Annotated in this window: 231 protein-coding genes, 2 tRNA genes and 2 riboswitches (2 of these 235 only partly in view); of the genes, 127 read left to right on the forward strand and 106 right to left on the reverse strand. The window is 62.1% G+C overall.

Annotated features, from left to right (window positions below):
* On the reverse strand, positions 1-671 hold the 5' end (the start) of the coding sequence (locus ACO08C_RS11170; RefSeq protein WP_421785638.1) for a hypothetical protein. It extends 1,405 nt beyond the left edge of the window; 671 of the gene's 2,076 nt are visible here — the first part of the coding sequence; the start codon lies at positions 669-671; its stop codon lies beyond the left edge, outside the window.
* A gap of 131 nt (positions 672-802) precedes the next feature.
* On the opposite strand from ACO08C_RS11170, the gene ACO08C_RS11175 reads away from it, so the two are divergent.
* The 7 genes from ACO08C_RS11175 to ACO08C_RS11205 all read left to right on the forward strand — a co-directional run bounded on the left by ACO08C_RS11175 (position 803) and on the right by ACO08C_RS11205 (position 8,670).
* Entirely contained in the window at positions 803-1,309 is a 507-nt protein-coding gene (locus tag ACO08C_RS11175; protein WP_421785640.1) for a MerR family transcriptional regulator, read from the forward strand.
* Between the two features lie 18 nt (positions 1,310-1,327).
* Complete coding sequence (locus ACO08C_RS11180) at positions 1,328-3,106, forward strand: acyl-CoA dehydrogenase C-terminal domain-containing protein (protein WP_421785641.1); 1,779 nt, start codon at positions 1,328-1,330, stop codon at positions 3,104-3,106.
* Entirely contained in the window at positions 3,106-4,272 is a 1,167-nt protein-coding gene (locus ACO08C_RS11185; protein ID WP_421785643.1) for an acyl-CoA dehydrogenase family protein, read from the forward strand. Before ACO08C_RS11180 ends, ACO08C_RS11185 begins: the two co-directional genes overlap by 1 nt.
* Before the next feature lie 265 nt (positions 4,273-4,537).
* On the forward strand, positions 4,538-5,746 hold the full coding sequence (locus ACO08C_RS11190; protein WP_421785644.1) for an acetyl-CoA C-acetyltransferase: 1,209 nt from the start codon (positions 4,538-4,540) through the stop codon (positions 5,744-5,746).
* Positions 5,746-6,225 carry a cupin domain-containing protein gene (locus ACO08C_RS11195; RefSeq protein ID WP_421785646.1) on the forward strand — a complete coding sequence of 160 codons (480 nt, stop codon included), beginning with the start codon at positions 5,746-5,748 and terminating at the stop codon, positions 6,223-6,225. Before ACO08C_RS11190 ends, ACO08C_RS11195 begins: the two co-directional genes overlap by 1 nt.
* Positions 6,222-6,476: a hypothetical protein gene (locus ACO08C_RS11200; RefSeq protein WP_421785648.1), complete on the forward strand. Its 255-nt coding sequence runs from the start codon at positions 6,222-6,224 to the stop codon at positions 6,474-6,476. The genes ACO08C_RS11195 and ACO08C_RS11200 overlap by 4 nt, the downstream gene beginning before the upstream one ends.
* A 4-nt stretch (positions 6,477-6,480) precedes the next feature.
* Positions 6,481-8,670 (forward strand): 3-hydroxyacyl-CoA dehydrogenase NAD-binding domain-containing protein, encoded by a 2,190-nt coding sequence (locus ACO08C_RS11205; RefSeq protein ID WP_421785649.1) that lies wholly within the window; start codon positions 6,481-6,483, stop codon positions 8,668-8,670.
* 757 nt (positions 8,671-9,427) lie between these two features.
* Here the strand turns inward: ACO08C_RS11205 and ACO08C_RS11210 are convergent.
* Positions 9,428-9,808: an endonuclease domain-containing protein gene (locus ACO08C_RS11210; protein ID WP_421785650.1), complete on the reverse strand. Its 381-nt coding sequence runs from the start codon at positions 9,806-9,808 to the stop codon at positions 9,428-9,430.
* A 400-nt stretch (positions 9,809-10,208) separates the two neighbouring features.
* Between ACO08C_RS11210 and ACO08C_RS11215 the strand changes: the two genes are divergently transcribed.
* The gene (locus ACO08C_RS11215) at positions 10,209-10,769 is read left to right on the forward strand and encodes a hypothetical protein (RefSeq protein WP_421785652.1); all 561 of its coding nucleotides are present in this window, start codon (positions 10,209-10,211) and stop codon (positions 10,767-10,769) included.
* 458 nt (positions 10,770-11,227) lie between these two features.
* Here the strand turns inward: ACO08C_RS11215 and ACO08C_RS11220 are convergent, their stop codons facing one another.
* Complete coding sequence (locus ACO08C_RS11220; protein WP_421785653.1) at positions 11,228-11,824, reverse strand: hypothetical protein; 597 nt, start codon at positions 11,822-11,824, stop codon at positions 11,228-11,230.
* Between the two features lie 638 nt (positions 11,825-12,462).
* Here ACO08C_RS11220 and ACO08C_RS11225 point away from each other — a divergent pair.
* The 6 genes from ACO08C_RS11225 (at position 12,463) to ACO08C_RS11250 (ending at position 18,559) form a co-directional block, all read left to right on the forward strand.
* A complete protein-coding gene (locus ACO08C_RS11225) occupies positions 12,463-13,092 on the forward strand; it encodes a hypothetical protein (protein ID WP_421785654.1) in 630 nt (209 codons plus the stop codon).
* Between the two features lie 18 nt (positions 13,093-13,110).
* A complete protein-coding gene (locus ACO08C_RS11230) occupies positions 13,111-13,875 on the forward strand; it encodes an LCCL domain-containing protein (RefSeq protein ID WP_421785655.1) in 765 nt (254 codons plus the stop codon).
* Positions 13,876-14,128: 253 nt separating this feature from the next.
* On the forward strand, positions 14,129-14,965 hold the full coding sequence (locus tag ACO08C_RS11235; protein WP_421785656.1) for a class I SAM-dependent methyltransferase: 837 nt from the start codon (positions 14,129-14,131) through the stop codon (positions 14,963-14,965).
* A 64-nt stretch (positions 14,966-15,029) separates the two neighbouring features.
* Positions 15,030-16,064 carry an ankyrin repeat domain-containing protein gene (locus ACO08C_RS11240; protein WP_421785657.1) on the forward strand — a complete coding sequence of 345 codons (1,035 nt, stop codon included), beginning with the start codon at positions 15,030-15,032 and terminating at the stop codon, positions 16,062-16,064.
* Between the two features lie 64 nt (positions 16,065-16,128).
* The gene (locus ACO08C_RS11245; RefSeq protein ID WP_421785659.1) at positions 16,129-17,631 is read left to right on the forward strand and encodes an amidohydrolase family protein; all 1,503 of its coding nucleotides are present in this window, start codon (positions 16,129-16,131) and stop codon (positions 17,629-17,631) included.
* A 37-nt stretch (positions 17,632-17,668) separates the two neighbouring features.
* Positions 17,669-18,559 (forward strand): LysR substrate-binding domain-containing protein, encoded by an 891-nt coding sequence (locus tag ACO08C_RS11250; RefSeq protein WP_421785660.1) that lies wholly within the window; start codon positions 17,669-17,671, stop codon positions 18,557-18,559.
* Position 18,560: 1 nt separating this feature from the next.
* On the opposite strand, the gene ACO08C_RS11255 is transcribed toward ACO08C_RS11250, so the two are convergent.
* Positions 18,561-19,703, reverse strand: coding sequence for an FAD-dependent oxidoreductase (locus ACO08C_RS11255; RefSeq protein WP_421785661.1), 1,143 nt, complete (start codon positions 19,701-19,703; stop codon positions 18,561-18,563).
* A 199-nt stretch (positions 19,704-19,902) separates the two neighbouring features.
* On the opposite strand from ACO08C_RS11255, the gene ACO08C_RS11260 reads away from it, so the two are divergent.
* On the forward strand, positions 19,903-20,712 hold the full coding sequence (locus ACO08C_RS11260) for a hypothetical protein (RefSeq protein WP_421785663.1): 810 nt from the start codon (positions 19,903-19,905) through the stop codon (positions 20,710-20,712).
* Positions 20,713-20,747: 35 nt separating this feature from the next.
* Positions 20,748-21,590, forward strand: a complete 843-nt coding sequence (locus tag ACO08C_RS11265) for a tetratricopeptide repeat protein (protein WP_421785665.1) — start codon at positions 20,748-20,750, stop codon at positions 21,588-21,590.
* Here the strand turns inward: ACO08C_RS11265 and ACO08C_RS11270 are convergent.
* Entirely contained in the window at positions 21,587-22,504 is a 918-nt protein-coding gene (locus tag ACO08C_RS11270) for a thioesterase family protein (protein WP_421785666.1), read from the reverse strand. The two genes, ACO08C_RS11265 and ACO08C_RS11270, sit on opposite strands and share 4 nt — an antisense overlap.
* A gap of 18 nt (positions 22,505-22,522) precedes the next feature.
* Positions 22,523-22,954, reverse strand: coding sequence for a transcriptional repressor (locus tag ACO08C_RS11275; protein ID WP_421785668.1), 432 nt, complete (start codon positions 22,952-22,954; stop codon positions 22,523-22,525).
* Between the two features lie 102 nt (positions 22,955-23,056).
* Here ACO08C_RS11275 and ACO08C_RS11280 point away from each other — a divergent pair, with 102 nt between their 5' ends.
* The 4 genes from ACO08C_RS11280 (at position 23,057) to ACO08C_RS11295 (ending at position 29,054) form a co-directional block, all read left to right on the forward strand.
* Positions 23,057-25,222: a TonB-dependent receptor gene (locus tag ACO08C_RS11280; protein ID WP_421785669.1), complete on the forward strand. Its 2,166-nt coding sequence runs from the start codon at positions 23,057-23,059 to the stop codon at positions 25,220-25,222.
* 101 nt (positions 25,223-25,323) lie between these two features.
* The gene (locus ACO08C_RS11285) at positions 25,324-25,944 is read left to right on the forward strand and encodes an OmpW/AlkL family protein (protein WP_421785671.1); all 621 of its coding nucleotides are present in this window, start codon (positions 25,324-25,326) and stop codon (positions 25,942-25,944) included.
* A 140-nt stretch (positions 25,945-26,084) separates the two neighbouring features.
* Complete coding sequence (locus ACO08C_RS11290; RefSeq protein WP_421785673.1) at positions 26,085-26,858, forward strand: SapC family protein; 774 nt, start codon at positions 26,085-26,087, stop codon at positions 26,856-26,858.
* Between the two features lie 105 nt (positions 26,859-26,963).
* The gene (locus ACO08C_RS11295) at positions 26,964-29,054 is read left to right on the forward strand and encodes a protein-disulfide reductase DsbD family protein (protein ID WP_421785675.1); all 2,091 of its coding nucleotides are present in this window, start codon (positions 26,964-26,966) and stop codon (positions 29,052-29,054) included.
* On the opposite strand, the gene ACO08C_RS11300 is transcribed toward ACO08C_RS11295, so the two are convergent.
* Positions 29,051-29,512, reverse strand: coding sequence for a hypothetical protein (locus tag ACO08C_RS11300; protein ID WP_421785676.1), 462 nt, complete (start codon positions 29,510-29,512; stop codon positions 29,051-29,053). The genes ACO08C_RS11295 and ACO08C_RS11300 overlap by 4 nt on opposite strands.
* Positions 29,513-29,557: 45 nt before the next feature.
* Here ACO08C_RS11300 and pgi point away from each other — a divergent pair, with 45 nt between their 5' ends.
* Entirely contained in the window at positions 29,558-31,183 is a 1,626-nt protein-coding gene (gene pgi, locus ACO08C_RS11305; RefSeq protein WP_421785678.1) for a glucose-6-phosphate isomerase, read from the forward strand.
* Positions 31,184-31,333: 150 nt separating this feature from the next.
* On the opposite strand, the gene ACO08C_RS11310 is transcribed toward pgi, so the two are convergent.
* Together ACO08C_RS11310 and ACO08C_RS11315 are read right to left on the reverse strand one after the other, a co-directional pair.
* Positions 31,334-31,477, reverse strand: coding sequence for a hypothetical protein (locus tag ACO08C_RS11310; RefSeq protein ID WP_421785680.1), 144 nt, complete (start codon positions 31,475-31,477; stop codon positions 31,334-31,336).
* Between the two features lie 101 nt (positions 31,478-31,578).
* On the reverse strand, positions 31,579-32,514 hold the full coding sequence (locus ACO08C_RS11315; RefSeq protein WP_421785681.1) for a hypothetical protein: 936 nt from the start codon (positions 32,512-32,514) through the stop codon (positions 31,579-31,581).
* Between the two features lie 298 nt (positions 32,515-32,812).
* On the opposite strand from ACO08C_RS11315, the gene ACO08C_RS11320 reads away from it, so the two are divergent.
* The 3 genes from ACO08C_RS11320 (at position 32,813) to ACO08C_RS11330 (ending at position 36,228) form a co-directional block, all read left to right on the forward strand.
* The gene (locus tag ACO08C_RS11320) at positions 32,813-33,901 is read left to right on the forward strand and encodes a glycoside hydrolase family 3 N-terminal domain-containing protein (protein WP_421785683.1); all 1,089 of its coding nucleotides are present in this window, start codon (positions 32,813-32,815) and stop codon (positions 33,899-33,901) included.
* A gap of 327 nt (positions 33,902-34,228) precedes the next feature.
* Positions 34,229-34,699, forward strand: a complete 471-nt coding sequence (locus ACO08C_RS11325) for a hypothetical protein (protein WP_421785684.1) — start codon at positions 34,229-34,231, stop codon at positions 34,697-34,699.
* An 89-nt stretch (positions 34,700-34,788) separates the two neighbouring features.
* A complete protein-coding gene (locus tag ACO08C_RS11330) occupies positions 34,789-36,228 on the forward strand; it encodes an amidohydrolase family protein (RefSeq protein WP_421785685.1) in 1,440 nt (479 codons plus the stop codon).
* On the opposite strand, the gene ACO08C_RS11335 is transcribed toward ACO08C_RS11330, so the two are convergent.
* From ACO08C_RS11335 to groES, 5 genes are all read right to left on the reverse strand, one after another.
* A complete protein-coding gene (locus ACO08C_RS11335) occupies positions 36,218-37,297 on the reverse strand; it encodes a hypothetical protein (RefSeq protein ID WP_421785687.1) in 1,080 nt (359 codons plus the stop codon). The genes ACO08C_RS11330 and ACO08C_RS11335 overlap by 11 nt on opposite strands.
* 252 nt (positions 37,298-37,549) lie before the next feature.
* The gene (locus ACO08C_RS11340) at positions 37,550-37,987 is read right to left on the reverse strand and encodes a response regulator (RefSeq protein WP_421785689.1); all 438 of its coding nucleotides are present in this window, start codon (positions 37,985-37,987) and stop codon (positions 37,550-37,552) included.
* 266 nt (positions 37,988-38,253) lie between these two features.
* A complete protein-coding gene (locus ACO08C_RS11345) occupies positions 38,254-40,212 on the reverse strand; it encodes a S9 family peptidase (protein ID WP_421785690.1) in 1,959 nt (652 codons plus the stop codon).
* Positions 40,213-40,330: 118 nt separating this feature from the next.
* Positions 40,331-41,977 (reverse strand): chaperonin GroEL, encoded by a 1,647-nt coding sequence (gene groL, locus ACO08C_RS11350; RefSeq protein WP_421785691.1) that lies wholly within the window; start codon positions 41,975-41,977, stop codon positions 40,331-40,333.
* Positions 41,978-42,029: 52 nt separating this feature from the next.
* On the reverse strand, positions 42,030-42,317 hold the full coding sequence (gene groES / locus ACO08C_RS11355; protein WP_421785693.1) for a co-chaperone GroES: 288 nt from the start codon (positions 42,315-42,317) through the stop codon (positions 42,030-42,032).
* Between the two features lie 256 nt (positions 42,318-42,573).
* Here groES and ACO08C_RS11360 point away from each other — a divergent pair, with 256 nt between their 5' ends.
* The 8 genes from ACO08C_RS11360 to mutL all read left to right on the forward strand — a co-directional run bounded on the left by ACO08C_RS11360 (position 42,574) and on the right by mutL (position 49,962).
* A complete protein-coding gene (locus ACO08C_RS11360) occupies positions 42,574-43,245 on the forward strand; it encodes an OmpA family protein (protein ID WP_421785694.1) in 672 nt (223 codons plus the stop codon).
* 154 nt (positions 43,246-43,399) lie between these two features.
* Positions 43,400-44,608, forward strand: a complete 1,209-nt coding sequence (locus ACO08C_RS11365; protein ID WP_421785696.1) for an EAL domain-containing protein — start codon at positions 43,400-43,402, stop codon at positions 44,606-44,608.
* A gap of 43 nt (positions 44,609-44,651) precedes the next feature.
* A complete protein-coding gene (locus tag ACO08C_RS11370; RefSeq protein WP_421785697.1) occupies positions 44,652-45,497 on the forward strand; it encodes a TIGR01459 family HAD-type hydrolase in 846 nt (281 codons plus the stop codon).
* A 61-nt stretch (positions 45,498-45,558) separates the two neighbouring features.
* The gene (locus ACO08C_RS11375; RefSeq protein ID WP_421785698.1) at positions 45,559-46,002 is read left to right on the forward strand and encodes a MaoC family dehydratase; all 444 of its coding nucleotides are present in this window, start codon (positions 45,559-45,561) and stop codon (positions 46,000-46,002) included.
* A gap of 7 nt (positions 46,003-46,009) precedes the next feature.
* Positions 46,010-46,933 carry a bifunctional riboflavin kinase/FAD synthetase gene (locus tag ACO08C_RS11380; protein ID WP_421785700.1) on the forward strand — a complete coding sequence of 308 codons (924 nt, stop codon included), beginning with the start codon at positions 46,010-46,012 and terminating at the stop codon, positions 46,931-46,933.
* A 49-nt stretch (positions 46,934-46,982) separates the two neighbouring features.
* The gene (gene lspA, locus ACO08C_RS11385; RefSeq protein ID WP_421785702.1) at positions 46,983-47,498 is read left to right on the forward strand and encodes a signal peptidase II; all 516 of its coding nucleotides are present in this window, start codon (positions 46,983-46,985) and stop codon (positions 47,496-47,498) included.
* A 71-nt stretch (positions 47,499-47,569) separates the two neighbouring features.
* Complete coding sequence (locus ACO08C_RS11390; protein WP_421785703.1) at positions 47,570-48,094, forward strand: DUF3035 domain-containing protein; 525 nt, start codon at positions 47,570-47,572, stop codon at positions 48,092-48,094.
* A 47-nt stretch (positions 48,095-48,141) separates the two neighbouring features.
* Positions 48,142-49,962 (forward strand): DNA mismatch repair endonuclease MutL, encoded by a 1,821-nt coding sequence (mutL, locus tag ACO08C_RS11395; RefSeq protein WP_421785705.1) that lies wholly within the window; start codon positions 48,142-48,144, stop codon positions 49,960-49,962.
* Here the strand turns inward: mutL and rsmD are convergent.
* Positions 49,959-50,522 (reverse strand): 16S rRNA (guanine(966)-N(2))-methyltransferase RsmD, encoded by a 564-nt coding sequence (gene rsmD, locus ACO08C_RS11400; protein WP_421785706.1) that lies wholly within the window; start codon positions 50,520-50,522, stop codon positions 49,959-49,961. The two genes, mutL and rsmD, sit on opposite strands and share 4 nt — an antisense overlap.
* Entirely contained in the window at positions 50,522-51,268 is a 747-nt protein-coding gene (locus tag ACO08C_RS11405; protein WP_421785707.1) for a pseudouridine synthase, read from the reverse strand. Before ACO08C_RS11405 ends, rsmD begins: the two co-directional genes overlap by 1 nt.
* A 38-nt stretch (positions 51,269-51,306) precedes the next feature.
* On the opposite strand from ACO08C_RS11405, the gene ACO08C_RS11410 reads away from it, so the two are divergent.
* Both ACO08C_RS11410 and ACO08C_RS11415 read left to right on the forward strand, forming a co-directional pair.
* Positions 51,307-51,780: a nucleoside deaminase gene (locus ACO08C_RS11410; RefSeq protein WP_421785709.1), complete on the forward strand. Its 474-nt coding sequence runs from the start codon at positions 51,307-51,309 to the stop codon at positions 51,778-51,780.
* Positions 51,770-52,108 carry a TfoX/Sxy family protein gene (locus ACO08C_RS11415; protein WP_421785711.1) on the forward strand — a complete coding sequence of 113 codons (339 nt, stop codon included), beginning with the start codon at positions 51,770-51,772 and terminating at the stop codon, positions 52,106-52,108. The genes ACO08C_RS11410 and ACO08C_RS11415 overlap by 11 nt, the downstream gene beginning before the upstream one ends.
* Here the strand turns inward: ACO08C_RS11415 and ACO08C_RS11420 are convergent.
* Positions 52,105-52,680 carry a GNAT family N-acetyltransferase gene (locus tag ACO08C_RS11420; protein WP_421785713.1) on the reverse strand — a complete coding sequence of 192 codons (576 nt, stop codon included), beginning with the start codon at positions 52,678-52,680 and terminating at the stop codon, positions 52,105-52,107. The genes ACO08C_RS11415 and ACO08C_RS11420 overlap by 4 nt on opposite strands.
* 10 nt (positions 52,681-52,690) lie before the next feature.
* Complete coding sequence (locus ACO08C_RS11425; RefSeq protein ID WP_421785714.1) at positions 52,691-53,422, reverse strand: TSUP family transporter; 732 nt, start codon at positions 53,420-53,422, stop codon at positions 52,691-52,693.
* An 87-nt stretch (positions 53,423-53,509) separates the two neighbouring features.
* Between ACO08C_RS11425 and ACO08C_RS11430 the strand changes: the two genes are divergently transcribed.
* From ACO08C_RS11430 to ACO08C_RS11440, 3 genes are read left to right on the forward strand one after another with little or no spacing between them, the layout of a single operon-like run.
* On the forward strand, positions 53,510-54,727 hold the full coding sequence (locus ACO08C_RS11430; protein ID WP_421785716.1) for an acyl-CoA dehydrogenase family protein: 1,218 nt from the start codon (positions 53,510-53,512) through the stop codon (positions 54,725-54,727).
* Between the two features lies 1 nt (position 54,728).
* Entirely contained in the window at positions 54,729-55,136 is a 408-nt protein-coding gene (locus ACO08C_RS11435) for a DUF4345 family protein (RefSeq protein ID WP_421785717.1), read from the forward strand.
* Between the two features lie 54 nt (positions 55,137-55,190).
* On the forward strand, positions 55,191-55,607 hold the full coding sequence (locus tag ACO08C_RS11440; protein ID WP_421785718.1) for a hypothetical protein: 417 nt from the start codon (positions 55,191-55,193) through the stop codon (positions 55,605-55,607).
* Here the strand turns inward: ACO08C_RS11440 and ACO08C_RS11445 are convergent, their stop codons facing one another.
* The 3 genes from ACO08C_RS11445 to purD are packed head-to-tail and all read right to left on the reverse strand — an operon-like array spanning position 55,608 to position 59,258.
* The gene (locus ACO08C_RS11445; protein WP_421785720.1) at positions 55,608-56,672 is read right to left on the reverse strand and encodes a phosphotransferase; all 1,065 of its coding nucleotides are present in this window, start codon (positions 56,670-56,672) and stop codon (positions 55,608-55,610) included. It lies immediately after the preceding gene.
* Positions 56,669-57,949 (reverse strand): amidohydrolase family protein, encoded by a 1,281-nt coding sequence (locus tag ACO08C_RS11450; protein WP_421785722.1) that lies wholly within the window; start codon positions 57,947-57,949, stop codon positions 56,669-56,671. The genes ACO08C_RS11445 and ACO08C_RS11450 overlap by 4 nt, the downstream gene beginning before the upstream one ends.
* A gap of 28 nt (positions 57,950-57,977) precedes the next feature.
* Positions 57,978-59,258, reverse strand: coding sequence for a phosphoribosylamine--glycine ligase (purD, locus tag ACO08C_RS11455; RefSeq protein WP_421785724.1), 1,281 nt, complete (start codon positions 59,256-59,258; stop codon positions 57,978-57,980).
* 52 nt (positions 59,259-59,310) lie between these two features.
* On the opposite strand from purD, the gene xseA reads away from it, so the two are divergent.
* The 3 genes from xseA to ACO08C_RS11470 are packed head-to-tail and all read left to right on the forward strand — an operon-like array spanning position 59,311 to position 61,967.
* Positions 59,311-60,840 (forward strand): exodeoxyribonuclease VII large subunit, encoded by a 1,530-nt coding sequence (xseA, locus tag ACO08C_RS11460; protein ID WP_421785726.1) that lies wholly within the window; start codon positions 59,311-59,313, stop codon positions 60,838-60,840.
* Between the two features lie 30 nt (positions 60,841-60,870).
* The gene (locus tag ACO08C_RS11465) at positions 60,871-61,098 is read left to right on the forward strand and encodes a DUF2093 domain-containing protein (protein ID WP_421785728.1); all 228 of its coding nucleotides are present in this window, start codon (positions 60,871-60,873) and stop codon (positions 61,096-61,098) included.
* Positions 61,095-61,967: a M23 family metallopeptidase gene (locus tag ACO08C_RS11470; protein WP_421785730.1), complete on the forward strand. Its 873-nt coding sequence runs from the start codon at positions 61,095-61,097 to the stop codon at positions 61,965-61,967. Before ACO08C_RS11465 ends, ACO08C_RS11470 begins: the two co-directional genes overlap by 4 nt.
* On the opposite strand, the gene ACO08C_RS11475 is transcribed toward ACO08C_RS11470, so the two are convergent.
* From ACO08C_RS11475 to ACO08C_RS11490, 4 genes are read right to left on the reverse strand one after another with little or no spacing between them, the layout of a single operon-like run.
* Positions 61,916-62,836: a lysophospholipid acyltransferase family protein gene (locus ACO08C_RS11475; RefSeq protein WP_421785731.1), complete on the reverse strand. Its 921-nt coding sequence runs from the start codon at positions 62,834-62,836 to the stop codon at positions 61,916-61,918. The genes ACO08C_RS11470 and ACO08C_RS11475 overlap by 52 nt on opposite strands.
* 33 nt (positions 62,837-62,869) lie before the next feature.
* Positions 62,870-63,880, reverse strand: coding sequence for a tetraacyldisaccharide 4'-kinase (gene lpxK / locus ACO08C_RS11480; protein WP_421785732.1), 1,011 nt, complete (start codon positions 63,878-63,880; stop codon positions 62,870-62,872).
* Positions 63,877-65,142 (reverse strand): 3-deoxy-D-manno-octulosonic acid transferase, encoded by a 1,266-nt coding sequence (locus ACO08C_RS11485; RefSeq protein ID WP_421785734.1) that lies wholly within the window; start codon positions 65,140-65,142, stop codon positions 63,877-63,879. Before ACO08C_RS11485 ends, lpxK begins: the two co-directional genes overlap by 4 nt.
* Positions 65,142-65,879 (reverse strand): lysophospholipid acyltransferase family protein, encoded by a 738-nt coding sequence (locus tag ACO08C_RS11490; protein WP_421785735.1) that lies wholly within the window; start codon positions 65,877-65,879, stop codon positions 65,142-65,144. Before ACO08C_RS11490 ends, ACO08C_RS11485 begins: the two co-directional genes overlap by 1 nt.
* Positions 65,880-65,962: 83 nt before the next feature.
* On the opposite strand from ACO08C_RS11490, the gene ACO08C_RS11495 reads away from it, so the two are divergent.
* Positions 65,963-66,628, forward strand: coding sequence for a fused DSP-PTPase phosphatase/NAD kinase-like protein (locus ACO08C_RS11495; protein WP_421785737.1), 666 nt, complete (start codon positions 65,963-65,965; stop codon positions 66,626-66,628).
* On the opposite strand, the gene ACO08C_RS11500 is transcribed toward ACO08C_RS11495, so the two are convergent.
* From ACO08C_RS11500 to ACO08C_RS11540, 9 genes are all read right to left on the reverse strand, one after another.
* The gene (locus tag ACO08C_RS11500; protein WP_421785739.1) at positions 66,629-68,386 is read right to left on the reverse strand and encodes an ABC transporter ATP-binding protein; all 1,758 of its coding nucleotides are present in this window, start codon (positions 68,384-68,386) and stop codon (positions 66,629-66,631) included.
* Between the two features lie 7 nt (positions 68,387-68,393).
* Positions 68,394-68,636: a DUF4170 domain-containing protein gene (locus ACO08C_RS11505; protein ID WP_421785741.1), complete on the reverse strand. Its 243-nt coding sequence runs from the start codon at positions 68,634-68,636 to the stop codon at positions 68,394-68,396.
* A gap of 14 nt (positions 68,637-68,650) precedes the next feature.
* Positions 68,651-70,012, reverse strand: coding sequence for a TldD/PmbA family protein (locus tag ACO08C_RS11510; RefSeq protein ID WP_421785742.1), 1,362 nt, complete (start codon positions 70,010-70,012; stop codon positions 68,651-68,653).
* 44 nt (positions 70,013-70,056) lie between these two features.
* A complete protein-coding gene (locus tag ACO08C_RS11515) occupies positions 70,057-70,449 on the reverse strand; it encodes an MAPEG family protein (RefSeq protein ID WP_421785744.1) in 393 nt (130 codons plus the stop codon).
* A 9-nt stretch (positions 70,450-70,458) separates the two neighbouring features.
* Positions 70,459-70,857: a hypothetical protein gene (locus ACO08C_RS11520; protein ID WP_421785746.1), complete on the reverse strand. Its 399-nt coding sequence runs from the start codon at positions 70,855-70,857 to the stop codon at positions 70,459-70,461.
* Between the two features lie 57 nt (positions 70,858-70,914).
* Positions 70,915-71,577 (reverse strand): DsbA family oxidoreductase, encoded by a 663-nt coding sequence (locus ACO08C_RS11525; protein ID WP_421785748.1) that lies wholly within the window; start codon positions 71,575-71,577, stop codon positions 70,915-70,917.
* Positions 71,574-71,975, reverse strand: coding sequence for a hypothetical protein (locus ACO08C_RS11530; RefSeq protein ID WP_421785750.1), 402 nt, complete (start codon positions 71,973-71,975; stop codon positions 71,574-71,576). Before ACO08C_RS11530 ends, ACO08C_RS11525 begins: the two co-directional genes overlap by 4 nt.
* A 61-nt stretch (positions 71,976-72,036) precedes the next feature.
* A complete protein-coding gene (locus ACO08C_RS11535) occupies positions 72,037-72,255 on the reverse strand; it encodes a hypothetical protein (protein WP_421785752.1) in 219 nt (72 codons plus the stop codon).
* A 220-nt stretch (positions 72,256-72,475) separates the two neighbouring features.
* Complete coding sequence (locus ACO08C_RS11540; protein ID WP_421785754.1) at positions 72,476-73,639, reverse strand: helix-turn-helix domain-containing protein; 1,164 nt, start codon at positions 73,637-73,639, stop codon at positions 72,476-72,478.
* Between the two features lie 159 nt (positions 73,640-73,798).
* Here ACO08C_RS11540 and ACO08C_RS11545 point away from each other — a divergent pair, with 159 nt between their 5' ends.
* Positions 73,799-74,467 (forward strand): hypothetical protein, encoded by a 669-nt coding sequence (locus ACO08C_RS11545; RefSeq protein WP_421785756.1) that lies wholly within the window; start codon positions 73,799-73,801, stop codon positions 74,465-74,467.
* Positions 74,468-74,549: 82 nt separating this feature from the next.
* Positions 74,550-75,221, forward strand: a complete 672-nt coding sequence (locus tag ACO08C_RS11550) for a DUF4386 domain-containing protein (RefSeq protein WP_421785757.1) — start codon at positions 74,550-74,552, stop codon at positions 75,219-75,221.
* Positions 75,222-75,455: 234 nt separating this feature from the next.
* Here the strand turns inward: ACO08C_RS11550 and ACO08C_RS11555 are convergent, their stop codons facing one another.
* From ACO08C_RS11555 to ACO08C_RS11565, 3 genes are read right to left on the reverse strand one after another with little or no spacing between them, the layout of a single operon-like run.
* Positions 75,456-76,079, reverse strand: a complete 624-nt coding sequence (locus tag ACO08C_RS11555; RefSeq protein WP_421785759.1) for a zeta toxin family protein — start codon at positions 76,077-76,079, stop codon at positions 75,456-75,458.
* Entirely contained in the window at positions 76,080-76,298 is a 219-nt protein-coding gene (locus ACO08C_RS11560; RefSeq protein WP_421785760.1) for a hypothetical protein, read from the reverse strand.
* Between the two features lie 57 nt (positions 76,299-76,355).
* Positions 76,356-77,855 (reverse strand): UbiD family decarboxylase, encoded by a 1,500-nt coding sequence (locus ACO08C_RS11565; protein ID WP_421785762.1) that lies wholly within the window; start codon positions 77,853-77,855, stop codon positions 76,356-76,358.
* Between the two features lie 122 nt (positions 77,856-77,977).
* On the opposite strand from ACO08C_RS11565, the gene ACO08C_RS11570 reads away from it, so the two are divergent.
* On the forward strand, positions 77,978-78,253 hold the full coding sequence (locus ACO08C_RS11570) for a hypothetical protein (protein WP_421785764.1): 276 nt from the start codon (positions 77,978-77,980) through the stop codon (positions 78,251-78,253).
* 29 nt (positions 78,254-78,282) lie between these two features.
* Here ACO08C_RS11570 and ACO08C_RS11575 read toward each other — a convergent pair whose 3' ends face one another.
* Entirely contained in the window at positions 78,283-78,849 is a 567-nt protein-coding gene (locus ACO08C_RS11575) for a helix-turn-helix domain-containing protein (RefSeq protein ID WP_421785765.1), read from the reverse strand.
* Positions 78,850-78,942: 93 nt separating this feature from the next.
* Here ACO08C_RS11575 and ACO08C_RS11580 point away from each other — a divergent pair, with 93 nt between their 5' ends.
* Positions 78,943-80,016: a serine hydrolase domain-containing protein gene (locus ACO08C_RS11580; RefSeq protein WP_421785767.1), complete on the forward strand. Its 1,074-nt coding sequence runs from the start codon at positions 78,943-78,945 to the stop codon at positions 80,014-80,016.
* A gap of 7 nt (positions 80,017-80,023) precedes the next feature.
* Here the strand turns inward: ACO08C_RS11580 and ACO08C_RS11585 are convergent, their stop codons facing one another.
* From ACO08C_RS11585 to ubiA, 9 genes are all read right to left on the reverse strand, one after another.
* Entirely contained in the window at positions 80,024-81,400 is a 1,377-nt protein-coding gene (locus ACO08C_RS11585; protein WP_421785769.1) for a serine hydrolase domain-containing protein, read from the reverse strand.
* A gap of 23 nt (positions 81,401-81,423) precedes the next feature.
* Entirely contained in the window at positions 81,424-81,714 is a 291-nt protein-coding gene (locus ACO08C_RS11590; protein WP_421785771.1) for a GNAT family N-acetyltransferase, read from the reverse strand.
* Between the two features lie 199 nt (positions 81,715-81,913).
* The gene (locus ACO08C_RS11595; RefSeq protein ID WP_421785772.1) at positions 81,914-82,648 is read right to left on the reverse strand and encodes an HAD family hydrolase; all 735 of its coding nucleotides are present in this window, start codon (positions 82,646-82,648) and stop codon (positions 81,914-81,916) included.
* Entirely contained in the window at positions 82,645-83,553 is a 909-nt protein-coding gene (locus tag ACO08C_RS11600; protein WP_421785774.1) for an aminotransferase class IV, read from the reverse strand. Before ACO08C_RS11600 ends, ACO08C_RS11595 begins: the two co-directional genes overlap by 4 nt.
* Positions 83,553-84,332: an enoyl-CoA hydratase gene (locus tag ACO08C_RS11605; protein ID WP_421785776.1), complete on the reverse strand. Its 780-nt coding sequence runs from the start codon at positions 84,330-84,332 to the stop codon at positions 83,553-83,555. The genes ACO08C_RS11600 and ACO08C_RS11605 overlap by 1 nt, the downstream gene beginning before the upstream one ends.
* 71 nt (positions 84,333-84,403) lie before the next feature.
* Positions 84,404-84,838: a MarR family winged helix-turn-helix transcriptional regulator gene (locus ACO08C_RS11610; protein ID WP_421785778.1), complete on the reverse strand. Its 435-nt coding sequence runs from the start codon at positions 84,836-84,838 to the stop codon at positions 84,404-84,406.
* 100 nt (positions 84,839-84,938) lie between these two features.
* Positions 84,939-86,351 carry a M16 family metallopeptidase gene (locus ACO08C_RS11615; protein WP_421785780.1) on the reverse strand — a complete coding sequence of 471 codons (1,413 nt, stop codon included), beginning with the start codon at positions 86,349-86,351 and terminating at the stop codon, positions 84,939-84,941.
* 16 nt (positions 86,352-86,367) lie between these two features.
* Positions 86,368-87,801: a M16 family metallopeptidase gene (locus ACO08C_RS11620; protein WP_421785782.1), complete on the reverse strand. Its 1,434-nt coding sequence runs from the start codon at positions 87,799-87,801 to the stop codon at positions 86,368-86,370.
* A gap of 71 nt (positions 87,802-87,872) precedes the next feature.
* Positions 87,873-88,769: a 4-hydroxybenzoate octaprenyltransferase gene (gene ubiA, locus ACO08C_RS11625; protein WP_421785783.1), complete on the reverse strand. Its 897-nt coding sequence runs from the start codon at positions 88,767-88,769 to the stop codon at positions 87,873-87,875.
* A gap of 73 nt (positions 88,770-88,842) precedes the next feature.
* On the opposite strand from ubiA, the gene ACO08C_RS11630 reads away from it, so the two are divergent.
* The 3 genes from ACO08C_RS11630 to ACO08C_RS11640 all read left to right on the forward strand — a co-directional run bounded on the left by ACO08C_RS11630 (position 88,843) and on the right by ACO08C_RS11640 (position 92,982).
* A complete protein-coding gene (locus ACO08C_RS11630) occupies positions 88,843-89,631 on the forward strand; it encodes a 16S rRNA (uracil(1498)-N(3))-methyltransferase (protein WP_421785785.1) in 789 nt (262 codons plus the stop codon).
* Between the two features lie 69 nt (positions 89,632-89,700).
* Positions 89,701-91,074, forward strand: a complete 1,374-nt coding sequence (locus ACO08C_RS11635) for a glutamate--cysteine ligase (RefSeq protein ID WP_421785786.1) — start codon at positions 89,701-89,703, stop codon at positions 91,072-91,074.
* A 186-nt stretch (positions 91,075-91,260) separates the two neighbouring features.
* Entirely contained in the window at positions 91,261-92,982 is a 1,722-nt protein-coding gene (locus tag ACO08C_RS11640; RefSeq protein WP_421788712.1) for a peptide MFS transporter, read from the forward strand.
* A gap of 72 nt (positions 92,983-93,054) precedes the next feature.
* On the opposite strand, the gene ACO08C_RS11645 is transcribed toward ACO08C_RS11640, so the two are convergent.
* The 4 genes from ACO08C_RS11645 to ACO08C_RS11660 form a co-directional block, all read right to left on the reverse strand.
* Positions 93,055-93,978 carry an aspartyl protease family protein gene (locus tag ACO08C_RS11645; protein WP_421785787.1) on the reverse strand — a complete coding sequence of 308 codons (924 nt, stop codon included), beginning with the start codon at positions 93,976-93,978 and terminating at the stop codon, positions 93,055-93,057.
* Positions 93,979-94,045: 67 nt separating this feature from the next.
* Positions 94,046-96,151: a TonB-dependent receptor plug domain-containing protein gene (locus ACO08C_RS11650; protein ID WP_421785789.1), complete on the reverse strand. Its 2,106-nt coding sequence runs from the start codon at positions 96,149-96,151 to the stop codon at positions 94,046-94,048.
* A 112-nt stretch (positions 96,152-96,263) separates the two neighbouring features.
* Complete coding sequence (gene tldD / locus ACO08C_RS11655) at positions 96,264-97,676, reverse strand: metalloprotease TldD (RefSeq protein ID WP_421785791.1); 1,413 nt, start codon at positions 97,674-97,676, stop codon at positions 96,264-96,266.
* A gap of 83 nt (positions 97,677-97,759) precedes the next feature.
* Positions 97,760-98,314, reverse strand: a complete 555-nt coding sequence (locus ACO08C_RS11660; protein ID WP_421785792.1) for a hypothetical protein — start codon at positions 98,312-98,314, stop codon at positions 97,760-97,762.
* 231 nt (positions 98,315-98,545) lie between these two features.
* Here ACO08C_RS11660 and coxB point away from each other — a divergent pair, with 231 nt between their 5' ends.
* From coxB to ACO08C_RS11710, 10 genes are all read left to right on the forward strand, one after another.
* Positions 98,546-99,394, forward strand: a complete 849-nt coding sequence (coxB, locus tag ACO08C_RS11665) for a cytochrome c oxidase subunit II (protein WP_421785793.1) — start codon at positions 98,546-98,548, stop codon at positions 99,392-99,394.
* Between the two features lie 11 nt (positions 99,395-99,405).
* Positions 99,406-101,055: a cytochrome c oxidase subunit I gene (ctaD, locus tag ACO08C_RS11670; protein WP_421785795.1), complete on the forward strand. Its 1,650-nt coding sequence runs from the start codon at positions 99,406-99,408 to the stop codon at positions 101,053-101,055.
* A gap of 79 nt (positions 101,056-101,134) precedes the next feature.
* A complete protein-coding gene (gene cyoE / locus ACO08C_RS11675; protein WP_421785796.1) occupies positions 101,135-102,100 on the forward strand; it encodes a heme o synthase in 966 nt (321 codons plus the stop codon).
* Positions 102,097-102,342 (forward strand): hypothetical protein, encoded by a 246-nt coding sequence (locus ACO08C_RS11680; RefSeq protein ID WP_421785798.1) that lies wholly within the window; start codon positions 102,097-102,099, stop codon positions 102,340-102,342. Before cyoE ends, ACO08C_RS11680 begins: the two co-directional genes overlap by 4 nt.
* Positions 102,320-102,895 (forward strand): cytochrome c oxidase assembly protein, encoded by a 576-nt coding sequence (locus ACO08C_RS11685; RefSeq protein WP_421785799.1) that lies wholly within the window; start codon positions 102,320-102,322, stop codon positions 102,893-102,895. The genes ACO08C_RS11680 and ACO08C_RS11685 overlap by 23 nt, the downstream gene beginning before the upstream one ends.
* A 72-nt stretch (positions 102,896-102,967) precedes the next feature.
* On the forward strand, positions 102,968-103,831 hold the full coding sequence (locus ACO08C_RS11690; protein ID WP_421785801.1) for a cytochrome c oxidase subunit 3: 864 nt from the start codon (positions 102,968-102,970) through the stop codon (positions 103,829-103,831).
* 3 nt (positions 103,832-103,834) lie between these two features.
* Positions 103,835-104,200, forward strand: a complete 366-nt coding sequence (locus ACO08C_RS11695; RefSeq protein WP_421785803.1) for a DUF983 domain-containing protein — start codon at positions 103,835-103,837, stop codon at positions 104,198-104,200.
* 14 nt (positions 104,201-104,214) lie between these two features.
* Positions 104,215-104,901: an SURF1 family protein gene (locus ACO08C_RS11700; RefSeq protein WP_421785805.1), complete on the forward strand. Its 687-nt coding sequence runs from the start codon at positions 104,215-104,217 to the stop codon at positions 104,899-104,901.
* Positions 104,902-104,944: 43 nt separating this feature from the next.
* Entirely contained in the window at positions 104,945-105,526 is a 582-nt protein-coding gene (locus tag ACO08C_RS11705) for a GNAT family N-acetyltransferase (RefSeq protein WP_421785806.1), read from the forward strand.
* Positions 105,519-106,649 (forward strand): EAL domain-containing protein, encoded by a 1,131-nt coding sequence (locus tag ACO08C_RS11710; RefSeq protein ID WP_421785808.1) that lies wholly within the window; start codon positions 105,519-105,521, stop codon positions 106,647-106,649. Before ACO08C_RS11705 ends, ACO08C_RS11710 begins: the two co-directional genes overlap by 8 nt.
* 1 nt (position 106,650) lies before the next feature.
* Here ACO08C_RS11710 and ACO08C_RS11715 read toward each other — a convergent pair whose 3' ends face one another.
* Complete coding sequence (locus ACO08C_RS11715; protein WP_421785810.1) at positions 106,651-107,217, reverse strand: YqgE/AlgH family protein; 567 nt, start codon at positions 107,215-107,217, stop codon at positions 106,651-106,653.
* 111 nt (positions 107,218-107,328) lie between these two features.
* On the opposite strand from ACO08C_RS11715, the gene ACO08C_RS11720 reads away from it, so the two are divergent.
* The 3 genes from ACO08C_RS11720 to ACO08C_RS11730 are packed head-to-tail and all read left to right on the forward strand — an operon-like array spanning position 107,329 to position 109,270.
* A complete protein-coding gene (locus tag ACO08C_RS11720) occupies positions 107,329-107,811 on the forward strand; it encodes a peroxiredoxin (protein ID WP_421785811.1) in 483 nt (160 codons plus the stop codon).
* Between the two features lie 25 nt (positions 107,812-107,836).
* Positions 107,837-108,808 carry an SPFH domain-containing protein gene (locus ACO08C_RS11725; protein ID WP_421785813.1) on the forward strand — a complete coding sequence of 324 codons (972 nt, stop codon included), beginning with the start codon at positions 107,837-107,839 and terminating at the stop codon, positions 108,806-108,808.
* 9 nt (positions 108,809-108,817) lie between these two features.
* Complete coding sequence (locus ACO08C_RS11730; protein WP_421785815.1) at positions 108,818-109,270, forward strand: NfeD family protein; 453 nt, start codon at positions 108,818-108,820, stop codon at positions 109,268-109,270.
* Positions 109,271-109,277: 7 nt separating this feature from the next.
* On the opposite strand, the gene rnhA is transcribed toward ACO08C_RS11730, so the two are convergent.
* Genes rnhA through ispH form a run of 4 tightly spaced genes read right to left on the reverse strand, consistent with a single transcriptional unit; the run spans position 109,278 to position 111,482 of the window.
* Positions 109,278-109,730, reverse strand: a complete 453-nt coding sequence (gene rnhA / locus ACO08C_RS11735; RefSeq protein WP_421785816.1) for a ribonuclease HI — start codon at positions 109,728-109,730, stop codon at positions 109,278-109,280.
* Positions 109,727-110,095 (reverse strand): nuclear transport factor 2 family protein, encoded by a 369-nt coding sequence (locus ACO08C_RS11740; RefSeq protein ID WP_421785817.1) that lies wholly within the window; start codon positions 110,093-110,095, stop codon positions 109,727-109,729. Before ACO08C_RS11740 ends, rnhA begins: the two co-directional genes overlap by 4 nt.
* Before the next feature lie 2 nt (positions 110,096-110,097).
* A complete protein-coding gene (locus ACO08C_RS11745; RefSeq protein ID WP_421785818.1) occupies positions 110,098-110,526 on the reverse strand; it encodes a DUF1801 domain-containing protein in 429 nt (142 codons plus the stop codon).
* Complete coding sequence (ispH, locus tag ACO08C_RS11750; protein WP_421785820.1) at positions 110,523-111,482, reverse strand: 4-hydroxy-3-methylbut-2-enyl diphosphate reductase; 960 nt, start codon at positions 111,480-111,482, stop codon at positions 110,523-110,525. The genes ACO08C_RS11745 and ispH overlap by 4 nt, the downstream gene beginning before the upstream one ends.
* Positions 111,483-111,576: 94 nt before the next feature.
* Here ispH and ACO08C_RS11755 point away from each other — a divergent pair, with 94 nt between their 5' ends.
* The 7 genes from ACO08C_RS11755 to gcvPB all read left to right on the forward strand — a co-directional run bounded on the left by ACO08C_RS11755 (position 111,577) and on the right by gcvPB (position 119,725).
* On the forward strand, positions 111,577-112,140 hold the full coding sequence (locus ACO08C_RS11755) for a hypothetical protein (protein ID WP_421785821.1): 564 nt from the start codon (positions 111,577-111,579) through the stop codon (positions 112,138-112,140).
* 4 nt (positions 112,141-112,144) lie between these two features.
* Complete coding sequence (gene argS / locus ACO08C_RS11760) at positions 112,145-113,908, forward strand: arginine--tRNA ligase (protein ID WP_421785823.1); 1,764 nt, start codon at positions 112,145-112,147, stop codon at positions 113,906-113,908.
* A gap of 129 nt (positions 113,909-114,037) precedes the next feature.
* The gene (locus tag ACO08C_RS11765; protein WP_421785825.1) at positions 114,038-114,619 is read left to right on the forward strand and encodes an NYN domain-containing protein; all 582 of its coding nucleotides are present in this window, start codon (positions 114,038-114,040) and stop codon (positions 114,617-114,619) included.
* A gap of 63 nt (positions 114,620-114,682) precedes the next feature.
* Positions 114,683-114,773: riboswitch (glycine riboswitch) on the forward strand.
* A gap of 3 nt (positions 114,774-114,776) precedes the next feature.
* Positions 114,777-114,872, forward strand: a riboswitch (glycine riboswitch).
* A gap of 46 nt (positions 114,873-114,918) precedes the next feature.
* Positions 114,919-116,007, forward strand: coding sequence for a glycine cleavage system aminomethyltransferase GcvT (gene gcvT, locus ACO08C_RS11770; RefSeq protein WP_421785827.1), 1,089 nt, complete (start codon positions 114,919-114,921; stop codon positions 116,005-116,007).
* A gap of 16 nt (positions 116,008-116,023) precedes the next feature.
* Positions 116,024-116,389: a glycine cleavage system protein GcvH gene (gene gcvH, locus ACO08C_RS11775; protein ID WP_421785828.1), complete on the forward strand. Its 366-nt coding sequence runs from the start codon at positions 116,024-116,026 to the stop codon at positions 116,387-116,389.
* 412 nt (positions 116,390-116,801) lie between these two features.
* Positions 116,802-118,145, forward strand: a complete 1,344-nt coding sequence (gcvPA, locus tag ACO08C_RS11780) for an aminomethyl-transferring glycine dehydrogenase subunit GcvPA (RefSeq protein WP_421785829.1) — start codon at positions 116,802-116,804, stop codon at positions 118,143-118,145.
* Positions 118,145-119,725: an aminomethyl-transferring glycine dehydrogenase subunit GcvPB gene (gcvPB, locus tag ACO08C_RS11785; protein ID WP_421785830.1), complete on the forward strand. Its 1,581-nt coding sequence runs from the start codon at positions 118,145-118,147 to the stop codon at positions 119,723-119,725. Before gcvPA ends, gcvPB begins: the two co-directional genes overlap by 1 nt.
* 3 nt (positions 119,726-119,728) lie before the next feature.
* Here gcvPB and ACO08C_RS11790 read toward each other — a convergent pair whose 3' ends face one another.
* Both ACO08C_RS11790 and ACO08C_RS11795 read right to left on the reverse strand, forming a co-directional pair.
* Positions 119,729-120,802 carry an acyltransferase family protein gene (locus ACO08C_RS11790; RefSeq protein WP_421785832.1) on the reverse strand — a complete coding sequence of 358 codons (1,074 nt, stop codon included), beginning with the start codon at positions 120,800-120,802 and terminating at the stop codon, positions 119,729-119,731.
* On the reverse strand, positions 120,799-121,857 hold the full coding sequence (locus tag ACO08C_RS11795) for an acyltransferase family protein (protein ID WP_421785834.1): 1,059 nt from the start codon (positions 121,855-121,857) through the stop codon (positions 120,799-120,801). Before ACO08C_RS11795 ends, ACO08C_RS11790 begins: the two co-directional genes overlap by 4 nt.
* 194 nt (positions 121,858-122,051) lie before the next feature.
* Between ACO08C_RS11795 and ACO08C_RS11800 the strand changes: the two genes are divergently transcribed.
* Positions 122,052-122,360, forward strand: coding sequence for a hypothetical protein (locus ACO08C_RS11800; RefSeq protein WP_421785836.1), 309 nt, complete (start codon positions 122,052-122,054; stop codon positions 122,358-122,360).
* Positions 122,361-122,405: 45 nt separating this feature from the next.
* On the opposite strand, the gene ACO08C_RS11805 is transcribed toward ACO08C_RS11800, so the two are convergent.
* The 9 genes from ACO08C_RS11805 to ACO08C_RS11845 form a co-directional block, all read right to left on the reverse strand.
* Positions 122,406-122,903 carry a F0F1 ATP synthase subunit B gene (locus tag ACO08C_RS11805; RefSeq protein WP_421785837.1) on the reverse strand — a complete coding sequence of 166 codons (498 nt, stop codon included), beginning with the start codon at positions 122,901-122,903 and terminating at the stop codon, positions 122,406-122,408.
* Between the two features lie 9 nt (positions 122,904-122,912).
* Positions 122,913-123,470, reverse strand: coding sequence for a F0F1 ATP synthase subunit B' (locus tag ACO08C_RS11810; protein ID WP_421785839.1), 558 nt, complete (start codon positions 123,468-123,470; stop codon positions 122,913-122,915).
* A 73-nt stretch (positions 123,471-123,543) separates the two neighbouring features.
* Positions 123,544-123,780, reverse strand: coding sequence for a F0F1 ATP synthase subunit C (locus tag ACO08C_RS11815; RefSeq protein WP_109260931.1), 237 nt, complete (start codon positions 123,778-123,780; stop codon positions 123,544-123,546).
* 48 nt (positions 123,781-123,828) lie between these two features.
* Positions 123,829-124,614, reverse strand: coding sequence for a F0F1 ATP synthase subunit A (locus tag ACO08C_RS11820; protein ID WP_421785841.1), 786 nt, complete (start codon positions 124,612-124,614; stop codon positions 123,829-123,831).
* A 10-nt stretch (positions 124,615-124,624) separates the two neighbouring features.
* Positions 124,625-124,957 carry an AtpZ/AtpI family protein gene (locus ACO08C_RS11825; RefSeq protein ID WP_421785843.1) on the reverse strand — a complete coding sequence of 111 codons (333 nt, stop codon included), beginning with the start codon at positions 124,955-124,957 and terminating at the stop codon, positions 124,625-124,627.
* A gap of 114 nt (positions 124,958-125,071) precedes the next feature.
* The gene (locus ACO08C_RS11830; protein ID WP_421785845.1) at positions 125,072-128,506 is read right to left on the reverse strand and encodes an AAA family ATPase; all 3,435 of its coding nucleotides are present in this window, start codon (positions 128,504-128,506) and stop codon (positions 125,072-125,074) included.
* Positions 128,507-128,564: 58 nt separating this feature from the next.
* Positions 128,565-129,290: a thioredoxin domain-containing protein gene (locus ACO08C_RS11835; RefSeq protein WP_421785847.1), complete on the reverse strand. Its 726-nt coding sequence runs from the start codon at positions 129,288-129,290 to the stop codon at positions 128,565-128,567.
* Positions 129,287-130,039 carry a DsbA family protein gene (locus ACO08C_RS11840; protein ID WP_421785849.1) on the reverse strand — a complete coding sequence of 251 codons (753 nt, stop codon included), beginning with the start codon at positions 130,037-130,039 and terminating at the stop codon, positions 129,287-129,289. Before ACO08C_RS11840 ends, ACO08C_RS11835 begins: the two co-directional genes overlap by 4 nt.
* Positions 130,040-130,043: 4 nt before the next feature.
* A complete protein-coding gene (locus tag ACO08C_RS11845; protein WP_421785851.1) occupies positions 130,044-130,559 on the reverse strand; it encodes a DciA family protein in 516 nt (171 codons plus the stop codon).
* A 47-nt stretch (positions 130,560-130,606) separates the two neighbouring features.
* Here ACO08C_RS11845 and mutY point away from each other — a divergent pair, with 47 nt between their 5' ends.
* The gene (gene mutY, locus ACO08C_RS11850) at positions 130,607-131,674 is read left to right on the forward strand and encodes an A/G-specific adenine glycosylase (protein ID WP_421785853.1); all 1,068 of its coding nucleotides are present in this window, start codon (positions 130,607-130,609) and stop codon (positions 131,672-131,674) included.
* A 22-nt stretch (positions 131,675-131,696) separates the two neighbouring features.
* Here mutY and ACO08C_RS11855 read toward each other — a convergent pair whose 3' ends face one another.
* From ACO08C_RS11855 to ACO08C_RS11875, 5 genes are all read right to left on the reverse strand, one after another.
* Positions 131,697-132,782 carry a diaminopropionate ammonia-lyase gene (locus ACO08C_RS11855; protein ID WP_421785855.1) on the reverse strand — a complete coding sequence of 362 codons (1,086 nt, stop codon included), beginning with the start codon at positions 132,780-132,782 and terminating at the stop codon, positions 131,697-131,699.
* Between the two features lie 63 nt (positions 132,783-132,845).
* Positions 132,846-133,874, reverse strand: a complete 1,029-nt coding sequence (locus ACO08C_RS11860; protein ID WP_421788714.1) for a site-specific DNA-methyltransferase — start codon at positions 133,872-133,874, stop codon at positions 132,846-132,848.
* Between the two features lie 119 nt (positions 133,875-133,993).
* Positions 133,994-134,602, reverse strand: coding sequence for a ribonuclease HII (locus ACO08C_RS11865; protein WP_421785856.1), 609 nt, complete (start codon positions 134,600-134,602; stop codon positions 133,994-133,996).
* Positions 134,603-134,860: 258 nt separating this feature from the next.
* On the reverse strand, positions 134,861-135,994 hold the full coding sequence (locus ACO08C_RS11870) for a PA0069 family radical SAM protein (protein ID WP_421785858.1): 1,134 nt from the start codon (positions 135,992-135,994) through the stop codon (positions 134,861-134,863).
* 690 nt (positions 135,995-136,684) lie between these two features.
* Complete coding sequence (locus ACO08C_RS11875; protein ID WP_421785859.1) at positions 136,685-137,509, reverse strand: uracil-DNA glycosylase; 825 nt, start codon at positions 137,507-137,509, stop codon at positions 136,685-136,687.
* A 110-nt stretch (positions 137,510-137,619) separates the two neighbouring features.
* On the opposite strand from ACO08C_RS11875, the gene ACO08C_RS11880 reads away from it, so the two are divergent.
* The 4 genes from ACO08C_RS11880 to ACO08C_RS11895 are packed head-to-tail and all read left to right on the forward strand — an operon-like array spanning position 137,620 to position 142,935.
* Positions 137,620-139,290, forward strand: a complete 1,671-nt coding sequence (locus ACO08C_RS11880; RefSeq protein ID WP_421785861.1) for an electron transfer flavoprotein-ubiquinone oxidoreductase — start codon at positions 137,620-137,622, stop codon at positions 139,288-139,290.
* Between the two features lie 47 nt (positions 139,291-139,337).
* The gene (locus tag ACO08C_RS11885; protein WP_421785863.1) at positions 139,338-141,059 is read left to right on the forward strand and encodes a tetratricopeptide repeat protein; all 1,722 of its coding nucleotides are present in this window, start codon (positions 139,338-139,340) and stop codon (positions 141,057-141,059) included.
* Positions 141,060-141,100: 41 nt separating this feature from the next.
* Positions 141,101-141,937, forward strand: coding sequence for a 4-(cytidine 5'-diphospho)-2-C-methyl-D-erythritol kinase (locus tag ACO08C_RS11890; RefSeq protein WP_421788715.1), 837 nt, complete (start codon positions 141,101-141,103; stop codon positions 141,935-141,937).
* Complete coding sequence (locus ACO08C_RS11895; RefSeq protein ID WP_421785865.1) at positions 141,934-142,935, forward strand: hypothetical protein; 1,002 nt, start codon at positions 141,934-141,936, stop codon at positions 142,933-142,935. The genes ACO08C_RS11890 and ACO08C_RS11895 overlap by 4 nt, the downstream gene beginning before the upstream one ends.
* Here ACO08C_RS11895 and ACO08C_RS11900 read toward each other — a convergent pair whose 3' ends face one another.
* Positions 142,936-143,976 (reverse strand): polyprenyl synthetase family protein, encoded by a 1,041-nt coding sequence (locus ACO08C_RS11900; RefSeq protein WP_421785866.1) that lies wholly within the window; start codon positions 143,974-143,976, stop codon positions 142,936-142,938. It abuts the gene before it with no gap.
* A 125-nt stretch (positions 143,977-144,101) separates the two neighbouring features.
* On the opposite strand from ACO08C_RS11900, the gene ACO08C_RS11905 reads away from it, so the two are divergent.
* The 7 genes from ACO08C_RS11905 to ACO08C_RS11935 all read left to right on the forward strand — a co-directional run bounded on the left by ACO08C_RS11905 (position 144,102) and on the right by ACO08C_RS11935 (position 153,785).
* On the forward strand, positions 144,102-144,323 hold the full coding sequence (locus tag ACO08C_RS11905; RefSeq protein ID WP_421785868.1) for a DUF2007 domain-containing protein: 222 nt from the start codon (positions 144,102-144,104) through the stop codon (positions 144,321-144,323).
* A complete protein-coding gene (locus ACO08C_RS11910; RefSeq protein ID WP_421785869.1) occupies positions 144,316-145,044 on the forward strand; it encodes a tRNA1(Val) (adenine(37)-N6)-methyltransferase in 729 nt (242 codons plus the stop codon). The genes ACO08C_RS11905 and ACO08C_RS11910 overlap by 8 nt, the downstream gene beginning before the upstream one ends.
* Before the next feature lie 924 nt (positions 145,045-145,968).
* The gene (locus ACO08C_RS11915) at positions 145,969-146,844 is read left to right on the forward strand and encodes a glycine--tRNA ligase subunit alpha (protein WP_421785871.1); all 876 of its coding nucleotides are present in this window, start codon (positions 145,969-145,971) and stop codon (positions 146,842-146,844) included.
* Positions 146,845-147,058: 214 nt separating this feature from the next.
* Positions 147,059-147,652: a glutathione S-transferase family protein gene (locus tag ACO08C_RS11920; RefSeq protein ID WP_421785873.1), complete on the forward strand. Its 594-nt coding sequence runs from the start codon at positions 147,059-147,061 to the stop codon at positions 147,650-147,652.
* Positions 147,653-147,658: 6 nt separating this feature from the next.
* Positions 147,659-150,016 (forward strand): glycine--tRNA ligase subunit beta, encoded by a 2,358-nt coding sequence (glyS, locus tag ACO08C_RS11925; protein ID WP_421785875.1) that lies wholly within the window; start codon positions 147,659-147,661, stop codon positions 150,014-150,016.
* A gap of 132 nt (positions 150,017-150,148) precedes the next feature.
* Complete coding sequence (ppdK, locus tag ACO08C_RS11930; RefSeq protein WP_421785877.1) at positions 150,149-152,821, forward strand: pyruvate, phosphate dikinase; 2,673 nt, start codon at positions 150,149-150,151, stop codon at positions 152,819-152,821.
* Between the two features lie 196 nt (positions 152,822-153,017).
* The gene (locus ACO08C_RS11935; RefSeq protein WP_421785878.1) at positions 153,018-153,785 is read left to right on the forward strand and encodes a cell wall hydrolase; all 768 of its coding nucleotides are present in this window, start codon (positions 153,018-153,020) and stop codon (positions 153,783-153,785) included.
* On the opposite strand, the gene nadC is transcribed toward ACO08C_RS11935, so the two are convergent.
* The 5 genes from nadC to ACO08C_RS11960 form a co-directional block, all read right to left on the reverse strand.
* A complete protein-coding gene (gene nadC / locus ACO08C_RS11940) occupies positions 153,782-154,627 on the reverse strand; it encodes a carboxylating nicotinate-nucleotide diphosphorylase (protein ID WP_421785880.1) in 846 nt (281 codons plus the stop codon). The genes ACO08C_RS11935 and nadC overlap by 4 nt on opposite strands.
* On the reverse strand, positions 154,624-156,117 hold the full coding sequence (locus ACO08C_RS11945; protein ID WP_421785881.1) for an L-aspartate oxidase: 1,494 nt from the start codon (positions 156,115-156,117) through the stop codon (positions 154,624-154,626). The genes nadC and ACO08C_RS11945 overlap by 4 nt, the downstream gene beginning before the upstream one ends.
* 4 nt (positions 156,118-156,121) lie before the next feature.
* A complete protein-coding gene (nadA, locus tag ACO08C_RS11950; RefSeq protein WP_421785882.1) occupies positions 156,122-157,255 on the reverse strand; it encodes a quinolinate synthase NadA in 1,134 nt (377 codons plus the stop codon).
* Positions 157,256-157,397: 142 nt separating this feature from the next.
* Positions 157,398-158,351: an NUDIX hydrolase gene (locus ACO08C_RS11955; protein ID WP_421785884.1), complete on the reverse strand. Its 954-nt coding sequence runs from the start codon at positions 158,349-158,351 to the stop codon at positions 157,398-157,400.
* The gene (locus tag ACO08C_RS11960; protein ID WP_421785886.1) at positions 158,348-158,932 is read right to left on the reverse strand and encodes an HD domain-containing protein; all 585 of its coding nucleotides are present in this window, start codon (positions 158,930-158,932) and stop codon (positions 158,348-158,350) included. The genes ACO08C_RS11955 and ACO08C_RS11960 overlap by 4 nt, the downstream gene beginning before the upstream one ends.
* Before the next feature lie 153 nt (positions 158,933-159,085).
* Here ACO08C_RS11960 and ACO08C_RS11965 point away from each other — a divergent pair, with 153 nt between their 5' ends.
* Positions 159,086-159,928, forward strand: a complete 843-nt coding sequence (locus ACO08C_RS11965) for a universal stress protein (RefSeq protein ID WP_421785888.1) — start codon at positions 159,086-159,088, stop codon at positions 159,926-159,928.
* Between the two features lie 52 nt (positions 159,929-159,980).
* Positions 159,981-160,355: a hypothetical protein gene (locus ACO08C_RS11970; RefSeq protein WP_421785889.1), complete on the forward strand. Its 375-nt coding sequence runs from the start codon at positions 159,981-159,983 to the stop codon at positions 160,353-160,355.
* Here the strand turns inward: ACO08C_RS11970 and ACO08C_RS11975 are convergent.
* Genes ACO08C_RS11975 through ACO08C_RS12000 form a run of 6 tightly spaced genes read right to left on the reverse strand, consistent with a single transcriptional unit; the run spans position 160,352 to position 165,327 of the window.
* The gene (locus tag ACO08C_RS11975) at positions 160,352-161,338 is read right to left on the reverse strand and encodes a TolB family protein (protein ID WP_421785890.1); all 987 of its coding nucleotides are present in this window, start codon (positions 161,336-161,338) and stop codon (positions 160,352-160,354) included. The two genes, ACO08C_RS11970 and ACO08C_RS11975, sit on opposite strands and share 4 nt — an antisense overlap.
* Before the next feature lie 9 nt (positions 161,339-161,347).
* Complete coding sequence (locus ACO08C_RS11980; protein WP_421785891.1) at positions 161,348-162,466, reverse strand: beta-ketoacyl-ACP synthase III; 1,119 nt, start codon at positions 162,464-162,466, stop codon at positions 161,348-161,350.
* Positions 162,463-163,584 (reverse strand): beta-ketoacyl-ACP synthase III, encoded by a 1,122-nt coding sequence (locus tag ACO08C_RS11985; protein ID WP_421785892.1) that lies wholly within the window; start codon positions 163,582-163,584, stop codon positions 162,463-162,465. The genes ACO08C_RS11980 and ACO08C_RS11985 overlap by 4 nt, the downstream gene beginning before the upstream one ends.
* A 19-nt stretch (positions 163,585-163,603) precedes the next feature.
* A complete protein-coding gene (locus ACO08C_RS11990; RefSeq protein ID WP_421785893.1) occupies positions 163,604-163,837 on the reverse strand; it encodes a hypothetical protein in 234 nt (77 codons plus the stop codon).
* A complete protein-coding gene (locus tag ACO08C_RS11995) occupies positions 163,837-164,430 on the reverse strand; it encodes a DNA-3-methyladenine glycosylase I (RefSeq protein ID WP_421785894.1) in 594 nt (197 codons plus the stop codon). Before ACO08C_RS11995 ends, ACO08C_RS11990 begins: the two co-directional genes overlap by 1 nt.
* Positions 164,431-164,475: 45 nt before the next feature.
* Positions 164,476-165,327, reverse strand: coding sequence for a YgfZ/GcvT domain-containing protein (locus ACO08C_RS12000; protein WP_421785895.1), 852 nt, complete (start codon positions 165,325-165,327; stop codon positions 164,476-164,478).
* Between ACO08C_RS12000 and ACO08C_RS12005 the strand changes: the two genes are divergently transcribed.
* The 3 genes from ACO08C_RS12005 to ACO08C_RS12015 are packed head-to-tail and all read left to right on the forward strand — an operon-like array spanning position 165,317 to position 168,380.
* Entirely contained in the window at positions 165,317-166,276 is a 960-nt protein-coding gene (locus ACO08C_RS12005; RefSeq protein WP_421785896.1) for a glycosyltransferase family 9 protein, read from the forward strand. The genes ACO08C_RS12000 and ACO08C_RS12005 overlap by 11 nt on opposite strands.
* Entirely contained in the window at positions 166,273-167,616 is a 1,344-nt protein-coding gene (locus ACO08C_RS12010; RefSeq protein ID WP_421785898.1) for a dihydroorotase, read from the forward strand. Before ACO08C_RS12005 ends, ACO08C_RS12010 begins: the two co-directional genes overlap by 4 nt.
* A complete protein-coding gene (locus ACO08C_RS12015; protein WP_421785899.1) occupies positions 167,616-168,380 on the forward strand; it encodes a hypothetical protein in 765 nt (254 codons plus the stop codon). The genes ACO08C_RS12010 and ACO08C_RS12015 overlap by 1 nt, the downstream gene beginning before the upstream one ends.
* On the opposite strand, the gene ACO08C_RS12020 is transcribed toward ACO08C_RS12015, so the two are convergent.
* Both ACO08C_RS12020 and ACO08C_RS12025 read right to left on the reverse strand, forming a co-directional pair.
* On the reverse strand, positions 168,377-168,805 hold the full coding sequence (locus ACO08C_RS12020) for a TIGR02301 family protein (RefSeq protein WP_421785900.1): 429 nt from the start codon (positions 168,803-168,805) through the stop codon (positions 168,377-168,379). The two genes, ACO08C_RS12015 and ACO08C_RS12020, sit on opposite strands and share 4 nt — an antisense overlap.
* Positions 168,806-168,837: 32 nt before the next feature.
* Positions 168,838-169,227 carry an NUDIX hydrolase gene (locus tag ACO08C_RS12025; protein ID WP_421785901.1) on the reverse strand — a complete coding sequence of 130 codons (390 nt, stop codon included), beginning with the start codon at positions 169,225-169,227 and terminating at the stop codon, positions 168,838-168,840.
* Positions 169,228-169,291: 64 nt separating this feature from the next.
* On the opposite strand from ACO08C_RS12025, the gene ACO08C_RS12030 reads away from it, so the two are divergent.
* Entirely contained in the window at positions 169,292-169,894 is a 603-nt protein-coding gene (locus tag ACO08C_RS12030; RefSeq protein WP_421785903.1) for an SOS response-associated peptidase, read from the forward strand.
* Here the strand turns inward: ACO08C_RS12030 and ACO08C_RS12035 are convergent.
* Genes ACO08C_RS12035 through ACO08C_RS12070 form a run of 8 tightly spaced genes read right to left on the reverse strand, consistent with a single transcriptional unit; the run spans position 169,891 to position 176,669 of the window.
* Positions 169,891-170,919: a patatin-like phospholipase family protein gene (locus tag ACO08C_RS12035; protein WP_421785905.1), complete on the reverse strand. Its 1,029-nt coding sequence runs from the start codon at positions 170,917-170,919 to the stop codon at positions 169,891-169,893. The two genes, ACO08C_RS12030 and ACO08C_RS12035, sit on opposite strands and share 4 nt — an antisense overlap.
* On the reverse strand, positions 170,897-171,697 hold the full coding sequence (locus ACO08C_RS12040; protein ID WP_421785906.1) for a 3-hydroxybutyrate dehydrogenase: 801 nt from the start codon (positions 171,695-171,697) through the stop codon (positions 170,897-170,899). The genes ACO08C_RS12035 and ACO08C_RS12040 overlap by 23 nt, the downstream gene beginning before the upstream one ends.
* Before the next feature lie 51 nt (positions 171,698-171,748).
* Positions 171,749-172,540: a peroxide stress protein YaaA gene (gene yaaA, locus ACO08C_RS12045; RefSeq protein WP_421785907.1), complete on the reverse strand. Its 792-nt coding sequence runs from the start codon at positions 172,538-172,540 to the stop codon at positions 171,749-171,751.
* 57 nt (positions 172,541-172,597) lie between these two features.
* Positions 172,598-174,004: an FAD-binding oxidoreductase gene (locus ACO08C_RS12050; protein ID WP_421785909.1), complete on the reverse strand. Its 1,407-nt coding sequence runs from the start codon at positions 174,002-174,004 to the stop codon at positions 172,598-172,600.
* A complete protein-coding gene (locus tag ACO08C_RS12055) occupies positions 174,001-174,954 on the reverse strand; it encodes an L-threonylcarbamoyladenylate synthase (protein ID WP_421785911.1) in 954 nt (317 codons plus the stop codon). Before ACO08C_RS12055 ends, ACO08C_RS12050 begins: the two co-directional genes overlap by 4 nt.
* A gap of 41 nt (positions 174,955-174,995) precedes the next feature.
* A complete protein-coding gene (locus tag ACO08C_RS12060; RefSeq protein WP_421785913.1) occupies positions 174,996-175,550 on the reverse strand; it encodes a YceI family protein in 555 nt (184 codons plus the stop codon).
* A 3-nt stretch (positions 175,551-175,553) separates the two neighbouring features.
* Positions 175,554-176,138: a cytochrome b gene (locus ACO08C_RS12065; protein WP_421785915.1), complete on the reverse strand. Its 585-nt coding sequence runs from the start codon at positions 176,136-176,138 to the stop codon at positions 175,554-175,556.
* Positions 176,139-176,141: 3 nt separating this feature from the next.
* The gene (locus tag ACO08C_RS12070; protein WP_421785916.1) at positions 176,142-176,669 is read right to left on the reverse strand and encodes a YceI family protein; all 528 of its coding nucleotides are present in this window, start codon (positions 176,667-176,669) and stop codon (positions 176,142-176,144) included.
* A 167-nt stretch (positions 176,670-176,836) separates the two neighbouring features.
* Here ACO08C_RS12070 and ACO08C_RS12075 point away from each other — a divergent pair, with 167 nt between their 5' ends.
* Positions 176,837-178,618 (forward strand): acyl-CoA dehydrogenase, encoded by a 1,782-nt coding sequence (locus ACO08C_RS12075; protein ID WP_421785917.1) that lies wholly within the window; start codon positions 176,837-176,839, stop codon positions 178,616-178,618.
* Here the strand turns inward: ACO08C_RS12075 and ACO08C_RS12080 are convergent.
* Entirely contained in the window at positions 178,615-178,992 is a 378-nt protein-coding gene (locus ACO08C_RS12080) for a hypothetical protein (RefSeq protein WP_421785918.1), read from the reverse strand. The two genes, ACO08C_RS12075 and ACO08C_RS12080, sit on opposite strands and share 4 nt — an antisense overlap.
* Positions 178,993-179,093: 101 nt before the next feature.
* On the opposite strand from ACO08C_RS12080, the gene ACO08C_RS12085 reads away from it, so the two are divergent.
* The 11 genes from ACO08C_RS12085 (at position 179,094) to ACO08C_RS12135 (ending at position 187,354) form a co-directional block, all read left to right on the forward strand.
* On the forward strand, positions 179,094-179,321 hold the full coding sequence (locus ACO08C_RS12085; protein ID WP_421785920.1) for a hypothetical protein: 228 nt from the start codon (positions 179,094-179,096) through the stop codon (positions 179,319-179,321).
* A complete protein-coding gene (locus ACO08C_RS12090; RefSeq protein WP_421785922.1) occupies positions 179,318-179,638 on the forward strand; it encodes a YbjQ family protein in 321 nt (106 codons plus the stop codon). Before ACO08C_RS12085 ends, ACO08C_RS12090 begins: the two co-directional genes overlap by 4 nt.
* Positions 179,638-180,420 carry a signal peptidase I gene (gene lepB / locus ACO08C_RS12095; protein ID WP_421785923.1) on the forward strand — a complete coding sequence of 261 codons (783 nt, stop codon included), beginning with the start codon at positions 179,638-179,640 and terminating at the stop codon, positions 180,418-180,420. The genes ACO08C_RS12090 and lepB overlap by 1 nt, the downstream gene beginning before the upstream one ends.
* Positions 180,421-180,439: 19 nt before the next feature.
* Entirely contained in the window at positions 180,440-181,312 is an 873-nt protein-coding gene (locus ACO08C_RS12100) for an SDR family oxidoreductase (protein ID WP_421785924.1), read from the forward strand.
* 132 nt (positions 181,313-181,444) lie between these two features.
* Positions 181,445-181,849 carry an SET domain-containing protein gene (locus tag ACO08C_RS12105; protein ID WP_421785925.1) on the forward strand — a complete coding sequence of 135 codons (405 nt, stop codon included), beginning with the start codon at positions 181,445-181,447 and terminating at the stop codon, positions 181,847-181,849.
* 40 nt (positions 181,850-181,889) lie between these two features.
* Positions 181,890-182,828, forward strand: a complete 939-nt coding sequence (locus ACO08C_RS12110) for a histone deacetylase family protein (protein ID WP_421785926.1) — start codon at positions 181,890-181,892, stop codon at positions 182,826-182,828.
* Positions 182,829-182,872: 44 nt separating this feature from the next.
* Complete coding sequence (locus tag ACO08C_RS12115; RefSeq protein WP_421785927.1) at positions 182,873-183,466, forward strand: histidine phosphatase family protein; 594 nt, start codon at positions 182,873-182,875, stop codon at positions 183,464-183,466.
* A gap of 94 nt (positions 183,467-183,560) precedes the next feature.
* Positions 183,561-183,776, forward strand: a complete 216-nt coding sequence (locus ACO08C_RS12120; RefSeq protein ID WP_421788717.1) for an exodeoxyribonuclease VII small subunit — start codon at positions 183,561-183,563, stop codon at positions 183,774-183,776.
* A 17-nt stretch (positions 183,777-183,793) separates the two neighbouring features.
* Positions 183,794-184,681, forward strand: a complete 888-nt coding sequence (locus ACO08C_RS12125; protein ID WP_421785928.1) for a polyprenyl synthetase family protein — start codon at positions 183,794-183,796, stop codon at positions 184,679-184,681.
* Between the two features lie 19 nt (positions 184,682-184,700).
* Complete coding sequence (gene dxs / locus ACO08C_RS12130; protein ID WP_421785930.1) at positions 184,701-186,617, forward strand: 1-deoxy-D-xylulose-5-phosphate synthase; 1,917 nt, start codon at positions 184,701-184,703, stop codon at positions 186,615-186,617.
* A gap of 2 nt (positions 186,618-186,619) precedes the next feature.
* Entirely contained in the window at positions 186,620-187,354 is a 735-nt protein-coding gene (locus ACO08C_RS12135; RefSeq protein ID WP_421785932.1) for a TlyA family RNA methyltransferase, read from the forward strand.
* 8 nt (positions 187,355-187,362) lie between these two features.
* Here the strand turns inward: ACO08C_RS12135 and ACO08C_RS12140 are convergent, their stop codons facing one another.
* The 4 genes from ACO08C_RS12140 to ACO08C_RS12155 form a co-directional block, all read right to left on the reverse strand.
* The gene (locus tag ACO08C_RS12140) at positions 187,363-188,052 is read right to left on the reverse strand and encodes a hypothetical protein (RefSeq protein WP_421785933.1); all 690 of its coding nucleotides are present in this window, start codon (positions 188,050-188,052) and stop codon (positions 187,363-187,365) included.
* 132 nt (positions 188,053-188,184) lie between these two features.
* Positions 188,185-189,456 (reverse strand): hypothetical protein, encoded by a 1,272-nt coding sequence (locus ACO08C_RS12145; RefSeq protein WP_421785934.1) that lies wholly within the window; start codon positions 189,454-189,456, stop codon positions 188,185-188,187.
* A gap of 103 nt (positions 189,457-189,559) precedes the next feature.
* A complete protein-coding gene (gene aroC, locus ACO08C_RS12150; RefSeq protein WP_421785935.1) occupies positions 189,560-190,648 on the reverse strand; it encodes a chorismate synthase in 1,089 nt (362 codons plus the stop codon).
* 49 nt (positions 190,649-190,697) lie between these two features.
* Positions 190,698-191,195 carry a J domain-containing protein gene (locus tag ACO08C_RS12155; RefSeq protein ID WP_421785937.1) on the reverse strand — a complete coding sequence of 166 codons (498 nt, stop codon included), beginning with the start codon at positions 191,193-191,195 and terminating at the stop codon, positions 190,698-190,700.
* An 80-nt stretch (positions 191,196-191,275) separates the two neighbouring features.
* Here ACO08C_RS12155 and pdxH point away from each other — a divergent pair, with 80 nt between their 5' ends.
* On the forward strand, positions 191,276-191,941 hold the full coding sequence (pdxH, locus tag ACO08C_RS12160; protein WP_421785938.1) for a pyridoxamine 5'-phosphate oxidase: 666 nt from the start codon (positions 191,276-191,278) through the stop codon (positions 191,939-191,941).
* On the opposite strand, the gene ACO08C_RS12165 is transcribed toward pdxH, so the two are convergent.
* Positions 191,932-192,858 (reverse strand): hypothetical protein, encoded by a 927-nt coding sequence (locus ACO08C_RS12165; protein ID WP_421785939.1) that lies wholly within the window; start codon positions 192,856-192,858, stop codon positions 191,932-191,934. The genes pdxH and ACO08C_RS12165 overlap by 10 nt on opposite strands.
* Positions 192,859-192,958: 100 nt before the next feature.
* On the opposite strand from ACO08C_RS12165, the gene ACO08C_RS12170 reads away from it, so the two are divergent.
* From ACO08C_RS12170 to ACO08C_RS12180, 3 genes are read left to right on the forward strand one after another with little or no spacing between them, the layout of a single operon-like run.
* On the forward strand, positions 192,959-193,129 hold the full coding sequence (locus ACO08C_RS12170) for a hypothetical protein (RefSeq protein WP_421785940.1): 171 nt from the start codon (positions 192,959-192,961) through the stop codon (positions 193,127-193,129).
* Positions 193,130-193,183: 54 nt separating this feature from the next.
* Entirely contained in the window at positions 193,184-194,116 is a 933-nt protein-coding gene (locus ACO08C_RS12175) for an ABC transporter permease (RefSeq protein WP_421785941.1), read from the forward strand.
* Positions 194,113-195,018, forward strand: a complete 906-nt coding sequence (locus ACO08C_RS12180) for an ABC transporter permease (RefSeq protein WP_421785942.1) — start codon at positions 194,113-194,115, stop codon at positions 195,016-195,018. The genes ACO08C_RS12175 and ACO08C_RS12180 overlap by 4 nt, the downstream gene beginning before the upstream one ends.
* Here ACO08C_RS12180 and ACO08C_RS12185 read toward each other — a convergent pair whose 3' ends face one another.
* Positions 195,019-195,816: a hypothetical protein gene (locus ACO08C_RS12185; protein WP_421785943.1), complete on the reverse strand. Its 798-nt coding sequence runs from the start codon at positions 195,814-195,816 to the stop codon at positions 195,019-195,021.
* A gap of 34 nt (positions 195,817-195,850) precedes the next feature.
* On the reverse strand, positions 195,851-196,513 hold the full coding sequence (locus ACO08C_RS12190) for a hypothetical protein (RefSeq protein WP_421785945.1): 663 nt from the start codon (positions 196,511-196,513) through the stop codon (positions 195,851-195,853).
* 128 nt (positions 196,514-196,641) lie between these two features.
* Between ACO08C_RS12190 and ACO08C_RS12195 the strand changes: the two genes are divergently transcribed.
* Positions 196,642-198,294 (forward strand): peptide ABC transporter substrate-binding protein, encoded by a 1,653-nt coding sequence (locus tag ACO08C_RS12195; RefSeq protein WP_421785946.1) that lies wholly within the window; start codon positions 196,642-196,644, stop codon positions 198,292-198,294.
* A 73-nt stretch (positions 198,295-198,367) separates the two neighbouring features.
* Complete coding sequence (locus ACO08C_RS12200) at positions 198,368-199,549, forward strand: DUF3667 domain-containing protein (protein ID WP_421785948.1); 1,182 nt, start codon at positions 198,368-198,370, stop codon at positions 199,547-199,549.
* 1 nt (position 199,550) lies between these two features.
* Here the strand turns inward: ACO08C_RS12200 and sppA are convergent, their stop codons facing one another.
* Complete coding sequence (gene sppA, locus ACO08C_RS12205) at positions 199,551-201,332, reverse strand: signal peptide peptidase SppA (RefSeq protein ID WP_421785950.1); 1,782 nt, start codon at positions 201,330-201,332, stop codon at positions 199,551-199,553.
* Between the two features lie 138 nt (positions 201,333-201,470).
* A tRNA-Pro gene (locus tag ACO08C_RS12210) sits at positions 201,471-201,547 on the reverse strand.
* Between the two features lie 120 nt (positions 201,548-201,667).
* On the opposite strand from ACO08C_RS12210, the gene ACO08C_RS12215 reads away from it, so the two are divergent.
* The 9 genes from ACO08C_RS12215 to ACO08C_RS12255 all read left to right on the forward strand — a co-directional run bounded on the left by ACO08C_RS12215 (position 201,668) and on the right by ACO08C_RS12255 (position 208,770).
* Positions 201,668-201,742: transfer RNA gene (locus tag ACO08C_RS12215), tRNA-Gln, on the forward strand.
* 502 nt (positions 201,743-202,244) lie between these two features.
* A complete protein-coding gene (locus tag ACO08C_RS12220) occupies positions 202,245-203,015 on the forward strand; it encodes a DUF3450 domain-containing protein (protein ID WP_421785952.1) in 771 nt (256 codons plus the stop codon).
* Between the two features lie 24 nt (positions 203,016-203,039).
* Positions 203,040-204,443: a MotA/TolQ/ExbB proton channel family protein gene (locus ACO08C_RS12225; RefSeq protein ID WP_421785953.1), complete on the forward strand. Its 1,404-nt coding sequence runs from the start codon at positions 203,040-203,042 to the stop codon at positions 204,441-204,443.
* A gap of 15 nt (positions 204,444-204,458) precedes the next feature.
* Positions 204,459-204,980, forward strand: coding sequence for a MotA/TolQ/ExbB proton channel family protein (locus ACO08C_RS12230; RefSeq protein ID WP_421785955.1), 522 nt, complete (start codon positions 204,459-204,461; stop codon positions 204,978-204,980).
* 5 nt (positions 204,981-204,985) lie between these two features.
* Positions 204,986-205,399 carry an ExbD/TolR family protein gene (locus ACO08C_RS12235; protein ID WP_421785957.1) on the forward strand — a complete coding sequence of 138 codons (414 nt, stop codon included), beginning with the start codon at positions 204,986-204,988 and terminating at the stop codon, positions 205,397-205,399.
* A 15-nt stretch (positions 205,400-205,414) separates the two neighbouring features.
* Positions 205,415-205,819, forward strand: a complete 405-nt coding sequence (locus ACO08C_RS12240; protein WP_421785959.1) for an ExbD/TolR family protein — start codon at positions 205,415-205,417, stop codon at positions 205,817-205,819.
* Between the two features lie 9 nt (positions 205,820-205,828).
* On the forward strand, positions 205,829-206,446 hold the full coding sequence (locus ACO08C_RS12245) for an energy transducer TonB (RefSeq protein ID WP_421785960.1): 618 nt from the start codon (positions 205,829-205,831) through the stop codon (positions 206,444-206,446).
* 101 nt (positions 206,447-206,547) lie between these two features.
* Positions 206,548-208,005: a hypothetical protein gene (locus ACO08C_RS12250; RefSeq protein ID WP_421785961.1), complete on the forward strand. Its 1,458-nt coding sequence runs from the start codon at positions 206,548-206,550 to the stop codon at positions 208,003-208,005.
* A gap of 153 nt (positions 208,006-208,158) precedes the next feature.
* Complete coding sequence (locus ACO08C_RS12255) at positions 208,159-208,770, forward strand: energy transducer TonB (protein ID WP_421785963.1); 612 nt, start codon at positions 208,159-208,161, stop codon at positions 208,768-208,770.
* 40 nt (positions 208,771-208,810) lie between these two features.
* Here the strand turns inward: ACO08C_RS12255 and ACO08C_RS12260 are convergent, their stop codons facing one another.
* Both ACO08C_RS12260 and ACO08C_RS12265 read right to left on the reverse strand, forming a co-directional pair.
* On the reverse strand, positions 208,811-211,069 hold the full coding sequence (locus tag ACO08C_RS12260; protein WP_421785964.1) for a S9 family peptidase: 2,259 nt from the start codon (positions 211,067-211,069) through the stop codon (positions 208,811-208,813).
* 67 nt (positions 211,070-211,136) lie between these two features.
* Positions 211,137-212,375: an MFS transporter gene (locus ACO08C_RS12265; protein WP_421785966.1), complete on the reverse strand. Its 1,239-nt coding sequence runs from the start codon at positions 212,373-212,375 to the stop codon at positions 211,137-211,139.
* A gap of 127 nt (positions 212,376-212,502) precedes the next feature.
* Between ACO08C_RS12265 and ACO08C_RS12270 the strand changes: the two genes are divergently transcribed.
* The 13 genes from ACO08C_RS12270 to ACO08C_RS12330 form a co-directional block, all read left to right on the forward strand.
* Positions 212,503-213,603 carry a DUF2336 domain-containing protein gene (locus tag ACO08C_RS12270; protein ID WP_421785968.1) on the forward strand — a complete coding sequence of 367 codons (1,101 nt, stop codon included), beginning with the start codon at positions 212,503-212,505 and terminating at the stop codon, positions 213,601-213,603.
* 108 nt (positions 213,604-213,711) lie between these two features.
* Entirely contained in the window at positions 213,712-214,194 is a 483-nt protein-coding gene (locus ACO08C_RS12275; protein ID WP_421785970.1) for a Na+/H+ antiporter subunit E, read from the forward strand.
* Entirely contained in the window at positions 214,191-214,508 is a 318-nt protein-coding gene (locus tag ACO08C_RS12280; RefSeq protein ID WP_421785971.1) for a monovalent cation/H+ antiporter complex subunit F, read from the forward strand. The genes ACO08C_RS12275 and ACO08C_RS12280 overlap by 4 nt, the downstream gene beginning before the upstream one ends.
* Complete coding sequence (mnhG, locus tag ACO08C_RS12285; RefSeq protein ID WP_421785972.1) at positions 214,508-214,867, forward strand: monovalent cation/H(+) antiporter subunit G; 360 nt, start codon at positions 214,508-214,510, stop codon at positions 214,865-214,867. Before ACO08C_RS12280 ends, mnhG begins: the two co-directional genes overlap by 1 nt.
* On the forward strand, positions 214,864-215,430 hold the full coding sequence (locus tag ACO08C_RS12290) for a DUF4040 domain-containing protein (RefSeq protein ID WP_421785973.1): 567 nt from the start codon (positions 214,864-214,866) through the stop codon (positions 215,428-215,430). The genes mnhG and ACO08C_RS12290 overlap by 4 nt, the downstream gene beginning before the upstream one ends.
* Complete coding sequence (locus tag ACO08C_RS12295) at positions 215,427-215,870, forward strand: Na(+)/H(+) antiporter subunit B (protein WP_421785974.1); 444 nt, start codon at positions 215,427-215,429, stop codon at positions 215,868-215,870. The genes ACO08C_RS12290 and ACO08C_RS12295 overlap by 4 nt, the downstream gene beginning before the upstream one ends.
* Positions 215,870-216,403: a cation:proton antiporter subunit C gene (locus tag ACO08C_RS12300; protein WP_421785975.1), complete on the forward strand. Its 534-nt coding sequence runs from the start codon at positions 215,870-215,872 to the stop codon at positions 216,401-216,403. The genes ACO08C_RS12295 and ACO08C_RS12300 overlap by 1 nt, the downstream gene beginning before the upstream one ends.
* Entirely contained in the window at positions 216,403-217,932 is a 1,530-nt protein-coding gene (locus ACO08C_RS12305) for a monovalent cation/H+ antiporter subunit D family protein (protein ID WP_421785976.1), read from the forward strand. Before ACO08C_RS12300 ends, ACO08C_RS12305 begins: the two co-directional genes overlap by 1 nt.
* Positions 217,929-219,389 (forward strand): proton-conducting transporter membrane subunit, encoded by a 1,461-nt coding sequence (locus ACO08C_RS12310; RefSeq protein ID WP_421785977.1) that lies wholly within the window; start codon positions 217,929-217,931, stop codon positions 219,387-219,389. The genes ACO08C_RS12305 and ACO08C_RS12310 overlap by 4 nt, the downstream gene beginning before the upstream one ends.
* Position 219,390: 1 nt before the next feature.
* Positions 219,391-219,708, forward strand: a complete 318-nt coding sequence (locus ACO08C_RS12315; protein WP_421785979.1) for a hypothetical protein — start codon at positions 219,391-219,393, stop codon at positions 219,706-219,708.
* Positions 219,701-221,416 (forward strand): Na(+)/H(+) antiporter subunit D, encoded by a 1,716-nt coding sequence (locus ACO08C_RS12320; protein WP_421785980.1) that lies wholly within the window; start codon positions 219,701-219,703, stop codon positions 221,414-221,416. Before ACO08C_RS12315 ends, ACO08C_RS12320 begins: the two co-directional genes overlap by 8 nt.
* Positions 221,417-221,546: 130 nt before the next feature.
* Complete coding sequence (locus ACO08C_RS12325; RefSeq protein WP_421785982.1) at positions 221,547-221,894, forward strand: helix-turn-helix domain-containing protein; 348 nt, start codon at positions 221,547-221,549, stop codon at positions 221,892-221,894.
* A protein-coding gene (locus ACO08C_RS12330) for a DUF6456 domain-containing protein (protein WP_421785983.1) crosses the window boundary here: on the forward strand, positions 221,891-222,561 show its 5' portion. The gene runs 67 nt beyond the window's last position; only the first 671 of its 738 coding nucleotides appear in the window; its start codon is at positions 221,891-221,893; its stop codon lies beyond the right edge, outside the window. Before ACO08C_RS12325 ends, ACO08C_RS12330 begins: the two co-directional genes overlap by 4 nt.

Here is a 222,561-nt window from a genome sequence, read left to right on the forward strand (position 1 = left end):
ATCTCGACCGAATTGCCGCGTTCATAGCGCACATAATCGGGCGCCATGATCAGCGTCCGCTGTTCCGCTTCACCGATGCGTTGACCGTCGGGCGTAAACGTCTCGACGTCCCAGATCAGCTCGATCGCCTCGCCCCGGCTTTCCGGTCGAAGCTCGGCATAGGCGGTGCTCGACAGGAAGGGCGCGGACGAAGTGAGGGCGACGTCAGATTCGGCGGATTCCTCTTCTTGCGGCGTGCTGTTACCGGCGATGCCGGCTTCGGCTGCATCGGTCTCAGCGCCGGAGGATGCTTCAGCATTATCGGCTTCGCTTGCGCCGCCTTCCCCGGCGGCTGCGTCGTTTGCCGCGGTATCCGCCACTGGCTCCTCATCGCCGGTTGCAGAGGCCGGCGCGGTATCCCCGGCCACATCTTCGTCGGCGCCTGTATCGGCATTCGTTGCCGCTTCGGGCGTGGCGCGATCTTCCGGTTCATCGGTCGCATCCGGCGGGATCTGCACCTCGTCGCCATCGTCGCCGCGCAGCGAGAGCATGCCATCGGCGTCATCCTGGCCGGCGGCGGTTTCGGTGGCGGTATCCGTGGCGGCCGGTTCGGCCGTGCCGTCCGCTGCGTCCTGGGCCCATGCGGGCAGAGCGATGGCGAGTGCGGACAGGATGGGAAGGACGCGATTCATGAGAGTTCCAGATTGACGTTGATTGCGGAGACACAAGCCCGGACCTACGATTGGGTCAACAGTCTCAAACGGTTAGAAATTGTCACAAAGTTGACGTTGACGTTCGCGTTAACGTGAGTCACATTCACCGCATGAGGGAAAACAGCGATAGCCGAACTGAGTTTTCGATCCGCGATCTGGCGGCGGAATTCGACGTCACCGCGCGCACGCTGCGCTTCTATGAGCAAAAAGGCCTCCTCAATCCGGGCCGCAAGGGGGCGAGCCGCGTCTATTCGCCGGCCGACCGGGCACGCCTTGTCCTGATCCTGCGCGGCAAGCGTGTCGGATTCTCGCTCGATGAAATCCGCGAAATGCTCGATCTGGAGGCCATCACGACACGTGACCCATCGGCCTTGAGCGACACGCTGGTGCGGTTCAATGCCCGGATCGATGCGTTGCATCACCAGCGCGAAGACATTGATGCGGCGATCGAGGAGCTGGAGGCCGGCAAGACCTGGCTGGAAGACCGGCTCGCCAATCGCGAACCCTCGGAAGAAATCAAGCACCGGGCCCGCGCCTTCGAAGCGCTGGCCTCGGCGCGAATGAATATCTGGACGGGCGCCTCGCCCGAGCCGGGAACCCACGAAACCCAGACCTGATATGAGGGAGACCCCCTGATGCCCGTCTACACAGCCCCGACCCGGGACTACAAATTCGTCCTGCACGATGTGCTCAACATGACCAAGTACGGCAATTTGCCGGGCTTTGCCGATGCCGATGCCGACACGATCGACGCTATTCTGGAAGAAGCCGCGAAAGTGTCCGAGCAAGTGCTGGCACCGCTCAACCGGACCGGCGACATCGAGGGCTGTACCCGCCATGACGATGGCTCGGTGACGACGCCGACCGGGTTCAAGGACGCCTACAAGCAGTTCGCGGAAGCCGGCTGGATGGGGCTGTCGCAGCCGGCCGAATATGGCGGTCAGGGATTGCCGCAGGTTCTGGGCCTGGCGACCGGCGAAATGACCTCGTCGGCCAATATGGCGTTCGGCATGTATCCGGGCCTGACGGGCGGTGCCGTGCGCGCGCTGCTGGCTGGCGGTTCGGAAGATCAAAAGCAGATGTATCTGCCGAAAATGATTTCCGGTGAATGGACCGGCACGATGAACCTGACAGAGCCGCATTGCGGGACCGATCTGGGCCTGTTGCGGACCAAGGCCGTGCCGAATGGCGATGGCAGCTACAAGATTTCCGGCCAGAAGATCTGGATCTCGTCGGGCGAGCACGATCTGGCCGGCAATATCATCCACCTCGTGCTGGCGCGCATTGAGGGCGCGCCGGAGGGCGTGAAGGGCATCTCGCTCTTCGTCGTGCCGAAGCACATCCTCGATAAGGACGGCAATCCCGGTGAGCGGAATTCGCTGGAATGCGGCGGCCTGGAAGAGAAGATGGGCATTCACGGCAACGCCACCTGCGTCATGAATTATGACGAGGCGACCGGCTGGCTCGTGGGCGAGGAGAATAAGGGTCTCAAAATCATGTTCGTCATGATGAATGAGGCGCGTCTCGGCGTTGGTTTGCAGGGCTTGGCGCTGGGCGAAGTGGCCTATCAGAACTCGCTCGCCTTCGCGAAGGACCGGCTGCAGGGCCGGTCGCTGACGGGTTCGAAGAATCCCGACGGTCCGGCCGATCCGATCATTGTGCACCCCGATGTGCGGCGCATGCTGATGGACCAGAAAGCGTTCGTCGAAGCGGCACGCTGCCTGGTGTCCTGGACCGCGCTTCACGGCGATCTGGAGGAGAAGTCCGACGATGCCGGCCAGCGCGAAAAGTCCGGCGATTACATGTCGCTGCTGACTCCGATCGTGAAGGCCTATCTGACCGACAAGGGGTTTGAATCCGTCTCCGACGGGCTGCAGGTCTTCGGCGGCTCGGGCTATGTCGAGGAATGGGGGATGAGCCAATTCTTGCGCGATGCCCGGATCACGCTGATCTATGAAGGCACGAACGGCATCCAGGCGCTCGACCTCGTTGGCCGCAAGCTGGCGATGCACGGCATGCGCCCGATCAATTCCTTCATGGCCGAGCTGGATGCGTTTGTGGCATCCGGCGGCAATGACACGACCCAGCCTTTCCTCGATGCCGTCGCCGCAACCAAGGCGCAGCTCAAGGACGCGACCGACTGGCTGGTCGAGAACGGGCTGCAGGACTTCAACAATGCCGGTGCCTCGAGCCATGACTATCTGCAGCTCTTCGGGCTGACCTGCCTGACCTATATGTGGGGGCTGATGGCGAAGGCGGCGGATGCGGGCGATGCCTCCGACCCGTTCTACGCCAACAAGCTGAAGACCGGCCGCTATTTCCTCGACCGCTGGGTGCCAGAAGGCGGCATGCATCTCGCCAAGGTGAAGGCCGGCGCGGCTTCGATGATGGCGCTCGACGCGGAGGCGTTCTGATGCTGGCCGATCCGCTGAATGTGAAAAAACCGGACTGGCTCGACCAGGAGGATGTCAACATTTTCTACGAGGCCGTGCGCGGCTTTGTGGAGAAGGAATGCGTGCCCCATGGCGACCGTTGGGAGAAGTCTGGCATGGTCGACCGCGAGCTGTGGACCAAGGCCGGCGAGGCGGGGCTGTTGTGCCCGGCCTGCCCGGAGGAATATGGCGGCGCGGGCGGAGATTGGCGCCATGATTATGTGTTCCACATGGCGGTGTCCGAGCTCGGCGTGGATGGCTGGGGCGCCTCGCTGCACAATTCCATCGTGGCGCCCTATGTCTGGCATTATGCCAGCGAGGAGCAGAAGAAGCGCATCCTGCCGAAGATGATCTCCGGCGAATATGTCGGCGCCATCGCGATGTCCGAGCCGGCCGCCGGTTCCGACCTTCAAGGGATCAAGACGACCGCCAAGAAGGACGGGAATGGCTATCGGATCAACGGGTCCAAGACCTTCATCACCAATGGCGGTACGGCGAATTTCATCATCGTCGTGGCCAAGACCGACCCGGACGCCGGCGCGCACGGCACCTCGCTGTTCATGGTCGAGACCGACGGTCTGGAAGGTTTCCGCCGCGGCCGCCTGTTGGACAAGGTCGGGCTGAAGGGTCAGGACACGGCCGAATTGTTCTTCGACGACATGTGGGTGCCGGCCGATGCGCTGATCGGGCCGGAAGAGGGCAAAGGCTTCATCCAGCTGATGGAGCAGCTGCCGCAGGAGCGCCTGCAGATCGCGGTGCAGGGCGTCGGCATGATGAAGCGCGCGCTCGATGAGACCATCCGCTATGTCAAGGAGCGGCACGCTTTCGGCAAGCCGGTGATGGCGTTCCAGAACACCCAGTTCAAGCTCGCCGAGATGAAGACCAAGGCGACGATCGCCGAGGTGTTCTGCCAGTATTGTTCCGACCAGCTGATCAAGGGCCAGCTCGACGCCGCGACGGCGTCGATGGCGAAATACTGGGTCTCGGATTTACAGTGCGAGCTGATCGATGAATGCGTGCAGCTGCATGGCGGCTACGGCTTCATGAACGAATATCCGGTGGCCCGCATGTGGCGCGACAGCCGGGTGCAGCGCATCTATGGCGGCACCAATGAGATCATGAAATTGCTGATCTCACGGACGCTTTGATGATCCAGGCGGTCAGCAATGCGATGTCCTCCCCCGTTTACGGGGGAGGTGCCCGCGAAGCGGGCTCTTCAATGTTGCCCGAATGCCATCCCTCATCCCTCCCCTTGACGGGGAGGGTGGCCCGAAGGGCCGGGAGGGGTGGCGACGCATCTCCACCCCCTCCGTCTCTCGCTTCGCTCGAGACACCTCCCCCGTCAAGGGGGAGGATGAACGCCTCCGAGTTTCCAGACTCTCCCCGACGACTCCGCTCCGAAAGGATCATGACATGACCGAAGCCTATATTTACGACGCCCTGCGCACACCGCGCGGCAAGGGCAAGAAAAACGGTTCGCTGCACGAGATTACCGCTCTGCAGCTCGCCACTCAGGCCCTTCAGGCGGTGCGCGATCGCAATCATCTCGATACGGATCACGTCGACGATGTGGTGCTCGGCTGTGTGTCGCCGGTCGGCGAGCAGGGCGCCGACATTGCCCGTGCCGCGGTGATCAATGCGGGCTATGCCGAAGGCACGGCGGGCGTGCAAATCAACCGTTTCTGTGCTTCGGGCCTGGAAGCCACCAACATGGCCGCGGCCAAGGTGATGTCGGGCGAAGCCGACATGGCGATCGGCGGCGGCGTTGAAGCCATGAGCCGGGTCCCGATGGGCTCGGATGGCGGGGCGATGGTCGCCGACCCGGAAATGGCCTTCGACAATTACTTCGTGCCGCAGGGCGTGTCGGCCGATCTGATCGCGACGCTGCACGGCTATTCGCGCGACGATGTCGACGCCTATGCGGTGGAAAGCCAGAAGCGCGCCGGCAAGGCGTGGCAGGAAAAGCGGTTCGAGAAGTCGATCGTGCCGGTCAAGAACCAGCTCGGCCTGACCCAGCTCGACCATGACGAGCTGATGCGTCCGCAGACCGACATGCAATCGCTCGCCTCGCTCAATCCGGCCTTCAAGGACCTCTCGGCCTTTGTCGGTTTTGACGCGGTGGCAATCCAGAAATACCCGCAGGTCGAGAAGATCAATTTCGTCCACCATGCCGGTAATTCGTCAGGCATCGTGGATGGCGCCGCAGCGATCCTCGTCGGTTCCAAGGAGATGGGCGAGAAGCTGGGCCTCAAGCCGCGGGCGCGGATCAAGGCGATGGCTTCGATCGGGTCCGAGCCGACCATCATGCTGACCGGGCCGGCTCCGTCGGCGCGCAAGGCGTTGAAAAAAGCCGGCATGAGCCCGGACGATATCGACCTCTTCGAAATGAATGAGGCTTTTGCCTCGGTCGTCCTGCGCTTCATGGAAGATCTCGGCGTGCCGCACGACAAGACGAATGTAAACGGCGGCGCCATTGCCATGGGTCACCCGCTGGGCGCGACCGGGGCGATGATCCTCGGCACGCTGCTCGACGAGCTCGAGCGCACCGGCCAGGGCACGGGTCTTGCCACGCTGTGTGTTGGCGGCGGCATGGGCACGGCGACGATCATCGAGCGGGTGTGATGCCCAAGCTTGACCTCGCATCCATTCCGTCGACGAGCGGGAGCTCGTATCCGCCGCAGTTTGCCAGGCTGATGTCAGGACGCCACACGCAACGGCTTGCCGAAGCCGGCGGGTTAACGCAGTTCGGCGTGAACCTGGTGACTCTCGCGCCCGGCGGACTGTCGTCCATGCGGCACTGGCATCGGGACGAGGACGAATTCGTGATCGTCACCGATGGGGTGTGCACCCTCGTTGAGGATGCCGGTGAAACGGAGTTGCAGCGGGGCGATTGTGCGGCGTTCCCGGCCAATATTCCCAATGGCCACCACATCGTGAACCGGACCGATGCGCCGGCAAGTTTTCTGGTAGTTGGCACCAACAGCCCTACCGAGCTGGCGACGTATTCAGACATCGACATGATCGTTCAATGCGACGGCGATACGGCTGAGTTCAGGCACAAGGACGGAAGGCCCTACGACATGACGGATACCGATTCATGACCGACGATCCGCAGGAACAGGACAAGAAGACCGGCGGCAATCTGCTGGCCGAGGGCCTGCCGGTCGGATTGCCGCTGGGCATTGCGGTCGGCGCCGCGCTCGGCATCGCGCTCGAAAACATCGCGCTCGGTGTCGCAATGGGTGTCGGTATCGGCATGTCGTTCAGCGTCGCAATTGGTTCGGCGCGGATCGCGCAGGAAAATAAAAAATCAGAAAATCCGGATGACGAAGCGTCCGGAAATGGAGACTGAATCCATGAAACATTTCAAGTTTGAACTCGACCAAGACGGCATCGCGCTGATCACGTTCGACAGCCCGGACGTGTCGATGAACGTGTTGTCCGCCGGCGTCATGGCCGAGCTGGGCGAGCTGGTGGACAAGATTTCCTCCGACGACGCCATCAAGGGTGCCGTCATCACTTCCGGCAAGAAGGCTTTCTGTGCCGGGGCCGACCTCTCCGAGCTGGGCGGCGGCATGGCCGATCTCGACGGTCTCTCCGAAGAAGAGGCCAAGCAGAAACTCTTCGACATGGCCTTCCGCCTGAATTCACAGCTGCGCCAGCTGGAGACCTGCGGCAAGCCGATTGCCGCGGCGATTAACGGGCTCGCCCTGGGCGGCGGGTTCGAGGTGACGCTGGCCTGCCACTACCGCGTCATGGCAACCGATACCGGCGCCAAGCTGGGCCTGCCGGAAGCGATGGTCGGCGTGTTGCCGGGCGGTGGCGGCACGCAGCGCCTGCCGCGCCTGGTCGGTGTCATGAATGCCGCGCCGATCATGCTGCAAGGCAAGCAGCTGGATGCCGACAAGGCCAAGGAACAAGGCGTCGTGCACGAAATCGCGCCGCTCGACGAGATCGTCGCCAAGGCCAAGAAATTGGTGAAGGCGGATCCGATGGGCGCGAAACAGCCCTGGGATCAGGACAAGTTCAAAATTCCCGGCGGCGCCGTCTACACGCCGGGCGGTATGCAGGTGTTCGGTGCTGCCAGCCCGATGCTGCGCAAGGAGACCTACGGGAATTACCCGGCGCAGCGTTACATCCTGTCCTGTGTCTATGAAGGCCTGCAGGTGCCGATCGATGCCGGCCTGCGCATCGAGAGCCGGTATTTCACCAAGCTCTTGATGCGGCCTGAAAGCCGCAACATGATCCGCTCGATCTTCCTGTCCAAGCAGGCGCTGGACAAGGGCGGGGCGCGTCCCGCTGGCACCAAACGCGAGGATCTCAAGAAGATCGCCGTCATCGGCGCCGGTTTCATGGGCGCCGGCATCGCCACCGTCTCGGCGCAGGCCGGTCTGGAAGTCGTGCTGATCGATGTCGACCAGGCGGGCGCCGACAAGGGCAAGCAGCACGCGATCGATCATTTCGCCAAGGGCGTGTCCCGCGGCAAGCTCTCTCAGGACAAGGCCGAAAAGCTGGCCGGGCTGATCACCGCGACGACGGACTATTCGCTCCTCAAGGACTGCGAGCTGGTCGTCGAAGCGGTATTCGAAAACTCCGAGCTGAAGCACAAGATCACCAAGATGGCCGAAGAGCACATGGCCGGGGACGCGATCTTCGGCTCGAACACCTCGACCATTCCGATCACGTCTCTGGCCGAGGCGTCTTCGCGGCCGGAGAATTTCTGCGGCATTCACTTCTTCTCGCCGGTCGAGAAAATGATGCTGGTGGAAGTGATCGTCGGCGAGAAATCCGGCGACCGCGCCATTTCGCGCGCCATCGACTTCGTCACCAAGATCAAGAAGACGCCGATCGTCGTGTCGGATACGCGCGGCTTCTATTGCAATCGCTGCGTGATGCGGTTCGGCGAGCAGGGCCTGGCCATGCTGTCGGAAGGCTATGCGCCGGCGCTCATCGAAAACGGTACCCGCATGGCCGGCATGCCGATGGGCGCGATGGAGCTCATGGACATGACCGCCATCGATCTGGCCTGGAAAATCCAGGAGCAGACCAAGAAGGATCTCGGCAAGGCTTACAAGCCGGGCAAGTCCGACCCGATCATCAATGCCATGTACGAAGCTGGCCGTTATGGCCGCAAGACCGGCAAGGGCTTCTATGATTATGGCGAGGACCGCTCGAAAAGCCTGTGGCCCGAGCTGAACCAGTTCGCGGTCGACGGTCTGAAATCCGTCCAGCCGGACGTACAGGAGGTGAAGGACCGCATTCTTTATGCCCAGGCCATCGAAGCGGCGCGGTGCATGGAGGAGGGCGTCGTCAAGGATCCGCGCGAGGCCGATGTCGGCTCCATCCTCGCCTGGGGCTTTGCGCCCTATACGGGCGGTGTCCTCTCCTTCATCGACACGATCGGTGCGAAGAAATTCGTGGAGAAGGCCGACGCGATGGCGAAGGCATTCGGCGACCCGTTCAAGGTGCCGGATCTCCTGCGCGACATGGCGTCGAAGGGCGAGACCTTCTACAAGCGTTTCGGGGGTCAGCAGAAAGCAGCATAGCCCAAGGAACCGGGAGCGTTGTCATGAAGAGCCGGGCGGGAAACCGTTCGGCTTTTCTTTGTTTTGGATACTCCGACCCATCCGGGTCGTCGCTCCTCGCTTTGTCCGGGCAAGCCGGACACGCTGCGGACGCGCCGTCGCGCTTTAGGGGTGCCGTATATTTCCGCTCCCCCTCGTGGGGAGGGGTAGGGGTGGGGGGACAGCGCGGCGACCTACCATCCACTCCACCCCGCCGATCCTGACGTAGTGATAAGCCACAAACCCACCTCATGGTGAGGTGCTTTCCCCAAGGAAAGCCACGAACCACGCAGGGCGCTCGCTATCCCGTCCTTCGAGGCTCGCTTCCCCGCTTTCGCGGGGACGAGCCGCTCGCACCTCAGGATGAGGTGTGAGGGTGGCACAGGGTTTTCCGCTTTCCGCTTTCCTCCGGCCGCGCCGGCGCGAACCGGAGGATCTCGATGCATGCGCTCCGGGGAGACCCTCCGGTCAAGCCGGAGGGAGGCGGGAGTGAGCTGATGCTGTTCGGTTTCCCTCCCCCTCGCGAGGTCGGGAAAGCATCCCCCGCCTTACATCCCATGCCGGCCAGTCTTTCGCGCCGGGTTTTCAGCTCAAGGGTGAAACCGCGCAGCGGCGTTTCTCGCGCCCTTGATCTGAAAATCCGGCGTCGAAAAAATCCCGGCAAGGCATGAAAGGCTAATTGTGTGTTCGGTTTTTCCCCGGCAAGCGGAAAAAAAAGGCGCCCTTTCTCCTCCCCCGTTTACGGGGGAGGGGGACCCCGAAGGGGTGGAGGGGGGAGAAGCGCCGCTATGCCATCCAGCACACCATCGAGATTTTCATAAATGTCCGGATTGGTCGCGCGATAGACAAACCAGCCCATGCTTTCCAGAAAGCGCGTTCGCCTGGCATCATAGGCGAGTTCGCGCGGTGTGGCATGTGTGGCGCCGTCGATCTCGACAATCATCCGAAGTTCGATGCAGGCGAAGTCGGCGATATACGGCCCGACAGGGTGCTGACGCCGGAACTTAAATCCCTGCAGGCACCCGCGGCGCAGCCGCGACCAAAGCATGGTTTCGGCATTTGTCATGCGCTGTCGCAAACGCTTGGCGAAACGCCGTGATTTTCCTTCGGATTGGCGCATACCCCCCCTCGTCGCTTCGCGACACTCCCCCCGTGAACGGGGGGAGAAAAGTTGATTGCAGACACCAATTTCTATCATAGATGGAATACGCAGGCATGCCCGATTCCAATTTTGAGTGTTGGCGTTTCAGGCTGTCCTAATTCGTCATCCCTGACGCGCGCGAGCCCGTTTTTGAATGCGTAAGCGCGCTTATTCCTTCCCGCTTTCCTCCGGCCGCGCGGGCGCGGACTGGAGGATCTCGATGCCCGCATTCCAGGGAGGCCCTCCGGTCAAGCCGGAGGGAGGCGGAAGGTTGGCAGGACTGTGTGTATTCCCCTCCCCCTTTGTGGGGAGGGGAAGCCTGGGCTCTATCGCCCCCAATCCTTCGTCATCCCAACGGAAGTTGGGACCCAGAGCGACGGTGACACTATGCCGACAGGCGCGCAATCTGTGCAGCGGTGACGTAGCCGGCTGGTTGGCCCAGGACGATTTCGTGGAGATGGCGCAACTGGGTCCCGGCTTTCGCCGGGATGACGACGAGAATATTGCGCGCCCAATTTTTGCTCGCCAGGACAATCGCGAGTCCGTTCTTGAATGCGTAGGCGCGCTTATTCCTTCCCGTCTTCCTCCGGCCGCGCGGGCGCGGACCGGCGCGTTGCCGCTTGTCGCCAAGATCGCCATCGCGGTTGTGGTCTGGCTCAGCATTGTGTTGTTGCCGCTCATATTGCGCGGCCGTCTGGACAAGCTCGACGAACTCCAGCAGTTGACGTTCTGGCGAAACCTGGCTGCCGGCGGTTTGTGGATTGTGGCCTTTGTGCCGGCGATGGCGGTATTCGCATTTCTGGCGGGAGGCGATGCGATCCGCGGAATGGTGGCGTTGGCTTTTATCGCGCCGGCCATGATGTTGAGTTTTGTGATCGGCATCACGATGTTGGCCGAAGGCGTCCAGGCCAAGGCGGAGAATGATGCCGCTGCCCGATAATTGAGTTTTCAGGCCGAATCCGGCTTCTCCACAGAAAGCGGAATTTTATCCACAAAAACCGGGTGGGCATTGATTGACCCGCCCGTGGTTTGGCGGTTCACTTCACTCATCGGAACACACCGGGGAGCGCCTGTCACAGGGCAAACCAACGGAAACCGATCCTTCCGAGCCGTTCGCGCGGTTGACCGCGAAGCGGGGAGGAAGGGCTCCGAAACGAAGCGATCCGCATCGTTGAAGAGCGTCCCGGTACACCCACCGGGGCAAGCAAAGGGGAAGCGCCTTCACCGGCACGTCCCCCCGCGCCGCCGCCCGCCGCTGAACCTGTAAAAGGGGGAGGAGACGGGCGGTAGGTGCGTTTGGGCTTGGGTTTCCTTTAATATGGACCTGCGCTCCTACGCGCGGTTAGCGTTGAGCCTTGCCACGCGGGGGTCAGGCGATGCCGGCTGGCCGCACGTCGGTCACGGATTTTCCGGTTCATCCTTCAAAGCCTTGCGCTGGGCTTCCAGACTCTCGGGATAACTCTCGATATCCCCATAATCGAGAAAGGCTGCATACCGCCGATGTGCGCCCTTTACCCGTGCGGCATGCTTGATCGGACACCAATACTGCTCGGTGCGCGAAGCAATCTCCTGAACGTAAGCGAGGACACCATTGGCGTAGGCGCAATAGGTGCAATTGATCTTTTGCAGGACGTTGAGATAGGCGAGGCGATGGCGATCGAATACGACATAGTCGCGGCGCTTCACCTGCCGGATGCCGTAGACCGGAAAGCAGACCAGCTGGAAGATGCTGGCAAAGATGTCGAGCAGGATCAGCGGCAGGGTGACCGCGTAAATGAAGGGCGAGGTCAAGATCTCCAGAATACCGGAATTGGCGAAGAACCGCCGGGCACTGATTTTCAGTTTGCGCTGCCGGGTTTCGATCTCGCGGCTGAAGACCGCCCGATTGTTGGTCCATTTGAATTGCAGGTCGCGGCGCCGCTCGATCAGCTTTTCTTCCAGCTCGGCTTCGAGATCGCGGATTTTGGTCACCAACTCGTTGATATCCCGCTTCATGACAGCCTCCCATCGGATCAGGCCAGACGTTTGCCTGTTGGCAACAGCCTATCACGGGCTGCGTGCGGCGCGCGGCGGCGTCCCGGCGGCAAACCGCCGCAGCCAACGATTGCGCGAAACATGCAACGGAGTACGAGCGGCGGGATCGTGGTGGCAACACCGGATTCATGCCGATCGATGATGCGATCGGCCAAGGCGAATTGTTTGGCGCAAAATTTCAAAACCGGCGCGCGACGAGGAGACCGATATCGTCAATCAGGACGGGTCACGCGATGCGCTGCGCGATCCGGGTCTGGAATACCATGAATACGAGGACGTCGAAGAGGCGCTGAAGGCGCCGGTTCCCGCCTCCGGTCAGCCGGCTTATTCGCCAGGCACTGAGACCGGCTCCTGATCGCCGACAGATAGCGTCACAGCCGCGTGACGGCTTCGGACGGCGCGAAACCGGCTGATTGTCCTAAACGCGCCGCCGCATCGGAAAGCCGGCGAGACTGGCGGTTATGCATTGGCGGTGATTATAAGTATAAGTTGTCCCTAAAACTAGACAAAATTGGTCGATCCAGAATCGACCTAATTTATAGTTTGGGCGGAATCATTCTATGCTATAAATTACGCTAACGTAAATCATGGGGGGATTGATGATCAAGCGACGGGTCAGCAGACGCTCTTTCTTTGCGCTTGTCAGCGGATCAGCCGCCGTTGCCGTTTCATCGGGCCGTTCCGCTGCGCAGAATTATACCGGTGTCACCGACGCCGATACCGGTGCGGGCTACGACTATCCGGGTTATGGCCGCGGCACGGCGCGAACGCAGAGCCCGTCCTGTTCGGGCAATACCGATGCCGACACTGGGGCGAATTACGATCCAATTGGCTGCGGCACGCGCCAGCAGGGCCGAACCTGTTCAGGCGTTACAGACGCGGACACGGGCGCACAATATGATCCGGTCGGTTGTGGCCGTGGTTCCAACCCTCAACAGCCCGTGGGGCCCTCCCAATCTGCAGAATGCCAGGCGATGCGCGTGCAAATGGATACGCTCGCAGAGAGATATACCGCCTATGTCTACCGCTTTACGCAAGCCAACCAACAGTTCGAGTACTTTTTAAATGCGACGCGCCATGCGTTTGCGCTGCAGGATCGCGAAGCCTACAGCGCCGCACTGGCCGGCCTGCAGCCTGCCGCAGTCGAATTACGCACAGCGTTCAATGGACTGACGGCCACTGAAGCCGGCCTCACCGGGCTGATAGAAACTGCGGAAGTTTTTTGCTGAGAAAAACAGGAGGAAAACATGCGTTTTTGTCTTCCTATTGCTTTGCTGTTCGGGATCGCCTTTCTAGGCGCAACTTCAGCGGTGCAGGCGCAGAATATATTCCCGGCGGGTCAGTTCAATTGGGTGAATATCTCGCAAGGTGAATGCTTTCGCCGCGCTCAGATGGCCGGACCGGCCGCAGTTGCACAGTTTAATCTTCCCATCACGGTAGGTGAGTTTGATGGCTGGCTCGTGGGAAGTTCGAACCAGCCCGTGCATGTTCAGATCGCCTGCCTTGGCGACGACGAATCCACGCAGATCGCCAACCCGTCCGCACCGCGCACCATGATTGTCATCAATATCGAGACGCTGCAGGCAAACACGGCCGGACAGATCCGCGATTACCTGCGTGAATGCATGCATACCGGCCAATGCCCCGGTCAGGCCAATGGCGGTAATGGCGGTGGCCAGCCGCCGCCGCGCGACCCGAATGCACAGACGGCCGACTGGCGCACAACGGCGACCAGCCTGCGTGGGCGCAATGGCGAGGTGTTCGCGTTTCACTGTCCGGCGCGTGGCAGTACGCGGCATGCCTCGGTCTGGGGGAGCGATCTCTACACGGATGATTCCGGCATTTGCTCGGCCGCCGTGCATGCCGGATTCCTGACCGACGCGGGCGGCTCGGTCTGGATTCAGATCGTCGGACGCCAAGAGCGCTATACCGGTTCGACCCGCTACGGCGTTTCGAGCAGTAATTATGGCGGCTGGAACGGCAGCTACCGGTTTGTCTTCGTCGAGCGCTGATCGGGTCGGTCAGCGCCGAACGGAGAGCTTCACTGCGGGGCGTCGAAGCGGCCCATCGTGCGCGTCCGTTTTTCGCAATACATCGTGTATCCCCGCCGGTTCTGCCGGTGATAAACTGCCGCCCGGGACAGTATAACTGCTGTCCGGGCGATTGTCCGTTTCCGGGTGTCGGCACCGGCGTCGCAATCGTAGTAGTCGTAGTAGTAGTAGTAGGAGGAGGAGGCCGGCGGCGGCAAATTATGGGGATAAGTCGATGAGCCAGGCGCAACTTCCCGAGGACGATTACATCATCGGGGCCAGCGAACGGGAAATCGCCCGCTTGGGCCAGCAGCATGCGATCTGGCGCGAACGGGCGCTGGCGGCCTGGCGGCGCGGTGGCCTGAAACCGGGCATGAGCGTGCTCGACATTGGCTGCGGGCCCGGTCATGCCAGCTTCGATCTGGCACAGCTCGTGGGGCCGAAGGGCGAGGTGATCGCCGTCGATCAATCTGATCTGTTCCTGCGGGCCGTCGAGGCTGGCGCGAAGGCCCGCGGGCTCTCCAACATCCGCACGGTCAAGGCTGATCTCGGCGCGCTCGACCTTCCAGCCGACAGCGTTGATTTCATCTGGTCACGCTGGGTTTTGTCGTTCTTGCCGCGGCCGGCGGATCTGTTGAAGCGGCTGTCGAAATCGTTGCGGTCCGGCGGCGTCTTCGTGGCGCATGAATACGGCCATTATGAAACCTTCGGATTTCATCCGGCGGACCCGGTCCAGGACCGCTTCATCCAGGCGGTGAAAGCCAGCTGGCGGGCGTTTGGCGGGGAGCCGAATATTGCCAAACAGCTGCCGGCGATGTGCGCGGAAGCGGGCTGGTCGACCGAGTATCTGACGCCCCACATATTCACCACGCGGCCCGGCGAAATGGTCTGGGAGTGGCCAGTAGGCTGGCTGAAATCCGATGGCATTGACCGGCTCGTCGAACTTGGTTTCCTCGCCAAGGAGGATGCCCAGCGTTTTCATGGTGTTGTCCAGGAGCGTGCTGATGATCCGCTGAGCATTCTGACGACGCCGCTGGTGATGGAGGTCATCGCCGTTCAGGGCATGAATTGACGCGATCGTGACCGGCAATACCCGGGCGCCTGGCTATGCTGACGCGGATTCCGGGGAGACCATCATGAAGCTTGTCACACTATTTGTTTTCATCGTTTCGCTGGCCAACACCGTGGCGGCGCGGCAGGATGCCGATCTCTTTGCGCTGATCGGCGCGGGCGATGCGGACGGGCTCGAACAGGCCTTGGCGGCCGGTGCGGATCCGAATGAGCGCCAGCCGGGCGGGTTGCGCGCCACGCCACTGATGTGGGTAACCGGCGGGGATGATCCGCGCCTGATCGATATTCTGCTGGCCGCCGGTGCCGAGGTCGATCTAACCGATGCGATGGGCGATCCGGCAATCAACTGGGCGGCCTATTATGGCCATGTCGCGGCGATCGAGCGCCTGCTGGACGCGGGCGCTGATACCGATCTCACCGGGCATGGCAATGCCGTCGAGATTGTCATGCGCCGCGGTCATCAGGCCGCGCTGCGCTTGCTGCTCGAACATCGCGGCGAACTCCCCGTACGCGGCGATGCCGAGACAGCCTTTGCCGAAGCGCTGGCCGAGGGAAACATCACGGCGCTTGATGGGCTCTCCACGCAAATCGACCTTGCCGCTGCGCGCGATTTTGCCGGCCGGCCCGCCATTCAGGCTGCCGCGAGAAACGGTGCGGCCGACAGTCTCCGCTGGCTGGCAAGCCGCGGCTATGATGTGGACCGGCCAGATGCGATCGGTTTCTCGGCCCTGTTCGAGGCGGCCCGCGAGGGGCAGGCCGGCGCCGTTGCGGCGCTGATTGATGCGGGTGCCGATGTAAACCGGGTCTCGCAGGAAAACGCGCTCTCGCTCACTCCGCTGCATCTCGCGGCTATTGGTGGGGAATCGGCGACGGTTAGCGCCTTGCTGGACGCCGGCGCCGATCCGGACGCCCAAGGGTTGATGGGTGGCACAGCGCTGATGTGGGCGGCCTTCGAAGGGTCACAGGATGCCGCGCGGATTCTTCTCGAGCGGGGCGCAAACGCGGAACTGGCGACGGAGGATGGCACGATCTTCGCGGCAATTGCCTCCCAGCGCGGTTGGACGGAGCTCTTAGAATTCAATGCCTTACCATCCGATTAAGCCGAGTTCATGCCGGGTTTCCGGATTTGCGGTCTAGGCTGGCTTTGAGCGAGGGAGACAATGCATGAGCGAATGGTTCAAGGCCGACAAAAAGGCAAAGGCGCGTTTTGCGGGACCGGCGGAAGCCGGACTGCCGATCCCGACGCGGATCATGTCGAACGGTGAGTATTCGCCTTTGCCGCAAACGGAAAGTCAGCGCCGCGTCGAGGGGGCTCTGTGGGAGATCGCCGACCAGCTGGCGCCCCGATTCGGCTTGAGCCGCCGGGCTTTTCTACGCTCGAGCATGGGGATGGCGGCGGCATTTGCGGCGCTCAATTCCGTGTTCGGCCCGGCCTATGCCATGGCTCAGGATGAGTTGTCCGACGGCGATGCCGGCGCCGATTGGGCGCAGCGCCATGCTGACCAGTTCATTTTCGACGGTCATTTGCATTTCGTTCACGACGAATACCAATGGCCGGGGATTCTCGGTTTCCGGAACGCCGCGCGAATGATGCAGGCTGACGGCATTCCGCAACGTGCGCCGGATTTCGAGGACGTCAAATTCCTGAACTTCGTGAAGGAGGTCTATTTCGATTCCGACACGACGGTCGGCATCGTGTCCACAGCTACATCTGATGATCCAGGCCGGCGCTTCCTCACGAATGAGCAGATCGCGCGCGACGTTGCCCGGTTGAATTCTGCCGCCGGTTCCCGCCGGTTAATGGGCCATGCCGCTTTCCATCCGGGCATTGATGGCTGGCGCGATGCGCTGGACGAGGCGATTGAGGTGCACCGGCCCATTTCCTGGAAAGGCTATACGGTGGGCGACCCGCTCTCGCCGCAATCGGTTGCGCCCTGGCGGCTGGACGATGAGGAGCTGGTTTATCCGGCTTACGAGCGGATGGTTGAGGCGGGCATTACCAATGTCTGCATTCACAAGGGGCTGATGCCTGCCGATTACGCAACGCGCATGCCCGACCTCTGGCCGTATGCGACGGTCGACGATGTCGGCCAAGCGGCACAAGATTGGCCGCAGCTCAACTTCATCATCTATCACGCTGCGCTTCGCCCTGTGGTGATGTTCGATCCGGGTTTTGTGCAATCATTCGAGGAAACCGGCCGGATGGAATGGGCGAGCGAGCTGGCGGAGATTCCAGCCCGCTATGGCGTCAGCAATGTCTATGCGGATGTGGGCACGAGTTTCGGGCAGGGTGCCATCACCCAGCCTCGCCTGGCGGCTGCGCTGATGTCCATTCTCGCGCGCGGCCTCGGCGCCGACCGGGTCCTCTGGGGCAGCGATGCGGTCTGGTGGGGGTCTCCGCAATGGCAAATCGAGGCGTTTCGCCGGATAGAGGTCGACGAAGACCTGCAAAACCGATTTGGCCTGCCTCCGCTGGGCACTTCGGATGGCGAACTGAAGACCCGCATTCTGGGGCTGAACTCAGCTGAAATATACGGTTTCTCGGCGGAAGAACGGACCGTCGCGCACTATCGCGACGACCGCCTGTCACAGCACAAATCGGCTTATCTCGACAGCGAAGGCGAACCCTCGAATGCTTATCACGGCTTCATCGAGGACGCGGATTGATCTAGCGAAACCTGTCCGGGCTGTTTACATCGGCGGCATGGACAGAATCGACACGCTCCGCCTGTTCGTCTCGGTTGCCGAGCTGGGCAGTTTCACCAAGGCCGCCGATCGTGAGGGGATGACACCCGGCGCGGCGTCGAAACAGATCACGGCGCTGGAATCCCGTCTTCAGGCGCGGCTGCTGGAACGGACCACCCGGTCCGTGCGCCTGACCGAGGCGGGCGAGGCTTTGCTGGAACGCATCCGGCCGTGGTTGAGCGAATTTGAGGTTATCGAAGAGGGTTTCGCCGAAGATGAGGCGGCGCCTGCCGGAACGCTTCGGGTCTCGGCGCCGGTCGATTTCGGTGCCCGGATCCTGATGCCGGCGATCGCCGGGTTCATGCGGAAATGGCCGGGTCTCGACGTGCGCATGTCGCTCGCTGACCGAATGGTCGACCTGGTCGACGAAGGCTTCGATGTCGCGGTGCGTATCGGCCATCTCGCGGATTCCAGCCTGATCGCCAAGCGATTGGCGCCGGCCTGCATGTCGGTTGTGGCTTCGCCCGACTATCTGGCGGCGGCCGGTGCGCCGATGGCGCCGCCGGATCTCGCGGCCCATGCCTGCATCATTGATCGCAACAAGCCAGCGCCGCAATTGTGGCGCTTCACCCGGGCCGACCAATCCGAAGAGGTGAAGATCAATGGCCGGCTGACCCTGAATGGTGCGAGTGCGGCAGTGGAAGCGGCGGCACAGGGGCTTGGCATTGCGTGCAGCCCGAGCTGGGCCGCCCGCGATGCCTTGAAAGCCAAACGCGTGGTGCCGGTGCTGCCGGATTGGGAACCCGATCACCGCGATGTCTGGGCCGTATTCCCCTCGAACCGCTATCTGGCGCACCGCGTCCGGCTGTTTGTCGACTATCTGGCCGACTATTTCCGCGACGGGGCCTGATTCACCAGAGCCATCGGCCGCGCCCGGTCAGCGTCCATGAAATCAGATGCCGAGTTCCTGGCAGCTTGCAAATCGGGCCGAAAAAGAGATCCCGTATCCAGCCGATCCAATTCGCATGACCTTGAAAGACTGGCGTCAACGCCCAGGACATCCACGTGTAATAGCGGATCGTGGCGCGTCGTTTCTTCTCGAAAGCAATGAATGCGCGCGATGGCGCAGCGTCTTGAAGCTGGTCTGCGACGGCAATCCCATCGCAAATGGCCAAGTTGGCGCCTTGGCCGAGCTGCGGGCTGGCACCATGTGCCGCATCGCCGATCATGATCACCTTTCCGCTAGACCAGTGCCGGCACCGCACGTCGCGATAGGTTGCCGTGGTGAACTCGGCGAGCGAGTCGACATCGTTGAGGAGTTGGTCTGCTTCCGGCCAGAAGCTGGCAAGTTCCGCGCGAAAATGTTGAAGGCCGGCCTGGCGCCACGCCTCAAAATTTTTTGTTTCCAGCGACCAGAAAAGGCTCACACATGGCGGCCCGGAAGGATTGGCCGGATCCTCGCCGACCGGCAGCACGCCGATCATGACACGTGTGCCGGCATAAACCTGTGCGAGAATCCGCTGCTTATGCCAGCTGCCGTCCAAATCGGGCCGGATGGTCCACGCCGCGCCCCAAGGATAAATCGGTGCACGTGCAGCCGGGCAAATGTCCTGACGTAAACGCGATTGCGTTCCATCCGACACGATCACTGCGTCGAATGAACCGGTATCCCCCTCCGACGATTGCAAGCACGGGCTCTCGGGGCCACGGATCGAGACGATAGGCTTGCCCGTGACAATCTCGGCACCGGATTCTTGCAAGGCTGTGAATAGCGCGTCAAACAGAGTTGCGCGGTGAATTCCGATGCCGATGTCGCCTTGGCGGCCATATTGATAGCGCAGATCCATGATCAGACGGCCGGCCGGGCTGCGGCCGTCCAACGCTTCAATTTCCGCCCCTCGCTGCACGACCTCGCTGCGAAGGCCGAGGCGATCCAATGCGGCTAATCCGGTGGGCTGCAACAGCAAGCCGGCGCCCAGCGGCCGGGGCGAAGCAAAGTCTTCGAACACCGTAACGCGATGACCTTGGCGCGCCAGCTGAATCGCACTGGCCATGCCGCCCATCCCGCATCCGATCACCGCGATGCGCATCGGGGCCTAGCCTGACCTGCCATGAGGTTTCAGCGGCTGCGGAGATTCCTGAGGAAGTCGGCGGCTGTCGTTTATCGAGCCGCGGCGTGAGTATGGGTGCAAGCGAAGCCGCTTCATGGCATGATCCTTCCGCTACGACGATTATCGGGTGGGGGCTCAATAAATGAAACGTTTGTTTGGGGTGCTGTTGATTGCCGCAAGCGTGACGGCTTGTGCGACCACAAGCCCTGAGGGGTCGCTGGCCAGTCAGGCGTTCGACTATGCGCCCGCCCGCAGCCAGGAATTGCCGGACAGCCATTTCGGCTACGAGATGGCGGGCGGCGAGCCGGATTGGCGCGGCGCGATGCTTTACACGGCATCGGATACCCGAATTGACGTCGAATTTTCGTTTGAGGGCAGCTCAGGACCGGCGCAGGGCATACTGGCGATGGAGGAGCCTTATCTGGATGGTGGCGTCCGGCGCTTCAGCGGACAGTCCGATGAGGGCAGCGATGTGTTTGTCATGTTGCAAGCGGGGCCTTGCGGCGCCGGCCAATCCTATTTCGTGACGTTGGTCATGGGACGGGACCGCTACAGCGGTTGCGCCACCGAGACCGCCGCGAACGACCGCTGGTCGAACTATCTGGCTGATTGGATGCCGGCGATCGATCTGTGCGTTAACGAACTTAGGCAAGAAGCCGAGCATGTGACTTTTGCCTATTCGACGCCCAGCGGTACGGCTGTGCGGCTGGCAGATCACGCGGGAAATCGGTGGGAATGCGTGACCATCAACGATGAGCGCGTCAATGCCGTGGTGCCGCTTAGCGCCGTTGATGTCAGGCTCGGTGAGGCCGATCCGATCTTCGTCCGCTCACAGATGCCGGCGCGTGGTGATGCCTGCTATGTCTATGAATCTGTTCGCGATCGTGATGGTCTTTTAATCGGCGCATTCGGGTATGATTCCTGCGCCGGGCCGCGGCCACCGGTGGGTTAGGCGTTCCTTAACCGGTGCGGCGCAGTTGATCTTACATGCGCCGGATACTGTTGCTGCTTGCCAATCTTGTTGTCGGAACCGCAGTTGCGGATGCCGATATCATCGATGTGCGCGATGTCGGCAATGCACAAAACCCTGATATTTTTATTGTTTTTGACAGCGCGCCGGATCTTGTTGAAGCTCGGATCGACGGACAGGCCCTGGAATTGGAGATTGCCGCCAATGTGGGCGAGCGGCGGATCGTTCCCTCTGGAAATGCTTGGGTTTCGGCGATCGAGACGGGCGCGTCGGGAGACCGCCAGATCGTGCGATTGGAGCTCACCGAAGGTGCATCAGACCTGAACGTGGCACGAACGCAGACGGGCTTAAGGCTGTCCTGGCGGCCTGTTGAAGCCGGCATTTACCCTGATGTCCCGGTCGAGTCCGCGCCGGAACTGGCCGACAACGCCGCCGCCGAATCGGATGTGCCGCCTTCCATCGTTGCCGAGGCCGCAGCGAGCGAGGCTGAATCGGCTCCGATCGTGCTGGCGGAAACCGCTTCGGTCTCGCGGCCGGATTCGGGCGAGGCCGAGTGCATCGCTGCCGCGACGGCGCTTGACATCGACATGTGGAATATCGACGCGCTGACCACTCATGCCGGTTGTCTTGTCGACGAAGACCGGACCGCAGACGCCATTCCACTGCTCGAGCGGGTGATCGCCTTCGAACCCGGCCGGTTCGATGCGGTGATCGCGCTCGCCGAAGCCAATGAACGGCTTGGCAATGTGGCGCAAGCCCAGGCTCTTTATGAACAGGCTGCGGCTGTTGCGGCGACCGATGGTCAAGCCGTGGCTGCGCGCGCCCGCGCCCGACGTTTGGAAAACGCATCAGAAGGCTAGATCGTCAGATCGGGGCGGACTTGGCTGGACAGGAACTGAAACGTTTCATCGCTCGCCTTCACCAGCTTGCGGGCCTTCAAATCCATGATCGCCGCGACGCCTTCCATCGACCACATCAAGCGCCCGCGGCGGTCGAACACCCAGTGCACGAGCGTGCGGACATTGCGGTCCGCCGCCCGCAAGCCAGTGCGGATCACATAGCCCTGCCCGGCGCTCGGCCAGCGGCGGATGGCGATCCGGCCTTCTAACAGCGCCCCGCCAACCTTGCCACCGCCGGCCGCGTGGTCGGCGAACTGTTCGGGAAAGCCGCCGGCAAAATTCGTGACCGAGTTGGAGACCTTGCCTTGCAAATGCTCGGGCATCATGACGCCATACGTGTCGCAGTCCTCCGGATTGATCCGGCCGCGACCGATCTCGGTAAGCCCCAGCCGGTCGGCATCGGCGATCCGGATACCGCTCGCCGGTGCGTGAGCGGACAAGGAGCGGGTTTTCATGTCATCCGGCGGGTCCGTGCGCAGACACTCCAGCGCATCGCGGATCCGCTGCGGCCAGGGGAAGGTTCGCCGGCTGCCGGGCACCGCGTGGCCGAGCGTCATCCGGAATATCGCGGCGATCCGGCCGCTGGCGGCATGATCGAGCCGGAGTACGATGTCAACGTTGTCATCGCCGATATCCAGCACGCCGCCGGATATGCAGAGTGGCGCGCCGGGGCGCACTTCGGCCAGGTACCGGATGGTGATGTCAGTGGCCTGCAATGTGGAAGTAGCGCCGGACTCGAAGGCGTGCGGCATGCCGACGCGATCTGCAAAATCGCCGACCGCCTCCCACGCTTTGGCCAGATAGAAGCGGACATTCAGATGGCCCAGCTCATCGCATTCCCATGCGTTGGCGCAGCCTCGCCACAGCTTGATCATCCAGGCCTCCGCAAGCGGTCAGCGGCAGTTTGCGCAAACTCCATAATGCTCGACCACTGAACGGTCCGTTACGAAACCGTCTGGCGCGTTCTGCGGCTGCGGTACGCCATGGCGTTCCTCGACATCCCCACAGCGGCCACAGATGTAAAGCTCGGCGCCGCCCTTATCATGGCAATGCGCACAGGCGATGTAGGCATTCAAGGCTTCGACCTTGTGCGCCAGACCGACCTCCATCAGAAAATCAAGTGAGCGGTAGACGGTCGGCGGCTTGGCAGACTTATCCTCCGCGCGCATGCGGTCTAGCAGATCATAGGCTTTTACAGGTTCCCCGGCCTCGACGAGGAGCGACAGCACATTGCGCCGCAAGGGCGTCATTCGAACACCGCGTTGCGTGCAATGGGTTTCAGCGTGTTTCAACGCTGCGGCTACGGAGGAATCGGTCCTGCTCATATTGCGAATTATTAATCCATTCCCGCTGCAAAAATCGAGCCCGCCATGTTGCGGCAATAGTTATGTTATAATATCACAGCGCCAGTTTTAGGAGAGGCTGGCATGCAAAATCTTCTCGGAACCGCATCAATCATAGCGCTCGCGGCCGCTGCGCCGGTCGTGGCGCAGGATGACGATGTCATCGACCGTGTCATCGTCACCTCGTCGCCGCTCCAAGTGTTGGCAGACGAGATCGTCGGCTCCGCCGATGTCATAACCGCTGATCATATCGAAGAAAACCTGGCGGGCAGCCTTGCTGATACAATCGCGCACGAACCCGGCGTGACCACGACCTTCTTCGGACCGGCGTCGAGCCGGCCGGTCATCCGCGGGCTCGGCACCGACCGGGTGCGCGTGCTGGTCAACGGTGTCGGCCTGGTCGATGCTTCGACGGCCAGCCCGGACCACGCGGTCTCTTCAGAAGCATTGGAGGCAGAGCGCATTGAAATCCTCCGCGGACCAGCGGCGATCGCATACGGTGGCGGCGCTATCGGTGGTGTCGTGAACGTGATCGATGGCCGCATTCCGGAGCGGGCCCCGGATGCTGGCGTTGAAAGCCGCTTTTACATCGGATCGACGAGTGTTGACGAAGGATATCAGATTGCCGGCCGGTCGCGGATCGCCGCCGGTCCCTTCGTGTTTCATTTCGAGGGTTTGAGCCGCGCGGCCGAAAATTACGACATTCCCGGTTATGCGGAGTCTGCGCGTTTTCGCGCCCTGGAGGACGATGATCATCATGATGATCATGACGACCACGACCATGCGCCGCTGATCTCGTTCGACGATGATGACGATCACGACCATGATCACGAGGAAGAGGAAGCCTTCGGTACGGTGCCCTCAAGCGATCTGGAATTCACCAGCGGCTCGATTGGCACGTCCTTCGTCGGCGATTGGGGTTTTGTCGGCGTTGCCTACCGCTCCATGGACGGGGAGTACGGCTTGCCGGGCCACTCGCACGCACATGAAGACGATCATGGCGACGAAGACGACCATCATGACGATCTCGGGGTTCTGATCGGCCTTGATGAGGGTGATGACGATCACGACCATGCTCATGGCGAGGAGGACGGTGCCCGCCTCGAAATGACCCAAAACCGTTGGGACGTTCGTGGCGATATCGAAATCGACGGCGCTCCGATTGAGCGCGTGCGGTTCGCCGCCGGTATCGGGGATTACCGTCATAGCGAAATCGAGGAGGGCGAAGTTGCCACCCGTTTCGATAATGAGGGTTGGGAAGGCCGCATTGAATTGCGCCATCGTCCGATCGGAAATGTCGAAGGGGCGTTTGGCCTTCAGACTTTCGACCGCGATTTCTCGGCGACCGGCGAAGAAGCCTATATTGAGCCTGTGGAAACGCGCGATATCGGTGTGTTTATCGTCGAGCGCTATGATGCCGGCGACTGGGGCCTCGAAGGGGGTGCGCGGATTGAAAACCGCGAAGTCGAAACCGCTTCGGTCTCGCGTTCCTTCGATACGTTCAGCGCATCCGGCGCCGCGTTCTTCCGCCCGCAGCAAGACGTCTTCCTGGCGGCCACCATCGCGTTCACGGAACGTGCGCCGACCGATGTCGAGTTGTTCGCAAACGGTGCCCACCTGGCCACACGGGCTTTTGAAATCGGCGATTCCACCCTGGACCCGGAGCAGGCAATCTCACTGGACCTGACCGGCCGTTTTGAAGGCGATGGCTGGGCTATCGACGGGGCGGTCTTCGTTGCCGATTATGACGGCTTCATTGGCCTGTTTCCGACCGGTACCGAGGAAGATGAGCTCCCGGTTTTCGTCTACGACCAGCGTGATGCCTCGATCTGGGGTTTTGAAGCGCGGGCCGAGCGCGAGCTGGGCACGTCCGGCAATTGGGATTTCCGCGGTGAGGTGACAGCCGAATACGTGCGTGGCGAGCTGGATTCAGGCGGCAACCTGCCGCGGATCCCGCCGCTGGGCCTGTCGGCGCTGATCGAGGCGGAACGCGATTTCGTGACCGGCCATCTGGAAGTCGTGTGGGTCTCTGAACAAGACGACAATGCCAGCTTCGAGCTGCCCACCGATAGCTACACGCTTCTGAATGCGCAGGCCGTTTTCCGGCCGATCGCCGATCTGGACGTTCGGCTCATTCTCGAAGCGCGCAATCTGACCGATGAGGAGGCGCGTTTGCATACGAGCTTCCTGAAGGATCTGCTGCCTCTGCCGGGCCGGAATTTCCGCGCGGCTCTGTCGGTTGCCTTCTAAGTCAGGCGTGCGGCAGGCTGTCGCGCGGCAGATTGCGCCCTGCACAGGTCGGCCGCAGCCGCTTAATACCCTTAAACCGATTATGGTTTTAGGGGGTTCAGATGAACAGATTTTTCCTTTCGACGGCTCTGCTGGCATTGCTGTCGGGTGGTGTAGCCCAGGCGGATCAGGGTGATTGGCTGATCCGTCTGCGGGCGATCAATGTTTCGCCGAACGAAGGTGCGACGATCACGCCGATCGGGGGTGATGTCGACATCGACGCGAGCGTCGTCCCAGAGTTGGACATCTCGTATTTCTTCACCGATCACATTGCTGCAGAGTTGATCCTTGGTGTGACGCCGCATGATGTTTCGGCGGTGAATACCAGCGTGGGCAATGTCGATCTGGGCAGCGTCACGCTTCTACCGCCCACTGTGACTCTGCAATATCATTTCACGCCCGACGCCGCTTTCCGGCCGTATGTGGGCGCCGGTGTGAACTACACGGCTTTCTTCAATGAAGACTTGCCTAGCGGCGGCACCGCTACATCAATCAGTTATGACGACAGTTTCGGTTTTGCAGCCCAGGTCGGAGCGGATTTCGATGTCAACGAGACCTGGTTTTTGAATGTTGATTTGAAATGGATCGACATCAATACAGACGTCACCATCAACAATGCGATCACGGCAGATGTCGACATCGACCCCTGGGTCTTCGGTATCGGCATTGGCCGGCGTTTCTAGACGTTTTCAAAAAGCCACACTCAGGGCCGCTCGACAGTGAATCGGGCGGCCCTTTTTGCGTGGCCTGCCCCTTTCCATTGTGATCAGACGGTCAATTGGCTATTGAGCCTGCGAACTTGCGATTACCAGAGGACGCTAACATGGCAGACGCACCCGCCAATCCGCAGCTTTCAGGCCAGGTTCCGCTCTACAAGCGGCCGGAACCGCTGAACAAGGAAAAGCACCGCAGCTTCGGCATGACGCCGCCCGCCGACCCGTTCAAATTCCTATCCGAAACGCATTTCGTTCCGGCGATCGTTGGCGAGTTTGCGCTTTATGCCGGCCATTTCCCGGTGATTTTCCTTGGTGAGCGTAAGATGCCGGTCGTTGTGATGGGGCTGCAACCAGGCCAAAACTTGTTCGTCAAGGAAGACGGTAGTTTCGACGAAGAAGCCATGATCCCGGCTTTCGTCCGCCGCTATCCGTTCGTTAGCGCAAGCAATGGGCCGGATCAGCCGGCCACGGTCTGCATTGATGTCGAAGCCGATGGCGTGGTTTCGGAAAACCCGAACATGCCGTTTTTCGACGACAAGGGCGAGCCGACGCAAGCGTTGCAGCAAGCCATCGATTTCGTCAGTGCTTTCGAGGCCGATGCCCGCACAACGGAAACCTTCGTGAAGAAGTTGGCCGATCTTGATCTCTTTGAGAACAAGGACGTGACGCTGAACGATCAGAATTCCGGGGACAGCCGCAAGATCGCGGAATATTTCGGGATTTCGGAGCAGAAGCTCAACGCGCTGCCGGCCGACACCTATGCCCAGCTGCGCAATGAAGGCTATCTGGCGCCGATCTACGCCCACATGATTTCGCTGAACCGCTGGGACCGTATCCTGAACCGCGCCATTCGCCGCAATCAGGCTGCTGCAAAGCAATAAACCGCAGAAATCCGTATTATCAGATGATCACAAAGGTGCGAGAGGCCTACCCGCCTCTCGCACTTTTCATATATGTCCTCCCAACACATAGTCGCGTGACAGGACATGTTCAGATTTTTTAGCCTTCTCATCGCCCTGCTGCTGATTGCGGAGCCGGCTCAGAGCCAGTCGAGTCCGATTTCGCCATCTCCGTTTGGCACCACAACCATGGTCGAGACGCGATTGATCGCGGACCATGTCACCGTGGAAACCGGCCAGACCTTTTATGTCGGCTTGCACATGCAGATCGAACCGGGCTGGCACACCTATTGGCGTAATCCGGGCGATTCCGGCGAACCGACGGAGATCCGCTGGACGCTTCCAGACGGTGTCGAGGTCGGCGAGATCCTGTGGCCGGCGCCGTCCGCTTATGCATTCGGACCGTTGATGAATTACGGCTATGGCGGCGAGGTTGTCCTGGCTATGCCGGTAACGGTTCCGGCAGATTTCGGCCAGCGGTTTCTGGAACTTCGCGGTGAGGCCAGTTGGCTGGTCTGCGAGGAGATATGCATCCCGGAATCGGCCGAGGTCGAGCTGTTTTTGACCGTTGGACGCGGCGCCGTTGCCGATGCTGGTGGTGCGGCCCTCATTGAATCGGGCTTTGCGCGGCTTCCGGAATCGCTCCCGATTGAGGCCGGAATCACACGAAGTGGCTCGTCCTTGCTGTTGACGGCGCAATTACCGGAGACTGCCGGCCCGGTCCGCAATCCGGCTTATTTTCCGTTTTCCGGTTCTGTCATCGATCATGCGTCCGAACAGAAAACGTATGTTTCCGATGCGGGCGTGGCGCTGCGGCTGGTGCCGGCGCCGGAGGCCCGCTCGGGGCTGACCTGGGCGCCGCGCGGCGTTCTGACTTTCGAAACGATGGAAGGCGGGCGCTGGACGACCCGGGCGATCAACATCACACCGGAACCGGGTGAGGCGGTAATCGAGATACCCTCGGATGCCTTTGCCGAAGACAGCGTTCCGGTTTCGGCCGGCGGGCTTGCGATCACCTTGCTTCTGTCCCTGATCGGTGGATTGATCCTCAATCTGATGCCGTGCGTTTTTCCGGTCTTGTCGATCAAGGCGCTGGGATTTGTCGAGCGGGCCCATTCGGTACCGGGCGAGCTGAAGCGGCACGGCCTCCTCTTTCTGGCCGGTGTCCTGTCGACTTTCCTCGCGCTCGCAGCGGTTCTTCTGGTCCTCAAGGCGATTGGCGAGCCGGTCGGTTGGGGCTTTCAGCTTCAGAACCCCGTTGCGGTCTCGATCCTGTCGCTGGTCATGTTCGCCATCGGCCTGAACCTGGTCGGGCTGTTCGAGGTCGGGACGCGGTTACAGGGTATCGGAGGCCGCTGGACGGAAATGGGGGGCGATGCGGGCGCGTTCATGACCGGCCTGCTGGCGGTTGTCGTGGCCGCACCGTGCATCGGTCCCTTCGCCGCCGGCGCGCTGGGACTGGCCTTCGCACAGCCCGGCTACGTGCTGCTCCTGGTATCGCTCATGCTGGGTATCGGCCTGGCGCTGCCATATCTCATCCTGTCCTTCTACCCGTCGCTGTTACGCTGGTTGCCCAAGCCCGGCCCATGGATGGTGCGGTTCAAGCAATTCCTGGCTTTTCCGATGTTCGGGGCGGCGGTCTGGCTGATCTGGGTGTTGTCGATCCAAAGCGGCCCGCAGGGCGTGCTAATGTTGCTGATCGGCTATCTGGCGATCGCCTTTGTCATCTGGAGCGCACCGTTCTCCACGCTATTGTCGCGCCTGGCGACGGTCTCCGGAGTGCTGGTGCTGGCGGCCGCGCTCTATGGCGTCAGCGTTAGCCGCACCGCGTCGGAATATGCCGGCGAGCCCTGGTCACAGGATCGGGTCGACATGCTGGTCGCGGAAGGGCGGCCGGTGTTCATCGACTTCACGGCGGCGTGGTGTGTGAGCTGTCAGGTCAACAAGCAGCTGACCTTGAGTTCGCCGCAGGTATTGCGGGCTTTCGAGGAAAATGACGTTCAGGTGCTGATCGCCGACTGGACCAATCGGGACGACCGCATCGCGGCTGCCATCCGCGGTTATGGTTCGGCGGGTATCCCGCTTTACGTCTATTACGCGCCGGGCGGGACCGAACCGCAAATCCTGCCGCCCCTGCTGAACACGCGCCTGCTGCTCGAAACGGTCGAGCGGAACTAGGTCAGCGGTCCACGCGGACAGCCGGGATCGACACCGGTAAAGGGTGCGATCTCGTCCCGGTCGGCCAGCGGTCCGATGGTCCGGGCATGGTCCAACAGGTATTCGATATCCGCGTAAATCGCGAGCCGGTCGGCGCGCAAGCCCGGCGCTGACAAACGGTCCAGATGATGCAGCGCATCAATGGCCATGCCGCGATAAATGCAGCGCAGATCTTCAGGGCCGCCGGCGTATTCCATCGCTATCGACAGCGTCATGGCGCGGCGGGAGATGTCCGTCAGGCCGATCGCGAGCGCATTGTCCTGCGTCAGCGGTGTAGCCGCCTGGGCCGGAGCGCTACGCGCGAATGCTGCTTGTGTCGCAACGGCTTCAGAGAGCCTTTCGGCCGCTGATGCCAATTCGGCGCCCGGGCCGGCGATCAGGGTGGACAAGGCTGCCAATGCGGCGGAAACAAGCGTCATGGATGATCCTCGGATAAGACCCGCATCCGGTCGGGAGCCAACACCATGTCGCTGACGCGTGAACAAGCCGTTGAAGCCCTGCGCCGGCTGGGCGCGCGCGAAGCCGATCTCGATGCACGCGATTTCTTCCGCCGCGAGCGAGACCGTTTGGCACGGTTCAGCGGCGAGGCGGCGGGGCTGCACATCGATTTTTCAAAACAGCCGGTCAGCGGGGCGTCCTTGGCTGCTCTTGTGGAGCTGGCCGAAAGCTGCGGGATGGATGACGCCATATCCGCGCTGATGTCGGGTGCAAAAGTCAATGTCACCGAAGACCGTGCCGCCCAGCACGTGGCGCTGCGCGGTGGCGGCCGCGACAGCGCCAAGATCGAACAGGCGTCAAACGAGCGGCAACGCGCCTATGCGTTTGCGGAAGAGGTGAGGTCGGGCCGCCTGCGGTCGTCCACCGGCGCGCGTTTCCGGCACGTCCTGCATATCGGTATTGGCGGATCGGATCTCGGCCCGCGGCTGGTCTATCAGGCGCTGGCGCAGGCTGACGATCCGGTGGCCGTGCGCTTTCTTTCGAGTGTCGATCCGGACGCATTCAAGGCCGCTACGGCGGGACTCGATCCGGCAACGACGCTGGTCTTCGTGGTCTCGAAATCGTTTGCGACGCCGGAGACGACCGAGAATTTCGCTGCGGCGCTTAACTGGCTGGCATCCGGGCTCGACGGCGATGCCGGCGTGCATCTGGTGGCGGCCACGGCGAATACTGCTGCCGCGGTGAAAGCCGGTATTCCCGAGGACCGGCTGTTTGAGATGTGGGACTGGGTGGGCGGACGCTATTCGCTCTGGTCGACGGTGTCGCTGTCAGTGATGGCCGCGGTCGGACCGCCGCGGTTCGATGACCTGTTGGCGGGCGCCCGAGAAATGGACTCGCATTTCATGGAAGCCGAGCTCCACCGGAACCTGCCGGTGCTGTCGGCGCTGATCATCTACTGGCATCAATCGGTCCGCAGTGCGGCGGGCTGGGCGGTGGTACCCTATGCCATGCGGCTGCGCCTGTTTGTGGGATGGCTGCAGCAATTGTCCATGGAGTCGCTCGGCAAAAGGGTGTCGCCTGAAGGGGACGCCCTCGATGGTCCTTCCGGGCCGGTTGTCTGGGGCGGCGAGGGACCTGACGGGCAGCACGCCTTCTTCCAGCTCCTGCACCAGGGAAAAACCGGCATGCCGGTCGATATTCTGGCGTTTGCGCGACGCTCCGACGGCGGTGGCCAGCCTTCCCTGCTGGCGAATGCAGTGGCACAGGCCGAAGCATTGCTGCGCGGCCGCGACTCAAAGACGATCCGGGACGAATTGGACCAAAACGGCTTGACGGCAGACGCGATAGAGCGATTGGTCCCGCACAAGGCGATGCCAGGCGGGCGCGGGTCGACTTTCATACTGGCCCCAAAACTCGATGCGCGGACGCTCGGGGCCCTATTGTCGTATTATGAACATCAGACCTATGCGCTAAGCGTCCTGATGGGATTGAACGCCTTTGACCAGTTCGGTGTGGAACTCGGAAAGCAATTGGCCTCGGCAATCGAAGGGGAGATGGCTGCGGGCGGGCCGGGTAAGCATGACGTGTCGACACAGTCGCTCCTGCAGCGGATATCGGAATTGCAGCACAAGAAGCGGGATTGGAATGCTTGACGTCCCCTCATTGTGACGCCAAAGTAATAAACAGGACGGGACCTGACCGTTTTGTCCTTCGGCGTTTCGGGGAGGAGACGCCTCAATCGACCAAACAATTACGGGCCGGCAGTTTGCCGGCCCGCTTTTTTTCCGAATTCGTTTTTGCGATCAGAAATATCCGTTCGGCGTTTCGCGTTCGGACCGTGAGGATGACGATGAATTGTCATCGCTTGCCGGCATGCTTGCACAGGCAATGGCGGTCGTGGCGAACAAGGCGGCGGCCAACATGGCCAGCAGTCGTTTGAAGCGCATTTCAGGACTCCCTCGGTTAAAGCGCACAATGCCCCCGAGCGAGACCCCTTCCATTTAACGCCGGCGAGGCTTCTTCCCCGAAGCCCGGCCAGCCGGCATGCTTACTCCTCGTCGGTCATCTCCCAGATGATGCGCCGCGAATTGCGGCTACCCTCCAACCGCTCGATTTCGAGCCGGTTGAGCCATTCGGTGCGCTCATCACCCTCGACTTCCTCGCCGTCGACCCAGACGCGGTCCTCGCCATCGACCGTTTCGATACGGATGCGGTTGGCGCCTGCGTCGCGGAGGCGGCGGGTGATGTCATCAATGCGGACATGATGGTGGTTGGCGTTACGCCGGACAAGACGGGCTTCGCGCTCAGCATTCATCATCTCGTCGCGCGAATTGGCGATCACGATCTGCATATCGCGGAGTGCTTCCCGGCGACCGGCCCGCCCTTCTGCGAGCTCGCGCCGCACGTCCTCTATCGATTCGCGAATCTCCTCGCGCGCTTCTTCCAGCTCCTCGCGGACCTCGGCACGTTCCTGATCTGTCAGTTCGCGCCGTTCGCCGTTGACGATCACCATACGCCGCGATTCAAGCTGGCCGAGTTCGCTTTCGAGTTCCGCCATCGCTTCTTCCAGGCCCTCGATACGCATGTCGTCGATAATCACATGGACGTCTTCGAGACGGTCGAGCTCTGCCGCGAGCTGGGATTCGATCGCGACCAACCGCAAAGCGTGATCAGCTTCCGAAAATGCGACATCGCCGTTATGAACCCAGGTCAGCACATCGGCCTGATCGCCGGAAATAAAGATGCGGCCGTCTTCCATCACCCGGATGGCATCGCCATCGACGATTACATCGCCATCAACGATCTCGACCTCGACACCGCGGATCACGATTGCCTGATCATCGCCAGATTGCCGGGTGACGATGATCTCGAAACTGCCATCCTCGGGGGCGCTTGCCGATCGCTGGGTCGCCATCGCGGCCGTGGTGCATCCGGTTGCTGCCAGCGCCAGCGCCGCGGTCGTCATCGTCAGCATTTTCTTCATGCGTCCCTCCTGTCTGTTGAAGCCATACTTTCACTGATGGAATTACCGAAGCCGTGCGATTGGCTGAACTTTTCGTCATTTCAGAGCGGAAAGTTGCGGCGATGCATGGGGAATTGGGGAAGCATGCACCGCCGCGGGAAGGGGCCTTTCGTGAAGGCTCAGAAAGCGTGTAACGGGTGAGGTTACGAGCGATTGGCTACTCGGTGACGAATTCGACACGGACCGTCCATATAGCGGCATCAGGCTTGCACCCGGCCGACACGCCGCAATAATGGCGGCTGGACCGGCGGAGTACCCCATGCACAGACGGCGTTTTCTCAAGAGTGTGGCTGCAGCCAGCCTGTTGCCGGCGATACCCGCCGCAGCAGCCAGGGATGGTCAGCCTTTGCGGGCCAAGGCTGCGCGCATGCTGATGCTCGGGTTTATCGGCGACAATCCGGACACCGATGGTGCCCGGCAAGTCGCCGAACATTTGTCGCAGCGGCGCATCGGCGGGGTGCTTTTCCTTCGCCATAACGTCCGATCGCGCGCCGGCGTTGAGGGGCTGACATCACAGTTTCGTGAGCAGGCGCCGGAGGCCTGGATGGCGGTTGACCAGGAGGGCGGCGCCGTACAGCGCCTGTCCGGCGATCTGGGCTATTCCGCGATTCCGCGCGCCCATGTCGTTTCACAGGAAAAAACCGTCGACGAAGCGCGGGCACTCTATGCCTCCGCCGCTGCCGAGTTCCGGGCGGCGGGCTTCAATATGAATCTCGCTCCGGTGGCGGATGTCCAGGACGACGACAACAGTGTTATCGGGCGCTGGGGGCGCGGCTATGGCGCCGACGGAGCCCGCATTGCGGCTTACGCGGCTGCGTTCATTGAGGCCTTCGAGACAGCCGGCGCCGCCTGCGCCATCAAACATTTTCCGGGACATGGGCGCTCCTCCGGTGACAGCCATCACGGCTTTGTCGACATCACCGAAACCTGGTCTTATTCGGAGCTGGATCCGTTCCGCCGGCTGATTGAGGCGGACCGCGCACATTTGATCATGGGGGGGCATCTTACGCATACGGGTCTGGATCCTGCCGGTAACCCGGTGACCTTCTCACGGGCCATTCTCGGCGATCTATTGCGGGAGCGTCTCGGTTATGAGGGAGCGTTGATCACCGATGATCTCGACATGGGCGCCATCCGGGAGAATTACGATCAGCGCGAGGCAGTCATCCGCTCGATTCAAGCTGGCAATGACATCATCATGATGTCGAATTCCGCGGTGCCGGATCCCGGCCTGCCGCAGCGCTTTGCCGGCTGGATCGAGGACGCCGTGGGTTCCGGCGAGCTTACCGAAGCGCGCATTGACCGGTCGATGGAACGGCTGGATGCATTGGCGGCTTACGCCATTTAAGGCGCGCCTGACGCTCCATTCCCGCATCAAGCCGACTTGTGCGTTTGTCGGGTCAATTTTTCCCGGCGTCCCAACACGAATTGGCTTGAGATCATCCGTGCTATGCTGCTCGCTCGGCCGCGGCAACGGGAGATCGAGTCGATGACGAATCGTCCGCCAAAGAAAACCGAGACCATTGAAGTTCGGGTTCCAGAGGATCTTAAAGCCAATTTTGTCGCGGTGTGCCGCGAGCAAGGCAAGTCGGCGAGTGCCGCCGTTCGCGATTTCATGATTTCCCGGACTGCCAATCCAAGGAGACGCCCCATCATCTCGAAAGGAATGGCCCTCATGAAAAACCCCACTTTCAGTATTCCTGCCTTGCTCGGCTTGCCGCTTCTCGCTGCAGCCTTTTTCAGCTGGATGCCCGCCGTCGCGGCCGACGATGTCGAGCTGATGTTTGAAGTGACAATCGAGAATGCTTCCAGTCATCAAGGCGTAAGCGGTTTGATCAATCTCGATTACGGCTCGCCGGCGGTTTACCGGTTGTCGCCTGTTCAGGACGAGGCCGGTACGTATTTCTACGACGTTGCCGTCGTGGCCCGACCGTGTACCGATGGTGGCGAGGTGATGTGTGCCAGCGAAAATGTGCTGATCCAGGTCGAGATCGTCCGCCACGACGAGACGGGCGAACAGGTGATGGCTTCGCCTCGGTTACAGGCACGGTATGACGGCAGCGCCGCCATGCGTGTGGAGCCGGTCGACGGATTTTCGGTTTCGATCGAGGTTCATGCCAATCATCCGCGCCAGCCAGACAGCTAGGCAGAGCTCGCGCAGGGCCGGATGGCTCAACATTAACTTTAGTCAGCTCGTGCTTTGGGGCAGTCTTTCGGTTTCGAAGGGATGCTCCCATGCACAGGCTGACTATTATTGCGGCTGTCGCACTGTCCGCTTGCCCGACGGCCTGCGCCGACAGAGACCAGGCTTCGCCGCCCTCAGGTGCCGATCTGGCGATCCGGAACGTGTCCGTCATCGACGTCGATCGCGGGCAAACCCTGGAGCCGCAAACGGTGTGGATCGGCGAAGGCCGCATCTTGGCGATTACTGGCGATCTAGCCGATCTCGCGGCATTTGACGGGCAGATCATCGACGGCGGCGGCGAGTTCCTGATCCCCGGGCTCTGGGATATGCATGTGCATGCATTGAGCGAGCCGGAAGACGCCATTGCGCGGATCCTGCCGCTTTTCGTGGCGCATGGCGTGACCGGCGTCCGGGATATGGGCTCCGTGGTGCCGGGTCTTGTCGAGACGCGCGCGCGCCTGGCTGACAACCCCGCCCTGGTCAGCCCCGAGATTGTCGCAGCGGGTCCGCTGCTCGATGGCCAAGCCCTGCCCTGGTATGGTGATTTGCCACTGGTGCTGGAAACGCCCGCCGATGTTCGGCCTGCGCTCGACGCGCTCGCGGCTTCGGGCGTCGATTTCTTCAAGGTGTATGACGGGTTGTCACCCGCGGTCTACGCGGAAATCATGACCCAGGCGGCCACGCTCGACCGGCCCGTTGCTGGCCATGTGCCGCGCGCGATCAGTGTTGTCGACGTTGCCGCGGCGGGGCAGCAAACAATAGAACACCTGACCCCTTCGGCCTTCTCGGTCTGCGTGAGCGATCCCCAAGCCTATTTCGACCGATCAATCCAGACCCGCTTCAGCGGCGATTACGATGGCTATTTCCAGAACATTCTGGACTGGTTCGAGGAAGCCGGCGTGTCACCCGAATGCGATGCGGCCATTGCTGCGCTCGCGGCGTCCGAAACCCGGCTCACGCCGACGCTGATCATGGAAGTGTTTGATTCTCCGGGCATCGACATCGCGGCACTGGCCTACATGCCCGCGGGCGGTCGCGAATGGTGCGAGACCAATTTGCGTGGAATCGACGCCGCGGATGCCGGCCTGCGCGATGAGGCGCACGCGGCGTTCCTGGAATTCGCCGGCCGGCTTCAGGCTGCCGGTGTGGCGCTGCTGGCGGGTTCCGACACGCCGAACTTCTGTAACGTCCCCGGACCTAGCCTGCATTGGGAGCTCGAGCGCCTCGCCGCGAGTGGATTGGGAGCTGGCGATGTGCTGCGTATGGCAACGCGGGAAGCGGCGGCGATTGCACGGCGTCCGGATTACGGCGTCGTCGAGGCCGGTGCGGCCGCAAGCCTTGTCTTGCTGTCCGCCAATCCGCTGGAGGATATCCGCGCGGTCGGATCCATCACCCATGTCATCCATGACGGGCGGGTGCACGATCGAACTGCACTCGATGCGATGCTTGCAGAAGCGGCCGCCGCCGCCGAAACGCCGGCTACGCCTTGAGCTGAAGCAGGCGGCCCGGCCCATGGTCGATCACATCCTCTACCGAGAAGCGGATGGGCGGCGGCAGATGGGTGGAAGGCCGGCCGATCTTGGCGCCCGCAAGGTGCGTGGCGCCGGCGCAGATGGCCGCCGAAGCGACGGTGTCTGTGGCAACGCCGCGCACGAATCCCTCAAGACCGTGGTGGCGGGCTTTGCGGCAGAAATCGTCCAGCCAGTACAAGTCCTCTGACGAGGTGGGGAGGGCGCTGCGGCTGAGGTCGGCGCCCACGGATTGGAATCCCATCCGCCGCGCCCGCTCGATGTGCTTTTCGCGAAGATCGGTGCACAGAGCCAATCGCCGGACGCGTCCACGGAAAATATCCGCCGCGACTTCGACATCGTGCGACGAGGTTCCGAGGCGGGTTTCGACGATTTCCACGGTAAGCAGCGGCTGGGCGCCGTCGACGAGTTTCTGAAGCGATGCCATGATCTTGGACTGGACATCGGCTTTCGAAAAAGAGGTGGCGCAGATTCTGGCGACCAGGATGCGCTTGCGAGTCGCGGTGACCAGGTAGTTCGCGGATTGCACCGCGTGGTCCATCACCGCGATGTCCTGCTGCCCGCAGATGCGGCGATGTTCGGCGGTCTGCGCCGCACCGTAGAGGTCGAAGGGTGTGGTCGGCTCAACCGAGAAGGAAATGATGGCCTGGCTCTGCACATCCCAAATCGGCGAGAACGACACCTCAGATGCGATATCCGGCGCCGTGTCGGCCTCGTCGGGCGCGTCAGGACCTTCGACGACTTCGGCTGCGGCTGTCAGGCTTTTCAGTTGTTCGCGCGACAGGGTGACGGTCTCGCGGCCGACAAAAAGGTTGGGTTCAAGGCTGCTGTCGAGTCCCAGCAGCCGTTCGCGGGCCTCCTTCGCGATGGCCTGGGACTTCACTTCGGTGGCGGGCCCGCTCAATTCGCCGAACAGGATTATGAACCCCGCCTCACCGATGGAAATGACGACGTCGCTTGGCGCGAGCCGGCGTTCGACGACCGATTTGAAGGTTGAAAGAATTTTTGGTTTCAGCTTCTCGGACTTCATCCAGGCCCAGGAGTTTCAGGCGTCCGGCCGTGATCGCTTCCTTATCGCCGAGGAGCGATTTTATTTTGTCAGCGTTCTCATCCGTCAACCTTAGCATTAGGGTTATCCTTGGAGTGTCTAGTGGCCATGTCCCTTTAAGTTGTACCGCGGTCGAATTGGTACTGGAAAACTCGATGGCATGAATCCACGCCGATTCCTACAAAAAGTTAATCTTTGAACAGTTTAGCAGACCGGGAGTCAGCAGCGGCGGACTTATCCGTCATTTTGCGGGACCACGATGCTCGTCCAGCATTGATCCAGCATAGCCAATGCCCGCTTGAGCGTGTCCTTGGCATCCGACTTAAGAATGTAGCCGGCGATTTGCTGCTTGTAGGCTTTGTACCGATCGTCCTCACTGGCGGAGGTGGTCATGACGAAGATGGTCGAATCTTTCAGCTCGTCGTCGTTGGCGACCTCATCCAGGAATTCGAGGCCAGACATGCGCGGCATGTTCAAATCGAGCAGCACGATGTAGGGCCGGGCCAACCGGGTCTCGCCGTTAGACCCCCGCAAGACATCGAGGGCTTCGACACCGTCGCGCGCCACAATAACCGGATTGGCGATGCGAAGGTCCGAAAGGGTTTTCCGCAGAAGGAAGATGTCGATATCGTCATCTTCGACAAGCAAGAATGTGGCGGTGTCAAAAGACATGATGGGCGCTGCAGTTTGGTGCCTCGCCGAGCGATGGCGATGATGGAAGGACCAGTGCGACGTATGCGTCGCGAATGTTAATTTGCTTTAAACGTGCGGCGCCAGATGCTCTTGCCGCCCTGGGGACTGTTCTGGCTCATAGTGCGTCAGCCTGTCAGCGCGTCGGGGATTGCAGTAACTGGGTGTTTGCGGCATGCGCCGGTGGCACAAGAGAAAGGGGCGGCTCCGAAGATCCGCCCCGGCTTCAATTCGATCCCAGGGATCGCCTAATTGGCGGGCGTGTTGCCGCGCAGGAATTCATCCAGAAAAGCCACATAGGCGTTCGACGCCGTGATCCGGTTTTCCTTCCGCTGGAAGCCGTGGCCCTCATCTGGGAACAGGACGTATTCGACGTGGACGCCGTTGGCGCGAACGGCCTCGACCAATTCATCGCTCTCCACCTGCAACACACGCGGATCGTTGGCGCCCTGAATCACCAGCATAGGCCGCTGAATGTTCGCGGCATGGAAGAGCGGCGAAATCGCCCGGTGCCGATCGCCATCCGTCGCGGGGTCACCCATTTCGTCATAGAGAGCGTCGCGGAATGCGCCCCACCAGGGCGGGATGGATTCGAGCGTGCGTACCCAGTTGGTCACGCCGAATATGTTGATTCCGACCTCGAAGGCTTCGGGATGGAAAGTCAGCGCGGCGGCTGTGATGAAACCACCGTAAGACCCGCCAATGACGCCGACCTGATCTTCATTCACCCAGTCGAGCGAGCGCAGGAAGTCTCCAGCAGCGACGACATCTCCAAGATCTTCTTCGCCATGACGCCTGTCATCCATGTGGAAAAAGGTTTTGCCATAGCCGGACGAGCCACGGTTGTTGACCGCATAGACGGCGTAACCGTGATTCACAAGGTGCTGGATGGTGGCCGAATATCCGATGCGGCTTTGTCCACCGGGGCCGCCATGCACCCAGACTAGCGCCGGTACGGGCGTTTCCGCGCTCGCCTGATGAGGTCGGTACATAATTCCGGGAATCTCCAGCCCATCGAAACTGTTGAACCGCACCACTTCTGCAGCGACCAGATGGGATTCCTCAATGGCCGGATTCAGCGTGTCGGTAAGCTGACGATGCTCCTGCGTTTCCAAATCCACCCAGTGGATATTGCTGGGTGAGGTGGAGGAGTTGATGATGAAGGCGATCTCGCTTTCGTCTCTGGAGAAGCGGATGGATCCGATATCGCCCGCCGGCAATTCCGGAAGCGTCAAAGGATCGCCCGTTATCGTATCCGTCACGGACACCTCCGTGCGGCCGTCATCATTGACTCCAACGACCCGATAACGGCCGGATGGTGAATGCGAAACAAACATGACGTCCCAATCAGCCTCCACCAATGGCGCGTGGCTGCCATCCGCCATCGTGTATGACCAAGCCTGAATGAACTCTCCGTGTTCATTGGTGGCGTAGACGAGGGCCGAGTTATCCGGGGTGAATTCGTAGACGCCGTAAGCGATATTCCCTTCGTGCTCCGTGATGAGTTGAGGCTCGGCATCCGGCGATTGCAGGTCGATCAGATAGATGTTCGCGTCTGCCGAACTGACGTTTTCGATCATCGCAACCCAACGCCCATTGGAGCTGATATCGCCGATTTCCAGGCCTTGCGTATTCTCAAACGTCATCACGGCTTCATAGGATGCCGTGTCATAAGCATAAATATCGAAAGCGGCCGGATCGCGCTCATTGGTAGCGATCCACATCTCTCGTCCGTCCTCGGACCAGCCGACAAACTGGGCCTTCAGGTTGTCACCGGGCGTGATGTCGTAAAGCGCTCCGGCTTCATCACGCACATAGATATGATCGAGTTCGTCACCGCCGGAATCCGCGTTAACAAGGATGCGGTCGCTGTCAGGAAGCCAGCTGATAGCGTAGGTCGCGTCATCCTCGGAGGCGGTGAGTGCGGTCCTTTCGCCCGAAGCAATATCAATCGCATAGGCATTGAATACGCCCGACTCGTCAGAGCTGACGAGGATGCGCGTGCTGTCGGGCGAGAATGCCAATCCGGCGCTGCTGGCCAACCCGACGCTGGTTGTGGCGTGAAAAGCTTCAGCGTCATAGGTCGTGAAGGCCGGGGCAGACGTCTCTGCGGATTGCGCCTGGGTATCGGAATCCGTGGGCGATTCCGATGCGCTGCAGGCGGCGAGCAGACCGGAAGCGATGGTCAAAGCGATGATTTTCTTCATGCGTTCCTCTCCAAGCAGGAAGCAGATACTAACGAGGCGCACTGAAAGACCAATAGGCAAGAAAAAAGGGGCGGCTCCGAAGAGCCGCCCCTCATCATTTGAGCCGGATGGCGGGACCTTAGAAGTCCATGCCACCCATGCCGCCCATGCCACCCATGTCAGGGGCACCGCCGGCGGACTCTTTCTTCGGCTTCTCGGCCACGGCCGCTTCGGTCGTGATCATCAGACCGGCGATCGAGGCTGCGTCTTGCAGGGCATGACGGACAACCTTGGCCGGGTCGATGACGCCGAAGGACAGCATGTCGCCATACTCGTCGGTCTGGGCGTTGTAGCCGAACGTCGCGCTTTCATTGTCCAGTACCTTGCCGACAACGATCGATCCCTCAACGCCGGCATTCGACGCGATCTGGCGGATCGGGGACTGGATGGCGCGGGCAATGATGCCGATGCCCTGGGTCTGGTCCGGGTTTTCACCCTTGAGACCTTCAAGCCCCTTGGTGGCCTTCAGCAGCGCCACGCCACCGCCGGCGACGATACCTTCCTCAACCGCAGCGCGGGTCGCGTTCAGAGCGTCGTCAACGCGGTCCTTGCGTTCCTTCACTTCGACTTCTGTCGCACCGCCGACCTTGATCACGGCCACGCCGCCCGCCAGCTTGGCGAGACGTTCTTGCAGCTTTTCCTTGTCGTATTCGGACGAGGTGTCTTCGATCTGCTTGCGGATCTGACCGACGCGGGCTTCGATGTCGGCTTTCGCACCGGCACCGTCGACGATCGTCGTGTCATCCTTGGTGATGGTGACGCGCTTGGCGGTACCCAGCATGTCGAGCGAGACGTTTTCAAGCTTGATGCCGATGTCTTCGGAGATGACCGTGCCGCCCGTCAGGATGGCAATGTCTTCCAGCATCGCCTTGCGACGATCGCCAAAGCCCGGCGCCTTGACGGCGGCGATTTTCAAGCCACCGCGCAGCTTGTTGACCACCAGCGTGGCCAAAGCTTCGCCTTCGATGTCCTCGGCGATGATGAGCAGCGGCTTGCCCGACTGAACAACGGCTTCGAGCACCGGCAGCATGGCTTGCAGCGAGGACAGCTTCTTGTCGAAGAGGAGGACGAACGGGTCTTCCAGCTCGGCCTGCATCTTCTCGGCGTCGGTGATGAAGTAGGGCGAGAGATAGCCGCGGTCGAACTGCATGCCTTCAACGACATCGAGCTCGGTTTCCAGCGACTTGGCTTCCTCGACGGTGATCACGCCTTCATTGCCGACCTTTTCCATGGCCTTGGCAATCATGTCGCCGATTTCTTTCTCGCCATTGGCGGAGATGGTGCCGACCTGGGCGATTTCCTCGGAGCCCTTGATCGAGGTCGAGGCGGCTTTGATCTGCTCGACCACATTGAGGACGGCCTTGTCGATGCCGCGTTTGAGATCCATCGGGTTCATGCCGGCAGCGACCGACTTCATGCCTTCGCGAACGATGGCTTGCGCCAGAACGGTCGCGGTCGTGGTGCCGTCACCGGCGGCGTCATTGGTCTTCGACGCGACTTCGCGGACCATTTGCGCGCCCATATTCTCGAACTTGTCGGACAGTTCGATTTCCTTGGCGACAGTGACACCGTCTTTCGTGGTGCGCGGGGCGCCGAAGGATTTTTCGATGACGACATTCCGGCCCTTCGGACCGAGCGTGACCTTCACGGCGTCGGCGAGGGTGTCCACACCCCGGAGCATGCGCTCGCGGGCATCGGTGGAGAATTTGACTTCTTTAGCAGCCATTTTGCTCTTCCGTATTTTCTAGTGAATGGGATTCGACAGATCGGGGCGGGGCCTAGCCCATCACGCCCAGAATGTCGGACTCTTTCATGATGATCAGTTCATCACCTTCGAGGGTGACTTCGGTACCGGACCATTTGCCGAACAGGATGCGGTCGCCGACCTTTACGTCCAGCGGACGTACGGAGCCGTCGTCCTTGATGGCGCCGCCACCGATGGCGACGACTTCGCCTTCTTGAGGCTTTTCCTTGGCGGTGTCGGGAATGATGATCCCGCCCTTGGTCTTGGATTCTTCTTCCACGCGCTTCACAAGCACTCGATCGTGCAGCGGACGAAATGACATGTTCATACCCCTGTTTGAATTCTACAGCCGTTAGCACTCGCATGCGTCGGCTGCTAACGAGCGCGCAGATAGGCATGGCATGACCTGCCGTCAAGGGTTTCTACCGCAGAATTCAGGCGTGAAGCGGCGCTGCGTTCATCTGCGGTTCACGCGGCTGCCGCCCAACTATTATTCGTCAATGTGGAACATTGCGGGTAGAATTGCGTTTGCTATGGCTGGCATTTCCGTTACCTGCCCCACCAAATGGAGTTTTCAAATGAAAGTGCGTGCTCTTCTCGTATCGACGCTGGCCCTCTCATTCGCGGCTGCGTGCACCACGACCGACCCCTATACTGGTGAGACCCGTCCCAACAACACTGCGCGCGGCGCGCTGATTGGCGCGGCCGCCGGTGCCGCCCTCGGTTACCTCACCAATACCAATGATTCCGAAGAAGGCCGGACCAATGCGCTGATCGGCGCTGGCATCGGCGCGCTCGCGGGCGCCGGCATCGGCAATTACATGGATCGCCAGGAGCAGGCGATGCGCGAGCGTCTGCGCGATTCCGGCGTCGGTGTCCGCCGCGAAGGCAATGACATCCGGCTAATCATGCCGGGCGACGTGACCTTTGCCACGAATTCCTCGGACATTGAGCCGCAATTCTATGACGTGCTGAACGATGTCGCCGACGTGCTGAACCAGTATCCGGCGACCTATGTCGACGTCATCGGCCACGCCGACTCAACCGGGGCAGCGGACTATAATCAGCGCCTGTCGGAACGCCGGGCCCAATCGGTGGCCGGCTATCTGATTGCACAGAGTGTGCTGCGCGACCGCTTCTATGTCGCGGGCTTGGGCGAGACCTCACCGATCGCCACCAATGACACACCGCAGGGCCGCGCGCTCAATCGCCGGGTCGAGATCCGTGTCCGCCCGCATGTTGCGAGCTAGTCACGCACCCTTCACCTGATTGAAAAGCCCGGCTGCGGCCGGGCTTTTCTGTCTTCGTGCGCGGTCAATTCGTTAACGATCTGACAATGCGAAGCGATCCAACGTAATCTCGGGTTAATCGTATTGATTCGCCTGTGACCAGCTTGGAGCGCTTATGCCCCGCGCCAGCGATCTCTTGATTGTTTTGACCTACGCCATGATCGCGGTCGTGGCAGCGCTGGCGTTCGAGCGTTTCGGCCTGATGTCGACGAGTTTTGCATGGATGATGGGCGCCGTGGTCTTCCTGATCGCCAGCCAAGCCCACTCGGCGGCTGCGCGGTCCATAGAGCGCGCGGAAATCCTGAAAGATATTGAGACGCTCCAAGCCGCCAATCTCGATCTGACGGAAGAGGTCGCCGAGGCGCAGGCGCGGCTCGACACCATCGCGGAGACCATTCGCGCGGAGGCGGTGCAGCGTGAGGAAGCCCTGACCAATGAGGTCCGGGTGCTTGAAGATCTCGTGCGGCGGATGGGGGGTAGTGCAGCGAATATACCGCGATCGCCCGCAGCGCCGGACAGCGGCGGTGTTGACATTCACGCCGTGAAAGATGCGCTGGCGGCCAACCGGGTCGATCTCTATCTCCAGCCGATCGTTTCGCTGCCTCAGCGCAAGACCTATTTTTACGAAAGCTATACGCGGCTCCGCGACCGCAGCGGCAATATCATGACGCCGGCGGTTTTCATCCGGGCGGCGGAAGAGGCCGGGATCGTAGCCGAGGTCGACAATCTCCTGCTGTTCCGATGCGTTCAGATCGTGCGGCGATTGACGCAGTCCGACCGGCGGATCGGTATTTTCTGCAACATCTCGTTAAGCTCGATGGCGGACGAGGACTTCTTCCCGAACTTCCTCGACTACATGCGCCGGAATTCCGATCTCGCGAGCTCGCTGATATTCGAGATTTCGCAATCTGCCTTCGAGGCGCGTTCGACCGCGGCGGCACGGAATATGGGGCGGCTGGCGGATTACGGATTCCGCTTTTCCGTCGATCAGATGACCGATCTCAATTGTGACTTTGCCGACATGCAGCGGGCCGGTGTGCGGTTCGCGAAAGTGACCGGCGACCGGCTGGTCAAGGCCATCCGCGAGAATGAGCCGATCGCCGGCCTAGAGGCCGGAACACTAATCGCCGAAGACATTCCCAGCCTGTTCGCCAAGTACGGAATGGATCTGATTGCCGACCGGATCGAACAGGAAGAGACCGTCGTCGAGCTGCTCGACATCGATGTCGGGTTCGCTCAGGGCCATCTTTTCGGCGAGCCACGGCCTGTGCGCGACGACATTCTCGACGAAACCATTGCCGAACCGATCCGCCGCTCCGCCTAAATCCCTCCTTGCGCACTACGGTCCGTGGTCTAGTTAGGCGGTCATGAAAGCCGCTTACCGACTGTCCGACATAATCGACGATTATTCCGCCCTGTTTTGCGATGTCTGGGGGGTGATCCGCGACGGCCGCGCACTTTTGCCGGACGCGATTACCGCGCTGCAGAAGGCGCGCGATGCCGGGCGCAGCGTGGTGCTGGTCTCGAACTCGCCGCGGCCGGCGGGTGACCTCGCCCATCAGCTCGCACGGATGGGCGCGCCCGACAATGCCTGGGATGCCATCGTGACGTCCGGCGACGCCACCCAGCAGGCGCTGCGCGAGCTTGCGCCGGGTCCGTTTTTCAAGATCGGACCTCCGGGCCGCGACGATCAGCTCTATGACGGTCTCGATCTTGAGTTTGTCGAGGCGGAGGCCGCTCGGGCGATCGTCTGCACCGGTCCAACACAGGAATTCGGCTGGGAGCCTGAGGATTACCGCTCTCTGTTCGAATCCCTCGTGGCGCGTGATCTCCCCATGGTCTGCGCCAATCCGGATATCGTCGTCCAGGTTGGTGACGATCTCGTCTGGTGCGCCGGGGCGCTGGCGCGGCTCTACCGCGAAATCGGCGGCACCAGCATCATTTCCGGCAAGCCGCACAAGCCGATCTACGAGCTTGCCTACGCCGCACTTGAGGCCAAGGGCTGGCAGGGCGGGCGCAGCACCGTTCTGGCGATTGGCGATGGTCCGGAAACCGATATTGCCGGCGCCCAGCGCATGGAGATCGACGCGCTGTTCATCGGCGATGGCATACTCGGGCGGGATATTGCCGGGTCGGATCTGGACGCTGTCCGCGACGCATTGGCCGCGTTCGACGTGCGTGCCGACTGGTTTGCGCCCCGCCTGATCTGGTAAGCCGTCTGGACAGGCTTTCGCCGTTCGCGTCTAACGGCGGCAATGCGAAGGGAGTGCCAGCATGCCGGTCAAGCCGCCCATCCCGATCGAGGAATTGTTTGTCGGACAAACTGCCGAGCTGACGCGCACCGTGGACGATGCGACGGTACGCGCCTTCGCCGAAGTATCCGGCGATCATAATCCGCTGCATCTCGACGAAGCCTTCGCCCGACGGACGCCGTATCGCGGCCGGATCGCGCATGGCGCGCTTATCGCGTCTTATCTTTCTGCCTTGCTGGGCAATGAACTGCCGGGGCCGGGGGCGATATTCGTGAGCATGGACCTGGCTTTTCAAAGACCGGTGCGGATCGGCGATACGGTCGTCTCCCGCGCGGAAATTACCGCCATCGATCTGAAAACGCGCATGGTTGAACTTTCGTGTTCCTGCCATGTGGGCGAAATCGAAGTGATGGCGGCCCGCGCCAGCGTCATGGTTCGCACCCGCAAGCCGAAAGCTTCTGACTGAACGCGCCATGCAGGTCGTTTTCGGTTCACCCCAACCGGTTTTCCCGCCTTGCGCTCTGGCGCTGGGAAATTTCGATGGCGTGCACAGGGGACACCAGGTTGTCCTCAACGCGGCACTCGACTGGGCATCACGTCACGATATTGCGCCCGCCGTGGCGGTCTTTGATCCGCATCCGCGCCGGTATTTCCAGCCCGACGCGCCGCCATTCCGGCTGATGGACGACCGCCAGCAGACCGACGCTCTGGAAGCGATGGGTTTTGCGCGGATTCATGTCATCCCGTTCGACACGTCGGTAGCCGAGATGATGCCGCGCGAGTTCGCGGAAACCGTGCTCTGCGGCTGGGCGAATGTGAGCCATGTCTTCGTCGGAGCCGATTTCGCTTTTGGCAAGAACCGGAGTGGCGATGTGCCTATTCTCACCGGTATCGGGGAGCAGCTGGGATTTGGCGTCACCGGGCTGGGTCTTGAAGCCGCGGATAATGAGAAAATCTCGTCCAGCCGGATCCGTGCCTGTCTCGCCGATGGCGATGTCACCAATGCCGCGGCATTGCTGGGCCGGCCGTGGACGGTGCGCGGGGAGATCGAGACCGGCGAACAGCGCGGCCGGACCATTGGCTTTCCGACGGCCAATATTGCGCTGGGCGATTATTGCCGGCCCAAATTCGGGGTTTATGCGATCCGCGTGCGGTTAAACGGGGAGAGGCTGCCAGGGGTTGCCAATGTGGGGCTGCGTCCGACGGTCGGGGGGGCGGTGGAAAGGCTGGAGGTTCACCTGTTCGATTTCGCCCGCGATATCTATGGCGAGACCGTGGAGGTCGAATTCATCGGCTTCCTGCGACCTGAACAAAAGTTCAATGGACTCGATGAATTGAAAGCGCAGATTGCGCAGGATGCGGCGACGGCCCGCGCGGTTCTCGCTGGACCCGGCTAGGGCGCTTTGTTAGAGGCGGTCGGCCGCGAAACAAAACAACAGGTGACGGATGTTCCAGCGTCGGCGTACCCGCCTCATACCCATGGTCGGTTTCGGACTTGCGATCCTGATTGTCGCGCTGGATCAGGCCAGCAAGGCTTGGGTGCTCTACGGCCTCGACCTGATCAATCAACCGGCGGGGCAACGCGACGAAGTCTTTTCCTTCTTTCATCTGACCATGGTCTGGAACCGCGGCATCAGCTTCGGTTTCCTGCAAGCGCAGGCGATCTGGCAAAGCTGGTTGTTGATCGCATTCTCGCTGGGCGTGACCGGTCTTCTGGGCGTTTGGATGCTCAAGGCGGGCCGCTGGCTGCAAGCCACGGCCTATGCGCTCATCATGGGCGGAGCGGTCGGTAATGCGATCGACCGGGCGATCTATGGCGCGGTGGCGGACTTTCTGGATTTTTCGAGCTTGCCCTTGCCGTTCGGATTCAGTTTCTCCTGGGTCTTCAATGTCGCCGATATCTGTATCAATATCGGGGTGGTGGTGCTCATCATCGACCTGCTTTTGAACGAGCGGGATTGAAGGTGAGGGCGAGGCTGGCGGTTGCCCGGCACATCCGTTAGAAAGCCGATCTGGAATTTTGGGAGCCACACATGCGTCAGCGTTTTCTCACGCTCGCCATTCTGACCGTCGCGGTCGCCGTCGCCGGTTGCACAACGCGCCGCAGCGCCGAGCCGGACGAGTTCCGCGTGGTGACGATTGCGCCGCTGACGGTTCCGCCGGAATACAATCTGCGTCCGCCGCGCCCGGGTGAGCCGCGTCCTGAAGAGATTTTCCCCGACCAGGCTGCACGCGCGGCCCTGATCGGCGCACGCGGTGAATTCGAGGGCTCGGATGGTGAAGCGCTGCTGATCGCGCGCGCCGGGGGTGGTGAGGCCGATCCGTTCATCCGCGCGATTATCGATGGCGAATCGGCCAGCGTGGTCCGCAAGTCTTCCGCTTTCGCGAACCAGATCCTGTTCTGGGGGCGCGGCCAGGAGGGCATTGGCGCGGATGCAGTCACGATCAATGCCGAAGAGGAAGCCGACCGGTTGCGCCAGATCGAACTCCTCACCGGCGGCGAACCGATCGAGATCGAACGCGACCGCAGCACGATCGGCAAACTGCCCGGCCTCTAAGCAGCGCTTCACTTGACCCCGCCGGGCCGACTCATGAGGCTGGGCGGATGAGTGTGATCCGCCGACTCAGCCCTGAAACCGTCAACCGCATTGCCGCCGGCGAAGTCGTCGAGCGGCCTGCCAGCGTGGTCAAGGAACTGACCGAGAATGCGCTGGATGCGCAGGCGCAACACGTCGAGATTTTGGCCGAGAAGGGCGGGCTCGCGCGTCTGACCGTGACCGATGACGGCACCGGCATGGACGCCGAAACGCTGGCCATGAGCGTCGAGCGGCACGCCACGTCCAAGCTGCCGCAAGGCGCGGATGGCGAAGACGATTTGTTGAACATCTCCACCATGGGATTTCGCGGCGAAGCGCTGCCGTCGATCGGATCGATTGCGCGCCTGGCGATCACGACCCAGGCGCACGGCGGGACCGAGGCTTTCACCTTGAGCGTGGAGGGCGGCCAGTCATCGGGCATCAAGCCGGCGCCGGCCTTCGGGCTCGGCGGCACGCGGATCGACGTGCGCGACCTGTTCTATGCCACACCGGCGCGCCTGAAATTCATGAAATCCGAGCGCGCCGAATCCAATGCCATCGCCGATACGGTGCGGCGGCTCGCGCTGTCGCGTCCGGATGTCGGCTTTACGCTTACGCTGGACGGGCGCAGCCGGCTGTCATTGCGGCCAGAGACCGGTGCCGAAGCGAGACGCAAGCGCTTGTCCGCGATTCTCGGCCAGGATTTCGGCGAGAACGCGCTGGAGATCGACCAGGAGCGCGAGGGCGTGCGCATCACCGGGCTGGCGTCCCTGCCGACCTTCAATCGCGGCTCGGCGATGCATCAATACCTGTTCGTGAATGGTCGGCCGGTGCGTGACAAACTGCTCGGCGGGGCGGTCCGCGGTGCCTATCAGGACTTTCTCGCCCGCGACCGGCATCCCGTCGTAGCGTTGTTCGTGGATCTGCCATCGGGCCTGGTCGATGTGAATGTGCACCCGGCGAAGGCGGAGGTGCGCTTCCGCGATCCCGGCCTAGTGCGGGGGTTGATCGTCGGCTCCTTGCGCCACGCGCTCGCCGGGGCGGGGCACCGGGCCTCGACGACGGTGGCCGGTTTTGCGCTCGGCCGGGCACGGCCGGAAGGCGCGGCGGCCGCACAACCCCATGCCGCGATGGCCGCTTGGGGGCGTCCCGTTGGACCTGGAACAGGCACGCTGGTCAGCGAGCGCTCGGCGCGGGTCGAGGATCAATTCGTAAGTCCGGATGTGCCGACGGCAGCGGAGCTGTCGGGACAGAACGTGGCGGCGGAATCGCTGCCGCTCGGCGTGGCGCGGGCTCAGGTGCATGAGACCTATGTGATTGCACAGACCGGGGACGGCATGGTGATTGTCGACCAACACGCAGCGCATGAGCGCCTCGTCTATGAGCGCATGAAAAAGATGATGGCGGAGACAGGCGTGACGCGGCAATCGCTGCTGGTGCCGGAAATCGTCGATCTCGATACGGCCGAGTGCGAGCGGGTGCTGGGGCGCGCCGACGAGCTCGCCGAGCTGGGACTCGTCATCGAGGGGTTTGGGGAGAATTCGATCGCCGTGCGCGAAGTGCCGGCGCTGCTCGGCAAGCTGAACGTCCAGGGGTTGATCCGCGATCTAGCCGACGAGCTGGCGGAATTCGATGCCGCGCTGTCGCTCAAGGAAAAACTGGAAGAGGTGGTCGGCACGATGGCCTGTCACGGCTCGGTCCGCTCCGGCCGGCGGCTGACCGGCGAGGAGATGAATGCGCTGCTGCGCGAGATGGAAGCGACGCCGCATTCCGGCCAGTGCAACCATGGCCGCCCGACCTATGTCGAATTGAAGCTCGCCGACATCGAGAGGTTGTTCGGGCGGCGCTAGCCTCGCGTTAAAAATACCACTTTCGCCGCCCCCCAGATGCGTTCGTCGACGGGCGACCAGCCCGGGACGTCCGGCACGGCCTCGTCGGCGGCGACTTCGAGAATGGCGAGCGCATCATCGGTCACCCAATGCCCGTCGATGAGACCGGCCAGCGCTGGGGGCGCGAGCTCCTGGCCATAAGGCGGATCGAGAAAGACAAGGTTGAAAGGCGCGCCGAGCTTGGCCGGCTTTTCACCGAGGTCCGTGGCCGACCGGCGGTGCAGGCGGGTGTTTCCGAAGAGCTGGAACGTTTCGATATTGTCGCGGATCGCGCCACGCGCGCTGCCATCGGTGTCGACGAACAGGCAGAAGGCGGCGCCGCGGCTCATCGCCTCGAAGCCGAGACCGCCGGATCCGGCAAACAGATCGATGACGCGCGCGCCCTCCAGTGGCGGCGCCCAGCCGGCATGCTCGAGCACGTTAAAAAGCGCCTGACGGGCTTTATCAGAGGTGGGCCGCGTTTTATCGGCCTTCGGAGCGGCGAGCGGGCGGCCCTTGAAGCGGCCGGCGACAATCCGCATCAGCGGAGCTCCTTGAGAAGATGACCGCACTGGTCGCGCAGCACACGCTCGGGCACGGCCTTGACGTCACCCTTTTCCAGATTGCCGAGCTGAAACGGGCCGTAGGAAACCCGGATCAGCCGGTTCACGGTCAGTCCAACGGCGGCCAGCGCCTTGCGGACTTCGCGGTTCTTGCCCTCCTTCAAAGCCACATTCATCCACTTATTGCCGCCCTGTTCGCGTTCGATCTCGGCTTCAATCGGCCCGTACTTCACGCCCTCGGCGACGATGCCGTTGCGCAGCCGGTTGAGCTCGGCGTCACCGGCCTTGCCGAAAGCCCGTACACGATAGCGCCTGACCCAGCCGGTCGAGGGCAGTTCGAGGGCCCGCGAGAGCTCGCCATTATTGGTGAGCAGCAAAAGGCCTTCCGAATTCAGATCGAGCCGGCCGACTGAAATGACGCGGCCCAGCTCCTTGGGCAGCTTTTCGAAGACGGTCTCGCGGCCTTCCGGGTCCTTGTGCGTGGTCACCAGGCCGGTCGGCTTGTGATAGCGCCAAAGCCGCGTGCGCTCGGGCTCGCCCAAGGGCTTGCCATCGACTGCGATCTTGTCGGATGCGGTGACATTCAGGGCCGGGCTCGTCAGCTTGCGGCCATTCACGGTGACGCGGCCCTCTTCAATCAGCTTTTCCGCGCCGCGACGGCTGGCCACGCCGGCCCGCGCCAGCACTTTGGCGATGCGTTCGCCGCTCTTTTCCTGATTCGACAAGGCTTGACCCTTCAGCGCGCTGCGCCTACCGCCGATGCATGACGGAGGACTTCGAACCCTTTATGCGCGTGGCGCTCAAGGCAGCGCAAGCGGCAGCTGAAGCTGGCGAGGTGCCGGTCGGCGCGGTGATCGTCGATCCGGCGTCCGGCGAGATTGTCGCGCAAGCCGGGAATGCGCCCATCCAGGACCATGACCCGACCGCCCATGCCGAGATCCGCGCTATTCGTCAGACGGCCGCGGCACGCGGCAATTACCGGCTCACTGGTCTCGATTTATACGTGACGCTGGAGCCTTGCGCGATGTGCGCCGGGGCGATCAGTTTTGCGCGCCTCGGCCGGGTGATTTACGGCGCAGCTGACAAAAAGGGCGGGGCGATCGAGCACGGTCCCCGCTTTTTCGAGCAGAAGACCTGTCATTGGCGGCCGGAGGTCGTATCGGGCGTGCTGGCGGCCGAATCATCGAATCTGCTGAAAGACTTCTTCAAAGCCCGAAGGACACGCGATGGCCTATGATCCTGATCTTGCGGACCGGATGGAAGCGCAACTCGTCGCACTGGGGGCCGCGCCGGTCCGCAAGGCGATGTTTGGCGGCATCGCTTTCATGGTGTCTGGCAATATGAGTTACGGCACCTCGCGCGAGGAGATGCATGTGCGGGTCGGACCGGACGGGTATGAGGACGCACTGGCACAGCCGGGGGCGCGTCCGATGGATCTGACCGGGCGGGTGATGAAGGGCTGGATCACGGTCGATTCACCCGCCGATCTGGATGATGCGGCGCTGGCGCGCTGGGCGCAGCGCACGCTCTCCTTTGTGCGCACTCTTCCGCCCAAGAACAGCTAGCAGGCAAGGCGTTTCAGCAAACCCTCACGGACCTCCGGCCATTCCGGGCGCAGGACCGAGAAATAGACGGTATCGCGCCGTTCGCCGCGCCAGGTGTTGACCTGGCTGCGCAGCACGCCTTCGCGCCGGGCGCCCATTTTGGTCATGGCGCCCTGAGAGCGGAGATTTTCACCTCCGGTCTTCAGTTCGACGCGCTCGGCGCCTGCTGCGAATGCATTGTCGAACAGGGCGAGCTTGCAGGCCGGATTGACCTCGCTGCGGCGCGCCTCGGCGGCGTAGAAGGTCCAGCCAATCTCGACGCGTTGCTGGTGGGGCGCAATGGCGAGGTAAGCAGTGTGACCGACGACCGATCCGGCCGATTTGCGAAACACGACATGGCTGATCTGGTCGCGCTGTTGCGCGTCCAGCATGGTCTCGAACCAATTGTCGAAATGCGGTCCGAAGCCGGCCAATGTCATGAACCGCCAGATGTCCGGATCATCGGCGGCGGGCCGCAACATATCACGATGCGATTCCTGCATCGGTTCGAGCCGCACGAAGTCGTTTTCGAGAATCGTCGGACGCAATCGCATGGCCGGACCTCTACGCCAGAAGGATCACGCCCCGTATCACGTAGATCGCGCCGACACCCGTCACGATCCATTTCGTATATTTGCGAAAGTCGGCATCGCTCATGATCGCCAGCACCCGGGCGCCGAGCGTTGTGCCGATGATGGCGAGCGGGGCGGCGGCCAGCAGCCAGGGCCATTGCACGAAAACGCCCGCGGCGAGGGCCGGCATCAGGTAGAAGGCGATCTTGGCGGCGTGGGCGGCGACTTGTGTTGCGGCCTTGGTGGCGACGATAGCCCGGCGATCCATGCCGTCGGCGACGAAGAAGATGTCCAGGAGAGGTCCGGATACACCGGCCACAATGTTGAGCCCGGTGACGGCAAAACCGCAGGCGACAGCGTGCACCGGTTTGCGCGCGTCGAGCGACAGCCGCCGTTTCGGAATCCAGATCAGCCCGGGCACGAGGCCCAGGACGATGAACAGCCAGGGCTTCGACAATTCGAAGGCGAGGCCGATCAATAGCAGAAAGGCGGCCAGCGAGCCGGCGAGATAGATGCCGAGAACCCGCCAATCGATATAGTTGCGCCAGAGAATTGCACGCCATCCATTGGAGACGCTCTGGATCGCGCCATGCGTCACCATGGCTGCAGATACCGGCAGCAGCAGAGCCAGCACGCCCATCAGGATCAGGCCGCCTGCCATGCCGAAAATGCCGGAGATGAAGGCGGTGACGAGGGTCGCAAGGAGGATCAGCGGCCATGTCATGTGAATCATCCCCCTTCGCGGATTGACCGCGCTATAGTCCGTGTTGGATCAATTGCAAAATACCGGGCCGGACCAGAGGGGACACAGATGGATTTTTCCTATTCGCCGCGATGCCAGGAGTATCTCGACAGGCTGCGCGCTTTCATGGATGCGCATGTCTATCCGAACGAGTCGACTTATGCGGCGCAACTGGCGGAGTTCGGCGAAAATCGCTGGCGGGTCATTCCGATCATCGAAGAGCTGAAGGAAAAGGCCAAGGCGGCCGATCTGTGGAATCTGTTCCTGCCGGAATCGGAGAAGGGTGCGGGCCTGACCAATCTCGATTATGCGCCCCTGGCCGAGGAAATGGGCCGTGTGCTGTGGTCGTCGGAAGTCTTTAATTGTTCCGCGCCGGATACCGGCAATATGGAAGTGCTGGCGCGTTACGGAACGCCCGAACATCAGAAGCAGTGGATGGAGCCGCTGTTGGCGGGAGAGATCCGTTCGGCCTTCCTGATGACCGAGCCCGATGTGGCCTCATCCGATGCCACCAACATCCAGTGCCGGATCGAGCGCGATGGCGATGAATATGTCATCAATGGCCGCAAATGGTGGTCGTCGGGAGCCGGCGATCCGCGTTGCAAGATCTACATCCTGATGGGCAAGACCGATCCCGATGCGGATCGTCACATCCAGCAGTCGATGATTCTTGTCCCGGCGGAGGCGCCGGGCATCACCATCAAGCGGCATCTGCCGGTGTTCGGCTATGATGATGCCCCGCACGGTCACATGGAGATCGAGCTGAAGGATGTGCGGGTTCCCGCTTCGAATATTCTACTAGGCGAAGGACGCGGTTTCGAGATTGCGCAGGGCCGTCTGGGGCCGGGACGGATCCACCACTGCATGCGGACGATCGGCGCCGCGGAACGGGCGCTGGAATTGATGGTAAAGCGCGGGATGAGCCGGGTCGCCTTCGGTAAGCGCGTGGCGGACCAGTCGGTCTGGCATCACCGGATTGCACGGGCGCGGATCGATATCGAATCGGCTCGCTTGTTGACGCTGAAAGCTGCCTGGATGATGGACACGGTCGGCAACAAGGTCGCGCAAAAGGAAATCGCGATGATCAAGGTGGCGGCGCCGCGCGTCGCGCTACAGGTCATCGACGATGCGATCCAGATATTCGGTGGCGCGGGCGTTTCCGCAGATACGCCTCTGGCCAGCGCCTATGCCGGCATCCGCACCTTGCGTCTGGCGGACGGTCCCGATGAGGTCCATGAGCGCGCCATTGCCCGGCTCGAAATGAAGCGCTTGTCCAACGAGGCCTGACATGAGCACGGTTCTGTCAAACATTCCCGTGCTGTTTGCCGTGCTGGGCGCCGGGCTCGGCTTGGGTGCACTGATTTCACCGCGCTGGGCGGCGAAACTGGTGAGAATGCAGGCCGATCCGGCGCGCCCGGAGGGCTATGCCGAGTTCCGTGCGACATTCGGCGGCGTGTTCTTGTTCCTGCATCTGGCCTTTCTCGTCGCGATCTATCTGGGGCAGGGGGTTATTGGCGCGGCTGCGGTCTTGTCCTTTGGATGGGGCGGTGCGGCTTTCGGCCGGATCCTGTCGATGATCCTGGACGGTGCAAAAGTGCGCACACGCCACAATATCGTATCGGTCGTGGTCGAACTCGCGGCGGCTGCCGGCTTCGCGCTTCCCGTCCTCGGCTTCGTGACAAATCCACCGGCCTGACTTCTGCGTAATTCACTCTAGTTACTGCGAGAGTGAATTGCCGGAGTCCGGCTCATGGAGCTGATGCATATTCCAACCGTTGCGGCGGCCCTGATCGGATGCGCCATGGGCGCGACCAGCCTGCTGGTGCCGCGCTGGGGGGCGTCGGTGGTTCGATTACAGCCCGATCCGCGTTGGAAGGGCGGCTGGTCGGAATTCCGGGCGAGCTATGGCGGCGCTTTTCTTTTGGGCCATGCGGCCGTTGTGCTGACCTTCCTGATGCGAGCCCAAGCCGGCGATGCGGCGCTCATGGGCACCGGCTTCGCCATGGGGGCGTTGTGGATCGGGATGGCGATCGGGCGCGTCGTGTCGATGATTGTCGACGATCCCGCGCACAACACCCGCACCGGATACAATTACGCCGCGGTAGTCTTCGAACTGGCAATGGGCGTAGCGCTGTGGGCGCCCTTTCTCGCGCATATCGGCAGCTGATCAGCCGTCCATCCGTTCTGCAAACGTCCAAGCATAATCCGCCATCGGTTCGACCATGGCGCCATATTCTTTGGCTTTCGCGTTCGATGCATTGCCGAGGGTCGAGCGGTGATAGACGCCCTGCACAATCGCCGCGAGGCGGAACAGATTATAGGCGAAGTAAAAGTCGAGCTTGGGCAGGTTGTCGCGGCCGGTGCGGCGGCAATAGGCGTCCACATAGGCCGCTTCGTTGGGGATGTTCAGCGCGGCGAGATCGGCGCCGAGGAAGCCGTTGCGCATCTCCTTGGGCGTGCGCCATTGCATCAGCTGATAGGTGAAGTCGGCGAGCGGGTCGCCGAGCGTTGACAGCTCCCAATCCAAGACAGCGATCACTTTCGGCTCGGCGGGATGGAAGATCATATTGTCGAGCCGGAAATCGCCATGCACGATGCTGGACCGGTCCTGTTCCGGCGCCGCTTCGGGTAGCCAGGCGATAAGCCGGTCCATGGCGGGTATCGCTCGCGTCTCCGACGCCTTGTACTGTTTCGACCAGCGCGCGATCTGGCGCGGGATATAGGCGTCGGGCTTGCCGTAATCGCCCAAACCGATCCGGGCCGGATCGAAGGCATGCAAAGACGCCAGCGTCTCATTCATCGCGTCATAGATCGCGGCGCGCTGTGCGGCTTCCACATCCGGCAGGTAGGGATCCCAGAAGATGCGGCCATCGACGAAATCCATGACGTAGAAGGCGGTCCCGATGACATCCGGGTCTTCGCACAGCCCATGCATGCGCGGCACCGGAAAACCGTTCTCGCCAAGCGCCTTCATGACTCGGAATTCGCGGTCGACAGCGTGCGCGGAGGGCAAGAGCTTGCCGGGCGGCTTGCGCCGTAGAACATAAGAGTTCCCGCCGGCCTCGATCTTGTAGGTCGGATTGGACTGGCCGCCTTTGAATTGCCGGATGCTCAGCGTGCCGGAATGCCCCTCGACATTGTCCGACATCCAGTCCGCGAGCGCGTCTTCATTGAAGCGCAAGGCGTCGGCAACGTCCTTTGTGCCGGAGAAAGTGTCGTCGAGCTGGCTCATGGTCCGGCGAAAACCTCGCCGGATTGCATGACGAAATCAACGTCCTCGAGCTCGGTGATGTCAGCGAGCGGATCGCCGGAAACGGCGATGATGTCGGCATAGCGGCCCGGCGTGATGGCGCCGATATCGTCACCCATTTGAAGATGTTCGGCCGCAATCACCGTCGCCGAAGTGATGGCTTCCATCGCGGTCAGACCGGCTTCGACGAGAAGTGAAAACTCCCGGGCGTTTTCGCCATGACGGGACACACCGCTATCGGTACCGAATGCGATCATGACCCCGCCCTCGTGGGCGCGGCGGGCCATGTCGAGCATAAGGGGGCCGACATCCAGGGATTTCTGGCGGATTTCCGGCGTCATCCAGTCGGCGGTCTCGGCAATCTCGGCGACGGTCGCGCCGGCAAGCAGGGTGGGCACAAGATAGGCGCCATTATCGCGGAACAGGCGGATCGAATCGCGATCCAGATAGGTGCCGTGCTCGATCGAGTGGACGCCGGCCTCAAGGGCTGCATTGACCCCGGTCACCCCGTGGGCGTGTGCGGTGACATAACGGCCCATCATGCGTGCCGCTTCGACAATGGAGGCCAGCTCGTCGTCGAAGAATTGCTGTTCCGTACCGGCAGCGGTTTGCGAGAGCACGCCGCCGGTGGCGGTGATCTTGATGACATCGACGCGGGCACGGATCAGCTCGCGAACCGCTCGGCGGCAGTCGTCCGGGCCGTTACACGTCGAGTTGCCGCTGAATGCGTGCATGAGATCATTGCTATAGCCATTGATGTCGCCATGACCGCCGGTCGGTGTCACCGACGGTCCGGAAACGCGCATGCGCGGCCCCGGAAAGTCGCCGGCGGTTTGCCCGTCGCGCAGGGCAATGACGGCGTCGAGATTGCCGCCGACATCCTGCACCGTGGTGAATCCGGCCATCAGGGTTCGGCGCGCATTCCGAACGCCGTCTATGGCCCAGTCCGCATCCGAGAAGGTGACATTCTGCAGGCGGCGCTGCGGGCTTAGTTCCGAGGTGATGTGAACATGGCTGTCGATAAGGCCCGGCAGGACGTAGTGCGCGGAGAGATCAATGATCTCGGCGCCCTCGATCTCGACAAAGCCGGCCTCGATGCGGTCGATCCGCTCACCGGAGATGATGACGGAGTGATCCTCGACGGGCGCTTCGCCCGGCACAGCGAGCAGCCAGCCCGCGTGAATGACGGTTACATCGTCTTGTGCGACGGCGTGCGCGGCGCACATCAAAGCCAACATCGCTGCCAATAGCTGTCTCATTTAATCCTCCCCAGGAATTGGCAAGAGCCTAACGCGAATGCTCCAGCGCGCGCCAGCCGATATCGCGGCGGCAAAACCCTTGCGGCCAGTCGATCTTGTCGACCGCCTCATAGGCGCGTTCAATAGCCGCGCGTTGATCGACGCCCCTTGCCGTGACATTCAACACGCGTCCGCCATTGGCGAGGAGGCGGCCGTCGTCGCTGCGCCTTGTGCCGGCATGAAAGACGGTGACATCGTCGAGCTCGTTGGCTTTTTCGACGCCCCGGATTTCCGTGCCCTTTTCGTATTTGCCGGGATAGCCTTTGGCCGCCATTACCACTGTGACCGCCGCACTGCCATGCCAGGACAGGGGCGGCATGGTGTTCAGCGCGCCGTCGGCACAGGCTTTCAGATACGGCACGATATCGGTGAGCATGCGCATCATCAGGATCTGACATTCCGGATCACCGAAGCGGGCATTGAACTCAATGAGTTTGGGGCCGTCGGGACCAATCATCAGACCGGCATAGAGCACGCCGGAATAAGGCATGCCTTCGGCGGCAAGGGTTTTGACCGCCGGCATGACGATCTGGTCCATGGTGCGCTTTATGATCGCGGCATCGGCCACCGGCGCAGGGGAATAGGCCCCCATGCCTCCGGTATTGGGGCCCTCGTCGCCGTCGAAGGCGCGCTTATGGTCCTGCGCGGCGATCATCGGCATGGCGGTCTTGCCATCGCACAGGGCAAAGACGGACGCCTCCTCGCCGTGCAGGAATTCCTCAATCACGAGCGTTCGCGAGGCGTCGCCAAACTTGCCCGACAGCATCTCGTCGATCTCGGCTTCGGCCGCCTCGCGGGTGTCCGGAATGACGACACCCTTGCCGGCCGCGAGCCCGTCGGCCTTGAGCACGTAGGGCGGTTCGAGCCCGTCGAGGAAGGCCTTGGCCGCGGCCGGGTCGGTGAAGGTGCCATAGCGGGCGGTGGGAATGCCGGCCCGGTCGCACAGCGCCTTGGTGAAGGCTTTCGATCCCTCGACCTGGGCTGCTGCTGAATTGGGTCCGAAGACGGCAATGCCAATCTCCCGCAGCCGGTCACCGAGACCGGCGATCAAGGGAGCCTCGGGGCCAATCACGACAAGATCGGCGACATTCTCGATCGCAAACTCAATGAGTGCGGGGACATCGTCGGCTGCAATGTCGACACATTCCGCGACCTCGGCAATTCCGGCATTCCCGGGGGCGCACCAGAGGGTTTTGACCCGCGGGCTCTGGGCGATTTTCCAGCAAAGCGCATGCTCGCGGCCACCGCCGCCGACGACGAGAATGTTCATCCCATATCCTCCAAGCCCACGGCTAGCGGATTGGATAGCTGTTGGCGAGTCCATGCCCGGCATTGCCGCTGCACCGGCAAGCGCTTACCAACAGGTGATGGCTGAAGCCGAGTCGAATACGCCGGAATTTTCCGTTTCCGAACTCGCCCATTCGCTGAAGCGGACGGTCGAGGACGCCTATGGCCATGTCCGTGTGCGCGGCGAGCTCGGCCGGGTAACGATCGCCCGTTCGGGACATGCCTATCTCGACCTCAAGGACGACAAGGCCGTGATCGATGGCGTGATGTGGAAGGGCATGGTCTCGCGCCTGACCTTCAAGCCGGAGGAAGGGCTGGAAGTGGTCTGCGAGGGCAAGCTGACCACCTATCCCGGCCGGTCAAAATACCAGATCATCATCGAGCGGATGGAGCCGGCGGGCGCCGGCGCCTTGATGGCGTTGCTCGAGGAACGGAAAAAGAAACTCGCCGCGGAGGGCTTGTTTGAAGCCTCCCGAAAAAGGGCGCTGCCTTTTCTGCCAACCGTGATCGGTGTGATCACGTCGCCGACCGGCGCGGTGATCCGCGATATCCTGCACCGGCTGGAGGACCGGTTTCCACGTCATGTCCTGTTGTGGCCGGTGCTGGTTCAGGGCGAGAAAGCGGCCGCGCAAATCGCCGAAGCCATTGCGGGTTTCAATGCGCTGGACGGACAAGGCAGTGTACCGCGGCCGGATGTGCTGATCGTGGCACGCGGTGGCGGTTCGGTTGAAGACCTGTGGAGCTTCAACGAAGAGATTGTTGTGCGCGCCGCCGCTGCCTCGGCGATCCCGCTGATTTCCGCCGTTGGCCACGAGACCGATACCACGCTGATCGATTTCGTCGCCGACCGGCGGGCCCCGACGCCGACCGGTGCCGCGGAAATCGCAGTGCCGGTCCGCTCCGAGCTGATGCAGCACGTTGACAGCCAGGCCAGCCGGTTGACGCGCGCGCTGACCCGGCTGGTTACGCACCGGCGGTCGGAATTCCGCGCCACGGCGCGCGCCTTCCCGACGGCGCAGACGCTGTTGGGCGCTTCGCGGCAACGCCTTGACCTGGCAGCCGCCGGATTGCGCCCGGAGGCGCTGAAGCGTGACATCGCGATCAAGTCAGAGCGTGTCCGGAGCGCAGGACAGCGACTTGGCGGCAGTCTGGACCGCCAGTCGCGGCGGGGTCAGGATCAGATCCACTCGCTGGGGCAGCGGCTGGTCCGGGCCAGTCCGGTGCGAGCGATCCGCAAATCGCGGGAATTGATGCAAGCGGCCGGGCAGCGATTGCACCGCATCGGACGACAATCGCTGCAGCAAAAAGGTCGGGCGCTCGAAGCTCTTGCCGGCCGGCATGTTCTGCTGGGCCATGACTCCGTTCTGCAACGCGGCTTTGCGTTGGTTCGTGACACGGAGGGCAAGCTGGTCCGCTCTGCCAAGACGGTGAAGCCGGGGGACACGATCTCGATCCAGTATGCGGATGGACGACAGGACGCCGTCGTGGACGGAGCGTCGCCGGCAAAAACGCGATCTCGGACGAAACGCGATACACCGCCCGAAAAGCAGGGACGCCTGTTCTAGGCGGCGGAAAGACATGCTAGATTTTGCGTCATGAAGACACCTTTCAACCGGGATTTGTCCGGCGAAGCCGTGCTTGAGTTCAGCGACTCGGATTTCATGATCCTGAAGCCGGGTGCCTTCGTCCGCTGCGCGGTGACCGGTGAAGAAATCGCGTTGCAGGACCTTCGCTATTGGAGCGCGGAATTGCAGGAAGCCTACAAGGATGCTTATGCATCCGCCGAACGCTGGAAGACAGTGCACGCGGAGCCCGGTCGATGATTTCAACCCTTGTATTGTTGGCTTTACAATCAGGCGATCCGATTGCGGATGTGTTGGTGCGCGATGCGGAATATCCGGTTGCCGAGGAGGCCACGGAAGCCGCGGCGCCCTATGCCTGTATCGGCGGGTTTATCGAAGGCGCGGCGATTATTTGCCGCAGCGAACCGGGAACGGTGATGACGCTGGGCGATCAATCGGCGACCGCCGACGAACAGGGCTGGATCATTTTGGGCCTTGATCGCGACAGCGAAGCCGAGATGACGCTGAGCGTGCAATTGCCGGGTGGTGCGGAATTTCGGGAGACCCGGCCGATCGAACAACGTGAATACGACATTCAGCGTATTGATGGCGTGCCTCAGCGTACTGTCACGCCGCCGGAAGAAGCGCTTGCGCTTATCCGCGAGCAATCACGCATGAAGGCCGCGGCTTATACCAGTTTCTGGACGGGTGCCGGATTTGCGGCGGGCTTTGTTGCACCGGCCGAAGGAATTATTTCGGGAGTTTACGGATCCCAGCGCTTCTATAACGGCGAGCCGAGACGGCCCCATTACGGGCTCGATTATGCCAATGACGCGGGCACGCCGGTTTACGCGCCGGCAGACGGTGTCGTGACGCTCGCCCATCCCGACATGTATTATGAGGGCGGTTTGATCTTCATCGATCACGGACAGGGCTTCACCAGCGCCTTCCTGCATCTCGGTGCCGTTCAGGTCGAGGTCGGTGACGTTGTCGCACAGGGCGATCAGATCGGCGAAATCGGTTCCGGCGGCCGCGCAACCGGAGCCCATCTCGATTGGCGGATCAAATGGCGCGACCGCTATATCGATCCGGCGCTTGTGCTTGAGCTCGATCCGGCGTCTTTGCGGTAGATCGACTTGTCCCAGCGGCGGTGAACCCAGAACCATTGTTCCGGTGCCTCAATGATCCTTGCTTCGACCCATTGGTTAATACGCGTCACCATCTCCAGAACGGCTTCCGCCTTGTCGTCCGCCTGCGCGTCCGGCAGCGGTTCGTAGAAGGTCACGCGGAATCGTGTGCCGCCAAGCCGCCTTACGCCAATCGGAACAATGGGAGCGCCGAACCGGATCGCCATTTTCGACGGGCCTGAAGCCGTCATGGCGTCATGCCCGAAAAACGGCGCCGCAATCCCGTCATTCATTTTCTGGTCGTTCATCAGGGCCACCGAAACGCCTTCGCGCAAATTGGCGAGCAATTGCTTGGCACCCACGCCGCCCTTGGCCGTCAGGAGCTTGATCCCATAGGCATGACGGGTATCGAGAATGCGTTTGTCGATGAGCGGATTATTGGCGTGCCGGTAAGTGATGTTGCAGTTGAGCCGGAGCTTGGCAATCGCTGCGCCCATTACCTCCCAGTTGGCGAAATGCCCGCCGACGAGTATGTAGGGCTGACCCTGCCGTTCGAGATCGAGAACAATTTCTTCGCCGGCGATCTCCGCGTGCTTGTCATAGGTTTCGGGCCGGTAATGGCGCATGTTGGCATTCTCGCCGATCAGGCGGCCGAAATTGTCCCACATACGCTCCAGCAAACGGTCGATTTCCGGGCGGCTTGCGTCCGGAAAACATCGCTGCATGTTGATCCGCGCGATATTGTGCACGGGGGTGAGCGGACCGATGCGGCGTAGTGCGGCGCTGCCGAAGGCCGAGCCGCGTTCCAATCCCATCGCCTGGAATGACGCCTGAAACGCATCCCATGCCAACGCTTCGGCCCGCCATCCCAATTGTTGAAATAATCCTGCACCCATCTTTGCGGTTTAGCGCCGGGCTGCCGCGGCGTCCAATGCCTGTTGGACCCATGCGGTCACTCGCGCCGGCTCTGCGAAGACGACCCGCACCGGCCAGGGCGTGATGCCGGACCGTTCAGCGGCCGGAATACGCATATAGTCCTTTTCCGTCGTGATGAGTTGGGCGCCGGCGTCTTCGGCCGCGTGGCGAAGTTCGCGGAGCTCCGACCGGGAATAGACGTGATGATCCGGGAAGCTTTGTGTGCTTTCAAGCTGCCCGCCGGCCGCTGCCAGCGAGCGGAAGAATTTTTCCGGGCGGCCGATGCCGGCGAATGCAAACAACGGCTCTGCCGGCAGGGCTTCGGCCGGTTCGAGCCAGGCCGTCATCACGGGTATTTCGAGATCGGCCAAGCCCAGACTGTCATGGTCGACAGGCGCATCCGGTTCTGCGGTCATCACGATGATCGCATTGGCGCGTGACAGGCCCGGTTCAACGGGTTCGCGCAACGGTCCGGCGGGAAAGATACGGCCATTTCCCCATCCCGCGTCGGCATCGATTACGACGATCGACAGATCCTTGTGAAGCTCCGGATTCTGATGGCCGTCATCCATGATGATCAGTTCGGCGCGATGGAGGATCGCCGCCTCGGCACCAGCGACGCGGTTCCGGCTGATCCAGACCGGCGCGGTGGCCGCCAGCATCAGCGGTTCGTCGCCGACATCCTTTGCGGTATGCCGGGCCAGATCCACACAAAGCGGTCCCTTGTTCTTGCCGCCATAGCCACGGCTCAAGGCTTGGACATTGATGTCCATTTGGCGCGCGATATCGAGCAGGCCGATGGCGACGGGCGTCTTGCCGGTCCCGCCAAGCGTAAGATTTCCCACACAAATCACTGCGGCTTCGACTGCGGAAGGTTTGACGCTGCGCAGACGTCTCTGGACAAGGAATTGGTAAAGGGCTGCGAGCGGATGCAGGACAGCTTCGGTGAGCCGGCTGAAAATGCCGGCGCTTTCTTGATACCAGAAAGGCGGTGGCTTCATGCGGACGTCCCGGGCACGAGCGTGAGCAGCGCGCGAAGCGTTTCTTCCATCGCCCCCGACGTCAAGCGCTCAAGCGCGTGTTCGGCATTGGAATGCCGGCGGGTGGGGTCCGATCCCAACGCCCGTGCAATGGCCTCGGCATCCGCTGCGACGATCAGCGCATTCTCTTCCGCGTAGGCTGTGTAGACATCGTCGAAACTCGCCGTGTAGGGGCCGGTGATCACGGCACAGCCCAGCCGGGTCGCTTCGACCGGATTGTGGCCGCCAATTCCATCGATCAAGCTGCCGGCGATGAAGGCCTGATCGGCCAATGCGTACCAGAGCGACATTTCACCAAGCGTGTCAGCCAGCCAAACCTGATCATCGCTTTCGGGAATTCCGCCATTTGACCGGCGGGCAAAATGCCAGCCGGAAGCGCTTATCTCGGCAGCGAGGTCATCGCCGCGCTCCGGGTGACGTGGCGCGAGGATGAGTAGTGCATCGGGATTGTCGCGCAATATGATGCGGTGAGCGTCCAGCAGAATGCCGTCTTCCCCGGCATGCGTGCTGGCGGCGAGCCAGACGGGGCGGCCCGCCAATGCGTTGCGAAGCGCGTCGCGCTCCACCGCGTTTGATGAGAGCGGCGCGGTCTGGAGCTTGAGGTTGCCGGGCTGCTGGACGTCGCGGCCGAGGATGGCCGACAGCCCGGCCTGCGTTCGCTGGTCGGCCGCGCCGATCCACTTGAAGGCAGATAGCAGGTATTGGGCGCTGGTCCGGCGTTTGCTCCATCCCTCAAGCGATGCCGCATTCATGCGCGCATTGGCGAGCGCTGCCGGCATGCCGCGCTTGCGCATTTCCATGAGCAGGTTGGGCCAGAGCTCGGATTCGACGAATACGGCGGCGTCCGGCCGCCAATGATCGAAGAAACGCCTGATGCAGGCCGGCCGGTCAATCGGCACATACTGGTGGACTGCGCCTTCCGGCAGTTCCCGGGTCATCAGCTCGGCCGATGTCGTGGTGCCGGTCGTGACCAGGAAGTGCCAGTCGGTCTGCTCGGAGAGACGGCGGACAAGATCGAGCAGGAGCAAAGATTCGCCGACGCTGGCGCCGTGCAGCCAGACCAGAAAACCGGGAGGCCGGGCATGACTTGCCCGTCCGAAACGTTCGGTGAGCCGTTTGGGATCTTCCTTGCCGCGGCGAGCACGTTGTTCCAGCAGCATGCCCGACAAGGGTGCGCTGACGATTGTCAGCCACCGGTAAAGGAAGAGCGGCCAGGGGGGCATCAGAGGCCCCTTACTGGTCTGGGCTCGGCGGGCTCAATGACAGGGCCGCCGACCGCTGCATCGGCTTCGCGCGTGGCCTCGTTCAGCCGGCGCTCAAGTTCCAGGCGCAGGCTTTCCATTTCGGCGTCATCGGCATCGGCGGGCACATGGATGGGCGGCTTCCAGATCACGATGCCCTTGCCGAACGGGAAAGGTAGGATGAAGCGATCCCAGGACTTGAACACTTTTTTGTGCGAGACCGACCAGGAGAAGATCATAATCGGCTTTCCGGTTGTCTTGGCGAGCTGGATGACGCCCATGCTGGCGCGCTGGCGCGGCCCGCGCGGACCGTCAATGGTCAACCCCATGCAGGCCTTGTTCTCGATCGCGCGGGCCATGTCACGAAACGCCGTCATGCCACCTTTCTGCTTGGTCTTGCGTGTGTTGCGGGAGGAACCGCGAACCACGCCGATCGACAGGTTGCGGGCAAAGCGGGCGATGAAGTCGCCCTCTTTCGACCGCGAGATCAGCATGGTCGGGGTCTGGGGCGCCCTGCGGTCCCAGCCCATGAAACTCAACCCGATGCGCGAATGCCAAAAGGCTGCGACCATGCCATCGCCGGTCTGCGTGCAAATATCCAGATGTTGGCGGCCGCGCCGCTCCCAGACCTTCGTTGCTGCGCAAAACTGCATGTATTTCGCGAGAATCCACGAAATGGCGTGCTGAACAGCCGGAGAAGAGGCGATCGATCGCAGCATTTGCCTTTGCTTGCGTTGATTGATGCAGCCGTCAAGCGTTCGGCGCGGTTGCTGCGAATGCACTGGCCGCCTAAACGGAGGACATGAGCTACGATCTGACCGATCCGCGCGACCGGAAACGCGCCTGGAACCATTATCTCTGGCAGGATCATGGCGTGTTGCGGCTGCGCTTCCACAACATGCATCCGGTCGGCACGAAGGGGATGTGGCGCGCCAATCAGCCTTCGCCCAACCGGCTGGCCTGGCTGAAGGATCAGGGGTTTAAGACAATCCTCAATCTGCGCGGGACGCAGCCGGGTCGGTCCTATTACGATCTCGAGCATGCGGCGTGCGAGGAGCTTGGCCTGGCGATTCACGATCTGCCCTGGGGGTCGCGCGAGGCGCCCTATGTCGAGCGTATCGAGCAGCTCATCGAGGTGTTCGATTCAATCGAATATCCAGCGCTGATGCACTGCAAATCCGGAGCGGACCGGGCCGGTATTGTCGCCGTGCTCTACCTTTTGCTGCACGAGCAGGTGCCGTTCGAGGAGGCGCTCGAGCACCTGTCTCTGCGCTATCTTCACGTCAAGCAGGGCAAGACCGGCATGCTCGATTATTTTTTCGAGCAGTACCGGAAAGCGAACGAAGAAGAACCGGTCGAATTCCTGACATGGGTACGCACAAAATATGACCGCCAGGCCACCCATGACGGTTTCATGGCGAGCTGGTGGGGCAGTTTGCTGACCGAAAAAGTGCTGCGGCGCGAATAGTCAGGCGGAGAATTGCAGGCGGCTGAGCCGGGCATAAATGCCGTCCTTGGCCAGCAAGTCCTCATGACGGCCGGTCTCGGCGACGCGGCCCTGTTCCATGACATAGATGCGATCGGCATCGCGCACCGTCGCGAGACGATGGGCGATCACGATTGTGGTGCGCCCTTCCGACAGCTTTTTCAAAGCGTTCTGCACGCGCGATTCAGCCTCGGCATCAAGGGCACTTGTGGCTTCGTCGAGCAAGAGAACCGGTGCATCGGCCAGGAGGGCGCGGGCGATTGCAATGCGTTGACGCTGTCCGCCCGACAGCTGGCTGCCGCGAGGGCCGACCGGTGCGTCGTAGCCACCGGGCAGGGCGGAGATGAAGTCGTGGGCATCAGCCGCGCGGGCGGCGGCTTCGATGGCGTCACGATCTGCATCCATCTGGCCGAAAGCGATATTGGCGGCGATCGTGTCGTCGAACAGGACAACATCCTGACTGACCAGCGCGGACGCCTTGCGCACCGAGGAGACGGTCGCCAAGCGGATATCCTGATCGTCGATCAGCACCCGCCCCCGCGTCGGATCGTAAAGCCGCGGGATGAGGTTCAGCAGTGTCGTCTTGCCGGAGCCGGACGCGCCGACGATGGCCGTCGTCTTGGCGGCTTCGGCGATGATGTCGACCTGATCCAGTGCGCTTTCGCCATCGCCATAGGCGAAGGAGACATTTTCAAACGTCACACGACCGGGTCCGGGACGCAGCGGTTTGGCTCGCCGGTCTTCGATGACATCATCGGTCTCGTCGATGACGTCATAAATGCGCTGCAGCACCGCGATGCCTTCCTGGATGGCGGCGCCGAGCGTGCCGACAGCGCGCACGGCTGGCGCCATGACGGCGATGGCGGCGATGAAACCGGTAAAGTCGGCGATCGATGCAGCACCCTGGGATATCCGCCAACCCGCAAAGGCGAGCACGCCGGCAAAGGCGGCGCCGCCGACGACTTCGAGAATCGGATCGACTCGCGCTTTGGAGGCCGCGATCGACAGGGCAAACCGGAAGCGTTGCAGGAAGGCGAAACGCGACCGTTCGATTTCATGGTCTTCGAGCTGGTAGGTTTTGACCATGCGAGCTCCGGAGAAGCTCTCCTCGAGGAAGCTCGTCACCTCGCCCATCTGGGCCTGCGCCTCTCCGGAAGTCCGGCGCAAGGCATTTCCGATGCGGATCACCGGCAGGGCGGCGAGGGGATAAACGACAAGCACCAGCAGGGCGAGCATCCAGTCGAAAACGAACATCGCGGTGATCGCGCCCACGATCGTCAGCGTGTCGCGTAACAGATTGTTCGCCGCACGGACCAAGAGATCGCGGAGGATGGTGATGTCATTGGTGAAACGCGAAACGATGGAGCCGACCGGTTCCGCGATCAGGCGCGCATAGTCGGCGCGTACCAGGCGCGCGAACAGGATTTCCTGCAAATCCTGCATGATCTTCAAGGCAAGACGATTGGTCTGAACGGTTTGCAGGAAGAGCGAGACACCGCGAATGGCGGTGATCGTGATGATCACGATGGGCGCGAGCCAGATCACACGGGCGTCTTGCTGTTCCAGCAGCCCCACCGCCCAGCGGATCATGAAGGCATAGCTCGACGCGGCCGCTGCCGTTGTCGCCGACAGGATGACCGCGAGCACGACGAGGCGCCAGCGCGGCGCGATCCTGTCCCGCCAGAACCGCGCGATGAGCGCACGGCTTGAGGTGGGGGCAGACGCCCCGGAAGTCGTCACGGCCTCGCTAATGATCGTGCCCGTCGGTCGTGGGGTCGAGCAGCTTATGCGCGTGAATGATGAAATAGCGCATGTGGGCGTTGTCGACCGTGCTCTGGGCGGCCGACTTCCAGGCGGCGCGCGCGGCAGCGTAATTGGGGTAAGCACCGACGAAATCGATGGCTGTCAGGTCCTTGAATTCCGTCGCATCCGGGCCGAGGTCGGTGAGCTCGCCGCCGATCACGAGATGAAGCAGCTGGGTGTCGGTCATGACAGCATCCTCTGTCAGGCGCCGCCGATCGACAGGGCGTCGACCCGCAGGCTGGGTGCGTTGACGGATGACCAGAAGACGAGATCGTCTGCCGGTTCGATCCGCTTGAATATGTCTATCAGATTCCCGGCGACGGTGATCTCGCTGACCGGACCGGCGATGGCGCCGTCGTGAATGGCGAAGCCCGAAACGCCGACGGACCAGTCGCCGGTATTGGGGTTGAGCGACGGGCTGAACATTTCTGTGACCAAGAGGCCATCCGGGATTTCCGAAATCATCTGCTCGCGCGATGCAGTTCCGGGTTCGATGTGGAGATTCGTGCTCGACACGCCGGGTGAACCGCCAAGGGAGCGGGTTGCATAACCATTGGTCTGCAGCCCGAGCTGGCGGGCAGAAGGCGCGTTCAGCAGCCAGGTCGTCAGTACGCCGTCTTCGATGACGTGGCGCTTTCGATTGGCGACACCTTCTCCGTCGACCGGCCGCGAGCCGAGCCCCCAGTCGCGGTGCGGATCGTCGATGATGTTGATGTGCGTCGCAAAGATCGGCTCGCCGAGCTTGTCGCGGAGAAACGACGTGCCGCGGGCAATGGCCGGTCCGGCGATGGCGCCTTCCAGCGCGCCGAGAAACCGCGCCGACACCCGTCGGTCGAAGATCACCGGGCGCACGCCCGACGGCATCTGTGAAGCGCCGAGACGGGCTACGGTCCGTTCACCGGCTTCGCGCCCGATTTCCGCCTGATCGCGCAGATCGGCGCGGCGGCGAGCGCTGGACATCGAGTAATCGCGTTCCATGGCGCCGTTACGCGCGGCGATAACGCTGACGCCATAGCCATGGCTGGACCGCCGGGCCGTGTGAGACACACCATTGGTGGCGATGCTCGCCGACGCCGTTTCGCCATTGCTGGCAAAAGCGGTTTCCGTCATCGAAACGCCGTCAATGCTGCGCGCTGCGGTTTCCACCTCACGGGCAATGCCGGCAAGATCTTCGCTGGTCCAAACAGGGTATTCGTAAAGCTCTATGTCGGGCAGTTCGGTTGCCAACTGGTCGCGGTCGACGAGGCCGCACCAAGGATCCTCGGGCGCAGCCTTGGCCATTGCGATGGCGCGTTGAACGGCCTGGCCGACGCCTTCGTCGGACAGGTCGGAGAAGCTCACGCCCGCTTGCCGCTTTCCGAAAAAGACCCGGAGCCCGGCATCGCGGCTTTCCGAGCCCTCAACGGCTTCCAAAGCGCCATCGCGCACGGCCACTTCGGTCGAGCGCGACTGGATGACAGCCGCTTCGGCCGCCTCGGCGCCATGTTTACGGGCCTGGGCTACGAGATCGCCGACGATGGCCAATAGGGCGTCGGTATCGATCGGTTGTGAAGGTTCACTCATGTCCTTCACCTAGCCTGCCCCGACCGCCCGGGGCAATCACTCGTTCAGGCGAGGGCTTTCCAGAGCAGCAGAAGCGCGATGGCGATATAAACGAGCAGTGTCAAACCAGCGCCGAAAATGCGGCCCGGTCCGGTCGTCTGCTTGGTAAAGAATGCATAGGCGTGCGCGCCACGGGCCAAGGTGAAAGCCAAGCCGAGCAGGTGGATAATCAGCGTTCCGATGCCCAGCGATGCCAGAAGGAACAGCCCGATCAGAGCGCCCGGGATCCATTCAGCGGCATTGCCGTGACCGCGGATGAGCGCGGTCATTTCGATATCATTGCCATCACCGAGATCGATTTTCTTACGATTGCGGTTGAGCCCGATGGGCACGGACAGCAGGGCGAGCAGCAGGAGGTTGAGGGAAGCATAAAGCGCAACGGCTTGAAGTGCGGTCATGACAATATCCTATTGGCGGCCTTCGCGAGTGCATTCGACCGTGGCATTGACCAGAAACATTCCGGCCACCGACATTTCCTCGACGCTCAATTCGCCGCGCATGGCCAGAACGCGTTCATTTTCGTCATTCATCGACGCGATGAGAAATTCGCGCGCATCGCCGGTCAGCGCGTCATCGGCCTGCTCGGCCATGCACTCGCATATTTCGGGTGAATTGTTGGTCGCATTGAGACAAGCGGCGGCGAAATCGTCGCCGGATCCGGCGCTGGTTTGCACGGCATCGCCGCCACCGGATGGCGTTTCGCTTGAACTGCCGGTTGACGATGTCTCGCCTTCACCGGCGGAATTATTGCCGCACGCGGCCAGCGCCAGCGCGGCCAGCAGTGCCAATGGCAGGGATGGTTTCATCGGTGTCTCCTGTCCTGTCGGACGGAATAAGAGCCCCGAAACCCGCAGCGGTAAAGCCTAATCACGCGCCGGCAGCGCGGCCGCCTCGCGCAACGCGTTGGCCAACACGGCGGGATCGGCAGCGCCCGGCACAGCGAACTGGCCTTCGAAGATGAAAGTCGGAACGCCGGTAACGCCCAGCTGGTGGAAGAACACCGCCTCTTCCCGGACCTCGGCCTTGTCGCGGTCGGTGGCCAGCAGATCGCCAACAATTTTGGGATCGAGCCCGGCCTCGCCGGCAATGCGCGTCAGGATGCCGATGTCGCCAATGTCTTTGGCGTCGCGAAAGAATGCCGCAAACAGGCCCTCGGCGACGGCGTTGGCTTTCTTCTCGCTCTGCCCCCGCGCCCATCGGATGAGGCGATGGGCGTTGACCGTCGAGGGGCGGCGCTCGATCCGGTCGAAGCGGAAATCAATGCCGGCCCCGGGTGCCGCCGCCTCGAGATGCGTGCGCATGGCCTTCCAGTGTTCGGCGTTCTCGCCGGAGAATTTCACTTTCATGTAATCGCGATAGGGCGCGCCCTCATCGGGAAGCGTCGGATCGAGCTCGTGCGGCCGCCAGGTCACCTCGGTCTTGATGTCCGGGGCGAGCTTTTTGGCGGCGAGCCAGTTGCGCCAGCCGAGCCAGCACCAGGGGCAGACGAAGTCGGCGACCAGATCGATGCGGACGGGGCGGCTCATTCGGCGGAGACGGCCTGCTCGGGCATTGCGGGCATGCAGGTGCCGAGGCTGCTCTGCAGAAGCAGCGGTAGCGCCGCCCGCTCTTCTTCCGGGGCCGTATCGACCAGGCGCTGGGCCTCGGCCAATGCGGCGGCCGGATCGTCGACCAATGCGTCCTCGCCGATCGCACCCTGACTGCCAAGTGCCATGACCCGGTACATCGTGTCGCCGGACTGGCCGGCCAGCTCGGCATCGAGACAGGAACAGAACGCCGCATAATCCGCGGGCTCGCCGCCCTGGTCGCGCGCCTGCTGGAACTGGCAGGACTGGCGCATATAGCTGCTAAGGGTTTCGCGGTCGGTGGCAAATCCGCCGTGCTGAGCGGCAAGCGCGAGGGTGGCGGCCAAGGCGAAAATCATGAAGGACTCCCCGTCATCTGGTCTGCCGTCACCGTGACAGGACGGCGGGCGGGGTCAATGTTCAAGCGAGGATATCGAGCAGGCGGCCGGTCATGTCGCTGGCGGTGCGGATCACGGCGGCGGAGGCGGCCTGGCTGGCTTCGGCTTCCTTGATGGCCACCATGGCATCGATAATGCCGGCTTCGTCCGCGCGCGGATTGGCGATGTCGCGTGCCGCGCTTGCCAGCTGCGCCTCGGCCGCCTGCAGGGCTGCCGCGGAGGTGTTGAACGCGATGTTCATAACCGCATGATCGCATGCCGGTGATGGATTTCGCAGCGATTTCAGGCTGCAGGCTTAATGCCGGGTTGCCGACCTGGAATTTTATCCCCGTTTTTTTTCACCGCCGTCTCCTACTACTACTACTGCGACGACTACAGTTCCCCGCCCACCGGGCGGCGGTTCAGGAGTCTAAGTGGAAACGGGCGGGCGTGAATTGGCCGGACGACGCATTGCCGAGCGTCTAAGAAGACAGCGGCATCGATTTGGCGCCGCCGGCTGCGCGGCTGAATTCCCTGGGCGTCTGGCCGGTCTCACGTTTGAACGCCTTGTAGAAGGTCGAACGGGAGTTGAAGCCGACATCCAGGGCGATGTTAAACACGGAGTCCTTGTGGGTGAGGATCCGGGATTTTGCGTCTTCGATCCGCCAGCGGGCGACAAAATCGAAAAAATTGACGCCCAGCTGCTCGTTCAGGGTTTGCGATACCAGGTTGGGCGGCGTGCTGACATGTTTGGAGAGCTTCATGAGCGACAGGTTGGGGTCCAGATAGAGCTGCTCTGTGCGCATGGCCTTGAGCAAGCGTTCGGCGATCTTCTCTGACCGGTCCCCGGAGAGCGCTGACCGCGCGTATTTTTCATGGGGCTCTGCGCCGGACACAGGACTGTCCGTCTCTGAAAGCTCGGGCGGCGGCGGTGCGATAGCAAAGGCGATCAGCGTGAACAGCACTCCGCCGGCCAGCACAAGGACGAGGCTGTTGGGGGTCAGAAAACCCAATGACAGATTATCATTGATGAGGGTGATCGCCGCGGCCCCCCAGAGCGCCACCAGCAGGACCAACAGCCCGTCAATCCAGCGCAGATCATAGGATTCCGTGTTCGAGTAGAAGGATTTGAGCCGGGCACGGTAGCGCGCAAGCGTTCGCAGGGTGGCGATCAGGTAGGCCGCAGAGGCCAGCACCCAAATGAAGATCAGGGCAAAGGTCAGCAGCGTCAGGATGGAAGGGGCGGGCCCGTCCGGGAGTTCGCCATTGACGAACAGCGTCGTGCGAGCCGTTGACGGCAGCAGCCAGTATCCGGCCATCACCCCCGCACCTGCGAGCGGCAGAAGGGCATCCCGCAGCCGGTATCCGGTCTGTGTGCCGTCTGCCAGCAGGCTTTTGGCATAGCGATACACCGCGACCGGCAGGCTGAACATCAGCGGCAAAAGCGCGGGCATGTAAAAGGTATAGACCGCCGGCTGAACGGCCGTGGCCATGGGCAGGGCGCACAGGCCCGCCATCAATCCGAAGACGATCAGTAAATACCGGCGGTTCGCTCCGGCCGGAGACGTTCGAACGCCGGCCAGGGCGCCTGCCAGGGCGATTCCGGTCACCAGGGCGGAAAGCAGGACGATGCCATCTGCTTGCATGCCAGTGGTCTAGAGGAGGCCCATTCCCCGATCAACGTTCTGCGCCGCCGGATGTGTCCGAGCCGTCCCGCGCGGACGACACGGACGTCAGAGCCGGCCATTGAGACCCGTGCGGGTGCACATCGCATTCCTTGAACAGGCTGACCTGACGGATACGACATGACGGAACCGGACATTCTGGGCGGCCTCCACTTCTGGATTGGATGTGGGGCGATTGCCGCTGGCTTTGCGGCTTTCGCCGCCCGCAAGGGCCGCCCTGTGCATCGCAAGGCGGGAGCGCTGTTCGTGATCACGATGGGATTGCTGACGCTGAGCGGGCTCTGGATGAGCCTGTCGCGCGAAATCCTGTTCACGGTGTTTTTGTCCGCGATCAGCTTTCATGCGCTGATGACCGGTTGGGCGGCGGCCCGATATCAGGACCGTCCGGCCCGCTGGATAACGCGAGGCGCGCCCTTTTCATCGGCTTTGATCGCGTTCGGCGGTGTCGCCGGTGGCCTACTGGCCGCCGCAAGTCCGGACGGCATGCTGAACGATTTACCGCCGGGCGCCTTTTATGGGCTCGCCGGTGTGGCGGCCGTCCTGTGTGCGCTGGATGTAATTTTCGCACGAAAGTCCCTCCCGCAACCGCACCTCCGCTTGACGCGGCATTTATGGCGGATGGGATTTTCCTTCTTCCTCGCCACCGGCATCTTCTTTTTCGGCAACAACCATGTGCTGCCGGACGCGTTGCGAACGCCCGTCTTCCTCACCCTTCCGGTTCTGGCGGTGGTCGGCTGGACCGTCGTCTATGCGGTGCGGACCCGGTTCCGCCGCGCTGTGCCGGGGTGAGGCCCTTCAAACATCAAAAAAGCAAACACAGGCGGCTGCCCGCGAAGATGGCGCCGCCGGGCATTCACGAAAGGCAAACACAATGAGTTTTCAGAAAGTCAGCGGTCTCGCGGCGATCGGCGCGGGCGCAACATACATCATCGGGTTCTGGGTCTATTTCTCGATCCTCGGGCCCGCGCAATATGGCAGCTCGTCGGTTCCCGCCGAACAGCATGTCCAATTCCTCGCCGGGAACATGGATCTGATGACGGTCTGGAACCAGATTATCTATGTCCTCAACGCTATACTGATGGTGCTCCTCGTCATCGGGCTGCACCGGCGGCTGTCGGCCAGCGGGGCGCTGGGCCAGACCGCGTCGGCCTTCGGGCTGATCTGGGCGGGGCTTATCCTGGCCACCGGCATGCTGATTAATATCGGGATTGCGCAGATTGTCCGGCTTTCGGCTGAGGACATGGACGCCGCGGCGACGCTCTGGCGTGCGGTGATTGTCGTCAGTTCGGGCCTGGGCGGCGGCAATGAAATCACCGGGGGGATGTGGATTTTTCTGTTGAGCCTCGCGGGCCTCAAAACCAAGGCCCTGCCGCTCGCCGTCAACCTGTTGGGCGTTCTCGTCGGCGGCGCCGGGATTATCTCGACGATCCCGGCCTTATCCGCGGCCACGATGGTGTTCGGGCTCGGCTTCATTCTCTGGTTTTTCGTGGCGGGGTTTGCCTTGTTGTGGCTGAAACCGCTTAAAGAGGCGGAAGCAGGTTAGGGCGGATCCCAGGGCGAATTGGGGCTGAATTAAAGCCCCAATCGCCTCCCACATTTCGTCGAGGCGCTTTTTCGTCGCCGCGTCCATGTCGAGCTTGTCGCCCCATTCTCGAAGTCGAGACCGGCGCCGACCAATGCGGCGCCCGTGAACCTCACGGGTCGCAGGACGAGGGGCGAATGTCGAAGTGGCCCGCGCTTCGTGGAGATGCGGCTGGCTAGGATCGCGCGAGTCCGTTCAATGCTCGTCGTTCAACAGGGATTGAATGGCGTTCGATAGAATGGGCAGAAGCTCGCCATAGATATCGATCTCGAGATTCTCTTTCTTGCAGACCAAGGCCGGTGCGGACCGTGAATTATCGAAAATATACGCTCTGTCCGCTCGATCGAAGAACCAACTGAAATTTTCGAGTGACCGCTTCCGGCGATCTCGGATCTTCTGTTCGGGCACGTCGTGTCCGCCGGCTTTCACGCGTTTTGCAACACGACTGACATTCAAATCTTCAGTTTCCAGATAAACGTAGAACAGGGCGACTTCGTAGCCCTTGGCCTGAGCGGCTTCGACCAGCGCCTGATACTTCGTTGTCGAGAGGACCGTCTCGACCCCAATGGATTGATGGGCGTCGACCGATGCGTAAAGCCAATTTTCGATCCGCTTTACAGCCTCGAGATTGGCTTCGTCGGCTTGCCCGATCTCGGTCTCGAATATCCGTCTCGCCAGCGCGTCAGGATTGATGATCCAGATCGTGCCGCGTGGCGCATCCAATCGGGTCTGTTCGAACGACGAGGTTTTGCCTGATCCGTTGGCGCCCGCGATGATCCAGAGCGACGGCCGGACGCTCTTATATAGATCGGCCGCCAATTAGGCGGGCTTCTTGGCTTCAGACCTGCGGCGGGCGGCGCGGACGCTCTTCGCCACGCCGTATTGGAGTTCGCTCGCGAAGGTGGCGCTTTGCGTTTTCACATTGACGATCTGGCGCTGTTTCCCGTCGACCTCGACGCGCGTCACAAAGCCATCCCGCTTGGCTTCCTTGCCAGCGAGCTTGCCATTCTTGTGAACACGAAGCGTGTATTTGGCCATCACGAACCTCCAAGGTCGATCTCAAATTCTAACATAATGTGGGAGCTTCGTAATGGTCTACAATCCCAACTCCCCCCACATCTCGTCCACCCGCTTCTTCGTCGCTTCATCCATGTCGAGCTTGTCGCCCCATTCGCGATTGGTTTCGCCGGGCAGCTTGTTGGTGGCATCCAGGCCGATTTTGGAGCCGAGGCCGGAAACCGGAGAGGCGAAGTCGAGATAGTCGATCGGCGTGTTCTCGATGATCGTGCAATCGCGCGCCGGGTCCATGCGGGTCGAGACCGCCCACATCACGTCCTTCCAGTCGCGCGCGTCGATGTCGTCGTCCACGACGATCACCCATTTCGTGTACATGAATTGGCGCAGATAGGACCAGACGCCGAGCATGACCCGCTTGGCATGGCCGGCATAGGCCTTCTTCATCGAGACGACGGCGATGCGGTAGGAACAGCCCTCCGGCGGCAGCCAGAAGTCCACGACTTCCGGAAACTGTTGCTGGAAGAGGGGGATGAAGACCTCGTTCAGCGCCTCGCCGAGCACGCTCGGCTCGTCCGGCGGGCGGCCGGTATAGGTGGAAAGATAGATCGGCTTTTCGCGCATGGTGATGGCGCTGATCTTGAAGACCGGGAAGGGCTCGACCGAGTTGTAATAACCTGTGTGATCGCCATAGGGGCCTTCATCGCCATACTCGTCGAGCATGACATGGCCTTCGAGCACGATCTCGGCCTGGGCCGGGACTTTCAGCGGCACAGTCTTGCAATCGACGAGTTCGGCCTTGGCGCCCCTTAGAAGTCCGGCGAACTGGTATTCCGACAGCGTGTCCGGCACCGGTGTGACGGCGGCGAGAATTGTCCCCGGATCGGCGCCAAGGACCGCCGCGGCGGGCAGGGGGTCCGGCTTTTCCTTTTTCCAGCGCTGGTATTGCTGGGCGCCGCCGCGATGTTTCAGCCAGCGCATCAGCGTTGTGTCCTTGCCCAGCTTCTGCATGCGGTAGATGCCGAGATTGAAATCGTCTTCGCGGGAGTCCGATGGCCCCTTGGTGACGACGAGCGGCCAGGTGATCAGCGGTGCGGGCTCGCCCGGCCAGCAGGTCTGGATCGGAATCCGGTCGAGGTCGATGTCATCGCCGGTCAGCACGACCTCCTGGCAGGGCGCCTTGCTGACGGATTTCGGGCGCATGCTCATCACGGTCTTGGCCAGCGGCAGCATGGACAGCGCATCCTTGATGCCTCGCGGCGGTTCGGGCTGGCGCAGGAAGGCGAGCAGTTCGCCAACCTCGCGAAGTTCCTCGGGCGTCGAGCGCGGCTCGCCGCCCAGCGTCACCGCATTGGCGACCCGCTGAACGGTGCCGAACAGATTGGCGAGGACCGGCATGGCGGACCGCTCGCCCTTCTCGTTGATAACGTTTTCAAACAACAGGGCCGGGCCGCCCGCGTGCAGGACGCGGCGGTGAATCTCGGTCATTTCCAGCTCGGAGGAGACCGGCGCGGTGATGCGCTTGAGATCGCCTCTTTCCTCGAGCCAATCGATGAAGTCGCGCAGGGATTTATAGGCCATGACCGGCATCCTCGTGATTGCCGGTCAATCTGCGGTTCTGGCCGGAATTGTCCAGCGCTGCGCCTGCGGCGAATGGAACCGAAGCGGCGAGCCACTCGTTCCTTCAGCGGAGGACACGCCGCATGTCGCTGCTCTATCAATTGCTGGGCTGGACGCTGATCCTGATCGGCCTGCCGCTGACGCTGTCGCCCCTACCGTTTGGCATCATTCTCGTGGCGATCGGGCTGGCGCTGATCATGGCGAATTCGCGGTCGGCGCGCCGACACCTGCAGCATCTACGCGCGCAGCACAAATGCCTGGATGAATGGATGCGCAAGGCTGAAAGCACCGTTCCCGGCCCATTTGACCGGATATTGCGGCAGACCGACACGAATGGCTGGCAGCGGCCGCGGGATTGATCTTCCAGCGCGGTGATCGGCTCCGATTGTCAGATACGATCGACCGGTGTCATCGTCACGGTTACGGCCACGGCGGGACCGGAGGCGGGGTCCGTGCCGGTCATCAAGGCTTTCAATTCTTCAATCTTCTTATTGATTTCCGTCAGATTCTCTGGCGGGGGTGCGCCGACAAAACGGTGGAACAGAAGGTTGGTGTCCGGGCCGAGCGCCTGTTTGCGCGGATTGTTGAGGCCGGCCGAGATGTCCCGTTGCGTCTGGCGCAATAGTCCCGCAGCAATGCGGCCGGCCGCGGCGTTGTGCCGGTCGTCGGCAAGGGCGCGGGCGAGGCGCATGCGGCGGGCGGGGGTGGAATACATCTTCTCCGACCGGTTGCCCTGGCCCCGGTGGCCCCTGGCGAGCACCAGCCCGACCGCGCTCAGCTGATCGATATGCTGGTACAGCGTGGTCCGCCGCAGACCGGAGAGCCGGGCAAGATCCGCCGCCGAAACCGGCCCGAACGTCGCCACGAGGTCAAGCAAAGCCTGCCGCGTGCGCGACGCCAGGCAGGCGAGTTGGTCCGCCGAGACGATCCAGAATTCACTTTCGCTTGAGCTCATAAACGCCGACCATTGACTCTTGTTCATAAAAACAACGATAAATGAACAACTGGTTCAAGCCAATGTGGCGGCTGGCAGCGAAGGAGACTTCAGGTGATCATTTCAGCTTGCCTGATGCTGGCGGCCCTGCTGGACGGGGCGGCCAACCTTCCGGATGACAATCTCCCGCTTGATTTGCCGGAGAGCTTTTCAGGCCAGATTGTTATCGGCCACCGAGACGGGATCCTGGTGCAAGCTAGCCGCGGGCTAGCGGACCGGGCCGGGCAGGTGCCTGTCACGCCGGAAACCCTGTTCGACATGGGGTCGCTGACCAAGCAGATCACCGCGGCAGGCGTCGTGTTGCTGGCCGGGGAGGGACGTTTGTCGCTTCAGGAGCCGCTGTCGGCCTTCTTCGAAACCCTGCCGCGCGACATTGCCGGACGGACGGTTCACGATCTTCTAGTCCACACCGCCGGGCTGCCACAGTATTCCGGTGGCGATTACGATCCCGTCGACAGGAGCGCCTTCTCGGCCTGGCTGGCGACCGCTGATACAAGCGAAGTCGCGCCAGGGACCTTCCATTATTCGAACCCCGGCTATTCCATGGCAGCCCGTATCATCGAGATGCGCAGCGGCGAGGATTTCGAGTCGTTCGTCCAGACGCGGCTGCTGGCGCCCGCCGGTATCGGCGACATCGGTTACCGGAACCTGCCCGACGACCGGGTCGAGGCCATCGGCTATCGCGGCGGCGAGGCTCAGGGACGGCCAAGCGAACAGCCCTGGCTGGAGGATGGCCCCTCCTGGAATCTGCGTGGCAATGGCGGATTGCTGACGACGGCGGACGCTCTTTATCGCTGGACACTCGCGCTCACGGGCGGCGGCGTGCTGGACGAAGCCCATAGGCCCTGCTGTTCGCGCCGCATTCGGTCCGGGACGCCGAGCGGGGCCTATCATACGGCTATGGCTGGAATGTGCTCGGGGAGGGCGCGGCACGCCGTATCTATCATTCCGGGGGCAATCTGGTTTTCGTCGCCTATGTCGAGTGGCAGCCGCAGCCTGATTGCGTCATCGTTGTCACCAGCAATGCCTTCGACGAATCGAACATCGGCGCGGTCATCGGCGAGGCCCGTGCCGCGCTATTGCGCACCGAGGCCTGTGGCACCGCCGGCTAGTTCTTCAGCGCGGTGAATGTTTTCTAGCCATCCCCGGCCGGCGCGTCCCGCAGGGCGTCCAACACACCCGCCGCCAAGGAGCCGGAGCGCGAATTGGTCCGGTTGGTCGCGCCAAAGCGGACCACCATCAAGTCCTGGTCGGGCATGACATAGCCCCATTGGCCCTGGAAACCGCTCATCATCACGGCATTGTCCGGCAGGCCCGTCGCCGCGAGTGGCAGCCAGAATCCCGCGCCATATTCCTCGCCCGAGCCGGGCGTCGGCGTGGAGATGAAGTCATACCAGTTGGCCGGGATCAGGCGTTCGCCGCCGGCCATGCCGTCATCGAGATAGAGCATGCCCAGCCGCGCCCAGTCGTGCGGCGTCATGTAGAGATAGGACGAGCCCTGCCAGGTGCCGCTTTCGTCCGGTTCCAACACGGCGGAGTAGATGCCCAGCGGGTGGAAAAGGCGCTCGCGCAGCGCGGCGGTCTGCTCGTTGAGCGAATCGCCGAGCCGCATCTGCAGGGCGTGCGTCGCCAGGATGGTGTTGGCGGACATGTATTGCCAGTGCGCGCCGGGTTCGTGGAGCTGATCCCGCGTGGCGGCAAAGCGGGGCATGTTCGATTCCGTCATCAGCATGTCGGTATTCGGATCAAAGCCATTGTTCAACTCGGCCGCAGCGAGGCCGTAGGACATACGTAAGAGGTTATTCAGCGAGATGTGGGACAGCTCGGGCCGCCATTCATTCAGCCCGTCGATCTGGTCCGGCGCATAGAGGTCGATCTCGCCGTCTTCGACCATCACCCCGGCCAGCGTGGCGATCATCGACTTGGTCATCGACCAGCCATGCAGCCGGCTGTCGCGGGTCACGCCCGGCGCATAACGTTCGGCGACCAGCCGGCCCTGATGGAAGACGGCGACGGCCAGCGTATTGCGATTGGGATCGGCATCGGCCGGGTCGAAGGCGCCGTCGACCGCCGCCTGCAAGGCTGCGGTATCGAAGTTGGCATCGCGATGGGCGGTATCGAGTTCGAAGGGCTGGAATGCCGGCTGGGCAGGGGCGGTCAGCGCAGGGTCGAAGCTGTCGATGCGGCGGTGATCAAGCGTGCAGCCATGGCCTTCGCGATAAACGGCTTCCTGGTGCCAGAGACCCAGCACGCGCGAATGTACGCTGTTGTCGCCGGAGTCGACCCGGGCGCTGACGAGGGCCGCTGCCCCGCCCAGCAACGGGTCGACATAAAGCGCGCGCGCCCGATCCGGCTCAAGCCCGGAAACGAAGGTCAGCGAACAGACCTGCTTGGCGGTGATGCCGGTGGCGGCCGGCAGGTAGATGCGGCCAATGGGTGATGTATTGAGCCAGACAAGGCCCGCGAGAATGATCGCTGCGACAGCGATACCGATCCAACGCAAAATAGTCATAACAGTCCCCGGTCTGCCCCTTGCTAGTCGAAAATAGCCGACTCTTCGGGATGCTTCCTGACCCACGCCCTAATATACGGACAAAGCGGGACGATCTTCACGCCTTCGGTTCTCGCGGCGGCAATCAAGGCCCGGACGAGCTGGCTGCCGAGCCCCTGTCCTTCGTGCGAGCGCGGCACGCCCGTATGATCTGCAATCCAGCGGCTGGTGCCGGCGCGCGAATAGGTCAGCTCGGCTTCCTTGCCGTCACCGAGATCAATGACGAACCGTCCGCGGGTTTCGCCGGTTTCGTGCCGGACGTCGAGATCGCTCATATTTATCCTCACACGGTTGTGAACCGCTTTTCCGGTTATTCACTCGTTGATTTCATCCCAGCCGCGACAAACTGTCAAAACAGGGGGACGCAATGAAACACCTCATCATGTTCGTGGCCGGGTTCGCCGGTTTTTCCGCCGCCGCTCAGGCCGATCCGTTCGAATATTCCCACGAGGAAGTCGTACAGGGCCAGGACGGCTAGGCCGTCAGCTTTTTCTGGCGCAGTTTTTCATAGTGCGGGCGGCAAGCCTTGACGACGCCACAGGCCGATTCCGGCAGGTCGTGCGGGCTGTCCTGGGGCGGTTCGAATCCCGTCGACGCGGCCACGCGCTCATACCACCAGGGCGCCCAGACCCCGTCGCTGTCGCGCGGGCCTGGTGACCAGGACAACATGGCGTCGTCAAAGGTAATGCCAATTTCGCGGCAGAGCGCGGTGAGCAGGCCGCGCGGATTTTCCAGCACGTCCCGGCCTTCGATCACCGGCCAGGCGCGGCCGGTGAGCTGGCTGGCATATTCATACAGCTCGGACTGGCGGGCGGCGCCGATATCGTCCGCGGTGACACTTCCGGCGGTGGCCGCGAAACTGGCCGCGACTTCGGCCGGATCGCGGATCAGGAAGATGTGGCGGCAGGCGGCCATCCAGTCGCGCGGGATCGTCTCGAGCATGTGCTGGCACATGTGTTTCTGGAAGAAGATCGGTGCGCCGCCGGGCGCGTCCCCGGCGCAGCGCCGGGCGATATCGCCGGCATCAAGGGGGACGGATTTCAGGATGTCCTCGCGGCCGGGATGTTCGAGCCCGGTTTCCGCGAGATAGGGACCATAAAAGGGCTCGTCCCAGACCTCGCAATCGGAGCGGTTTTCAAAAGCGCGCATCGTCGCGGTCGAGATATTGCGCGGGCCCGACCACAGGCAGATGCGGATTGTGCCGCTCATTCCTTTGCGATCTTTTCCGCATAGAGCGCCTGCAGGCGTTCGACCATGGGGCCACGCCCCTCGCTGATCCGGCGGCCATCGACTTCGGTGACCGGCACCAGACCGGCAAAAGTCCCCGTGGTGAAGGCTTCGTCCGCGGAATAGACCTGCGTCAGGGTGAAATTCTTTTCAAACACCGGAATCCCGGCCGCGCGGCAGATCTCGATGATGACGCCGCGTGTGACGCCGCCCAGACAATAATCGCCGGTCGAGGTCCAGACCTCGCCTTTTCGAACAATGAAGAAGTGCGTCGAATTGCAGGTTGCCACGAAGCCGTGCGGATCGAGCATCAGGGCTTCGTCTGCCCCGGCCTTGGTGGCCTGGATGCAGGCGGTGATGCAATTGATCTTGGAATGCGAGTTGAGTTTCTGATCCTGCACGTCGGGATAGCCGCGCCGGACATGGACCGTGAACAGGCTCAGCCCTGTCCTGGCCACAGCCGGATCCGGCTTTTTCCATTCCGGCAGGATGACGATGGTGGCCGGTGAAATGGTCACCCGCGGATCCTGATACGGCGTGGCCTTGAGTCCGCGCGTGGTCATCAGGCGGATATGGACGCCATCACCGGCCAACATGTTGTTGGCGTCGAGCGTCTCATAGAGCGCTTTCGTCAATGCCTCGCGCGACAGGCCGAGATCGTAATCAAGGGCTTTCGCGCCCTCCTCCAGCCGGTCGAGATGGCGATCGAGGAAGGCGATTTTGCCATTGTGGACCCGCAAGCCCTCCCAGACCCCGTCACCCAGGACGAAACCGGAATCAAGGACCGATACCCTGGCCTCGTTGCGCGGATAGAGGGCGCCATTGATCCAGACATTGATCTCCGCATTGCGCGGATCGTCGAGATAGGAATGCGCGCCCTTGCCCATCAGCCGAACTTCGAGAAATCAGGGGCGCGCCGTTCCATGAAGGCGGTCACGGCTTCGGCGAATTCCGGTGAGGACAGCATGTCGGCGAAGAGTGCGCCTTCGCGCCGCATGCGCTGTTCTGCCGATTCCTCGGGCGCCTGCATCAGCTCCTTGGCGGTCCGGACGGCGCCCGGCGATTTGGCTGCCAGGATCAGGGCGCGCTTGCGTACTTCGGCGGACAGGTTTTCCGACGGGAAAACATCGACGATGAGACCGGCTTCCTTCGCACGCGCTGCGTCCCAGGTGGAGCCGAGCATGAGCAGGTCGGACGCTGCCGACCGGCCGAGCCGCGCCGGGAAAAAGAGGCTGGAGGCAAATTCGGGCGCCAGTGCCAGATCGACGAAGGGTGTTTTGAATGCGGCGTTATCGGATGCGTAGGCGAGGTCGCAATGCATCAGAAGCGTCGTACCGATTCCGATGGCGAGCCCGTCCACTTCAGCGATTATCGGCTTCTTTGCGGACATGAGGGCGCGCATGAAGCGTTCGACGGGCGGCATGTCGCCTGAGCCGCCGATATGAGGCGGCGCTTCCATGAAGTCGATCAGATCGTTTCCGGCCGTGAACAGGCCGGGCGTTCCGCCGAGCACGAAGACGCGAACATCGCGATCGTCTTCGCCGGTCTCGATCGCCTCGGCGGCGGCCGAGTACATTTCGCGCAGAAGCGCATTCTTCTTTTCGGGACGATTCCACCGGATGGTCCGGACGCCCTCGGACGTATCGATCGAGACAAGCTGACTCATGAAGCGGCTCCGCGATTGCTGATGCGGTCTCTCTAGGCAAGTCGGCGGCGCAAATCCAGTTCGCGTCAGCGTCAACTTTCGTCGACCGCGATCTGTGTCAGCGCATCGTGGAGGACATCCGAGACCTCGTCACCGAGGCGGGCTTCGAGTTCCGTGTTCAGTGCGCGCAGGATGGCGTCGGCCTTATCGGCCGCCACCCGACCGCTGTCTGTTAGCGTGACCATGGCGCCGCGCCGGTCGCGGGTATCGGCGGCTTTGGTCACCAGACCTGCCTTGACCATGCGGTCGACCAAGCCGGTCACGGCGGGCGGGTTCAGGGACAGCGTTTTGCTCAAGGCGCCCATGCGGCGGTCGCCGCGTCTTTGCAGGAGAAACAGCACGCTTGCTTGGGCCGCGGAAACGCCGGCACCGGCTTTCAGCCGCCGGTCGGCCTCGCGGTTCAGGCGCCGCGCCGCGATCTCGATCAACAGGAATAACCGCCGGTCAACGGCGCGAACCTTGGCCATGGCGGAATAATCGCGCGATTCTTTCGGTTCCGAAAGAAATCCCGGTGACAATGTGCCGGTATGCGATCGCTGCGGCTCGCTAGGCCCCGCCTGTTACCCGCTAGGGCGCAGCTTCGACAAACTCCGCGTCGGCGAGTTGCGGGAAGGCCCGAAGCCCGTCCTCGATCGATGCCAGATCGCCCACGACCACCAGCACCATGCGGTCCGGCTGCAGATATTCCGCCGCGACGGCGGAGATTTCGGCATTCGAGACCTCGTTGATGCGGCCGACATAATTCTCCAGATAATCATCGGGCAGGCCGTGAAAATGCTGGTTGATCAACTGGCTGATCAGGCCTCCGGTCGAGGCGTTCTGCAGGATGAAGATTCCGCCGATCCAAGTGCGCATGCCGTTGGCCTCGTCAGCCGGCGGGGCGTTGAGCTGCAATGTCTGGATCTCGCTGAATATCTCGGTGAAGGCCTCGACCGTGTGCTCCGTGATGATGTCGGCATTGAACGTCCAGTAGGACGAGCCGAACCGGTTGGTGATCCCGGAGCCCGGGGAATAGGTCCAGCCGTTGGTTTCCCGGAGATTGCGGGTCAGGCGCGAGGTGAAGGACCCGCCGAGCAGGGCGTTCATCACGGTCAGCGCATAGGCGTCTTCGGTTCCGATCGGCGCGACCGGCACACCGAGCCGGATCGTGGTCTGCGGCGCCCCCGGGCGGTCTATGAGCCGGACCAGCGGGCCGGTCCGGGGGCTGGCTTCGGGGATATCGACCGGGTTCCCGGCCTCCCAATCACCGAAGGCGTCGCGGATCGCCGCTTCCATCTCGTCATGATCAAACCGCCCGGCGATGTAGATGTGGGTGCGCGCAGCGCCGAAATGCTCATCGTAGAAGGCGCGGACCTGGTCAAGCGTGTAGCTGTCCATCTGGCCGACGTCCGGCAGCCCCTGTCCGTAAGGATGCTCGTCGCCATAGAGCAGGCCGACATAGGCTTCGGTCGCGACGGGGCCCGGCTGCGAGCGGGCGACGGTCATGTTGCGGATCTCGTTCTGCAGCACACGGCTGAACTCGGAGTCCGGGAAATCCGGCTGCCGCATCACCGTGGCAATCCGGCTGATGGCTTCGGGTCCGAATTCGGACAGGACGTTCGAAGAAAAATTCGCCGTGTGCATGCCGACGCCGACCGACAGATCGCCGCCCATGGAGGCAAACGCCTGGGCGATGGACTCCGGGCTTTCACCGCCGGCGCCTTCTTCCATCATCGCCGCCACGAGATCGGCCATGTAGGTCGCTTCGCCGTCGAAGACATTCCCGGCCATCACGTTGATGACGATGTTCACCTTCGGCGCGAGGCCGAAATCAATGAAGGTCGCCTGCAGCCCGTTATCCAGTTCGATGGTGGTCGTCGAGGGCAGCTCGAACGCCGGCGCCGGGCCGATGTCCGGCCGCGTGCTTTGCTGGGCGATAGCGCTCGACGTGGCCAAGGCCAGGGCGCCGGCGGCGAGGATTTTCAGTGTCGTTCCGATCATGGTCATGTCCTCCCGATCACTCTTCGTTTTCGGCGTCGCCGCCGAGACTGCCGTCCGGATCCGGAATGACGCGGAGCACCGACCGGTTTGTCGGGCGCAGATATTCCTGCGCGGTGGCGAGAACGAGTTCCGGCGTGACCTGGTCGAAGCCTTCCTCGATCCGGTTGATCCGGCTCGGATCGTCATCGAACAGGGCAAAGACCGCCAGCAGATCGACCAAGCCGAAGCGCGTCGAGGAATCGACGATATCGTAGAATTGCGACCGTAGCTTGGTGATCGCGCGGTCGAGCTGTTCCTGGGTGACGGGCTCGGTGCGCAAGCCCTCGATGACCTCGTCGACGCTGCCCATGATTTCCTCATGGGTGTAGGCATCGTCGTGGATCATGCCGACGGACCACAGCATCGGGCCGTTGTAATTGTACATGTTGCCGAGAAGATTGATGCCGCCAAACACGCCGGAGGCATAGCCTTCCTCATTGATCAGCCGCTGGTTCAGCAAGCTGTCATCGCCTTGCACCAGGATCTGATCGAGCACGGCCATAGCATAGTATTCCGGCGATCCGCGTTCCGGCATGTGATAGCCGAAGCCGAGCGCCGGCTGCGGGGCCAGGCGGTCAAAAATCTCGCCGAATTTCTCTTCTTCCTGGCGCGGCTCGGAAACATCAATCGGATCCGGCTGCGGGCTGGACTGGATGCCGCCGAATTCTCTTTCTATCCAGGCCAGTGTTTCATCGGCATCGATGTCACCGGCGACAACGATGACCGCGTTGTTGGGCGCGTAATACGTGTCGAAGAAGGCTTGAACATCTTCGAGATTTGCCGCGCGGATGTCTTCCAGGTCGCCGTAGAAATTGTGGGCATTGTGCCAGTTTTCGTTGGCAAGCATCGGCAGGTCGATCCAGATCCAGCCGCCATAAGGCTGGTTGATGACGTTCACGAGCACTTCGTTCTCGACCACGCCCTGCTGGTTCTCCAGCACTTCCTGATCGATGATCGGCGCGCGCATGCGATCGCCTTCGGCCCAGATCACCGCTTCCAGCGCGTTCGAGGGCACAACCTCGTAATAGTTGGTGAAATCGAACCGCGTGGAGCCATTATTGACGCCCCCCGAACCGTAAATCAGGGAATCGAAATCGCCCTTTGGCAGGTTCTCCGAGCCCTGGAACATGAGGTGTTCGAACAGATGCGCGAAACCGGTCCGGTTGCGCGGCTCGTTGCGGAAACCGACGCCATAGTAAACCGCGACGGTGGCTGTCGGGACGGTCGGATCTTCTGACAGGACAACCCGCAGCCCGTTGTCGAGCGTGTGATAGCTGACATCGACCTGGATGCCTGACGGGACCGGATCGGTCGTCGATGCATCCGCCGGGCCGGAACTCCGGTCAGCGGCCGGTTGACTGCACGCTGCAAGCACGCAGGCGCCGAGAACGGCCAGTAGCCGACTTGCCATGATCTGCCTCCCTAAACTGACGCTTGAACAGCGCCGCCCGATATCCATCCCGCCACGCGGGTGTCCAAAGGTCAAATGAATGAACTGAAAAGAAATGCCAATGCGAGAAGCAGTCCGGTGGTCCGGTTGCTCTTGAAAACGGCGAGGCAGGCCGCCCCGTCGTGCGGGTCGGTTTTCCGGATCTGATCAAAGAGATGGAAAGCGTAGGGCAGGATGAGCAGGGAGAGCCACAGCGGTGCTCCTGCCAGCACGGCCGCCAGTGCCACCAATACAGCGGCTGCGCCATAGAAGCCCCAGAGCCAGAGCGTCAAATGCGATTGCAAAGCGAGCGCTGTCGATTTGACGCCCACCATGGCGTCGTCTTCCATGTCCTGACAGGCGTAAATCGTGTCATAGCCAAGCGTCCAGAAAAAGCCGGAGACATAAAGCGCGATGGCCGCGGCATCGAGATGGCCGGCGATCGTCGCGTAGCCGACCAGCACACCCCAGTTGAAGGTCAGGCCGAGCCAGGCCTGCGGCCACCAAGTGATCCGCTTCATGAAGGGATAGGCGGCCACCAATACCAGTGCGCCCAGTGCCACCCATCGCGCCAGTCCCGGCAGCTGCATCAGGACGATGAAGCCGACAAGGCACTGGGCGAGCAGAAACAGCCAGGCGGCGCGCAGCGATATTGTGCCCGCAGCCAGCGGCCGGTCGGCGGTCCGGGCGACCCTGCGGTCGAGATCGCGATCGATAATGTCGTTATAGGTGCAGCCGGCGCCGCGCATGGCGATCGCGCCGACGGCAAACAGCGCCGCCCATCCCAGATCGGTCAGCCGGGCCGGATCGCCACTTGCGAGGCGCGCCAGCAAAACGCCGGTCCAACAGGGAATGGCGAGCAGCCAAAATCCGATCGGCCGGTCATAGCGCGCCAAACGCAGAAACGGACGGAATTGCGCCGGCGCCCGGTCGACCCAGGTTTTGGGCAAGCTGTCTGCGACGCGTCGATCGGCGGAGATTGGCATAGGGATAGATGCCCCGTGACGGGGCGCGGAGGCAAGAGTGTTGACGGCGCCGGATCTACTGCTTACCCGCTCGGACATGTCAGATCCCCGTTTGTATTGCCCGGAAAAACTGATCAACGGTGCTCGGCTCCAGCTGGGACGTGACGAGAGCCACTACCTGATCTCGGTCATGCGCCGGCGCGAAGGCGAAAAAGTGCGGCTTTTCAATGCTGAAGACGGCGAGTGGTCGGCCGTCGTCACGGCCGCCGACCGCAAGCAGGCGACCCTCGACGTCGCCGGCCAGTTGCGGCCTCCCGCAAAGGTGCCCGATCTCGACCTCCTGTTTGCGCCCGTGAAGAAAAACCGCACCGATTTCATTGTGGAAAAAGCCACGGAGCTGGGTGTGCGTGCGATCCGGCCCGTGATCACGCACCGGACCATCGCCGGCAAGGTCCGCACCGACCGGCTCCGCGCGCTGGCCAAGGAGGCTGCGGAGCAGACCGAGCGGCTCGATCTTCCCGAGATTGCGGACGCCGTGCAGCTCGATACCTGTCTGTCGGACTGGCCGTCCGGCCGTCCGCTGATCTTTTGCGACGAGGCGGGCGACGCGCCGCTGATGCCCGACGCCCTGGCCGGTTTGGCCGATGGCGGCGTTTCGATCCTGATCGGACCGGAGGGCGGGTTTTCGCCCGAAGAGCGCGAACGGATCCGGGCGCTGCCGAGCTCTGTGCCGGTCTCGCTCGGGCCGCGAATTCTGCGCGCCGATACAGCGGCTGTTGCGGCGTTGACGCTGTTCCAGGCGCTGCGCGGCGATTGGGCGGCGCGTGCACAAGCGCGTGAAAACTGACGGCTTTGCCTTGCCGCTCGGAGCGCAGGCTCCTAACTAGGCGGTCAGGACGAGGGGAGCGGCAATCCATTGAGCGGATCCTATTCTGACGGCGGTGGCGGAGCGGTCATCGAAAGCACCGAACAAATGGCGGCGCACCTCGCCAGGGGCTGCAAGCCGCGCGATCAATGGCGGCTCGGCACCGAGCACGAGAAGTTCGGTTTCACCCTGAAAGACCACCAGCCTTTGCCTTATGAGGGCGAGGGACCGACCGTTCGGAAAATGCTGGAAGGGCTGACCCGTTTCGGCTGGGAACCGGTGCTTGAAAACGGCAAGCCGATCGCGCTCAAACGCGAAGGCGCCAGCGTCAGCCTGGAGCCCGGCGGCCAGTTCGAACTGTCCGGCGCGCCGCTTGAGAACGTTCACCAGACCTGTTCCGAAGTGAATGGCCATCTGAAAGAGGTGAAGTCGGTCGCCGACGAGATCGGCGCCGGTTTCCTCGGTCTCGGCTTTTCGCCGAAATGGTCGCTGGAAGACACGCCGCTGATGCCAAAGGGCCGCTATGGCCTGATGAAGGCCTACATGCCCAAGGTCGGAAAACTCGGCCACCAGATGATGTTCCGGTCCTGCACCGTGCAGGTCAATCTCGACTTCGACAGCGAAGCGACGATGGTGAAGATGTTCCGCGTGTCGCTGGCGCTGCAGCCAGTGGCGACGGCGCTGTTCGCCAATTCGCCTTTCGCCGATGGCCGGCCGAACGGTTTCCTTTCCTACCGGGCCCACATCTGGACCGACACCGATAATGACCGCACCGGCATGCTGCCCTTCGTGTTCGAGGACGGGATGGGGTTCGAGCGCTATGTCGACTATGCGCTCGACGTGCCGATGTATTTCGTCAAACGGAAAGGTGCCTTTATCGATGCGACCGGGCAGAGCTTCCGCGATTTCATCGCCCGAAAGCTGCCGGCCTTGCCCGGCGAGCGCGCGACCATCGAGGATTTCGACGATCACCTGTCGACGATTTTTCCCGAGGTCCGGCTCAAGACATTCCTGGAAATGCGCGGCGCGGATGGCGGTCCGTGGAACCGCCTGTGCGCATTGCCGGCCTTGTGGGCCGGGATCCTCTATGACGACGCGTCACTGGAAGCGGCCTGGCAGCTGGTCAAGGACTGGAGCGCCGAGGAACGCGAGGCGCTGCGTCTTGGCGCGGCGCGCACCGCGCTGAAAACGCCGTTCCGGAACACGACGCTTCAGGGCATCGCCAAGCAAGTCTTGGCGATATCCCGCAGCGGGCTGCGCGCCCGGGCCAAGCTGAACGGGCATGGCGAGAATGAAGCGGTGTTCCTCGACGATCTCGAAGCCATTGCGGACAGCGGACGGAGCCCGGCGGAAGACCTTCTGCAGCGCTATCATTCAGGCTGGGAACACTCGGTCGAGCCGGCTTTTACCGACTGCGCCTACTGACAGTTTCGTGACAGGTTCTCCCTTGAGTGGCTGTTGACGCCGTGATCAAGTGCGCCCCGACAACCGGCGAGGGCCGGCATCGGGGAGGATGCATTGACTGACACAACCGCTTCAGCGGTGCCTGCATCGCGGGACACCAGCTTTTTCGGCCATCCCAAGGGGCTGGCCATCCTGTTCTTCACCGAGATGTGGGAGCGTTTTTCCTATTATGGGATGCGCGGCCTGCTGATCATCTACCTGACCCAGCATTTCCTGTTTTCCGACCAGCAATCGACGCTGATCTACGGCGCGTATACGGCGCTGGTCTATGTGATGACGATTATCGGCGGCACGCTGGCGGACCGCTATCTCGGACAGCGCAAGGCCGTCACATTCGGCGCCATCTTGTTGGTGCTGGGGCACGGCATGATGGCGCTCGAAGGCTCGGGATCGCGCGAGATTCTGACCTATGAGGGCGCAGAATACGAGATTACCCAGGACGGTCGCGGCAGCGGTGCAAACGTCAATTCCATCATTGTTTCCGAGAGCGGGCAGTCGATCATCACCTATAGCGATGGCGGAACGACCGCAAATGTTGCCGATCCGGCCGCGGTCGGTCTCCCGGCGAGCTTCGAAATCTCCGGTGACATGACCCGCATCGAGCAAGAGGCGCTCTACGTCAACATCCTCTATCTCGCCCTGGCACTGATCATTGCCGGGGTCGGCTTTCTGAAAGCCAATATCTCGACCATTGTCGGCACGCTTTACGGGCTGGGCGATACGCGGCGGGATTCCGGCTTCACCCTGTTCTATATGGGCATCAATCTGGGCTCCTTCCTGTCCTCGATCACGGTCGGCATCATTGGTATCGTCTATGGCTGGAAATGGGGGTTTGGCCTGGCCGGGATCGGCATGCTCGCGGGCCTTCTGACCTTCCTGTTCTTCCAGCACTGGCTGGAAGGCCGGGCCGACCCTCCGGACGCCGAGAAGCTCAAGAAAAAGGTTTTCGGCCCGCTCAATGTGGAATGGGCCTGCTATCTGGCCGGGCTGGCGATCATCGGCATCTCGATGCTGGCCGTGATGAACCCGCAATATATGGGCGGTGTGCTGGGCCCGTTGGGCATCATCATGCTGGTCTTCCTCGTCGGCTATGCCTTCATGAAGACCCACGGGCAGGAACGCGGGCAGATGTTTGCGGCGATCTATTTCGTGCTGGCGCAGATCCCGTTCTGGGCGTTGTTTGAGCAGGCCGGTTCATCGCTGAACCTGTTCACCGACCGCCTGGTCGATCGCAGCATGTTCGGCTGGGAAGTGCCGGCGCCGGTCTTCCAGGCACTCAATGCGGGTTTCATCTTCATCTTCGCGCCGCTGGTAGCGTGGCTGTGGATCTTCCTCGCCAAGCGGCGGATGAATCCATCGACGCCGGTGAAGTTTGCCGGTGGCGTCTTCTTGGTCGGGCTCGGCTTCCTGGCGCTCGTGCTGGGCATGAATGTCAGCGGCACGGCGGGCATGACGGCGGTCTACTTCATCTTCCTGATCTACTGGGTCCACACAATGGGCGAGCTGATGCTGTCGCCGGTTGGCCTGTCGGCCGTGACAAAGCTGGCGCCAGCGCGCGTCGTGGGTATGACGATGGGCGCCTGGTTCCTCTATTCGGGCCTGTCGAACTTCCTGGCGGGCATAATTGCATCGACCACGGGCGCCGAAACGATAGGCGGCCAGTTGACGGATGTTGCGGCGGCCAAGGCCACATACAGTGCGGTTTATACGCAGGTTGGCCTGATCGCGATGGGTATCGCCCTGTTCATGTTGCTGATCTCGCCGATCATCAAAAAGCTGATGGGCAATGCGGATGGCACGTTGGAGCCGCACCCGGAGGATACCGAAGCCGGCGGTCCGTCGATGGACCGGACATCCGGCGCGCCGTGAGCCGGGCGGTCTGCGCCTAAAAGAAAGCCACCGCGTGATGATGCGCGGTGGCTTTTTTGTGTCTTGCGGCGATTACCGGTTCCAGCGTTCGTGGATCAGATTGCGCTCGAACAGGCTCGACGAGCGGCGGCGGCAAGCGGCGGAGGATTCGACCCGGAACTGCGAAGCCGCGAAGTCGATCCTGATCACCCCGTGATCGAGCATGTCGAGACCGACGATCATGGCGGGTGTATCGGCGAGACCCAGTGTTTCGAAGATCGGGAAATCGGTGGCCAGGGCACGGGCATTGCGGATGCAAAGACCGGAGAACCGCACCGTGCCAATACCCATTTCGCCGGCCTGGCCGGATTGCGGTCCGAGACCGAAAACCTCGATATTGCGCACTTGGCGATCCGTCATGACCGCGTCGGCCAGCGCTTCGTTGATGAAGCTCCGCGTGGCGCCCGTGTCGACGATAAAGACGGTTTCGATCCCGTTGACCGACCCCATCACGCGCATCATGCCGATATTATCGATCACGCCGGCAAAGTCGGCGGTTTCCCATTCGGAACTCGGATCGATCCGGATGACATAGTCGCGGAGGTCGATCTCCAGCCGGCTGTCGCCGAAAGCATCGGTGCCGAGGATGCCGAAAGCGACCAGATTGGCGTTGATATCGGCGTCAATCGTGATGGCCCGCTCGACCGGTGCCGGGCCGGCGCCAAAATCGATGCGCGATACACCCAGGATGACGGTCGGTCCGGCCCCGGTCAGCCCGTAGAAGGTGTCGGGCGTGCCGTCGGCGAATGACAAACCCAGCTGATAGGCCAGGGCTTCAAGGAGCGCTGTATGATTGGCGCCCGTATCCAGGATGAAGGGGTAGGGACCTTGCCCGCCAATGGTTGTCGGGATGACGTAGTGGCCGCTATAGGCCTGCCGCAATTCGATTTCCGGATCGGCCCAGGCCGAAGTCCCAAGCGCGAGGCCAAGGCAGGCTGCCGCGATGAATTTGCGCATCTGTTCCTCCTTAACGACAAGCTAGTGCGAAAAGGCGGTCACGCCGAATACACGAAGTTGTCAGCGCCTAGAATGTCCCGCGGAGTTCAAAATAGAACAGTGGCCCGAACCGTCGACGCTGGTATTCCACCGCATTCACAACGCCGAGCGCGCGGGAGCCATTATAGAATATGCGTTGGCGCGTGTTGCCTCGATCGAAAGCGCCATCGACACCGATCCGCGCCGTCAGCCCGGCCCAGCGCGTGGTTTCGACATATATGTCGAGATCGCCGTCAGTGAATCCTTCGAGACGGTATTCGCTGGCGCGGAAGACCTCGCCATCCGACAGCCAGAAATAATCCCAGCCCCAGGCGAGATCGAGTGCCGGGAAGGACTGCCGGTAATCTAGCCGCAACTCCCATTCACGAAACTCCGAAAGGTGCCGGTCCTGCTGGGTCAGATCGTCGAAAATATTCGTGTTGTACCACTCCAGAAAACCGTCGAGCACGGCATTCGATAGGCCAATCGAATCGAGCGGGAGCGATGTCTCCCAGGTCAGGCGGAAAATCGTGCCGTCGCCGATATTTCCCGGCGCATCGAACACGCCGGTCGGCGTGACCACGGAGATGAAATCGTCGACGCCCTCGATCCAGTCCTGGCCGATGCGGAAGGTAAAGGATCCGGATTCGCCGAAGCGCCGCTCGACTTCGGCTTCCAGCGTCCAGGTCTGCTCCGGTTCATAGTCCGGATTGCCGACCACCGCATTGTTGTCGGCGATATCGATTGAACTGGCGAACTTGTCGAAATTGAGCTGATCGACATCGCGCCGGCCCGCGACCCGGAAGCTGGTGACCTCATTGGCCTGCCAGGTGAGCGTGACCGACGGCTTGGGATAGGAAAAGCGTCGCGACTGTTCGGAGTCGCCGGTCTGTTCAATTTCCGAAAATTCGTAGCGCAGCCCGGATTCGAGATTGAATTCGTCGTTGATGGTCCAGACATGGTTGACGAAGAGCTCGGCGCGGCGCTCTTCGACGCGCGAATCGGCGACCGGCAGGTCGAGCGGCGTGACAGTGGTACCGTTGTCATAATCGACCTGGAGCAGGGTTTCCCGCCAGTTATTGGCGGCTTCCGCGCCAAACTCGACCGTGTGACGGTCGTTGACGGTCCAGTTGAGGGCTTGCCGGACCACTTGTTCGGAATTGTCGCCGTCGACCGAAACGATGAAGGCCTCGACGAAATTGCCAGGATCGTAGGTCTCAAACGGCTCCGCGCCATCGCGGTAGAAAGAGCGGCGCCACAAGACGGTCGTTGTCGAGGCCAGATTGTCGGTGAAATCGTGATTTACGGTGCCGGTCAGTGAACCGCCGCTGCCGTAATTGGTGGTGTTCGAGGCTTCGAAGCGCGTCAGTACCGGTGAGCCGGTCGCGTAACCACTGACCAGCGAATACTGATGGCGCCGCCATTCCCACGTAAAGAAGCGGCCATCGATCTGAACACGCGTGTCCGGCGTCACCTGCCGGGTCACAGAAGCGGTGCCAATATACTCCCAGTAACGGCGTTGTTCATGATCGTAGCGTGTTTCGACCAAGCCTCCGCTGGCATCAAACAGCGACTCGTCCCGGCGGTTGCGTGGACCGCGCAGGATAGCTTCCAGGCCAAGATTGATATCCGTCTCGCCTTGCGTAAACGAGTAGGCGATCTCGCCCACTGCGCCGAGCCGCGAGCCGTCGAAATGATTGAGGCGCGCGCTCCATGAGCCGGACGCGCCAGCGCCTTCGCGGAGGATGACATTCACGAGCCGGGCGTGACCGCGCATTTCGTATTGCGGGACGGGTTCACGGACCAGCTCGACCCGCTCGACATCCTCCGCTGAAATCCGTTGCAACACGGTTTCGAGCGGGATCGTCTTGTTGGAGGGACGGCGGCCGTCGATGAGCAGGTTGCCAAAGGAATCCGCCAGGCCGCGGCGGCCCGTATCGCCCGACGACAGCGAAAACCCGGGCACGCGGTTGACCATGTCCAGTGCGGTGACCGGATTGAAAGCGGTGAAGAATTCGGTTCCGAATCCGACGATTGCGCCGGTGTTCGATTCGCCGGCATGAGATGTGTCGAAATCGGCCTGTGCCCAACCCATTCCGGACGGCAGCAGCCCTGCGGCCAGTGCCGCAGCGCCTGCTATAAGTTTCCCTCGCATGAAACCCTATCCCTGTTCAGGCCCCCCGCCCGAATGGGAGACAATCTAACGGGTCTTGCGGGTAACTGAATTAAATGCCGGTAATTTCAATCACCAAGCTGCGAGTGATCCGTCAGCCGGCGCCGCCGACGGTCAACCCGGCGATCTTCAGCGAGGGTTGTCCGACGCCAACCGGGACTCCCTGACCGGCCTTGCCACAGACGCCAATGCCGGGATCCATCGAGAAATCGTTCCCGATCATCGAGACCTTGGTGAGCGCGGTCGGACCGTCACCGATCAGGGTCGCGCCCTTCACCGGTTCGGCGATCTTCCCGTTTTTCACGCGATAGGCTTCGGTGCATTGGAAGACGAACTTCCCGGATGTGATGTCGACCTGCCCGCCGCCGAAACCGACGGCATAGAGCCCGTCTTCGAGACTTTCGAGCATTTCGGCAGGATCGTGTTCGCCGGCCAGCATGTAGGTGTTGGTCATCCGCGGCATCGGCATGTGCGCATAGGATTCGCGCCGCCCGTTTCCGGTCGGGGTCATGCCCATCAGCCGCGCATTCTGCCGGTCCTGCATGTAGCCGACGAGAATGCCGTCCTCGATCAACACGGTGCGTTCCGTCGGCGTGCCTTCGTCATCAATCGTCAGCGAGCCGCGCCGCTTTTCCATCGTCCCGTCATCAATAACAGTCACGCCCTTGGCCGCGACCTGCTGGCCGATCTTGCCGGCGAAGGCCGATGTGCCCTTGCGGTTGAAGTCCCCTTCAAGTCCGTGGCCGACGGCCTCGTGCAGCAATACGGCCGGCCAGCCCGGGCCGAGCACGACATCCATCTGCCCGGCTTTGATATCGACAGCCTGAAGATTGACGCGGGCAATACGAAGCGCCTCGTCGGCCATCGCCTTCCAGGCTTCGGGTTTCAGCCAGGCCTCGAAAGCGTCGCGGCCGCCCGCGCCCGTGCTACCGGATTCCCGGCGGCCATTGCGTTCAACGGTCACGGAAATGTTCAAGCGGACGAGCGGCCGGTCATCCGTGTTGAGATTACCGTCCGGGCGCAGAATGCCGATGGCGCGCCGCGATCCGGCGATCGAGGCGGACACCTGAACGACTTCCGGATCTTTTGCCCGGAGATAGGCGTCGATCTCCTGCAGCAGGGCGGACTTGGCCTCGAAGCCCGGCTCGCTGACCGGATCGAGCGCGTCGTAGAGATGGCGATTGGTGCGTTTCGGGGCTCCGGACAGATTCGCCGAGCGCCCTTCGCGAGCGGCGCCGACCACAGCGGCGGCCCGCTTGACGGCGTCGAGCGTCGGGTCGCTGGAGTGCGCATAACCGACCGCTTCTCCGGAGACGCAGCGCAGGCCGAAGCCGCGAATCGCATCGAAGGAGGCCGTTTTCAGCCGGCCGTCGTCGAAGACCAGCGTCTCCGAGGTGCCATGTTCGAGAAACAGTTCGCCGTCCTCGGCGCCGGCAAGCGAGTCCGAAAACGCCTTGACGGCTTGGTCCGCGTCAAACTGGAACGGGCTGAACGGATCGCTGGACATGAAAGAACTCCTGAAGGCCTGATCTAGACATAGCGATGCCCAGCGCGCCTTGCGAGCCCAGGATTACATGTCCGGTGTGGGTGTCAGCTGCCGCTGCTGACGCTGAAACGCTCGAGTTGTTCGCGCGCCTGACGCCAATTCGGGGCGGCCGCGGCGGCCGCGCGGAAATCATCATAGGCGTTGGAAATGAAGCCCATGCGTTCGTAAGCCACGGCGCGATTGAAATAGGCTTTCTCGATATCGTTGAGCCCGCCTTCAAGGGCCCGTGTGGCCGCCTCGACGGCTTCTTCATACAGGCCGAGGCGGATCAGCGCGGCCGACCGGTTCATGTCGATCTCCGGCGCGTCGAAACCAGCCTCGACAGCCCGATCGAGATCGTGCAGCGCATCTTCCGGCCGCTCGAGATGCAAATTGATGACCGCGCGGTTTACCCAGGTGCGCTGGCGGTCGCGCGTTGTCAGGTCATTGGAGTCCAAGGCGGCGTCGCAAGGATTCAGGGCCCCAGAAAATGAACGCCGCCAGACGGCGTTTTCGAAACACTGGGCTGCGGGTGTGTTGCCAATCACGACCTGCGCCTGCGCAGATGCGGAACATGCCATGATCGACGCGGCGATTCCCGCGAGGAAAATCGTGTACATTTCTGCCTCCCTCGAACCAGCGCGGTGACCGATCCGGCAGTCATAATACCAGATGCACCGGTGATTGAAAATTGCCGGATAAAGCAGATGTTTTTCATCGACATTCCGTACGGGGACACGTATGCGACAAAAAGGCACTGAAATCGGCCTGACAGGGCCGGTCGAGGACTCTATATTCCGCCGCAATCCGCGAGGACCGCTCTCGCGACCAAGCAAGTATTTGGGGAAGCCATGCGATTTCTAACCGCGCTTTTCACCATTTGGATGGGCCTCACCGCGATTGCCGCGGCTCAAGTCGGCGCACCGGTGCCAGACGGAATCGGCCTTCGAGAAGCCGTTACGCCGGTGATGGAAAGCGTTGTTGCCTTCCACACGCTGGTGATGTGGATCATCTCGGGTATCACGCTGGTGGTTCTGGCGCTGCTGTTATGGGTCATGATCCGCTATAACAAGCGGGCCAATCCGAACCCGTCGAAAACCAGCCACAACACGCTGATCGAGGTCATCTGGACGGCCGTGCCCGTTCTGATTCTTGTGGTGATCGCGGTTCCGTCTTTCCGCCTGCTGTATCTGCAGGACGAGATTCCGGAAGCCGATCTGACGATCAAGGCCGTCGGTTACCAATGGTATTGGGGTTACGAGTATGCCGATCTCGGCATTGGCGAATTCTTTGCCAACATGATCCCCGATGAGGAGATCGATCCGTCCGCTGGTCAGCTACGCCTGTTGTCGACGGATTATCCGATCGTCGTGCCGGTCGATGCGACGGTCCGTCTGAATGTGACGGCGGCTGACGTGATCCACTCGTGGACCATCCCCGAATTCGGTATCAAGATGGACGCCATTCCCGGCCGCCTGAACGAAACCTGGTTCCGTGCCGAACAGACCGGCGTCTATTACGGCCAGTGCTCGGAATTGTGCGGGCTGCGCCATGCCTTCATGCCGATCGAAGTCCATGTCGTGCCGCAAGAGGTGTTCGATAGCTGGGCCGCGCTTGCCGCGGACGATATCGATGCCGGGCGCACGCTCATTGCAGAATATCAAGCCGGTGTCCGTGAGACCCGGATGGCCTCGCGCTGAGGAGAGAATACATGTCTGACGCAACCGTTCATCACGACGACCACGATCATTCGCCCAGCATCTGGGACCCGCGGCGCTGGCTGTTCTCCACCAACCACAAGGATATCGGCACGATGTACCTGGTGTTCGCCATCGTGGCGGGCATTATCGGCTTCGCCATGTCCGGCGTGATCCGCTGGGAGCTGGCAGAGCCGGGCATCCAGGTCTTCGACGGGAATTCGCTGCTCGGCGCCCTCGCGGCGAACGAGCACTCCTACAATGTGTTTGTGACCGGTCACGGCCTGGTCATGGTGTTCTTCGTCGTCATGCCGGCGATGATCGGCGGCTTTGGCAACTGGTTCGTGCCGATCCAGATCGGTGCTCCCGACATGGCCTTTCCGCGGATGAACAATATCTCGTTCTGGCTGCTGCCATTTGCTTTCGCGCTGCTGCTGATCTCGCTCTTCGTGCCGGGAACGGGCGCCGGCAACGGCTTCGGCGGCGGCTGGGTGATCTATCCGCCGCTATCGACAAGCGGCCACCCCGGACCATCGATGGATTTTGCGATCCTGTCGCTGCACCTTGCCGGTGCCTCCTCCATCCTTGGTGCGATCAACTTCATCACCACCATCTTCAACATGCGCGCGCCGGGCATGACCATGCACAAGATGCCGCTGTTCGTGTGGTCTATGCTGGTCACGGCCTTCCTGCTCTTGCTGGCGCTTCCGGTCCTGGCGGGTGCCATCACCATGCTGCTGACCGATCGCAACTTCGGAACCACATTCTTTGATCCGGCCGGCGGCGGCGACCCGGTCATGTTCCAGCACCTGTTCTGGTTCTTCGGTCACCCGGAAGTGTACATCATGATCCTGCCGGGTTTCGGTATGGTCTCGCACATCGTGTCGACCTTCTCGCGCAAGCCGGTCTTCGGTTATCTCGGCATGGCCTACGCGATGGTCGCGATCGGCTTCATCGGCTTTATTGTGTGGGCGCACCACATGTACACGGTCGGCATGGCCGTCGATCTGAAGGCCTATTTCGTGGCGGCCACGATGATCATTGCGGTGCCCACGGGCATCAAGATTTTCTCGTGGATTGCGACCATGTGGGGCGGCTCGATCGACTTCAAGGTGCCGATGCTGTGGGCGATCGGCTTCATCTTCCTGTTCACCGTCGGCGGTGTGACGGGCGTGATGCTGGCGAATGCCGGTGTCGATCAGGTCCTGCACGATACCTATTATGTGGTGGCACACTTCCACTACGTGCTGTCGCTGGGTGCGATTTTCGCGATTTTCGCCGGTTTCTACTACTGGATCGAAAAGATGAGCGGCTACAAGTATTCCGAATTCCTCGGACAGCTGCATTTCTGGATCACCTTTATCGGCGTGAACCTGATCTTCTTCCCGCAGCACTTCCTCGGCCTGCAAGGCATGCCGCGGCGCTATGTCGATTATCCCGATGCCTATGCGTTATGGAACGAGGTCTCGTCCTGGGGCTATGTGGTGACGATGGTCGGCACGATCATCTTCTTCGTGATGCTGGTCGACGTATTCCTGCGCCGCCGCCAGGGTGCCGCCAACCCGTGGGGCGAAGGCGCAACCACGCTGGAGTGGACGCTGTCCTCGCCGCCGCCTTTCCACCAGTTCAACGAACTGCCCGTGGTGAAGTCGGACAGGCACTAGATGCGAAAACGGGGCGGGGAGGCATCTCCGCCCCGACCGCCTTTGAGTTGAAGATATGGCAAGTCCAACGGACACAGCGATGAGCGGCCCGGTCGCGTCGACGCCCGCCGAATGGCGGGATTATATCGCGCTGATGAAGCCGCGCGTCATGACGCTTGTCGTGTTCACCGCCTTCGCGGGCTACATCGCGGCGCCGTCCGGCCTGCATCCCTTCATGGCCGTGATCGCCCTGTTTGCGCTCGCCATGGGGGCCGGTGCCGCCGGCGCGCTCAACATGGCTTATGATGCCGACATCGATGCGACGATGCGGCGGACGCGATTGCGGCCTGTGCCGCGCGGGCTCGTGCGTCAGGCGGATGCTTACGGATTCGGCCTGGTGGCTGCGGCATTGTCGGTGTTGCTGATGGCGCTGGCGGCGAACTATCTGGCCGCCGGCCTGCTGGCCTTCTCGATTTTCTTCTATGCCGTCATCTACACAATGGTGCTGAAACGGCGGACGCCGCAGAATATCGTGATCGGCGGGGCTGCCGGCGCGTTTCCGCCGATGATCGGCTGGACCGCCGCCACGGGTGGCATCACCCTGGATTCCGCCATTCTGTTCGCGATTATCTTCCTGTGGACGCCGCCACATTCCTGGGCTCTGGCGCTTTACAAATCCGGTGACTATGCGGCCGCCGACGTTCCGATGATGCCTGTGGCCAAGGGGGCGAAGCGGACGCGGCTGGAAATCCTCGTCTATTCATTGATCCTGACGCCGTTTGCACTGGCGCCGGTCTTCACCGGACTGGGCGGAGCGCTCTATGGCGGTGTCTCTGTTTTCGGCGGGCTGGTCTTCCTGATCCTGGCCTGGCGCATCTATCGTTCGCGGGCCGGCGAAGCCGGTTCGGCGGAGGAGGGTGCGCTGTACGCGGTGCGGGCGGGCGACAAAGCCGCGCGCGATTTGTTTGCCTATTCGATCGGATATCTGGCCGCGCTTTTTGCCGCACTCATCGCCGAGCATGCGTTGGGAGCTTATGTTGCGACTCCGTTAGGAGGTGTGATGTGATCGAAGAGAACGGACCGGCTGCGGAGCCGTCAGACAAGAAAGATGCGGCGAGCGAGCACGAACAGGCCAAGCGTGAGTTCGTGAAGGCGCGAAACCGGCGCAACATCATGATTGCCTGGTCGCTGGTGGCCTTCATGGCCATCCTCTTCTCGATTACGGCGATCCGGCTCATGCAGAATCTGGCCGATCGCGAAGCGGCTATGACACAGGAGACAAGCGATGAAACGCTGGCTGCAGAATAAGAATTCGCGCCTGCTGATAACGCTGTCCGGCGTCGCCATCGCGATGGTCGGCGCGGCCTACGCGGCTGTTCCGCTGTACAATCTGTTCTGCCAGGTGACCGGCTATGGCGGGACGACGCAGGTCGCCGAGACCGAGGCCGACCGGGTGCTCGACCGGACCGTGGAAGTGCGTTTTGACGCCAGTATGGAGCGCGGCCTGCCGTGGACATTCGAGCCAATGCAGACCTCGATGACGGTGCGCGTCGGCGAAACTTCGCTGGCTTTCTACCGCGCGACAAATACGTCCGACCGGCCTGTCACGGGAATGGCGACATACAATGTGACACCGTTCAAGTCGGCGCCTTATTTTTCAAAGCTGGAATGTTTTTGCTTTATCGAGCAGACGCTGCAGCCGGGCGAAAGCATCGAAATGCCGGTCCTGTTTTTCGTCGATCCGCTGATCGATGAAGAGCGCCGCATGGACGATGTCCGCACGATCACACTTTCCTATACTTTCTTCGAGCAGGCCGGGGGTTCTGCAGGCGCGACAGGTCGCCGCGAAGCGGCACCCTAGCATTGATCCGCAAACGGTCCGAAGGTATCAGACGCTAAATTCGTCCGGGGACGACTCGCAGGAGACACAGACATGGCCGGTCACGCCGTCAAACACGACTACCACCTCGTCAATCCGAGCCCGTGGCCGGTGGTGGGCTCGCTGTTCGCCTTCATCATGATGCTGGGCGCCATCGTCTGGATGAAGGGCTTGGCGGAAGACAATTTCTTCTTTGGCGAAGGTCAGCCCTGGCTGTTCGCTATCGGTTTCCTCGGCATTCTCTACACGATGTATGGCTGGTGGAGCGATGTGATCAAGGAATCGCGCGCCGGTGACCACACTCCGGTTGTCGATATCGGCCTGCGTTACGGGATGATCCTGTTCATCCTGTCGGAAGTCATGTTCTTCGTGGCGTGGTTCTGGATGTTCTTCGAAGCGGCGCTGTTCCACGATCTGCGGGCTGGCGGCAGTTGGGATGCGGTGGCGATCGGCGCCGATTTCTCGGGCTGGGAAAGCTGGCCGCCGCCGGGTGTGGAGACCTTCGATCCTTGGCATTTGCCGTTGATGAACACGCTCGTCCTGCTGTTGTCCGGCACGACTGTGACCTGGGCCCACCATGCGCTGCAGCATGGCGACAGAAAGGGCGCGATACAGGGTCTGATCCTGACGGTTGTGCTCGGCCTCAGCTTCACGGCGCTGCAAGTTTACGAATACTCCCATGCCCACTTTGCCTTCGACGGCAATCTCTATGGCGCAACCTTCTTCATGGCGACCGGCTTCCACGGCGCCCACGTTGTCATCGGAACGCTGTTCCTGGCGGTGTGTCTGGTACGGCTGCTGTTGGGCGGGATGACGCCGCAGAAGCATTTCGGCCTCGAAGCGGCGGCTTGGTACTGGCACTTCGTTGACGTCGTCTGGCTGTTCCTGTTCGCCTTCGTCTACGTCGCCTTCCAGTAGGCGATGTCCAAGGTTTCACCGTTCGCCGCAGGTCTGAAAGGGCGATGCCCGCGCTGTGGCGAGGGGCAGATGTTTGCCGGCTATCTGAGGATTGCGGATCATTGTGACGTCTGCGAGCTGGACTACAGCTTTGCCGATGCGGGTGACGGTCCGGCGGTTTTCGTTATGTTTCCGGCTGGGTTCGCGGTGGTGATCCCGGCGCTTCTGCTGGAAGTGGCGGCACAGCCGCCGATCTGGGTCCACATGGTATTGTGGCTGCCGCTGACGCTTCTGATCTGCCTGTTATTGCTGCGTCCCTTCAAGGGCGTTCTATTCGCGCTGCAATACAAGCATGCCGCCGAGGAAGCGCGGTTCAACGACAAACACTGACGGGTCCGGACGCCATGTTCCGTCCACTGCCGATTTTGACGCTGTTCAGTCTTCCCGCCCTGGTCCTTCTGATCGGGCTGGGCGGCTGGCAATGGTCGCGGATGGGCGAGAAGGCGAACGCAATCGCGGCGTGGGAGAGCCAGGAGGCCGGCGAAGCCGTGCCTTTGGAGTTTGCGTTGTGCGAGGCCCGCGCCGGGTATTTCGGCCGCGAAATCATCCGGCCGGACGATCCTGGCCACACATTCATCCGGTTTCAGGGCCGGTCTGTGGACGGCGAGCCCGGCTGGCGGCACATGTATGCGCTGGCCCTTCCGGCGTGCTTTTCGCCCGGCGCGGGCCAGGCCGTCCTGGTCCAGTACGGATTTGAGCCGCTGCGTGGCGGCGATGTGGCGGTGGCCGGCAGGTTGACGATCGTGCGGCCTCCCGCCAGCGGTGCATTCGCTGCAGCAAACGAAATCGCGTCGCGGACATTCTATCGCTTCGAGGCTTCGGACCTGACCGAAGCGCTGGGCGGGATGCCGATCTATCCGGATTTCTGGATCGTGGCGTATTCGGGCGAGATGCCGCCGCAACTGGCCAGCGTGCCGCCAAGCCAGCATCTCGGCTATGCACTGACCTGGTGGGGCATGGCGCTGGCGCTGATCGCTGTTTATCTCGTTTTGCATGTGCAGCGCGGACGGTTGCGCTTCACCCGTCGTTAGCCGGTTCCTGATATAGAATTCAACTTCAGAACGAGGCAGGCCAATGGCGCTTTGGCGCGACGATTCTCCCGACATCGAACTGGAAACCCGCGACCTCGTCCTGCGGGCCCCGAATGCGAGTGATTACGAAGCCTGGGCCAAGCTGCGGGCGGCCAGCCGGCGCCATACCGAGCCTTGGGAGCCAGCCTGGACCGAAGACGAGTTGACCCGGACAGCGTATCGGGGGCGCCTGCGCCGTTACGAAATGGACTGGCGGGACGGCCGTGGAGCGCCGTTTTTCGTGATCCGGAAACAGGGCCGGTTGCTGGTGGGAGCCTGCAATCTCAACAATATCCGGCGCGGCGTGATGCAGAGTGCCGATATCGGCTACTGGATCGGGACGCCCTATGTACGCCGCGGCTATGCCCGGCAAGCGATCCAGCGCGTTCTGGCTTTTGCCTGGAGCGAGCTGCAGCTGAACCGCATTGAAGCGGCCGTGCAGCCGCAGAACGCCGCATCCCGGCAATTACTGGAGGAAATCGGGTTTCAGTATGAAGGCCGCGCGCGCGGGCTGCTGAAGATTGCAGGCGAATGGCGCGACCACGACCGGTTGGCAATTTTGCGCGGAGACCGGAGCGATGGATGAGCGGGTGCTCATCGACGCGGCGAAAGCATCCGGGGCGGTCGCGTTCGTCATCGATCCGGAACGCGCGCGATTTGAGGGTGATGTCGCCAGTCTCGGCCTGCTAGCGGCCGAGTACGCATTGGAAGACCTGATCGAGCGGCTGGCGCCCGCGGAACGCGCGGATTTCCTGCGAGCCGTATTGTCCGGCGAGATCGATCAGCGCGTGCGGTTGGTCGGTGAGGAGGGCGCGGTGCGCTATCTTCGCTTCATTGGCCAGCATTGGGGTCATGGCGCACTGACCGGGCTGGTGTTACCCGCCGGACGGTTCAGTGTGGATGCCGGCGATCGGCTGAAACGGGAAAACCGGGTGAAAGCGGCAGTCGATGATGGTGAGATCCTGGCCCATTATCAGCCGATCGTGTCGCTGGAAACCGGGGCCCTGGTCGGGTTTGAAGCGCTGGCGCGATGGGACCGGCCGGGTGTCGGCCTGATCGGACCGGACGATTTCATTCCCATGGCTGACGACCTCGATCTTCTGGGCCGGATCGGCATGCAGGTCCGGAAAGCCGCGGCCATGGATTTGTCGGCCTGGCGTGCCGCCGCGCCCGATGCGCCGCTGTTTATCGCTGCGAATGCCACGGTGAGCGAGTTATTGTCGGACGGGTTTGCGGAAACGCTGATCGGCAGCATCGAGCAATCGGGGCTTCGTGCCGGCAGCTACAAGCTGGAGATCGCGGAGACCGAGATCATGCGCCAGCCGGACGAAGCTGCGCGGGTAATTGCCGATCTCAAAGCCGCGGGCATCCAGCTCGCGCTGGACGATTTCGGCACCGGTTATTCCTCGCTGTCGCGGCTCGACCAGTTCAATTTCGACACGGTGAAAATCGACCGGTATTTCATCCGCGCCATGGCGGCCTCGGACAGCGCGGTCAAGGTTGTCGAATCCGTGATGCAGCTCGCCAATCATCTCGGCATGACCGTCGTAGCCGAAGGCATCGAAAACGCGGAGACTGCGGACCGGTTGGCCGGGCTGGGATGCGATTACGGGCAGGGGTTCCGCTTTGCCGGCGCGGTGGCGCCGGAACTGGCTGCGGAAATCGTGAAATCGGGGTTGCCCGGCCGGATTGAATCGCCCGTGCCTTAGGTCAGGCGTGGCCGGAAATGGCCGACAAGTGTGCAGGATCGACACCGATCAGCTTCAGTGCCCGCTCCCACTTATTGTCGAACAGATCGTCGAAAATCAGGCTTTCTTCCGGCTCCGCAACCAGCCAGGCGCTGGCCTGTAATTCGTCTTCGAGCTGACCGGGTCCCCAACCGGCATATCCCAGCGCCAGCACCGCATGGCGGGGCGGATGGTCGGATGCCATGGCGTCGAGGACTTCGCGGGTCGCGGTCAGGCAGATATTGCCGGAAACCCGCATGGTCGCCGCCTCATGCGAAAAATCGGGTGTATGCAGGACGAATCCGCGATCGCCATCGACTGGACCGCCATTCAGGACGGCCCGGTCGGGCACAACGATATCGCTCTCTATGCCCAACTGCTCGAACAGCGTCGGAAGCCGCAAATCCTCAACCGGATTATTGACGGCAATGCCCATGGCATGCTCGTCATCATGATCGCAGACATAGATCAGCGCGCGGTCGAAGCGCGGGTCCCCGATCGCCGGACTTGCGATCAATAGCTTGCCGGTGAGGTATCGATCATCGTGCATATCCACATGCTCACCCTAAATCGGGGACAGGTAAACCCATGTTCCCGCTATTCAGACGAGAAGTGATCGGGCAACATTCGGTTTAACGCGAGAGGTGAGGAGATTCTCAAAATGACGATTGCAAAGGGTGACAGCCTGCCGGACGTGAAATTCGGCGTGATGACGGCGGACGGTCCGTCGCAGGTTTCGACCGGCGATGTGTTTGCCGGAAAAACGGTGGCGCTGTTTGCCGTGCCCGGGGCCTTTACGCCGACCTGTTCGGCCAAGCATCTGCCGGGCTTCGTTGAAAAAGCGGATGAATTGCGGGCCAAGGGTGTCGACACCATTGCCTGTGTGTCGGTGAACGATGTGTTTGTGATGAAGGCCTGGGGCGACGATCAGGGCGTCGGCGACGACATCGTCATGCTGGCCGACGGGAATGGCGATTTTGCCAAGGAGACCGGTCTGACAATGGATGGGTCGGGTTTCGGCATGGGCCTGCGTTCGCAGCGTTTTTCCATGCTGGTCAAGGACGGCAAGGTCGACATCCTGAACACTGAAGAGCCGGGCGATTTCCGCACGTCGAGCGCGGAGCACATGCTGTCCCAGCTCTAGGGACTGACAGGGGAGGAGACTCGTAATGGGCGAATTGATCTTTATCGGCGTCATCGTGGTGCTGGCGCTGCTGGTCGTCTCCATGACGATCAAGTCGGTGCCGCAGGGCATGGAATGGACGGTCGAACGGTTCGGGCGGTTCACGCGGAAGCTGACGCCGGGCCTCCACTTCATCGTGCCGTTCGTCGACAATGTCCGGTACAAGATCAATATGCGCGAGCGCGTGCTCGACGTTCCCAAGCAAGAGGTCATTACCAAGGATAACGCCATGGTATCGGTCGATGCCGTGGTGTTCATCCAGGTGATGGAGGCGGCCAGGGCGGCCTATGAAGTCGACAATCTCGACTTTTCGATCGTCAACCTCGCCATGACCAATGTGCGGACGGTGGTCGGCTCCATGGACCTCGACCAGGTGCTGTCCAATCGCGACGACATCAATGCCCGGCTGTTGTCGGTGATCGATGCCGCGACCAATCCGTGGGGTGTGAAAGTCACGCGAATCGAGATCCGCGACCTGTCGCCGCCGCCGGACATCACCGAGGCGATGGCGCGGCAGATGAAGGCGGAACGCCTGAAGCGGGCGGAAATCCTCGAAGCCGAAGGCGAAAAACAGTCCGAAATCCTGCGGGCCGAAGGTGAAAAGCAGGCCCAGATCCTGGAGGCCGAGGGCCGCAAGGAAGCCGCCTTCCGCGACGCCGAGGCGCGCGAACGCCTGGCGGAAGCCGAAGCGAAAGCGACCGATATGGTCTCGGCGGCCATCGCGAACGGTGATCTGAACGCGGTCAATTACTTCCTCGGCCAGAAATATGTCGAAGCCTTTGCCAAGCTGGCCGAAAGCGATCAGCAGAAGACGGTGATCATTCCGGCCGAATTCTCAAATATCGTCTCGACCGTCATGGGCGTCGGCGAACTGGCAAAAGCGGCGCGAGATGCCGCCAAGGATGCGGCTTCGGACGCGGTCAATCAGGGCCGCGGCAGCGTGCCGCCAACGGGATAGGGGGCCGATATGGACGTTCTCATTTCCGCGCTCGAAGGCCTGAATCTGTGGTGGTGGCTCGGCATTGCCGCGGTTCTGCTGATCGCCGAACTGCTCACCGGCACGACCTACATATTATGGCCCGCCGCCGCCGCCTTCGTGACGGCCTTGATCTCCAGCTTCGTCGGCTGGCCCCTCGAACTCGCAATATTTGCAGGGCTGGGTGTGCTGTTTCTGATCTTCGGAGACCGTTTCGTGAAGCCGCGCCTGAAAGCCGGCGCGGATAGCGGGCTCAATATGCGGGCGACCTATCTGCTGGGCGAACGGGTCACCGTGGTGTCCGGTTTCACCGAAGGCCGTGGCCGGGTGCGCCATGGCGATACGGAGTGGTCGGCGAAAACCGAGGACGGTAGCGATCTCGCTGCCGGTTCAAGCGCGGTTGTCGCGGCCCTCGACGGAACAAGGCTGATCGTGAAGGCCTAGCGAGCGATTACATCAGGCCGGCATCGCGCATCTGGGCGATGGCGAGGCGGGCCAGCTCGTCCGCGCGTTCATTATCCGGGTCGCCCGAATGGCCCTTCACCCAATCCCATTGGACGTCATGGCGGGCGGCCGCCGCGTCGAGTTCCATCCAGAGGTCGGCGTTCTTGACCGGTTTCTTGGCCGCCGTACGCCAGCCATTTTTCTTCCAAGCGTGAATCCATTTGGAGACGCCGTCGCGCACATAAACCGAATCCGTCACGAGCCGGACGGGTTTGCCCTTGCCCTTGATCGACTGCAGAGCCTGGATCGCGGCCATCAACTCCATGCGGTTGTTGGTGGTTTCCGGTTCGGCACCGGAGATTTCCTTGCGATGGCCTTTCCATTCGAGAATAGCCCCCCAGCCACCCGGTCCCGGATTTCCAGAACAGGCCCCGTCTGTGTGGATGGTGATCAGGCTCATTCGCGGATCGCCTGTTCCAGAGGCAGACCTTGTGTTCTGTAAAAGCTCAGCTTGTCAAAATATCCGCGCTGGAATTTGATCCTGCCGTTCTCGACATGAAAGAAGCCGCAGCCGCGCAGCCCCGAGGGGTCGCGCCACTCCAAAATGGCCCAATCTCCATCCTCGAAGAGATTCTCGACAACACACTCCATTTCCGCCCGCGCAAACTCCGCGGCGAACATCTCGCGAATCGCCGCACGGCCCTCCACGGGATGGTTGGCGACCTGATGGTTGATCGCATGCTCGTGGTAAAAGCCGGCGACCGCATCCGCATCCCCGGTATTGAACGCCTTTACCCACGCCCGAACGACCTGTTTCGGGGTCATGCTCAACTTGCTTTCACCGGGTAGGTCTTCGCCAGATCGTCGAGGCCGGCGCGGACCAGCTCGGCCAGGACATCCATGTCGATATCTTCCAACTTGTTGATGTAGAGACAGGATTTACCCAGCTTGTGCTTGCCGAGCCGCTCGAGGATCGGCCCGTAATCCTCGTAACCGGGCATGATATAGAGGGTCAGATTGGCCTTGCGGGGTGAAAAGCCGGTCGCCAGGAAGTCGCCCTCGCGGCCGCTGTCATATTTGTAGTGATATTCGCCAAAGCCGATGATGGAGGGGCCCCACATGCGGGGTTTCCATCCGGTGACCCTCTCGAAGAAGGCGAGCAATTGGCGGCTTTGTTCGCGGCGGGCTTCCGGTTCCACCGTGGCAATATAATCCGCTGGTGTGGTTTTTGTGGGCTGGGTCTTGTTCTCGCTCATTCTGCGGCCTCGATGGTTAGAATACGCGGCAGCTTGAAGACCACGTCCTCGTCGGTGACACGCAGCTCTTCGACCTGGGTGTCGTAGCGCTCACCGACTGCCGCAATCAGGCTTTCGACCAGGCTTTCCGGGGCGGATGCGCCCGCGGTGATACCCAGCGTTGTCGCTCCCTCCAGCCTCGCCCAATCAACCGCATTGGCGTCTTCGACGAGTGCGGCATGGCCAGCGCCGGCGCGCAGCGCCACTTCGACCAGCCGCATGGAGTTCGACGAGGTTTCCGATCCGATCACCAGCACGACATCGCAGCGCTCCGCCATCGCCTTGACCGCGGCCTGGCGGTTGGTCGTGGCATAGCAGATGTCTTCCTTGTGCGGGGCTGCGATCGCCGGGAAGCGGGCTTTCAGGGCGGCGACAATTTCCGCCGTGTCATCGACGGACAGCGTGGTCTGCGTGACGAAAGCAAGCGATGCGGGGTCGCGCGGTTCGAAGGCCTTCGCGTCCTCGACGGTTTCGATGAGTGTGATCGCGCCGTCGGGCAATTGTCCCAGCGTGCCGACGACTTCCGGATGGCCGGCATGGCCGATGAGCACGATCTCGGCGCCGTTATTGTAATGCCGCTGCGCTTCGACATGCACTTTGGACACCAGCGGGCAGGTGGCATCGACATAGATCATGTCGCGGCGTTCGGCTTCGGCCGGTACCGATTTCGGCACACCATGCGCCGAGAAGACCACAGGGCGGTCGTCGGGTGCCTCATCGAGTTCGTCGACGAAGATCGCGCCGATCCGCTGCAGACGCTCGACGACATGGCGGTTGTGGACGATTTCGTGGCGGACATAGACCGGCGCACCGAACTTGGCGATCGCCTGCTCGACGATCTGGATGGCCCGGTCGACACCGGCGCAGAATCCGCGCGGCGCGGCGAGCAAAACATGCATTGAAGGGCGAGCACTCATTTCCGATCCATCATCTGCGGTCCCGCCGTTGCGACAGGCCAAGAGGCGTCGTAAGACCCTCACATAATCAACCACCGGTCCGGAGTCATCATCCATGCGTTGGTCAGTTCTTTGTGTCGCAGCGATTCTCGGTGGATGCAGCACGGCGGAGCGCATGTTCGTCGATCTGCCGGACAATCCCGGACCGTGCCCGTCCGCCCTGACCCTCTATGATGCCCACCGTGTGGTGGAGCTGACAGACCAGCCCGCCAGCATCCAGCATGTGGGGTTCACGGGCGAAATCAACGGGGTGCGCTCGCTCTGCCGTTATTATGACGACGAGCCGATCATCGCCAATCTGGAGATCGATTTCGGCTTCGGGCGTGGCCCGGCCGCACAAGGCAGAGAACATGTCTACACCTATTTCGTTGCCGTGACGCGGACCGACCGGGTTGTGATGCATCGCGAGGAATTCCCGATCCGCGTCCGTTTCGATCAAGACGAAGACCGCGTTTATGTGACCGAAGAGATTGACCGGATCTCGATTCCTCGGGCGACGGAAACCACGTCCGGATCGAACTTCGAGATTATCGTCGGCTTCGTCCTGACCGACGAGCAGCTGGCCTGGAACCGCGAAGGTCAACGCTTCCGCGTGAATGCGGGTCAGCCACAGGACTAGCGGCATGGCCAGCCTCGTTGAACAATTCAGCGCGCGCGTCGGTGCGGCGTTTGCGGCCATCGATTTGCCGGAAGAGCTCGGCCAGTGCACAGAATCCGACCGGCCGGATCTCGCGCCCTATCAGTGTAATGGCGCGATGGCAGCGGCGCGGTTGGCCAAGAAGGCACCTCGGGCAATCGCGGAAGCGGTTGCCGCCGAGCTCGAGGGCGATGCGCTGTTCGAAAAGGTCGAGATCGCCGGTCCCGGCTTTCTCAACTTCACGCCTGCGGCGGCGGTTTACGGGCGTCAGGCCAATGCCATTGCGGGCGATGACCGGACGGGTGCCGGATCGGTCGAGACGCCGCGCACGGTGATGATCGATTTCGGCGGGCCGAATGTGGCCAAGCCGATGCATGTCGGGCATCTGCGCTCCTCGGTGATCGGCGACAGCCTGCAGCGCCTTTTGCGGTTCCGCGGCGATACCGTCGTGTCCGACATCCATCTCGGCGATTGGGGCTATCAGATGGGGCTGCTGGTCACCGAGTTGGAGGCCGAGCAGCCCGACCTTCCCTATTTCGATGAGGGCTTCGACGGCGAGTATCCCGCCGAACCGCCGGTGACGATTGAGGATTTATCGCGGCTTTACCCGCAAGCGGCATCTAAGGCCAAGGAAGACGAAGCCCGCGCCGCTACCGCACGCAAGGCGACTGCCGAGTTGCAGGCCGGGCGGCGCGGATACAGGGCGCTGCTCAAACACTTCATCACGGTCTCGATCGCGGCGCTGAAGCGCGATTTCGATGCGCTGGGCGTGCATTTCGACCTGTGGAAGGGCGAAAGCGACGTCAATGATCTGATCCCGGACCTGGTCCAGGATTTCAAGGATCGCGGTGTTGCCGAGCAGTCCGAAGGGGCCTGGGTCGTGCGGACGGCACGCGAAGACGACAAGAAAGAGCTGGCGCCGCTGATCCTGGTCAGCTCGCAGGGTTCGGCGCTCTACGGCACGACGGATCTGGCGACGATTCTCGACCGGCAAAACAATGTGGCCCCCGATCTGACGCTCTATGTCGTCGATCTCGGCCAGTCCGATCATTTCGAGCAGGTCTTCCGCGCGGCCTACAAGGCCGGTCTCGCCAAAGAAGGCTCGCTCGAACACATCAAGTTCGGCACGGTGAATGGCCCAGATGGCAAGCGGTTGCGGACGCGTGCGGGCGGGACGTTCCGGCTCGCCGATCTGATCAATGAGGCCTATGAGCGGGCCCAGACAAGGCTGCATGAAGCCGGGCTGGGCGACGATCTTCCCGAGGACGAATTCAACCGGGTGGCGCGCATGGTCGGCAATGCGGCGATCAAGTTCGCCGACCTGCAGAATTTCCGGACCACAAATTACATTTTCGAGCTCGACCGGTTTGTGTCCTTTGAAGGCAAGACCGGACCCTATCTCCTGTACCAGGCGGTGCGGGTGAAATCGATCATGCGTAAGGCGGATGCGTCTGGATTCGAGCCGGGTCCGATCATTGTCGGTCATGATGCCGAGGCGGCGCTGGTGCGGCGGCTGGACGGGTTCGATGCGGCGCTCGCGCGGGCGTACGAACAGCGCGCGCCCAACCATATCTGCGAGCATGTCTATTCGCTGGCGCAGGCGTTTTCGTCCTTCTATGCCAGCTGCCCGATCCTGCCGGAAAAGGACGAGGCAGTGCGGGCCTCGCGCCTGGCACTGGCGCAAACGACGCTGAAACAGCTGGAGCTTGGCCTGTCGCTGATCGGGTTGGAAGCGCCGGAGAAGATGTAGCGATATTAACGAGATACGTGTCTTGTCATTGACAGTATCGTCGAAATAGCGTACTTAATTTGGCTATTCCGTTACGCCCGTAGGCGGGCATGTATATAAACCCCTAGGTGCAAACTTGGGGGTTTTTACATGAAAGTTGCAGTTCTTATCGACGGCGGCTACACGCGGGTTCTCTCGCGAAAAGCCGGCTTTCAGTACAATCCCGATTTCATCGAGAAGCTCGCCTTGGCGTCAATCGTCCAAGGCGAACGGCTTTTTCGAGCGCTTTACTATGACTGCAGCCCCTACAATGGCGAGGTCAAGAAGCCCGTGAGCGGTGAGAAGCAAACATTCACGGCATCGGGCCGCTGGCTGGACGAGCTTGCCAAGCGGGACTTGTTTGCGGTTCGGCGAGGCATTTTGAAGTTCAGAGGATTCAAACCGAAAATGATACCGATAACGGGCGCGGCTTTGGCGGATCAGGATTTCGCACCCGATTTCGAGCAAAAGGGCGTCGACATGAGACTGGGGCTGGACATGGCGAACTTCGCGCATACGCAGACCGTCGAGCGTCTTATTCTGTTTTCGAATGATACCGACTGCGTTCCTGCGATGAAGTATGCGCGGATCCGTGGCCAGCAAATCGTCGCCATCAAGCTCCCGGGAAACACGATTGCGTCGGAAATTGAAGCGCACGCTGACTTCATTCGTGAAATCGACTGGCCGGCATAATCCATCGATTGGATGAGATTATGGCGATTGACTCCGCCAACGTGCGTTCTAAACCACCTTCAACACGTCCCCGCGGGAGAGACCGGCGAATAAGGCCGGCGCCGAAGGCGCAACCGCCCCGGAAACGCTCAGGCCGAAGGACCGCGGGATGACGAAACGCTGGAAAGCGGGCATGGCGACATGCCTCACCGAAGGAGCAAGCAAGGGAAGACGCTCTTCTTCTTGTGGAATCTCTCAGGTCGATCCGACAGCGGGGGCCGTCCGGTGCGCCGGACATGCCGGATACGGGGCCACGCTTTATGACCGATACGCTGCGAACGCCGCTCTATGATCTGCACGTCGAACTGGGCGCCAAGATCGTGCCGTTCGCCGGCTATGACATGCCGCTGCAATACGAAGGCATCATGGCCGAGCATAATCACACGCGCGAAGCGGCGGGCCTGTTCGACGTCTCGCACATGGGCCAGGCGCATTATACCGGCGACGAGACGGCGCTGGAGAAGCTGATCACTGCGGACCTGTCGGCGCTGGCGCCGGGCGAACAGAAATACACGCTGCTGCTGAACGCGCAGGGCGGCATCATGGACGATCTGATGGTGTCGCGCCCGTTCGGCGAAGATGGCTTGCTGCTGGTCGTCAATGCCGCGACGAAAGCGAATGATTTCGCGCATATCGCCGACAAGACCGGTGGCCCGCTGAATGTCATCGAGAACCGCGCGCTGGTGGCGCTGCAGGGACCGGTGGCGGCCGACGTGTTCGGAACGCTGGTGCCGGGTGCGGCAGAGCTGACGTTCATGCAGTGCGGGGTCTTCGCGCTCGACGGGACCGAGATCTGGGTGTCGCGCTCCGGCTATACCGGCGAGGACGGGTTCGAGATCTCGATACCCGCTGATCGCGCGGTGGCGATCACGCGGATGATCCTGACGGATGATCGCGTGAAGCCGATCGGGCTGGGCGCGCGCGACTCGCTGCGGCTCGAAGCCGGGCTCTGCCTTTACGGTCACGACATGGACGAATCCAAGACGCCTGCCGAGGCGACGCTGATGTGGGCGGTGGCCAAGCCGCGCCGCGAGCGTCTCGACTTTCCCGGTGCGGAACGCGTCATGCAGACGTTTGCTGACAAGCCGGCGCGCAAGCGCGTGGGCTTCACCATGGCGGGCGCGCCGGCACGGGAAGGCGCGGAAATCGTCAAGGACGGCAAGACGATCGGCGTGGTGACGTCGGGCGGATTCGGTCCGAGCGTGGGCGGACCGGTCGGCATGGCCTATGTCGATACGGGGTTCGCGGCGCCGGACACCGAGATCGAAATCCTGCTGCGCGGCAAGTCACGGCCGGCGAAGATCGCCAAGATGCCGTTCGTCGAACAGCGGTATTACCGGGGCAACTAATCGGAAGGGGAGTGCGATGAGCGTCAAATACACCAAGGATCATGAATGGGTGAAAGTCGACGGTGATGAAGCCATTGTCGGCATCACCGCCTACGCCGCCGAACAATTGGGCGATGTCGTCTTTGTCGAGCTGCCGGAAACCGGCGCCAGCTTCGGCCAGGGCGACGAGATGGCCGTGGTGGAATCCGTGAAAGCGGCCTCCGAGGTCTATGCGCCGGTGTCGGGCGAGGTGATCGCGGTCAACGACGCGCTGGAAGGCGAGCCGCAGAAGGTCAATGAAAGCCCCGACAATGAGGGCTGGTTCGTGAAGCTGAAACTGTCCGACAAGAGCCAGCTCGACGGGCTGATGGATGACGCCGCCTACAAGGCGCATATCGCATAGCGAGGTTGTTGTGAGGCTACCGATCACTTCGGATCAGGCGCGATTAATCGGGCAGGCTATATACGCTGCTGACAAAAGGCCGCCATTATCGGAGTGCCGAATCGGGGAACTTCACACTATCAGCGAGTGGATTTCCGAGCCGCGGTCAAAAGAGCATCCAAAGAGTCCGGAAGCGTGGAAAGAAAGTGGGGTTCTACTTTACTTGGCTTTGGGCGCCATCGGAGGTGCAGGCACGGGAGCCTTCCCCTCGTATTTTGAGTTCAGCGATGGAACGTCGCTAAGGCCAGACAAAGGCACGATAAAGGTTTGGATTCGTGCTGATTTTCTCCGTGCTGTGTGCAATTCATCCGACCAAGTCGAAGGCTTCATACTATCTGACAAAGGGCGCGACGCCCTAGTAAGGGCAACATAGATGAGATATCTGCCGCTGACGCCGGAAGACCGGCGCGACATGCTCGCCAAGATCGGCGCCAAGTCGATCGATGACCTCTTCACCGATGTGCCGGAGGCTGCACGGCTGGACGGGGCGGTCGATCTGCCGGCGCGCCAGACCGAATTGCAGGTCGAGCGGGCGTTGTCGAAACTGGCGGCGCAGAACACGCCGGCCTCCAGCGTGCCCTTCTTTGTCGGCGCGGGGGCTTACAAGCACCATGTGCCGGCGACGGTGGATCATCTCATCCAGCGTTCGGAATTCCTGACCGCTTATACGCCCTACCAGCCGGAAATCAGCCAGGGCACGCTGCAAACCCTGTTCGAGTTTCAGACCCAGGTCGCGCTCCTGACCGGCATGGATGTCGCCAACGCCTCCATGTATGACGGCTCGACGGCCTGCGGCGAGGCGGTGCTGATGGCCGCGCGTGTCACCAAGCGCAAGAAAGCCGTACTCGCCGGTTCGCTGCATCCGCATTATGCCGCGACGACGCGCACCACCGCGAAATACATGGACATCGACATCGTCTCGAGCGCGCCGGATCTGGGCGGTCTTTCCGGCATTGCCGACATGATCGATGATGAGACGGCCTGTGTCGTCATCCAGACACCGGACGTGTTCGGCCGGCTGCACGATCTGACGGAGATCTCGGAGAAAGCCCACCAGCACGGTGCGCTGGTGATCGCGGTCTTCACCGAGCCGGTCTCGCTGGGCCTGGTCAAATCGCCGGGCGAGATGGGCGCGGACATCGCTGTTGGCGAAGGCCAGGGGATCGGCGTGGGGCTCAATTTCGGCGGGCCTTACGTTGGATTATTCGCTTGTAAGAACGATCGTAATTTCATCCGCAATCTTCCCGGACGCTTGGCAGGTGAAACCGTCGATGCCGACGGACGCCGCGGCTTTGTGCTGACCTTGTCGACGCGCGAACAGCATATCCGCCGCGACAAGGCGACATCGAATATCTGCACCAATTCCGGGCTGTGTGCGCTGGCATTCACCATCCACATGACGCTCTTGGGCGAGAAGGGGCTGAAAACGCTGGCGCAGATCAATCACGAGACGGCATGCGATCTGGCGGACAGGCTCGGCGCGATCGGCGGCGTGGAATTGCTGACCGACCAATTCTTCAACGAGTTTTCGCTGCGCCTGCCGAAACCGGCGGCCGGCGTGCTCGACCGGCTGGTCGCCAAGGGGGTGCTCGGCGGGATCGCGGCTTCCCGCCTCTATCCGGGCGAGATGGAGGATGTGCTGATCGTTGCTGCGACCGAGACCAATTCCCAGGATGATCTGGCGGCGTTTGAGACCGCGCTGCGGGAGGTGTTGTGATGGGCATGAATATGCAAGGCCGGCCGACCCGCATGGAGCACGATATCGATCCGGGCGGCTATGAGGACACCTTCTCGGGTTCCCGCGGGCTGGAGCAGGCCGAACCGCTCCTGTTCGAGCGCGGATCGCTGGATGTCAGCGGTGTCGACCTTCCCGAACCGACAGGCCGCGCCAACCGGCTGGGCGGGCTGAAGCGCGAGAGCGTTATCGGTCTGCCGGGGCTCTCGGAGCCGGAAACGATGCGCCATTATGTGCGCCTGTCGCGAAAAAATTACGCGATCGATCTCGGTCTTTATCCGCTGGGCTCGTGCACGATGAAGCACAATCCGCGTCTGAACGAGAAAATGGCGCGGCTGCCGGGCTTTGCGGATATCCATCCGCTGCAGCCCGAACAGACGGTGCAGGGCGCCTACAGGCTGATCGAGGAGCTGGCGCGCTGGCTGATGGTGCTGACCAACACGCCGGCCGTGGCGATGAGCCCGAAAGCCGGCGCACATGGCGAGCTGTGCGGCATGATGGCGATCCGTGCCGCGCTAGATGCGCGCGGTGAAAAGCACCGCCGCCGCGTTCTGGTACCGGAATCGGCGCACGGCACCAATCCGGCGACCGCCGTTCAGTGTGGTTTCCATTGTGATGAAATTCCCGCCGATGCGACCGGGCGCGTCGACATGGAGGCGTTCAAGGCCAAGCTGGGCGATGATGTTGCCGGTATCATGCTGACCAATCCGAACACGTGCGGCCTGTTTGAGCGCGACATTCGCGAGATCGCCGATCTGATCCACAAGGCGGGCGGGTATTTCTACTGCGACGGTGCCAATTTCAACGCCATTATGGGCCGTGTGCGGCCTGGCGATCTCGGCATCGATGCGATGCACATCAATTTGCACAAGACGTTTTCGACGCCGCATGGTGGTGGCGGGCCGGGATCCGGTCCGACCGTGCTGTCAGAATCGCTGGCCCCCTTTGCGCCGCTGCCCTTCGTGGTGCGGACCGATGACGGGGCCAGGCTGAAAATGGCCGAGAACGAAGAGGATCTCGCCGGTACGGACGCCAAGCCGTTCGGCCGGATGACCGCCTTCCACGGCCAGATGGGCATGTTCACCCGGGCGCTCACCTACATGCTGAGCCATGGTTCGGACGGGCTGAAACAGGCGTCCGAAGACGCGGTGCTGAACGCCAATTATGTGCTGGCCTCGCTGAGGGACATCATGACACCGGCGTTCGAGGGCACGTGCATGCATGAAGCCCTGTTCGACGACCGCTTCCTCAAGGACACCGGCGTGACGACGCTCGATTTCGCCAAGGCGATGATCGATGAGGGCTATCACCCGATGACCATGTATTTCCCGCTGGTCGTGCATGGCGCGATGCTGATCGAGCCGACCGAGACCGAATCGAAGAGCGGGCTCGACCGTTTCTGCGATGTCCTGCGGGGGCTGGCAGAAGCAGCCAAGGCCGGCGAGGCCGATCGCTTCAAGGCGGCCCCGGTGCATGCGCCGATGAAACGGCTGGATGAAACCCGCGCGGCGCGCCAGCCGGTCCTGCGCTGGATGCCGCCAGTGGCCGAAGCGGCGGAATAAGGATCAGGACGGCGCGGCAAACAGGCGCCGTCCCCAGGCTTTTCCGATCTGCAGGGTCGGCCGCTCGTAGAGATGATAGGCGGCTGCTGCGACGAATAGCGGCGCCATGATCATTGCGATGATCATGACGATATTGTCCAGCGGTCCGGGCGCGGCAAAGCGCATCCACGCATGCGCCAGCGCGGCGATGACCAGGATATGCGAGAGGTAGAGGCTGTAAGACCAGTCGCCGACCCGCTGCAGCCATCGTGGCGACACCCAGCTCTTGCGGCTTTCCAGCCCGGCGAGTCCCAGGACGATCAGGGTGGCGCCGGGGCCGAAGGCCAGAACGCGTCCCCAGAAATCGGGATAATCATCCGGCCCGCGAAGGCCGAGGACGATGGCTCCGCCGATAAAGACCAGAATGCCTATGCCGGTAATCCAACCCGGAAAGGGAAGGCGTTTATGGTGGAAGACAAGCCCCGCGAAAGCGCCGGCGATAAATTCGTAGGTGTGAGGATGGAAGATCAGCGCCAGCCAGGGGTTGGAGTCCGGTCCGACACCCAAGGCCAAGCCGATCGCGACGACGCCCGCCCAGGCCGCGAGGGCGAAGGGCAAGAGCCGTTGCGGAAAAAGCAGGAAGACTGCAAAAACCGCGTAGAAATAGAGCTCGTGGATCAGGGTCCAGGAAACCCCGAGCAGCGGGTCCGCGCGCTGCGGGATGAGGAGGAAGGATTCGACCAGGCCGGAGCGGGAGAGCCAGTCGGACAGTGTACCCTGGGCATAAAACCCCAACACCGCCAAAGCGGTGAACAGCCAGACCGGCGGATAAACCCGCAACGCCCGGTGATACAGGAATTCGAGCGCTTTCCGGCCCTTTCCGAACCGGCCGCGCGTGACATGCACCATGATGAAGCCGGAAATGACGAAGAACAGATCCACGCCGGCGACGCCGTGATAGAGCCAGGGTGACAGCAGTGGATCGGCCGATGCCCTCAATTCGTTGGCTTGGATGTGAATGGCGACCACCAGCAAGGCGGCGACGGCCCGCAAGGCCTGGATATTCGACAGGCGGATGGCTGTGGTTTCGACCGTCACGACCGGAAGATCCGATGTCCGAACCGGCGTGTCGCGACCAGCATGGGGCGTTCGATCCAGTGATAGGACAGGCCGGCCGCCAGGATGCAGCCCGCCACGCCGAGGCTCAGCATTGCCAGATTATCCACCCAGCCGATGTCGGGCACGATCATCACCCACAAGCGGGCGCCGGCTGCGAGGAAGATGAGATGGCCAAGGTAAAGCGAATAGGACCAGTCGCCGAGCCGGACGAGGGCGGCGTACAGGCCGGCCGGCTTGTCGGTCTCGAACGACAGCATGCCCAGCACAATCAGGAAGACCGGCAGGCCGAACACAAAGAAGCGGGTCCACAGGGCCGGGAAGGTCTCGACCGAGAGCGGTCCCATCGCATAGGCGGCGGCAAGTAAGGCAGACGCTCCGATGGCGACCGCCAGCCCACCCGCCCATTGCGGCAGTTTCGGCTGCCACAAAGCGAGGGCTGCACCCAGCAGAAACTCGAGCGTCAGCGGGTTGAAGATGATGCTGAAAGTCGCCGTCAAGCGGTGCAGCCCGTATCCGGTGCCAACCGCAACGGCCAACAGCCAGGCCAGTAAGGCGAAGGGCAGCCATCTCCGCGGCAGAAACAAAAGGCCGGTGAAGACGATGTAGAAATACATCTCGTGCACCAGCGTCCAGCCGACGGGCAGAATCGGCACATCGAATTGCGGCAGGAGCAGAAACGAATCGACGATGGCGGGGGCGTTCAGCCGTTCGGTATTGGTATCCGGGGCGATCAGGATCGCGGCGATCATCAGTATCGTGAAGACCCAGTAGGGCGGGTAGATCCGGGTTACCCGCTTGTACAAAAAATGCGCATTGCTGCGGGTATCCGTCTCCATGCCGCGCGTGACATGCACCATGACGAAGCCGGACAGCACGAAAAACATGTCGACGCCGGCAAAGCCGATCAGCATGACCGATGAGGTCAGCTCCTCGCCCAGAAACCGGACTTCGATCTGCCAGAGATGGCCGATCACGACGGCAAGCGCGGCCAATCCCCGCAGAACCTGAATCGAATGCAGCTGGCGTGGCGCCATTTGCGCTGGCTCCTGCAGCAGGACTATGCCGACATTGACGCGAAGCAGTTAAGCTTCATTTTCCTGCAGTGATAAAACCCGAATCTCACAGATTTTCGCCGTTTTTCACTGCCAATGTGTCGAACATGCCCTATCGCGGCAGTCGCTCAAACCCTAAGTAGACCCTTCAAAATGACGGGAAAATATGACGCCGTATGAACGAGACGCTGAATAATATGAGCCGCAACCCGATCGGCGGTGTGCTGGTCACGGTTCTGCGGATGATCGGCGTCGCCCTGGGCCTGGCGCTGATGGTGTTGTCGCTGCCGCTGGCGATTACACCGATCCCGTTGGGCATTCCGCTTTTTATCGTCGGTGTTTTGCTGCTGGCCGGCAGTTCGCCGACCGCGCACCGCATCGTCACCGGATATCTCAAGCGGCATCCGGGTATCTGGCAGCGGGTGAAGCGGATGTTTGGTGAGAAGGACGATCCTTCCGACGACAGCGCCGGCAATCGGGCGTAAAAAAGCCCCGCATCGCGGGGCTTTCTCGTTCGAGATCGAACCGTCCTAGTTCAGACGTTTTTCCAGATCGTCGAGATCGGCCTTGATGCGCTTGCTGTGATCGGCCTTTTTCAGGTTCTCGGAGATCAGCCGCGCCGCGGCATCCGTCGCGAGATCGGCTGCCAAAGCTTTGACTTCGGCGACCGCGTGCGCTTCGGCCTGTGCAATCCGCTGTTCAGCCAGCGCGGTGCGGCGCTCCAGCCGTGCGGCAAGCTCGGTGCGCGATTCGTCGCGCAGATGCTTGGCGTCCGCCTTGGCTTGCTCGATGATCGCTTCGGCCTCGGCTTCCGCTTCGCGCTGCTTGCGCTGGAAGCTGGCCAGCAATTCCTGCGCTTCCTCGCGCATGCGGCGGGCTTCGTCGAGATCATTCTTGATCTTGGCCGCCCGGTCATCGAGCTGGCCGGCGATCATGCCCGGCACCTTGAACCAGGCAAGGATGCCGAAGAAAACGATCACGCCGAGCATCGCCCAGAATGAGGTGTCGGACAGAAGGTAGTCGATCATGGCGTCTTCCTAGTCCTTGTCCATCGCGGCAATCGCCTTGGCGGCGTCGGCTTCGTTCACCGAAAGACCCGCCAACGCGTTGGCGGCTTCCGCGGCGCTCGACGCGGCGATGTTGCGGACCTCGGCTAGCGCCCTGGCGCGGGCTTCGGCCAGCGCTTTCTCGGCCTCTTCCGACTTGGCCGCAATCTCGGCATCGACCTCAGCGGTTTCCTCGGCGATCTCGCGATCGACCTCGGCCTTGGCTTCCGCAGCCAGCGCATGTGCGCGGGCACGCGCGTCGGCCAGCGACTTCTCGTAGGCGGCCCGTGTCTCTTCGGCGTCCGATTTGATCTGTTGGGCCACGTCGAGATCGTCCGCGATCCGGTCGCGGCGTTCTTCGATAACACCGCCGATCCGGGGTAGGATCCAGCGCGACATCAGGAAGTATAGGGCGGCGAACGAGATCACCAGCCAGAAGACCTGCGACGCGAAATAGGTCGGGTCGAAAGGCGGAAACGCGCCGGCTTCTTCACCGTACGCTTCATCGGCCGCCGCGACCGCCAGACCCATCATGGATATGAGCGTCATTGGACGCCTCTTTCCGTTAGCAATGCCAAATCGCCGCGGACCGTCTGTCCGCGGCGCATATCAACCGTCGCGACTAAACGACGAACAGCAGCAGAAGGGCGATCAGCAGCGAGAAGATGCCCAGAGCTTCCGTCACGGCGAAGCCGAAGATCAGCGTGCCGAATTGCTGTTGAGCCGCGGCCGGGTTGCGCATGGCGCCTTGCAGGAACGATCCGAAGATGTTGCCCACGCCCATGGCGGCGCCCAGCATGCCGAGGCAAGCGAGGCCAGCGCCGATGTATTTGCCGAGATCGATAAGACCCTGTTCCATTTTGGAGCTCCTTGTAAGCGGTCCGGTTAGAAGTGTGTGTGCTTCGCCCTAGTGTGCCGGGTGAAGCGCGTCGTTGAGATAGATGCAGGTCAGGATGGCGAAGACATAGGCTTGCAGGAAGGCCACCAGGAATTCCAGCGCCGTCAGGCCAATGACCATGAAGAAGGGCAGCACGCCGACAATGCCCCAGGCCGCGCCCGCGGCTCCGAGCATGACGATGAAGCCGGCAAACACTTTCAGAAGGATGTGGCCGGCGAGCATGTTGGCGAACAGACGAACGGACAGCGAGATCGGGCGCGAGAGGAAGGAAATCACCTCGATCGGCGTCACGATCACGTAGAGGACGGGCGGTACGCCGGCCGGCACGAACAGTTTCAGGAATTTGAAGCCGTTCTTGTAAACGCCGTAGCCGACGACGATGGACATCACCAGCATGGACAAGGTCAGGGTGACGATGATGTGGCTGGTGACGGTGAAGCTGTGATTGTCGATCCCGGGAATCGGCAGCGGCATATAGGGGATCATGCCAAACATGTTGGCTGCCAGGATAAAGATGAAGAGCGTGAAGACGAAGGGGAAGAAACGCAGGCCTTCATTGCCGGCCGAAGACCGCACCATATCCGCGACAAATCCGTAGAGAATCTCGGCAACAGACTGGCTGCGACTGGGCACCAGAGCGCGCTTGTTGGTCGCCAGCGCCATCAGCAGGGTCACCGTCACCGTCGCCAGCAGCATGAAGAACGCCGAATTGGTGAAGTCCAGATTGACGCCGGCGATTTCCAGCGGTGCCACGGTGTGGATTTCAAACTGCTTGATCGGGTCTGTATCAGCCACAATCGGCCCCTTACTTCTCGCGCGTGGCGCGTTCGCCCATTTCCTTCGCGGCGCGAACGACATTCATCGTGCCCGCGCCAAAGCCTATCAGTGTGCCGATCAGCAGTCCGAAGGGCAGGCTGCCGAGCGCAAGGTCGAGGAGGTAACCCAGCGCGGCGCCGACCGCTACACCGACGATGAATTCCGTTCCGTATCTGAGCCCGACCGCCCAGCCGCTCGGGGATGGACGGTCATATTTGCGATCTTCGGCCGATCTGGCGTCGAGCTTCGCCTTCAGGCGCTGCTCGAACTCGGCGAGTTGATCGTCGGGATGGCTCCGGTCTGGTTCGTCGCGGTTGGACATCGTAATCTGGCTGCCTTCCGGACCCCCGGAAAGCGCGCGCAAGCTAGACAAGGGGGGATGGCAAGTCAAGCATACCGGTGCGCATGTTAAATATATGTATTTATTGGCTTAATTCTACTCCGCGGCAATCAGTTGCTCGGCGCGGGCGAGATCGACCGAAACCAGCTGCGAAACCCCGCGTTCTGCCATCGTGATCCCAAACAGCCGGTCCATGCGCGACATGGTCAGCGGGTTGTGGGTGATGACCAGGAACCGGGTCGCCGTCATCCGCCGCATTTCGTCCAGCATGCGGCAGAACCGGTCGATATTGGCGTCATCGAGCGGCGCATCCACCTCGTCGAGCACGCAAACCGGGGCCGGGTTGGACAGAAACACCGCAAAAATCAGCGCCGAGGCGGTCAGCGCCTGCTCGCCGCCGGACATCAGCGACATGCGCTCCATCTTCTTGCCGGGCGGGCAGGCGAAGATTTCCAGACCGGCTTCGAGCGGATCGTCACTCTCGGTCAGCGCTAGCTCGGCGGACCCGCCTTCGAACAGGGTCGAGAACAGCTGGCGGAAGCTCTGATCGATACGTTCGAAAGCCTCAAGCAGGCGCGCCCGGCCTTCGCGTGACAGGGCATCGATCCCCTTGCGCAGGCGTTCGATCGCAGCCAGCAGATCGTCACGATCGGCGACCAGCTCCGTGCGTTTGGCCTGCAGCTCTTCGGCTTCCTGGTCGGCGCGCAGATTGACGGCGCCCATGCGCTCGCGCGATTGGCGCGCACCCTCGAGTTTCCGCTCCAGCGCATCGAGGTCCAGCTTCTCGAATGTTTCATCGACGCGCTCGGCCAGCACGATGGCGGTGGCGCCGGTGGCTTCCTTGAGGCGCGAATCGGTTTCGTCGAGCCGCTCGCGTGCTGCGGCAAGGCGCGCTTCGTCGGCGGCGCGTGTTTCACGCGATGTGGCCGCCTCGCGTTCGGCAGCCCGCGCCGCGGCGTCGGCCTGCTTGGCCTTTGCCTCCGCTGCCAGCGCGGTATCACGGGCTTGCGCTGCTTGGCGAGAGGCTTCGCTCAACGTTTCCGCGATATTGGCCAGTTTTTCGTGGACTTCGCCGGGCTTGCGCCGGGCGGTTTCGAGCTGCGCCTCGATGTCCTTTCGGTTCGCGGCCAATTCGTCGAGGCGGGCATGGGCGTGTGTCAGGCGTGTCTGCCAGTCTTCGCGTTCTGCCGACAGTTCGGCAATCCTGCGGGTGCGGCTTTCGGCCGCCCGCACCAGGTCGTCATGCGCTTGCCGGGCTTCGTCGAAGGCTTCGCGCGCCTGATTGGCGTCCTGCTTGGCGGCCTCGCGCTCGGCCTCGGCGGCTTCGAGCCGGGCATCATCGCGCAGTGCTTCATCCGCCGCTTTCAAAAGCGCGCGCGCCTCTTCGAGTTCGGATGTCAGGCGATCGATCTCAGCCGACAGGGCGGCGCGCTTCTCATTGTCGCGGGCGACGGTTTCGCGCGCCGTCGCCGCCTTGGCCTGCGCGGTTCTCGCCGCCTGTTCGGCATCAGCCGCTTCCCGGCGCGCCTGGGATTCGAGCTCACGGGCCTGCGCCAGCGCCATTGCCGCTTCGTCCAGGGTTTCAGCCGCCGCATTGATCCGGGTGTCGAGCTCGGCGGCTTCGGACACGGCCGCTTCCAGGCGATTGCGTTGTTCAAGCCGGGCCGCCGCGGCGGTCGGCGCATCGGCACCGGAGACGAGGCCGTCCCAGCGCCAGAGATCGCCTTCGCGTGTCACCAGCCGCTGCCCGGGTTGAAGTTGCCGCGCCAGTACCGGGGCGGCATCGGCGCTCGTGACGCCAATCGATTCGAGCCGCGCCGCCAGGGCTTTCGGAGCGTCGACAAATTCGGACAGCGGTGTGGCGCCTTCCGGCAGCGGGCCGGCCTTGATGCCGCTTTCCGTCCAATGGCGCGCGGCTCCTGTGTCGAGCGAGGCCTCGACATCGTCGCCGAGGGCGGCGCCCAGCGCTTTTTCGTAACCGGTTTGCGCGCGCAGCGAATCAAGCGCGCGATGCTCGACCCCGTCCTGTTCCAGCAAGCGGGCGAGCGTGGCGATTTCGCGCTCCAGCGCACCGGCTTCGGCCTTGAGCGCGTTCAACGGCTCGGCCGCGTCCCGTTCGGCCTGCTCTGTCTCGCGGCGGGCTGTTTCTGCGGCTTCGTGGCGGGCTCGCGCGCTTCCGGCGGCGTCCTCGGCGGCTTCGCCGGATCGGATGATATCGGACAGCTCGGCCTCATCGCCCGTGCCCAGCAGTGCGAAGGCCTGATTGGCGCGATCGCGCTCCAGCATCAGCCGCGATACACGCTGCTCGGCGATCGTCTTGTTGCGGGTCGCCGCATCGCGCTCGGCGCGAATGGCAGCAAATTCCGACGCGGACACGTCAAACGCCTGCCGTTTGGCGTCCAGCAAAGCCTGGGCCTCTTTCCGGCGGGCCAAAGCGCTGGCGATGGCGTCGGATTCGCCGTCGGATTCCGATTCCAGCGCGGCGATCGCCTGACGGATGCGTTCGATGGCGGCTTCGGCGTCATCGGATATCAGGCTTTCCCGATCGATCTGGGAAGTGATGTCGCGCCCGCGCTGTTCCAGGCCTTCGATCTGCCGCTCGGCATCGGCGGCGTCACGGTCCAGTGTTTCGCGCTCGTGTTCAACACGCCGGAGTGCCGCACTGGCTTCCGCTTCGGCTTGCCGTGCGGGTTCGAGATCGGCAGCGATTTTCTCGGCGGCGACGCTGGCGGCGGCGGCCGCTTCCGCCGCATCCCGCGCTTTACCATCCGAGGCTTCGAGCGCGTCGGCCGCCCGTTCGACTGCCGCTTCCGCCTCGCGCCAGCGGCGCAGCCAGAGGGCGGCTTCCAGCGCACGGATGTCACCTGACAGCTTGCGGTAACGTGCGGCCTGGCGAGACTGGCGTTCCAGCTCGGCCTGGCGCGATTCCAGCTCGTCGATAACGTCCTGCAGACGGTCGAGATTGGTTTCGGCGGCCCGCAGCCGGAGCTCGCTCTCATGGCGGCGGGCGCGCAGGCCGGATACGCCAGCGGCTTCCTCAAGCACGCGGCGCCGGTTTTCCGGCTTGGCATTGATCAGTTCGCTGATCTGACCCTGGCGCACAAGCGCCGGGGAGTTGGCTCCGGTGCCCGCATCGGCGAACAAAAGCTGGACGTCCTTGGCGCGGACTTCCTCGCCATTGACCTTGTAGGTCGAGCCCGCACCGCGAACGATACGGCGGACCACTTCGATGATCGTGTTGTCGTTGAACCGTGCCGGTGCGGTCCGGTCGTCATTGGCAATGACGAGTTTGACTTCGGCATGCTCGCGTGACGGGCGCGCATCGGTGCCGGCGAATATCACATCTTCCATGCCGGAGCCGCGCAGGGATTTTGCCGATGTGGCGCCCATCACCCACCGCAGGGCTTCCAGCAGGTTGGATTTCCCGCACCCGTTGGGACCGATAATGCCCGTCAGGCCGGGTTCGATCGATAATTCGGTCGAATCCACAAAGGACTTGAAGCCCGTCAGCCTGAGAGTGTTGAACTCCACGCAGTCCCCGTCGCTGAAAGAACGGACCTACGCCGCGCGGCTGCCGTCCTGAATCACCCTATTCGCCGGTGCTTTCACCGCGCTCATACGCCAAGTACAAGATGATTCGCCGGAACATGTCTGCATCATGGTTCGACGGAACGAGTTCTCCATCGAATTCGAGCGGTTCGCCATCTACATGATAAACATACGCTAATCCGTCCGGGGTCGGATCGGTTGTCAGCAGATAATTGTTGATAAAGAAGGCCGGCGTTCCGCCTGCGCCGTCGGCCACGGACTGGGTGTGGCGGGCCATCATCCGTTCCTGCACCTCTGTGTCGGCCAGGCAGGCGTCAACTTCATCGCTCGATAGGCCGAGCGCCTCTGCGACCCGGTAGTAGACCGGCGCCGGACTCTGTTGGCTTTGTGCCAGCGCGAAAATCTCCTGCTGCGTCTCGAAAAGCAGGTGCAACGCATTGAAATACTGATCATCGGGCGCGCAATCGGCGATCATGAAACCGATCGCCGCCAGTTGCGGCTGACCGGTCAGCATCTCGCGGTAGATGAAGCGCAATTCGCCGGTCGCGATGAATTCATCCTGCACCATGGGCCAGATCTGCTCGTACCAGGACCGGCAATGCGGGCAGGCGACCGAAGCATATTCGATCATGCGGATCGCGGCGTCAGGATTGCCCACGGCGCGATCACCGGGACGTTCCTCACCGGGATGGGCCTCCTGTGCCGCCGCCGAAACGGCGATGGCAGCGGTCAGTCCAAGAACACAGAACAGGCGCTTGAACATCATTCAGCTTCCGGAGCCGCCTCAGCCGATCCCGTCTGGGCGACGAAATGGTCGAGGATGAGCAGGAAGGTCTCTTCGTCGACCGTTGCCGGCACCGTCTCGCCATTCACGCGCAGCGGTTCGCCATTCCAGTAGTAGACGAGTTGATTGCCGCTGCGGTCGGCATCGAGCACATGCCCATTGATGACAAAGCGCGGCGTGCCGTCGATACCGTCGGCGATCGCCTGCTCGTGGGCTTCCGCCACTTCGCGGCGAAGCTCCGCATCGGTGATGCAGGCATTGAACTCGTTGCGGGAAAGGCCGACGGTCTGGGCGATGTTCCAGAACTCGGTGCGCGCGCCATTCGGGCTCTGCGCAGCCTGGAAGATGGCTTGCTGTTGCTCGAACAAAAGCTCGATCACATCAAAATAGCGATCATCGGGCGCACAGCGGGCGAGCATGAAACCGGCCTGCGCAAGGCTCGGCGATCCGGTCAGCATTTCACGGAAGACGAAGCGCACCTGTCCGGTGTCGATGAAGCGTTCTTCAATCGCCGGGTAAACCTCTTCATGGAATTCGGCGCAGTGCGGACAAGAGGTCGATGCGTATTCGATCACGGTCACCGGCGCGCTGGCGGATCCCACGGCGCGATCATTATCGCGTTCGAACTGGGTGCTTCCGCCCGATCCGGACGAGGCGCCGCCGCCGCATGCGGCCAGCAGGAAAGCCGATGCGACCGCAGAGGCGGTCAGAACTCGACGAGTGAGATTCATGATGTCAGTCTCCCGGTTCGCGGCGCCGTCGCGCCCGTTCGAAACGTTCCAATGCCGAAGATAGCCGCGCATCGGGATCAATCTCCACCTTTTCCTGCACGTCGCGCCGCAGTTCGCGGCTGACATTTGCGTGAGCCCGGCCCTGAAGCTGGGCGGGATCGCCCTGGCGAATACGGAGCTTCAACGGCGCGCGTTTCCCGGCGATCGTTTTCAAGCGTTCGAGAATGCGCGGTGCATCGGCTTCGATCAGCGTGCCGGCGGGACCTTTCGCCACGATGTAAAGCGTATCGCCGCGAATGGCGTCCGGCGCCGTCCAGCCGGCCAGACGTTCGCCGACAATGTCCGGCCAGTGTTCGGCGAGCCGCTCGGTTCCGGGGCCAAAGCGGTCCGAAAACCGCTTGAGAATCTTCCCGGCAGCCTGCCCGGCCGGAGGCGCGCCCTTGATCGCCGGACGGCCACGCCGGTCGCGCAAATAGCGTGCGGCAAGGGTTTCCAGCGAGGGCGGCGGCTTGTCGGTCATGCCAAACATCGTTGCCTGCCTGACATTCCAAGACAAGTTACACCATCATGACGGCCGACACAGAAATCCCGATCGGTGCGATGCGTTCCGCCTTGCTCGGCTGGTATGATGCGGAAGGGCGCAGCCTGCCTTGGCGGCTGCGTCCCGAAGACCGCGCAGCCGGACGCGTTGCCGACCCTTATGCCGTCTGGCTGTCCGAGATCATGTTGCAGCAGACCACGGTGCCGCACGCGACGCCTTACTATTTCAAATTTCTGGAGAAATGGCCGACGGTCCACGATCTGGCGCGTGCCGGCGAGGATGAGGTTTTCGCGGCCTGGGCGGGGCTGGGCTATTATGCGAGGGCGCGAAACCTGGTTGCCTGCGCAAGAGCCGTTTCGTCCGCAGGCGGTGAATTTCCGGCCGACGAAAAAGACCTGCTTGCCCTGCCGGGAATCGGGCCGTACACAGCGGCGGCGATCCGCGCGGCGGCCTTCGATCTGCCGGCCAGCGTCGTGGATGGCAATGTCGAGCGGGTGATCACGCGGCTGCGTGCCATGCCGAAGCCGGTCAAGGACAGCAAGCCGGAGATCAGGAAGGTTGCGGCGGCGCTCGCCGATCCGGACCGCCCCGGCGATTATGCGCAGGCGATCATGGATCTGGGCGCGACGGTGTGTACGCCGCGAAAGCCGGCCTGCGGAAATTGTCCGTGGTCGCGCTGGTGCCGCGCAAATCGCGAGGGCCAGCCGGAGTCTTATCCGGTCAAAGCGCCCAAGGCGGCCAAGCCGCACAAGCATGCGATCGGTTTCGCGGTCTATTGCGGCGACCGGATCTGGTTGCGCAAACGGCCGTCGAAGGGCTTGCTGGGCGGGATGCTGGAGGTTCCGTCGACCGGCTGGCGGCTGACATCCTGGGCCAAGTGGGAGGTGCATGAACACCTGCCATTCGAGGCCGACTGGACGGTCAAATCCGCGGTGGCACACGTCTTCACCCATTTCTCGCTGGACATGACAATGTGGCGCGCCGAGGCGCCGGACGGTTGGCTCCCTAATGCTGGCCAATTTTATGGCGTGGACGACATTCACGAACTTGCATTGCCAAGCCTGATGAAAAAGGCAGTGCTGGCCAGCCTTTAGCCGGCCGGTTCATTCAATTCCGTCATGGTCCGCGTCCTTCGGAAATCACCAACCAGACGACGCTTTCATCGGTCAGGCCACATGCCTGACGCGCGGCATCGTCCCGTGCGATTTTGTACAGTCCCGCAAAGGCAGCCGCCCCCGACGGGGTGGTGTCGAACCCGGCTTTGGCCAATGCCAGCACCGCGTCCTCGGCTTCCGCCGATGTCACGGTGAAGCAGGCGGTCGTCAATGGCTCAAGAATGTCCCAAGCGAGGCGGGAGGGCCGGTAGCATTCGAGCATTTCCATGGACCCGGCGCTGTCGTCCGGTACCGATATCATGCGACCGGTCTTGAAGCTCTCGAACAGGGCGGGCGCTTCCGCCGGCTCAACAATAAGGCAGGCCGGGCGCGGCGACAGGGTTTTCCAGCGGTCCATGCAGGCCGCGGCGAGGCCGCCAACGCCAGCATGCAAGACCGCATGGGTCGGCGGGCGCACGGTCTGGTCCATCATCTCGGAGGCCAGCAGTGTGTAGCCGTCCAGGACCCATTTCGGGACGGCGTCATCGGGATTTTCCGTGGTGTCGGCGACCAGCACCCAGCCCCGTTCGGCAGCCTGCCGTCCGGCCTCCGCCACGGCGTTATCGAAGACGCCGGGCACGACGGTCACATTAGCGCCCTTTTCTTTCAATCGCGCGATCCGGTAGTCCGGCACGCGCTGGTGCACGAAAATGTTCGCGGTTGCGCCGACCGCCCTGGCGCCCGCGGCAACCGACAGGCCGTGATTGCCATCGGTCGCGGCGGCAAAGACGCTTTTTGAGGCCAGGTCGCGAAATGCCCTGCGATGGAAATCGTCTGCGGTGAAGCGCCGCCCGGTACCGGTTTCGAACTTTTCGGCCAGATGCCGGATGATCGCATAGGCCCCGCCCAGCGATTTGAAACTGGTCAGGCCGAGGCGACGGGCTTCGTGCTTGATGACGAGTTGGCCAAGGCCCAGAGCGCGGGCGAGATCCGGGCGGTCGAGAGCGGGGGTCGGTTCGTAAAGCGGGCATTGCCGGATCAGGGCCGCCGCCGCTTCATGGTCGAGCTTGGCGGCCAACTTTGCATCGGCAGAAACGGTTCTCTTCACGAGCCAATCCATGCCGGCATTAAGGCACAGTTCGAATGACTGTCGATGAGGAAACCGGCTGCGTCAGGCGTCCATCGCCGCGCGGATTTCCGCACGCAGCGCATCGATCGGCATCAGCGAGCCCTTCTTGCGGACATGCCAGAAGGTCCAGCCATTGCAGGAGGGGGCGTTCTGGATCTCGGCGCCGACCTTGTGTATGGAGCCCTCGATGCGGCCGGCGATGATCGAGCCGTCGGCGCGGACGCGGGCGGTGCGTTTGCCCTTGGCGTCGTAGAGCATGTCGCCGGGCTTCACCATGCCGTTCTCGACCAGATTGCCGAAGGGCACGCGCGGCTCGGCGCGCTTCGACTTGGTGACGGCGAGTGACTGGTCGGCCGCGGGGCGGATCGCTTCCAGGCGATCGGTGGCGACTTTCACATAATCGTCCTCGCGCTCGATGCCGATATAGTTGCGGCCCAGCCGCTTGGCCGCCGCGCCGGTCGTGCCGGTGCCGAAGAACGGGTCGAGCACGATGTCGCCCGGATCGGACGTCGCGAGCAGGACCCGGTGCAGCAAGGCTTCGGGTTTTTGTGTCGGATGCGCCTTCTTGCCGTCACTGGCCTTGATGCGTTCGGCGCCGGAACAGATCGGCAGCACCCAGTCGGAGCGCATCTGCACGCCATCGTTCAGCGCTTTCATGGCGGCATAGTTGAAAGTCGGCCTGGCCTCCTTGGTCTTGGCGGCCCAAATCAGGGTCTCGTGCGCATTGGTAAAGCGCGTGCCCTTGAAATTCGGCATCGGGTTGGACTTGCGCCAGATCACGTCATTCATGATCCAGAAGCCCATGTCTTGGAGGAAGGCGCCGAGCCGGAAAATATTGTGATAGGCGCCCATCACCCAGATCGCGCCATTGGGTTTCAGGATGCGGCGCGCCTCTTCCATCCAGGCACAGGAGAAGAGGTCGTAATCATCATGATCGCCGATCTGGTCCCATTCCGCGTCGACCGCGGAAACCTTTGAGTTATCAGGGCGATGCAGATCGCCGCCGAGCTGGAGATTATAGGGCGGATCGGCGAAGACGAGATCCACGCACTCGTCCGGCAGCGAACGCATGATGTCCACGCATTCGCCTTGCAGAATCTGGTTGACCGGCAGCTTGTCCCGCACCGCTTTACTCCACCCACTGAACCACCATAGCAGCCCAGACTCGCCGATGCAGCCCTAATGCCGGGTTAAACGAGTGTGGGCAGACGCATGGGCGAGAAGCTCATGCGGTGAATCGGGCAGGGGCCGTGTTCGGCGATGGCGTCGAGATGGGCGCGCGCGGCATAGCCCTTATGCCCCTCGAAACCATAGTGCGGGAAGCGCTCGGCGGCGCGGATCATCAGCGCATCGCGCACCGTCTTGGCGATGATGGAGGCAGCGGAAATCGCCGGATCGGTCGCATCGCCGCCGATGATGAAGCGCGCCGGGGCGGGCAGACCGTCCGGCGTGCGATTGCCATCGATGCGGAATTCTTGCGGGATCGTGCCGAGCTGGAGAGCCGCGCGGCGCATGGCGGTCATTGTCGCCTGCAGGATGTTGATCCGGTCGATCTCTTCCGGCTCGGCGAGGCCGACACCAACCAGCGCGGTCTCGCGGATTTGCGTTGCGAGGGCGAGCCGGCGCTTCTCCGTCAATTGCTTGGAATCGTTCAAGCCCTCTATCGGCTCACGCAGGATAACCGCCGCCGCCACGACAGGTCCGGCGAGCGGGCCGCGGCCGGCCTCGTCAATGCCGGCGATGGTGTGGTGCGGGTTCACGTTGCCTCCGGGTCCCTCGGACTTGATCCGAGGGTCCATCTTCTTTGATTGATGGATGCCCGGGTCAAGCCCGGGCACCCCGGGTTGATTAGTCAAGCGGAATTGCTTTCATGACAGGCTTTGCTGATTGCTGTTGGTACCAAAACCCTGCGAGCAGACATGGTTTTCCTCCCCTGTTTACGGGGGAGGTGCCGAGCGAATGCGAGGCGGAGGGGGCAGCGCAGCGTCTGCCCCCCTCGTCCCTTCGGGACACTCCCCCCGTGAACGGGGGGAGAAAACGCGTGCAATGGAAATTGTCTAAAACAAACTCCCCTGATGGCCGCGGGCCAGCGGGCGTTCGAACAGATCGCAGCGCAAGCCCGGGCCCTTGGTTTTCAGCCCGTAGCGCTCGATCGCCTTGCGGAAGCGGCTGGCGAGCAGGCGCGCATAGGGGCCGTCACCGCGCTGGCGTTTTCCATAGGCTGAATCATATTCCTCCCCGCCGCGGGTCTGGCGCACCAGCGACATGACATGCGAGGCCGCATCGGGCCGCGTGGTGGCGAGCCATTCCTTGAACAGGCCCTTGATCTCCATGGGCAGGCGAAGGAGCACATAGCCGGCCGAGACGGCACCCGCTTCGGCGGCGGCCTGCAATATCGCTTCCAGCTCGCGGTCATTGAGTGCTGGGATCATCGGGGCGGCCATGACCGTGACCGGCACGCCCGCTTCGGTCAGTTGTTTCACCGCGTCGAGGCGGCGCGTCGGGGTGGCGGCGCGCGGTTCCATGTCGCGCGCCAGGCGGCGGTCCAGCGTGGTGATGGAGATGGCCGCGCGGAACAGGCCCTTCTTCGCCAACGGTCCGATGATATCGAGATCGCGCAGGATCAGGGCCGACTTGGTGATGACGCTGACCGGATGGCTGAACGCGGAACAGACTTTCAAAAGATCGCGGGTGATCTCCTCGGTGCGCTCGACGGGCTGGTAGCAATCGGTATTGGCGCCAATGACGATCGGTTCCGGCCGGTAATGGCGATCCAAAAAGGTGCGTTCGAGCAGCTTTGCGGCGTCCGGCTTCTTGAAGATGACGCTCTCGAAATCGAGCCCCGGCGAATAACCCCAATAGGCATGGCTGGGCCGCGCATAACAGTAGACGCAGCCATGCTCGCAACCGCGATAGGGATTGATCGACAGGTTGAAGGAAATGTCCGGCGAATGATTGCGGGTGACGATGGAGCGCGAACTGTCGATCAGCGTCGTTGTGCGCAGCTGCTTTGGCGGCGGATCGGTATCGCGCCAGCCATCGTCGAACGGCTCATAGGCCTTGTCCTCGAAGCGGTTGGAGCGGTTCGAGCGGGCGCCGCGGCCGCGCGGCTGCAGCGGCGCGGGCAACGGGTCACCGACGAGATCCGTTTGGACATTGATGCAGGGCGGGGTGCGTGGGGCTTTGGACATGTTCAGGATTATGTTCCTAAGATGGGAACATAGCAAGAACGCCATCATGGCGGGTTCAGTTTCGCTCTCCTCCCACGTTCACGGGGGAGGTGTCAGCGAAGCTGACAGAGGGGGCATGGCCCCCTCGGTCCGGAGCCTGTCCTTGGGCCGACCTGTGGTCGGACCCGTGGGGACCACTCCCCCCGCAGGCGGGGGGAGAAAACGTTTGAAGGATTGGCGCCCGCAAAGCGCGACTGCGCGCCCGCAGCGCGTCCGGCTTGGCCGGACAAAGCGAGGAGTGACGGCCCGGATGGGCCGGAGCATCAAGAAATCGCCTTTCACGCCTTGCCGGGATTGTTTTCGGCGCCGGGTTTTCAGGTCAAGGGCGCGAGAGCGCTGCTTCGCGGTTTTACCCTTGAGCTGAAAACACGGCGCGAAAGACTGGCCGGCATGGATTGCAGGGCGGGGTCAGCCTGGCTTCCTCTCCCCTTGATGGGGAGGGAAGACGGCGTAGCCGTCAGGGTGGGGTGAAAGTCTCGCGCGTCGCTAGAAATCCCCCCGGGATGACGAGGGTTCATGGTTTTCAGCATCCGTCTTCCTCCGGCTTGACCGGAGGATCTCAATGTCCAAAGCGCTCCATGATCGAGGCCCTCCGGTCCCCCGCTTTCGCGGGGGCAGGCACGCCGGAGGGAGACGATCAGCGTTTGAACATCACCCCCCCTCCGCCTTCTTCACCACTTCCAGCCAGTCGCGCCAGGCGCGGGCTTTTTCCTGCGGGCGGCGGAGCAGGAAGGCGGGGTGGAAGAGCGGCATGGCGGGGATGTGATCGCCGGGTTCGCCGTCGGCGTCCTTGAACCGGTATTCCGCCCAGCGGCCGCGCAGCTTCATGATGCCGGTCGCGGCCCGTAACAGCGCCTGCGCCGATACGCCGCCGGCGAAAACGAGCACTTTCGGTTCCGCCAGCGCAATGTGGCGCTCGATCAGCGGCAGGCAGATGGCGATTTCCTCGGTCGAGGGCGAGCGGTTGCCCGGCGGCCGCCAGTTGAGAATGTTGGAGATGTAGACATCGGTTTCCGGGTCGAGGCCGGACGCGCGGATCATGCGGTCGAGCAATTGCCCGGACCGGCCGACGAAAGGCTTGCCCTGCTCGTCCTCGTCGCGGCCCGGGGCTTCGCCGACAATCATGATGGCCGAACCGGGATTGCCGCGGGCAAAGACCGTGTTGCGCGCTGTGCGCTTCAGCGGGCAGCCGTCGAAGGCCTCGATCGCGGCCTCCAATTCGTCGAGTGAATTGGCACCGGCGACCGCCTTCCGCGCATCGGCCGGGTCGCTCTCGGCCTGGCCGAAGCCAGCCGCCCGCGCGGCTTGCGGCGTTGCGATAGCCGGCGGGTCGGGCTGGCGCAGCGGGTCGGATGGTTTCGGCGCCGGAGCTGCCCTTTTGCGCTGTGGCGGCAGCGGCTCGGCCTCGATTCCCATATCGTCCCACCATTGGGTCAGGGCTTTGTGCGCCTCGGTCCTCGGATCGGTGGATGGCATCGATAAGCCTCTGGATGACGCGGCGTAAGCGCCCTAGCTGAACCTTGAGAGCTAAGCTAAGACAGAAGCCGCGAAAAGCGAAAGTGCGCGGGACAAGGGAGCCATCAGGAATGTCAGACGAAATGCAGCGCGAGTCGATGGAATATGACGTCATCATCGTCGGTGCCGGCCCGGCGGGGCTGGCGGCCTCGATCCGGCTGAAACAGCTCGCTGCCGAAGCGGGCTCGGACATTTCCGTGGCGGTTCTGGAAAAAGGCGGCGAGGTCGGCGCGCATATTCTCTCCGGCGTTGTCGTCGATCCCAAGGCGCTGAACGAGCTGATTCCGGACTGGAAAAAGCAGGGCTGTCCGCTGGAGACCGAGGTCGAGGACGACATCTTCCTGGCGCTGTCCGAGCAATCGAGCTTCCGCTTCCCGAATTTCGCCTTCCCGCCTTTCATGTCGAATCATGGCTGCTATACGGGCTCGCTGGGCGCGGTCTGTAAATGGCTGGGCGAACAAGCCGAGGCGCTGGGTGTTGAGATTTATCCGGGTTTCCCTGCGGCGGATTTCATTGAGGAAAACGGCGCCATCAAGGGCGTGGTGACCGGCGATTTCGGTGTGGCCCGCGATGGCAGTCAGAAAGACGGCTACCAGCCCGGCATGGAATTGCGCGGCAAATACACGCTGATCGGCGAGGGCGCGCGGGGGTCTGTCGCCAAAAAGCTGATCGGCCGGTTTGATCTCGATGCCGACAGCGAGCCGCAGAAATACGGGATCGGCCTCAAGGAGCTCTGGCGTGTGAAGCCGGAGAAGCACAAGCCGGGCACGGTTCAACACACGATGGGCTGGCCGCTCGACAATAATACCGGCGGCGGCAGCTTCCTCTATCACTGGGGCGACAATCTCGTCTCGGTCGGATTCGTTGTGCACCTGAATTACAGGAATCCCTACATCGCGCCCTTCGAGGAATTCCAGCGGATGAAAACGCATCCGCAGATCCGCGATCTGTTCGATGGAGGCGAGCGCCTGTCATACGGCGCGCGGGCGATTACCGAGGGGGGCTATCAATCGGTGCCGAAGTTGACCTTCCCGGGGGGCGCGCTGATCGGTTGTTCCGCCGGTTTCGTGAATGTGCCGCGGATCAAGGGTAGCCATAATGCGATGAAGACCGGCATGCTGGCCGCGGAAAGCGTGTTCGCGGCCGTGCAGTCCGGCCGTGAAGGCGACGAGCTGACCGAATACCAGACCGCGTACGAAAATTCCTGGGTCGCCAAGGACCTCAAACTGGTGCGCAATGTCAAACCGCTCTGGTCGAAATTCGGGACGTTCTTCGGTGTGATGCTGGGCGGCATCGAAATGTGGATGAACGCCATTTTCGGCGGCTTCTCGCTGTTCGGCACCATGAAGCACGGCAAATCCGATGCCGAGACGCTTGAGCCCGCCGACAAGCACAAGAAGATCGACTATCCCAAGCCGGATGGCGTGTTGACGTTCGACAAGCTCTCCTCGGTGTTCATCTCGAATACCAATCACGAAGAGGACCAGCCGGTCCATCTCAAGGTAAAGGATCTCGACCTTCAGAAAGCCAGCGAATGGGAAGTCTATGCGGGCCCCTCAAGCCGTTACTGTCCGGCCGGCGTGTATGAATGGGTCGAGGACGAGGCCAGCGGCGAGCAGCGCTTCGTGATCAATGCGCAGAACTGCGTTCACTGCAAAACCTGCGACATCAAGGACCCCAACCAGAACATCAACTGGACAGTGCCGGAAGGCGGGCAGGGACCGATTTACTCGAACATGTAGCGGTTGAGTCCGCTTGTCCGGGGCGACAACAGGCGTAGGCTGACGTCATGACCTACCGAAACGCCTTCATTGCACTGGCTGCGCTGGTCGTCGGAGCTTGCCAGACGACTGTCAACGGCCCGGCCGGTGTGCAGGTCAGCGATGAGGATCCGGGACCGTCGGCCTATGGCGCCTTTCTGGCCGGCCGGTTTGCCGGCACATCGCGCGATGCCGATGGCGCGGCGGACTATTATGCAACAGCCTGGGAACTCAATCGCAACAGCGCCATCCTGGCAGAACGGACCTTCCTGTCTTCCGTGCTCTCGGGCGATGTCGCCCGCGCAGTTGAATCCGGCCGCGTGTCCGCCGAGGCGGGCGATGAAACACGGCTTGCCGGGCTTTACCTGGCGGCAGATGCGATCGCCCGGGGAAATTATGCCGAGGCGGAATCCCGCCTTGCGACCGAGCAGCTTGGCCCCTTCAACGAGTTTATCGCCGATCTGTTGCGCGACTGGGCCCATGCCGGTCAGGGCGATGTCGCCAGCGCGCTGGAGCGAGCGCGCACGACTTCCGTGCCCGGATACGCCGCCGCCTATCTGACGCTGCAACGTGCGCTGCTGGCCGATTATGCCGGGCAAAGCACCGCCGCTGACGCGGCTTACCAGGCAGCCGTGAGCGATAGTCCTTTCACGCGGATCACGATCGCGCTTTACGGGGAATTTCTGTTGCGCCAGCGCCGCCGCGATGACGCCATCGCGCTGTTCGACGGCTATCTGCGCCAGCAACCGCTTGAACGCAGCATTACCGAAATGCGGCGGGTCGCGGCCGAAACCCGCCGGATTCCGCCGCGTCCTACCGTCAGCGAATTTGCGGCCCGCGCCTTGTTCGGCCCGTCCGCGGCCCTCGCCTCGCAGGCCGACATCGATCTGTCGGTCGTCTATCTGCGGATGACGCAGAGGCTGGATGACGACTATGCGCCGAGCATTGTCCTGCTGGCGGGTTCTCTGGAGCGCAATGGCATGATCGAGGCGGCGATCGAGACCTATGACGCTGTGCCGGACGGTCCGTTCGAATTGCCAGCCCGCATCGACCGTATCTGGCTGCAGGCCCAGCAAGGCGAAGTCGAGCCTGCCCTTGAGGAAGCCCGGCGCTTGTACCACCGTCACGACGCCGTTGAAGCCCAGCTGGTCTATGCGGATCTGCTCCGCGCATCCGGCGAATATGCGCAAGCGGCGGAAATCTATTCTCAAGCCCTCGCCACCCGCGAAGCGCAGGGCATGATCCCCGACTGGAGATATTATTATTTCCGGGCCATCAGCTATGAGCAGACGGACCGCTGGGCGCTGGCGGAAGCCGATTTCCGTTCGGCGCTGGAAATCTCGCCGAACGAAGCCGAAGTGCTCAACTATCTCGGCTACATGTGGGTGATCCGCGGCGAAAACATCGCGGAAGCCTTTGAAATGATCGAACGCGCCGCGGAGCTCTCGCCCGAGCAGGGGCATATTCTCGATAGTCTTGGCTGGGCGCATTATGTGCGCGGGAATTACGATCAGGCGGTCTTCTATCTGGAACAGGCCGTTGAATATTCGCCGGAAGCGCCGACCATCAATTACCATCTCGGGGATGCCTATTGGCAGGTCGGCCGTCAGCTGGAAGCCCGGTTCCAATGGGAGCGCGCGCTGACGCTGGATCCCGATGAGGACGAGCGCGTCGGTCTGATGGCGCGGCTGGCCGGGGCAGAACCGGAGACGCCGGCCACCCAGTTTGCCGACGCGGCCGAGACGCGTTGATCACCGAGCTTGCGCCCGCGAAAGTGAATTTGACCTTGCGCGTGGGTGCCCTGCGCGCCGACGGTTTCCACCCTGTCGATTCCGTTGTCGTGTTTGCCGATTGGGGCGACCGGCTGACTGCCGAAGCGGCGGACGAGCTCATGTTGAGCGTCGAGGGGCCGGCCGCGGCCGAGGTGCCGGCCAATGCCGACAATCTGGTGATTCGCGCGGTTAAGGCGCTGGCGACAGCCGCCGGGCGCAAACCTGCCGGGCGGATCGGGCTGACCAAGCACATTCCGGCCGGCGCGGGTCTGGGCGGCGGATCGGCGGATGCGGCGGCTGCGCTGCGCGCGTTCAACCGGTTCTGGGAGCTGGACTGGCCGCTGGACATGCTGGCCGGTATCGGGGCGGAAATCGGCTCGGACGTGCCCGCCTGCGTGTGGTCGCGGCCCTTGCGGATGACCGGGCGCGGCGAACGGATCCGCCTGATTGAGGGCTGGCCTGGATTTCCGGCCTTGCTTGTCAATCCGGGCGTCAGCGTCGCGACCGGTCCGGTGTTTGAGGCGTTCGATGCACAGGAGGGCGGGACCGGTCCGGCCTTCCGGCCATCGCCAGGCCTCGACCGCGAGAGCGTGCTCGCCGCGCTTGAGGCAGCGTCCAATGATCTGACGGCGGCGGCGTGCCAGACAGCGCCGGTGATCCGTGAGGTGTTGGGCGCGCTGAATGGCCTGAACGGTGTCCGGCTGGTCAGAATGTCCGGCTCCGGCGCGACCTGTTTTGCGCTTTTCGACACTATGGCGGCGCGCGATCTTGCCGCGGCTCATTTGCGGGCCGGCCATCCCGGCTGGCACGTTTTTTCGGTTGCGCTGCAGGGCGATCCGTCCATAACGCCAACATGATTTCCGGCCTGTTCATCGCGGCTTTCCTGACATCGGTCGGCCTCTGCTGGCTGGTGCGGCAGGCCGGCATTCTCGATCATCCCAATGCGCGGTCCAGCCACAGCCGGCCGACGCCGCGCGGTGGCGGGCTCGGCCTGCTGGCGGCGCTCGGGATCGGGCTGTCGCCGATCTTTTTCCCGGAGTTCGGCTTGTCCGCCGCCGCCATTGCGGTCGCAGCGCTCGGCTTCGGCCTGCTCGGACTGGCCGACGACCTCCTGGCGCTGGGTACGCTGTTGAAATTCGCGATCATCTTGGTGCTCGGGGCGGTCATCACCTGGCTGACAGGACCGGTGGCGGCGATCGCGGTCAGCTCGTCGACCGGCCTCGCGCTGCCTTATGCGGTGGGTTTTGCCGGTTCGGTCTTGTGGATTTTCACGGTCTCTAACGCGGCCAACTTCATGGACGGTTCGGACGGGCTGACGATTGCCAACTTCCTGCCGGCCAGCCTGGTTTTGCTGGTGACGGGCGAGGGGGCTATCGCGCTCACCGGGCTCGGCCTGGCGGCCGGATTGATGGGCTTTGCGGTGTTTAACGTGCCGCGCGCGTCTTTGTTTTTCGGCGATGTCGGATCGCTGGCGCTGGGCGCGATCTTCGCGGCAACCGCGCTGTCAGCGATCTCGGGCGGGCTCGACGTGTGGATCTATCCGCTGCTGGTCCTGCCGGTCCTGGCTGACGTCCTGCTGACACTGGTGGGCAAGATCCGCAACCGGATCGGCTTCCTGGCGCCGCACCGCACACATGCCTATCAGTTGTTGATCCGCATGGGTTGGCCGCACTGGCAAGTGGCGCTGGCCTATCTCGGCCTGTCGTCTGTGTGCGCGGGGCTGGCCATCCTGGCCGGACCCGTCGGCGGCCTGAATGCGTTTGCGGCGTTCTGGGGAGCGGTCGCCGGGCTTAGCGCCCTGCATGCCTATGTGCGGCATCTGGCGCGGCGTGCGGGGATCGACCTCGCCGCCTGATCAGCTGGCGCGGCGGACCACGAAATCGGCCAGGTCCGCGAGGGCGGCCTTCCATTCATTATCCGGGAAAGCGTCCAGGGCCCGCTTGGCGATGCGCGATTTCTCGCGCGCCATGTCCAGCGTCGCATCCAGCGCTTCGTGCCGGTCCAGCAGCTCTATCGCCATGTCGAAATCGCTGTCGTCCTGATCGCCGTCGGTCATCACCCGCGACCAGAAGCGTTTTTCGCGCTCATCGCCATGCTGAAGCGCAATCACGACGGGCAGGGTAATCTTGCCTTCGCGGAAATCGTCACCGGTATTCTTGCCCAGCGCCTTGGCCAGGCCGCCATAGTCGAGCGCATCATCGACCAGCTGGAAGGCGAGGCCGAGCTCGCGGCCATAGGTGTCGAGCGCCGTGATCTCGTTCTGCGGGCGATCGGCAACGATGGCCGAAACCTCCGCAGCGGACGCGAATAGCGCGGCCGTCTTGGCCTCGATGATCTCCATGTAGGAGCCGATCGAGGCGGCGATATCGCCCTTGGCGGCGAGCTGGCGGACTTCGCCCTCGGCAATGATGCTGGAAGCGCGCGACAGTGAGTGCAATGCGGGCATGGAGCCGGCATCGACCATCAGCATGAAGGCGCGGGCAAACAGGAAATCGCCGACCAGCACGCTGGGCGCATTGCCCCAGACCAAATTGGCGGGCTTCTTGCCGCGGCGCAGATCGCTTTCATCGACCACATCGTCGTGCAGAAGCGTCGCGGTGTGGATGAATTCGACAGCGGCGGCCAGTTTGAGATGCGCGTCGCCGCGATAACCGATCATGTTGGCGGCAGCGATCGTGACCAGCGGGCGCACCCGCTTGCCGCCGGCCTCGACAAGATATTTCGCCAGCTTGGGAATCAACGGCACCGGGCTGCCCATACGCTCCAGGATGATCGCGTTGACAGCGGTCATCTCGCCCGATGCGAGGTGGGCCAGTTTCTCGGCGGCATTGGGTTCTGACGCGACCGCTTCGCCTGCGCTTTTAAGCGCGCGGTTGGCAATGGCGCTGATATCCAAGACGGTATCCTCTGACAGCCCGTGTCACTCAAAGTCTTGAGGGACAATAGAAACGCGTCGAGAGTGCTGCAAGCTGGGAGCGCTGCGCCGATCGTCGCAGGACACATAGCGGAAAGGCCATAGCCATGATCGAGGTGTTTCGGACCAATGATCCGGTGCAGCTGAGTTTCGCGGAGAATGTGCTGCGCGAGGCCGGCATTGAGCCGATCACGCTGGATGGCGAGACCGCCGGTGTATATGGCGGCGCGCTGCCCTTCATCAAGCGGCGCATCATGGTGATCGACGAGGACGCGCATCTGGCGCGCACGGCGCTGGAAACGGCGTTCAAAGAGCTGCCGGATGGCTGAGAGCGTCACGCTGCTGGACGGCCAGGTGATCGCGGATCAGCCGGCCTCCGGTTTCCGGTCCGGGCTCGACGCGGTGCTGCTGGGCGCCTCGATCAAGTTGAAGCCGGACGAATTTGCCATCGAGATGGGGTGCGCTGCCGGCGCCGCCATGCTTGTGGCTGCGCACCACAATCCAGCGGCCCGCTTTACAGGTATCGATGCGGATGAGGCGCTCATCGACCTCGCAGAGGCCAATATTGTGGCCAATGGCTGGGGCGGGCGGATGCGCGCCGTGTGCCGGGATATCGCCGCGCCGGACGATCCGGAGCCGGCCGATCAGGTCTTCTTCAATCCGCCTTTCTATGACGATGAAACGGCGCTGAAAGCGCCCGCGGAGGGCAAGCGCGCAGCGTTCCTTTCGTCGGGCACACCCTTGCCGGACTGGATCGGACAGGCCCACAAACGGCTCAAATCCAAGGGCAGGCTGACGCTGATCCACCGCGCCGACCGGCTGGCAGATATTCTGTCCGCAATGGGCAGCCGGTTTGGCGATCTGGCGATCAAGCCGGTCGCGCCCTATGCCGGCAAACCGGCGAAGCGGGTGCTGGTTTCAGGCCGCAAAGGCACAAAAGGGCCATTTACCCTCCTGCCGCCGCTGGTGCTGCATGACGGGCCGGATCGTAAATATGCCCCCGAGGCCGAGGCCATTCTGCGCGGCCGGGCACGGGTGGTGATGGGGTGATTTTCACACACATATCGTCTCCCTATGGCTTGCCTGCCCCCGCGAAAGCGGGGGACCGGAGGGCCTCTTTGTGCGGGGCTCGATGAGCCGAGATCCTCCGGTTAAACCGGAGGAAGACGGGGGGTTGTGGTTTTCGGTGCTGTGATTTTCCCCTCCCCTTGATGGGGAGGGTCGGCGATCCGTCAGGATCGGCGGGGTGGGGTGATCAAATTCGCCGCGATGCCCCCACCCCTACCCCTCCCCACACGGGGGGAGGGGAAAGTGTTGGCGACGTTGATGAGAATGAGCCGGAGCCATCGGCCCAAATCCGGCGAGTTCGATTCGGTTGCCCGCGAACACAGATGGCCTTTCATCCCTTGCCGGGATTTTTTCGGCGCCGGGTTGTCAGGTCAAGGGCGCATGAGCGCCGCTTCGCGGTTTCACCCTTGAGCTGAAAACCCGGTGCGAAAGACTGACCGGCAGGACATGTAAGGCGGGATCCAGTTGCGCCCCCGATGCTCAACGCACTTCGAGAAAACTCAAACTTCGTCTCCCTCCGGCTTGCCTGCCCGCGCGAAAGCGGGGGACCGGAGGGCCTCTTTGTCCGGCGCTCAATGATCGAGATCCTCCGGTTAAACCGGAGGAAGGCGAAATACAAAACGATAAACCCTCGTCATCCCGGGGCGCGCCGCTTGTCCCCGCGAAAGCGGGGATGGCGCGAACCCGGGACCCATGCCGTCAATTTGACGGTCCGGAATGGGTCCCGGATCAGGCTCCGCCTGTCTCCCCGCTGTTGCGGGGACAGGCGCGATGACGAAGGAGATTGTTTTCCTCCCCACACAGGGGAGAACATCACCGCCATCCTGGCTTGATCGCGCCGCTGCGCTTTTCTAGTGTCCGCGCGGATTTTCAAGGGGCGGTTCGCGCTCCGGGACCGGACATTCCATGACCGAGAAAAAAGCGCCTTCCTTCCAGGAATTGATTCTGACGCTACAGCGCTATTGGGGCGAGCAGGGCTGCGCGATTTTGCAGCCCTATGATGTGGAAGTGGGCGCCGGCACGCTGCACCCGGCGACGACGTTGCGCTCGCTGGGTCCGAAGCCGTGGGATGCCGCCTATGTCCAGCCTTCGCGGCGGCCGGCCGACGGGCGCTATGGCGAGAACCCGAACCGGCTGCAGCATTATTACCAGTTCCAGGTTTTGCTGAAGCCGTGCCCATTCAATCTGCAGGAGCTCTATCTCGGTTCGCTGGATGCGATCGGAATCGACCGCAAACTGCACGATGTGCGCTTTGTCGAGGATGACTGGGAGAATCCGACCGTCGGGGCCTGGGGGCTGGGCTGGGAAGTCTGGTGCGACGGGATGGAAGTTTCGCAGTTCACTTATTTCCAGCAGGTTGGCGGGCTGGATGTCGATCTGGTCTCCGGCGAGCTCACCTACGGGCTGGAACGCCTGGCCATGTATGTGCAGGGTGTTGAAAACGTTTACGATCTCGATTTCAATGGCGCCGGCCTGAAATATGGCGACGTGTTCCAGGAAGCCGAGCGGCAATACTCCGCCTTCAATTTCGAGCATGCCGATGTCGACATGCTGATCCGGCAGTTCGCGGACGCCGAGGCCCAGTGCAAGGCGCTGCTGGCATTGGACAAACCCTTGCCGCTTCCGGCCTATGATTACTGCCTGAAAGCCTCGCACTTGTTCAACCTGGTCGATGCGCGCGGGGCGATCTCGGTGGCCGAACGCGCGAGCTGGATCGCGCGGGTGCGCGACCTTGCCAAGGGCTGCGCCGAGGCCTGGGTCTCGCAGGAGAAAGCGGCGTGAGCGATGTTGCCGATCTTTTCCTCCCCCGTTTACGGGGGAGGGGGACCGCGCAGCGGTGGAGGGGGGAGATGCCCCCCTCGTCCCTTCGGGACACTCCCCCCGTGAACGGGGGGAGAAACAGGTTTGCGTGTTTCACCCCTACCGGTCTCGCTTCGCTCGACCACCTCCCCCATCAAGGGGGAGGGAAAGACGCCAGTTCCAGGAGAAACTGACCATGGCATTGGAATTCTATCATAATCCGCAATCGCGCGCGGCGATGACGCACTGGCTGCTGGAAGAGATCGGCTGCGATTACACGATCAAGCCGGTGGCTTATGAAGACGGTTCGATGCGCACGCCGGAATTTCTCGCCATCAATCCGATGGGAAAAATCCCGGCGATCAAGGATGGCGAGACGATCGTCACCGAGACCACGGCGATCGCAATCTATCTCGCCGACAAGTACAAGACCCCGAACGATTTGGCGCCGGCCATCGACGACAAGCGCCGCGGCGAATATCTGCGCTGGGTTGCCTATCAGAGCGCCTGCATCGATCCGGCGATGATGCAGGCGGGGCTGAAATTCGAGACCAAGCGGCAGCAGGCCGGCTGGGGTAATGTCGAGCTGGTTCAGGACGTGCTGGATCAACGCCTGGCCTCCGCCAGCCCTTACCTGTTCGGTGACTGGTTCACCGCGGCCGATGTCCTGATTGGCGGGGCGATCGGCTGGGCGACGCAATTCGGCATGTTCGAAATGCGCGAGAATTACAAGCCGTATCTGGAGGCCGTGCAATCGCGCCCGGCCTTTAGAAAAGTCTTTGCCGGTTAGGACCCCATGCCCCAGCTGCTGCTCGAATTCTTTTCCGAGGAAATCCCCGCCCGCATGCAACCGCGTGCGGAGGCCGACCTCGAACGTCTCCTGTCGGCCGCGCTGAAGGCGGCGGGTCTCGGCTGGGAGAGCTTCACCACGTTTGCCGGGCCGCGGCGGCTGGGTTGCGTGATCGAGGGGCTGCCCGCGCAGACCGAGGATGTGCGCGAAGAACGCAAGGGGCCGCGTACCGATGCCCCCGAGAAGGCGCTGCAGGGCTTCATGCGCGGGGCCGGGATCGGCAGTCTCGACAGTTGTGAGGTCCGCGAGGACAAGAAGGGGTCTTTCTACGTCGCGGTGATCGAGAAGCCGGGCGTGAAGACGGCGGATGTGATCGCCCGCGTCATCCCGGACATTGTGAAGAATTTCCCCTGGCCGAAATCGATGAAGTTCGGCGAGGGCGAAAAGGCGCAGCGCTGGGTACGGCCGCTGCAGCGGATCGTCTGCCTGTTCGGCGGCGACGTGGTGCCGGTCGACGTGTTCGGCGTTTCGGCGTCGAATGTGACCGAAGGCCACCGCGTGCACGGGCCCGGGCCGTTCACCGTGACCGATTTTGCGGATTACAGGGCGCAGTTGGGAGGCGAGGGGCGTGTCCTTATCGACCGGGCGGCACGCGAGACGCTTATTCTCGTCGGCGCAAAGAAAGTCTGCGCGGACGCCGGGCTGGAGCTGATCGAAGATGCCGGCCTGCTGACGGAAGTCGCCGGGCTGGCGGAATGGCCGGTGCCGCTCTTGGGACAGATGGACCCGGACTTTCTCGATCTGCCTCCGGAAGTCATTCAGCTGTCGATGAAGACGCACCAGAAATATTTCGCGGTGCGCGATCCGAAAACGGGTGAGCTGGCCCCGAATTTCGTGGTGGTCGCGAACCAGGACGCGCCCGATGGCGGAAAGGCGATCGCGGCCGGCAATGCGCGGGTCCTGTCGGCGCGCTTGTCCGACGGCCGGCATTTCTGGGACAATGACCGCAAGACGCCGCTGTCAGAGATGGCTAGGAAGCTCGACAAGGTCACCTTCCACCAGAAGCTCGGAACGGTCGCCGACAAGGTAGAGCGGGTCGCGGCGCTGGCGCGCGAACTGGCGCCGGCCGTGGGCGCCGATCCGGATCTGGCTGAGAAAGCGGCGCGGCTCGCAAAGGCCGATCTCGTCTCCGAAATGGTCTATGAATTCCCCGAGCTTCAGGGCGTGATGGGCCGGTATTACGTCATGGAACAATGGCGCCGCCCCCCCTCCGTCCCGGAATCGCCGCGAGGCGGCGTCCGGGACACCTCCCCCGTAAACGGGGGAGGAAACCGGGAAGGCGCCTTTCCTCCCCCGCTTGCGGGGGAGGGGGACCCCGAAGGGGTGGAGGGGGGGCTTTCCGGCCTCTCCGAATCCGAAGCCCAGCAGATTGCCGATGCGGTCCGCGATCACTACAAGCCGCAGGGCCCTTCCGATGCCGTGCCGACGGCCCCGGTGAGCGCGGCCGTCGCGCTCGCCGACAAGCTGGATACGCTGGTCGGGTTCTGGGCGATTGATGAGAAGCCGACGGGATCGAAAGACCCGTTCGCGCTTCGCCGGGCGGCGTTGGGCGTTATCCGGATTTTGCTGGAGAATGAATCGAGGATTGGCCTCGCGGAGCCAATTTCCAACATGGCCCTTGTCATTGGAAGTTGGGTTGAGTTTCGCGATGTCGCTGAAGACGGATTTTATGATCGCCTTCGAGACAACGGTTTCGATCAGACTGCCGAAGAAATTAAGGAGGGTGATCTTTGGCGTGTTGCCGCTCATTCAAGTGAGCGTTTGTACAATGCCCGGATAGATCTCCTCGCCTTCTTTGCCGACCGCCTGAAAGTCCACCTCAAGGATGACAGCATCTCGCATGATGTGATCGATGCGGTGTTTGCGCTGGGCGATGATGATCTGGTCCGCGTCACCCATCGCGCCCGAGCCCTGCAAGAATTTCTCGATACCGAGGACGGAAAGGCGCTGCTCGCCGGTTACAAGCGCGCGGCGAACATTCTGAAGGCCGAGGAAAAAACCGACGGCGAAGGCGTGTTCGAAGGCGATCTCGACAGCGGCTATGCCCCGGCTGAAGCCGAAGAGAAGGCGCTGATCGACGCGCTGAACACAACGCGTCCGGCTGCGGCAAAGGCCGTCGAGGCCGAGGATTTCGAGGGCGCAATGAGTGCGTTGGCGCAATTGCGCGGGCCGGTCGATGCCTTCTTTGACAAAGTCACCGTGAACGATAAAGACGACATGCTGCGCCGCAACAGGCTGCGCCTTCTCGCGCAGATCCGGCAGGCGGCGCACACCGTGGCGGATTTCAGCCGCATCGAGGGATGATCACTCCTCCTTCGAGGCCCGCTTGCGCGGGCACCTCAGGATAAGGTGATCGGAAAATTCGGCTCTACCTCATCTTGAGGTGCGTTCGGAACGAACGCCTCGAAAGAGAGGGAAAGACAAAAGGACGACGCGATGAGCGCGACGAAGTGGGTCTATGCATTCGGGGGCGGCTCCAGCGAGGGCGATGCGGATATGCGCGAGCTTCTCGGCGGCAAGGGCGCGAACCTGGCCGAGATGGCCAAGCTGGGTCTGCCGGTGCCGCCGGGCTTCACGATCACGACTGCCGTCTGCGTGGCCTATTATGAGAATGAGAAATCCTTCCCGACCGAGCTCGACGCGCAAATCGACGCCGCGCTGAAAGCGCTGGAAGAGACGACGGCAAAAACATTCGGCGATCCGGCCAATCCGTTGCTGGTCTCCGTGCGATCGGGCGCCCGGGCCTCGATGCCGGGCATGATGGATACGGTGCTCAATCTCGGCCTCAATGACGAGACGGCTGAAGGGCTCGCCGCGCTGTCGGGCGACAAGCGCTTTGCCTACGACAGCTATCGCCGCTTCATCCAGATGTATTCCGATGTCGTGCTGGGGCTGGATCATGCGATCTTCGAAGAGATCCTGGAGAGCTTCAAGGATGAGCGCGATTATGCGCTCGACACCGAATTGTCGGCCGAGGACTGGGTCGAGATCGTCGGGGAATACAAGCGCGCCGCCGCCGATGCGCTGGGCCGCGATTTTCCGGCCGATCCGCGTGAGCAATTACAGGGCGCGATCCGCGCCGTGTTCGACAGCTGGATGACGGCGCGGGCGATCAAGTATCGCCAGTTGCACGACATTCCGGAAAGCTGGGGTACGGCGGTCAATGTCCAGGCCATGGTATTCGGCAATATGGGCGAGACCTCGGCGACCGGCGTGGCCTTCACGCGCAATCCGTCGACCGGCGAGAACAGCTATTACGGCGAATTCCTGATCAATGCGCAGGGCGAGGACGTGGTCGCCGGCATCCGCACGCCGCAATGCCTGACCCAGTCGATGCGCGAGGAGATGGGCGACACCCAGCCCTCCATGCAGGAAGCCCTGCCGGAGAGCTATGACGAGCTGGCGAAGGTGTTCGACATTCTCGAGCGCCATTACCGCGACATGCAGGACATCGAGTTTACGGTGGAGCGCGGCCGGCTGTGGATGCTGCAGACCCGGAACGGCAAACGCACCGCCAAGGCGGCGCTGAAGATCGCGGTCGATCTCGCCAGCGAAAAGCTGATTTCCGAAAAGGAAGCCGTGATGCGGGTCGACCCGTCACAGCTCGACCAGCTCTTACACCCGATGATCGCCGAGGACGCGGCGCGCGATGTGCTGGCGACCGGGCTGCCGGCCTCGCCCGGGGCTGCGGCCGGCGTTGTGGTCTTTGACAGCGATGATGCCGAGGCACGCGCCGGCAAGGGCGAGCCGGTGATCCTCGTCCGGGTCGAGACCAGCCCGGAAGATATCCACGGCATGCATGCCGCCCAGGGCATTGTCACCGCGCGCGGCGGGATGACCTCGCACGCCGCCGTTGTCGCCCGCGGCATGGGCCGGCCCTGCGTGTCCGGCGCCGGGTCGGTGCGGATCGATTATGCGGCCAAGATGTTCACCGCCGGGGGGCGGACGGTTAAGGAAGGCGACTTTATCACCATTGACGGCGCGACCGGCGAAGTGCTGGCCGGCGAGGTCAAGATGATCCAGCCGGAAGTGACCGGCGATTTCGCCAAGCTGATGGAATGGGCCGACCGCGTCCGCCGGATGAAGGTGAGGACCAATGCCGAGACGCCGGCCGATGTCCGGACCGCGAAGGAATTCGGCGCGGAGGGAATCGGTTTGTGCCGGACCGAGCACATGTTCTTCGATGCGGACCGGATTGCGGCCGTACGGGAAATGATCCTGTCGGATTCGAAGGACGGCCGGGTCGCGGCGCTGGCCAAAATCCTGCCGATGCAGCGCGCCGATTTCGAAGCGATCTTCGAGATCATGGAAGACCGCCCCTGTACCATCCGCCTGCTGGACCCCCCGCTTCATGAATTCCTTCCCCACAGTTCAGGGGACGTGCAGGCTGTGGCCGAAGCCACCGGCCTCGCCGCCGAGGCGTTGATGGAGCGGGCGCGGGCGCTGGCCGAGAGCAATCCGATGCTCGGTCATCGCGGCTGCCGGCTGGGAATCACCTTCCCGGAAATCTACGAAATGCAGGCCCGGGCGATTTTCGAAGCACAGGTGAATGTCGAAAAGAAAACAGGCATTAAGCCGGTCGCCGAGGTGATGATCCCGCTGGTCGCCACGGCGCGCGAGCTGGCCATCCTCAAGGCCGCTGTCGCCCGCATTGCCGATGAGGTCCGCAAGGAGAGCGGCAAGGTGCCGGAATATCTGATCGGGACGATGATCGAATTGCCGCGGGCTGCGCTGCGGGCCGACGACATCGCCCATGAGGCCGAGTTTTTCTCGTTTGGAACCAATGACTTGACGCAGACGACCTTCGGTCTGTCGCGCGACGATGCCGGCAAATTCATGCCGGACTACATCGAGCAGGGCATTTTCGAGAAGGATCCTTTCGTCACCCTCGACCAGCATGGGGTTGGCGATCTGATCCGCATCGCCGCCGATCGCGGCCGCGGTGTCCGCGAAAAGCTGAAGCTCGGCATTTGCGGAGAGCATGGCGGTGATCCGGCGTCGATTCATTTCTGCGATTCGGTCGGGCTCGATTATGTGTCTTGTTCGCCATACCGCGTGCCTGTTGCGCGACTTGCTGCCGCACAGGCCGCCTTGAAGGCGCGCGTCTAAGTCTCTGAATCCAGTAGAAAAGAGGCGAAAGCGGTTGAAATCGCCCCTTAACTAACCCATTTGTAATCCCGACGATTACTTGACGATGCCGGGCGCGCCCTATAATCGAGCGCGCCGGATCGCCGGTCGGCATTCAGCGAATGGTCATCTTCATTCGTTACAGCCCCGGATCTGGACCAACGCATTTGGGGCTGTGATGAACGCCAAGGCGAAGAAAAATTCGGTTGTCCGTATTCAGGACGTTGCGCGCTACGTGCTGGTTGCGGCCGCGTTTGCTGCGGTAGCTTTTGTGTTGCCGCTTGCGAGCATGCGCGCCGATCATCAGGATGACGCGGCTTACTGGCGTGAGCTGGCCAGCCGTCACATCGAGTCCGAGGACCTGCTGGGCTGGTCGGCACCTTTCGGTCTGCAGGCGGCTTCCTTGTCACTGGCGGCTGATGAGCTCGAAGGTGCACGCGTCCTGATGCGCCCGGTCAGTGTGGATTTGCGCACGTTCGACGCCACTCATATTGATCGTGCGCGATTCAGTGCCGCCGAGATCCACTGCCTTGCCGAGGCGATTTACTACGAAGCCCGCGGCGAGAGTTTTGCCGGCCAGACGGCTGTGGCGGAAGTCATCGTGAACCGTGTGAATCACCGTGTGTATCCGGAGACGATCTGCGGCGTGGTCTATGAAGGATCCGAGCGCGTGACCGGCTGCCAGTTCAGCTTCACCTGCGACGGCTCTATGGATCGCGCCCCGCGCGGCCGGTCGTGGCGCCGCTCGCAACTGGTTGCCGAGCATGTGGCCTTGGGCTTTGCACCGCCGCGCACGCGCCGCGCTACGCACTACCATACGACGGCGGTCGATCCGCACTGGAACGATTCGCTCGTGCAGACGGGCCAGATCGGCACGCACATCTTCTACCGCTTCCCGAACCGCCGGGAACGCGAGGAGTTGCGTAACCGCCAGCGCGATCTCTAAACCGCGTCCAATCCGAAATCGACATTCGGCGCCGAGTGCGTCAGGGCGCCGACGGAAATAATGTCGACGCCCGTCGCAGCGATGTCCGCGACGGTGTCGAGCGTGACGCCGCCGGACGCCTCGAGGACAACGCGGCCAGCCGCCTGAACCACGGCCGCTTCCAGATCCTGCGGCGCAAAATTATCGAGCAAAACGACGTCCGCCCCGGCCTTCATGACGCTCGACAGGTCCTCCAGGCGATCGATCTCGCAGGAGACACGAACCATGTGCCCGACATGGGCGCGAGCGGCCCGGACCGCTGCTGCGGGACTGCCGGCGGCGGCGATATGATTGTCCTTGATCAACACCGCGTCTGACAGGCTGTAGCGATGCGGCGCGCCCCCTCCGGCGCGTACGGCCTGTATCTCGAAAGCGCGCAGGCCGGGTGCGGTCTTGCGGGTATGGACGATTTTCGCCTTGGTGCCGACAACCGCATCGACATACCGGCGTGTCAGGGTTGCGATGCCACTCATCCGACCGAGAAAATTGAGCGCCGTGCGTTCGGCGAACAGGATGTCACGGACATTGCCGGCGGCGATAAGCACTGTTTCGCCGGGCTCGGCGGGATCGCCGTCATTTGCCATCACGTCGAGGGAGATCTCTGGCCCGGCCTGGCAGAAAGCCTCGACCGCCGCCTGCATGCCGCACACCACGCCGTTCTCGCGCGCCCGGATTTCGAAGGTGCCGGTGGCGCCTGGCGGAATGACGGCCAGCGAGGTGGTGTCACCAGCGCCGGTTACGTCCTCGGCGAAGGCGCGGCGTATGGTATCGCGTACAAGTTCGGCGGGCAGGGGAGGGATCATTCCGCAGCGACCAATTCAGATTGGACCGAACCGGCGATAAGCGTGTTTTCGGCGTGCGGCAAGGGTTGTTGAAAATCTAACCGGTAATGCGCGCCTCGGCTTTCCTGCCGTTCCAAGGCGGCTTCCGCTACAAGACGCGCTGCGACGATTTGGTTGGTGCCGCCAAATCGCGCCGCCAGGCGTTTGATCCGCGTCTGTAAATCTCGTAGCCCGCATTCATCCTTTTCAACGCCCGCAAGCTGCGACATGGCGAGACGCAATCCGTGAAGCGCAATGGTTGGCATAACCGGCGGTGCAGCCACGGGCCGGTGCGCTTTGGGCCGGGCAGATGAAACGGCAATGGCTTCGGCGGCCCGTCTTGCAAACACCAAGCCCTCGGCGAGCGAATTGGAGGCCAAACGATTGGCGCCATGCAGACCGTTGCACGCGCACTCACCGACCGCCCACAGTCCGGGAATGCTGGAGTGTCCATCGCAGTCAGTGGCAATACCGCCCATCGTGTAATGGGCGGCGGGCACAACCGGGATGGGCGTCTGGCGCGGATCAATTCCAGCCCGCATGCAGGCGGCGAAGACGGCGGGGAATGTGTCAGCGAACCCATGCCCGACGACATCGCGGCAATCCAGATAAGCGCCTCTTCCGTCATTTCCGGCGCGATAAACCGCGCGCGCAACGACATCGCGCGATGCGAGGTCCTGGCCGTTGGTAATGCTGTTGCCGGCTGCATCGATCAGCCGGGCGCCCCGGCCACGCAGCGCTTCGGTCGCAAGGGGCAGGGGATCCTCGCCGGTTCTTATAGCGGTGGGGTGGAACTGGACGAATTCCGGATTGGCAATATCGGCTCCGAGACGGTGAGCCATGGCGATGGCTGATCCGGTCGCGCTCGGTGGGCTGGTCGTGTGGGCGTAGAGGCCGCCATAGCCGCCTGTTGCGAGCAGGGTGTGAGCGCTGGCGATTGGATGGATGTTGCCCCGGCCGTCGCCTGCCAGAACGCCCGCACAAGACCCATCGATGGCAGGCAGGAGCGATAAGGCCCGCCAACCCTCACGGATGTCGATATGTTCCGATTGTCGTGCGGCCTTGACCAGGACAGACAGGATTTCTACGCCGGCCTGATCGCCCCTGACATGGGCAATGCGCGGATGTGTGTGGGCGGCTTCCAGACCCAGCGACAGCCTGCCTTCGGGTCCGCATTCGAACCGCACGCCCAGCGATCGCAGGGCATCGATTTCTGAGGCTATACCTTCGGACAAGAGGCGAGCGACGTTCGGGTCGCACAGGCCGGTGCCCGCGAGAATCGTATCATCGATGTGGGCCTCAACGCTATCGCCGGGCCCGTCCGGCACGGCGATACCGCCCTGTGCCCAGCCGGTTGCGGCACCGGTGCCCAGCGGCGCCCCGGTCAACAGGATCACCGGCCTAGGCGAGAGGTTGAGCGCCGCCCAGAGGCCGGCAATTCCGGCCCCGACAATGATCACCGGTTCGGTCACGGGGCTAGACCAGTTCCACTTCTACCGGCGCCCGATCGCGATCGAACTGTGCCGGACGGTCGGGCTTGGGCAGGTCCAGCATGCGCTGAATCGAAACACGCGCGCGAGCCGCTGTTTGCGCGTCGACCTCGACTTCGAATCGATTGTAGCGCAGGGCATCGTAGATGTTTTGCAGCGTAATCCGCTTCATGTGCGGGCACAGATTGCAGGGCCTCACAAAATTCACCCCCGGATTCTCCACAGCAACGTTGTCGCTCATCGAGCATTCGGTGAGCAGCACGACTTTCTCTGGCCGCTGGTCCCGGACATAATTTGCCATGGCAGCCGTGGAGCCGGCGAAGTCGGCCGCTTTGACGACATCGACGGGACTCTCCGGATGAGTCAGGACGACAATGCCGGGATGGCCTTCGCGGAGCGCCTCGACGTCTTCGGCCGTGAAACGTTCATGGACCTCGCAGCTGCCCTTCCAGGTCAGGATGCGCACACCCGTATTGGCTGCGACATTGCGGGCGAGAAACTCATCAGGAATAAGGATCACCGTGTCGGTCGCCCATTCCCGAGCCGCCCATTCGGTCACCTGAACGGCATTGCTGGACGTGCAGCACACATCGGCTTCCGCCTTCACTGCCGCCGACGTGTTGACATAGGTCACGATCGGATAATCGGGATATTTCGCCTTGATCGCCGCGACATCCTCGCCGGTGATGCTTTCGGCGAGCGAACAACCGGCGCGCATGTCCGGAATCAGCACGGTTTTTTCCGGGGACATGATCTTGGCGGTTTCGGCCATGAAATGCACGCCCGCCTGGACAATGGTATCTTCTTCAACCCGGGCGGCCATGCGGGCCAGCGCCAGGCTGTCACCGGACAGGTCGCCAACGCAATTGAAGATTTCCGGCGTCATATAATTGTGCGCCAGGATGATGGCGCCTTTGTCCTTTTTCAGCCGGTTGATTGCGGCGATCAAAGGGGCGTGGGCCGGCCATTCGTCCGGCAAAATCACATCTTTGACTTTTTCGTAGAGATGTTCGGTTTCCGCCCGGACGGCCGCGTCATAAACGAGGTCATCGGCAGTTTCGTCTTCCGGATATCCAGGATCGCATTTCCAATTCGGGCTCGTCCAGTCCATCCGATCCATGACACTCTCCCGTTTTGCTCACATTGAGCATTATTAGAGTTCGTGAAAAGGCGGTGAGTCAGTCGACCGCCTTATGCTCTTTATGAGCCTAATTAGGATTGGCGGACGATGACGTCAAGGAGGGGCTGCATTCTAAAGCGGTTCAATTAAGTCGCGGCGTAGCGATGCCGGTTGCGGCTGCTTCCCGCAGGGCTTCGCGCCGGTATCTGAAAAGCTCTGCCGGGCGCCCGCCGGTTTGCGCCAACATTTTTCCGGTGCCCTCGACAAACCCGGTGCGCTCGAGTGCCCGGCGAAAATTCTGTTTGTGAAGCGGATAGCCGACGATGCCTTCAACGGTTTTTTGCAAAGCCGACAGAGTGAAGCGTTCGGGCATGAGTTCGAACACGACCGGACGATACTTGATTTTGCCGCGCAGACGGCTGATGGCGGTGGCTATGATGCGCCGGTGATCCGATGCCATGGGGCGACCGACCGGTACCGACGTGTTGGCGCCATGGCGGTCGCGCGCCGCTTCCTCTATCAGGCCGGCGCTATACAGTAGCTCGTAGCGATCGAGACAGCGTTCCTCGTTCCAGCCGCGCCCATCCAGGCCGAATGTGATGCGGGCGCGATCGCGCCGGCCGTCGCGGCGGCCTTCGGTTTCGGCCTCATCAATCCAGCGTCTCAGCGCCGGTTCGATGTGATCAGCCAGAATCGCCGGTTTGCCCCGGCGCCAGTCTTCCCACGGGAAATACCGGTACCAGCTTTGCCATTCACCGCCGCCGGCGGCGAGCACCGTGGCTTCCGGGGTTAGCGCGAGATAGCCAACCGAGATGATGCGGGCCTCGTCCGATGACGGCAGATTGGCGAGCGGCGCCTCGCGGCCGCGGTCGCCGAAAGTGTAGAGCTGCTCGACATAGCCCAGCTGGAAATGCGCCTGTTCGCTTACCCATTCACGCAGGCCGATCTCGAACGTGCGGTGGCGGGCCGGATCAAACGGTCCGAAGGGCAGTGACGGGTCGGCACCTTCGCGGGGCACGACGAGAACCTGAGGTGCCTCCTCACCTGCCGCCACGACGACAGCGTTCAGACCGACGGCGACAGGCGGCAGGCTCATCCGGACGGCCTTCTCTGCGGTGGTGCGATATCCGACGAAAGTGACTCGAAACGCTCAAGAAAGATGGATTGTGCCTTGTTCGGGGCTAATGGGCGAATCTGAACGTCCAATCCGCCCGGAAGCCGTCCAAAAAATTGCCGCGCTTCTTTTTCGCTAAAGCCGGCGATTTGAATAGCCTCGAGATGCGCGCAAATCCGATCGGCGCGCTTTATCTTGCGTTTCACCTCGATCGGCGTACGGGGCGGCAGCCCGAATCTGATGTGGACTGCAGCTTCAAGGCGGTCTTCGAATTCGCGATAGTTCACACCGAGCGCGGCTTTGAACGGGCTGATCATATCGCCAATGACATACTCGGATGAGTCGTGCAGCAAAGCGGCCAGCCGCCAATGAGGCTGCAACCGAGGGTAAATTTGGCCGACTATCTGCTCAACGATGACACTGTGCTCGGCCACCGAAAACGCGTGGGCACCCCGTGTCTGGCCGTTCCAGCGCGCCACCCGCGCCAGCCCGTGGGCAATGTCTTCTATTTCGATGTCCAACGGCGAAGGATCCAGCAAATCCAGCCGGCGTCCCGACAGCATTCGCTGCCAGGCTCGCGATTGTTCACCCTTGGCCTGTGAGCGCCTCGTCAATTCGCTTCTTCCTTGAATAATCTGCGGCTATGAGGTTGTTTCCTTCCTAAGCCTGATACGGTCGATATCAAGCGACGGATTGCTGTTGGAATGGGGAGAGCAATGGCTAAAGAGCGAATCATAATCACGCTGCAGGGCGATGATGTCGATATCGGTCCGTCGCGGGTTGCGGCGCGCCTGGCGTCGCGATTCGATGCAACCTTGGATGCCATTCTGCTGGAGCCGGATCCGAGCGATTTCATGATGTGGGCAGGTCCAAGCGGTGCTGCCGCTTCCGTCATGGCAGGCGCACTGTCTTCGATCCAGCAGGAATCCGACATGTGTGCGGAACGTGCGAAGAATACGTTTATCGACGCGCTTGAATTCGCCGAGCTCACTGCCGTTCGTGGGCGATTCCTCCGTATTTCCGACCAGCCTGCGGATGCCGCGGCAGAAACGCGCCTTTCAAGGCTGGTGGTGACTTCACGCTTTGCTGCATCCGGCAATGGTCCGCTTGCCGAACTGGTGATGGCGGTCCTGATCGACGAACAAACACCGCTTTATGTTGCCAGCGACGAGGACGAGCCGCCGAAAAGCGTTGCCATTGGCTGGGACGGTTCACGCGAAGCAGCCCGCGCGATTTATGCGGCGGCGCCATTGATCAGTGCTGCGGAAAAAGTGGTTGTGCTGCAATCCAACCGCGGCCTTGAATACCGTGATCGCCGGACGGCTTCGGTCGACCGGTTTTACGACTGGCTGTCGGTGAGAGGCAAACGGTCGGACACAATCGATATCGATCAGTTCGAGGGCAGCGTCGGCGAACGGCTGCTCAAAGGCGCGGAAGGGATCGATCTCCTTGTCGCCGGTGCTTACGGCCATTCGCGCCTTCGCGAATTTGTATTTGGCGGCGTCACCCGGACCTTGCTGGCTGCGACGGATGGTCCGGCCTTGCTGTTGGCTCATTGACGACGGGTCGCCGCGCAAGCTTAAATTCTGCCAACCGAGGGAGGCAAGTTCTATGGCGCTTTATCGAGTTGTGATGCGGCTGACGCGAAATCCCGGCACCAGCTTTCCCGATGGCGATGACCATCGTGGATATACGGTTGTCGCGCCGTTGAATGCCAGCGGACATCTCGATCTCGAACTCTGGCGTGAGCATAAGGAACAATGCACAGTTCTCCGTTTTTCCCCGGACGAAGACGAGAAGGCGGATGGCTGGCTGACCCATCGCGGGAGCTACTGGTATTTCCGGTATGATGAAGAAGACGAGGGACCTGATGAACCTGTGTTTCGCCTGGGCGACCACGTTCTTCGCAAGGGCGAGTACATCACCATCCACGAAGCCGATGGTGAGGATCTGACACACAAGATCACCGACGTGGTGAAGGTCTAGCCGGCTTCCTCGACCACAAAGGCCATTCGATCGGCAGACGGCGATACGGCCAGCCGCGTCACAGCACCGCTGCCGAGCGGCGACAAGTCGGCAACGGCCGTCCATTCCGCATTGTCAGACGTGCGGAATAGGAGCTGGCCGTCCGCGGCTGTAAACCAGCCGAGTTCGCCCTCCGGTGTCGTGAATACGGCGTAATCCTGCGTTTCCCCCGGCAGCGCAAAAAGCTCGCTGACCGTCTGGCCGGCAAAACCGAAGCGATTGACAGTCCAGCTGCCGTCCGATTGCGGCAATGTGAAGTAAGCGGAATTGCCATCAGGCGACGTGTAGAGCGCGCGCCCGATTCCCGTCGTGATCTCCGCCCGGCGGCCATTTTCGATGTCGACCCACAGAAGGGTGAAGGGGTCCGTCAGGGCAAACAACAGCAGCTGCGACTGATCACCTGACAAGGCGTAATAGCCGGCGGGTCCATAGTCATGGATGGGCGCTGTCGAGCCGCCTTCCAGGCGCTGACGCCAAGCCTGACCGCCGACCTGACCGGGCGGCTGGTGAATGTAGGTTACCGACCGGCCGTCCGGCGACGGGCGCGGTGAATACTCGCTTTCGTCCGGCGTCCGGGTGATGACGCGAATGTCGCCGTTGGCGCTTCGATAATGGATGTCGGTGTTGGCGCCGGACGTCTCCGTCGTGAAATAGAATCCGCCGGACGAATCGAAGGCCGGCTGATTGTCGTAATTACTACGCGCCGTGACGACTTCCGGCGTCCCGAGCACAGGCTGGCCGTCAATCCAGGTCAGTTCCGCGACCGCAATGTCGTTCGCCGGCAAACCGGCCGCGTTGTCCTGCGCGTCGTCCGCCGTCGATGCTTCCTCGGCTGTATCAGCGCCCGCCGCTTCTTCGCCGGCATCCGCCGGCGCGATATCGTCAGATGCGCTGCAAGCCGACAGAGCCAGGAGTGCCGACGCAGAAAGGAACAAGGCGCGCATCAATGGCTCCTAGCGTTTTTCGATGATGGCGGCACCGCAGCCATAGCCGGCGCCGAATGCGCACAGAAGTCCGCGCTCGCCGGTGTCCATGTCGTCGGAGTTAAGGTCAAATGTCATCAAAACGCTTGAGGACGAGGTATTGCCGTACTCGTTGAGAATGATCGGTGCAGCGTCGGCATCCGGCTCCCGCTCGAGCGCCTTTTTCACAACGGCTTGGACGATCCGGATGTTGGCCTGGTGAAGCCATCCGCGGCGTATGTCCTGTGGCTTGTAGCCAAGATCCGATATCAATTGCGATGAAACCGAAGACGCCAGCGGGATAACGTCGCGGAACACGCGGTGTCCATCCTGGTCAACAAACGCTTCGAACTCATCACCCTCTTCGAATTCGGTATGATTCATGAAGCCGAAATCGGAGCGCAGCGCGTTGGACCAGCGTGTTTCCAGGCGCACACCCTGGAGTTCCCATCCGCCAGGCTCGCGGTCACCGGCTTCCAGCAGGACGGCAGCAGACGCGTCGCCGAAAATGAAGTGAACCTCGCGGCGACGATAGTGGTTGATGGCGCTCATGACTTCCGGGCAAACGATGAGAATCGCATCGGCCTGTCCGGTGCGAATCAGCTCGCGCGCCTGTTGCATGGCGAAGATTGCCGAGGCGCAGGCCATGGTCATGTCGAACGCCCAACCGCGTGTCATGCCGAGCGCATTCTGTATTTCGACGGATACCGCCGGGAAATTCCGTTGTTGAGCGGACGATGCGACGATCACGCCGTCCACGTCGTCGGCGGTGCGGCCTGCTTTTTCCAAGGCCTTGCGTGCCGCCGACAGCCCGAACTCGGCCTGGAATGCCAACGCTTCCTTTTCGCGATGGGGAATGCGCGGGCGCATCCGGTCGATGTCCATCAGGCCGGCCTTGTCGACGACGTGACGGTTCATGATACCCGATGCCTGCTCGATAAACTGCTCGCTCGAAAACGGGATCTCGTTGATCTCGCCGCGTGCGATCGCGTCGGCATTCTCTGTGTTGAACCGTTCGGCATAAGCATTGAAAACCGCGACAAGTTCGCTGTTGCTTATGCTCGCGTCCGGAACGGTCCAGCCGACAGATCGGATTATGCAGTCTCTCATGCCGCTCGTTTCTCCAGGATCACCGAGCCAATAGAATAGCCGGCCCCGAACGAACAGAGCAGGCCCTTTTCGCCATCCGAGAAGCCGTCCGAATGACGATGGAAGGCCACCAGCGACCCAGCCCCTGCCGTGTTTGCAAATTCGTCGAGGATGACCGGGGCCTCGTCAGGCGTGAAATCGCGGTCATAGACTTTGCGGGCGATCATCAGATTCATGTTGATATTGGCCTGATGCAGCCATAGCCGCTTCAAATCATTTGCCGCGAGCTGGTTTTCTTCCAGCTGGCTGCGGATCAAGTCTGCCACCATCGGGCACACTTCCTTGAAGACCTTGCGGCCCTCTTGCGTGAAGTACCGGTCCTCGAACTCCGGTTCCGGCGTTTCGCTGGCATTCAAGAAGCCGAAATTCGACCGGATATTATTCGAATATGCCGTTTTCATTTTTGTGTTGAGGATGGCCCAGCCGTCTTGATCGCGATTATCCCGTTCGATGAGCAATGCAACGGCAACATCGCCGAAAATGAAATGGCTGTCGCGGTCCCGGAAGTTGAGCTGCGGCGTGGTGATCTCGGGCGTGACGAGCAATATCGATCGTGCCTGACCTGTGGCGATGGCATTCACCGCGTTGATCAGGCCAAACGTGCCCGAGGAGCAGGCAACCGACATGTCATAACCGAAACCCTCAATGCCAAGCGCATCCTGTATCTCGATGGCGATACACGGATAAGTCCGTTGCATTGTGGTTGCCGAGCAGATCACCCCGTCAATGTCTTTCGGATCGCGATCCGCGGCGGCCAAGGCCTGCTTTGCCGCGGCGATGCCGGCTTCTGCCATGATCGAGACCTCGCCATCGCTGCGGCGCCGGACTTCAGGCCGCATTCGCATGATATCGAGGACACCAGCCTTATCGATCGTGTAACGAGATTTTATGCCGGATGCTTTCTCGATGAAGCCCGTCGAGGACGGGGCCTTAGCTTCGATCTGGCCGGCGGCAATCGCGTCGGCATTGTCCGCATTCCATTGCTCTACCCAGGCATTGAAACACGCGACCAGCTCTTCATTGCTGACGCTTTCTGGCGGCGTCCAAAGGCCGCTCGAGCGGATTGTTACACCGGTCATCTAATCTCGCTGCCCCTTCTTAGCGACCGTCCGGATCGTAGACGGGTTGACGGTCCTGACGTTCCGCCTCGCCGGTCCTCGGGTTTTCACAAACCCATTCCCCTCGCGCGACAGGATCGGTCGAGCGCGACTGCCGGCAATCGCGGTCCGACATTTCCTGCGCCGTCATCTCGTCGCGGTTTGTGGGCCATTCGAACGTGGAACACCCTCCCAAAACGAACGCGGCCAAGCCTGTAATGAAAGCGCGGCGCATTATCGACCTCCCATTGATCGGACTTCGGCATGGCGCGGGCACTCTATCAAATGATCGTTCACCATGCCGACCGCCTGCATGAAGGCATAGACGATAACAGGTCCGCAGAATTTGAAACCCCGCTTCTTCAGGTCCTTCGACAGCGCCTCACTTAGCGCCGTCTTGGCGGGAACTTCAGACATTTGCGACCAGATATTCTGAATCGGTTGACCGCCGATGAATTCCCAAAGGTATTCCGAGAAGTCTTCCCCGTTATCGCACATGTCCAGCCAGATCCGCGCACCGCCAATGGCCGCCTGGATTTTGGCGCGCGAGCGGATGATGCCCGGATTGGCGAGCAAGCGGTCAATGTCGTCATCACGATAACGCGCAACCTTTTCGGGATCGAACTGGCTGAAAGCTTCGCGGATCGTTTCGCGCTTGCGCAAGATCGTTATCCAAGCCAGCCCGGCTTGCATACCGTCGAGCACAAGCTTCTCCCACAGCGCGCGCGAGTCATATTCGGGCACGCCCCATTCGGTGTCGTGGTAACGGGCATAGAGTGGATCATCGTCCGGCGCCCAGGGGCAACGGCTCAGCGTGGGTGCGGTCATGAGGGAGCTTTAGCGGCCTCATCGCGCCAAGGCGAGAGCCGGCTTTCAGTCGTTGGAAGGCAATACGATGTCGACCAACTTGCCTTCGACAGTCGGCGCGGCCCCTGCGTTCGCAAGCCGGTCGGTACGAATGCGGGCGATGGCGTGTTTCCCATCGGCAGACGTCAGTTGGCCGATGATTATGTCGCCGGCCTTGATATCCTGGCCTTGATCCAGCGGGCCGGACTGACTGACGATTAGAACTGAACGTTTTCGAATCGTACCACGCCGCTTCATGCGAGACAGAACCTCTTGGCCAATGAAGCAGCCTTTTTTCCAGGCGATACCGCCGTAAAGATCGAGATTTACGTCGGTTGGAAATACCTCGGCTTCGCCATAATCGCGACCGAATGCAGGCACTCCCGCAGCGATTTCCCGGCCCACCTGAACAGCCGATCCATCGGAGCTCGCCTCTGGTGCTTGAATTTTGCGTCGCGGCAAGGCGCCGGACCGCGGGTCGGCTTCACCGGATCCGACCAATACGGCATGTTCCGCCGACACATCAATCTGCACATCGGCGCGCAAGCGGTAGAGGGAAAGTCGCTTGACCAAGCTCTCGGCGACTCCATGCCAGATGTCGAGGAAAACACCGTTCTCGCGGCCATGGATCAGAAAGTCGGCCAATATCTTGCCTTGCGGCGTTAGCAAGGCACCCGTGCGGATTTCGCCGGCGGAAAGCCCGCCCATATCGGTTGTGATCACACGCTGCAGGAAGTCGTGCGTATCCTTGCCCGTAATGGTGATCACGGATCGGTCAGAAAGGATTGTGTCGGGCGCGGCCATGCATGGGATATGGCATTGAGGCTGCCGCTGGCCAAGGGGGCGGGCATGAGCTAATCCGCTCGACATGAAGCGCATCCTCTTCATCACCTCGACACGGATCGGGGACGCGGTGATCAATTCGGGCGTGTTGGATTATCTGGTGCGCCAGTATCCGGAAGCGCGCGTGACCATCGCCTGCGGACCGCTGGCACAGCCAGTGCTGGAGCATTCGCCCGGTCTTGAACGCCTGATTATCGTCCGCAAAAAGCCGCTCGGTTTGCATTGGTTGGGATTGTGGCGCCGTGTGGTAACCCGGCACTGGGATCTGGTCGTCGATCTGCGCGGATCCGCCATCGCTTATCTGTTGCGCGCACGTCAGCGGGAGGTGCTGAAGCGAACGCGCGTCAAAATGCACAAGGTGCGCGAAGCGGCCGGCGTGATGCGGCTCGATCCACCGCCGGCTCCGCGCATCTATCTGCCCGCCGACGCCCGCGAACGCGCCCTTCAATTGTTGCCGCCCGGCCGCGAGTATCTCGTTGTCTGCCCGTCTGCGAGCTTGCCGTTCAAAATGTGGCCGGCGAGCAATTTTGCTGACGTGGTGAAGGCACTCGTTTCGCCCGGCGGCGCCATGGCAGGAGCGGGCGTCGTGATCGTTGGCGGTCCCGGCGATGAAGAACACGCGATGCCGATAAAGAACATACTTCCAGACGCCGGTGTGCTGGATTTGACTGGCAAACTCTACTTGTCCGATGTCGCCGCAGTCGTCGAACGCGCGCGGTTGTTCATCGGCAATGATTCCGGCGTGATGCACATTGCTGCGGCCATGGGCGCGCCGACACTCGGTTTGTTCGGGCCGTCCGACGAAATGCTGTATGGTCCATACGGAGACAAGTGCGCGACCGTTCGCGGGCCGCGCGGGTTGGAGGCGACGCTGTCGGAGTTTCCGAACTGGCGGCAGCATCCAACGAGTCTTTTGGAGGATTTGCGGGTGCCGATCGTAATCAAAGCCGCAGAGAAATTACTAGAGCGCACGGAGGAAATATGAGCCGGACATTTGACCTGATCATTCGAGGTGGAGAGATCGCCAATCATGCTGGCCGCGGTTCGGGCGATGTTGGCGTCAAAGACGGCAAAATCTCGGCGATCGGCGATCTCGGCCAAGCCGATGCGGGCGAGGTCTTTGATGCGCGCGGCCTGACGGTTCTGCCGGGCGTGATCGACAGCCAGGTGCATTTCCGCGAACCGGGACTTGAGTGGAAGGAAGATCTGCAATCAGGATCGCTGGCTGCGGTAATGGGAGGGGTTACGGCGGTGTTCGAGATGCCGAACACCGAGCCGGCAACAACGGATCCGGATGCGCTGAATGACAAGCTGAAGCGTGCGGCCAATCGCATGCATTGCGATCATGCGTTTTTCGCAGGGGCGACAAACGAAAACGCCGAGCTGCTCACCATTATGGAACAGATGCCGGGATGCTGTGGCGTCAAGGTGTTCATGGGCGCATCGACGGGCTCTCTCCTGGTTCAGGACGATGCGGGCGTGGAGCGGGTGCTGCGGGCAATCAAACGCCGTGCAGCCTTCCACAGTGAAGACGAATACCGATTGGCTGAGCGGCGTGGGTTGGCGCGCGAAGGAGACTGGACCAGTCATCTCGACGTGCGCGATGCGGAGGCCGCGATCAAGTCCACCCATCGCCTGGTGCGGATTGCGCGCTCGACCGGAAAACGCATCCATGTCCTGCACATATCGACCAAGGAAGAGGTCGACTTCCTGCAGCATCATCGAGATGTCGCAAGCTGCGAAGTTACACCGCAGCATCTGACGCTGGCCGCGCCGGAAGCTTATGAAGAATTGAAGGGGTTTGCGCAAATGAACCCGCCGATCCGGACGGCCGATCACGTTGCGGGGCTGTGGAAAGGCGTGGCGCAAGGCTTGTTCGATGTCGTGGGCTCCGACCATGCGCCTCACACCCGCGAGGAGAAAGCCAAGCCCTATCCGCAAAGTCCAGCGGGCATGCCGGGCGTGCAGACACTGGTGCCCATCATGTTGACCCATGTCGCTGAGGGACGGTTAAGCCTGGAGCGGTTTGTCGACCTGACGAGCCATGGCGCGCAGCGGATCTTCGCGATCGCCAACAAGGGCCGGATGGCGGTCGGCTGGGATGCCGACTTCACAATCGTCGACCTGAAAGCGGAACGCGAAATCACCGAGGATTGGATTGCCTCGAAATGTGGTTGGTCGCCCTTCACGGGGTCCAAAACGAAGGGCTGGCCGATGGCAACAATCATTCGCGGTCAGACCGTGATGCGGGAAGACGAATTGTTGAAGCCTGCAACCGGTCAGCCGATCTCCTTCATGGAAACCCTGCCGGAGGAAGACGCTTGATGGGCGAGCGGACGAGTTTCTACTTCTTCGACATCGACGAAAACATCCTGCACCTGCCAACCAAAGTTCACCTGCTCAACACGGTGACCGGCGAGGAAAAGACGATGTCGCAGCGGGAGTTCGAAGGCATCCGCGCCTATCTCGGTGTAGCAGGTGACTGGGAAGATTGGGCGGCGCCGCCGGAAAAAGCGTTTCGCGAGTTCGCAGACGGCAAGGATCGTAATGGCGAGGAATATTTGCATCGTGATATTCGCCGCGCGCTCAAGACGGATCAGTGGAAGGGGCCGTCTTGGGACATCTTCCGATACGCCGTTTTGAAGAAACGTCCGATCGCGGTCGTGACCGCGCGGCAGCACTCGCGAACAACCATCAAGGAAGGCATCAACCTGCTCTGCGAGGCCGGCGAGATACCGGAAAACCCAGACTATGTTTCGATCTTCGGCGTTTCGAATCCTGACGTGAAAGCCGAGCTGGGCGCGCATCTGACCACAGCCGGGCTGAAGCGGAAAGCCATCCGTATGTGCGTAGAGCGCGGTCTCGACGCATACGGCCGCGATCTGCCGCACAGTTTTGGAATGTCGGACGACGATCCGAAAAACGTCGACCTCATCACGTCGGCCATGCTCGAGTGCAAGATCGATTATCCCGACAAGCGGTTCTTCGTGATCTCCACCAATCGCCGCCAGCATGTGAAACTGGAAGTGTTTCCGCCGCACAAGGAAGAATCCAAGCTGCGGGCTGCAGAAGGCGACTATTACGGCTAGTCCAGCACTTCGTTCAGAAGCGCCTGACTCATTTGCGCACCGCGCCGTGCGAGGTTGCGGCGCTGCGCTTCGGCTTCCGCGCCGCAGCGGACCCGCGAACGCTGCTCGACCTGATAACCGTCATTGAACGCATCGATCAGCCGTTCACGGCGGTAGCCGGAAATCGGCGCTTCGAGCTGGAGCAATTCGATCATGCGCGCGCGCCAATGCTGTGCATCGCTGCCTTCACACGCATAGGCGAGATAATGCAACTGGCCGAGTGTGTAGGCAAGATAGGGCAGGGTGCGGCCCGGATCACGGAACGGATCGGCACGGCTCTCCGCGTCTTCCTGTACGGCCGACACCGGCTCGGTCGTGCCGGGCTTGGTTTGGGCCAAGGCAGGCGAGATCATCGCCAGCGACATTAGGACAGCGAGCCGTTTCATGCCGATAATTTTGCGCAGGAATGTGACCAGGTCTAGGCGGGGGTGATCACCTGGCGAGTGCGATCCCAGCTTACGCGTTGCATCGCTTCGAGGACCGGTACAAATTCGGCGGCGTCCGCATCGTCTGCCGGCACCGGTTCGCCGCTGATCCATTCGGCCTCGAAATCGATCAACACGTAGTGGGTATCGTCCATGATCGAATCCACGACATCGATCAGGCGGACGATCCGCGCCTTGACGCCCGTTTCTTCCTCAAGCTCCCGCAAGGCCGCTTCGTGGACGGTTTCGCCGAAATCCATTTTGCCACCCGGGATCGACCAACATCCTTTCAGGGGCTCGCGTCCCCGCTTGACAAGCAGGACGTCATCGCCTCGGCGGCAGACGACGCCGACGCAGGCGAAAGGGCGCTTGGATTCAGACATTGGACTCCTTGACGCTGGTTATCGGTGCACGAAGCTAGAGCGAAACAGCTCAAAGGGCAGCCCCATGTGCGGACGCTATGACATTGAGGTCGATCCCAAAACGCTGAGCGCGATGCTGGGTCTCGATGTGCCGGATTTCATAGCCGATCCGGATTTTTCTCCGGGCGATACCGGGCCGGTGATCGCAGTTGGCGCCGATGGCGAAACGCGGGTGGTGCTGATGCGCTGGGGGCTCGAGCCGGGCTGGATGACGACGCGGCCCAAGCGGCCGATGTTCAATGCACGGTCGGAAACGGTTGCAGAGAAGCCCATGTTCCGGGCGGCGTTCAGTCGCAAGCGTGCCCTGGTTCCGGCGCTGGCCTTCTATGAGTGGACCGGTCAGCCGGGTGCCAAGACCAAGTGGCGGTTCTCGAAGCGCGATGGATCGCTGCTGGTCTTTGCCGGGCTCTGGGAAGTGCGCGATCATGGAGATGGCGAGAAACGGCTGACCTTCACGGTGCTCACCACGACGCCGAATGCGGACACCGAAGCCTATCACGACCGCATGCCGGTAATTCTCGATGAAAACGCTCAGAAAACCTGGCTCGATGCGGACGCGGATCCGGACTTCCTGCTTGAAATGACTGCGCCGGCCCCTGATGGAACGCTGAAAGTCGAGGCGGCTTAGCTGCGGAGGAAGTCGCCGTGAAGCTGAATGGTCGATTTGCGCCCGACATCGGCGGCACATCCGTCCAGCCAAGCGCTGGCGGCGTCGCGGCCGGCATCGCGTAATGCCGTCAGTGACGACCAGCGCGTATCGTACTTCGAATCGCGGCGCAGATTGCGAACGGCGTCGTCGCCGCGAATTGCGTGAACCAGCATGTCGCGGAAGTTCTCGCGCACCTCGCCTTTCAATTGGTCGTTGGCGAGCAAATCCTTGACGAATGCCAGGGCGCGCAGTTCCGCAAGGAGCGAGGCGTTAAACGTCACCTCGTTGACGCGGTTCATGATGTCGGCTGCCGATTTGGGCGTGTCGTCGCGTTCGATCGGATTGAGATTGACGATCAGAATGTCCCGCGGCGTGTCGGCATAGTAGAGCGGCCAAATCGCAGGATTGCCGGTGAAACCGCCATCCCAATAGGGCTCGCCATCGATTTCGACTGCCTGAAACAGGAAAGGCAAGCAAGCCGAGGCGAGCACGGCATCGGCTGTGATGTCGGCCGCCGAGAAAATCCGCGGCCGCCCGGACTTCACGGATGTTGCGCAGATGAAGAGCTGCAATTCCTTGCAATGAGGCAAGGCATTGAAATCAATGCATTCCTCGAGAATGTTGCGCAACGGATTGTAATCGAAGGGATTGAGATCATACGGGCTCGTTATCCGCGACAGGGCATCCATGAACGGAAACAGCTGACCGGCGATATCGGCTCCAGGCAGACCTGTCGGGTGGAAGGCGGTGCCTGATCGCGAGACTTTCCGCCAGAAGGTGTCGAGCGCCTCGCGTCCGCCGTCGAGGCCGTCGCGGCGCACGCCGTCAGCATAGACAGCGGCATTCATTGCGCCGGCGCTCGTCGCGGTGATGGCGGCAGGCCGGATGCGGCCATCTTCCGCCAATTTGTCGAGCACGCCCCATGTAAACGCGCCATGCGCACCGCCGCCTTGCAGGGCGAGCGATATCGGGGCGCCCGGATTATTGCGCGGTCCAGCCGCCATCAACCTGAAACGCTGCGCCATTGCAAGATGCGCCGGCGTCCGACACGAGATAGACGAGCAGGCCCACCAGCTGGTCGTATTCGACAAATTTTTTCGTCGGCTGTGCCTTCAGCATTACGTCCCTTACGACCGCCTCCTCGCAGATACCGCGCGCTTTCGCGGTGTCCGCAATCTGTCCATCGACCAACGGTGTTCGGACATAGCCGGGGCAGATCGCATTGACCGTAATGCCGGCCTCGGCGACCTCCAGGGCGACCGTCTTGGTCAATCCCATAACACCGTGCTTGGCGGAGACATAAGCGGATTTATAGGGCGAAGCGACGAGGCCGTGAGCGGACGAAATGTTCACGATCCGGCCGTATTGGTTTGCCCTCATATACGGCACCGCAGCGCGTATGGTGTGAAAGGCGCTCGTCAGATTGACGGCGATGATTGCGTCCCACTTTTCCGGCGGGAAGTCTTCGATCTTCGCTACATGTTGAATGCCGGCATTATTGACCAGAATGTCGATCCGGCCGAATTCGCGGACCGCAAAGTCGACGAGATCTGTTGTTTCGTCGGCCTTCATCATGTTGGCAGGGTGGTATCGCACCTCGATACCATGGCGTTTGGCCATGCCGGAGCGGAGCGCTTCAATTTGGTTTTTGTCGCCAAGGCCGTTGAGCACAACGTGCGCGCCGGCCGCGGCGAGACCTTCGGCCAGGGCGGCACCGATGCCGCTCGTCGAGCCTGTGACGACGGCGACTTGGCCTTGAAGATTAGCGGTTTGGGCTGTCATGCGGGTGCGGTTAGCAGATTATGCTGCATTGCACCATAGCGGAATTTCGCGTCACGCGGCCTTGCGTACCGATTTCGGTGCGGGTTGCGGCCGGCGGAATTCCAAACGGTCCTCTCCGGAGGCTTCGGCATCCAACCGATAGCCCTCGACGTTGAATCTCATGAGATCGGCGGGATCCGTGATCCGGTTCTCGATGATCCAACGTGCCATCAGGCCGCGCGCCAGTTTTGTAAACATGAAGAGCGCGCGCGATTTGCCGTCCTTGTCTTCCTTGAACGCCACATCGATCACACGGCCTTTCAGCGTTTTACGATCCACCGCCTTGAAATACTCATTCGATGCAAGGTTCAGGACAATATCGTTGCCAGATTTTTCCAGTGAGTCGTTGAGTGTTCTTGCGATGTCAGCACCCCAGAAATCATAGAGCGTTTCGCCTCTTCGCGTATGGAGCTTGGTTCCCATTTCCAGCCGGTATGGCTGAATACGATCCAACGGCCGCAGCACGCCATAAAGCCCCGACAAAATCCGCAGGCAGTCCTGTGCCCATTCGAGGTCAGACGTGTCGAACCGGTCCGCCTGGAGGCCACGGTATACATCGCCAGCAAAGGTCAGAATTGCGGCCTTGCCTTCCGTGTTTTCCGGATCGAATGCCTTGAAGCGCTCAAAATTCAGCTGAGCCAAATCATCGGACAGGCCCATCATGTCCTGGATTTTCCGGCGCGTGAGGTTGCGCGTGGTCTTTGACAGAACGGCCGTACGGTCCAGCAATTCCGGCTGGGTTGTGGCCGTCGACTGCGGATTGTCGAAATTCATCAACTTGGCGGGCGAAAGTAGAACGAGCATGGCAATCTCCTCCCGACAGAACTAGGCGGAATGGCGCCGGATTTAAAGGGCTATGCGTCAGCGTACAGGGATCAGCACGCGCGGATTCATCAATCCCTGCGGATCAAGCGCGGCCTTTACCGTCCGCATGAGTTCAACGTCGAGCGGCCGGCGCTCCGCAAGCTCATCGGCCTTGAGGGTCCCGACCCCGTGCTCGGCGGCAATCGATCCGCCATATTTCTGGACAAGATCATAGATTGCGGCTGTGGCGGGCTCACACGCCTTAAGGAATTCATCGCCGGCGCCGGCATTCTTGTGCGCGACATTAAAATGGACATTGCCGTCACCGACATGGCCGAATGCAATCACATTGGCGCCGTCGACGTGGCGGGCGGCTGCCTCGCTGGCCTCCTCGATGAAGGCCGCGATCCGCGAAACGGGGATTGAAACATCGTGCTTGGCGGCTTTGCCGTGCGCCTTCTCGGCTTCCGCAATGGGTTCTCGCAATTGCCACAGCGCTGCGGCTTGCGTTTCGCTTTCGGCGATCACGGCATCCGCGACGAGATGAGAGTCAAAGGCCTCTTCGAGCGTGGCCTCCATTGCGCTGCGGCCCTCGCCGCGGCGGCCGGCACCAATCTCGATCAGGGCATACCAGGGGTGGGGCTGTGCGAGCGGGTCTCGCGTGCCGGGAATGTGTTCCAGCACCAATTCCAACGCGTTGCGCGGGATGAGTTCCAATGCCGAGAGCGCGCCGCCAGAGGCTGTCTTGGCCAGCCCGAGCAATTTGACGGCGGCGTCGGGCGAGGGAATGCCGGCGAAGGCAATGGTGGTTTCGGCCGGACGGGGAAAAAGCTTCAATGTGGCGGCGGTTACGATGCCGAGCGTGCCTTCCGCACCGATGAAGAGCTGTTTCAGATCATACCCCGAATTGTCTTTTCGCAGACCGCGGAGACCGTTCCAGACCCGCCCGTCAGGCAGCACGGCCTCGATGCCGAGCACGAGGTCTCGCATCATTCCATAACGCAGCACGTGTACGCCGCCCGCATTCGTCGAGATCAGCCCGCCAATGCTGGCGGATCCCTGCGATCCGAGGCTTAACGGGAATAGGCGATTATGCGCTGCGGCTTCCTGCTGGATCGTTTCAAGGATGCAACCGGCTTCCACTGTCATCGAATCGTTTGCCGGATCGGTTTCGCGGATCGTGCGCATGCGTGTAAGCGACACGAGGATTTCGCCGTGCGGGATGGAGCCACCCACGAGGCCCGTGTTTCCGCCTTGCGGCGTGACCGCGACGCCTGCCTTTGCACAAATCTCGACAATTGCCGCCACCTCGTCGGTCGAGGCGGGCTTCATCAGCAGCGGCGTTTCACCTTCCCAGCGCCCGCGCCAGTCACGGACATGTGGTGCCAGCTCATGGGGATCATCGCTCCACCCTTTCGAGCCCACGGCCGATTTGAGTGCGTCGATGGTCTGCGGCGTCATCATGATAGGTCCCGTGGTGCGGCGGCGCGTCGCAGCCGGTCATTGATGGCTTCGCCCAGACCTTTATCCGGAATAGGGGCCACCGCAATGGCGCGGGCACCACTGGCGTCGAGCCGCCGCAGATAGGCGAAAAGATTGGCAGCCGCTTCGTCCAACCGGCCGGTTGGCGACAGATTGAGATCGGCAGGCCAGTCCGGGCCAAATCCAAGATATACTTCGCCGGAACGGGGAGATTTGGCGTTAATTCGGAGGCTGGCTGCCGGTGCGTAATGACTGGCCAGCATGCCAGGCGAAGCCTTGGGCGCGTCAGGAGCGGGCGAACCCAGCCTGCCTGCAACGGCTTCGATCTCCTGGCGGCCGATTCCGCCCTTCCGCAAGAGAAGCGGCGTCTCCCCATCAAATCCGATGACCGTGGATTCAAGGCCGACAGAGCAGGCCCCGCCGTCCAGAATAATGTCGACGCGGTTGCCGAGGCCGTCGGCAACATGTTGAGCCGTCGTCGGGCTGATGGCGCCCGAGGGGTTGGCGCTCGGCGCCACGAGGGGGCGGCCTGTGGCCGCGATCAGGCTGCGGGCGACGGCGTGACCGGGACAACGGACGGCCAGCGTATCGAGACCGGCGCTGGCAAGCTCGCTCACCGGGCAGTCTGGCCGGCGCGGCAGAACGAGCGTCAGCGGACCCGGCCAGAACGCCGTCGCGAGCCGTTCTGCCTCGGGTGTGAAAACGACCAGCTGCCGCGCCATTTCGAGATCGCTGACATGCGCGATCAGCGGATTAAAGCGGGGCCGGTTCTTGGCCTCGTAGATCCGGGCGATGGCCTCGCCGTTGGTGGCGTCGGCAGCGAGGCCATACACTGTCTCGGTCGGCATTCCGACCAGCTGGCCGGCCCGCAGCTTCTCCGCCGCTCTTGTGATCGCGTCGGCCGTCGCTGGGGATATGCGGTTGCGGTTCATCACCGGAGCTAGCGCCGAGCCACGGGGCCGATCAAGTCCCGTTAGCGGGTGGCTTCGATATGCAGCCGAACATCGACCGTGCTGGCTGAACCGCCCCAATTGCTATTGCCGATTCCAAATTCGTCGCTGACGATTGCGAGTTCGCCGTCGGCAACCGCCCGATCGCCCTCAATCGAGAGCCTGAACAGAAGTTCGGCGGGTTGCGAATTGCCGCGTAAGGTCAATGTTCCGTTTGCGCGATAGCATTCGCCATCGCCGTCAGAACAGTCGGACGACACCGAAACGATTTCGGAAGAGAACACGGCAAAGGGATGGTGCTCGGCATCAAGCCCATCATCACCGGTCATCTCCGCATCATACTGGGGATTGCCCGTCTCACCGCTGTCCACCGCCACACGGCCTTCGATGCGAGCTTCGGCCAGATCATCCGGATCAAAGCGAATGTCGGCTTCAAAGTTCGAAAAGCTGCCGGTCACTTCACGGCCGAATGCCTCGGTTATGATCTCGATACTGCTCGCGTCACTGTCGAGTTGCCAGTCGGATGCGATGGCCGGCGCTGTGATGAGAGCGGCCAAACCAAAAGGGAGGAAGTTCATGAATCAGCCTTTGGGTCGGATAAAAACGATCATGCGGGACAGCACGTCGTCCCGATTGATAAAGTGATGCTTCAATGCGGCGCCAATATGGAGCGCGAGCAGAACAAGGATGGCCCAGGCACCCGCGCTGTGAGCGCGGGAGGTTGCATCGTGCAGGCCTTCGCTTTCCGGAGCGATGGCCGGGATGGGCAGGCTCTCAACATTGAACAGAAAGCCTGGAATGCCGGAAGCGGAAGCCGTCACCCAGCCGCCAAGCGGCATGCCGATCATCAGCGCGTAAAACCCCCAATGCGTGGCTTTCGCGGCAAACCTTTCCCACGGGGCCATGCCGCCAGGAAGGGGCGGAGCCGGATGCACGAGACGCCAGCCCAAGCGTGCCAGGCTCAAGGCAAGAATGATCAAGCCCCACGTCTTGTGCCAGTTGTAGACCAGAGCCACCGTTTGAATGTCGACGTCCGGATCGCCGGCAAACAAGGCGTCGCGCAAATCCTCGGCCTGCCATCCGATAAAGATCATCATCAAAATGAGGATGGCGATCACCCAATGCAGGGTGATTGCGACTGTCGTGTAACGTTTCGATTCGGCCACTGATCAGTTCTCCCGCAAAAATTCGGCTTCGATCCGAATTCTGACCTCGTCGCTTGCAATCGCGGACGGGATCAGCGGGCCAATGCCAAAATCGCTTCTGGAAACCAGCATATCGGCTCCAAAACCGATCGCATCCCTGTTTTCGAGAAAGTTGAAGTTTCCACCGTAGAATTCAATGTCCATCGTGACCGGACGCGTCTCGCCGCGGATGGTCAGCAGACCCTCCGCAACACCGGTCAGCTCCCCCGTCGTCCGGATGTCGGTGGCTTCGAATATGATCTGGGGATGCCGCTCTGCCGAAAACCAGTTCCGGCCTCTCAGGGTGGCGTCAAATTCGCGATTGCCCGTTGATACCGAAGACGCCTCGATGATCGCGTTCAGCCGGGTTTCCATCGGACGTTCCGGGTCGAAGGTGAGGCTGGCATCAATTGTATCGAAGCGGGCCGTGTACCAAGCCAGTCCAAAATGCCGCGACCGCCAGGTAACCGACGTATGAAGCGGATCAAGGCGCCATTCGCCGCTCGGCAGCAAGCGGGGATCTTGCGTCGGCGCGCTGGCGCAAGCGGTGAGCATGACGAGCAAGAAGAGCGGAATGCATCGCATGGTGCGACAGATAGCCTAATTTCGATCACACCCAAATGCTCGACGCCCGGATTTCGGACGTTATCTTTCGCATGGCACCAGATTGAGGAACCGTCATGTATCGCGCGCCAATCAAAGACCTCCGCTTCGCGCTTGAAGAAATTGCCGTCATGGACGGGCTCAAGACGACCGGTGCGTTTCCGGATCTGTCTTCCGATCTGACGGCGGCCATTCTGGAAGAAGCCGGAAAGTTCTCCAACGATGTGCTCGCACCACTCAACCGGCCCGGGGACATGGCTGGCTGCAAGCTCGAAGATGGGGTGGTCACAACCCCGCCCGGCATCAAGGAGGCTTACGCACAATTCGTCGAAGGCGGCTGGCAAGGTCTCCAGTTTCCGGCCGAACATGGCGGCATGGGGCTTCCACGCGCGCTAGGTGCGGCGGTCATGGAGACCATGCAATCGGCCAACATGGCGTTCAGCCTGGGTCCGATGCTGACCTTCGGGGCGATCGAGGCCTTGATTGCGCGTGGATCGGACGATCAGAAGTCGACCTATCTGCCTAAGCTCATGACCGGCGAATGGTCGGCCACGATGCAGCTGACGGAACCGCAAGCCGGTTCGGATGTCGGCGCCTTGCGGACCAAGGCCGAGCCGAATGGCGATGGCAGTTGGTCAGTTACCGGACAAAAGATTTACATCACCTGGGGTGAACACGATTGCGCCGACAACATCATTCATTGCGTGTTGGCGCGCACTCCGGACGGCCCGTCCGGCACCAAAGGCATTTCCCTGTTTCTGATTCCGAAATTCCTGGTGAATGAGGACGGGGCGCTGGGCGAGCGCAACGCGATCAAGGCGATCGGGCTCGAGCATAAGATGGGTATTCATGGCAGCCCGACCTGCGTCATGGAGATGTCAGGTGCCAAGGGCTGGCTGATCGGCGAGGAATTCGGCGGCATGGCCGCGATGTTCATCATGATGAATGCTGCCCGGCTGGCGGTTGGGGTGCAGGGCGTGGGAATTGCCGAACGCGCCTATCAGCAGGCCTTGGCCTATGCGCTCGACCGCAAGCAAGGCCGCGCTCCCGGTGTGGAGGGCGAAGCTCCGCACGCCATTATCCACCATCCGGATGTCCGCAACATGCTGACGACCATGAAAGCGAAAATCGAGGCGGCGCGCGCGATTTGCTACCTGTGTGCCGTGGCCGCCGACGAAGCGGAGTTCGAAGAAGACGACGAAGACCGCGCCTTCGCCAAGCGCCGCGAAGAGCTGCTGACTCCCATTTCGAAAGCCTGGTCAACAGATGTCGGCGTCGACGTGGCGTCGCTCGGGATCCAGGTGCATGGCGGCATGGGCTTCATCGAGGAGACCGGCGCCGCGCAGCATTATCGCGACGCGCGGATCGCGCCGATTTACGAGGGAACGAACGGTATCCAGGCGATCGATCTTGTTGGCCGCAAGCTGAGGATGGCCGGTGGGGCGCCGTTGCGGGAATTGCTCGAGGATATCCGTCAAACGGTTGAGGATTGCTCGACATCCTCCAATCCGGAATTGCCGAAACTGGCCAAGCGACTTGGACCGGCGGCCGATGCTCTTGAAGCGGCGGCGGCCTGGCTGACCAAACCCGGCCGCGACCGGTCTGACATGTTGTCGGGTGCGACAGCCTTCCAGACGCTCGCGGGCGACGTGACCGGTGGCTGGTTGCTATGCGTCGGGGCGGTGGCGGCGCAACGCCGGCTCAAGATGAATGAGGGGGATTCAGCCTACGCTGAAGGCAAGATCCGGTTAGCCCGGCATTTTGCCGAAACGGTTCTTCCGCAGGCACCTGCAGCGCTGGCCGGCATCCAGGCCGGGGCCGGACTGCTGGCGGACGAGGTCACGTTAAACGCCGGCTAGACCCAGAAAGTTGTGGGATCTGGATTGGGACGGCCGTCGACGAGACGGATCAGTCCGACGACAACGCGGATGATCACCCAGAATGTCCAGAGCAGCCAGATTGCGATTGCGATGGGCAACAAGATCACCGTCAGCGCACATGCAAGCGCGATGAGCAAAAGAATGACGGCATATACCAGCGTGCGGAGCTGAAACGCATAGTGCGATGCAAGCCAATCGGGCGATTTATCGTAGCGAAGCCAGGCGATGATCGCCGCAATGAGCATGGTCAAGAAATTGGCCGGCCCGATCAGAAACAGCACGTAGCATATTGCCACAAGGATCCGCTCATTGGGCTGCATCTGCGAATCGGTGCCAGGAGTCACGTTTTTCATTCTTGCCTCAATCGAATCGAATGCCTTGGCGGCTTGTGTTCATAGCGTGCCCACCGCACCATGAAAGTATGGCCGGAATAGGCCTTGGCAGGACAGAATAAATGCAGCGAATTCAGACACGATTGCGATTGGGTTACGGATTGGTGTTGGGCGGCGGAGTGGCGCTCGGATTGATTCTCGCATTCGATGCCTTTGTCGGCCTGGTCCTTCCCTTTCCCTGGTCCCTGATCTGGCTTTTGCTGTGCATGATTCCAGCGGCCGGTCTTTCGATCGTATTTCTAACGGCAGTGCAGGAACGCAAGCCCGTTCAGCTGGAGGAGGCCGAATGACATTGCCCGTCACAATGGCTCACGAGATTCCCGGTCGAGAGATCGGCGAGGTCATCGGGATTGCGCGTGGCAGCGTGGTTAAGGCGCGTTTTTTCGTGCGTGACATATTCGCATCGCTACGAAATCTGATCGGCGGCGAAGTGAACGAATATTCGGAGCTGCTGGAAGAATCGCGCGCGGAAGCCTTTCAGCGAATGCTGGCGCATGCAGAGCAATTGGGTGCGCACGCGATCATCGGCTTTCGTTTTTCAACCTCGACCATTATGGAGGGGTCTTCTGAGATCCTCGCTTACGGAACGGCGGTAAGATTCAAGTGATGTCGATTATCAAGCGGATGGCCGGGAACGCGGCCGGTGAAGTCATGGATACCGTCCGGTTTTTCGCCGGAGTGGCCGGTGTGTGGCTGATCATCATAACCTTCCTGTTTGCGCCCTTCCACATTCCGTCCGAAAGCATGCAGCCCTCGCTGGAAGTCGGCGACCGGGTGCTGGTTTCGAAGTGGGCGTATGGGTATTCGCGGCATTCGCTGCCGCTCGGCCTTGGATATTATGTGCCGGAGAGCGTCGACTTCCGTTTGTTTCCGAGAACGCCCGAGCGTGGCGATGTCGTGGTCTTCCGTACACCCGCGCAGCAGCGGAATCTGATCAAACGCGTGATCGGATTGCCCGGCGACATTATTGAAGTGCGTGAAGGACGGCTTTTCATCAATGGCGTGATTGTCGAACGCGAACCCTTGGAACAGCGCACCTATCGGCCGCATGCACGGCCGAACCGGTCGGTGACCGTAACGGCGTTTACCGAAACGCTGCCCGGCGGTGTTGAGCATCCGATCTACGAGCAATCCGATTTCGAGGCGCTGGACAATGCCGGGCCATTCCGGATCCCGGCGGACTCGGTTTTCGTCATGGGCGATAACCGCGATAGCTCGACCGATAGCCGGGTACCGCCCAATCCGCGCAGCCCGGCCAATGGCGGCCCGGGCTATATCCAATTGACCGAGGTGGTCGGCCGCGCTGAAACGGTGATGTTCACTTTCAAGCGCTGCCGGGATGAAGCCGGGATTTATTGCCCGACCGGCCGCGTCTGGCGAGGTCTATAAGCGTTGCGGGAGAGCACAGATGTCACTTGAAGGAAAAACGCTGTTCATTACCGGTGCCAGCCGCGGCATCGGCCTTGCCATTGCTGAACGCTGCGCACGCGACGGAGCCAACATTGTCGTTGCCGCGAAGACAGCCGAGCCGCATCCGAAGCTCGACGGCACGATTTTCACAGCGGCTGAGGATATCGAGAAGGCGGGCGGGAAAGCCCTGCCGCTGGTCGTCGATATCCGCGACGAAGCCAATGTCGAAGAGGCTGTCGCCAAAGCGGTTGACCATTTCGGCGGCATCGATGCCGTGATCAATAACGCATCTGCCATTTTCCCGATGAATACGAAGGATACGCCGGTAAAGCGTTGGGATCTGATGCATCAGGTGAATGCGCGCGGAACCTATCTCGTCACGCAGAAATGCCTGCCACATCTCGAGAAGGCCGCGAATCCACACATTCTGGCTCTATCGCCACCGCTCGACATGGATGTGAAATGGTTCGCGCCGCATGTCGCCTATAGTAGCGCCAAGTTCGGAATGAGCTTGTGCATTCTTGGATGGTCGGGCGAGTTCAAGGGCAAGATTGCCGCCAATGCGATCTGGCCGCGGACCGCGATTGCGACCGCAGCTATTGCCAATGTGCTGGCCGGCGAAGAGGCGTTCAAGAACTGCCGCAAGCCGGAAATCCTGGCCGATACCGCTTATCTCGTCTTGAACAAGCCGGCGTCCGAATTCACCGGGAACTTCATCATCGACGACAGTTTCCTGGTGTCCGAAGGTGTCACCGACCTCGATCAGTATTCGGTGTCTCCGGGTGAGGAATTGTTGCCCGATTTCTTTGTGCCAAGCTCGCCGCCAGCGCCTGATGGCGTCAAGATCATGGACATTCAGCTGACGCATTAAATCCGCGCGCAAAATGTGAATTGCGTTTTTCGCAAAAGTGCCATTATAGGCGCTGGAGCGTCGTACTCTGCGGAGCCCATCCGCCGGATTTTTCGTGCCTGTCGACGCAGGCCATTTGGCGTTCATCAAGCGATGTTACTTATTGATACTTATGCTGGCCCCAGTTCAATTGAGGGGGTTGGCGTTTTCGCCGCAGAATCGGTGCCCGCCGGCCAGCGCGTGTGGACACTCGATCTGCGCATTGATCGTGTTTTCACGCATGAAGAGCTCGAGCATGCGACGCCGCTGTTCCGGCAGTTTGTCGAGCGATACGCCTATTTCGATCCGTCGCTCAACGGATATCTGCTGGATGGCGATCATTCGCGTTTTCTCAATCACAGCGACACGTCGTGTATCGAGTTCCGCGCGGACGGCGATGGTTATGCGCGGCGTGATATTCACGCCGGCGAAGAATTGACCTGCGATTACGCGGAGTTCATGCCGGCCCTGGTCATTCTGCCTTCGCGCGTCGGTGCGTTCAATTCCCAGCAGAACTGACCGCTTGGCGGGTCTTGCCGCCGCGGGTTAGACCTGCGGCATGAAGACCGTCATCCTTTCCGCCGATGCTGGATTTGAGCACCGGCTTCCACCGCCGCATCCGGAGAATCCAGCCCGCTTGCGTGCTGTGCTGGATGCTTTCGCGGATACGCCCTCGCTCCAGAATGTCGAGCGAATCGAAGCCCGCCGCGCAACACGCGACGAAATTGCGCGCGTGCACATCCACGCGCATGTCGAGGCCGTTTTCAACGGCGAGCCGGCGGATCACGAAGCCTTTCACGGATTCGACTTCGACACATTCATGTCGCGCGGGTCGCTGGAGGCCGCCCTACGCGGTGCCGGTGCGGCTGTGCAGGCCGTCGATCTCGTCATGGCCGGCGAGGCGGAGGCGGTGTTCTGCGCCACACGCCCGCCAGGTCATCATGCGGAACGCGATCGGCCTATGGGGTTTTGTCTTTTCAACAATGTCGCTATCGCTGCGATGCATGCGGTGGAGACGCACGGATTGGCCCGTGTCGCGATCATCGACATCGATGTGCATCATGGCAATGGATCACAGGATATGGCCGAGCATGAGCCCCGCTTGGTGTTCGGGTCCATCCATGAGTCGCCGCTTTATCCCGGCACCGGGCATGAGAACGAGACGGGGCTGAATGGCAATGTGGTCAATGTCACGGTGCCTGCCGGAACGGATGGAACGGGCTGGCGTACGCGTCTGGACCGGGATCTCATCGGCGCGCTCGAAGCGTTCAGACCTGAATTCATTCTGGTTTCTGCTGGCTTTGATGCCCACCGGCTGGACCCGCTAGCCAGCGTTGCGCTCGACGAGCGCGATTTCGTTTATGCAGCTGAACGCCTAGCGGCCTTTTCTCGCCGCACAGCGTCTTCGCGGCTTGTCTGTTGTCTGGAGGGCGGTTACGAACTGGGCGCGCTGGGGCGGTCCGCTGCAGCCTTCGTCGAAACCTTGGCGGCTGTGTAGGGGACATGCCGTCAACGGCCCGTTCGCCCCGTTCTGCGGAATCCATGCCTGAGTCGCCCGTTCAGACCGTTGCCTCTGCCGGCCCGATCACGATTGTTCGTCATGGACGGCCGAATGCCGACCGGACCGTACGCATCGACTGGGAGGGCTATGAGGACTGGTGGAAAGGATATGACGCCGCCGGTCTGGCGCCGGGTCAGGAACCGCCGGCGCCGCTCGTCGAGGCGGCCGCCGAGGCAAAAGTAATATTCTCCAGCACGTTACCGCGCGCCATTGAGACCGCGAAAGCAGCTGCGCCAGACCGGAAGCTGGTGATCGATGCGGATTTTGTTGAAGCGCCGTTGCCGCCCCCACAATTGCGGGGGACGTTGAAGCCCGGCACCTGGGGCGTCTATGCGCGGGTTTTCTGGTGGATGGGATATGCGCGCGGCATGGAAACAAGGCGCGAGGCCGAATTGCGCGCCGAGCGCGCCGCCGACAAGTTGGTGATTGCGGCGCAACGGGGGCCAGTTGTGCTGTGCGCGCACGGTTGGTTCAACCGGATGCTGCGTCCAGCGCTGCGCCGCCGCGGGTGGAAATGCGTCAAGGATGGTGGTGACACCTACTGGTCAAGCCGAACCTATAAGCCGATAGGCTAGGCGCATCCAATTGCGGGCGCCCAGCGCTTTCCCTAATGTGCAGAGCCGAAATCAGGAGTTTGCCTTGTCCGACTCATCCCAGACAATCGCCAATATGAGCTTCGAAGCGGCACTGGCCGAGCTGGAAAATATCGTCCAGCAGCTGGAATCCGGCGATGTCGAATTGGAAAAATCAATCGCGATCTATGAACGGGGTGCAGCATTAAAAGCGCATTGCGAGGCCAAGCTGCGTGAGGCCGAGCTCAAGGTCGAGAAGATCGTGTTGGACGATAAAGGGCAAGCGCGTGCGGAAGACGCCGACCTCGGCTGATGCAGGATTCCGCCACCATGGATGATTTCCGGTTATTGCTGGCCGAGACTGCGGACCGGGTCACCGTGGCGATGGACGCCTTGCTGCCACGCACCACTGGCCCGGAAGGGCCGGTCCTGTCGGCGATGCGCTATGCCGCCCTTGGACCCGGCAAAAGGCTCCGGCCGTTTATTGCGATCGAGGCGGGCCGCATGGTCGGCGCGGGAGAGAAGGGCCTGTTGCGGGTCGCCACCGCAATTGAATGCATTCATGCCTACTCGCTGATCCACGATGACCTGCCCTGCATGGACGATGACGATGTCCGGCGCGGCCGGCCCACAGTGCATCGCGAGTATGATGAAGCCACCGCGGTGCTGGCGGGCGACGCCCTGCAGACCTTTGCCTTTGAACTGCTTGCGAGTCCCGACACCGATTCCAGCGCCGCCAAACGGCTTGAGCTGATCTCGCGGCTGGCACAGGCGGCAGGTGCGCGCGGCATGGTTGGCGGGCAAATGATCGATATGCATGCCGACCGTATGGACGCCGACATCAATGTCATCACGCGCCTGCAACGGATGAAGACGGGCGCACTGATCGCGTTCGCGGCCGAAGCCGGTGCTATACTGGCGGGAGCGCCGGCTGACGTTAGAAGGGCGCTTGAGGGTTATGCGCACGATATCGGGCTGGCTTTTCAGATCCGCGACGATCTGCTGGACGCCGAGGGCAATGCCGCCGAAGCCGGCAAGGCGGTTGGCAAGGACAAAAACCAAGGCAAGGCCACTTTTGTGACGATTCTTGGCCTTGAAGGTGCGCGAGACAGGGCGCGTCGTCTTGCCGCGCAAGCGAAGGATCACCTTGATCCTTTCGGTGAAAGTGCAAAGCTTTTAAGACGCGCGGCGGACTATGTGCTTGAACGGCGCTCATAGGCAATGAAAGCGAAAGCCAATGGCTTCCACCACCCCGATCCTCGATAGCGTGACGTCGCCAGCCGATCTCAAGGACATGAAAATCGAGACGCTTCGGCAACTCGCAGATGATGTGCGCACGGAAACGATCGATGCGGTGTCGACAACGGGCGGACATCTCGGCGCCGGGCTTGGCGTGGTCGAGCTTACCGTGGCTTTGCACCATGTTTTCGATACGCCGAAAGACATCCTGGTCTGGGATGTCGGCCATCAGTGCTATCCGCACAAGATTCTGACTGGCCGCCGCGACCGGATTCGCACATTGCGGCAGGGCGGAGGGCTGTCAGGCTTCACTAAACGCGCGGAAAGTGAGTACGATCCCTTCGGCGCGGCGCATGCCTCGACCTCGATTTCCGCTGCACTCGGTTTTTCCGTGGCACGGGACCTTAAAGACGAGGATCAAAGCGTGGTTGCCGTCATCGGCGACGGTGCGATGTCGGCCGGCATGGCCTACGAGGCGATGAATAATGCCGGCGCGCTGGGGCAGCGCCTGATCGTCATCCTCAACGACAATGACATGTCCATCGCTCCGCCGGTCGGCGCGATGAGCCATTATTTCGCCAAGCTGGTGTCATCGCGCGGCTACCGTTCCTTCCGCAAGATGGGAAAGGCGGTGGCCAAGGCCGTCGGTCTCGAGAAGACGATCCGTAAGGCCGAGGAATACGCGCACGGCATGGCCGTTGGCGGAACGCTGTTCGAGGAGATGGGCTTTTACTATGTCGGGCCGATTGACGGGCACGATATGGAAGCGCTGACCCAAGTCCTAAAAAATGTAAAGGAATTCGACCGCGGGCCTGTGCTGGTTCATGTCGTTACGCAGAAGGGCAAAGGGTATGCCCCGGCCGAAGAATCCGACGACAAATACCATGGTGTCGCCAAGTTCAATGTGGTGACCGGAGAGCAGAAGAAGTCCGCTGGCGGGCCGCCCAGTTATACCAAGGTATTCGCCCAGTCGCTGATCAAGCAAGCCGAGAAGGACGACCGGATTTGCGCCATCACGGCGGCAATGCCGGGCGGCACCGGGCTGGACCTCTTCGGCGAAGCTTTTCCCGAGCGGACATTCGATGTCGGCATAGCCGAACAGCATGCGGTGACGTTCGCTGCCGGCCTGGCCGCAGCGGGTATGAAACCGTTTGCAGCGATCTACTCGACCTTCCTGCAGCGCGGCTATGACCAGGTGGTGCACGATGTCGCGATCCAGAAGCTGCCGGTGCGATTTGCAATCGATCGAGCCGGGTTGGTCGGAGCGGATGGCGCGACCCATGCCGGCTCGTTCGACATTGGCTATCTCGGTGTCTTGCCGGGATTTGTCTTGATGGCGGCTTCCGATGAGTGCGAGCTGGCACGAATGGTTGCAACCTCGGTGGCGATTGACGACCGGCCAAGCGGTTTCCGCTATCCGCGGGGTGCCGGCCTCGGCGTTGACCTTCCCGAAATGGCGGAACCGTTGGAGATCGGCAAGGGCCGGATAATCCGTGAGGGTTCACGGATCGCGTTGCTCTCGCTGGGCGGGCGCCTGCAGGAAGCGCTAAAAGCGGCCGACGAACTGGCGGCGCGGGGTCTGTCCACCACCGTCGCCGATGCGCGCTTCGCCAAACCTCTGGACGAGGACTTGTTGCTCCGGCTGGCGCGCGAGCACGAAGTGCTGATCACGATCGAAGAAGGCGCCCGCGGCGGTTTTGGCGCGTTCGTTCTGCATTTGTATGCCGAGCGGGGCGTGCTCGATAGCGGGTTGAAGATCCGAACCATGACGCTGCCGGACATTTTCCAGGACCAGGATACGCCGGACGCGATGTATGCAGAAGCCGGGCTTAATGCGCCCCACATCGTGGCTTGCGCATTGGATGCGCTGGGCCGCAATGAAGAAGCTGCGGCCGTGATCGGCGCGGCACAGTAGTCGTGACGAAAACCCGGCTCGACCTATATCTTGTCGAGCATTGCGGATTTGAAAGCCGGGCGCGGGCGCGCGAGGCGATCACGGCCGGGCTTGTGTCGATTGACGGTAGAGTCATAACAAGGCCCTCGGCGGCCGTGACCGATGGTGCACTGGTCGAAGCCAAGCCCTTGCATCCCTATGTCAGCCGCGCGGCGCTGAAACTGGCGGGTGCGCTTGACGCATTTGATGTCGAAATTGCCGGCAAGGACTGCCTTGATATCGGTGCGTCAACCGGTGGTTTCGTGGAGGTATTGCTGGCGGCGGGCGCCCGAAGGGTGATTGCCGTCGATGTCGGCACAGGGCAGCTGCACGCACGGCTCCGGGACGATGAGCGCGTGACATCTCTGGAAGGACAGGATGCGCGGGACCTCACCGCGGAACAGGTTTGCCAGCCGGCAATCATTACCTGCGATGCCAGCTTTATCGGCCTGGCGAAAGTGATCGAGCGCCCGCTTTCGCTGGCCGCCGATCACTGCGACCTGATCGCTTTGTTCAAGCCGCAATTCGAGGTCGGACGGCTGGCCGTCGGAAAAAGCGGCATTGTCAAAGACAACGCCGCCCTTCAGGCGGCGCTGGAACGGTTCCGGATCTGGCTGAACGGCCGTTACGGATTCGAGATTTGCGGAATAATCGACAGCCCGATTTCGGGCGGGGACGGAAACAGAGAATTCCTTATCCACGCCCGGAAACGTGGATAAGGTTATCCCTACTGGGCCGGCCGCCAGATGCCGTCGATGCCCTGGCACATATAGACATCATTGGCGCTGACGGTGCCATACTGGTTCTGGCTGCGGGTCGTCATCCAGCGGCAATTGTCGGTTTGGGGCGCAGACGCCTGGTAAATTCGGCTTTCACCGACCGGCGCGCCGGCCAGGCCCTCATTGCCGTAATAGATGCGGTTCTGGTCCGGCTGGTAATCATAAGAGTCGTAGCCGTAGTCCGTGCGGCTGTGATGGTCATTGTAATAGGGATCGCGATAGCCGTAATCGTCGCCGTAATAGCCGGAATCCCGATAGCGATAGTCGGGCTGGCAAGGTTGCCCGCCGGCCACTCCGGCGCCAACCAGCGCACCGATACCGGCGCCGGCGACGACCGCGACATCATTCTCGTGACGCTGATTATAGTGGTGATGGCGCCCGCGATGATAGCCGCGTCCGTGATATCCGCGATAGCCATAATGGCGTCCGCGGTAATTGTCGCGGTCGTCGATCTCATCCTCGATTTCCGCGCCGATCACGCCGCCGATGATAGCGCCGACGATCGCGCCTGCGACCTGGCGGCCCTGGCGGTTGGCTTCGCAGTCGGCCTGCGACGCATAGCGATTCTGGGCTTCAGCGGCCGGTATGAACGCCGCTGCGGCAGCGGCCGAAACGAGGAAGGTGCGGAAACCGATCATGGCAGAACTCCGTTCTCTAGGCCGGGTTTTCCGGCGTCTGTTCAAGATTTACGCCATTCGCGATGAGCCCCGGATGAACAAAAAGCCGGCTCCCATTCAGGAACCGGCTTTCTGCTTGTCTGCCGCTTGAGCTTATTGGTGGCGGGCGACCTGCCAGCGGCCATAGCGGTCCTGGCACATGCGGACTTCGTCGATCACGAAGCTGCCGTCCGGCATGTAGATCTCCGCATCCCCCCAACGGCACCGCCGGCCGCCATAATGGTAATAGTCGCGGGCCACCACGACGCCCCGCACACCCGTATAGGGATTGTGCCAGTAGTACGGGCTGCCGTGCGTGAACGAGTAGTTGACGGCATAGTGGAACTGGCCGCGATCGCAATCGTTCAGCGCGGAACCGAGGCCGGCCCCGATAAAGCCGCCAACGATCGCACCCGCCGCATCATCGTCCGCAACCGCGACCCCGAAGATGGCGCCGAGCAGTGCGCCGGCGAGGATCTGGTCGCCGTTTGAACGGCAGCCGCGGTCGTAATAGCGGTAATTGTAGCGGTCATAGCCGTAATCATAGTAGCGCGTGTGATAGCGCCAGGAATGGCGCGCCGGCACGCGATAGCTGCGATAGTAGCGACGCGCGTCATGACGGCCGTTCACATATCCGCGGCGGTAGGCGCCGTGATACGATCCACGCGTCGCGCGGCGACCGTCGCGATAGCCTTGGCGATATCCACCGCGCGTCGTATGGCGACCATCGCGATAGCCGTGGCGATATCCACCGCGGCGGCCGTCATATAAGCCATTACGGTAAGCATTCTGCCGTCCGCCACGGCCGCGATAACCGTCACCGCGCCCGCCATGACCGCCGCGATAGCCGTCGCCCCGGCCACCTCTGCCACCACGATATCCGTCGCCCCGGCCACCACGTCCGCCACGATATCCATCACCGCGGCCTCCACGTCCGCCGCGCGTGCCATGGCCATCGCCGCGATTTCCGCCGCGTGAGCCGAAATCGCGTATGTCCGCGTGGTTTACGCCGCCGGTTTCATTAGGCAGGACCGGCACCGTCCGGCGACCGCCGCCACCAGCACCATTGCCGCGGCCGCCCCGGCCACCGCGGGCGCCGTCACCCCGTCCGCCTTGACCGCCGCGAGCACCATCGCCGCGGCCGCCGCGGTTACCGCCGCGAGCACCATCGCCGCGGCCGCCACGGTTACCGCCGCGGGCCCCGCGATCCTGGGGTTCACCGACCTGGCCTCTGGCGATATCGCGCCGGTCCTGCAGATTTGCGCCGCGCAACTGGTTTTCTGCTTGTTGCACAGCCGCTTCCGCCTCGGGCGCATCGATCGCGAACACAAGCGATACCGCCAAGCTGGATGCTGCAATCAGGCAGGAATTCTTGAAATTGAGCATGGATTGCCTCTCCTCTCGGGATAGCCGCGAAGCGCGACCCATTGCCGGAAGGTTAACGAAGCCGCCATGACCCTAACATGAACGCCTGGTTCAGGTCCGGCGGTCAGCCCACCTGACCGCGATGGCGAAGATACTGGTCCGCCAGAACCAGCGCCATCATCGCCTCGGCGACCGGCACCGCCCGGATGCCGACACACGGGTCGTGCCGACCGCGGGTTTCGATCGTCGTCTCGTTGAAATCGCGATCGAGGGTCCGGCGTTCGATCCGGATCGAGGAAGTGGGCTTGATAGCCAATCGCAGGACAATGTCTTGTCCCGTGGATATCCCGCCGAGCACGCCGCCATTTCTGTTGGATAAGAAGACCGGACCGTCTTCGCCGGCACGCATCTCGTCGGCCGCGTTCTCGCCGCGCAGGCCGGCCGCTTCGAATCCGGCACCGACCTCGACGCCTTTGGCGGCGGGTATCGACATCATGGCGCCGGCGAGTTCGGCATCGAGCTTGCCATAGACAGGCTCGCCCCAGCCAGCGGGCACGCCGCTGGCGACGACCTCGACGACGGCACCGGTCGAGGAGCCCTCGCGGCGAAGCTGGTCGAGACGCTCTTCCCAGCGGGCCACGCTGCCGGCATCGGGCGAGAAGAACGGGTTGCGATCGATCTCCTCGTCCGACCAGCTGCCCCGGTCGATGGCGAGATCACCAATCTGAATGAGCGCGCCGCGAATCCGGATGTCCGGGCCGAGCACCTGACGGGCGACAGCGCCTGCGGCGACACGCGCCGCGGTTTCGCGTGCCGATGAACGGCCGCCGCCGCGGTAATCGCGCAGCCCGTATTTGGCATCATAGGTGTAATCGGCATGGCCCGGCCGCCATTTGTCGCGGATCGCATCATAGTCCTTCGACCGCGCGTCCTGATTCTCTATCAGCAGCGAGATCGGCGCCCCCGTGGTCACCGGTCCGCCGGTGCGATCGTCCTCGAATACGCCGGACAGGATCTTTACCCGGTCCGGTTCCTGGCGCGGCGAAACATGACGGCTCGATCCCGGACGGCGCCGGTCGAGCCAGGGCTGGATCAGGTCCTCGGACATTGGCAGGGCGGGCGGACATCCATCGACCACGACGCCGAGCGCCGGACCGTGGCTTTCGCCCCAGCTCGTCATTCTGAACAGTTTCCCGAATGTATTGTGAGACATGACCGGCCCTTTTGCGCTGACCGCAAACTAGATCAGCGTTTTGGCGGCGTCACGCTGCCGAGCGGGCCTTTCGCAGCCAGGCCGCGAACCGGGCCGCCGGAGCCGCGCTGGCAAATTCGTCGATGAATGCGGTCAATCCGCCGGACGATGCGCTCGGGGCCGCCTCTTCTGTGTCCGCGTGAATGATGATGCGGGCTTGCAGGTTTTCGTCACCGACCGCCGCTATCGTCGTCCCGGATGTGACGTTTGGAGGTATCCGGAAAACGGCGTTGCGGCCGCCGATCCGGGCGGTCCGGGTGATGCCGGAAGCGGCCTCTTCCGGGCTCAAGGTAAGATCCAGGCATTCCGGAGCTGCGCGCTCGAGATGGCGGACGGCCCGGATGATTTTCGCGAGCTCGGAAAGGGCGGTACGGTTCGCCGTTCCCGTGTCGGGATGCAGGGCAAAGGCACGCTTCCGGAACGCCGCCTTGGCTTGTGCCAGGCTGGCGCCTCGGTCGAGGCCCAGGGCCGCCAGCGCGGCGCGTGTATCGGGATCATCCGCCCACATAAAGCGAAACCTAATGTGAGGAGGGTTCCCGATTGGTTGACGCCGGCAAACCCTCTATATGCGGGACAAAGGAGACGCCGATGACCGCGAAAAAGGACCAGATTCCGCCGTCGCCGAGCGCGGAAGAATATCAGGCCGCCGCCGATGCCAATGAGGCCGAGATCTTCGACAAGGCCAATCCCTACGCTCTGTTCGGTGACTGGCTGGCCGACGCGAAGGCCAAAGAAATCAACGATCCCAATGCGATGGCGCTGGCCACTGCTGACACGGACGGACTGCCGGATGTGCGGATGGTCTTGCTGAAAGGCTTCGACGAAAACGGCTTCGTTTTCTATACGAATCTGGACAGCGCAAAAGGCCGTCAGCTGGCAGACAACCCCAAGGCTGCGCTGTGCTTTCACTGGAAATCGCTGCGGCGGCAGGTCCGTATCCGCGGGACGGTTTCACCGGTCGATCCGGACGAGGCCGATGCCTATTTCGCGAGCCGCGCCCGTGACAGCCGGATCGGCGCCTGGGCATCCAAACAGTCGCGGCCGCTGGAGAGCCGGTTCGCACTGGAAAAAGCGGTGGCCCGGGAAGCCGCTAAATTCGGCCTCGGTGCGGTGCCGCGGCCCGACTTCTGGTCGGGGTTTCGGCTAAATCCCTTGCATTTCGAGTTTTGGCGCGACCGGCCTTTCCGGTTGCACGATCGACTGGTGTTCGAGCGCGGCGAGGCGGGCTGGGCGACGCAGCGCCTTTATCCTTGAGCGCGGGACCGCACGAAGGCCTGCAGCGCGGACGCCACGCGTGAGGTCGCTGTCAGCTTGTCCTTCAGGGGCAGGGCGATCGGCGGATCGATATTCGTCTTGTTGACATCAACGACATAGATGCGGCCGTCATTGCGATCGCGCAACACGTCCATCGCTCCCCATTCCAGCCCCATGCGCGCGGCAAATTCGATCAATTGCGCCAGCTCCTCGGCGGAAAACGCCTCGGCGGTTTCGACCAGCTTCACTTCGCAATTGATATTGGTGAAGCGCTTGCCGATTTTCCGCTTCTTGATGAACAGCAACGGCATTTCGCGGCCGACGATGACGCAGCGGTAATCAGCGACCTGGTCCTCACCGCATCGGTTGTCGATCAGACGCTGATAGGCGCGGCCTTCGGTCTTGGCTACCGGAGCGTGCAGAACGCGGCCGTCGTGGGCGCCATTGACCTCGGATTTCTCAACCACCGGGCCGACGAATCGCTCGGGATCGACGCCCACTGCATAGCCGAAAGTCTGCTCGAATATGCGTGCCACATGTGTTTTCGATACGTCGCAGCATGCGAAATTCATGTGCGCGGCTGTGGCTGGCAGTGCGGGCAGGGGGGCGACGGTCTTGTCTTCGAAATAGATGGTGAGGTCGGCGCGGCTTTCATCTCGGACCACGCGGCCCCCGATCGCATGCGTGCAGGCCCAGATAAAATACCAGGGACGCGGCTGGTGCGGGGTGAAGGCGATCCGCGGGCCGCGGCGGCGCAGCGACATGATGCGCCAAACCTCCATACAGAAATAAAACACCAGCCAGTTCAGGCAGACCGCGATGAATTTGCGCCTCAAGGGAAGCTGGTGACCCGTGCTTTTCACGGAGACCACCCCGTCCCGATAAGCCCAGTCCGACCACCAAAAGGCGCTGTTCATGCCTGACGTCCATCCCTGCCGCCCGCTGCGCGGGCACACGCAATTGTGATTAACGGCCCAAGCCTTGCGAGGGAAGCCCTGAAACGAGCGGGACTGTATCATGCCGGCATGGATCGAGACGTTGAATTTTCTCTCCGCGCGCTTGCGGCGGGCGGTTTTCGTCCTGCTGGCACTCGCAGCCCTTCAGGCGATCCCCGGGGCGTTGGCCGTTAACGACGGGGCCGGCGACCTGCATTCCGATAGCCTCACACTGCGCCGAGCTATTGATTGACTTTCCAGTGCACCGCATGAACGGTGCGTCAAAACCACCAGGGTCAGTGCGTAAATGCTCGGATATGTTGCCCGGCGAATTCTGATCGCCGTTCCCACAATACTGGTGATAATCACGGTCGCATTCTTCATGATGCGTGCGGCGCCGGGCGGTCCCTTCGATCTCGAACGGCCGATGCCGGAAGAAGTCCGGCAGAATATCCTCGAGCATTTCGGTTTCGACCGCCCGTTGCACGAACAGTATGTCTCCTATCTGGGCGGTCTGGCGCAAGCAGATCTCGGTCCTTCGCTGCGGTTCCGCGACAAGACCGTCTCGGACATCATTGTCGAAGGATTTCCGGTCAGCGCCACCATCGGTGCGTTGTCGATCCTTCTGGCACTCTTTGTCGGATCCATATTGGGATCATTAGCCGCCTTGCGGCAGAACAAGGCGACCGACTTCGCGGTCATGGGCTTCGCGATGGGCGGGATCACCATCCCGCCCTTTGTGATGGGACCCATTTTGGCGCTGGTGTTCGGCCTTTATCTAGGGCTTCTGCCAATGGGCGGACTGGATCCGCGGCTGGGCATGACGCCCGAACGCTTGGTGCTGCCCGTCGTCACACTTGCGCTTCCGCAAATCGCTATTGTGTCGCGGCTGATGCGCGCGAGCATGATCGAAGTGCTGCGCTCCAATTATATCCGCACCGCGCGGGCCAAGGGCCTGTCCGGTCCGGCGGTTCTGTTCCGGCATGCGCTGCGCGCTGCGATCCTGCCCCTGGTCAGCTATATCGGGCCGGCTTCGGCCGCTCTGGTGACCGGCTCGATCGTGATCGAACAGGTTTTCCAGCTGCCGGGCATCGGCCGGCAATTCGTGATGGCGGCCCTGCAGCGGGATTATACCGTCGTAATGGGAGTGGTCATTCTTTATGCGTCGCTGATCATCCTGCTGAACCTCTTGGCGGACCTGATGTATGCGACGCTTAACCCGCGGGTGAAGTTCGAGTGAGCACGACCATCGGATCCAAGCTGAACGCGGAAGCGCTCGAAACCGCCGCCGTTGAAGGCCGTTCGTTGTGGGACGATGCGCTGGCGCGGCTGTTGCGCAACAAGGCAGCCGTCGGCAGCATGATCGTATTGGGCCTGCTGGTGCTGATCGCGGTCGTGGGGCCCTTCGTGTGGCCGCACAGCCATGAAACGATTTATCGAGATCGCGTGTGGTTGCAGCCGACGCTCGAGAACTGGCACATTTTCGGCACCGACGCGCAAGGCCGCGACCTGTTTGCGCGGACGCTCGTCGGGTTGGGCGTTTCGCTGATGGTGGGCGTTGTCGCGTCATTCGTATCACTGGTGATCGGCGTCCTTTGGGGCGCAACGGCCGGATTCGTCGGCGGCCGGGTCGACCAGATCATGATGCGCATTGTCGACGTGCTCTATTCGCTGCCCTTCATCTTCTTTGTGATCATCCTGATGGTGGTGTTTGGCCGGAACATCATCCTGATCTTCGTCGCGATCGGCGCGGTGGAGTGGCTGACCATGGCGCGGATCGTGCGCGGGCAGACCATTTCGATCAAGAATATGGAATTCGTCGAGGCGGCGCAGGCCGCAGGCGTTTCGCGGCTGTCGATCATCCGCCGCCACATTATTCCGAACGTGCTCGGCCCGGTGATCGTCTATGTGACGCTGACCATCCCCGTCGTCATTCTGGCGGAAAGCTTCCTGAGCTTCCTGGGGCTGGGTGTGCAGGAGCCGCTGACCTCGCTCGGCCGGCTGATTGCTTCGGGAGCTCAAGACATGCAGATCGCGACCTGGACGCTGATCATCCCCGCCGCGACCATGATGCTGACGCTGTTCTGCTTCAACTTTATCGGCGATGGCGTCCGCGACGCCATCGATCCGAAAGACCGCTGATCAGCGTTCGCGCCGCACGCGCAGCGCCCGGCCGGTGCCGTTGATCTGCAGGAAGTAGCTGTCGAGGGCGGCGCGGCGGATTTCCGCAAACATTTCCTCATTGTCATTGTAGCGGAAGCGGTCGGTGTTCGATTGCACCCAGACCTGGCCATTGGTCATGTAGAAGCGGTGGCGGCCATAGCCGATCTCGCGAATACGCTCGATCTGCATGACGATGCGTTCGACGCCGCCTTCATTGTCGCGCTCGACGACCTGCACGCCATTGATGGGTTCGGCGTCCGAGGGACGGGTATTGGTTTCGCTGCCCCGGTTGAACAGGCCGAGACGCGGCATGCGCGAAAAGACCCCGCCGCTGTCCTCGCCGGTTTCCGGCGGGCTGGCTTCGGGTTCGGGCGTGTCCGCGCGGGCCATTTGCGTCGACGGGACCGCTGGCTCAGCGGCGGTGCCGGTCCCGGTGCCGGCCATGCGTTCCGGCGTGGTGCCGGGATCGAGTGGATCCGGCGCGTTCGAACTGCCGCGGAACAGGGAGAGGCTGAGCCCGGGCATGCTCGGCAGGTCGAAGCCAAACGAATCTCTCTCCACACCTTCGATATCGGTCCGGTAGACCGCAACCAGGCCATCGTCGCGTTCGCCGGCCAGACGCATGGCCGCGGCATCGAAACAGGCGAGGCGTGCGCCTTCATCGGTGATCCCCTGACAGCGCAGAATATCGTCGATCGGATCGGTCGTCTGCGCCAGGGCCGGCGATGTCAGCGCCAGCCCGCAGGTGAAAACCGAGGTCAGATAGATGTGTTTCATGGCGTGTTCCCTGATGGCGGCTGGCCGCCCGTTATTATTGCTCGCGCCGGGCCCGGAACCAGCGGCCCCGCCCGTTGAGCTGCATCATGTGCGATCCGAGCGCCGCGCTGCGAACGCCGACGAACATCTCGGTGAAGGGCTGGCGCCGTGAGTAAAGCACCCGCGTATCGTCGATCTGGCGCCAGACCTGTCCGTTCTGCAGGGTGATGATCATCCGGTCATAGGCGTCGCGGCCGATGTCCTGCACGGCGAGGCCCTCGATCCGGGTAATTTCACCGGCGTCGTTGCGCTCGACGCGCCGCGCCGCGACCGTTGCGGACGCCGCCGCACTGTTGGTGGTCGACGCGACCGGATCCGCGCCGGCCGCAACGGCATCGGCGAGATCGGCAGATGCGGTCCCGGACATGGACGGCAGGCTGACGGAGGGCAGGCGCGGCAGGCGGAATTGCGGGATGTCCAGGCCGTAGGTGGCTTCCTCTGCGGCCTCGATCTCGGATCGCTCGACGGCGACGAGTTCGCCTGCATTCTCCGACCGGTAAAGCGCTTCGACCTGAGCATCGAGGCAGGCGAGGCGGTCGGCATCGTTCTCGAGGGCGCGGCAGGAAAAGAGCGGAGAGAGCGGCGAGTCGCCCGACTGGGCCAATGCGGTTGTTGAAGCCAGCGCTGAAATGAGGATGGCCAGTAATCGGGTGTTCATGGTTAACTTGCTATCGCTTGATGAGTTTCGCAGACTATGCGTGAGCGTCAGGTCGCTGTCGACCGTGTGACGCAATGCCATGTGAAGAGTTTTAGACTGATCGATCGGGAACGGAGAGGGTCCTGACCATGCTTAAGAATACAAGATTCCATACCGCGCTGCTGATGGCAGCTTCGAGCCTGACGCTAGCAGCTTGCGGCGGCGGTGGCGATGTCGATGCCGACATCGTCGTTTTGCACCGGGGCAATAGCGCCGAACCGCTGACGCTGGATCCGCACAAGGCGAGCGGAACGTGGGAGAACAATATTATCGGTGACATGTTCATCGGCTTGTTCACGGACGACGCCCATGGCGCCCCGATCCCCGGTATGGCGGAGAGCTGGACGGTCAGCGAAGATGGCCTGACCTGGACGTTCGAACTGCGCGAAGCGGTCTGGTCGGATGGCGAACCGGTGACGGCTGGCGATTTCGAATACGCTTTCCAGCGCATTCTTAATCCGGCCACGCTGGCGCAGTATGCGTCGCTGCTCTATCCGATCGAAAATGCCCAAGCGGTCAATTCGGGCGAAATGCCTCCGGAAGCGGTCGGTGTCGAGGCGATCGACGACAATACGCTTGAGATCCGGCTCGAAAACCCGGCCCCCTATCTGCCGGGCCTTCTCACTCACTACACGACCTTCCCGGTGCCGAGCCATGTTGTCGAGGAATTCGGCGATCAGTGGGTCCAGCCGCGCAATATCCAGGTGAACGGTCCATACCGGCTGGTGCAGTGGGCGACGAACAATTTCGTTCATGTCGAACGCAATGAGCGTTTCTTCGACAATGAAAGTGTCTGCATCGACGAGGTGTTCTACTATCCGACGGTTGATGCAGCGGCGGGTGTGCGCCGCGTTCAGAACGGCGAATTGCACCTGAACAATGAATTCCCGGGCCAGCATATCGACCGGCTGCGCCGCGAGATGGAGGAATATGTCCGGGTATATCCGTACATGGGCACCGTTTATTTCTCGATCAATAACGAGATTGACGGCTTCGCCGACCCGCGCGTGCGCAACGCGCTCGGCATGGCGGTCAACCGGGAATTCCTGGCCGAGGAAATCTATCGCGATGGCCGGTCTGCCGCGTATTCGCTGGTGCCGCCGGATGTGGCGAACTATGCCGGCGGGGTGAGCGCTGAATGGGCTTCGCTGTCGATGGACGAGCGCCGTGAGCTTGCCCGCGAATTGCTTCTGGAAGCCGGCTTCGGCCCGGACAATCCGCTGGAGTTCGAATACTCGCACCGTTCGACGGGCGACAATCCGCGCATCGCGCCGGTGGTGCAGCAGGACTGGGAAAGCATCGCCGACTGGGTGAATGTCGACATCGTCCAGATCGAGACGCAGATCCACTATGAAAATCTCCGCTCGGCCGACTATCAGATCGGCGATGGCGGCTGGATCGCGGATTACAACGATCCCTACAACTTCCTCTTCCTGGCGGAAGAACGGTCGATCCCGATGAATTATTCGCGCTACCGCAATCCGGAGTATGACGATCTGGTTGCGCGCGCGAACCAGGAGCTGGACATGGAAGTCCGGGCCAGCATGCTGGCCGATGCCGAGCAGATGATGATCGACGACATGCCGATCGTGCCGATCGTGTTTTACGTCAACCGCGCCGTGGTCAGCCCCGAAGTGACGGGTTGGGAGGACAATATCGTCCACATCCACCGCACGCGCTTCATGTGCCTGGAAGGTGCGCAGGCAGAAGCCGGAAGCTCCGGCGATTCATCGGCCGACTAGACACGCGCCAGGCGCACAGACTTGCGGCCCTCCTCCGAGCGCGTAGATTGCGGGCTCGGGGGAGGGCTTTTTGATGACGGATGCGGTATCCGATGCCGTCGTCGCGGATTCCGCGGCCAGCGAGGCCCGCGCCGCGCAACGCGCGTCGCGCTCGCGTTTCAGCACGGAAACGGACGGGATTTGCAGCAATTGCGGCACGCCGCTGAAAGGGCGTATCTGTCACAGCTGCGGACAGGACTCGGACAGTTTCCACCGCCCGGTCTGGTCGCTGCTGTGGGAGGTGCTGGACGGGCTGATCGGACTGGACGGCCGCTTGTGGCGGACCGTGCCGGCGCTGATGTTCCGGCCGGGCTATCTGACCCGCAAGTATCTTGAGGGCGTCCGCGCGCGCTACGTCCAGCCATTCCGGCTCTACCTGTTTGCCAGCATCCTATTCTTCTTGCTGTTCGGGCTCGGCAATTCGGGATGGAATAATGTGGTCATCCCGCAAGCCGAGTTGTCCGAGGAAGACCGCGCGGCGCTGTCCCAGGAGCTTGAGCGGATCGCCGAGGACAATCCGACGGCTTCTGCCGAGATCCAGCAGGCGATCGATAATCTGGCGGGCGATCCGAGTGAAGCCGGCGATGCCGCCGAGATCGCCGCGGCTGCGGCGGTATCCAGCGAGAGCCTCCGCGCCGACATGCGTGATCGGGTCCGCCGCATTCTGCTGCCGGAGGAGTATCCCGATGAAGGCGCGCCGGATTCATCCGAAGTTGTGGTCGGCGACCCTGAAGATCTGCAGGTCTCGTTCGAGATCGAAGCGCTGGCCGGCTTGCCCTTGGCGGCACGTCAGCAGCTTGCGCGGCAGCTGGAAAGGGTGATCGACGATCCGGCGCTGCTGTTCAGCGCCATGGAGCGCTGGCTGCCGCGGCTATTGTTTGTGCTGTTGCCGATCTATGCGCTCATCCTTGCAATTGGCCAGGTCTGGCGCCGAGGATTTTATTTCTACGATCATCTGATCGTCTCGCTGCACTTTCACGCCTTCCTGTTCGCGCTGTTCATCCTCATGCATCCGATCGGGCTGCTGGTTGGCGGATTGCCGTACCTGATCTTTTTGATCTGGAGCAATATCTATCTCTACCGCATCCATCGGGTGGTCTATGAGCACGGCCGGTTCATGTCCGTTTTGCGGACGCTGACGCTGGATCTCACCTATCTCGTCGTGCTCCTGCTGGCGACGGTCGTCCTGGTTTTTGTCGGACTGTTATTCGCCTGATCTAGCGCGGCTGGATGACTGGTGAGCGTAGCTCCTGACCCGGCTGCGCCGCCTGCCTTGCCTCGATCAGGGCGCGCATTTCGGGCGCCTCCATGATCGCATTGAGACGGGCGAGCGATTGTGCGGAATCGGCGGAAACGCCGAAGAGCTCCTGGAAGGCTTCGAACGGCGTCCGCTCGCGCGGGAAGCGTTGGATCGACACCGACTGACCGGCGTTGATTCCCGCCAGCCGCCGGGCGGCATCGACCGCTTCCATGAAGCCCCCGATCTCATCCACCAGACCCCGCTCAAGCGCCTGCTCGCCTGTCCAGACGCGCCCGCGCGCAATCTCGGCGACGCGCTCGCGCGACAGGTCGCGGCCTTCGGCGACCCTCTCTGTGAAATCCTCATACACATTGCCGAGTTCCGCCTCGATGGCCGCACGCTGGCTATCCGTCCAGCTTTCGTTCGGTGAGTAGGCGCCGGCAAACTCGCCGCCAACAGATACCTGTTCGAAATTGATGCCGATCAAGCCGAATGCGCCGTCGAGATTGATCTTGCCGCCATAGACGCCGATCGAACCGGTCAATGTGGTGGCGTTGGCGATGATGTGATCAGCGGGTGCCGCTATGTAATAACCGCCCGACGCGGCAGCCGCTCCCATGCTCACCACCACAGGGATGCCGTCATCCTGGGCGCGGCGAACCGCATCCCAGATCTGATCGGACGCAATCGACGATCCGCCCGGTGAATCGATGCGGACGATGATGGCGCGCGTCCCGTTGGCTTCAGCGGCGTTGGTGATGGCTTCGGCCATGGCGTCGCCGCCGATCAGCGGATTACCGCCAAAAGGTGAGGAGACGCCATCGCCGGTCACAATTGCGCCCTGGCCTTCGACGAGCGCGATACGCGGGCCGTAGGCGTTCAGCGCGCCGCTGAGCCGATAGTCTTCGAGTTCCGCAAACTCGGCATTGCCGCCGGCCCGTTCGAGAATCGCGGCGCGGGCCGCGGCGACATGGCCGAGCTGATCGACGAGGCCGGACTCGCGGGCAGCTTCCGCGCTGTGCGGGGCCTGCTCGATCAGCGTTTGCAGGCGCGCGGCGTCAAGTGTGCGCCCCGCAGCCGCGTTGGCGATGGCGGTGTCATAAATGGACCCGAAATAGGATAGCGTTGCTTCGAGATGTTCGGGTGTGAATCCGTCTTCGGTGTAGGCGTTCGGGGCGTTCTTGTATTCGAGAAACTGGATGAAATCGGCGTCGATCTCGAACCGGTCGAGCGCGGCTCCGAAGAACCCGACTTCGCCGGCAAGGCCGGCCGTCGCGAAACTCGCCGTGTCCTGAAGCCAGATCTCATCGGCGCTGGCGACGGCCAGATAGGTCGTTACGGATGTCGAATTGAAGCCCTGCGAGTGTACGATGACCGGGCGGCCGGTTTCGCGGAAGGCGGCGATCGCACGATTCAATTCCTCGGCCTGCGCCGGCGACATGCCGAACTCATTGGCCCGGACGAACAAGCCGGCGACACGGTCGTCACGCCCGGCCCGGTCCAACAGGCGCACAACATCGACGATCGGGGCCGGCTCGGCAAAGGCGAAGGGCGAGCGCGACTGCTGGTCGAGCCGGCCTTCACGCAGATCCAGTTCCAGCACCAGGCGGCCGGACGGCAGGCCGGCGGCTTCTTCGGCGTCAGCCGTCATTGCCGCGATGAACGCGCCGAGCACGATGAAAAGCAGGATAATCGCCAGCACCGATCCGATGATCACGCCGAGAATCGAGCCGAACAGGGTGATGAAAAACTGTTTCATGAAACCGTCCCGAATTGCACATGTTGGATGTCATCATGCGCATATCGTGCCGAATTAGGCGAGGGAAAGTCCGCAAGCGCATCCCGCGCCTGCGGCGGGCTGTATCGATGCCATGAAGGGGCGGGCGGCGGAATTGAATGGTCGGAGTAGCAAGATTCGAACTTGCGACCCCCGCCTCCCGAAGACGGTGCTCTACCAGGCTGAGCTATACTCCGACCGGAGCGCGGGCTTATAACCACATCATTCGCGGGATTCAATCACTACAGCATCCGCCCGTTGCATCATCTGCAGTGAGTCGCTATCTAGCGCCTCCGCCGGGCTGATAGGCCCGCTGCTGGGGCGTCGCCAAGTGGTAAGGCATCGGTTTTTGGTACCGACATTCCCAGGTTCGAATCCTGGCGCCCCAGCCATCATTTCCCGCCGACATCCGAGTGCAGACCGCCGGGCCCGCCAGCGCGTGCCGCCGGCATTGCTGCGAGCCGGCAGAACAAATTATCGTGATGCCCCGCCGAAGCGCGATTTCTTCAGGCGCTGCGCATGCTGCATTCGCCTTTTGGGGCAATGAGAAGACGGCAATTCCCGGTAGAGGCGAGAAAATGGCAGTTAATGGCTGCTTCAACCGCATTCGACCGGAGTCTGTCTATTGATTGACGCGCATCACTTCGGTAGCGTCTTTCATTAAGAAGGCGTAATTCGCCAAACGAGACGGAAGGAAAACTTCCGCGAAGCGAGGGGAAGGGGTCAACGCGAGTTTCTTCCCAACTTCTATGGAATCTGCAGGTTCGGGCCGGCGTGCTAGCCGTCCGGCCTCAGAACAAGCAGGGGCTAGACCGGTGCGGGGGCACCGGAAAGCACAAATAGTCAGTCAGGCGTGGCGGATCTCAACCCGCGCCGTTCAATGTGAGGCGAGACATGGCGAACTTGAATAAATGGCTTCGCACTTCAGTCGCAGCAGCGGTGTTTTCCGTTGGCGTGGCCGGTATTGCGGATGCGCAAATCCAGCAAGCGCTAAACACGGGTGCGCAATCCACGCAAGACGGAGCCAGCACCCAAAGTCAGATCGATCAGCTTGATGACGATCGGACCAATGCGGAACTGGAATACCGCGCGCTTCTGCAGCAAATCGAAAGCCAGCGGCTCTATGTCGCGCAGCAGGAAGTGTTCATTCAGTCGCAGCAAAACGAAATCGATTCGTTGCGGCTGCAGATCGACAGCGTCGGCAATATCCAGCGCGACCTCATCCCGATGCTGCGGGAAATGGCCGACGGCCTGCGCCAGTTTGTCGAGCTGGATCTGCCGTTCCAACACGAGGAACGCCTGGAACAGGTGGACGAGCTCTACGACCTGATCGACGATCCGGAAGTGTCGGCGGCCGAGAAATACCGCGTCATTCTGAACCGTTACGAGATCGAAGCGTCCTATGGCCGCGGCCTGCGCACCTTTTCGGAATCGACCATCGAGAACGAACAGGATGTGACGTTCGAATATCTGCAGATCGGACGCGTCGCGCTGATCCGTCAGAACCCGGATGACAGCCTGTCGATGCTGTATCGCGGTGCGCCTGACTGGGTCGACGTGCCGTCGAGCCATGCCAACGACGTGAACCGTGCTTTCCGCATCGCGCGCGAAGTGACGACGCCGGAAGTGTTCACCGTGCCGCTTCCCGGCTCGGAAGATCAGTAGTTCGGCCCTGACGGAGACATTGCGATGAAACTCAATCTCAAGACCATTGCCGCAGCGGCCGTCCTCGGGATCGCCACTGTCGGAAGTGCTATGGCGCAACAGGCGCCGGCATCCAGCATCAATGAATTGCTCAACCGCCTGCGTTCGGACGTGCGTGAGGCATCCCAGGAAAACCAGCAACGCCTGCAGGAATTCCGCCAGGCGCGGAACCAGCAGACCTCGCTTCTCGCCGGAGCCCGCTCGACGTTGGCCGGCCTTGAAGCCCAGGCCGACAGCCTGGAAGCGCAATTCGCCAACAACCAGGTCCGCATCGACGAGCTGGCTGAAGAACTGCGCGCTGCGCAGGGCGAATTCGGCGAGCTGTTCGGTGTCGCGCGCCAGACGGCCGGCGAGTTCGGCTCGTTGATCGAAGGTTCGCTGGCCAGTGCTCAGCACCCGGGCCGTGCCGGTCCGCTCCTGGAACTGGCGAACAGCCGCGTCCTCCCGACGCGGACAGAACTCGACACGATCTATCGGTCGATCACCGAAGAAATGATCTATCAGGGCGAGATTGCCTCGTTCGACGCACCGGTCGCCGACCTCGACTGTTCGGGCGATTACGATGTGACGCGCGTCGGTGTGTTCGTGTCCTACGCCATGTGCGGCGGCAATCCGTCCTTTACGCGGTGGGCGCTGCCGGAAAACCCGGTCGGCGATGCCGATTTTGTGCTGACAGCCCTGCCGTCGCAGCCTCCCGGCAACATTCTGGGAGCCGCGTCCGCGCTCTACAATGCCGAGCCGGGCGAAATCGTATCCGGTCCGGTTGACCCGTCGCGTGGGGGCCTGCTGCTGGTCTATCGTGACATTCCGGACCTCGGTCAGCGTATCGAGCAAGGCCGTATCGTTGGTAAGATCATCCTCGGCCTGCTGGCCGTGTCGGTCGCCTTCGGCCTGTTCCGCCTGCTGATGCTGGTCCTCGAATCGATGGCCGTTGCCGGTCAGAAGCGCCGCTCGACCCCGTCGAAAGGCAATTCGCTGGGCCGGGTCATGCTGGCCTATGAATCGGTCAAGGATCACAATGAAGAAGTGATCGAGATGAAGCTGGACGAGGCGATCCTGCGGGAAACGCCGAAGCTGGAGTTCGGTCTCAACTTCCTGAAGCTCGCAGCCGGTATCGCGCCGCTGCTGGGTCTTCTGGGAACGGTGACCGGCATGATCCGGACCTTCACCCAGATCACGCTCTTCGGTACGGGTGACCCGCGCATCATGGCCGGTGGTATCTCGGAAGCCCTGGTCACCACGGTGCTGGGCCTTATTTCCGCCATCCCGCTGTTGTTCCTTCACAGCTTCGCAGCGAGCTTTGCACGCGGCGTTCAGCAGACGCTGGAAGAACAGGCGGCCGGTATTGTCGCCCGACACGCAGAAGAGCGCGCTGGCCGGTCGGCTTAAGGGGAGGTCCACACAATGGATTTCCAAACAGCTCTTGGCGGACTGAACGAGTTTCTCGATCGCGGCGGCTTCGTGCTCGTCTGGATCATGGGTCTCACGTTCGTGATGTGGGCTTTCATCCTTGAGCGTCTCGCCTACTTCTTCTTCGCCCAGGCGGGCGATGCGAAGCGGGCGCTCAAGGAATGGTCCGCACGGTCCGACCATACGTCGTGGACGGCTCACGCCATTCGCGACCAGCTGATCTCCGAGGCGAAACAGAAGGCGGAGAACAATGTCGAGCTCGTCAAGACGCTCGTCGCGGTGGCTCCGCTCTTCGGTCTCCTCGGTACGGTGACGGGCATGGTTTCGGTGTTTGACGTGATGGCCGTATCCGGCTCGTCGGACGCAAGGGCGATGTCGGCGGGTGTGTCCCGCGCGACGATCCCGACCATGGCCGGCATGGTGGCGGCATTGTCCGGTCTGATTTTCTCAAATCAGATCGAACGGCTCGCCAAGCGCCGTACCGCGATCCTCGCCGACCAGCTTGAACTGGAGTAGCGGCTATGCGCAGACGCAAGCAAAGAGGAAACGATCAGGCCGAAGTGAACATGACGCCGATGCTCGACATCGTGTTCATCCTGCTGATCTTCTTCATCGTGACCGCGACCTTCCTGCAAGAGCAGGGGTTCGACATGCGGCCGCCGCCGCCCAGCGATGAACCGCCGAACACGGAATCGAACCCGGTCATTCTCGTGCAGATCGACGCCGAGAACCGGGTGTTCGTGAACCAGCGTTCGACGAGTGAAGACCGGGTGTTGGCGTCGGTTCAGCGGATCCGTGCCGAAGCGCCGAACAGTGCGGTTCTGATCGAACCCAATAACGAGGCCGAAACCGGCACCGTGGCGTTGATATGGGACGATATGCGATCAAATGGCATACCCGTTTCCATCCAGCGCCAGCAGGGCGACGGCAATTAACTCGGGGAGTGAAACATGGCTCGACGTGTGAGCCGAGTACAGGCTGAAGACGAAGAAGTCGAACTGAACATGACGCCGATGCTGGACGTGGTGTTCATCCTGTTGATCTTCTTCATCGTCACGGCTGTGTTCGTGAAAGAACCGGGTGTCGATGTATTTCGCCCCGATGTCAGCGGAAGTGAGCGCATGAAGCCGACGCTTCTGGTCGCCGTCACCTCCGAGGACGAGATCTGGATCAATCGCGACATCTACGAGATGAACCAGGTCCGCGGCGTTCTCGAGCAGTTGCTGTCCGAGAACCCGCGCGCCGAGGCGATGATCCAGGCGGATGAGGGTTCACCAATCGGGACGGTCCTGGATATCCAGGAATTGCTGACCGAGCTGGGTGTTGAGGAAATCAACATCTCGGATGAACCATAGGAGGCTGATATGGGTAATATTCTTCGTCTCATCATCGGCGTTCCGATCGCCCTCATCGTGACCTTTGCGCTGTTCGCGCTGATGCAACGGCTGATTTTCGTCGAAGAAGTCGAAATAGACGATGCGGGAGATGAGTACAGCTTCGACATCAATCCGCAGGTGGAAGAGGTGAATGCGCGGACCCGCGATACGTCGATCGAAGACGTGCAGCAGGTCGATCCGCCGCCCCCGCCGCCGCAGATCGAGCGCCAAGCCGCCGACCTGCCGACGGAAAGCCTGTCGACGATCGTCGGTAATATTCCGGAGTTCGACACGCCGGAGCTGAATTCCGGCAATGTCAGCTTCAACGTGTCCGACCGGGACGCCCAGCCGCTGGTCCGCATCCCGCCGCAATATCCGGTACGCGCCGCCGAGCGCGGCCTGGAGGGCTATTGCGACATGTTGTTCAACGTGTCGCCCGATGGCACGCCAGTGGACATTCAGGCGACCAACTGCACCAGCAGCATGTTCGAACGCTCGTCGATCCGGGCGGTTGAACGCTGGCGCTACAGCCAGCGGATCGTCGACGGCGTGCCGCAGATGCGGCGCGGTGTTCAGACGCGTATCGAGTACGAACTGTCCGACTAGTTCGGTCCATTGCTAGCGGGCGGTGCGGGGAGCGCTGCCGGGCTGGGAGAAACAGAGGTGAGACGATGCTAAGCCGTCTTTTTATATTGGCAGTTTCCTCCATGGTCGTGCTGTCCGTGGCCATTCCGGATGCCGATGCGCAGCGCCGCAATCGTAACCAGGACGAGCAGGGCAGCAATGCCGAGAACCGGACCATGTCGGCCGCGATCGGCGAGCCGGTTCTGGCCGCGCAGGAATGCCTCGATGCCGAGAATTATACTTGCGTGATCAACTCGTTGACGCCGCTTCTGAACGGCGAAATCAACTCCTTCGAGCGGTTCGTCATTCTGCGGATGCGCGGCGTGGCCTATTACAGCCAGGACCGCACCGAGCAGGCGATCAACGACTTCCTTGGCGCGGTGAATACCGGTATTGCGACGACCGATGAAGAAGTGCAGCTGCGCCTCAATGTCGGTCAGCTCTACATCATTACCGAGCGCTATTCGGAAGGCATCCGCCAGATGGAATTGGCGGTGCAGGCCGGTGCCCAGCTGACGCCGAACCTGGCGCTGATGCTGGCCCAGGCCTACGCCCAGGCCGAGCGTTATACCGAGGGCCTGCGCTACGCCGAAATGCAGTATAACATGGCCAGTCCGCGCGAGCGGCGGAATTACGACATGCTGCTGTTCTATTACCAGCAGCTGCAGCGGGTTCCCGACCAGCTGCGCCTGATCTCGGACATGGTTGAGCGTTGGCCGGCGGATCGCAATATCTGGACCTCGCTGGTGGCGCTGATGGCGCAAACCAACAATGAGTCCGGCGCGTTCGAAGCCAACAAGCTGATGTATCTCAACGGGATGCTCAATGAAGAGCGGGAATTGGTGCGTCTGGCGCAGTATTACAGCTACTTCGAATATCCCTATCGCGGAGCCGTGATTCTCGAGCGCGAAATGAATGCCGGGCGTGTCGAGCGCACCCGCACAAATCTGGAAGTCCTCGCGAATATGTGGCGTCAGGCACGGGAATTCGACCGGGCGATCCCGGTGCTGGAAGCCGTCGCCCGACAAGGCAGCGGCGAAGATTATCTGCGTCTGGCTGAGGCCCTGTATGAAGAAGAGCGTTTCGCGGAGGCCGAGACCGCTTTCGAATCGGCCATTAGCCGCGGCGGACTTAATCGCCCGGGCGATGCCATCGCGCTTCTGGGCACGGTCCGCTACGACCAGAACAATCGGCAGGGCGCTTTGCAGGCTTTCCGCCAGTGCGGGCAGTATTCCTACAGCCGGCGGACCTGTAATGGCTGGGTCGAGTTCATCAGCAATGAGATCAATGCCGAGCGGCAGCGCGCCGAGCTTCGCGTCCGCGTGAACACCGAAGAGTGCCGCAACACGGTGCGTGAAGCGATCAATCTGGTGACGATCACGGGTAACGAGTCCGACTTCGATGCGGATGGCAATGCCATCATCGACGTGCCGGAGCGCTGCCAGGGTTTCTTCAATGAACGCGGTGAACAGATCGGCGGCTATGGCTTTACCGCCGCGGCCGCTGACGAAGGCGAGGCAGACGGCGCCGACGCCGGCTGATCCTGATTTCAAAGGAAAGACATCAAACCCCGGTCCGCGGACCGGGGTTTTTTGTTGGCTGGAAATGGCCGCGGCAGCGTCGCGGCTTCGCCGCATTCTTACGGAATTGTCATCTGCGGGGTTGAGGGGGCGCCTTGGAAGGGGAGCGCCCAAATGCAGCGTTTTTTACGCACATCCGTGAGCCTGCCGCTGGCCGGCCTGATCACCTTTTCGCTGGCCATGCTGATGACCTATCTGATCAGCGTTGAAGGCGAACCGAAGCCCGCCGGCGAAGAGCTTGTCGTCGAGCTGTTTCCCTATGTCGAGCGGGTCGATCCACCCGGCCGTGTATCCATTGAACCGGTCGATGCGGTCGAGCCGCCACCGCCATTGCCGGTGATTCCTGTCGAGACCGCGGGTCCGCCCGATGACGATTTGACGATTGTCATCGGCGAAGTACCTGATTTCGCGGATCCGTCCATCGACGGTGCGCGGTTTCATCGCCGAATCGCCGATCAGGATGAAATGCCGGTGGTGCGCATTCCGCCGGTGTATCCGAACCGGGAAGCGGAACGCGGGATCGAAGGGCAATGCACGGTCCAGTTTGATCTCAACACGAACGGACAGCCGTTCAACGTCCGCAGCGGTGCTTGCGCGTCGCCCGGCTTCGCCCGCGCGTCGATACAGGCGGTCCAGCGTTGGCGCTATGAGCCGCGGGTTGAAAACGGCCAAGCGGTCACGCGCTCGAATATGAGCGTGACGCTGGATTTCACGCTGAACGACTAAGCGAAAGGGCAGGGGCGGCCGCGCCGGCCGCCCCTTTGGTCTATTCCGCCGCGGCGGTGCTCAATTCGGCAACCTCGGCATCGGCAAGGCCTACCGTCATCAGCGCGAATGCCCAGTTCTCGGCGGTTTCCCGCAGACTGTCGAAACGGCCGGAAGCGCCGCCATGGCCCGCACCCATATTGGTGCGCATCAGGGTCAGACCATTGTCGGCGCGCGTCGCGCGCAGGCGGGCCGTCCATTTGGCCGGCTCCCAATAGGTGACGCGCGGATCGGTCAGGCCGGCGGTGGCCAGGACGTGCGGATAGTCGATGGCTTCGATATTGTCGTACGGGCTGTACTCCGCAATCGTGTCATAGGCTTCCGGATCTTCGATCGGATTGCCCCATTCGGGCCATTCCGGCGGGGTCAGCGGCAAGGTCGGATCGGACATGGTATTGATCACGTCCACGAAGGGCACGGCCGCAATCGCTCCAGCAAACAGGTCCGGCTGCAGATTGATCGCCGCACCGACGAGCAGGCCACCTGCCGATCCGCCATAAGCGACCATGTTGCCGCGCGAGGTGAAGCCTTGTGCGACAAGCGCCTCGCCGGCCGAGACAAAATCGCGGAAGGTGTTGATCTTGTTTTCGAGCTTGCCGTCGAGATACCAGCCATAACCGCGCGCCTGACTGCCCCGGATATGCGCTATGGCATAGATCATGCCGCGATCGACCAGCGAGAGCGGTGTCACCCGGAAGGCTGCCGGAATGGTAATGCCGTAGCTGCCATATCCGTAAAGCATCAGCGGTGCGGTACCGTCGACCGGCGTGTCGCGGTGATAGAGCAGGGTGACCGGAATTTGTTCGCCATCATGGGCGGGTGCCATAATGCGGCGCACAACATAGTCCGCCGGATCGTGACCGGACGGTATTTCCTGGCGCTTGCGCAATTCTCGCTCACGCGTGGCCATGTCGTAATCATAAGTCTCTTCCGGCGTCGATGGCGATTCATAGCTGAAGCGCATTGTATCGGTCGCAAACTCGAAGCCGGCGTCCACGCCCAGCGAATAGGCTTCTTCCGCGAAGGCAATGGTATGTTCCTCACCGCTTTCGAGATGGCGAACGATAATGCGCGGCAATGCATCCTCGCGTTCGACCCGGACCATCCAGTCGCGGAAACCCAGCAAGCTAGTGACCAGCGTGCCGGGGCGGTGATCGATCACCGTTTCCCAGTTCTCGCGCTGCGGTGCATCGATCGGCGCGCGCATGACCTGAAAGTCTACCGCACCGTCAAGATTCGTGAGGATGTAGAAGCCGTCACCGGTCTCGGTCAGCGAGTATTCGACATCGGTCTCACGCGCCGAGACCAGGATGGGATCGCTCGCCGGATTATTGGCATCGATCAGGCGCACCTCGCTGGTCGTGTGACCGGAGGTCGAAATCACGACATAGGTGTCGCCCGCCGTATTGCCGACATTGACGAAAAAGCCGTCATCCGGCTCGTCATAGACGAGTTCACTATCCGCTGCGCCGCGATCCTGGCGATAGACGCGCTTCGAGCGCCCGTTGGCATCGCGCCAGACCCAGAACAGGGTCGAGGAATCGTTCGCCCAGGCGAAATCACCCGTGCTTTCATCGGTCAACGTGGCGATGTCTTCCCCGGTGGTAAGGTCGCGGATCCGGATTTCGTAATATTCGGAACCCCGCGTATCGACGGACCAGGCGAGATAACGGTGGTCGGGGCTGTGCGCGATCGTTCCGAAATCGAGGTATTCGATGCCGTCTGCCTCGACATCGCCATCGAGCAGGATCTGTTCGGCGTCTTCCTCCGGCGAGGCCGGGTCGACGGGGCGGCGGGCGAAGACCGGGTACTGCCCGCCCTCGCGGAAGCGGGTGTAATACTCAAATTCGCCGTCGCGCTCGGGCACCGAGCTGTCGTCCTCGCGGATGCGGCCGCGAATTTCCTGGAAGATACGTTCCTGGAGCGCCTCGGTCGGCGACATCACCGCGTTGTAGTAGGCGTTCTCCGCCTCCAAATGGGCGCGGATGTCGGCCTGCAACACCGAAGGATCGCGCATGACTTCCTGCCAGTTATCGTCGCGCAGCCAAGCGTATTCGTCGGTGCGGGTGCGGCCGAGCTGCTCAATGGTGAGCGGGCGTTGTTCGGCGGTCGGAGCGCTGATCTGCAGCGCACGATCAATCAGGGTCATTTCGGGCGTCTCTATGTTGGCGTCGGCCGCGGTACCGGTCTCGTCGCTGGCAGGCTGGCTGCAAGCCACAAGCAGCGACAAGGCAGCGAGGGCGGGCAATTTGCGAAGCATCTGGCTTCCTCCCAAATTCGAATTGACGGCACTTTACTTCGCGCGCCGCAAATGGCCATCGCGCTCATCAGGTTCGGCGCCGCACGGACAGGATCGGCGTGAAAACGGCGATCAGTCCCAGCACGATCGCCAGTCCTGCCATTGGAATCAGAACCGATTCGCGAGGTCCGAGCGCGGCAACGACAAAGCCCATGATCAGCGCGCCCATGGGCATGCCGCCAAACAGGCCAAGCTGGTAGACGGACATGATCCGCGCCATCATTTCCGCCGGCGCGTTTTCCTGTACGACGGCGCGGCTCAAGGAAATGGCGACGCCGGCGCCCAACCCCCAGAAAAAATCGAGCGCATAAAGGCCGGCGAGCGGGATCGGCAGGGCAAGTCCGCCGAGGCTGATCACCGTCACCAGCTGGGCCAGCATGACGGCCCGGCCCGGACGATCGATATGGCCGAACTTGGCCAGCAGCGCATTGGCGATGAAGGCACCGATCCAGAACACTACCAACAGGCTGGATAAGGTGCCGTAGCCGGCGCCGTAAACGTCGCGCACGAGGACCGGTATCACCACAAAAAAGGCGCCGCCGACGACGAAGAATCCGACGGCCACCATGATCGATGTCATTGACGCGATGACCGGCGATGCCAACACGGTTCGCACGCCGTCGACCAGATCCTGCAGGGCGTGGGTCGCCTCGGTCCGTTTGGCTTTCAGGCGTGGCAGTCCGGCCGTTGCGATGACGCCCAACAGAAATCCCGCGGCCTGCAGGAACAGCAACAGGCCCGGCCCGGTCCAGCGGGCGAGATAGCCCGCGCCCATGCCGGTGATTTGTCCGGCGAATTGGACGAGGGAGGCGATCACCACAGCTTTCTGCAGTGTCAGCACGCGGCCCGACCGGTTGGCGATCCGGACCACGGCGTTGATGGCGGAATCGCGGGCCGGCAGCACAAAAGCGCCGCATAAGCCCACCGCGACCGCATAGCCGATCAGCAGCCAGTAGGTCAGGGCGCCGGATAACAGCAAGGCGCCCAGAATGGCAGCCAACGCCGCAGCCAAACCATAGAAAATGATGAGAATGCGCCGCCGGCCGCGGCGTTCCGCCAGCACGCCTGCGGCTGGCAACAGGAACAGCATCGGCGCGGTCAGGGCCATTTGGGCCAGCCCGAGGCGTTCGGGGGATTCTGCGAGCGTGAAATAGACGATGCCCGGAAACAGGGTGGTTTGCAGGCCGAAGCCGAAAAACCAGCCCGCCACGATCACCAGATAGGCGGCAAAGGGTGCTGGGCTCTGTCCTGTCGAGCTGTCTGTCACTCCGCCCCCCAGCGAAAACCTGACGACCACTAGAGCAGCCTTTCGCGGTGGTGCAAGGCGGCAGGGCACCGCATACGCTTGTTTAACGTCTTGGCAGGCATTTTGACCGCCGGAAACGGACGGACCGATGGGCCAGGCAGAACCGCTCACCTTAACCGAAACCACCGCGGCGACCGGACGTGCGCGCTCGGTGCTGGCCAAGCGGCTGGCCGATATCATTTGCCTGCCGTCCAGCGTTATCGGGCCACAGGAACGGTGGATTGTCGGCGATTTGCTGCACGAGATTCTCCGGAACAGCGATGCGGCGATCCGCCGGCGCTGCGCGGAGCGGCTGGCGGAAATCAAGGACGCGCCGGCCAATATCGTGAAGCTGCTGGCAGCGGATACCATCGGTATTGCCGCGCCCCTGCTGGAGCATTCGGAAGCCTTGTCGGATTTCGATTTGATGGAGGTCTGCCGCCTGGGAAGCCTCGATCATCGGGTGATGATCGCCAGCCGCGAAACGGTGTCCGAAACGGTGTCCGCGACGCTGGCCTCCGTGGGCGAACCGGCAGTCGTCACTGCTTTATTGCGTAACGACCATGCGCGGCTTGCGCCGCCGACGGTCTCGCATCTGGTCTCGCTTGCCGAGGATGAGCCGTCATACGTCAAACCTTTACTCAAGCGCGGCGAGTTGCGGCCGCGGGCGGCGCTGCAGCTGTTCTGGTTGTGCGACCATGAAAGCCGCAAGGCCATCCTCAACCGGTTTGCCGTCGGGCGTACGCTGATGATCGAAGCGGCCGAGGATGTGTTCGGCTTCGCCGCCGAAGAGGGCTGGAACGATCCGCTGGTGAACCGGGCTCTGAAATTCGTCGACCGGCGGCAGCGGAACCGCCAGGCGGGCGAAGACAGCGCATACGGGTCGCTGGAGGGGGTGATCGCCACCATGCGCAGCGAAGGCCCGACGCCGGCGCTGGTCGAAGAGCTCGCCCTGCTGGCGGGAATCAGCGACGCGTTGGCGGAACGTGTCTGCGGCGATCTAGGCGGCGAACCGGCGGCGATCCTTTGCAAGGCGACCGGCGCGGACCGCGACGTGCTCAACACATTTTGCGAGGCTTTCCAAGGCCTTGTCGGCGGCGGTGGGCGCGATCGCGCCTTCCAGATCTATGATGGCTTGTCGGTCGAAAAGGCACAGACGGTGCTGCGGTATTGGGACCTTTCGAAGGCGGCTGAATCCCGCTCACGCTGACCCATCTGCTGCCATGTGCACGAATCCAGTCGAGATACTGGTCAAGCCGGTTGGCCATCGTTAAAAGCTCCCAACGAACGCGTCCGCGGCGGAGTTTCGGGAGGACTTATGATCTACGGGGTGAGCCTGAGCCTGGTGCTGGCGCTGCTGTGGTGGGTGCTCTCGGGCTATGACAAGATTGTCCTGCTCTCCTTTGGCGCCGCGAGTGTTGTGATCGCGATGATTCTGGTGCTCCGGATGCGGATCCTCGACCGCGAGACGGCACCGTTTCTGCGCCTTGGCACTTTGATCCCTTATTACACATGGCTTGGCAGCGAGATCGCCAAGGCCAATGTCGGCGTCGTCAAGGCGGCCCTCAAACCGGAAATCGATATCACGCCGCGGCTGGTGCGCGTGCCGGTGGAAGCCGATAGCGACCTGGCGCGCTGCGTTTTCGCGAATTCCATTACACTGACGCCGGGCACGGTGACGGTCGAGATCGAGGATGACGCCTTTCTGGTGCACGCGATCGATGGCAGCTTCACCGCGCCGGAAGGCTTTGCGGAAATGAATGCGAAGGCCGCGCGCGCCACCGATGGAGGCGCGTCATGATGGATTGGGTGAATCTGGCCGGCGTGCTGTCCATGGCGCTGGCGATGGCGATCATGCTGGGGCGCCTGTTCGCCGGGCCGACGCTTTATGACCGGGTCCTGGCCGCGAACTCGTTCGGCACCAAGACCGTGTTGCTGCTGCTGATCTTCAGCCTGCTGGTTGGTCGCGGAGATGGTGTTGATATTGCTTTGCTTTATGCGCTGATCAATTTCATCGCGACGATCGCGATCCTGAAATTCTTCCGCTATCGCTCGCTGGAAATCGCACTCGCACAGATGTCTTTGCGGCGGGCGATTGATGGGGAGGACGAGTGATGGAAGCGCTGCTCCTGATCCGCGACATTGTCAGCATCGCGCTGATGGCCACCGGCATCATTTTCGTGCTGGCCGGGGCGGTCGGCGTGGTCCGTCTGCCGGATTTCTACACACGGATCCATGCGGCCGGCGTAACCGACACGCTGGGCGCGGAGTTGATCGTGCTGTCGCTGATCCTGCAAGCCGGCTTCACGCTGCTGGCGGCTAAGCTTCTGCTGGTCGGTTTTATCCTCTTCCTGACGAGCCCGACCGCCACGCATGCCGTTGCGAATGCGGCGCACCGGGCCGGGCTCAACCCGCTCCTGTCGCGGCATCAGCCGAAGCACCCGCGTGACGCGGACACTGAGGAGGCGTCGTGACCGAGTTCGACTGGACGCAATTGCTCGACTATGCGCTGATGGCGATGCTGGTCAGCGTCGCCATCGCGATCGTGCGGCTGCGCAATTTGTTCGCTGCCGTCATGCTGATGGGCGTTTACAGCCTTTTGTCGGCGGCTTGGTTCGTGTCTTTGGACGCGGTTGACGTAGCCTTCACTGAAGCCGCTGTCGGCGCGGGGATTTCGACCGTGCTGATGCTGGCGGCGATGCTTCTGACCGCGCGCGAAGCCGACCCGGTCGGTGCGGGGCGTCATTGGGCGGCGCTGATCGTGGTATCCGTCACCGGCGCAGCGCTGTTTTATGCGGTTGGCGACATGCCGGTCTATGGCGACATCAATTCGCCGGCAAATTCTGGACCTGGCATGGATTACGTCACCTCGACGCCGAGCGAAGTGGCGATCCCCAATGTGGTGACCGCCGTTCTGGCCAGCTATCGGGGTTTCGATACATTCGGTGAGACGGTCGTGATCTTCGCGGCCGGCCTTGGTGTCATGCTCCTCTTGGGCCTTCGCGGCCGCAAACCCGGCCAGGAGGACAAGCCGTGACCCCGCATCTCGTTCTCCGCGTTGTTTCGAAACTGCTGATCCCGCTGATCGTCGTTTTCGGCCTCTACGTCCATTTCCATGGCGATTACAGCCCGGGCGGGGGCTTCCAGGCCGGCACGATCGTGGCCGCGGGTGTGATCCTCTACGCGCTGATTTTCGGCGTCAGCAACGCCCGCAAGGCGGTGCCGCCGGTGTTCGTGAAATTCCTCGCGGCGTTCGGGGTGCTGCTCTATGGCGGTACGGGCGTCGTCTCGTTTTTCATGGGCATGAATTATCTCGATTATGACGCGCTGCATCCGGACCAGGTCCACAAGACCGGCCAGCATATCGGCATCATCCTGATCGAGCTCGGCGTCCTGACCACGGTGTTTTCCGTCATGATGATGATTTTCTATGCGTTTGCCGGCCGCGCGCCCGACATCCCGGAAGAGGAGTGGTGATGATCGAGATCATCGCGGAACGCTTCAATTTCATCGTTGTCATCATCCTCATGATGACGGGTCTTTATGCCGTGGTGGCGACGGGCAATCTGGTCAAGCGGCTGGTGGGGCTGTCGCTGTTCCAGACCTCGGTTTTTCTGCTCTACATCACAACGAGCAAGGTGTTCGGCGGCCAGCCGCCGATCTTGCCTTATCCGCTGGAATACGGCGATGGTCATGGCGGCGAGGGATATGGCGAAGAAGGCTATGCCGCGGCCACCAGCCATGCGGCGGACCCTGTTCCCGAGGCGCTCGCCGAGCCGGTGCCGGACGATATCGAACCGGTCGCCGATGCGGTCAGCTACAGCGCCGAGGTGATCTATTCCAACCCGTTACCCCACGTACTGATCCTGACGGCGATTGTGGTGGGGGTGGCCACGCTGTCGGTCGGCCTCGCCCTCGTGGTGCGGATCCGCGAGACCTATGGCTCGATCGAGGATGACGCGATCAACAAGGCCGACTATGCGGTGGACAGCGCCGGGGGTAAGAGCTGATGGAGTTTCTGGCTTCCCTGATGCCGGCTGTGGTCACCGAACACGGCGCGGCGCTCATCGTCGTCGTGCCTTTGCTGTCGGCCGCCATTGCCGCGGTGATGCCGAACGGCAAGATCGGCTGGGCTATCGCGCTGATCGCGACGATCGCCTCGGCACTGATCGCCATCAGCATCACCGTCGATGTCCAGGCCAATGGCGTGATATCCTACGCCATGGGCGGCTGGCAGCCGCCGGCCGGGATCGAGTTCCGGATCGATGATCTCAATGCGGTCCTGCTGCTTCTGATCGGGTTTACCGGCGTATTGAGCGTGATCTACGCGCTGCCGAGCGTTGCTGACGAGATTGCCGACAATCGCCAGGCGCTCTTCTATTCGGCTTTCCTCGTCTGCTTTGCCGGCCTTCTGGGCGTGGCGATCACGGGCGACGCCTTCAACATGTTTGTGTTCCTCGAGATCTCGTCGATCTCGACCTATGTCCTCGTCGGCATGGGCGCGTCGCGCGACCGGCGGGCGCTGACGGCGGCCTACAATTATCTCATCCTCGGCACGATTGGCGCGACCTTCTTCGTCATTGGCGTCGGCTTCCTCTACATGGCGACCGGAACGCTGAACATGTTCGACATGGCCGGGCGCATTCCGGAGTTGAGCGACAGCCGCGTGGTGCAGGCGGCCTTCGCCTTCATCATCGTCGGTCTGGGCCTCAAAGCGGCGATGTTCCCGCTGCATCTCTGGCTGCCGAACGCCTACGCCTATGCGCCGAATTTCGTGACGGTCTTCCTGGCAACGACGGCGACCAAGGTGGCCTTCTACACGCTGGTGCGATTCGCGTTTGACGTGTTCTGGCCAGAGGCGACCTTCGTTGCCATCAGCTTCCTGTGGATTTTCGCCATTCTCGGCATCATCGGCATGGTGGTGGCCTCGGTGCAGGCCGTGTTCCAGCACGATGCGCGGCGCTTGCTGGCGTTCTCCTCGGTGGCACAGGTCGGCTATATGATGCTGGGCCTGGGCATCGGCACGCTGGCGGGCGTTTCCGCGGGCATGCTGCATCTTGTCAATCACGCCATGATGAAAGGCGCGCTGTTCATGGCGCTCGGCGCGTTCGCGATCCGCTTCGGCGTCCGCCGTATCTCCGATCTCAACGGGTTCGCACGGTCCATGCCGTTTACCGCCGTCGCATTCACCATTGCGGGGCTAAGCCTCGTCGGCGTCCCGATGACGGTCGGCTTCTGGTCGAAATGGTATCTCAGCGTCGCCGCGTTCGAGAATGGCTGGTGGTGGGCGGTTGCTGTGGTGATCCTATCCTCGCTGATCGGCGCCGCCTACGTGGCGCGGATGCTGGCCGCCATCTGGGTGGCCGAACCGCATCACGACCGGAAAGGCGATATCGCGCATGCCCGCGCGCCTTTGCTGATGCTGGTGCCGATGTGGGTGCTCGCGATCGCCAATGTCTGGTTCTTCTTCGCGCCTGACTTCCTGATATCGCTGACGAATGCGGCTGCCGACGCGGCGCTCGCCGGAGCGACACGATGAGCTGGTCTCCCGAGCTCGCCCTTCTCGCGGCATTGGTCATTCCGCTCATCGGCGGCGTGTTTGTCAGCCTGTTGGGCAAGATGCCCAATCTGCGCGAAGGCGCCACATTGGCCGCGGCCGTGCTGCTGGCGGTGAATGTGGCCTATCTCGTTTCGGTGACGGGCGACCGTCCCGAGCTGATTTATGCAATCGGCGATACTGGCCTGTCTTTCGGCTTCCGCCTGGAGCCGTTGGGAGCTCTGTTTGCGGCGGTGGCGAGCGGGCTCTGGATCGTCAATTCGCTTTATTCCATCGGCTATATGCGCGGGAATAACGAACCGCATCAGACCCGTTTCTACGTCTTTTTCACAATCGCCATTGCCTGCGCCATGGGCGTTGCGCTGGCGTCCAACCTGTTGACGATGTTCCTGTTCTACGAGGCGCTGACGCTGTCGACCTATCCGCTGGTCGCGCACAAGGGCGATGACAAGGCACGGCGCGGGGCGGCCATCTATCTTGCCATCCTGCTCGGCACCTCGATCGGTCTTCTGCTTCCCGCGATCATTGCCACGCAGTTCATCGCCGGGTCGACGGAATTTACCGTTGGCGGCCTGCTGGCATCCGAAGCTTCGCCGCTGGTGGCCAGCGTCCTTTTGATCCTGTTCGCTTTCGGGATCGGCAAGGCCGCCCTGATGCCGGTGCATCCCTGGCTGCCGAACGCCATGGTCGCGCCGACGCCGGTCTCGGCCTTGCTGCACGCCGTGGCCGTCGTGAAGGCCGGTGTTTTCGCGATCCTGAAAGTCGCGACCTACATTTTCGGCCCGGAGCTGATCCAGTCGGCGCCAGCGTCGAGCTGGCTGGCCTGGATCGCGGCGATTTCGATCGTGCTGGCCTCGGTCATCGCGATGTCGAGCAATAATCTCAAACGCCGTCTGGCGTTCTCGACCGTTTCGCAGCTGTCATACGTGACGCTGGGCGCGATGATCGCAGCTCCGCTCGCGCTGCTGGGCGCTGCGCTGCAGATCGTGATGCACGCCTGGGGCAAAATCACGCTCTTCATGTGCGCGGGCGCGATTTATACCGCGACCAAGAAAACCGAGATATCGGACATGCGAGGGCTGGGCCGTTTGATGCCCTGGACGTTTGGCGCGTTTGCGGTTGGCGCTTTCTCGATCATCGGTTTGCCGCCTTTCGGCGGCATGTGGCCGAAACTCTATCTGATGTGGGGCGCCGCCACGACCGGACAGCAGGCGCTGATGGTGGCGTTGATCCTCTCCTCGGTGCTCAATGTTGCCTATCTGCTGCCTATCCCGGGGCGCGGCTTCTTTGATCCGGCGCCCAAGACCGGCTTGAAAAAGCCGGGGCCGGTGTTCGCCGTGCTGCCCCCTGTGATCACGGCTGCCGGCGTGACGGCGCTGTTCTTCCTGATCGGCCCGCTGACCGATTTCCTGGCCCCCGTTTTCGGTTTGGAGCTTTAAAATGAGTGACCCGACCCCCACACCGGAAGCGCCAGCGGGCGACGACAATGTTCATCCCGCGGCCAAGCCGTTTCTGTGGCTGGACACCAAATGGGCCCGCCGCGCGCCATTCTGGATTTTCGGCGGTCTCGCGCTGCTCCTTCTGGTGCTGGAGGCGTTCAGCCCGCTGCATCCTGCCTCGAAATGGGACGACGTTTTCGGCTTCTACGAGATCGAGGGCTTTTTCGGGTTCTGCCTGGCCGTGCTGATGGGCTGGCCGCTGCGCCGTCTGCTCGGCCGTCCGGAAGACTATTACGACCAGGAGGGTGATCATGACTGATCTGATCACCGCGGGCCTATCGCCCGCGCTTCCGGTCATTCTGGCGGGCCTGCTCGCCGCTGTCGTGCCATCCTATGCGGTGCGCAAATCGCTGATGCTGATCGCGCCATTGGCGGCAGCTGCGATCTGGTTCCTGACCCCTGAAGTCGGCATTTTCGGTATCGTCGAATTGGCCGGCTTCACGTTCGAGACTTACCGGTTCGACGCCTTGTCGCGGGTCTGGGGATTGATCTTTATCCTCGTGGTTTTCCTGAATGCGATCTATGCGCTGCACGACCGCGACCGGCTGCAGGATGCGACAACGCTGATCTATTCCGGTGCGGGGCTGGGCGCGGTATTTGCCGGCGACCTCCTGACGCTGTTCTTCTACTGGGAGCTGACGGCGATCAGCTCGGTTTTCCTGATCTGGGCGAGCCGCAACCAGGCCGCTTTCCGTGCCGGGCTGCGCTATCTCGCGATCCACGTCCTGTCGGGCGTGATGCTGCTGGCGGGCGCCATTCTCTACGCCAATCACACAGGCAGCTGGCAGTTCAACGCGATCGACGTCAATGCGCCGGGCGGTCTGTTGATGCTGCTCGCCTTCGGCATCAAGGCGGCCTTCCCCTTGCTGCACAACTGGCTGCAAGACGCCTATCCGAAATCAACGGCGATCGGGGCGGTGGTGCTGTCGGCATTTACGACCAAGCTTGCGATCTATGCGCTGGCGCGCGGTTTCGCCGGGCTCGACATCCTTGTGTGGGTTGGCTCCATCATGGTGGCCTTCCCGGTTTTCTATGCCGTGATCGAGAACGATCTGCGCAGGGTGCTGGCTTATTCGCTCAACAACCAGCTCGGCTTCATGGTGGCGGCCATCGGGGTGGGAACCGAGCTTGGCCTGAACGGCGCCGCAGCGCACGCCTTCGTGCATATCATCTACAAGGCGCTCCTGTTCATGAGCATGGGCGCGGTGTTGTTGCGGGTGGGGCATACCAAGGCGTCGGATCTCGGCGGGCTATACAAGTCGATGCCGTTTACAACCGCCTTCTGTCTCGTTGGAGCGGGGGCAATCTCGGCCTTCCCGTTATTCTCGGGCTTTGTCGCCAAGGCGCTCACGCTCGCGGCCGTAGCCTATGGCGGTTATGAAATCCCGTTTGTTATCCTGGTGTTCGCATCGGCCGGTGTGCTGGAGCATTCCGGGATCAAAATCCCATATTTTGCCTTCTTCCATCACGATAACGGCCACCGCGTAAAGGAAGCGCCGTTCAACATGCTGCTGGCGATGGGGCTGGCATCATTCCTGTGTATCTATCTCGGCGTCAATTACGGTGTCCTCTACGACCTGCTGCCCTATCCGGTGGAGTATGCGCCCTACACGTTCGACCATATTGTCGGACAAATGCAGCTCCTGCTGGCCGCGCTTTTCGCGTTTACCTTCCTGGTCAAGTTCAAGCTTTATCCGGCGGAAAGGCGAACCGTGATTCTCGACACAGACTGGTTCTACCGGCGCGTCGGTGACGGTCTCTTCCGATGGGCCTGGGCGATGGGCGACCGGCTGATGGCCGCGATCGGCAACCGGTTTGGTACCGCCTGCCGGAACGCATCGGGCAAGCTGTTCAATCTGTTCAGTCCGGCCGGGGCGTTAAGCCGCGACGTGCCGAGCGGGATATTGGCGATCTGGACCAGCATCCTTTTAGGACTGGTCATGTTGATCGCCTATCTGGCCGGCTGAGGCTTATCCTCTGTATTTCACGATGCACGCCTAGGTCGCACCTGGACATTTTGATCCATAGATAGGAAAGTTATCCTCACATCGCACGGCTGCGCTTAGGATCGATCCGAAGCGAAAGACGGACATCATCATGTGTGGACAACAATTCCTGGAAAGAGACCTGGCGCGGGCCCGGCTGGCGCGTGAGGCGGTGGCATTCGCGTTCAACGTTCCGCCGGATGAGATCGCCGCACCGACCCGGCGCTCCTCGCGCGTCGCTTTCGCCCGGCAGGTGGCGATGTATCTCGCCCATGTGGCGTTCGAGTTGAACCTGGCGCGGGTCGGGCAGGCTTTCGGCCGCGACCGCTCGACAGCGTCTTACGCCTGCCAGATTGTCGAGGACCGGCGGGACGATCCTGCTTTCGACGCCTGGCTCGACGGTTTGGAAGACTGTCTGCGCACCGCGCCAGATCCAATGATCCTGGACGTGCTGCAATGAGCGCCTCGCCACGCTGGATCAAGCGGCTGGCGGTCCCCGGCGCGCGGCTGCGCGCCGTGCCGGGCCGGCCGGATGACTTTGTCGTGCTGCCGGGCGGCGATTTGCGCCGGCGGCCGCTGGCGAAGGTCAGTGCCGATGCCGTCCGGCAAGCTCGCGGCGAGGGCTGGATCGCAGGGAATATGGAAAACGGCTTCGTCCTCGCTTATGCGCCGGAAGCGCTGGCGATCCGCCAAAGCGGCGATTTCGCGGCGCCGCACAGTCAGACCGAAAACCGGGCGGTTGCCAGCGATGATGGCGAGGTCCGGCACCACCTGGTCAATATCGCCGATTCTCCGCTGGCGCGCTGGCGCAAGCCGCGCGGGAAGGCCGTTAAAGCCTGGCTTAGCGCCGGGGAATTCGAGGCCGGTGAGAGATTGCGTGGCGATTTCCACAGATCGACACTCAGCGAGCGCATCACGTCGGATTGGGACAGCTATCTGACGCCGGTTCGCGGCGGGCAAGGCGGACGGGGCGTGGAGGACGCGCCGCCATCGGCGCTGGCGGCGAAGGCGCGGGTACAAGCCGCGCTTGATGCGGTCGGGCCGGGGTTTGACCGGGTTCTGTCCTCGGTCTGCCTGCGCGAGTTGGGGCTGGAAGCCTTCGAGCAGGACGAAGCCTGGCCACGGCG

This window comes from Hyphobacterium sp. (assembly GCF_965229905.1).
Classification (GTDB): domain Bacteria; phylum Pseudomonadota; class Alphaproteobacteria; order Caulobacterales; family Maricaulaceae; genus Hyphobacterium.

Bases quoted from the DNA above. Each gene is read 5' to 3' on its own strand.
- ACO08C_RS11175 (WP_421785640.1), top strand. From the start codon at position 803: ATGAGGGAAAACAGCGATAGCCGAACTGAGTTTTCGATCCGCGATCTG.
- ACO08C_RS11180 (WP_421785641.1), top strand. From the start codon at position 1,328: ATGCCCGTCTACACAGCCCCGACCCGGGACTACAAATTCGTCCTGCAC.
- ACO08C_RS11185 (WP_421785643.1), top strand. From the start codon at position 3,106: ATGCTGGCCGATCCGCTGAATGTGAAAAAACCGGACTGGCTCGACCAG.
- ACO08C_RS11190 (WP_421785644.1), top strand. From the start codon at position 4,538: ATGACCGAAGCCTATATTTACGACGCCCTGCGCACACCGCGCGGCAAG.
- ACO08C_RS11195 (WP_421785646.1), top strand. From the start codon at position 5,746: ATGCCCAAGCTTGACCTCGCATCCATTCCGTCGACGAGCGGGAGCTCG.
- ACO08C_RS11200 (WP_421785648.1), top strand. From the start codon at position 6,222: ATGACCGACGATCCGCAGGAACAGGACAAGAAGACCGGCGGCAATCTG.
- ACO08C_RS11205 (WP_421785649.1), top strand. From the start codon at position 6,481: ATGAAACATTTCAAGTTTGAACTCGACCAAGACGGCATCGCGCTGATC.
- ACO08C_RS11210 (WP_421785650.1), bottom strand. From the start codon at position 9,808: ATGCGCCAATCCGAAGGAAAATCACGGCGTTTCGCCAAGCGTTTGCGA.
- ACO08C_RS11220 (WP_421785653.1), bottom strand. From the start codon at position 11,824: ATGAAGCGGGATATCAACGAGTTGGTGACCAAAATCCGCGATCTCGAA.
- ACO08C_RS11225 (WP_421785654.1), top strand. From the start codon at position 12,463: ATGATCAAGCGACGGGTCAGCAGACGCTCTTTCTTTGCGCTTGTCAGC.
- ACO08C_RS11230 (WP_421785655.1), top strand. From the start codon at position 13,111: ATGCGTTTTTGTCTTCCTATTGCTTTGCTGTTCGGGATCGCCTTTCTA.
- ACO08C_RS11235 (WP_421785656.1), top strand. From the start codon at position 14,129: ATGAGCCAGGCGCAACTTCCCGAGGACGATTACATCATCGGGGCCAGC.
- ACO08C_RS11240 (WP_421785657.1), top strand. From the start codon at position 15,030: ATGAAGCTTGTCACACTATTTGTTTTCATCGTTTCGCTGGCCAACACC.
- ACO08C_RS11245 (WP_421785659.1), top strand. From the start codon at position 16,129: ATGAGCGAATGGTTCAAGGCCGACAAAAAGGCAAAGGCGCGTTTTGCG.
- ACO08C_RS11250 (WP_421785660.1), top strand. From the start codon at position 17,669: ATGGACAGAATCGACACGCTCCGCCTGTTCGTCTCGGTTGCCGAGCTG.
- ACO08C_RS11255 (WP_421785661.1), bottom strand. From the start codon at position 19,703: ATGGCCAGTGCGATTCAGCTGGCGCGCCAAGGTCATCGCGTTACGGTG.
- ACO08C_RS11260 (WP_421785663.1), top strand. From the start codon at position 19,903: ATGAAACGTTTGTTTGGGGTGCTGTTGATTGCCGCAAGCGTGACGGCT.
- ACO08C_RS11265 (WP_421785665.1), top strand. From the start codon at position 20,748: ATGCGCCGGATACTGTTGCTGCTTGCCAATCTTGTTGTCGGAACCGCA.
- ACO08C_RS11270 (WP_421785666.1), bottom strand. From the start codon at position 22,504: ATGATCAAGCTGTGGCGAGGCTGCGCCAACGCATGGGAATGCGATGAG.
- ACO08C_RS11275 (WP_421785668.1), bottom strand. From the start codon at position 22,954: ATGAGCAGGACCGATTCCTCCGTAGCCGCAGCGTTGAAACACGCTGAA.
- ACO08C_RS11280 (WP_421785669.1), top strand. From the start codon at position 23,057: ATGCAAAATCTTCTCGGAACCGCATCAATCATAGCGCTCGCGGCCGCT.
- ACO08C_RS11285 (WP_421785671.1), top strand. From the start codon at position 25,324: ATGAACAGATTTTTCCTTTCGACGGCTCTGCTGGCATTGCTGTCGGGT.
- ACO08C_RS11290 (WP_421785673.1), top strand. From the start codon at position 26,085: ATGGCAGACGCACCCGCCAATCCGCAGCTTTCAGGCCAGGTTCCGCTC.
- ACO08C_RS11295 (WP_421785675.1), top strand. From the start codon at position 26,964: ATGTTCAGATTTTTTAGCCTTCTCATCGCCCTGCTGCTGATTGCGGAG.
- ACO08C_RS11300 (WP_421785676.1), bottom strand. From the start codon at position 29,512: ATGACGCTTGTTTCCGCCGCATTGGCAGCCTTGTCCACCCTGATCGCC.
- pgi (WP_421785678.1), top strand. From the start codon at position 29,558: ATGTCGCTGACGCGTGAACAAGCCGTTGAAGCCCTGCGCCGGCTGGGC.
- ACO08C_RS11310 (WP_421785680.1), bottom strand. From the start codon at position 31,477: ATGCGCTTCAAACGACTGCTGGCCATGTTGGCCGCCGCCTTGTTCGCC.
- ACO08C_RS11315 (WP_421785681.1), bottom strand. From the start codon at position 32,514: ATGAAGAAAATGCTGACGATGACGACCGCGGCGCTGGCGCTGGCAGCA.
- ACO08C_RS11320 (WP_421785683.1), top strand. From the start codon at position 32,813: ATGCACAGACGGCGTTTTCTCAAGAGTGTGGCTGCAGCCAGCCTGTTG.
- ACO08C_RS11325 (WP_421785684.1), top strand. From the start codon at position 34,229: ATGAAAAACCCCACTTTCAGTATTCCTGCCTTGCTCGGCTTGCCGCTT.
- ACO08C_RS11330 (WP_421785685.1), top strand. From the start codon at position 34,789: ATGCACAGGCTGACTATTATTGCGGCTGTCGCACTGTCCGCTTGCCCG.
- ACO08C_RS11335 (WP_421785687.1), bottom strand. From the start codon at position 37,297: ATGAAGTCCGAGAAGCTGAAACCAAAAATTCTTTCAACCTTCAAATCG.
- ACO08C_RS11340 (WP_421785689.1), bottom strand. From the start codon at position 37,987: ATGTCTTTTGACACCGCCACATTCTTGCTTGTCGAAGATGACGATATC.
- ACO08C_RS11345 (WP_421785690.1), bottom strand. From the start codon at position 40,212: ATGAAGAAAATCATCGCTTTGACCATCGCTTCCGGTCTGCTCGCCGCC.
- groL (WP_421785691.1), bottom strand. From the start codon at position 41,977: ATGGCTGCTAAAGAAGTCAAATTCTCCACCGATGCCCGCGAGCGCATG.
- groES (WP_421785693.1), bottom strand. From the start codon at position 42,317: ATGTCATTTCGTCCGCTGCACGATCGAGTGCTTGTGAAGCGCGTGGAA.
- ACO08C_RS11360 (WP_421785694.1), top strand. From the start codon at position 42,574: ATGAAAGTGCGTGCTCTTCTCGTATCGACGCTGGCCCTCTCATTCGCG.
- ACO08C_RS11365 (WP_421785696.1), top strand. From the start codon at position 43,400: ATGCCCCGCGCCAGCGATCTCTTGATTGTTTTGACCTACGCCATGATC.
- ACO08C_RS11370 (WP_421785697.1), top strand. From the start codon at position 44,652: ATGAAAGCCGCTTACCGACTGTCCGACATAATCGACGATTATTCCGCC.
- ACO08C_RS11375 (WP_421785698.1), top strand. From the start codon at position 45,559: ATGCCGGTCAAGCCGCCCATCCCGATCGAGGAATTGTTTGTCGGACAA.
- ACO08C_RS11380 (WP_421785700.1), top strand. From the start codon at position 46,010: ATGCAGGTCGTTTTCGGTTCACCCCAACCGGTTTTCCCGCCTTGCGCT.
- lspA (WP_421785702.1), top strand. From the start codon at position 46,983: ATGTTCCAGCGTCGGCGTACCCGCCTCATACCCATGGTCGGTTTCGGA.
- ACO08C_RS11390 (WP_421785703.1), top strand. From the start codon at position 47,570: ATGCGTCAGCGTTTTCTCACGCTCGCCATTCTGACCGTCGCGGTCGCC.
- mutL (WP_421785705.1), top strand. From the start codon at position 48,142: ATGAGTGTGATCCGCCGACTCAGCCCTGAAACCGTCAACCGCATTGCC.
- rsmD (WP_421785706.1), bottom strand. From the start codon at position 50,522: ATGCGGATTGTCGCCGGCCGCTTCAAGGGCCGCCCGCTCGCCGCTCCG.
- ACO08C_RS11410 (WP_421785709.1), top strand. From the start codon at position 51,307: ATGACGGAGGACTTCGAACCCTTTATGCGCGTGGCGCTCAAGGCAGCG.
- ACO08C_RS11415 (WP_421785711.1), top strand. From the start codon at position 51,770: ATGGCCTATGATCCTGATCTTGCGGACCGGATGGAAGCGCAACTCGTC.
- ACO08C_RS11420 (WP_421785713.1), bottom strand. From the start codon at position 52,680: ATGCGATTGCGTCCGACGATTCTCGAAAACGACTTCGTGCGGCTCGAA.
- ACO08C_RS11425 (WP_421785714.1), bottom strand. From the start codon at position 53,422: ATGACATGGCCGCTGATCCTCCTTGCGACCCTCGTCACCGCCTTCATC.
- ACO08C_RS11430 (WP_421785716.1), top strand. From the start codon at position 53,510: ATGGATTTTTCCTATTCGCCGCGATGCCAGGAGTATCTCGACAGGCTG.
- ACO08C_RS11435 (WP_421785717.1), top strand. From the start codon at position 54,729: ATGAGCACGGTTCTGTCAAACATTCCCGTGCTGTTTGCCGTGCTGGGC.
- ACO08C_RS11440 (WP_421785718.1), top strand. From the start codon at position 55,191: ATGGAGCTGATGCATATTCCAACCGTTGCGGCGGCCCTGATCGGATGC.
- ACO08C_RS11445 (WP_421785720.1), bottom strand. From the start codon at position 56,672: ATGAGCCAGCTCGACGACACTTTCTCCGGCACAAAGGACGTTGCCGAC.
- ACO08C_RS11450 (WP_421785722.1), bottom strand. From the start codon at position 57,949: ATGAGACAGCTATTGGCAGCGATGTTGGCTTTGATGTGCGCCGCGCAC.
- purD (WP_421785724.1), bottom strand. From the start codon at position 59,258: ATGAACATTCTCGTCGTCGGCGGCGGTGGCCGCGAGCATGCGCTTTGC.
- xseA (WP_421785726.1), top strand. From the start codon at position 59,311: ATGCCCGGCATTGCCGCTGCACCGGCAAGCGCTTACCAACAGGTGATG.
- ACO08C_RS11465 (WP_421785728.1), top strand. From the start codon at position 60,871: ATGAAGACACCTTTCAACCGGGATTTGTCCGGCGAAGCCGTGCTTGAG.
- ACO08C_RS11470 (WP_421785730.1), top strand. From the start codon at position 61,095: ATGATTTCAACCCTTGTATTGTTGGCTTTACAATCAGGCGATCCGATT.
- lpxK (WP_421785732.1), bottom strand. From the start codon at position 63,880: ATGAAGCCACCGCCTTTCTGGTATCAAGAAAGCGCCGGCATTTTCAGC.
- ACO08C_RS11485 (WP_421785734.1), bottom strand. From the start codon at position 65,142: ATGCCCCCCTGGCCGCTCTTCCTTTACCGGTGGCTGACAATCGTCAGC.
- ACO08C_RS11490 (WP_421785735.1), bottom strand. From the start codon at position 65,879: ATGCTGCGATCGATCGCCTCTTCTCCGGCTGTTCAGCACGCCATTTCG.
- ACO08C_RS11495 (WP_421785737.1), top strand. From the start codon at position 65,963: ATGAGCTACGATCTGACCGATCCGCGCGACCGGAAACGCGCCTGGAAC.
- ACO08C_RS11505 (WP_421785741.1), bottom strand. From the start codon at position 68,636: ATGACCGACACCCAGCTGCTTCATCTCGTGATCGGCGGCGAGCTCACC.
- ACO08C_RS11510 (WP_421785742.1), bottom strand. From the start codon at position 70,012: ATGAGTGAACCTTCACAACCGATCGATACCGACGCCCTATTGGCCATC.
- ACO08C_RS11515 (WP_421785744.1), bottom strand. From the start codon at position 70,449: ATGACCGCACTTCAAGCCGTTGCGCTTTATGCTTCCCTCAACCTCCTG.
- ACO08C_RS11520 (WP_421785746.1), bottom strand. From the start codon at position 70,857: ATGAAACCATCCCTGCCATTGGCACTGCTGGCCGCGCTGGCGCTGGCC.
- ACO08C_RS11525 (WP_421785748.1), bottom strand. From the start codon at position 71,577: ATGAGCCGCCCCGTCCGCATCGATCTGGTCGCCGACTTCGTCTGCCCC.
- ACO08C_RS11530 (WP_421785750.1), bottom strand. From the start codon at position 71,975: ATGATTTTCGCCTTGGCCGCCACCCTCGCGCTTGCCGCTCAGCACGGC.
- ACO08C_RS11535 (WP_421785752.1), bottom strand. From the start codon at position 72,255: ATGAACATCGCGTTCAACACCTCCGCGGCAGCCCTGCAGGCGGCCGAG.
- ACO08C_RS11540 (WP_421785754.1), bottom strand. From the start codon at position 73,639: ATGCAAGCAGATGGCATCGTCCTGCTTTCCGCCCTGGTGACCGGAATC.
- ACO08C_RS11545 (WP_421785756.1), top strand. From the start codon at position 73,799: ATGACGGAACCGGACATTCTGGGCGGCCTCCACTTCTGGATTGGATGT.
- ACO08C_RS11550 (WP_421785757.1), top strand. From the start codon at position 74,550: ATGAGTTTTCAGAAAGTCAGCGGTCTCGCGGCGATCGGCGCGGGCGCA.
- ACO08C_RS11560 (WP_421785760.1), bottom strand. From the start codon at position 76,298: ATGGCCAAATACACGCTTCGTGTTCACAAGAATGGCAAGCTCGCTGGC.
- ACO08C_RS11565 (WP_421785762.1), bottom strand. From the start codon at position 77,855: ATGGCCTATAAATCCCTGCGCGACTTCATCGATTGGCTCGAGGAAAGA.
- ACO08C_RS11570 (WP_421785764.1), top strand. From the start codon at position 77,978: ATGTCGCTGCTCTATCAATTGCTGGGCTGGACGCTGATCCTGATCGGC.
- ACO08C_RS11575 (WP_421785765.1), bottom strand. From the start codon at position 78,849: ATGAGCTCAAGCGAAAGTGAATTCTGGATCGTCTCGGCGGACCAACTC.
- ACO08C_RS11585 (WP_421785769.1), bottom strand. From the start codon at position 81,400: ATGACTATTTTGCGTTGGATCGGTATCGCTGTCGCAGCGATCATTCTC.
- ACO08C_RS11590 (WP_421785771.1), bottom strand. From the start codon at position 81,714: ATGAGCGATCTCGACGTCCGGCACGAAACCGGCGAAACCCGCGGACGG.
- ACO08C_RS11595 (WP_421785772.1), bottom strand. From the start codon at position 82,648: ATGAGCGGCACAATCCGCATCTGCCTGTGGTCGGGCCCGCGCAATATC.
- ACO08C_RS11600 (WP_421785774.1), bottom strand. From the start codon at position 83,553: ATGGGCAAGGGCGCGCATTCCTATCTCGACGATCCGCGCAATGCGGAG.
- ACO08C_RS11605 (WP_421785776.1), bottom strand. From the start codon at position 84,332: ATGAGTCAGCTTGTCTCGATCGATACGTCCGAGGGCGTCCGGACCATC.
- ACO08C_RS11610 (WP_421785778.1), bottom strand. From the start codon at position 84,838: ATGGCCAAGGTTCGCGCCGTTGACCGGCGGTTATTCCTGTTGATCGAG.
- ACO08C_RS11615 (WP_421785780.1), bottom strand. From the start codon at position 86,351: ATGATCGGAACGACACTGAAAATCCTCGCCGCCGGCGCCCTGGCCTTG.
- ACO08C_RS11620 (WP_421785782.1), bottom strand. From the start codon at position 87,801: ATGGCAAGTCGGCTACTGGCCGTTCTCGGCGCCTGCGTGCTTGCAGCG.
- ACO08C_RS11640 (WP_421788712.1), top strand. From the start codon at position 91,261: ATGTGGGAGCGTTTTTCCTATTATGGGATGCGCGGCCTGCTGATCATC.
- ACO08C_RS11645 (WP_421785787.1), bottom strand. From the start codon at position 93,978: ATGCGCAAATTCATCGCGGCAGCCTGCCTTGGCCTCGCGCTTGGGACT.
- ACO08C_RS11650 (WP_421785789.1), bottom strand. From the start codon at position 96,151: ATGCGAGGGAAACTTATAGCAGGCGCTGCGGCACTGGCCGCAGGGCTG.
- tldD (WP_421785791.1), bottom strand. From the start codon at position 97,676: ATGTCCAGCGATCCGTTCAGCCCGTTCCAGTTTGACGCGGACCAAGCC.
- ACO08C_RS11660 (WP_421785792.1), bottom strand. From the start codon at position 98,314: ATGTACACGATTTTCCTCGCGGGAATCGCCGCGTCGATCATGGCATGT.
- coxB (WP_421785793.1), top strand. From the start codon at position 98,546: ATGCGATTTCTAACCGCGCTTTTCACCATTTGGATGGGCCTCACCGCG.
- ctaD (WP_421785795.1), top strand. From the start codon at position 99,406: ATGTCTGACGCAACCGTTCATCACGACGACCACGATCATTCGCCCAGC.
- cyoE (WP_421785796.1), top strand. From the start codon at position 101,135: ATGAGCGGCCCGGTCGCGTCGACGCCCGCCGAATGGCGGGATTATATC.
- ACO08C_RS11685 (WP_421785799.1), top strand. From the start codon at position 102,320: ATGAAACGCTGGCTGCAGAATAAGAATTCGCGCCTGCTGATAACGCTG.
- ACO08C_RS11690 (WP_421785801.1), top strand. From the start codon at position 102,968: ATGGCCGGTCACGCCGTCAAACACGACTACCACCTCGTCAATCCGAGC.
- ACO08C_RS11695 (WP_421785803.1), top strand. From the start codon at position 103,835: ATGTCCAAGGTTTCACCGTTCGCCGCAGGTCTGAAAGGGCGATGCCCG.
- ACO08C_RS11700 (WP_421785805.1), top strand. From the start codon at position 104,215: ATGTTCCGTCCACTGCCGATTTTGACGCTGTTCAGTCTTCCCGCCCTG.
- ACO08C_RS11705 (WP_421785806.1), top strand. From the start codon at position 104,945: ATGGCGCTTTGGCGCGACGATTCTCCCGACATCGAACTGGAAACCCGC.
- ACO08C_RS11710 (WP_421785808.1), top strand. From the start codon at position 105,519: ATGGATGAGCGGGTGCTCATCGACGCGGCGAAAGCATCCGGGGCGGTC.
- ACO08C_RS11715 (WP_421785810.1), bottom strand. From the start codon at position 107,217: ATGCACGATGATCGATACCTCACCGGCAAGCTATTGATCGCAAGTCCG.
- ACO08C_RS11720 (WP_421785811.1), top strand. From the start codon at position 107,329: ATGACGATTGCAAAGGGTGACAGCCTGCCGGACGTGAAATTCGGCGTG.
- ACO08C_RS11725 (WP_421785813.1), top strand. From the start codon at position 107,837: ATGGGCGAATTGATCTTTATCGGCGTCATCGTGGTGCTGGCGCTGCTG.
- ACO08C_RS11730 (WP_421785815.1), top strand. From the start codon at position 108,818: ATGGACGTTCTCATTTCCGCGCTCGAAGGCCTGAATCTGTGGTGGTGG.
- rnhA (WP_421785816.1), bottom strand. From the start codon at position 109,730: ATGAGCCTGATCACCATCCACACAGACGGGGCCTGTTCTGGAAATCCG.
- ACO08C_RS11740 (WP_421785817.1), bottom strand. From the start codon at position 110,095: ATGACCCCGAAACAGGTCGTTCGGGCGTGGGTAAAGGCGTTCAATACC.
- ACO08C_RS11745 (WP_421785818.1), bottom strand. From the start codon at position 110,526: ATGAGCGAGAACAAGACCCAGCCCACAAAAACCACACCAGCGGATTAT.
- ispH (WP_421785820.1), bottom strand. From the start codon at position 111,482: ATGAGTGCTCGCCCTTCAATGCATGTTTTGCTCGCCGCGCCGCGCGGA.
- ACO08C_RS11755 (WP_421785821.1), top strand. From the start codon at position 111,577: ATGCGTTGGTCAGTTCTTTGTGTCGCAGCGATTCTCGGTGGATGCAGC.
- argS (WP_421785823.1), top strand. From the start codon at position 112,145: ATGGCCAGCCTCGTTGAACAATTCAGCGCGCGCGTCGGTGCGGCGTTT.
- ACO08C_RS11765 (WP_421785825.1), top strand. From the start codon at position 114,038: ATGAAAGTTGCAGTTCTTATCGACGGCGGCTACACGCGGGTTCTCTCG.
- gcvT (WP_421785827.1), top strand. From the start codon at position 114,919: ATGACCGATACGCTGCGAACGCCGCTCTATGATCTGCACGTCGAACTG.
- gcvH (WP_421785828.1), top strand. From the start codon at position 116,024: ATGAGCGTCAAATACACCAAGGATCATGAATGGGTGAAAGTCGACGGT.
- gcvPA (WP_421785829.1), top strand. From the start codon at position 116,802: ATGAGATATCTGCCGCTGACGCCGGAAGACCGGCGCGACATGCTCGCC.
- gcvPB (WP_421785830.1), top strand. From the start codon at position 118,145: ATGGGCATGAATATGCAAGGCCGGCCGACCCGCATGGAGCACGATATC.
- ACO08C_RS11795 (WP_421785834.1), bottom strand. From the start codon at position 121,857: ATGGCGCCACGCCAGCTGCATTCGATTCAGGTTCTGCGGGGATTGGCC.
- ACO08C_RS11800 (WP_421785836.1), top strand. From the start codon at position 122,052: ATGAACGAGACGCTGAATAATATGAGCCGCAACCCGATCGGCGGTGTG.
- ACO08C_RS11805 (WP_421785837.1), bottom strand. From the start codon at position 122,903: ATGATCGACTACCTTCTGTCCGACACCTCATTCTGGGCGATGCTCGGC.
- ACO08C_RS11810 (WP_421785839.1), bottom strand. From the start codon at position 123,470: ATGACGCTCATATCCATGATGGGTCTGGCGGTCGCGGCGGCCGATGAA.
- ACO08C_RS11815 (WP_109260931.1), bottom strand. From the start codon at position 123,780: ATGGAACAGGGTCTTATCGATCTCGGCAAATACATCGGCGCTGGCCTC.
- ACO08C_RS11825 (WP_421785843.1), bottom strand. From the start codon at position 124,957: ATGTCCAACCGCGACGAACCAGACCGGAGCCATCCCGACGATCAACTC.
- ACO08C_RS11835 (WP_421785847.1), bottom strand. From the start codon at position 129,290: ATGATGTTCAAGCGCCTGTTCTGTGTTCTTGGACTGACCGCTGCCATC.
- ACO08C_RS11840 (WP_421785849.1), bottom strand. From the start codon at position 130,039: ATGAATCTCACTCGTCGAGTTCTGACCGCCTCTGCGGTCGCATCGGCT.
- ACO08C_RS11845 (WP_421785851.1), bottom strand. From the start codon at position 130,559: ATGACCGACAAGCCGCCGCCCTCGCTGGAAACCCTTGCCGCACGCTAT.
- mutY (WP_421785853.1), top strand. From the start codon at position 130,607: ATGACGGCCGACACAGAAATCCCGATCGGTGCGATGCGTTCCGCCTTG.
- ACO08C_RS11860 (WP_421788714.1), bottom strand. From the start codon at position 133,874: ATGCGTTCGCTGCCGGACGAGTGCGTGGATCTCGTCTTCGCCGATCCG.
- ACO08C_RS11865 (WP_421785856.1), bottom strand. From the start codon at position 134,602: ATGGACCCTCGGATCAAGTCCGAGGGACCCGGAGGCAACGTGAACCCG.
- ACO08C_RS11870 (WP_421785858.1), bottom strand. From the start codon at position 135,994: ATGTCCAAAGCCCCACGCACCCCGCCCTGCATCAATGTCCAAACGGAT.
- ACO08C_RS11875 (WP_421785859.1), bottom strand. From the start codon at position 137,509: ATGCCATCCACCGATCCGAGGACCGAGGCGCACAAAGCCCTGACCCAA.
- ACO08C_RS11880 (WP_421785861.1), top strand. From the start codon at position 137,620: ATGTCAGACGAAATGCAGCGCGAGTCGATGGAATATGACGTCATCATC.
- ACO08C_RS11885 (WP_421785863.1), top strand. From the start codon at position 139,338: ATGACCTACCGAAACGCCTTCATTGCACTGGCTGCGCTGGTCGTCGGA.
- ACO08C_RS11895 (WP_421785865.1), top strand. From the start codon at position 141,934: ATGATTTCCGGCCTGTTCATCGCGGCTTTCCTGACATCGGTCGGCCTC.
- ACO08C_RS11905 (WP_421785868.1), top strand. From the start codon at position 144,102: ATGATCGAGGTGTTTCGGACCAATGATCCGGTGCAGCTGAGTTTCGCG.
- ACO08C_RS11910 (WP_421785869.1), top strand. From the start codon at position 144,316: ATGGCTGAGAGCGTCACGCTGCTGGACGGCCAGGTGATCGCGGATCAG.
- ACO08C_RS11915 (WP_421785871.1), top strand. From the start codon at position 145,969: ATGACCGAGAAAAAAGCGCCTTCCTTCCAGGAATTGATTCTGACGCTA.
- ACO08C_RS11920 (WP_421785873.1), top strand. From the start codon at position 147,059: ATGGCATTGGAATTCTATCATAATCCGCAATCGCGCGCGGCGATGACG.
- glyS (WP_421785875.1), top strand. From the start codon at position 147,659: ATGCCCCAGCTGCTGCTCGAATTCTTTTCCGAGGAAATCCCCGCCCGC.
- ppdK (WP_421785877.1), top strand. From the start codon at position 150,149: ATGAGCGCGACGAAGTGGGTCTATGCATTCGGGGGCGGCTCCAGCGAG.
- ACO08C_RS11935 (WP_421785878.1), top strand. From the start codon at position 153,018: ATGAACGCCAAGGCGAAGAAAAATTCGGTTGTCCGTATTCAGGACGTT.
- nadC (WP_421785880.1), bottom strand. From the start codon at position 154,627: ATGATCCCTCCCCTGCCCGCCGAACTTGTACGCGATACCATACGCCGC.
- nadA (WP_421785882.1), bottom strand. From the start codon at position 157,255: ATGGATCGGATGGACTGGACGAGCCCGAATTGGAAATGCGATCCTGGA.
- ACO08C_RS11955 (WP_421785884.1), bottom strand. From the start codon at position 158,351: ATGAGCCTGCCGCCTGTCGCCGTCGGTCTGAACGCTGTCGTCGTGGCG.
- ACO08C_RS11960 (WP_421785886.1), bottom strand. From the start codon at position 158,932: ATGCTGTCGGGACGCCGGCTGGATTTGCTGGATCCTTCGCCGTTGGAC.
- ACO08C_RS11965 (WP_421785888.1), top strand. From the start codon at position 159,086: ATGGCTAAAGAGCGAATCATAATCACGCTGCAGGGCGATGATGTCGAT.
- ACO08C_RS11970 (WP_421785889.1), top strand. From the start codon at position 159,981: ATGGCGCTTTATCGAGTTGTGATGCGGCTGACGCGAAATCCCGGCACC.
- ACO08C_RS11975 (WP_421785890.1), bottom strand. From the start codon at position 161,338: ATGCGCGCCTTGTTCCTTTCTGCGTCGGCACTCCTGGCTCTGTCGGCT.
- ACO08C_RS11980 (WP_421785891.1), bottom strand. From the start codon at position 162,466: ATGAGAGACTGCATAATCCGATCTGTCGGCTGGACCGTTCCGGACGCG.
- ACO08C_RS11985 (WP_421785892.1), bottom strand. From the start codon at position 163,584: ATGACCGGTGTAACAATCCGCTCGAGCGGCCTTTGGACGCCGCCAGAA.
- ACO08C_RS11990 (WP_421785893.1), bottom strand. From the start codon at position 163,837: ATGCGCCGCGCTTTCATTACAGGCTTGGCCGCGTTCGTTTTGGGAGGG.
- ACO08C_RS11995 (WP_421785894.1), bottom strand. From the start codon at position 164,430: ATGACCGCACCCACGCTGAGCCGTTGCCCCTGGGCGCCGGACGATGAT.
- ACO08C_RS12005 (WP_421785896.1), top strand. From the start codon at position 165,317: ATGAAGCGCATCCTCTTCATCACCTCGACACGGATCGGGGACGCGGTG.
- ACO08C_RS12000 (WP_421785895.1), bottom strand. From the start codon at position 165,327: ATGCGCTTCATGTCGAGCGGATTAGCTCATGCCCGCCCCCTTGGCCAG.
- ACO08C_RS12010 (WP_421785898.1), top strand. From the start codon at position 166,273: ATGAGCCGGACATTTGACCTGATCATTCGAGGTGGAGAGATCGCCAAT.
- ACO08C_RS12015 (WP_421785899.1), top strand. From the start codon at position 167,616: ATGGGCGAGCGGACGAGTTTCTACTTCTTCGACATCGACGAAAACATC.
- ACO08C_RS12020 (WP_421785900.1), bottom strand. From the start codon at position 168,805: ATGAAACGGCTCGCTGTCCTAATGTCGCTGGCGATGATCTCGCCTGCC.
- ACO08C_RS12025 (WP_421785901.1), bottom strand. From the start codon at position 169,227: ATGTCTGAATCCAAGCGCCCTTTCGCCTGCGTCGGCGTCGTCTGCCGC.
- ACO08C_RS12030 (WP_421785903.1), top strand. From the start codon at position 169,292: ATGTGCGGACGCTATGACATTGAGGTCGATCCCAAAACGCTGAGCGCG.
- ACO08C_RS12035 (WP_421785905.1), bottom strand. From the start codon at position 170,919: ATGGCGGCTGGACCGCGCAATAATCCGGGCGCCCCGATATCGCTCGCC.
- ACO08C_RS12040 (WP_421785906.1), bottom strand. From the start codon at position 171,697: ATGACAGCCCAAACCGCTAATCTTCAAGGCCAAGTCGCCGTCGTCACA.
- yaaA (WP_421785907.1), bottom strand. From the start codon at position 172,540: ATGCTCGTTCTACTTTCGCCCGCCAAGTTGATGAATTTCGACAATCCG.
- ACO08C_RS12050 (WP_421785909.1), bottom strand. From the start codon at position 174,004: ATGATGACGCCGCAGACCATCGACGCACTCAAATCGGCCGTGGGCTCG.
- ACO08C_RS12055 (WP_421785911.1), bottom strand. From the start codon at position 174,954: ATGAACCGCAACCGCATATCCCCAGCGACGGCCGACGCGATCACAAGA.
- ACO08C_RS12060 (WP_421785913.1), bottom strand. From the start codon at position 175,550: ATGAACTTCCTCCCTTTTGGTTTGGCCGCTCTCATCACAGCGCCGGCC.
- ACO08C_RS12075 (WP_421785917.1), top strand. From the start codon at position 176,837: ATGTATCGCGCGCCAATCAAAGACCTCCGCTTCGCGCTTGAAGAAATT.
- ACO08C_RS12080 (WP_421785918.1), bottom strand. From the start codon at position 178,992: ATGAAAAACGTGACTCCTGGCACCGATTCGCAGATGCAGCCCAATGAG.
- ACO08C_RS12085 (WP_421785920.1), top strand. From the start codon at position 179,094: ATGCAGCGAATTCAGACACGATTGCGATTGGGTTACGGATTGGTGTTG.
- ACO08C_RS12090 (WP_421785922.1), top strand. From the start codon at position 179,318: ATGACATTGCCCGTCACAATGGCTCACGAGATTCCCGGTCGAGAGATC.
- lepB (WP_421785923.1), top strand. From the start codon at position 179,638: ATGTCGATTATCAAGCGGATGGCCGGGAACGCGGCCGGTGAAGTCATG.
- ACO08C_RS12100 (WP_421785924.1), top strand. From the start codon at position 180,440: ATGTCACTTGAAGGAAAAACGCTGTTCATTACCGGTGCCAGCCGCGGC.
- ACO08C_RS12105 (WP_421785925.1), top strand. From the start codon at position 181,445: ATGTTACTTATTGATACTTATGCTGGCCCCAGTTCAATTGAGGGGGTT.
- ACO08C_RS12110 (WP_421785926.1), top strand. From the start codon at position 181,890: ATGAAGACCGTCATCCTTTCCGCCGATGCTGGATTTGAGCACCGGCTT.
- ACO08C_RS12115 (WP_421785927.1), top strand. From the start codon at position 182,873: ATGCCTGAGTCGCCCGTTCAGACCGTTGCCTCTGCCGGCCCGATCACG.
- ACO08C_RS12120 (WP_421788717.1), top strand. From the start codon at position 183,561: ATGAGCTTCGAAGCGGCACTGGCCGAGCTGGAAAATATCGTCCAGCAG.
- ACO08C_RS12125 (WP_421785928.1), top strand. From the start codon at position 183,794: ATGGATGATTTCCGGTTATTGCTGGCCGAGACTGCGGACCGGGTCACC.
- dxs (WP_421785930.1), top strand. From the start codon at position 184,701: ATGGCTTCCACCACCCCGATCCTCGATAGCGTGACGTCGCCAGCCGAT.
- ACO08C_RS12140 (WP_421785933.1), bottom strand. From the start codon at position 188,052: ATGATCGGTTTCCGCACCTTCCTCGTTTCGGCCGCTGCCGCAGCGGCG.
- ACO08C_RS12145 (WP_421785934.1), bottom strand. From the start codon at position 189,456: ATGCTCAATTTCAAGAATTCCTGCCTGATTGCAGCATCCAGCTTGGCG.
- aroC (WP_421785935.1), bottom strand. From the start codon at position 190,648: ATGTCTCACAATACATTCGGGAAACTGTTCAGAATGACGAGCTGGGGC.
- ACO08C_RS12155 (WP_421785937.1), bottom strand. From the start codon at position 191,195: ATGTGGGCGGATGATCCCGATACACGCGCCGCGCTGGCGGCCCTGGGC.
- pdxH (WP_421785938.1), top strand. From the start codon at position 191,276: ATGACCGCGAAAAAGGACCAGATTCCGCCGTCGCCGAGCGCGGAAGAA.
- ACO08C_RS12165 (WP_421785939.1), bottom strand. From the start codon at position 192,858: ATGAACAGCGCCTTTTGGTGGTCGGACTGGGCTTATCGGGACGGGGTG.
- ACO08C_RS12170 (WP_421785940.1), top strand. From the start codon at position 192,959: ATGCCGGCATGGATCGAGACGTTGAATTTTCTCTCCGCGCGCTTGCGG.
- ACO08C_RS12175 (WP_421785941.1), top strand. From the start codon at position 193,184: ATGCTCGGATATGTTGCCCGGCGAATTCTGATCGCCGTTCCCACAATA.
- ACO08C_RS12185 (WP_421785943.1), bottom strand. From the start codon at position 195,816: ATGAAACACATCTATCTGACCTCGGTTTTCACCTGCGGGCTGGCGCTG.
- ACO08C_RS12190 (WP_421785945.1), bottom strand. From the start codon at position 196,513: ATGAACACCCGATTACTGGCCATCCTCATTTCAGCGCTGGCTTCAACA.
- ACO08C_RS12195 (WP_421785946.1), top strand. From the start codon at position 196,642: ATGCTTAAGAATACAAGATTCCATACCGCGCTGCTGATGGCAGCTTCG.
- ACO08C_RS12200 (WP_421785948.1), top strand. From the start codon at position 198,368: ATGACGGATGCGGTATCCGATGCCGTCGTCGCGGATTCCGCGGCCAGC.
- sppA (WP_421785950.1), bottom strand. From the start codon at position 201,332: ATGAAACAGTTTTTCATCACCCTGTTCGGCTCGATTCTCGGCGTGATC.
- ACO08C_RS12220 (WP_421785952.1), top strand. From the start codon at position 202,245: ATGGCGAACTTGAATAAATGGCTTCGCACTTCAGTCGCAGCAGCGGTG.
- ACO08C_RS12225 (WP_421785953.1), top strand. From the start codon at position 203,040: ATGAAACTCAATCTCAAGACCATTGCCGCAGCGGCCGTCCTCGGGATC.
- ACO08C_RS12230 (WP_421785955.1), top strand. From the start codon at position 204,459: ATGGATTTCCAAACAGCTCTTGGCGGACTGAACGAGTTTCTCGATCGC.
- ACO08C_RS12235 (WP_421785957.1), top strand. From the start codon at position 204,986: ATGCGCAGACGCAAGCAAAGAGGAAACGATCAGGCCGAAGTGAACATG.
- ACO08C_RS12240 (WP_421785959.1), top strand. From the start codon at position 205,415: ATGGCTCGACGTGTGAGCCGAGTACAGGCTGAAGACGAAGAAGTCGAA.
- ACO08C_RS12245 (WP_421785960.1), top strand. From the start codon at position 205,829: ATGGGTAATATTCTTCGTCTCATCATCGGCGTTCCGATCGCCCTCATC.
- ACO08C_RS12250 (WP_421785961.1), top strand. From the start codon at position 206,548: ATGGTCGTGCTGTCCGTGGCCATTCCGGATGCCGATGCGCAGCGCCGC.
- ACO08C_RS12255 (WP_421785963.1), top strand. From the start codon at position 208,159: ATGCAGCGTTTTTTACGCACATCCGTGAGCCTGCCGCTGGCCGGCCTG.
- ACO08C_RS12260 (WP_421785964.1), bottom strand. From the start codon at position 211,069: ATGCTTCGCAAATTGCCCGCCCTCGCTGCCTTGTCGCTGCTTGTGGCT.
- ACO08C_RS12270 (WP_421785968.1), top strand. From the start codon at position 212,503: ATGGGCCAGGCAGAACCGCTCACCTTAACCGAAACCACCGCGGCGACC.
- ACO08C_RS12275 (WP_421785970.1), top strand. From the start codon at position 213,712: ATGATCTACGGGGTGAGCCTGAGCCTGGTGCTGGCGCTGCTGTGGTGG.
- ACO08C_RS12280 (WP_421785971.1), top strand. From the start codon at position 214,191: ATGATGGATTGGGTGAATCTGGCCGGCGTGCTGTCCATGGCGCTGGCG.
- mnhG (WP_421785972.1), top strand. From the start codon at position 214,508: ATGGAAGCGCTGCTCCTGATCCGCGACATTGTCAGCATCGCGCTGATG.
- ACO08C_RS12300 (WP_421785975.1), top strand. From the start codon at position 215,870: ATGATCGAGATCATCGCGGAACGCTTCAATTTCATCGTTGTCATCATC.
- ACO08C_RS12305 (WP_421785976.1), top strand. From the start codon at position 216,403: ATGGAGTTTCTGGCTTCCCTGATGCCGGCTGTGGTCACCGAACACGGC.
- ACO08C_RS12310 (WP_421785977.1), top strand. From the start codon at position 217,929: ATGAGCTGGTCTCCCGAGCTCGCCCTTCTCGCGGCATTGGTCATTCCG.
- ACO08C_RS12315 (WP_421785979.1), top strand. From the start codon at position 219,391: ATGAGTGACCCGACCCCCACACCGGAAGCGCCAGCGGGCGACGACAAT.
- ACO08C_RS12320 (WP_421785980.1), top strand. From the start codon at position 219,701: ATGACTGATCTGATCACCGCGGGCCTATCGCCCGCGCTTCCGGTCATT.
- ACO08C_RS12325 (WP_421785982.1), top strand. From the start codon at position 221,547: ATGTGTGGACAACAATTCCTGGAAAGAGACCTGGCGCGGGCCCGGCTG.